This is a genomic window from Acinetobacter sp. S-1, assembly GCF_059579785.1.
In genome coordinates this window covers 1,324,764-1,555,449 of sequence record NZ_CM184207.1, presented here as the reverse complement: position 1 = coordinate 1,555,449, position 230,686 = coordinate 1,324,764, and the positions used below count along the sequence as shown (strand labels likewise).

Below are 230,686 nucleotides of genomic sequence, written 5' to 3'. Positions count from 1 at the left end.
GCTTGCAAGCGAACTTAACGTACCAAAGTCTAAAATTGCATTTGACGTAGTACCTGTTGCAGAAGTGTTGAGAACACAACTGTTTGTAATCGTTGCTTTAACAGTTAGTGTACCGGTTGCGTTAGCTGCATTTGCAACATTGATAGACGTTAAACCCATAGCAATTGCTGATAAACAAATGAGAGACTTATTCATGGTTAAAAACCTTTTTACATTACGCCAATAAAATTAATAGATGTAAAAATTAGCCTTCCCCATCACAATCACTAGTTCTTCTGACTGTTTTTTCAAAGCGTTATTTTTTTACTCTACTAGTTGCGCATAATACAAAAAAACAACAAAAACACTAATGTTTGTTTCATTCCAAATATCAATTAATAATCAAAATTTTGATTGATTTCTCAATTATAAAAATTTTTATGGTTGCCCCCACTCTTTTTATTAAGTTTCGATAATTTCATTTATATTTTTATTAGTTTTTCTAAAAAATTTTAATTTTTCATTAGTTAAAATTTACCATCAACATTCATATTTTATATTTTTTTAAAGTTTGGTCAAAAAAATAAGAATAAAAAGTAAGCACCTGATTATTCTATATATTTTAAATGAATAAGAAAATAATACTTTATGAATAAGAAATCTAAGTGTTTTATCACATCTTTATAATTTTTTGAAATTTCAATGACTAGTGGCAGGTCTTCACTACTAAAAAGTATGTATTGCTAGCTCAACTATTTCTAAAAATTAAATGAAAAATCAAACCCAATAATCTTTGGATTTTGTTATACCGTCCTTAAGCTAACAATTCCATACTTGTGGTTTTAGTTCCTTCTTGGCAAGGTATGTATCAGTAAAACATTAGGAATTTGTTCCAATATGGCGAGTCCAGCACAAATCATTCGACATAAATTTCTCAATACATTCTTTTCACGCCATTCTCTCTGGTTTTTATGTATTTTTACTGCGCTCAGCATCACATGGTTTCGAACCGTCTATACCCCTCATAGTATCTATTATTTTATTTCTGATACTCTCCTTAATGGTTTATGGGTAGTTACAGGCGCTTTAAGCCTATTAGGCCTCTATGATGTTTTACAAAATAAACATTCTATTTTAAGAAACTACCCAATTATGGGACATTTTCGTTTTTTGTTTGAAGATATACGCCCCGAAATTCGTCAATACTTTATTGAAGCGGATCAAGATGCTCTACCTTTTTCTCGCATGCAACGAAGCTTAGTTTATCAACGTGCTAAAAACGAAAATGCAGATAAACCTTTTGGCTCAATTATTGATGTCTATCAAGAGAATTACCGCTTTATTGTCCACTCAATAAGCCCTTGTCCACCAGCTGATCCAAAAAGTTTCCGCATTCAGGTGGGTAATGCGCAATGCCTTCAACCCTATAGCGCATCCATTATGAATATCTCTGCCATGAGCTTTGGTAGTTTAAGTGCCAATGCAATTCGAGCACTCAATAAAGGAGCGCAATTAGGTGGGTTTTATCACGATACTGGTGAAGGTAGCTTAAGCCCTTATCATCTCGAAAATGGTGGAGATATTGTTTGGCAAATTGCCAGTGGTTATTTTGGTTGCCGTACCTTAGATGGAAAATTTGACGAGCAAAAATTTGCTAAACAATCTCAATTGCCACAGATCAAAATGATCGAATTAAAGCTTTCACAAGGTGCAAAACCGGGCCATGGAGGTATCTTACCTAAGCATAAAATTACCGAAGAAATTGCCCAAATCCGTGGCGTTTCACGCGATCATGATTGTATTTCTCCTGCTAAGCATTCTAGTTTTTCTACCCCAATTGAAATGATGCATTTCTTACAGAAGCTGCGAACATTATCTGGCGGCAAGCCAGTTGGTTTTAAACTGTGTATTGGCCAACCTTGGCAATTCATGAGTATTGTTAAAGCAATGCTTGAAACAAAAATTATTCCCGACTTTATTGTTGTGGATGGTTCTGAAGGTGGTACTGGTGCAGCACCAATTGAGTTTAGTGACAATATTGGTACCCCATTACGAGAGGGCTTACGCTTTGTCCATAATACTCTTGTCGGTGCAGGACTCAGAGATCAAGTTAAAATTGGCGCGAGTGGTAAAATCATTAGTGCTTTTGATATCGCTAGCACTTTTGCACTCGGTGCAGACTGGGTTAATTCAGCACGTGGTTTCATGTTTGCAGTTGGGTGTATTCAGGCACAAAGCTGCCACACCAACCAGTGCCCTGTGGGTGTAGCGACTCAAGACAAAGATCGTCAAAAAGCAATTGATGTACCGACTAAATCAGAACGAGTATTTAATTTTCATAAAAATACCTTGCATGCATTATCAGAAATGATCGCTGCTGCGGGTTTACGCCATCCTTCTGATATTAAAGCTCATCATTTGGCTCAGCGAGTAAATGACCGTGAAATTAAGAACTATGCTCAGTTGCATTTTTTCTTGAAAGAAGGTGAACTTTTACAATCTGAACTTAATAATGACGATGATAATTTCTACTATCGAATGTGGAATATGGCTGATGCCAATCATTTTTAATTTATATTAATTTTTATAAGTTGAGCATCACCTTTATAGTGTGATGCTCTTCCAGATTTAAACCTAATATGTGATTTTTGCTTAAATTTCACTCCTCTTTTAATTTGTATTTAATAGATTTTTCACCTAATATAAAAGTATAAATAACGTACACATTTTAATTTTATTTAATAAAAATTTTTTAATGCTTATAACAAGAAGGTACATCATCATGTTGAAAAAAACATTCATTTCTTCTTTTGTTGCAATCACTGTAGGCTTAAGCAGCTATGCTGTTGCTTGTACACGTGCCGTATATTTAGGTAATAACCAACATATTATTACTGCTCGCTCAATGGACTGGAAGGTTGATACAGGTACCAACTTATGGATTATGCCAAGCGGAGTTAGCCGTGACGGTAGCGCTGGTCCCAACTCAATAAAATGGACGTCGAAATATGGAAGTGTAATTGCAACAGGTTATGAAGTTTCCACAACAGATGGGATGAATGAAGCAGGTTTAGTTGCTAATATTTTATGGTTAGTAGAGTCTGAATACCCAGATGCAAAAAAGACAGATAAGCCTTTATTAAGTATTGCAGCATGGGCTCAATATGTACTCGATAATTTTGCAACTGTAGATGAAGCCGTTAAGGCCTTAGAAAAAGAACCCTATACTATTATTACCGACAATGTTCCCGGTGAAACACGGCTCACCACCTTACATTTATCTATTTCTGATAAAACAGGTGATAGCGCAATTATCGAATATATTGGTGGAAAACAAGTGATTCACCATAGCCGAAGCTATCAAGTCATGACCAATTCACCTACTTTCGATAAACAACTTGCACTTGTTGAATATTGGAAGCAAATTGGCGGAACGATTATGCTTCCCGGTACTAACAGAGCATCTGATCGCTTTGCACGTGCATCATTTTATATTAACGCTATTCCTAAAAATGATAATACAAAACAAGCACAAGCCTCTGTATTTAGTGTGATTCGCAATGCATCTGTTCCCTATGGGCTAAATACTCAAGAAGAACCTAATATCTCTTCGACTCGCTGGCGAACTGTTGCCGACCACAAACAGATGCTCTACTTTTTTGAATCCGCTCTCTCACCAAATGTATTTTGGGTTGACTTAAAAAAGATTAACTTTAAAGATGGTAAAACTCGTAGACTTGATTTAGGACCTGATCAAAGCCATATCTATGCAGGTGATGCCACCTCTTCCTTTAAAATTGCAAAACCATTTGTATTTTTAGGTCCAATTACGCGTTAATTTATGTCAAAATTTATTACTCTTAACATAAATAATATTAAACATACGATCTTGGAATTTATATGATGAAGAAATCTCTACTCTTATTGGGTTCATGTCTACTTACTGCGGCTTGTAGCACCTCACAGGTTAGTACACCAGCTCCTAAAGAGGTAAAAACAGCTGGTCAACTAAACTGCTCACCAACTGAACTATGCCCAAGCTTATTGGTTAAATGGAACGAAAATCAAAAAAATCAGCTTCGAGTAGATGTTCATTTAAGTAGTAGTTATAACTTTTATGATATTAACGCTTTGACTTTTGATATTGATGGCAAACGATTCAATTACGAACCAGCTCAAGCCACTGAAAAGACAAATGTGAGCCGATTAGTACCTAAACATTCAACCACTTACTTTGTTATTCCAAGTCAATTCCTACAAGAATTTAAAAATGCTCAAAATGTGAATGTTTTAATCAAAACAGATAAAGGAACAATCGAGCGCAATATGTATAGTCCACAAAAGCAGTCTTCGGTTTATAAAAACTTTATGCAGCTTTATCAAAATTCAAAATAAACTACAAAGATTAAATAATGCATCTATCTAGAATTTTGGATAGATGCATTATTTTTCTAATAATAAAAATGTTTTGGCTTTGCATGTAAAAATGCCGGAATCAAACCCGTTAAAGCCGCACGTATATCCGCACGTTCATTAATTAATTGATGAGAGCCTTCTTCAAGCATTAACAACGTCTGGAGTCTAAATTTACGACGAATAAATTCAATGTTGTAATGCCAATCAACCGTCTGATCGAGAGCACCTTGTGCAAGCCAGACTGGGATACGGCAAGCAGGTCGCTCTTCCATTTCTTGCATCCATTTTGACATTGCCAAAATCCAGTCCATGCCCATCATTCGAGGTTGCAGAGGATCTTTTAAACGAATAAAACGCAAAAATTCAGGATTATGATTATTACGTCTAAAATGCCTTGGTACCTGACGCTTAATACGGCGAATAATGCCTAATCCAACGGGGTTATGCCACCACGCGGTTTTTGCAGGGCGAATTAACGGAGAAAGTAAAAGTACTCGATCTACAATCGGATCTTGGCGTTTTTCAGCATATTCTAATAAGTGATGCATCCAAATTGCTCCACCCGTACTTTGACCAATACCGACCCATGGTTTAGGTAACTGATCTGCATGTTTCACATATTGATAAACAGCCATCAAAACTTGCTGGTAATGATCAAAGTTTTTAATGCTGGCTGGTGAACCATCACTTAATCCATGCCCCGGCAAATCATAAGTAATGATACTAAAGCCCTGCTCAAGAATTTCACGAATGATTGGCTGGTAAATACCGCTATGCTCAAGATAGCCATGCAATAGACAAACTGTACCTTGTATTTTTTCTACTTTGGGTTTGAAAACTTGCACATGCAAACGGAATAAAGGCATTTGGACATAGCCTTGCCAATGGTCACATTCAAGTAAATGTAAACCATACAATTTGCGGTAGGCCAGCAAATCACGGGAAGGTTCTTCTAATGTATTTAAATTAAGTGGACTCAAAACCTGCGGCGTAAGATCACGATTAGGAACCGGTAAATCTAATTGTTTTAATACGGCAGGATTGAGAAATGGAATATCTGACATCAAGGAACCTCTCGACAATCACTTGAGCCAAACAACATGTCGCGAATTGTCGCAAGTAATTCATAGTTTGCACGGCGGCTATGATCGTAATTTTGCACACTTGGTTGCCAACGTGTCAGTGGAGTTGGCATTGGAGCTACAACAGGAATAGTTTCTATACCATTTAAAGCAAACAGTCGGCGTGTACGTGGCATATGGTATTCATCTGTAACCAACATGACTGTCGGTGCCCCGCCTTTTTTCTGAAGCAATAAAGAGCTAAAGCGAGTATTTTCACATGTATTCATACTACGCTTTTCTAATAGCTTTGCATCAACACCGCGCTCTTTTAACCAAGCTTGCATATAAGGTGCTTCTACACCGCTAAGTACAATAGGCAGATGATTTTGTTTTTCAACTTCTAAAGTTTTTTCTAATCGCAAACGCGTATAGCCATTAACAACAATATCCTTACCATTTTTATCTAAGGTTAATCCGCCACCCAACACAACAATTGCATAAGGTTCTGATAACTTTTTAGGTTGTACGGGTAATGGATTTTTACGCACATACTCGACTTTTTGTTCAGGTTCACTGACAGCTTTTTGATGCTCTGGTACCACAGGTTTTCTTGCTAAAAACTCTGTATATTGCTCAGTAAGCGCTTTATTTTCAGAACTATTAATAAAAAGTGCTTCGTCAACAGGACTACTCGCCTCATCTGCGGCATCAATTTCTGAGTTTTTAGCGACTAAAGGAACCGTTACAGATGCTGCTTGCTCTTCCGAATCCTGTTCCTTTTCTTCTAAAAGAATAATTTGCTGCAAGGCTTTATAATTCTCTTGAATATAGGTCAGATCAGATGTTCTTTTTTCACGTAACGCTTGCTCTGTCAGTTTTAAATAGGCCTGACGAGCGATCCATAAATTTGAACCCGGTTCTAAATTATCATGCTCACTTAATGCAGCCTGTCTTTGGCTCTCAGCAGCGACTTGATTAACATCAACAGGTACAAAATAGTTAAGCCCAGCTACAATAAGTTTTGAATAAAATGGCGAATATAAAAAAACCACGAAACAGCCTAATAGTACAAATAGCACGGTGACTACTTGTACTAAACGTACCATTAAGTGTACTTTTGGCATAAAACTATTCCGTATGATTTTCAATTAAACCTAAACTGTTATAAAGCACAGGTTCTGGTTCTAACATAATATGGAAAAGCTGATCAACATCATGTTGTACAGCCTGATAAGTTTTCCTTACATCAGCAAGAGATGCATTGGCATAATTCACCAGAACTAATGCCTGTTTATGGAACATCCCTACCATATCGAGTTGCTTCCCTTTCCAACCCGCCTGATCAATCAACCATCCTGCTGCAATTTTAACGTTTCCGTTAGCTTGAGGATAATGTGGAATTGTTGAGAATTGTGTGACTAAGCGTTCAAACTCTTGAGGTTTAACAATCGGATTTTTAAAGAAACTTCCGACATTTGGATACTCTTTTGGATCAGGAAGTTTACTTTGTCGAATATGGATGACCTGATTTTGTAAATTTTCGGCAGTCTGATTGTCTCCAACTGCTTGTTTCAAGTCGCCGTAGTTAAGTTTTAAGTGCGGCTGTTTAAGCAATTTAAAAGTAACATGCGTGATAATGTAACGGTTCGGATCATCTTTAAAAATACTATGGCGGTAGGCGAAATGGCAGTCGGCCGCTAAAATTGTCTGAGTTTGCTTTAATTTACGGTCATACACTTGTACTGACTCAATAAACTCGCCTACCTCTACCCCATACGCCCCAATGTTTTGTACGGGTGAAGCACCAACTAAACCTGGAATAAGGGCTAAATTTTGCAAACCAAACCAGTTCTGTTCAGTGCTGTATAAAACAAAATCATGCCAGACTTGGCCTGCGCCAACTTTAACCCGCACAAAATCATCATCGTTTGATAAAACTTCAATTCCCTGAATATCAAGATGAATCACTAAAGCATTGATCTGCTGCGGTAATAACATATTACTACCGCCCGATAATACAAGTACATTTAACTGATGCTGCTCAGCAAACTCTAAAGCTGATTCAATATCTTGAATACTGCCAACTTTAGTATAGTGAGAAACAGTTGCATCTAAACTTAGAGTATTGAATGGCTTAAGCTGTACTTGATTCTGAATTTGCATTGTGTTGAAAAACCTATTCTTAAACATTCAATTGTTTTTTTAAAATATTAACCCACGCCAAACTACTGGACTCACATTGATTGAGTACACGTTCAAAACCATCAGCACCGCCATAATAAGGATCAGGCAACGCTTGTTGTGGGTATTCAGGATCATGCTCACTCATTAAAGCTACTTTTGCACGAATTTGATGTGCGCCAAATTGGGAAAAGGCTCTTTGCAACACGTCATGAATATCTTCAAAATTTTGATGATCCATTGCCAAAATCAAATCAAACTCTAAAAAGTCTTGAGTTGAAAGTTGTCTTGCACGTAAAGATGATAGGTCATAACCCCTTTTTTTGGCATGCAACTGACTACGCTGATCAGGCGATTTATTTGGATGATAATTACTCGTTCCAGCTGAATCGACAATAACATTGAGTTGATGCGCGTCACAATAATGTCTAAAAACCACTTCAGCCGTGGGAGAACGGCAAATATTTCCTAAACAGACACATAACACCTTATATTGTGTTTCCATTAGAAATTACTTCCAAACATTTGAATTACATAAAAATAAACGGAATCATGCACAATCTTAACAGACTATAAGTTTGTGAGAACCGAATTGACCATTGTGACTTGTTGCATTTTGTCAAAACTCACATGGGTTGAAAAGGAAAATAATGTTTATCAATAGATTAAAAGTTGATAAATCAGACGATAAATTAGCTAATCTTGTATTTTTGTAGTAATTAAATAAAAATAAAGCCCTAATTTATAGGGCATTACAAACATCACTTTGATGCAGTGATTAATTCAATCATTTCCTTTGTTGGTCTTAAGCTGCCTAACTGCCAATGTTCAGGAGGATGCTCATCAATTCTTATCCAGACATGTTCTCGAAAAGCAGGATTTCCCTTTCCTTCTATTTCTACAAATAAGTCCGTTATTCGCTTGAAAAGCTCAGCCTTACTATCTTTATCTAGTAAACCTTCTATAGTTTGTATATTTATAAATGGCATAATGCTACCTGAATCAAAGCTAGGTCTAAATTATAGACTCATACTAATTGGAGCTTCCACTGATGTCAAATCAAATTATTCCAGATCATAAATTTCCAGTAGATGTATGTGGGATCTTCAAAATTACAGAAATATTAAATGACAGATGGACGATTCTATTGTTAAGAGAAGCCTTCTATGGGGTAACAAAATTTAATGATTTTTTAGGAAATACAGGCATATCAAAGCAAATTTTATCTAATCGTCTAAAGCATCTCATCCAATTAGAAATATTTGAACTGTCAATTTATAAAGAAGTTGGTGAGCGAGAACGTAAAGAATACTTACTTACTAAAAAAGGCAAAAGTCTAAATATTGTCTTACTCGCCATGCTTGAATCTGGCGGTAATTTTATTGAAGCTGGTAAAGATGTGGTGAAAGTTTTTAATAAGAGTACTGATGATGAACTTAAATTAAAACTTGTTGATTCTTCTAATCAAGTTATAGATTTTAAGAATTTAGAACTTAAGCTCATTCATTGCAAAAAATAAATTTTTATAACTTAGCTACACAGATCATAAATTCCTCAGCATGCTTTTATAGATAAATAAAAAAAGCCTACTCTTTCAAGTAGGCTTTCCCCTTATGACTTTTGCGCTGATCATTAAGGTTTATTGTTGTTTAAAGCAACGGAAGGATCTTACAGAAATACTTAAGAATAAAAAAGCCCTTCCAATAACAGTATTTAACAAAGCTTCCTGTACCGCGCCCTTCTAAGGCTACACAGCCTCTCCAAAACAAGCACTTGGCTTTACTGTTTTGTTTCTAAATTAAAACTCATCTATAAACTCTTCTGTAGTTATTACCTTAGCAAAAGCATTGTTAAAAATTTGGTTGTGGTGATCAATTATACGCTGAGCACTTAAATGCATAGAATCAAATGTAGTATGTGCATCTGAGATTAAAGTTACTTTATATCCCACTTCTGAAGCGGCTCTAATAGTAGAGTCAATACAATATTCAGTTTTCATGCCAGTAACTATGATTTGATCAACATCAAGTTTTTCTAACCAATCTTTTAGAACAGTACCCTTGAAACTACTAGGGTATATTTTCTCAATGACAGTATCTATATCTGGATTAAAAGATAATTCTGCTATCAATTGCGTATTAGCACCGTCTGGATCTAATGGAGTACCCTTTGCTCCAACGTGACGGATAAAAATAACTGGTCTCTTATTTAAGCGCTGATACTCAATAAGCTCACGAATATTTGAAAGTACACTTTGATGGTTATACGGCTTTAGCTCTCCTTTGAATAGGCCATTTTGCATATCAATAACGAGTAAAGCTGATTTTGATTGATGACTTTTATCCATAATCTTTCTCTGTAAAAAACCAATAATGTGCAGAGAAAAATAAACCCAGCCATTATTGGCTGGGTTTGGTTATCTTATTAAGTCGCTCTAATAAAAAATCACACGCAGCCTTTTCTGTAGGTCGTGGTGGTTGTATTGATTTTCTTTAGTAAACAGTTCATGAATTAAACTTGCTCATCATTAAAGCGCAAATAAACATACCATAGTTTTTTCTCAAAAAACAAAGCTTATTTACTTAACTGAATGTAAGTACTCATAAGCTCCTTTTTCGTTACTCTCAAGTTTAATGACTGCATCTGTTTCATCATTTAGTGTCAGATTAAATACTTTTTCACCATCATATGAAATTTGATGGCCCATACGAAACTCTGAATCAAGTGACTCAAGAATAATAAAATTTCCTTCATTGTTCGAAGCAATGTAGTAAGTGTTGTTCCGATGAACATATCTAATTGTGTACATCACTATTTAAATTCCACCTAAAAATTATGTTTTTTCTTAATAATAAAAAGATCCTTTTTCCCTTCCCAATCAGAAAAGATCCTACCGAAAACTAAACCCTCCCTTATTAATTATTACCCCTGATCATTTAGTATTCTTCACCCTATACTATTAAATTGATATTACAGAAATACTTAATAATAAAAAACCCCGCCATTAGTCGATAGTTAGCGGGGTCTTTTGCGATTTAACTTTACTTTGATAGACTCATCTATCAGAGATATTTACCTCATTTCTGCAATAGAAAAATTATTTATTTTTAAAAAGCTTATCTGTCATTTTTCTATCAATTTTACTGCGATGCCCATTCTCAAAGTATCGATCAACATGGCATAGTTTTGTTTTAGTATCACAGAACACACCATTTGAGAGCGTAAACGCTGAAGTATCAAAATCACCTTGAGAGAAGGCTTTATTCGCTTTATAAGTGCCTAAGTATTTAGCTGTAAGCTTTTTAGAAACACCTTTTTTGTCAGCACAAATATATTTGTCACAAATTACACCTTTTGTAGGCGAATATACACTAGAGCTGGTTTTCGCGATTGCTGCCGAGCTAAGCATCAAACACGTACATCCCATAATACTAAGAAAAGTTTTAGAAATTTTCACTTTTTAGAACCGATAAAATTATAAATTGTTAAGGCATTATATAAATTAGAAGCTTGCCAGAAAATCTACAGAACCCTATAAATAACAAAAAGCCCACTTTTCGACGAGCCTTTAAATATCTTGGTAATCCTCACTTACATTTCGGCCCCTACATTGCAAAAAAGTATTTATCTATGGGTGGCACAAGGCTTAAGAAAAGTATAGTCACGTCAGAACTACTTTATTTTAAAGTTTCTTATGCTAACTTATTTAGAGATTGAATCTTATAGAGCCATTCAACAATAATGTTCAAAAATAAGGAAATAATGTATATGAGCCATTTTCAATTTCAAACTGTTCCAAATATCATCTCTGGCTTAGGCTCTATACAAGAATTACAGAATGTTTTGTCGTCAAATGCTTACCGTAAGTTATTGCTAGTCACCGATGCAGGCATGGTTAAAAATCAATTACACCATCCCATCCTGCAAATTTTAGATAACCTCAACATTGAATATGTCATCTATGCCGATGTGCAAGCTGATCCCCCTGAACAAGTAGTACTAGATGCAGCCAATTACGCTAAACAGCAAAATGTTGATGCCATTATTGGTTTTGGTGGTGGTAGTTCTCTAGATGTTGCAAAAGTTATTGCTTTACTCGCCCACCCTAATCAGACCCAAAGTTTGCAAGAGATGTACGGCGTAAACCAAGTCACTACAGCTCGTCTTCCGCTTATTTTGATTCCTACTACAGCCGGTACAGGCTCAGAAGTAACGCCAATCTCAATTGTCACTACAGGTGAGACGACAAAGATGGGGATTGTCTCTCCAGTACTGTACGCAGACACTGCGATTCTTGATGCTACTTTTACTCAAAACCTTCCAGCACATATTACCGCTGCAACAGGTATTGATGCGATGGTACATGCTATTGAGGCATATACCTCTAAACATAAAAAAAATATTTATACGGATATTTTAGCCAAGCATGCTTTGAAGTTGTTAAATCATAACTTACCAAAAGTTCTTAAAGATGGTAATGATTTAGAAGCACGTCAAAACATGCTGTTCGGTTCAATGCTCGCAGGTCAAGCGTTTGCAAACTCGCCTGTTGCTGCTGTGCATGCTTTAGCTTATCCACTGGGTGGACATTTTCATTTGTCGCATGGGCATACCAATGCCTTAGTGTTGGTTGAAGTATTAAAATTTAATGCGCCCAATGCAAAAAAATACTATGCAGAGCTTATGCAATGGCTCGATCCATACAGCAATGGCAGCACTGATGGCTTGTGTGATTTATTTATTGACCATATGCAGAACCACTTAGACCGTAGTGGCTTGACCTTAAAACTTAGAGATTTGGGTATTGATGAATCCAGTTTACCCCGACTTGCTCAAGATGCCATGTTGCAAACCCGCTTACTACAAAATAACCCACGTGACATGACAGAAGCCGCTGCTTTGGCAATTTATCAGGCGATTCATTGATGACTAAACCAGTTTTAAAAACCCGTGATCAATTTAAGTTCTTTTTAGACATTCAAACGCGTTGGGCAGATAACGATATTTATGGTCATGTGAATAATGTGACTTACTATAGCTACTTTGATACAGCGGCCAATGCTTTGCTCATCCAAAAAACAGGGTTTGATATTCATGAAGCAAAAGCAATTGGCTTAGTGGTCGATTCAGCTTGTAGTTTTCTTCAGGAATTATCATTTCCAGAAATTATTCAAGTAGGTGTTGCGATTGGCAAAATCGGTACGACTTCATTGCGCTATGAATTGGCAATCTTTAAACAAGGTCAGGACCAAGCCTCAGCTCAAGGACATTTTGTGCATGTTTTTGTTGATCGCGAAACGCGTAAGACTGTGCCAATTTCAGAGACAGTTCGTGAGATTTTAGAGAATTTCTTATTATAAAAAATGAGGCAAAAAGAAAATACACAGCTCTTTTTGCCTCATTTTAGCTTACATCATTGCAGGGTCACTAAAGGAATCTTCACCCGTTTCGACTCGACCAGCAAAACGTCGGTAATAATATGGATCACTCTGAATGGTGATTTCAAAATCATACCAATGCCCTACATCGGCCAAAGCCCAATGCTGCTTAACAACCTGTCCCGCTTTTACGGTAAGTTGTAACGGCGCATCTTGTCGATATGCACACGGTTTTACCGTCAATATCGCATCCTTAGTACCATCATTCATAAGTTCGACATAAACATCACCATTGGCAATGTCATAGCACACTCGAATTTCAGGTTTAACGCCACTATCAACAATACGTTGAGTATCCCCTTTGAAATGACGATGATAGCCATTTGGACCAAGTACCCATAGGTCATAACGACCTAAATTATCTTTTAAAGCGTCCCATACATCATCTAGAGTCTTATTCGGCTCGACAATATAACGCTTTGGAATACGGTCTAAATTGAGCTTGTCATAAACATGGAAAACCGCTGCTTGCGTACCCGTATTAGAGAAAATCAATTGCACTTTGCCATCAGTATTACAGCGTGCGCTGGTGTGTAGCTCGTAAGGTAACGCACGTGAAAGACGTATACCACTTTGCTGAATCGGTAACTTCGTATCCGTGGGTACAGGCACAGCTGGTAAAGCTTCTTGATTTTCTCTTAACTCATCTGCTTGCACACGTGTTTGTTTACCATTCAGCTGCGGTAAAACATCTGCATTTGGTGTTTTAAAGTTAAATGCACTGGTCAAATCACCACACACTGCACGGCGATACGCACTGATATTCGGCTCTTTTACACCAAAACGTTTTTCTAAGAACATGAGCACAGAGGTATGGTCAAACACTTGCGAGTTCACCCAACCACCACGACTCCATGGGGAAATCACATATAACGGAACACGAGGGCCTGGTCCATAAACTCGTCCATCAGGTGTTGGCTGTGAATGGCTTCCTTCAGGCGCGGCATGGTCAAAGTATTCGTCCTGCATATCGGCACTACTTAATGTCGATTTGCCAGCATACTGACCATTTTTAAGTCGAGATGGCGCTGATGGCGATGGCATATGGTCAAAGTAACCATCATTTTCATCAAAGTTGATAAGTAGCGCAGTTTTACTCCACACCTCTGGTACAGCAGTTAATGCATCAATAATTTCTTGAATAAACCAAGCTCCTTGAACTGGGCTTGAAGGGTCTGGATGTTCGCAATAAATCGATGGCGCGTTAATCCAAGAGACTTGAGGTAATTTACCTTCCCGAATGTCGCGTTTAAAAGCATCCAGATATTCTTCTGGTTTATTGCCCGGTAGCGTATTTGCAATGCCCTTATAAAGTGGATTTTTGGCATTATCGGTCGCAGCATCATAGGCTTTATAAGGTAGTTTTTGACCCGTATCAGCATATGGCTTATTCGGTTCGCCGCCACTTGAAACAGGATAGCCAGATGCAATGTTGGCCTTTCTAAACGAACGAAATGCACCCAACATATTATCGCCCCATTCATCTGGCATATTTTGATAACAAATCCAACTTACCCCTGCTTCTTCTAAGCGTTCGGCATAAGTTTTCCATGTATAACCACGGTCTGCCGTCGCCGGGTTACCATCAATCCAGTCCCACTCATTGTTTACAAATGAACGCTTGGTCGGTGTTGCACCATTTGTACCCGTTAAATGATAAGAACGGTTTGCATCTGTTCCAGTGTGCATAGAGCAATGGTAGGCATCACAAATCGTAAAAGCATTCGCAAGCGCAAACTGATATGGAATTTCTTTTTCTTTAAAATAACCCATTGAGATATCAGTTTTATGAGTTGGCCAGTTCGCCATGCGCCCATTGTCCCAAGCCAGCTGACTGTCGTTCCAAGTATGTGGCGTACCATCTGCACGCTGTGCATTATTGGCTGTACCATCTAAGTGAAAAGGCGTTAAAACTTGCCCATTACTTCTAAGCTGCTCCCAAACACGGCGGCCACTTGGCAAAGGAATCGTAAAACGATCGGCAAACCCTCGGACGCCTTTTAGTGTTCCGAAGTAATGGTCAAAAGATCGGTTTTCCTGCATTAAAATAATAACGTGTTCGACATCCTGAATGGTTCCAGTTTTATTATTTGCAGGAATTGCTAAAGCTTTTTGAATACTAGATGGGAAAGTTGCCAATGCCGCAGCACCAAAACCCATATTTAAAGAGTAATTTAAAAATTTACGACGTGTAATCATGATCAGGTTCTTTTTATTATTTAAGTTTATGGTGCACAGCGCATTACAGGCTTTTTACCTGTATCTGGTGTATTTGAATTATCATTTGCCGAGTCGTTACAACCACTCAGCAGAATCGCGCCGATTAATAAAAAATATGAATATTTAAAATTATTTATTCCAGTGCATTGCCTTTTCATGACGATATATAGTCCATTTAAAATCTAAAATGGCTAACATAGAAAAGTATAATGACAGTGACATGACCCAGATATTTCAATCCAGTGAAAAATATGAAAAGTCTATTATTTTCATATTCTGCACCAGATCAAAAATCAGATGAATTTAAGGCTTTAATTGAATATTTTGTAGTTCGCCATCAAAAGTTTCTATGAGACTCTTAATCACTGGCTGTTGCTGTAATAGCTCAGCTGCTCTATGAAAGGCTTTTTCTTTACGCGCACTTTGAATGGTATAAGGGGTAGATGTATTCAAAGCACCATATTCAACTGTAAACTGAGTATTCGGCCATTGCTCATTTAATGCATCAATAAGGCCTTGCTGCAATTGGGTCAGCATATTTTCATATTCTTGAGGAATATGGAAAATAGTATTGCCACCAATTTCACCAGTCATCACACCATGTTGAGCAAGTTCTTGAACGGCTGGAGAAAGCTGACTATTTCTAAACCAATATTCCCACTTTTCGAGTGTCCACTCACCTTCCAAAACTTGAGGAGAAAGCTTCAAGATATCTTGAGGCATCAACTGACCGTGATCAGTTGCACTAGGCTCTTTTACAACTGCAACTGTTTCAACAACTTCAGCTTGCACCAATGATTGCGGCTCAATAACAGGTTCAGAAGCAAGATTAGGCGTATCTTGGCCCAGCGAAAATTCAGCGCTAGGCGTTTCAAATAAACCCATAGGTTCAGCAGTGAAAGCTGGTTCAGGTTCAATATTTTTAGTTTGTGTTTCTGCCTGCACTTGTACTAACTTTTGTTCTGGTACAGGAATGAAATCTTCCTCTAGAACACTAACAGTCTCTTGAACAACTGCTGAATCAAGCCCAATCAACTCATGATGATTTGGGTCAAATACCATTAAATCCTGATTAGACTGAGGTTCAGGTTCAGGTTCAGGTTCAGGTTCAGGTTCAGGTTCAGGTTCAGGTTCAGGTTCAGGTTCAGGTTCAGGTTCAGGTTCAGGTTCAGGTTCAGGTTCAGGTTCAACCATAGCGGGCTGGTTAATAACTTCAACAGGTTGAACCGTATTTACTGGAGTAATCTCTTGGACTGTTGGCTGAGCTTGTGAATTTAGACCTACTTCTGCTTGTTCATTTTGTTGAACAGACTCTGATACTAAAATTTCATTAGGCGCTAAAGGACGGAATGCCAACAAGCGTAAAACGCACATTTCAAAACCTTGCTCTTGCGTCACGGCAAGTTGCAAGTCTGAACGTCCTTTACATGCGATTTGGTAATAAAGCTGTAAATCTTGAGCAGAAATCAACTTAGACAATTGCATGATTTTGCGATTGATTTCATCGCTATATTTCAAACTCAAATCAGGTAGATATTGCAAAATTGCCAATTCATGCAATGTCGAAATCAACTGATCAAGCACAAGTGAAACGTCTAACGCTTGATGTCTAAATTGCAATAAAAGCTGACTAACTTTCTCACGTTGATTTTGATGAATCGCCAAAATCAAATCATAAATGATCGTACGGTCGATTAAACCAAGCATTTCTTTAACATCCTGATGATGTACAGAACCTTGACCATAAGCAATGGCTTGGTCAGTTAAAGATAATGCATCACGCAGTGAACCTTGAGCAGATTCAGCAATTTGCCAAATTGCATCTTGGTCAGCAGTAATCTGTTCTTTTTCAAGAATAGCGCCAAGGTGCTTGGTAATTTCATCGACAGCTAAGGGTCGTAGAGTAAATTGCAAACAACGTGAAATAACTGTAATCGGTAGCTTTTGTGGGTCAGTCGTTGCAAACAGAAACTTAACGTGTTCTGGTGGTTCTTCTAGTGTTTTTAATAACGCATTAAAAGAATGCGTTGATAGCATATGTACTTCGTCAATCAGGTAAACCTTAAAACGTCCTTGCGTTGGCGCATAAGGAACGTTGTCTAAAAGTTCACGTGTATCTTCTACTTTGGTTCTTGAAGCAGCATCGATTTCAATTAGGTCAATAAAACGCCCTTCGTTTACTGCTTTACAGGTTGCACAGACTTCACATGGCGTAGAAGTCACACCCGTTTCACAGTTCAAACACTTGGCTAAAATACGTGCGATTGTAGTTTTACCTACACCACGCGTTCCTGTAAATAAATAAGCATGGTGAAGACGACCGCGTTCCAATGCACTGCTTAATGCACGAGAAACGTGGTTTTGCCCCACTAACTCATTGAAATTACGTGGACGGTATTTTCTAGCAAGTACTTGATACATGTATGCTCCTTGTTACAGGCATAAGCATACTTTGTTTTTAAAAGAGTGTGAACGCATAAAGCTCATATCCGTACAGATAAACTGCGAACTGACTTCTTTTCTCTACCAGAACCGTTTATTTGTCTAAGGATGATCATGATGAAGCTCTTGATCAGTTACACTCTCATCCATCGTTTGCACTAGCCCCACACCATCCTTAATTTCAGCCGAATAATTTCCCTTCTCGGTAAAAATCTGCATGATTGTATAATGGTCTTTTTGACTTTGAGTAATGGTAAAGAAATTCTGATTCGGATCGCCCTGATCAAATTTACCGGTCCACCGAACAATATCTTGGTCAACAGGTTCGATCTCTACAATTTTACCCGTGCGATTAATGCCATATTCCAACATTTGGAACTTAACAGTGTCACCTACTTTTTTAAGCTCAATCACATTTGGATCATATTTAATGACCATACCTTTTGCATTTTTAATTAGTGGAAAATTAACATTAGAAGGCAGTTGATCCTTTTCTATTTCATTAAAAACAATCTGTTGCTGAGACAATCTTTCTTTTTCGGACGGACTCAAATTCAGTATATTTTGACGAGCAAATTCATTCTGATTCTCTGCCATTTTTTGCCCAGTCCCTTGTCCATTTTCTGAAGACGACGTTAAAGCAGAAGAGCTTTGCTGTGAAAAGGCAAACCAGATTAAAACTGCTAACGCCACGCAAGCGATAGCAGTTCCTATTAACAATTTATTTTTCTTCATTATTTACAGCTAGAAATAGAGATTAATTATATAGAGAAATTTTCTGTGCATTCAGATTAATGACACTGACCGCATCAATTTTTCCTTCTACACCTAAACGTACGCCATATTTAGGGTTATATAGATAGGGACTCGAATAAAAATTAATATTATTACCACCCATTGCAGTACTTCCTAAAGGATGAGCAAAGCCTGAACCAATATTGGTTGAGCCATTATGGTATAGGCCAAGATTATGCCCAACTTCATGACGCATAGCAGCGAAAGAACAACCTGCAATATCATTTGCGCCAATCATGTTATATGCAGAAGCATTAATCCAAGCCCAACCACAACCACCGTCACCCGGTTCATTACCTTGATAATAAACACCGTCTGCCAATACACGTTTACGCTCATTTTGTACCGTGGTGTCATCTCGTCCAGTAGAGATTGCTTCTTTTAGAGTAGCAGCAGGAATTTTATAGGTTAAATAACCCACATCTCTTAAGTAAAAACGTGCATTTGAATTTTCAGAGGTTAAATTTGTTAAATTTACGCCTTCAATCATTCTAAGTTTTGCAGCGCTCTCTCCTAAAATTGAGTTTACCTCTGGGCTAGAAACCAACAACATATCAATTGTATAACTATCTACTGTCCAGCCTTGAGCGGTGTAAATAAAACGGCGATTTTCACCATTTTTAATTGCAGTAGACAAGCCATTAGCGGCATTAATATAGGTGTCTGCCGATGCATTTGACACAATAACAACTTTATCGCCGACTTGAGCTTTAGCAGGTAGTTGTAAGGTTGGCTGCCAATTTGAGGTAGAAAGTTTTACCTTTAAAGTAGGCTGAGTCATATTCGGTAAAGTTGCAGGGATTGTTGCGGCTGAATCAATCACCTTTGTAGGTGAAGAGGTCAACTGCCAATATCCTTTGTCGCTTACATACATAAACTCATATTGATCGCCTGTTTTAAGCGTTAAAGTCGCTTGGCTATTAATATTGGTATTATTAATTTTTGCAGACCAAGTTGCAGTAGACTTGATAATAATTCTATCCCGATCACTTGCAGTGGTAGGCAAAGTGAAATTGGAAACCCAGTTTCCATCTCCAAATGAAACTTCGGTAAGTGGACTATTAACTGTCGCTAATGACGTTCCAATTTGCTGAACATTTAACTTCTGAGGTTTTATATACTCTGGAACCCATTTTCCTAAAGCAGAATAATATTTGAACCAATATTCAGAGCCATTTTTTAATGTAAAACTGCTCGGGAATAGTAAATTTGTTTTATCAATGTCCGAACTTGCACTTGCTGTAGAAACAACTTGTACGGTTGTTCCATCACGTACATCACTCGGTAATGCAACGGTTTGTGCCCATTTTTCATTTTGAATAAGTACTTTTTGCATAGATGCAGTTGTTAATGGAACGACTTCATAGGTCGCGCCATTGGTAGGACTCACTGTCGCTAACTGAGCAATCCATTTATTTTGACTACTATTAAAGATGAATTGGTAAACATCACCACTATTTATCTTTAAAACCTCTAACGGAATATTGGTATTAGAAGTATCTAAATAACTACTATAGGCAGCACTAGAACGAATTGTAATTTTGTCCAAATTATTAGCGCTTGTGGGTAAAGTGAGGTTTTTGACCCAATTCCCATTTGCTAGATTAAATTCTAAATCTGAATAACCGGATGGAATTGACCCACTATTATTATTCTGATTTGGTGAAAGTACAGTTGCAGCATATACAAGTGAAGACGCAACAATTGCTCCAATAATGAGTGATGTTTTTAATTTAAAATTCACAGCAGCCTCTTTTATTTGTTTTTAGATTTTTCGAATAGCAGGTTAGCAAACCATTTTTACGCAGTCAATTTCACAACAATTAATTTTTCATTAAATTTCAAATACATGAATAATGAATCATTTTGAAATAAAAATATGAACCCTTTTAAAGAATAGTTTATTTATGAGAATTAAATAACCAATTTTTAATATGTAGAAAATATTAAAAAGAAATTTAAGGATAAAAAGAAAGGTAGTCTCTCTTTTTATCCTTTAGTTTTAATTTACTTTCTTTGGAAAGCTCAGCCAGACAAATGCAGTTAAAAGGAAGAAGCAAATAGCTGAGATGGTAAGCACCCAACTATGGGCATAGCTAAAAGCTTGTTGCGCAACTGCAATTAATTGTCCTCCCAAAGGATTTTCAAGGTTAGACGCTAATTGCATGGTTTCTCCAATCGAGATACTCGCTTTTTCAATTAAGTCCGTTGGGAGCTGTTCTGGCAAAATAATTGAACGACTATAAAACCAAGATAACATTAACCCAAATATAGCAACGCCCAAACCAGCCCCAAGCTCGTAAGCCATCCCTTCAATGGCACCTGCTGCACTCGCCTTTTGCGGAGGTACAGATGACATAATCGCAGCAGTTGAAGCAAGTAAGGCAATCTCAATGCTAAAGCCTAAAAAGACCATACACGTCCATGCTAAAAAGTGGTCGGTTGAAAAGTTAAGCTGGGCAAGTCCCCATAGACTAAATCCACTTATTAAAATACCAACAGTAGATACAAGCCTAAGTCCCCACTTATTCAAGCAAATTCCAGCTAATGGACCACCTAAACTAATCGCAATCATGAATGGAATAATAAACATGGCTGCCTGTAATGGAGAAAAACCATGTACAAACTGCAACTCTTGAGACAAGAGTAATTCAAAACCAACCAAAGCAATCATGGAAACAACAGCCATGACAATGCTGGTAGAAATCACTGGATGTTTAAACAATTCCAGATCAATCATTGGCGTCGTAGCTCTTTTTTGGCTTCGAATGAAGTGGATTAAAGTACTTATACCAATTACAAACATCACGACTGTAAGTACCGAAAAGCTGTACATAGCCGATTTGATTGAATAGATCAGGCTTAAAATGGCTACAACCAAAATTAAAGCTTGCCCTAAATTAATTGGCTGATCAGTCTTCTCTTGTTGTTTAGGGATAATCATCACAATCATGACCAGAACCACTAAAATAATCGGGATATTGATAAGAAATACAGCACCCCAATGGAAGTGTTCTAGTACAAAACCACCGACTAATGGACCAAAAGCTGCTCCACCACCACCCACTGTAGACCAAAGACCAAGTGCAAAATTTCTCTGCTTTTCTTCGGTAAAAGCATTACGGATGCCTGATAAAGTGGCAGGAATAAGCATAGCTGCCCCTAGCCCTAAGACAGCACGAGAAGCAATTAAGGCATAGGCAGTTGGAGAAAAAGCCGCAGCTAACGAACCCACACCAAAAACTGCAGTTCCAATAAATAATAATTTTTTAAAGCCAATACGATCGCCAAGTGCACCCATCGGCAAAATCAAACCCGCCATAATCAGTGAATAAATATCAATGACCCATAAAAGCTGATTGGCAGTTAAATTCAATGCTGCACTTAACGATGGTGTTGCAACATGCATCACCGTTGCATCAATCGTAACTGGTAAATATATAAGGACGATAATTGTCAGGATTAACCATTTTTTTTGCATAACGCTCTTCAATATCCAAAACTTGGACATGTGTTCAAATCATGGTTATTATATACACAATTGGACACTTGTCCAACTTTTAGTTTTAATGTAATTTGTGTCGAATTCAGTCAGGTGAAAAAACATGGCCTATCTTAATCGCGATCAACGCAGAGAAATGATTCTACAAGCTGCCATGCAAGTTGCTTTGGCTGAAGGTTTTACTGCCATGACGGTACGTAGAATCGCAACAGAAGCACAAACCTCTACCGGACAAGTTCACCACCACTTTTCTTCGGCATCTCACTTAAAAGCTGAAGCTTTTTTAAAGCTGATGGAACAGCTCGATGAAATTGAACAAACTCTCCAAACAACCAGCCAATTTCAAAGACTCTTCATCTTATTAGGTGCAGAAAATATCGACAGGCTTCAGCCCTACTTACGTTTATGGAATGAAGCTGAACTCTTGATTGAGCAAGATATTGAAATACAAAAGGCTTATAACCTTGCTATGCAAAGTTGGCATCAAACAATTGTGCAAGCGATTGAGTGTGGCCAAAAAGAAGGTGAATTTAAAAACAGATCAAATTCCACAGACATTGCATGGCGGCTCATTGCCTTTGTTTGCGGCTTAGAAGGGATTTATAAACTTGGTTTACATGGTTTAGCTGAAGAAGACTTCAAGCGCCATACCGAAGCGATTATTCGCCTAGAATTATTATAAATATAGAAGCTGGCATTGATTAGAATGCCAGCTTTAAAATACTAAAATTAGAACCAGCCTTTACGACCTTTTAAAATTTGGTCGGTGCAACGTAAGGCTTCTTGAGTCAGTCCCCACAAACGATAATCGCCTGTGATTGAACCAATCTGGAAGTTATGAGTATAAGCAAAGCTGAGGTCACGCTCAGGATCGCACCATGCACCTGAACCATTGTAGCCAATATGCCCAAATCCATTTTTAGCTCGTTTACCCATGGTAATAATACGGTGATAGCCTAAACGCCAATTCATCGGAATTGGCATAACACGATCACGTGCATAACTTTGGATGGTGCTGAGCTCTTTAAATACTTCTGGGCGAATAATTTGCTGTCCATCCCATTCACCTTGATTTGCTAGCATCGCATAAATTTTAGCAAGACTATTTGCAGTAAATGTGCCGTTTGCTGCCGGAATGACTGCTTGCAATCCCTCGTCACTAAAGAAACTAAGATGTTTCATTCCTTTTGGAATCATGGCATCTTGAAAGTCTTGAGGGTCTTGTCCAGTCCAAGTAATCATTTTTTCAGAGAGTGAACTCTTGCGCGTCTGTGGCTTTTTAGGTTTTTCAACTTGAGTAGACGCTGGTTTTTCTGGTTTTGGTTGAATAATTAAACGTGCTACACAATCCAACTCATTTTCAGGCGTTCCAAAATATGCCCCATCTAACTGTAACGGTTCAACAAGATAATTGCGCATGAGTTGATCTAAAGATTGACCAGTTGCTTTTTCAAGCACACCACCCACAAGCCAACCAAATGTTAAAGCTTGATAAGCATTACCCTCTCCTGCGAGGAATCTTGGCTTAGTCGCCGCGACCACATCTAACATATGTGACCAGTCGAGCATTTCCCTCGCACTTTCGATGATATTTCGAACATCAAACATACCGCTTTGATGACTTAGCACATGACGCAATGTCATTTGCTCTTTTCCATTTTGAGCAAACTCAGGCCAATAATTCGCAATCGGTTTGTCGTATTCTAAAAAACATTCACTTACTAAAATATGCGCTAAAGTTGCAAGTATGCCCTTACCTGTAGAATAGCAGACTGCCAATGTGTCAGGTTGCCAAGCTTCGGTTTGTGATTTTAGACCGGTGTAGATATCTACAACTTTCTGACCTCTAAAATAAACCGCTAAAGCAGCTCCCCCTTGTCCTGTTCTAGCATCTTGAAGACGGCTAAACTGGTGAGCTAAATCAATAAAACGTTCATCTAAAATACCGTGATAGTTATGGGTATCGGCCAGTAAAATTTCTTTAATCACATGAAGTTCCTTGCATTTTTTGTTATTTTGCTCAAAAGCAGCCCAAACCTCTGTTCAGGCTGCTGATATTTTTATAATGCTTTTACTGTTCCTGCAACATGCGGTTTTTGGGATTTCGCATTACGAATTAAGAAATCAGTCTTTTTATCTGTATTGGCAGTTAAAAACTCAACTTTTGACGGTAAGAACATTGGCAGCTTAAACCATACATCTGCTTCATAAGCATTTGGTAATTCAAGGTTTGCTAATGCTTTAGCTTTGCTCCACATACCATGTGCAATGGCTTGCTTAAAGCCAAATGCTTTTGCAGTAATGGCATGAATGTGAATTAAGTTAAAATCACCTGACACTTTCGCATAACGGCGACCTGTGTTTTCTAAAATATTCCACTCTGCCTTTGGAACATAAGCTGGTGCTTGTTCTTCTTTGGCTTTCTCACCTACTCTTTTCTCAACTTTTTGGCGAGATAAATAAGTCGTTAAGCCTTCCATCACCACTTCATTGCCAACTTTTGCCGTGGTAATAAAGTCGAACTGAACACCTTTATCATGCGGTTTTAGTTCCCCAAATTTACATGACAAAGTTAATTTTTCAGTCACAGCAATTGGTCTGGTCTGTTTAATCTGGTTACGAATATGGACTAAACCTAAAATTGGAAATGGAAAGGCTTCTGCCGTCATCATGTGCATTTGCAAACTTTGAGAAAGCACCGCTAAATAAATTGCTGGTACAAAGCCATTATTTTGAAAGCCACATACTTCGTTATAAGCTTTGAGGTGGTTCTGATCAATTTCTAAAGTATCTACCACATATTCAACTTGCGGTAATATTTTTGGACCTTTCGGCTTTTTAAAAATTAAACCTTGCACTACTTTTGGATAAGCCAATGCCGCTTTTGGTAGCTGGCTAAAATGACGAGTATTCATACCTAACCTTTTATAATTTATAGATTCTTGAATAAAAAAGGGATGCACAAGCACCCCTATTTAGCTAAAAGTGCTTAAGCGCCCAACAAGCTTTGACCACACACTCGTACAACGTTGCCGTTTACGCCTGTAGAAGCAGTTGATGCAAACCATGCAATCGTTTCTGCTACATCAACAGGTAAACCACCTTGTTGCATTGAGTTCATACGGCGACCAGCTTCACGAATTGCAAATGGAATCGCAGCAGTCATTTGAGTTTCGATAAAGCCAGGTGCTACTGCGTTAATGGTAATACCATTTTTTAAGATAGGCGCAGTAAATTTCACTAGACCAATTACACCTGCTTTCGACGCAGCATAGTTGGTTTGACCAAGGTTACCCGCAATACCGCTAATTGATGATACACAAACAATTCGGCCATTTACATTTAGACCATCGTTTTCTAACAAGTAGTCATTTACACGTTCAGCAGCAGACAAGTTAATGTTAATTACTAAGTCCCAAAGCTCCGGCTTCATGTTTGCCAAAGTTTTGTCACGTGTAATACCTGCGTTATGAACGATAATATCTAAACCGCCTTGTTTTGCCGCAGCAGCTTTAATTTTTTCGCCCGCATCAGCAGCTGTAATGTCAATTGCCAATGTAGAACCGCCTATGTCAGCTGCTACACGGTCAAGGTCAGCTTGTTGTTGTGGTACGTCTAAACAAATAACATGCGCGCCGTCTCGAGCCAATACATGTGCAATTGCCTCACCAATACCACGGCTTGCACCAGTTACTAATGCAGTTTTTCCAGCAAGTGGTTTTGCCCAATCAACATCAACCACATCTGCTTTAGATACACGAATCACTTGACCAGATACATAAGCTGAACGTGGAGAAAGTAAGAAACGTAATGTTGATTCAAGGTTTGCAGCAGCACCTTCATCAACATAGACAACTTGAGCAGTAATACCCTTTTTAAATTCTTTACCTACAGATTTGATAAAGCCTTCAAGTGCACGCTGAGCGATTGCTTGTTTTACAGTTTTTGCAGTTTCAGGAGTTGTACCAATCACAATCACTCGACCAGAAGTCGCAACTTGACGTGCAATCGGGTTAAAGAATTTATAAAGTTCATTTAACTGTTCTGAGTTTTGAATACCAGATGCATCAAATACAACTGCTTTGAATTTTGATTCTTTATCGCCTGCATTGAATGGACGTAAATTTAAACCAACTTTTGCAGCTTCTTGTTGTAATGCAACATTATTGCCTACATAGCTGTCAGCATGAACATTGCTAAGTACTTGTGCAATTTCACCAGACAAAATACTTGACGGCGCTGCGCCAACCAATACTGCACCATTCACTACTGGCTGAGCACTTTCAAAACGCTCTAATACAACTGGCGATGGTAAACCCAGATTTTTAACAACGAATTTACCAATAGGAGATTGTGTAAATGCTTGGTATTGATCAGTCATGATTATTATCTCTCAAAGAAATGAATTTTCTACGACAGGCTTCATTATGTTATGAGATGAATAGCAACAATATGAAAGCAGTCGTTCATTAGAGTTACTCCAAATCATACTTGACTTCATCTTTGGATGTCTTGACCTGAATGCTATCTACAATGTCATTCTAGTCAATACAGGTCTATTTGAATTGTGTTAAGGTAGCTTACAAGAATATCGTTATTATGCTTGGAAAAGCCTTATGAGCAAAACAACTCAAGAAAATCCAGCAGTCGAGAATTCTGCTCAGGAAAAAGTGTCAAATACATCAAAGTCGGCTTCTAACACGGCTAAGCGTAACAGCACTACTCCTAAAGCAGCAGCTAATACATCAAAAACGACACGTACTCGTTCAACGACTGCACCTGCACGTAGCCCTCGCACTAAGAGCACGGCTACAGCAACTACTTCTACATCTTCAAATGTAGCTGCAGCAACAAAAGCAACAAAAACCAAAACTTCTGTTCAACAGGATAAAACCATGAGCCAAAACACTGTTCGCCGCGTTGCAATTATTGGTGGCAACCGTATTCCATTTGCACGTTCAAATACTGCTTATTTCAAAGCGTCAAATTCTGACATGCTGACAGCAGCATTGAATGGTTTGGTTGAACGCTTTAACTTACAAGGTAAGCGTATTGGTGAAGTCGTTGCTGGTGCTGTTTTAAAACACAGCCGTGACTTTAATATGACTCGTGAAGTTGTATTAAGCACAGATCTTGCTCCTGAAACCCCTGCTTATGACATTCAAATTGCTTGTGGTACAGGTTTACAAGCAGCTTTTGTTGTTGCAAACAAAATTGCACTTGGTCAAATCGATGTAGGTATTGCTGGTGGCGTAGACACCACTTCTGACGCGCCGATTGCTGTAGGTGATGGCTTACGTAAAGTTTTACTTGAACTCAATGTAGCTAAAACGGGTAAAGACCGTCTTAAAGCTTTAACAAAAATTGATTTTAAAAAGCTTCTTGATGCACCAAGCAATGGTGAACCACGTACTGGCCTTTCAATGGGTGAGCACCAAGCCATCACTGCTTTAGAATGGGGTATCACTCGCGAAGCACAAGATGAGTTAGCTGCTAGCAGCCATCAAAAACTTGCTGCTGCTTATGAACGTGGTTTCTTTGATGACTTAATGACTCCATTCTTAGGTCTTAACCGTGACAACAACTTACGCGCAGACAGCACAGTTGAAAAACTTGCTAAATTGAAGCCAGTTTTCGGTAAAGGCGAAACTGCAACAATGACAGCAGGTAACTCAACTCCGTTGACTGATGGCGCTTCTGTGGTATTGCTTGCTTCTGAAGAATGGGCAAAAGAAAACGGTCATGAAGTTTTAGCTTACCTTTCTTTCTCTGAGACAGCAGCTGTTGACTTCATTGGTAAGAGCGGTCCTAAAGAAGGTTTGTTAATGGCCCCTGCTTATGCGGTGCCTCGCATGCTTAAGCGTGCAAACATTAAACTTCAAGACTTCGATTTCTACGAAATCCATGAAGCATTCGCATCTCAAGTGTTATCTACTTTGAAAGCTTGGGAAGATGAAAAATTCTGTAAAGAGCGTCTTGGTTTAGATGCACCTTTGGGTTCAATTGACCGTTCTAAACTGAACGTAAATGGTTCATCTTTAGGTGCAGGCCATCCATTTGCTGCAACTGGTGGTCGTATCTTAGCAACTGCTGCTAAATTGATTAATCAAAAAGGTTCAGGCCGCGCATTAATCTCTATCTGTACAGCAGGTGGTGAAGGTGTGGTTGCGATTGTAGAAAAATAATTTCTATAACGATCTAACAAAATAAGCACCCAAATGGGTGCTTATTTCATTTCAATAGATTAGCTTAATGAAGTGATGCAGCTTTGGCATCTGGGAAAAACTTATCTTCGATATGGTCGTAACACCACTGGAAAATAAAGGTATAAACCAAAATACATAAGGTTAAACCAATATCTAAAATAAGTGCATCAATGACACTCATCTGAAGCATATATGCAATCATTGGTACAGTTGCAATCAGCAAACCACCTTCAAAACCAATCGCATGTAAAATCCGCACAGGAATCGTTCTTTCCCAATTATATTTATGCTCTATTTTTTCAAAATAGTGGTTAAAAATCATGTTCCAGAAAACTGAAACCACTGCCATAAACACACCGAGTGTACCGGTTACATCCATTGGCATATCAAAAATAAAACTTAATGCAATCGCAATGATGACCAATAAAATTCCTTCATAACTGATTGCATGAATGAGTCTTCTCTTGGAAATCAACATTTTTAAATACTCAATAATAACTTGGATAATGTGCATTTTATTTTTATAATATTGATTAATCCAATCAGGTTCTTTCAGTTTTTTTGACAGATGAATATTAATCAAGAACAACTACTCATGTTTCAAGCCGTGATTGAGACCGGCTCTTTTTCTGCAGCAGCCCGTAAACTTGGCAAAGTTCCTTCGGCTGTAAGCATGTCTATTGCTAATTTAGAAATTGATCTAGACTTAACTTTATTTGACCGTAAAGGCCGCGAACCCGTCCCTACTGACGAAGCACGGGTTTTATATGAAAAGACCTCTCAGCTTTTGATTGAGATGAATCAATGGAAACAGCATGCTCACGCGTTAAGTACAGGTTTGGAAGCTAATTTAACTATTGTGATTGTGTCTGAACTTTTACACACTAATTGGACCGACTATATTTGTCTTTTAGAGAGTCGTTTTCCAGACTTACAAATTAATATTGTGTCTGCCCCTCAAGAAGATGCACTCCAAATGTTATTAGATGGGTCGGCCCAACTTGCACTCATGTTTGAACGTGAGCATCTAGATAACAGAGAACAATTCGTAGAGCTAAAACGTGAGGCTCTAATTCCGGTTATTTCAAACAACCATCCTCTCGCAAGCCAAAATCAGGTTTCTTATGAGCAGATCCTTACTACACGACAAATTGTAGTTGCAAGCCGAGATGAGACTTTAAAACCCGAATTATTATTTTCAAAACATTACTGGCGTACAGATAACCACCACTCTGCTTGTTTAATGATCTTGCGCAATTTGGGTTGGGGTGTTCTTCCTCAAGAAATGTTTAAAGAAAATCCTGAATTAAAAAATAAACTTAAAGTATTGGATTTATTAGATTTCACTCCCCGATTTGAATATTATGTTGATTTGGTATGGAGCCGAGAAAGTGAGCTTGGTGCCGCTGCTAGATTTTTGATTGAACATATCCGTAAGCAACGAATGCAACCACTGCCTTAAAAATATTTCAAATTTGATGCAGAACCTAAACGTTTTTCTTTGAAATATAACAATTGATATATCGACAGCATGAATAGACTTTGTGCTATAAAGAAAGGATAAGATTTATTATTGAAGATGTTGAATATCAATGACTCATACAGCACTTGACCAATTAAAAACATTAACGACCGTTGTTGCCGACAGTAGTGACCTTGATGCAATTCGTAAATTCCGTCCATTAGACGCAACGACTAATCCTTCATTGATTACAGCAGCAGCAGAACAACCAGAAAGCAAAGAGCTCATTGAAGATGCTTATTATCAAGCCAAAGAAGAAGGCTATAGCAACGATGAGTTAATCGAAAGAACCATTGATATTTTAACCGTAAAATTTGGTGTAGAAATTTTAAAACTGATTGAAGGCCGTGTTTCTACAGAAGTCGATGCAGCACTTTCATATGATACTGAAGCGACCATTAAAAAAGCGCATGAATTATGTGAACTTTACAAAGGTTATGGGATTGATCAGTCACGTATTCTGATTAAAATTGCATCGACTTGGGAAGGTATCCAAGCTGCCAAAGTGCTCGAAGCTGAAGGAATTGCTTGTAACCTCACTCTCCTTTTCGGTTTACATCAAGCCCAAGCGTGTGCAGATGCAAAAGTGACTTTAATCTCACCATTTGTAGGCCGTATCTTAGACTGGTACAAAAAAGCTGAAGGTGTAGACGCTTATCCAATCGAAAAAGATCCAGGCGTAGTTTCAGTTAAGAAAATCTATACCTATTACAAACAACAAAATATTCCAACTCAAGTGATGGGTGCGAGCTTCCGTAGTATCGATCAAGTGCTTGGCCTTGCTGGATGTGATTTACTGACGATCTCGCCAAGCTTACTTACCCAGCTTGAGCAAGATAACCGTACAGTTGATGCGGCCCTTGATGCATCTCAAGCAAAACAAGCAGAAGCGATTGTTAGACCAGCTCAAGATGAGCAAAGTTTTAAAGATGAACTTAACCATGACTTAATGGCATTCCAGCTTTTACAAGGTGGTGTTGATGGCTTTATTAAAGCACGTGACCAATTAAGCCTTTTGTTACGTCAGTCTTTTGGAATTGATGCGGAAATAAAATCTTAAAAAACTGCACTTTTCATACAAAATTGCCGATTTTTGTTATCATGATAAAAATCGGTTTTTTATTGGGTTTCTCGTGTTCGGCATAACAGATTTAACAACATATATTATTGGTACATTCCTAATTGTGTTATTGCCCGGACCCAATTCTCTTTATGTGATGTCAATCGCTTCGCGCTACGGGATTAAAACCGGATATATGGGTGCATTCGGTATTTTCACCGGTGACCTTATTTTAATGCTATGTACAGTACTCGGAGCTGCTTCTCTACTTAAGGCATTCCCATGGGTATTTGTCATTCTTAAATTAACAGGTGCACTTTATCTTTCTTACTTAGGCTTTAAACTGTTACAAGGCAGTATTCAACGCTGGAAACAACGCAATCAAACTCAACCAGAAATGGCTGATTTACCCGCTTTAGATAAAATTCATCCTTATAAAACAGCTCTCAGTATTAGTTTACTCAATCCTAAAGCGATTTTATTTTTCCTCTCTTTCTTTGTTCAATTTGTTGAGCCAGATTATGCTTATCCTGCTCTGAGCTTTTTAATTTTAGCGATTATTTTACAGATCATTAGCTTTAGTTATTTAACTGCACTAATCTTCTCTGGAATTAAACTCTCGGCATTTTTTAAAGAAAACCATAAAATTGCAGCAAGTGGAATCTTTTTAGTAGGAATTCTATTTTTCGGATTTGGTTTAAAACTAGCAACCTCAACGATTTAATTATTTTTACTCTAATAAGCTTTTACATTAGAAAGTTAAAAAATCATGAACTGCTAAAAGTCCAGCATGCCATCTGTTTTAACTTCATTAAGTACAAAAAAAGTTCTGACTTGTCTTACTCCAGGTAAGGCAATAATCTTTTCACTATGAAATCGGTTAAACGCTGCTAAATCTTTAACACGAATTTTTAGAAAATAATCGACTTCTCCCGCCACCAGATAACACTCTAAAACATTTTCCAAATCACCCGACGCTTGTTCAAATGCTTGAAAGCTGTCAGGAGTTGAACGATCCAAAACCACACCAACTAACACCACAGTACCACGTTGAACCGTATTGGGATTGATCCGAGCCCGGACATCTAAGATTGCTCCAATCTTAAAAAGACGCTGAGTATGATTCCAACAAGATGATGTACTAATACCTACAAGTTTTGCCAATTCAGCATTACTTAAACGCCCATTTTCCTGTAAGGCACGCATAATTTTCAGTTCTAATAGGGTCAAATTTTCAGCCTTATCATCCATAAAATAATATTCTTGATCCATTGTTATTTATGAAATAAATAATAGCATTATTTAATAATTTAAAAAGATTATTTATTTTTTAACCTAAAAATAGAAAGCACCTTCTTAAAAAAAATTGTTAAATTCACCCCAACTGGAAGCAATGGCAGAAGCCTATTAATTTTTCTTGGATTTAGAACACGTATCATGCAAAAAATTCTTCAAGATTTTTCAATTCCAGCAGTATTTGCTGGTTTTATTACATTTCTCATTGGTATTAGTGTTTCGGCCGTTTTAGTGATTCAGGCGGCTCAAGCTTTAGGTGCTTCACCTGAACAAATCACTTCATGGTTTTGGGCTTTGGGTTTGGGTATTGGCTTATCAGGACTCATTCTTTCTTGGAAATTTAAATATCCTGTAGCGACGGCGTGGTCAACCGCTGGTCTTGCTTTAATTATGGCAACAGGTAGTGGATATAGCTTAAATGAAGCGATTGGTGCTTTTTTAGTGGGTGGTTTACTGACTGCTATTTTAGGCTTTTCAGGTATATTTCAAAAAGCACTTTCATATATTCCCCAAAGCTTAACCAGTGCCATGCTTGCAGGTGTTTTACTCAAATTTGGTATTTCCCTGTTCGCCAGTTTGCAAAATGATTGGGAATTCGTTTTATCTTTACTGGTCATTTATATAATTACAAAAAGATTATGGCCGCGTTATAGCATTGTATTCACAGCACTTGCGGGTATTGCCCTATGCCCTGTCTTTTTAGAATTTCGTATGCCTACACTTCAGTGGTCTTTGGCTAAACCTGTTTGGATTAGTCCTGAATTTAGCTGGTCAGCACTTTTGGGCTTAGCTCTACCACTTTTTGTGATTAGCATGGCTTCGCAATATTTACCCGGAATTGCCATGATTAAGAGTTATGGCTATAAACCGCATGTTAACCAACTGATTGGCTGGACGGGTTTAACCCAAGTTGTGCTTGCACCTTTTGGTTGTTATAGCGTAAATATTGCTGCAATTAGTGCGGCTGTAAGCTTAGATGACCAAGTTCATCCTGACCCAAATAAACGATATATTGCAGGTATGAGCTGTGGTTTTTTCTACATTTTAATGGGCTTGTTTGCTGCGACACTGACAAGCTTACTCATGTCTTTTCCACATATCTTTATTGTAGCTTTAGCTGGCATTGCATTATTTGGTACGATCAGCCACAACATTGCAATCGCATTTGCTCAGGTTGAAGATCGTGAAGCTGCATTATTTACCTTTTTATGTAGTGCTTCGGGCATTCAATTTTTCGGTATCGGATCGGCCTTTTGGGGACTTATTGTAGGTGTTGTTGTATATTTTATTTTAAAACTTAAAGTCAAAAAAAGTTAATAAAAAAGCATTCATAGTCCCTATTTTCAATGCTATGAACGCTTTTTTATCTTATTTCTTATAGCTCTCTCACTACAACTGACTTCGCCATTTTGTCATGCCAGCCTTGTTTTTTAGCATCAAATGCCACCCAAAAAAGACCAATACCAAGTACTAAAATTGATGGAATATAGCCAATATATCGAATAATGCTCTGCATGACTGTGAGCTTATTACCTGTTTTTTCATCTAAAACTTTTAATCGCATCAAACGTTTGCCGGGTGTACCTGCAAAATACAACCAACATAAAACTGAATACAAGAAAGGAAATGCGTAGTTCACAATCAGATCAAACCAATAATTTTGTGGCTTACTACTTAAGCCTGTAGCAAATACTAGGTCGTAATCTCCCCGATAAAAAATCCATGCGGCTGGAATAATTGCTAAACAAAGAATAAGACTATCAATAATCATTGCGCCAAATCTTAACCAGAACCCTGCATACTCATACTTATAAGTCATGCCTACCTCACTTTGTTATTGTTTAATAGCTAAAATGGTCTTACTACTTTACTTTTATCCTAAATGAAACTTTTTTATTTTTAAATACTTAAATGAAATTAAAATATTCTAATCAGATATTTTTTTGTAATTATTTTGATCAAATAATGGCTATTAAATATTCTATTAGGATAAAAAATAATTTAACTTTTAAAACTGACATTTTTTTATGTCAGTTATATTCAAATAATTTTATAAATAGATTAAATTGCAAATAAACATTATATTTATTTCCAAAATAAAACATCTATTTTAAACTCTTTTTTTAATAAAAGTGCTGCAAATAACAGACCTAACCCAATAATAATTAAAAAAATACTTAAACTGATTACTCCACCAATAATAGCTAGTGTGCCTAATATAGCTAAAATATAAAATATAATTACACTGAATGTTGGCATTTCAATTTATTCCACTACTTAAAATAAAAGCAATTTATTCTATCGAGTTTATAAACGATTGCTGTTTTCAAATGTTGATTACACTATTAATTTGTATCTTCATACAATAATCATGTTATTAAACTTATTTAATGTTACTTTAGTTTAATAAACAGTGATGGAATTCACATAACTTTTATTTGATTTCAAAGTAATGCTTTTCAGTCACAAGTTTAATTTTTAGGTTTTTATATAAGCGTTCTTTTGAATCTTCTAGTGAAGGTACAACTTTTTCTGAAAATTTATCTTCAGTCATCAGTCTAGCATACGTTTTGTAACCAATAATTAACTTTTGGGGTTCGTTACCTGTTTGACGGAATTCTTCAATGAGTTTATTGACTTTCTTTGCTGTTAAATCTGCCATCTTCCTTAGTCCCCCTTTAATTTACTATTTTGTTATACGGCTTCTTTGTGACAGAAATATGAACAGTAATTTTTTGTAATTTTCATGTAAATATTATCGATTTTTTAGCAATGCCACCTAAACGCCATCTCAATCAATAAAAAATAAATACAAATATATGATTTAAAAAAATTTATTTAATTTTTCTTTCCTATGACTGAATAGATGTTTACCGTGAATGAAATATGTTAATCTTTAATTAATAAATGCTTCATACATATAACAACTGTAAATAAGAGGAATAACATTATGAATTACCAACATATTATTGTACCAGTCGATGGTTCGGAAATTTCTTTAGCGGCAGCAAGACAAGCAGCTCATATTGCAAAAGCATTTGGGAGCAAATTGACCGCTATTAGCTTAGTTGCGGTAGATCCTTTTAGCGGTGTAGATTTTTATTACATCTCACCTGTTGTAAAAGATTATTTTGTTGAAGCACGAGCAAATGCAGAAAAAACACTCGCTAAAGTAAAAGCTTTATGTGCTGAAGAAGGTATTGATGCTGAAACTCAAATCATCCAAGGTGAAATCTCTTCAGACGGTATTTTGAAAGCTGTAGAAGACTTAGGTTCTGATTTGATTGTGATTGGCTCTCATGGTCGTAAAGGCTTCCAAAAACTTATTCTGGGTAGTTTTGCTCAAGATGTTTTAAACAGTACCAAAATTCAGGTATTGGTTGTAAAAGAATAAACTTTTTAGATGCAAAAAACCCAATCCAACGATTGGGTTTTTTAATAAAATAGATTGCATAAATTTTACACTAATCAAAAACCCAGCTAGAATAGTTTCTTATTCTTCCAATTTCGTGAGTCACGCCAATGAAGTAAGTCTTTTTTCTCATCAATTTTTCTTTTTTTTGATGTGCAAAATAGACTATTTTTTGTGATTTAACGTCTCTGCTTAAAACTACTTTTCCTATTTTGTACATCCTGTATTTATGAGGTTTTTTATGACTCAGCAGGCATGTGTAATATCGCAACTTACCTTAGAGTTCCCTTCAAAGGTAATGTTTAAGCATCTAAATTTTAGTCTTGAATCGAATCAGGTATCTGCCCTAATTGGTCGTAATGGCCAAGGCAAATCTTTGCTTATGCAATTTTTAAATGAGACGCTTGCATTAGATTCAGTTGTTACATCAGGGCAAATATCCTGGCATGTAAAACATGCGTATTTACCTCAATTGCATCGTTTGACAGCACTGACGATTGCTGAAGCCTTAGATATCTTAGATATTTACGATGCTTTTAAAAGAGTTGAACAAGGTAATGCCGACTTCGATGATTATGATTTATTGGAAGGTAAATGGGACCTGCCCACTTTATGGAACAACCTCTTAGAATCTGCTGGTCTACCAACAGATTTAGATTTCCCAGTTAAAAATTTAAGTGAAGGTCAAAAAACCAAATTGGCTCTAAGCTGTTTATTTTTAAAATCAGATCACTATCTATTACTTGATGAGCCTAGTAATCATCTAGATCAGGAATCTAGACAATGGTTAATCGATCATTTAAAAAAACACCTGGCAGGTAGTCTTATCATTAGTCATGATCGGATTTTATTAAATGAAGCCAACCATATTTATCATTTAAATGAACATGGTCTACATCACACCACCGGAAACTATGAAAAATTTTATGGGCAGTATCAAACCAATATTGCAGCTCTAGAGCAATCTATTCAACAGAGCCAACGTGAAGTTAAGCACATGAAGCAAAAGCAACATGATGTATTAATGAAAGCTCAAAAACGAGAGCGTGCTGGCAATAAATTAAGAGAATCAAATTCTCAAGCCAAGATTTTGCTCGACTTTAAAAAGGAACAAGCAGGCCAAAGCATTGCTGCTATACAGTCTCAACACCAACGTCAGATTTCGAACAGTCAAAATGATTTAAAAGATAAGAAATTGCTTCTCGAAACGGTTAAACCTCAACAGTTTTTCTTCCCGTCTTTTCATAAGAAATCTGGTGAAATTCTGCGGATTAAAAAATTGAAACTGAAACATGGTACTCAAAAACCCATCGATCTAGCTGTACAAGCAGCTCAAAAAATTCATATAACAGGAAAAAATGGTATTGGAAAATCAACTTTACTTAAGGCAATTCATGCACAGAACAATCAACCATGTGACAGCATTCACCTATATGTAGAGTGTTTCTATCTCGACCAGAACTTTAGCTTTTTGCGTGATGAAATGACTGTTATTGAAAATTTATCTCACATGAATAATGAACTTTCAGAACTCGAATGGAGAAATTTGCTAGGTCAACTCCGAATTCGTGGGGATAAAGGTACCCGACTCCTGTCTCAGTTAAGTGGTGGTGAAAAATTAAAAGTAGCTTTATTGGCTCTTAGCCAGATAAAACCTGCACCTGAACTTCTGTTATTAGATGAACCAGAAAATTATTTGGATATTGAATCTAGAGAATTGCTTGCTCATGCCCTTCAAAGTTATGAAGGTGCGGTATTGCTCGTTTCACACGATCAACTGTTTGTTGAAAGCTCGGGCATTCATGAGTCATTTTCCTTACCGTAATAGTTAGTAATATACCAATTTTCAAATTTACTAGCTCTCGAGAGCTAGTAAATTTTATCAATTATTATTGTTTCACTTTGCTTAATAACTCGAGGTCTAAAGTATATTTGACAGTTTTATTTTTACGAGCACTATTACGCATTTGATAAACTTGAATAATATAGTCACCGTCAACTGGTAAAGTAAGCTCTCCTTTAAAACCTATAGTTGAGCCAATCAATAGTGCATTATCTTTACCTGGTTTTTTACCAGGTGCAAAAATATTTATGTAGGCTAAATTCCCCAGACTATTGATATCAAATTTTAATATTTGGCCTTTTTTTGCATAAACTCTATACCTTACATCATCGTAGCCCTGAAATTTTCCAGTTAAAATGGTATGTGGTGAACTTTGTAAAAAATTAACTTTTTGCTCATTATTTTTGGCATAGATAGTGAACGAAGTAGCTGAAATAAGCGTAGATAGTAATAATGTTTTAATGATTTTTCTCAACTTATTGACCCTCAAAATTATTTTAAAGTGATTATATTAAAAATAATTTTTATAAAATTTTACTTTATGTATGATTTTGATGAGTAGTAGTTGCTTTTTATAACCAGTAACAAATAAAGTATCTTAGAAATCTTAATTATCTTTCTTTTCAATAATTATTTAAAAGTTAAAGTATATGGATAATCTATAAGTCTGGAAGAATTTTTAATGAATATTATTATTCGTGATGAGCAAGCCGAAGATATTGAAGCCATTGAAAAATTGACAAAAGCAGCTTTTCAAAATGCTGAGCATACAAGTCATACCGAGCATTTTATTGTTAATAGTCTAAGAGATCACGGACAACTCACCATTTCTCTAGTGGCAGTTGAAGATAGCTCTATTATTGGACATATTGCTATTTCTCCAGTTGAAATTAGCTCAGGTGAAATAGGTTGGTATGGTTTAGGCCCTATTTCAGTTCACCCAGATAAACAAGGATATGGTATTGGTTCCCTTCTGATGAAGGAATCACTAGAAAAGTTAAAGCAATTCGGAGCACAAGGATGCGTTCTATTAGGTGATCCACGCTATTACAGCCGATTTGGTTTTAAAAATTATCCTGAGCTGATTTTGCCTGATGTACCGAGTGAGTATTTTCAGGCTCTAACTTTCTCGGGCAATATTCCAAAAGCGAATGTCAAATACCATGAGGCTTTTAATGCGATGCAATAATAAAAACTTACTATCTTCAAAAGAAAACTCCTAAAAATAGGAGTTTTCTTTTTCATTGGTTTTTAAAATATCAGCTTTTATTCAACACGCTCAATTTGGAAAACTTCAATATCGGTAGGCTTAACTCTATGCTTATCTACCTCACCAACAACACGTACTTTATCACCTGCTTTTAGTTCGAGAGGTTTCCATAAGTCATCATCGATATCAATTATGATTGAACCCGTAGCGTCTTTTAACTCAAAATGATCCCCAGCAATATGCTTTACGATCGTACCAGTTAAAGTTACTCCAGATTCATCAGCCAAAGTTTTTACTTTGGACACTGTGACTACATTTTTTGTTGCTTCGTTTAATAAAGCAGCATCTGGTTTAGCTATCACAGCACTACTTCCTAATAAAGCAAATCCAGCCAATGCTGTTAAAAGTATTTTTTTCATGACGATTACCTACTTTTTAATATTCTTAGTTATATAAACAAATTCTTTTAAAGTTATAGATTTAGCTTTTGTGGCTTTTTGTATCTTATTAAGTTCTTTGTTTAATGATAATAAATAGTAACATTAAAAAATTTCTTTAAGTTCTCTTTTCCAACAACTATTTTATGGCCTTTATTTTTTCGTGAATTTACTTAAGAAAGCTTTTTCTTAAGTAAATTAAACTCAGCATTAAAATATCACTTCATTGTTAGGCAACAAGTTGTCCTAAACTCAATAAAATATTTATGGCTTCTGCCTCATCCTCGGTTTGCATGACAATCATTCTGTCATAAGAAATTCCACCAACCTCAATATAAATTTTTGGATGTGGAAGCTGAGGGATATAGACTTTTAGTGGTTGATAAAGAGCAAGAAGATAACCGAATGAATCATAAGGATAATGATCCTCTTTTAATGTCTTCTTTATAACAACATAGTTGTTCAATATATTTAAAATAAAACCATATTCATTTTCAGAATGAAATTTAGCGTCCATACCTACCTCCTTGATTAGTTAATATTTTTATAATCAAACTTAAAGGTTAAATTTCTGATCTGAGGATATTTGAACCAATTTACTTTAAATATAGAGTTCTATTTAAAATAATTAGTGTCGAATTTAAATATATTTAAAACCAAGTGTATTAGTCAACATATTTTGAACGGCGCCATTAAAAATAAATATTTTGAGTTACAAATCACACTTTAAGACAAAAATAAAAAGTTATAAAAAAACCCATCTTACGATGGGCTTTGAGCATTCAACTAGATTATGAATCTTTATCCATTGAATGAGGAGTTGTGGTTTTATCTTGCTGTTTTGTGTCGTTTTCACCTTGGCAAGCACTCACACTCAAAGAAATAAAGGCGGCTAAACCCAAGGTCGCTATAATTTTTGTCATGTTTTACCTCATGAATTGTTCACATTGATGAGTTAATAAATACTTTTTATTAGTTTTACGATCAGCATAAGTTTTTAGGCTTTTTTGTAGATTTAGCGCAAGAATGTAAAACTAATTAGTTTTAACGTTAAGTGCCCATTTAGAATTTAACTCACCAAGTTCAAAGCCCAGCACCTAACATAAACTTAAATTAAATATTAACTGAATGCCTGAGCGTTTTAATGAGTAAGTCATATAAGTGATCTACAGCTTTAGACTCCAAAGATGCCCTGCTTCGGTAAACAGCGACCTCCATAGGTTCTAATGGCCCTACGCCATGATCAGCACTTAAAATAGTTAAATGCTCAGGTGCACTACACTGTGTGAACACGGCAATTGCTAAACCACTTTCCACCGCTGCAATTTGACCAGCTAAACTTGAACTGTTGTATACCACCCGATAACGGCGTCCCTGTAAGGCCAATGAATTAATAGCGCTCTTTTTGGCTTGACTAGTACTTTCATAAACTGCAATTGGGAGTGGATCTTCTCGCCAGAGTTCAAACTGTGGAGAGCCTACCCACACCATTGGTTCATGAAATAAAAGTGTTCCTTGACGAGCATTATCTCTCGAAATTAATGCCAAGTCTATATCCCCAGTTTCTACCCGTGGTATTAACGAAGTAGACTGCTCACAAATTAATTCAATTTCAACACCTCCATAACGTGGAGCAAAACGCTTAAGTACAGGTGTTAAATATTTCGCTGCATAATCATCGGGCACCCCAAGGCGTATACGCCCCTTCAGCTCATCTCCGTGAAATGCCATTTGGGCTTCTGTATGTAAGTCAAGAATACGGCGCGCATAACCTAAAAGTAGCTGTCCTTGAGACGTTAATTCAATTTGTCGGTGTGTTCGTATTAAAAGTTGGCAATGTAGAGCTTCTTCAAGTTTTTTTAGTTGCATGCTAACAGCTGACTGTGACCGATATAACTCTGGTGCTGCGTTTGATAACGAGCCTGTATCTACTACGGTGACAAAACACTTTAGCCAATCAATCTGTAAATTTTTTAAAGTCATTAGAATTTATCTATTCGATTTTCAAATAGTATATAAAAGAATTATGCGCTTTTCTTTATTTATTGCTTCTCTCATACTGAACTTATAAAAAGTTAAAACAGTTCATTTTTAAACGCCCCTAACGATGAATTGATTAACAACTGAATAACTCGTTAATCACTGTCCTTAATAACCATTTTATCACTTCGTATTTCTTAGGTATTACGCACTAGGAGGAGGTTTTATGCGCCTAAATAAACAGTTGCTTGCGTCACAAAGTGCGACATCCACTTTCGTTTTACTGTGGGGAAGTGCTGCGATTTTTACTCGATGGGGGCTCGACAGTGCCTCACCTATAGCATTATTAATTCTGCGTTTTGCCACAGCTTTGTTTGTTCTGTTCTTAATTGCTATTTTTAGAAAAAGACTTTTACCTAAGCATGGAACTCGAAAGCAAGTTTTATTAACTGGACTACTGATTATTGCAGGTTATTCAATTTGTTATTTTAAAGCCATGGCTCACGGAGTCACTCCTGGTTTAATGGCCACAATCATGGGAATACAGCCAATCTTGACGCTTTGTCTTTTAGAAAAGAATTTACAAAAAGAGAAATTATTAGGTCTATTGATTGCTTTAGCCGGACTCATCCTTTTAGTGTGGAAAAGCTTAACTATGTCTTTTATCGCTCCAATCGGAATATTCTTTGCTTTAGCAGCACTGATCTGTATCACTTTTGGTGCCATCATGCAAAAAAACATTCAACAAGCCCCTACAGATGTTTTACCGCTCCAATATGTAGTTAGCCTTCTAGTTTGTTTATTTATAGTTCCATTTGAACATTTTGAAATAACGTGGAATTCACAACTCATTATTTCGGTGTTATTTCTTGGAATTTTAATTTCTGTGGTTGCTCAACTTTTACTTTACCATCTTCTAAATCAGGGCAATCTTGTAAATGTAACAAGCCTATTTTATTTAGTCCCTGTTGTTACTGCACTTTTAGATTTTTTAATTTTAAAAAACAAGTTGCCGCTTGCAGGCTTAATAGGCATGATTGCGATTTTAATAGGCTTAACGCTTGTATTTAAAAAGAAATAACTCATTTAAGGTACATTATAAAACCCTCGACTGAGGGCTTTATGCTGAGTTAAAGACTAGTCTAAACTTTTCCAATCTTTACCAATTTGAGCTAATGCTGGCAGTTCATCGCTATTAAAAACATTAGAATTACGATCAATAGCAAATCGATAGATGGGCACAGAATCAGCTTGAGTTTTTTTATAGAAGCTGAAATTTTCAGTAATATGGTAATTGCCGGCTTCTGTAGATTTTACAGCTGTTCCTGATGGAATATGAATATAACTTTCACATTCCACTTCAATATTATTTCCAGCAAGATCTTGGTAGGAAAATTTCATGTTTTGATCCTTTCTAAATTTTTATGATTGAGAAAAACTTAACATGCTATCTGGCTAGATTATTGAAACTTTTTTCAACTAATTGTTTAAGTGTGTGTATTTAGTTAAAACTAAAAAAGTTGTTCAAGATAAAAATCCTATTTCTAGTACTTCTACTCTCTCTCTCACAATCCCAATACTTTAAAAGCTCGCTCATCAAGTTCTTTAAGCTCCTCAAGTGTATATAACCGTCCTTCTGGGTCAAAAAACTTATTAAAGTCAAATTGCCCTTCTTTATATAGTTGATATCTTTTAGGCCCTAACCACTCTTTTTGAAAAAAATCATCTGTTAGTTTAAAAAACTCTTTAAATGACATATTTGCATCTAATTGGCCAATTAATTGTTCACGTTCATTTTTAGGAATATCCCTAAATTTTCTCTCATCCATAATGAAGGCTCGGCTGCCGACTAGCTGACCATCTTCATGAGTTGGAACTAAAATACTGCGGCAATGAGGATGCAAAGGCGGAACTTTTTTTGTAGGATCATTGATATTCCACACACTACTATCAAGGGCTGCACATACTTTTGAGGTTCTACCATCAAGCACACTTACAAATCTAACATATTCAAACTTTAACTGTTTATAGCTGTTTAAATAAGCCTGATTGGATATATGACTTCGAATCGTACGCACAGTTCGCTCAATATCAATCTTAGAGCTATTTAGTAGTCCATCTTCATATTTAAGGCGTTTAGTCCCTAGAATCCTTTGAATAATTTGTTGATTCGTCGCTCCAGTATTGAGGCCATCCCGAATTGCATACTCCACTCTTTGACGGGCGACCTCTGCAATTGTAGAAAGTAACTCATCCACCAATGCTCCACCTGCTAAAGGAACACGTTTAGCAGCTTTATAGAGCTGTTCACCTTTTAATTCTTTATGTTTGCCACCAAAAACTTTTGACATATATTTGGCTTCATAGACAGCCAATGCCACAGCAGAGATGGTAAAAGTTTCAATGAGCATATTGTTAGTAGTATTAAACCACTGAGAAATCAGTGCACGTATCTCTTTTAATGTAGCTGTTGAGTAAAGCCCACCCGCCAATGCGGTTTTTTCCTTTTCATTTAGCTCATCTAACAGGTTACTTAGTTTAGTAAGCATGTTAACTGTTTCGGAATTAAACAAATTAAGAAGTTCATTGACCGATCTTGAAGATGCTCGATATAGATAAGCTTGATGTTGAGTCAGAACATCAAAAAGTGATTTCTGATGAAGATTAACCATAAAAATTACCTCTACAGAATTGCCCTTTTTATTATTTTCTATTTGTTTGTCTTACCTTATGTAATTTGCTTATTATTAATATCTCTAGAATAAGTTATGACTAACAAGTGTACCTACGTAAAGTTATTTAGCTAACAGCTTATCCTTGTAATTTATATCTTTATAAACTTGTCTCGTATCTAACTACACCATCTCTTTAATGCTGAGTAAAACAGCATTACTCGGAATATTTTTAAGTATTTTCTTTTGTTGTTTTCGCCATTCTTTATGAAATTTTTTATCAGATTGTTCGGAAAAACTATCTCTATGCTTCTGACAATCAGTATCTTCTAAATTTGGTGATTGTATACATGGCCAATTGTTTAATTGAGGTGTTAAAACCGCATTACTCATCAATGATAGTTCTTTTAATCTAATTAAATTCATATTTACTTCCTTGCTTATATCTGGCTCCTGATGTCTTCAATATGTTCAAAACTTTATATTGAACCTTTAAAAGATAGCTATTGTTTTATTTCCTAAGCCAATCAGAACCTACACAAATACCACATCCATAAAAATGCAAAGTGCAAGTTTTGTGTATTGATTTACCAATGATGTAACTTGCTATACGCCTGAATAAAATAAGTTTAAATAGAATAAAAAAGCTATTTATAAGGTTTTCTTCTCAGTTACTCCAATTTCAGATATACTGACCTTAGTATGAGATGAGCCTTATATAGTTCATTGGTAGATCAATGAATGACTAAGCCCTTCGCTTTCGAGCAAGGGCTTTTTTAATGCGTGTAATTTAGAAAAATTACTTTGATCTGACTCAGCAATTCAGCCCTCGGTTTGCCTTTACTGAGCAGGTCTGTTAGATTGGTCTTGTTCACCAACTCCTATTGTTGATGAATACTGAAGCCTGATTCGTAGCATCAGGCTTTTTTATGCCTAGATTTTATAAAGATCGGAATAGCTTTTCTGATAAAACCCTATAAAAATTAAAAAGACTATGATCCTAAAAACAATTTCTTTTCAATAGCGCGGCGTCTAACCAATCCAGCCAAACGCTTACCACCTGCGTTTACCCATACATCAAATTGGTTTGCGGCCCCTTTGTAATCTCCTGAATTTAATTTTTTTAATAAGGTCGATTTTTTAAAGGCTCCTGCGCCGATGTTATAACTCAGAGAGACTAATGCGTCGAATTGATTTTGCGTTAAAGGAACTTTTACAGCGCCATTGACTGCACGCTCAAATATTTTTAAATCATGCTGCATATATACTTTGGCCTGCTCAAGAGTACATGTGTCACCTTTTTGAACGCTCAAACCATGTGGGTATCTGGTTGTGCCATAACCAATGCTCCAGACACCTATGCCATCATCATAAGCACTGAGTCTTAATCCTTCAAAATTACAAATACTGTTTACCCCTACCTGACTCAGAGACATCTCATCTACCGCAAAACCAATTTCCTGATCGCCATTGTCTGTTGCTGTAGCAATCGAGCTATTTGTAGCAGCACCTGACCGAGACTGAGTAGTAAAAAGCTTGCAAAGATAATCCAATATTTTTTGCATCTAATCCTCTGTCATATTACTTGTTCTAGAAACATACAACCTCATATCTCTAAACTTCTTGCCTAGCTCTCATTTTTTAATTCATTAATGATAATTTTTGAATAATATCTAGAGTTTGTTGTTGTTCAACCAAATACGCTAGAAATTAAAATGCCCAATATAAAATTGGGCTATAGATTATTCTTCGACTTCTATAGGATCGCCATCTTCAGGTCTAATATGCCGCTCACCATCATCTGCTGGATCGACACTAGAGCCATCTTTGGTAATGGTGTTATAAAACTCATCCTCTTTTTTATCATCGATGAATTCTTCATCTGCAAAATCAAGGGGCTCTTCATCATCATCAAAATTTAAGGGTTTTTCTTCATCTATCATGAGATTTATCCTTTACTTCATTTGTGTCATTTCATGCTCAAATAATTAACAGATATATTCAACATGAAACAATCATCATTTATGTAACAGACACTTTAAGATACATATAACAAAGAAAACCGCCTTCAAAGGCGGTTACTAAGCTCTAAATTGTTACGGATAATTGGCTTATATATTTTAAGAAAGTAGTTTATTATTTTTAATATAATCATCTGATTTAAAATAATTAACAATCATTTCTGCATTTTCTTCTTTTACAGGTAAAGTAGTTACTGGAATATTTTCATTTACCATACTAAAGCCTTGAGGGACCAACTGAGAAATAGGAGGAAATTTAGCTTTACCTCCTTCTGTGATTCTTTCAATAAATCCTGCAAGCCATAAAATAAACTCACCTTCATTATCACACTTAGGCATAAGACTAAAATCAATTTTTACCGAGCATTGCTCGATGGGCTTGGTTAAGCAGTCTTCAAAATTAATAAAATTATACTTTAATTTGAATTCAGTACCTTTTATCGCATTACGAATAAGCCCAACCAAACAATTTAAATTTTCTATTACATCATCAGAAAACAAGTTGTTATTTTTAATTTTTTTATAAACCTTATCTGCTATAGCTAGATATTTTGGCATCGTAACCTCCTATCTTCTCATGCGTATATTTATATACTTCTTTAAACTATTATTTTTTTATGTAAGATAGGGTAAAACTCATAAACTAAATGTAAGAAATACCAGGTTTTTGAAATTTAATCGTCAATTAAACATCAAAAACATTTAAAAATGTGAAGTAATTAACATAAATAATCTATATATAAGAAGATTTTGAAAAATTTTCTTTCAATTTTTCATATTATCGAGAAGTGCTTTAAATAAAATCTTAGCTCTATTTAATATTTGAACTGAATTTATTCAAAGAAATTCTAGTTTTTATTATTTTCAAGGTGGTTCAAAATACTACTAATTTTTAAAAGTAAATAACCGAACAGCAAACCATTAAATATAATAAAAAGACCAACTGTTACCATTTGTGTAGACCACACTCGAATAATATCTAAATTATCATTTCTAGTTTCAACTTGCCCATATGACAAAATAAAGGCTATTCCTAAAATAATTCCAAATATAATTAGACACCACGCTACAACTTTCGTTGCTTTACTTTCAGTATGAGGCTTCTTTACTTCACTCATATTTTTACTTACAACTCTTACGAAATTATTTATTTTCTATAATAATTTTTCATTCTTTTAAAGTTCTGTTTATGTTACCTTTTGATATTAATGTAACAAATTTTTATATTTTTTTAATATATAAATAAAATGTCTTATTTTCTGACTACACTGAAATGTTAGATTCTACTTTTGAATTTAGCTCTTAAAGATCAGTTCAATATAGCTAAAACCTACTATATCAATACTATAAATATCTAAAGAGCAGATTTAACTTACTCAAAATTATAAATCTGCTCTTAGTATTCAAACATAACTGATTTATTTTACCTGAAACTTAATATTGAATTTTCTTGCTTGCTTTCTTACCTCCGGATTAGAGGGTAAAACAAATGGACTAGAACGCCAGATAGCTTTTTCAATACTTGTTTTAAATTTTTGCTCTTCTTTATCTAAAAAGATAATTTGCTCAATTTCGCCAGTATCCGTTAAAAAGACTTTAACACTTGCACTCATACCTGTAGAAGACTTGGGAATATCCCAGGTTTTATAAATTTTCTTTTGATATTGTTTTTTATATTTTTCAGCCTCTGAAATAATTTTATTATCTGCCACTGGCACAGGAGTGACTTGTTTGTGACCTGTGGCACACCCAACTAACAAAAATAAAGAAGTAACAATAGTGAAGTTTTTCATTTAAAATACCTTATTTTCAATAACTAAAATTTAACAGTTTAGAATTTAAAAAACCACCCAAAAGGTTGTATTAATCATTAATTATTATGAGTTAGCAAAGGTGTTAAGCCACCTTTGCTCTTCCCTTTTTTTAGTTAATATTTTATTTTCATTAAAAAGGAACTTCATAACGAAAATTTAGATTTGAATTTTCTGATATATTTATATTATAGACATCTCGATCAGTGAAAATCCCGTGTTCAGGTGTTTTAAAACTATTAAAAGCTTTATTCTCTGGAACTATTGGAGGTTTATTCAAATAATTTTCTTGAGAATTATATGGAGATGAAGCACAACCAATCAGCCCAAAACCCAATAAAGATATAACTAAAAATGTCTTCATAAATTTTGTCCACTTTGATAAAAGCTACACAATTTAACAAATTGAACCGCTATTGTCACATCAGAATAATTTAGTTTAACTTAACAATAAATATATCGCATGTATTTTAAAAACAAAAAATTAATTCCAACTTCGATGAAAACAAATAAAGCTGGCCCATATAAGTTTTCAAAACTGGATGTATTAAAGGCCCTATTCTACTTTTAATATTTCCTTGATTTTTAACCAATGATCTACCTATTAATGTTTAGATTTTAAGGATTATTATGCGGCTACATTTTATTGTTCATGAAGATTTTGAAGCGCCTGGCGCATATGAAATTTGGGGCAAAATGAATAACTTCAAAATTACCTATTCAAGAGTGTATTTAAATGAAGTTTTGCCAAGTTCTGTTGAAGATATCGACTTTCTTATTGTAATGGGTGGCCCACAAAGTCCTGATACTACATTAGAGATGTGCCCTCACTTTAATTCATTAGCTGAACAATCAATCATTAAAAAAGCGATTGAAGCAAATAAAGTGGTTATTGGGGTATGCCTAGGATCTCAATTGATCGGTGAAGCTTTAGGGGCCAAGTTTGAACATAGCCCTGAGCGAGAAATTGGTAAGTTTCCAATTATGCTTACAGAATACGGAATAATACATTCTAAGCTTTCTCACTTAGGAAAAATGACCGAAGTTGGCCATTGGCATAACGACATGCCAGGTTTAACTCCCAACGCGAAAATTATTGCTTTTAGCGCAGGCTGTCCAAGACAGATTATTGAATATTCCAAATTAGTTTATGGCCTACAATGTCATATGGAATTAACTTCAGAAGTAGTTGAATTACTGATTCAACATTCAGAAGTCGAGTTAAATGATGCTCACAATTATAAATTTGTGAATACTCGTGAAGAATTACGGAAGCATGACTATCAAGAAATGAATCAAAACCTCTTTATTTTTCTGGATAAATTGAAAGAAGAATATTCAAAACGATCTTAAAAAAATGAGTGTAAAAAGCCTTTTTAAATTGGCTTTTACGCTCCACTACAGATCTTATTATTTACCAGTTGATCAAGCATACTTGAAGTCAAACCTTCAAAAATCAAATTTTAATGTTACAATACAGTGATTTACTCAATTTCAATTGGACTCCCAAAGAAATGAATAGATTTTTATTAACTTTTTTATCTTTAAATATTGGGCTTTTTTCTTCTTCCATCTTTGCTGAAACAAACACATTTCAAACGAAACAAGAATATAACCGCCCTAGATTTAATCAGCATAAAAGTATGCTTGAAATAAATGCTAACACTCAGAACCCTCAGCTGACTGAACAGCAAAATTCATTTAATTCTCCTCATTCCCAAAACGTAGATTTTTTTGAAATTGCAAAACAATATCAAGAAAATGAAGCAAAGCCTTCTTCGTTTACTGATGAAACAGTGAATATGAGTGATCATGAGCGTAGCCTTTACTACATGAGACATCATGATAATGTGGGTATTCAAAGAGAAATTCGTGGTCAACAGTTTAAATCGCTAAAACAACAGCGAGATAAAGGTGTTATTTCTAATGATGTATATAAAGAAAAGGTCTACAAAATCTTAAATCAACCTAACTTTAAATAAATTTGAAGCCCTCTTCGGAGGGCTGTTCTGTGAAAATGATTAGTGAAAAGCTATGTTTAGTTTTTCTAAAAAACTTAAATTACATTTATAAAATTTTGTTACTTTTTCGCTATAATGATTATAATTATCGTTTAGGATTTCGATACATCAACATGGACCGCTCATCTGCTCTTTTACTCCCAAATTTTAAGTTCAAAGTTTCTACACTTAGCTATGCAATCGGACTAGCTTGTACTTATTTAGCACTTCCTGCACATGCCGAAGATACAATCACTAGTGCATTACCGACTATTACCATTAAGGCACAAGGTAACTGGTTAGAAGAAGCAAATGCAGAAACTGTTCACAAACATGCTGGCGCTCGAACTATTATTGACCGTAAGCGTTTAGATGAAACGGCGGCAACTTCACTGCGCGAAGCTCTAAAGCAAGTTCCTGGGGTTCAGGCTCAAGACAGTAGTGGAACAGGCGGTAGTGATGTTTCTCTCAATATTGGGGTTCGTGGTTTAGCATCTCGCCTATCACCTCGCTCAACAGTTCTAGTCGATGGTGTTCCGCTTTCATTTGCACCGTATGGTCAGCCACAGTTATCTTTGACACCTGTTTCAATTGGGAATATTGAATCAGTTGACGTTGTGCGCGGTGCGGGATCGGTTCGTTTTGGGCCTCAAAACGTAGGTGGAATTATTAACTTTGCTACTCGATCAATTCCTCAAGATTTTAGCGGAACTGTTAGCCTAACTTCAGAATATGCATCTGGTACTGATCAAGTAAAACTGAGCCCTAATTTATTTGTGGGGGGAACTTTAGATAATGGTTTAGGCCTTGCCCTTCTATATTCAGGGACCAAAGGAAACGGTTATCGAGAAGCAAACAACAAAATTGATATCGATGATGTAATGCTAAAGTCTGCTTATCAATTTAATGATAAAGACTCGGTTGCTTTAAATCTGCATCACTATGAAGGTTGCGGCGAAATGCCAGAGGGTTTAACTCAGGCGCAATATGCTGAAAACCCGTATCAATCTTCTGGTGAAAAAAACTATTTTGCAGGTCGACGTACAGATGTCTCTTTACGTTATAACCATAAAGATGAAAAAAATAACTTCGAGGTTTTGAGTTACTACATCGACTCTTTCCGTACTAGTAATCTTGAGACTACACTAGCGAATGGGCAAAAACGCCTCGATTCTGCTCCACGCGATTATAAAGTCTATGCAATTGAACCGCGTTACTCTCGCATTTATGAACTTGGTAATACTCAAAATGAAGTAACGGTTGGCTATCGCTATTTAAAAGAAGAAAGTTCTGAATTTGCAGGACGTACTGCATCTTATGCAGCAGGTTCATCAGTGCCAGATTTTGCTCCGCGTAGTAGTAGTGAAGGCGGTACTAAAGCACATGCTGTATATATCGACAACCGTATGGAACTCGGCCGTTGGACCATCACACCGGGTGTTCGTTTCGAATCAATTGAAACCCATAATAACTTCACAGGTTATAACAAAGGACAACCTAATACTGTTTATCCAAAAATTGATTCAGACGAATTTTTACCAAGTTTATCCGTGATGTACTCAGCAAATGAAAACTGGAATATATTTGCAAACGCAGGCGTATCGTTCGGTCCACAGCAATACAGTCAATTAGCTCGTCTTGAAGGAACAACCGCAACGGCTACAACCGAAGGCTTACATCCTGAAAAGTCGAACAACTATGAAATTGGCACCAAATATTTGGGCAATGGTTTAAATGCCGAATTTACCGTGTTCTATTTAGACTTTGATAAAGAGCTTTCATTGGTTCGTGATGCTGCTAATAACGGAATCTGGACAGATTTAGGGGCAACCAGCCACAAAGGTGTCGAAACAGGTATTAGCTATGATTTCGGACAATTGTCTGATGCACTGGAAGGCTTAAAAGTATATGGAAACTATACTTTCACCAAAGCAGTGGCTGAAGCTGGTCAATTTAAAGATAAAGACTTACCATTTTACTCGCGTCATGTCGGTAATGTTGGGTTAGGTTACACAGTAGATAAATGGTCTTTAAATGCGGATATGTTTGCTCAATCTAAGCAGCATTCACCAGATCTTCCAGATAGTAATGTCTATCAAACAGAAGAAACTGCTGATGGTAAATATGGAGATATTCCGGGTTACACCACTTTTGCGCTACGTACCTCTTATGACTTAAGTTCACAAGTTAAAGGTTTAAAAATCGCTGGTGGAATCAAAAATGTCTTTGATAAGCAATATTTTACTCGCTCAACAGACTCTACTGGCGGTAAGTATGTAGGACTGCCACGTACGTTCTATCTACAAACATCTTTTGATTTTTAAAGCTAAACCAAATTGAATAAAAAGCCCTCTTCGGAGGGCTTTTTCATAAGTTAAACACTAGAATATGGATCAATTTAAGCGAGCGTTGACATAAAATATTCTAATAATTTATCCCTTTCATCAGTACTATTCGCACTTAAAAGCTGGGCCATTGCCCCATCAATCACAAATAAAAACATGTAGGCATCTTCAACTGTAGCGTTAACTTTTACAGTTAAAAGGAATTTATGAATTTCTTTAATGAACCAGTTCCGGTAGTCAATCACGATTTTATAGGCCGCAGGATAAAGCTTTTCAATTTCAAAAATGGCTTTAAATGGTAAACGATAAAAGCCTTCTAAGTTTGCATGTAAAAAGTAAACTTTCTTAAGTTTATCGAATGCCATGAGTTCACGGTACGAATGAATAATTGAAAACACCTCATGTTTTAATGCATCTGTTTGAAAAGTTAAGCTCATCTGAATAAGCCTTTCTTTGGAGTGAAAGTAGTTATAAAAAGTGGCTTTGGGAATTTTGGCTTCTTCAATAATTCGATCGATCCCAATATAAAACCCATATTGTTTAAACAAATCTCTTGCCGCATGTAGCACGCGAAGTGCTCTAAATGATGCTTCTAAATTTGGCATTTTTATACCGTTTAAAATAATTTTTTTGTTGTAAGTAAATGAGATAGAAATGCTGTCACTCTTAAATTGAGCGTTAAAAACAGGCATGCAAAAGCGGCACAAATAATGGTGTGCTCGCCTATCTCAGGTTTATTGTTGCTATGATTTTTTAGTCGTAAGGATTCTTAAGGTATAGAAAACCTAGAGCCGATTAAACCGTTTGAAAGACTGTTTAAATGGAATAAATAGAGAGATTTTGGCAGAGGCCAATAAAGAATAAATAGTACGCATAACGGCGGACTCCTTTTGATTTAGAAGAGTCTTACCAATTACTGTCAAATAATGGTGGCAAGACTAGAAGGGTTGACAGACTGGTACAAAAGGAAACCAGCGCACGCAAGCGTGCCCCTCCTAGCCTTACCATAAAGGCGTGACTTAGGAGAACGCACAAAACAAAATAATACGTTGTTGTGCGCCTTTTGTACCAGCTCTGTCAAAAGCTGACTGGCAATGTGGCCAGCAGGCAAAGGATAATCGGAGAGGTTTTGGGTGTCAATGTGATATTGGCTAGAAAACAGTTAAATAATTATTGTTTTTCATCGAATTAGAATATTTAATTAATTGGTTAAAAATTCATTATTAGCTTGTCTTTAGTTAATATGAACGACAACTTAATTATAGATTTTCATCACTACTTTAAAATAAGGATAATTATGTTAGACCTAGACGAAATGAATGGAAATTTTTTTAATTTTGATCAAGTAGACACATTCAAAATAGAACATGACCATATAATGAATTGCTACAATCTTGTTTTGATTCTATCTAAAGATTTACATGATCCTTCCGCCCCTAAATTCAATGTATGCTTTAACCATATTTCAGACTTAAGTATGAATGATAGTTTTAGACATAATTTTCAACAATTCCCTTGCTTACTTATCGAAAAGCACAAAAATCAGTGGGAAAATGTTAATTATGAAATCAGACAAGTGGAAGATGAAGACTTAAGTTTCAAATGTAAAAGTTTTACTGCTTTCTTAACTTAATTTTATTTAATGCCTCACATAAAGCTTTTTTGTCGGCTTCTTTAAGTTGTGGATGCTGAACAGGCCACATATAGCTACAGCCATGAGGCGCATTGTTATGATTTTTCTTAAGTTCAACGGCAATATTTTTTAGAAGCTCAGTGTTTAGAGAACTAATTTTTAAACGTACTTCTGCTAAATCTTGTGGCTTCCAATTACTTTCAGGACTCGACAACCAATCTGCGCGATAGCGATACTGAATGGCCTTGGCTACATTCATTTGCGTCACAATAAATGGCTTTAATGTTTCGCTATTTAAGCCAAAAGATTCGGCTTCAGAAAGCGATTGATCCAGAACTTTCTTCTCTTGAGTTAAATCTTCGATAGGTAAATGCTGCTCTGCTTTATAACCTGCAACATCCTTCATATAAGATAAGCGTTCGTTAACTAAACGAGCAGTTTGAGTGTATTGTGAAGCTTGCGCGAGTGAAGAAAAACACATAAAAGCTGCCAAGGTCGACACTACTTGAACCGTTCGCTGAAAACTCTTTATATTCACCATTTAAAAACCTACCGAAATTATTGTTCTATGATCATTTCAGATCAGTACTGTATTTTAACAATATGTAAAAGTAAAACTTCAAGATAGGCTAAGTTCTTGGCTCCATGCAGAATCAGGTTGCTGATAGATGTGTTGGCATACTTGCTTGAGAGATGAGGTAAAGTGCTGGTTTTGCCCTTCCCATTTTTCAATCATGCAATAACTAACATGAATGCCTTTGGGTTGAAACTCTCTCGCCAATGACTGCGATAAAGCTCGAATGCTAGCAAACATGCTTTGGCTTAACACATCGTAATGGGTCGAGTGATTAGAGGGTGCGCCAAGAAAAATAACTGTGCCCCGCTGTTGTTTAAGCATAGGTTTAATCACAGCTTGAGCGACACTTACTGCACTTAAACCTGTGGTCTGCCAACTGTGTTCAATCTCTTCTAAAGATAAAGCTTCAATATTGGGCGAAGATGAAAAACTCGGCTGAAATACACAGAGTTCAATGGTATGCCCGTGTTGTGAAATATAACGCAATAAGCATTTTAAGTGATCTGCATTCACTAAATTTAAATGTACTGCTGTCACGCCATCATTTATAGAATGTATTTTCATCTTTTGCGCGGTTGAATCATGCACAACTTGATAAAGATGTAATGGAAAATGTGCGTTTTTATCTAGAATTACAAAATCACGCTCAATCAGTTGAAGGTCATGACCAGCCACTACAACACAGCCCTGCTTTTTTTGAAATTTTTGAAATATTTTTTTTAGCATTTTAGTCTCTCAAAATTTTTCTTGATAAGGGCGTAAATCCAACTCATGTGTCCAGAGCTGAGGTGTTTGTTGGTAAAGCATCCAATAATTTTCTGCAATTGCATCAATATTAAGTCCGCCAGTGCCACGCGTAAGACGAGCTAACCGCCCCAGACCAAATAATGCTTTATTCACTCTATCGCCATCGACCATGCCATCAATAATCACATGAGCAATATGGATGCCTTGTGATTTATAGATTTGGGCTAGATTTAAGGCATAAGCTCTTAAGGCAGATTTTCCCATTGTAAAAGCTGCGAAAAAAGGTTTGCCGCGTAGAGACGCACTCGCACCTGTAAAAATAAGCGTACCGTGATTTTGATCTTTAAAAATTTTTAGACAGCTTTGAGAAACTAAGTAGGCCGATAAAAAAGTGGATTGCCACATTTGAGTAAAAAACGACAATGGACTGCGTAAAAAGATGGAAGGAATATTCCCTCCCACATTATGAACGACAGCAGTAATGCGCTCGTTTTGACTAGTAATGGTGTCAAACAAGGCTTGTACTTGGTGTATATCTTCTGCATCTAAACGAAACGCTACAGCATCTCCACCATTGGAATGGATTTGGGCAGCCACTGCTTCAATTTTCTGAAAAGTACGCCCAGCAACATAAACTTTTAAGCCTTCTTTGGCGAAAAGACGACACACCGCTGCACCAATACCTTGTGATGCCCCGACGCCAATAACAACCGCACAATCTTGTTTTTTATCTAATGTTGCTGATGTCATAGACATTTCACCCTGTTTGTTTTTTATACCATAATGCAATAAACGGACGATTCAAAATTTCTTTACTAAATTTTTTACTGGTACGAATCACTTCACCGAGTTGAGCAACTACAGCTATATCTGCAATGGTTTGGCTGTTTCCAACTAACCATTCACTTTGTGATAAAACCTGCTCAATACGGTCGAGATGTCGGATAAATTCTTCTTCAACATTTTCAGCTTTCATACGTCCTAAGCCTTGAAAGAAAAGCTGCGTTTTTAACTCGGCTAAAATAAAACCTTTTACCATCGGCTTTTCATAAGCTGGACGACCAATGCTACTAATGCGAATCGATTCATCTAAAGCTTCTGAGTCATTTACGCGTAAATAGACTTCATAAAAATAAAGAGATTCATCTGCCCAATCTTCCCAAAGTTCAGCAAGCGCTTTTTGATTTGGATCTTCAGGGTAAAGCCGAGGTGTGTCTGGAAAGGCTTCATCTAGATAGCGCGCGATTCGAGTGCTGTCTTGAATCCTCTGACCGTTATGGTCAATGACAGGTACTTTGCCCACCTTACTTAGCAGAGGAACTTTCGCTCCAAGAATGCCGTTATAGTTAACTGTGTCAAATGGAATTCCTTTAAATTTCAGAACTCTTGAAATTTTTTGACAGAATGGGGAAATTTCCCATTGATGCAAAATAATATTCGACATTTATTCACCTTTATTTTTAATTGCCTTTTATCTAGTTCTTTTTTAGAACTAACCAATAAATATACACAATGCTTTTTTAAGTCAAACTGTTTTTGATGACGAACAAGTTCCAAAAGCTAAGAATTATTTGATTTTTATTATTTATATCTTAACAATTTTTAAGCAATATACTTTGAATTATAGGGAGCTCTGCTATAAAAAGAGCTCCTCATATAAATTTGAAAGATTAATAAGTCACCGTAACGACAACACTATCAGAATAGACACCAGGTCTACTTGCGATGGCAGTGCCTTGCGGAATCTTTCCATACACAGTAGTCGTTTGAGCGCTTCCTGTACCTGTTTTTGAGACTCCCCCTGTTCCCCCAACATTGGTTACGCCTCCCGTTGCATCCCATACCGTACTATAGTTAGAATCTTTATATAGCTGATAGGGAATAAATTCATTATTACTATTGATCATACGCCTAAAACCCCCAGCTATACGGTTATTGCCGTCCCCTAAATAAATACTGTATGGCGTTCCAAAATTACAGGTTGTATTCACTGCCCCTTGCGCTGTGTAATCACGCTTAGTCGTACCAATATCATTAATATTTCCAAAATCTACAGTTGAGGTTGAGTTTAATTGGCACAGGCTTGGGACCACAAAGTTTGCTGTTAGCAATGTATCGCCTGAATCCCAGCCACCAAGTAAATCACCACATGACAAACCCAAAAGATCCATATCCCAATACAACCGAACCGAAGCTGTATATGTTCCTTGAGGGTATGCAATAAGAGACCCCGTTCGAGCTGGTACTTTTATATTTACCGAGTAGCTCACAATATTATTTGATGCGACTGTTGCTACTGGACCATACCACACATTGGAGGTTTGGTTTGTGGTAGAAGACCCAGCTCCGCCTACAGTTGCAGTAACTGTATAGGGTAATGAAACACTGTTAATTGCATTTGTGGTTCCCGTAAATACGGTTTTCATACACATGAAATTAGAAATCTGGGGAAGTCCTAAATTCGTACAAGTAATTGTTCCTGAAAGGTTTACGGTTGCATCACTATTAATATTTGCTGCTGTGTAGGTAAACGTATTATTTGTGGTCCCACTTACCGTACAAGCTGCATGTGCCGGACTAAAAAATGCATAAACAAGATAAAATAAGCAAATGCCTACAAAGTATTTTAAAAACAATGGAAAAAACTTATAGCTCTCTATTTGAGCCTTATTCATACTATTTAATGACATACATAAGGTCCCAATTTTTTGGTTGAGTACTGATTACTGTTATATGTGAAGACAACTTGGCATGAACCATGATCTAGAAGATCGACTTCAAGTTTGTTTTGTTTTAACAGGTTTGGAATAAATACTTCACCGTCGTACCCAACCATCCCATTTTGCTGACCATTAATTCGAACGGTATAACCCGGCATTAACGGTGAATTTTTTTGATCAACCAGTTTTACTAATCCTGAAATAACCTGATGAGCACCAAAGTCAACCAAAGTTCCTTGACGATAACCCACGACTGTTTTTTGATCTGTAGATTTAACATTCCAATTCAGAGGAAGATACGATGGATCTAAATAAATATGGTTCACTTGATATGGCATAAAACTAGGAATTAGAAATCTTCCAGACTTGTCAGTTTCTCCCAAATTGACCCCGCCATTTATAATTTGGCTTTGTGGCCCGGCATTAGTTACAACCGCATAGCCCTCTCCAATTTCATTGGCCGCAAAGATACGTCCCGCCGCCGCAACCAATGATCCTGTCGCCGAAACTGCAACCTGATCATTATCCCCAAATCGGTTATATCGCCCTGTCAGGTAAGCTGCTCGTGCTCGGTAAGACGCATAGACAGATGCATTGTTTTCATTCGCATCCTGATCACGCTCAACATAACCACCCCAGCCAAATGAACCAATTTGGGGTTCTGACAAACCGAATATTTCTTGGCGATACCGTAGGCTACCGCTGTCACTAGATACACTCGTGATCGCATTAACTTTACTAGATGGGGTATATCGCAGCGCAAAGTAAATCCCATAGTCCTTGTGGTTTTCATAATCTTTATAAGCTGATGCATAAAAACCCCAGTTCTTGTCCAGACTTCCACTTAAATTGGTAGACAGTAACTTGTAAGAGTTGTCACTATATTTAATCTGGTTATAACCCAGATAAACCCCATAGCCTGCATAAAAGTTATAGTTAATCCCTGCCCTAAAAATCTCATCTGCCAGTGCGCTGTAGTTCAGGTAGTTCTGTAACTCGGCATTGATCTGGTTATCTTTTAAATATCTAACTTGAGATACACGGGCAAGGTCAAAGTAGTTATCAAATACTTTGCGGTAACTGGTGTTAAATGAAATATTTTTACTGATGCGCCCTTCTAAACCCAGCAAGGCAGAATAACCGTTTTCATCTTTATACTGGCTCGCTGCAATGTCAGCATTGATCACCCCAATCCCTAAAACATTCTTGGCAAATCCTGTACCGAGGTTCGATAGACCATCTGTTGAAGCCTCTGCACCGCCACTTAAGGTCAGTGAGTTGCTGTAGCCGTATCGAATCGCACCTGAGGCAAAGGTGGCATCATCATAATCGTTTGAATACAGCCCATAGTTATAACGTGGAACCCCCACATCTACTGAAAACTCATTTATACCTTTTGCCAGAATCTTGGAGGAAAAATAGTACGGCTTCTTGGTAATGCTCTGCTGTCCCGTTGCATCGGTAGTCACCAGTGTGACTTCATTTCCTGAAATAAACGGAAGCTGTTTAATATCAAATGGACCAGATGGCACTAACCCTGAATAAATCTTTTGCTGGTTGACGTATAAATCCAGTGTTGAAGGCAATGCTGCCGAGCCGGAAAATTGTGGTAGCGCCGAAGTGACAATATCTCCACGTTGGCTATAAGCACTCGACCACTGAAAACCGGCAAGACGGACACTGCTTCCCCAGTCTGAGCTATTGGAAATAAAGTCGCCTAGGGTATATATCCTGATCTTTTCAGGGTCGACATATTGCCACTTACTTTCTAAGCGCACCCACTTTTCATGACTATAACTATTTTCATTACTACCGTTATATAAAACCCCTGATGAAAAGTTACCGATTGCACTGTTAAAGATCCCTTCTGCTGTACCTGAGAAAACATTCTCATCATTGGTTATGGTGTTATACAGACTGTAGTTCAGAATGGCTGCATTTAAGGGTTTCATCTTTAGCAATTGTGGGCTAGTGATCTGCTGGCCATTTAAGTCAACTGAGTAACCCGTTAACATGTTCGGCGGAACTTTTAAGTTTAGAGACTGCTCATTTTCGAGATATTTAAACTGGATTCCGTTTAGATCATTAATACACACCCACTGGTTATCAGGGATATGTTCATCTATTTTTATTCTTAAAGTTCTTAAGGCACTAGAACGAATATATAGTTTTCCATCCTTAGATTGCTTTACAGCAACCAAATCTTCAGAAGCATTTGAGTTAATCGAAATATTTAAAAATAGCTGGATGAAATTAAGATCTTGCTCCTGCTCATTCGTTCCTACTTGTGTATATCTACTATCGTTACCTATAGATTTAGGAACACTGGGAACTGCAGTATTCGTATGATCTAATAACTGTTCGGCAAAAGAATATGCAGGAAAATACGCAACACATAAGACACCTATAATGTATTTCATATAAGCCTCTTAAAGTGTGGTTTTCTTACCATTAACTGTTAGAGATACGCTGTATTTATGATTTGGTTGGTAGGTAAAGTTACTAATCGAGTAACTTTTCGACTTCTCCGCAAGAATATAACCATTCACAGTATTTACTTTAATGGGATAACTTTTATTCGCAGTTGTATCAACAAGCGTTAGACTATTTAACAGCGCATGTCGGTTACCTATATTGCTAATATTTAAAGAAGGTGTGTTCTGGTTAACATCAATTTTCCAACTCAATTTGGTAATCGCATCTTTATTGACGACAAATACAGGTAATGATGAGCGAAGTAATACATTTACTCCCTGAGCTGCTTTACGGCTATCAATCGGTTTGGGTAACTCATCAATAATAATACGATAAGTTTTTTCACCAGAAATAGGTTCTGGGTTAATTCTAACTACACGTAAGTTATAAGAATCATTAGGTTGTAGTTTTAAAAATGGTGGACTAACTACAATCTCATCCGTAGAGATTAACTGATCTTGCCCAGCATTTTGTCTCCACTCAAATACACGCACCTGTAAATCAGCACTTTCATTTGACTGATTATATAAACTAATTGAAGCAGCATTTTGATTACTTAATATTTCTACATTTACAGGTGAAAGACGGATTGTTGCGGCGTTAATAGAGCTAGATAAAGATAAGAATAGTCCCGTAATAATAAAAATATTTTTTTTCATGATTTGCTCAAATATAACTTTTTAATGTATTAGCCCTTTCAAAAGGGCTAACGTAATTCTAATTTATGCAAATTAATAAGTTACTGTAACAGTCACACTGTCAACATAGCTACCAGCACTTGGTAAAGTTGTTCCTGCAGGAATACGACCATACACATTTACAGTTTGAACATTACCCGTTCCAGTTCCACTGTAGGCAGTCGTTGCAATACCAATTGCTGTGGCACGCCCAGTGTCAGTGAAAAGGTTGTAAGGAATATATTCGTTGCTAGTCGCCCCACCAATCATGCGACGTTGGGTTGATAAAACATTCTGACCACCATCAAATGACAAAGTCCATGGCACAGTATTATTACAAAGGACTTTAATTGAGGTACCACCTGTCGTTGTCGTATCTGCATCGACATTGCTAGCCAGCGAACTTAAAGTACCAAAGTCTAAAACTGCATTTGTTGTCGTACCAGTTGCAGAGGTATTCAATACACAACTATTGGTTACTGTTGCTCGAACAGTTAATGTACCTGTTGCTGTAGCTGCATTTGCTGCATTAAGAGAAAATACTCCTGCAACAACTGCTGATAAATAAATAAAAGTCTTTTTCATGGCCAAAACCTTTTAAACTAAATTGTCGAATTAATAGATATAAAAAATTTAACCCTTATTCTTACAATCATTTTTATTTGACTGCTCTTTTAAAGCTTATTTTTTTATCCTACTTTCCAACATAATACATAAAAATAAATAAAATGCATGTTCACGTTATTCTTTTAATTTCTAATCAATAAAACAAATTTACCTAAACCTATCTTACAGATACAAAAAACAATATTTACAAAATATAAATATTTGATTTAAATAATTTTAATAAAAACACTAGAAAAAATATTAAGATAAATTTAAATAAATATTTCAAAATTTAGCTAACTTTAAAAAATTAGATAATTTTCTAGAGATAATTTATTTTTTATATTATTTATCTCTTTAATTTTCATTTTATATTATTTCTTAAAAGTGCATCTTCAAAAAACTATTAAAGATTATAATTTATATAAAAATAAAATGATAAAACTTGATCTACAAATGAACTATGACAAAGATAGCTTTGTTTATTTTAAATCTTGAAGAGCTATGAGATATAAAAAAAAATAAAGGCCTCTTTAGAGACCTTTATTTAGTAAATTTAAATAATTAAACGCTCAGCATGCTATTTAAAGTTTCAGAAACATTTTTCGATTTTACTTTAGGCTGCAATGCTTGTAAAGCTTGTTGCACTTGAGTACGCTGAGGCTCTGCAAGCGTATACCAACGAGATAACACCTGTAACAGGCGTGAACCTAAAATCGGGTTTTTCTCGTCTAGATACTCTGCAAGATTAATAAAGTGAGCTACACCAAAGCCCCAAGTATTTTCAGGATTATTTGACAAGCCACCACTTACCGCACGAATACGATTTGGAGTTGTTAAATCATAGTCAGGATGTTGAGTAAGATACTCTATTGTTTCTGTAGTGGCATTTGGGTTTGCAGCTTGAATCATGAACCATTGATCTAAAGACAAGGCTTCATCTTTAAAGCGATCATAGAAATCAGCAAGTGCTTCTTGAGCTTGAGGCGCATTTTGCCAAACTAATACACGTAACGCACCTAAACGTTCAGACATATTGCCTGTGTTTTGATATTGCACATGTGCTAATTCAAATGCAGTTTGATCGCCCTGACGAGCCATCATCATCAACATGATATTTTTTAATGCACGAACGCCCATGGCTAACGAGAATTCTTTTTGCAAATCTGGGTCAAGGGTAAGATAAGTATCTTTCCAGAATGAACCCAACTCTTGTGCTAAACGATTAAGCAAGGCTTCACGTTTTACATGAATATCTGCTGGTGCATAGTTCTGATCAATACGACTACCCAAATAACCTTCACTTGGTACATCAAACAAACGTGATGCTAAAAGCGGGTCACGACCAACCAACTCCGGCAAAGTGCTTTGAATAGCTTGAATGTACGCATCTGCAGAATGGTCTTCTAGCAAAATACGCTCAAGCAAGGTTTGCGTTGCTTGCCATTGGTTAAAGCCGTTGGTTTCGTGTTGAATTAAGAATGCTAATTCAGCATCGGTATAGTCAAATACAAGATTTACAGGCGCAGAGAAATTACGGAGTAACGACACAACAGGTTGCTCAGTTACCCCTGTAAACTCAATAGTTGCTTCATCTTGGTCAAACAAGTACACGCCATCTTTAACATCATTTACGAATAGGCTTTCACTACGCAATGTATATTGCTCCCCTGTTTGAGCGTTAAAAAGCGCTAAAGCAACAGGAATTGGAACAGCTTTTAAGTTTGGATATTTCGGATGCGCTTTTAGGCTTTGTTTAAAGCTTAAACGATAAATTTGTGCCGCTGCATCATATTCACCTTTTGCTTCAAGCTTTGGTGTACCTGGTTGGTTGTACCAAGTTAAGAATGCAGATAAATCGACACCTGAACCTGCAGATAATGCAGCAACCCAGTCTTCTACAGTTACGGCTTGTCCATCATGACGGCGGAAGTATTCGTCTGTTCCCTTACGATATTTTTCTTTGCCTAACAAAGTAGACATCATGCGGTTAATTTCCGCACCTTTTTCATAGACTGTCGCTGTGTAGAAGTTATTAATTTCGACAAAGTGATCTGGACGCGGTGGGTGCGACAATGGACCAGCATCTTCAGGGAATTGATGTGATTTAAGTACAGCAACGTCATCAATACGTTGAACCGCAGCAGATTGTAAATCTTCAGAGAAAGACTGGTCACGGAATACGGTTAAGCCTTCTTTTAAGCACAGCTGGAACCAGTCACGGCAAGTAATGCGGTTCCCTGTCCAGTTATGGAAATATTCATGGGCAATCACAGACTGCACACGCATAATTGCTGCGTCAGTTGTGTATTCTTCATCGGCAAGTACGCATGAAGTATTAAAGATGTTTAAACCTTTATTTTCCATTGCACCCATGTTGAACTGACTCACCGCAACAATCATATAGTTGTCGAGGTCATACGCACGGCCGTAGTGTTCTTCATCCCAACGCATTGAATGCTTTAATGCTTCCATCGCGATATGGCATTTTGGAATGTCTTTCTCAATAGCATAGATTTCTAAAGCAACATCACGCCCTTCCGAAGTCGTATAACGATCTTTAAGAACAGCTAAATCACCAATAACACAAGCAAACAAATAGCTTGGTTTTTTAGTCGGATCTTGCCAGATCGCAAAGTGACGGTTTTCACCCACCTCACCTGTTTCAAGCAAATTACCATTGGCAAGTAACACAGGATATTTTTTGTCTGCTTCTACACGTGTTGTAAAAACTGAAAGAACATCTGGACGGTCTGGATAGAACGTGATTTTACGGAAGCCTTCAGGTTCATTCTGGGTTACAAACAACTCATCTGCTTTATACAAACCTTCAAGCTGAGTGTTGGTTTCAGGATGAATAATCACTTGAGTTTGTAAAATGACTTCATCTGGTGCATCAGTGATCACCAGTTGTTCACTATCGAGTGAATATTGTGCAGGAGTAAGATCTTGACCATTGAGCTGAATAGATTGCAACTCAAGATCACGGCCCAATAACACCAAGTCTCCAGCAGTTTGACGCTTCATGACTAATGTTGAATCAACAATTGTTTTGTCATCATATACTTGAATATCAAGATTAATGGATTCAACCAAGAATGAAGGTTTTTGATAATCTTTTAAATAAACTGTTTGATCTGCCTGAACTGGAGGCTGCGCCGCAATATTCATCTTTATTCCTTATATACTTTTCGGAAACCGTAGTACGAATTTTATGAACTTGATCATATACATTCATACATACCGTGTTTGTTTACCTTTATAAAATTAATGGGACTTCATTTATACATTTCAAATTAGAATCGTCTTTTATTAGCACAGATTAGACCAAATTTACGATAATCGTTGCTTATATAATCAATCTATACAATAAAAATAAAACCACTTCAGCTTTTAACATTTTTTAGAGTCAGCTTACATTTTGGGCATGGTTCTTGCCTTCATTAATACACCAATATAAATATTTCAATCAGAACAAGAGGTGTCAGTATGGAATTAAAAGCACATTTTCATCGTTTAGAAAATATTAAAGCAATTCATGATCTAGACGCAGCAGGACTCGATCACCATGTGATTGCGGTGTTTTTATCTGCGGAAGGTATTTCTATTACAGCTCAGGAGGTAACCTCTATCGTCAATACTTATGATGCTTTAGGTAAAGTAAAATTACCAAGTAAAAAAGTGCAGGCACTTATCAATGCCAAAAAGCTTGGACAGAATGATGAGAGCTTGCCGTGCCCTGTTTAATTTTAAATTTTAACCCCTTATGAAAACCTAAAGTTAAAACAAAGACTTTAGGTTTTCTATTTTTGCACCAAACAAAAAGACAATCTCAGCTATCGGCAATGCGGCTGTGTATAATAAGTCAGTCATGATAGATTTAAGCGTTCGGAGCAAAATGGTCTTACAAATTCTACAGAAACAGCTAGATGAAAGTAGCCATTGTCCTCTCTGCCAAGCTTCAATGTACTGGGTAGATGCCGAGCAATTTGAGCAAGACATTCAGTTTCATGAATGCAGTCATTGTCAGCACCGTGTTTTTAAAGACACGAAAATGACTTGCCATTGTGAAACATGCACAAAACAACGGAAAAAGCTTTTACAGCAAACACGCCTACAAGAACAACGCCAGTTTAAGTCAAAAGAGCAACCACAACGTAGTCTGGAACACCTCAGTTTTTTGCATAAACTTTTTTTACTTAGCTTGCTTGATGACTATGCACGTGACGATGTTGCTCATGACGAATACATTCACTGGGACCAAATTAAATATCACTCTATTACCCCGAACTGGATTTTTCAAAACTATCTGATTAAGCAACTCCATAAAGATGGAATTTTAAACGCCCAAGATCAAGCTGATGAACCTCAGTGCTTTTATTTAAATATTCGCTTGGACGGTTATAGTGACCCAAGTTTATTTAGTGTAGCTCAGCAACTACGCCACTGGTTTTATGAAAATTTAAGTCTTGGTATTCCGTTTCGTAGTGCCGATGAAGTAAAAGACGTACTTTTTCAGGTGCTCTATCAAGAGATTATTCAGTTTATGCAATTCTATTGCCGAACTTGGGGCATTCAAATTGCAGGAAGCTCTAATTTTCAAACTTTTTGTTATCGTTTAATGGATTCATTGGCAATTGGTCAGATTTATTATTTAATTCAAACCGCACTTGAGTATCTTTATAAACAGAAAGCCCTACAGCCGCGTAATGAAAAATTTATTAACACCAATTTGTTGAAGAAAACCTTAGAGCAATATCGCGAGAGAGCCTTAGCTGAAAAGTGGGAAACCTCAATGTTGCCTCGTCCTCACAATATTCCCTACAGTAAAATGAGTTATATTTTACTTAACCGCTTCTTAGGTTACGACGAACAGATCTTTGTACAACCTGTCTGGAAAGCATGGCGAAAAATTGAACCTCGATTAAACTTTTATTCAGTTAAACGTTGTATGCATTGTGGTTCAAACGATTTAAGTGTTGATTATGATGCAGCAGATTATGTTTCCTTAATTTGCCAAAGATGTAAGCATCAAGATCATTATTTTACTCACTAAATCTACAATCACTTTGGCTTAATAAGGATAATAATATGACATCAGCATCGACTTTGATTGAGCAGGTAATTGACGCTTGGCAAAACATGCAGGCAAAGACGCCTCTTGTGCAATGCATTACCAATAGCGTCGCGGCCAACTATACAGCCAATGTTTTACTTGCTTCTGGTGCTTCACCTGCCATGATCGATAATCCTTATGAAGCAGAAAGTTTTACCAAAATTTCATCGGCTTTAAGCATCAATTTAGGCACCCCGACTTCAGAGCAAATGCAAGCCATGCAAATATCTGCCAAGACTGCACAGCTCAATGGCATTCCATGGGTGCTTGATCCAGTCGGCTATGGACCAATTTTAGCTTGGCGTAGTCAAATGACAGACGAGCTTTTACAGTTCAAGCCAAGCATTATTCGTGGTAATGCTTCAGAAATTAGTACACTTGCAGGCAACCAAGTTCAATCTAAAGGTGTCGATAGTACTCTAAGTAGTGATCAAGCCTATCAACAGGCTTATACACTATTAGCACATGCGGACTGTATCGCTATTTCAGGTGAGTCAGATTATATTTTATCTAAAGAATTAGACGTCGTTATTCAAGTGAACGGCGGAAGTCCTTTACAACCAAAAATTACTGCAACAGGCTGTGCTTTAGGTGCGTTAATTGCAGCATATAGCGCTGTGACGACGCCAACCATTGCTGCTCTTTCAGCTCATGTTCATTTTGCGATTGCAGGTAAACTTGCTGCAAATCAAGCGCAAACTATGGGAAGTTTTAGCACCATCTTTATGGATTACATCCATATGCTAGATGACAACTTGATTGAGCAATATGCAGATATTAAGCTTTTAGAGATACTGGCATAATCTAGGTTATGCCTATATCACGCTAGACTCACTTTAAAAGTAAGTAGATTTCTGTCCATTCGATAGCACTACTTTTACATAGTGCTAATCGCTATTCTTGATCGAAATTGCGCTTTTTAGTGTTATACAACTTGCTTGAAATAATCTTCTCTTGGCATATCGACAAGCTCAACGCACAATTGAATTTCTTTATTAAACTCTTGTTGTAGATATTTTTTATTACTAAGCGCCGCTAATAACTGCTCACCCATAAGCTGTTTTTGTTCAGCCGTTCTTCCCGACAAAATATAGACCTTTGCATGAATATAAGCCTGTTCGGCTCCCAAACCTATGAGGAAAACATCATCTTTACGCGCACGGCTTTTAATGTCTTCTGGACTAAATAGCTCTGTTTCAATCAGTGTGGTATTAATTTCTTCAAGTAATTGTTTTGCGTTTAATCCAGTTAAATTTTCTGAATAATCAACTACAACGTGCGGCATAGCCACCTCAATTTATATAATAAGTCATTAAGCGAATTAAACTTTATTCAATAAATAATAAAGCTAATCGGACCTGATCATATCCCATTCGAGGACTGGTTGCTTCAACAATTGGTCTTAGTTTGATCGAACCATCATCAGAAAAATGATCTGGATTTTGGCGCTTTTTCAGCTTCTTATAAATTTTACGAATTTCTTCGACCACTTCTTCACCTGGATGAGCAACCGAAATATCTAGCTTTTGCTCTTTATGAAGTCGAGCCAAGTGATTAATAATTGTCGCTGGGGTTAAACCACGTTCATGCGCGATGTCTTCAATCTCATAGCCTTCTTCAAACAAAACACGTGTCTCATCTAAAGTTGCCGTAGCGTAATTTTGCTTGCCACCTTTTGCGAGTTTCTTCTCATTACGAGAAATCTCGGTTTCATTCAAGGTGCCGCCACAGTGACGAATAAACGCTTTATGCTGAGCCGTTAAATCTACATCTGCAAAGTTGTCTTCGGCTTCTTTTGAAAGCTCTTGGAAACGGCGATCGGCTTTGACAGCTAAACTGTCTAACTCTAAAGCTTGCTCGTTAATACCTAATAATTTTAGACCAGTTAAAGATTTTAAGCGCGACAATGCAACATAACCCTGACCTTTTTCAAAGGTATTCATGAGATTAATTTCAGCGGCTTCTAAAGTCATCCCTTGGCTTTTATGAATGGTAATCGCCCACGCTAAACGAAGTGGAATTTGTTGAAAACTTGCAATCACTTTGCCTGCTTCATTTTCAACGGACCAAGTTTCAGGGGCAACTAGCAAAGTCGTGCCATCGGTTAGTTTGACCTTTGGTAGTAAGCCATTTTCGTCATCTTCCTCAAAGCCGATGACTTCACCCAAACTTCCGTTGATATAGCCCATATCAAAGTTATTTTTTACAAACATGACTTTGGCATGCTTTTTAAGTGTGAGTTCTTCTGGCGCACGCACTGAAGATTTTAAAGTTTCTAATAACTTTTCATTACCATCTAAAACAGCATTGAATTGATGCCCTTCATTATCAATTTCATTTAAATGCTGATAGTTGATATTGTCGACATCCATATTGTGCGTATAAAGACGAGTAAAGGTCTCACCAATATCATGTGCTCGTGATTGACGCAGTGCTTGCAAATGATCTGCTTGAATATTTTGCGCACGAATGGCATTTAAAATCTGGTTCAGAATTTCATCATCTTGGCGGTGTTGTTCCGTTAAATAACATACACGGAATTTGGCTTCGACCCATGCATCTGACATAAAGCAGAACTTGTCACGGTTGGCTTCACCATTACGTCCTACAGGCGGCAACTGGAAGAAATCTCCAGCCACAATGACTTGAATACCACCGAATGCTTCGTCGCTTTCTTTAAAATATTTTAGGACTTGATTGACCAGATTGAGCTGCTTCGCATGTAGCATCGAGATTTCATCAATTACAAGAACTTGCGCATTTTCAAGGTGTTCCTTGAGATATTTACGCTCTTTCATGCGTTTTAGATCGTCGTCAGTTAACAGATCTTTAATGCCAATGCCAGCCCATGTATGAATGGTCATACCGTTCATATGTGTTGCTGCAATACCTGTAGATGCCGTAATTGCCACAGGCACTTTACGTGCTTTTAAGTATTGGATGTACTGATTAAGTGTATAGGTTTTCCCTGCACCAGCCGAACCGGTTAAAAAGACATTTTCACCTGCTTTAAGCAGTTTAAGCGCAGTTTCCTGTTTCATAATCTCATATGTACATCTTCAACAGCCCATAGCTTAACGATTTTCCCGAAAAAATTAAATGAATGTGCCAAACTTTCTAAAAAGCACATATAAATCAATAATTAAAAACAAAATAATATTTGGTAGGTTTTTGGTAGGTAGGAAAATAAACTTCACATCACAATACTAAGGCCATGGTGAGGCTCACCTGTAATAACAAACAATGGATTTATGGAAGAAGGAATCACTCCATGGCTTTTAAAAATATTGCAGATCAAACAAACGGTTTTTATATTCCATGCGTATCACTCTTTGGACCAGGATGTGCTAAAGAAATTGGTACAAAGGCACAAAACCTCGGCGCAAAAAAAGCATTAATTGTGACCGATGAAGGCTTATTTAAATTTGGTGTTGCAGATCTTATCGCGAACTATTTAACTGAAGCAGGCGTTGCAAGCCATATTTTTCCGGGTGCAGAACCCAACCCAACCGATATTAATGTTCATAACGGTGTAAATGCCTATAACGACAATGGCTGTGACTTTATTGTATCGCTAGGTGGTGGTTCATCTCATGACTGTGCAAAAGGGATTGGCCTAGTCACTGCTGGTGGTGGTCATATTCGTGATTACGAAGGTATCGATAAAAGTAAGGTACCAATGACGCCATTGATTGCAGTCAACACAACCGCTGGTACAGCATCTGAAATGACCCGTTTCTGTATTATTACCAATACAGACACTCACGTAAAAATGGCAATTGTCGACTGGCGTTGTACCCCACTCATTGCAATTGATGACCCGAAACTCATGATTGCAAAACCGGCTGGTTTAACGGCTGCAACAGGTATGGATGCTTTAACCCATGCTGTTGAAGCCTATGTTTCTACAGCAGCCAATCCAATTACCGATGCGTGTGCAGAAAAAGCTATCACCATGATTAGTCAATGGTTACAACCTGCTGTAGCAAACGGTGAAAATATCGAAGCACGTGATGCAATGAGCTATGCACAGTACTTGGCTGGTATGGCATTTAACAATGCATCTCTAGGCTATGTACATGCAATGGCGCATCAATTGGGCGGTTTCTATAACCTACCTCACGGCGTATGTAACGCAATCTTGTTACCACACGTCTGTGAATTTAACTTAATTGCTTGTCCAGATCGCTACGCAAAAATCGCAGATTTAATGGGTGTAAAAACTCATGGACTGACGGTGATGGAAGCTGCATATGCTGCAATTGATGCCATTCGTAAACTGTCTTCATCCATTGGTATTCCATCTGGATTAACAGAGCTAGGCGTAAAAACTGAAGACCTTGCAGTTATGGCCGATAATGCTCAAAAAGATGCGTGTATGCTGACCAATCCACGTAAAGCAAATCATGCACAAGTTGTGGAGATTTTCAAAGCAGCACTTTAATCTTGATGTAATGGCACATCCCTCTAGTAAGTCAAACCCCTCCGACCGTTGACTTACTTTTTGGGGAATACTTAGCTCCAGCGGTATTCCCTTTTTTTAAACCTCTATTCCAATCCAACCTCTAAACCTGATTGACAATTCGCCCATTTCATTGAAGGATACTCAGCATGTCTTAATTACAATAGCTCGATAAAAATGAATACATCCTCAGCTAATCAAAATTATGTTCCAGATATTTTAGGTACTGGCTACGAACAGCTTACACTCAACTTTCCTAATGATTACGAAGGAAAAGTTGTAGCTACCTTAGTGCGTAAAAAGGCTGCTCAATCGACTCAAAAAGCCGTGCTGTATATTCATGGTTTTTTAGATTATTTCTTTCAAACTGAAATGGCTGAACAATTCAACGCGCATGGTTATGACTTCTATGCCCTAGATTTAAGAAAATATGGTCGTTCCAAGCTACCCCATCAAATCTTCTATAATGTGCTTGATTTAAGTGAATACGATGCCGAAATTACTCAAGCATTAGATATCATTGCTAAAGAACAGCACACTCAAGTATTGCTTGCAGGCCACTCGACTGGCGGTTTGACAGCAACGCTTTATGCTGCCCATCACCCGAACCATCCTCTTATTAAAGTGCTATGGACGAATAGTCCATTTTATGACTTTAATTTAAGCTTGGTCGAAAAGAAGTTTGGTATTCCAGTACTCAGTCGAGTAGGAAAATATCTACCTAAAGTTAAATTCCCAAGCCAACTGAACAAATGGTACACCGCGAGCCTTCACAAACAGCTCAAGGGCGAATGGGACTTTAATCTGGACTGGAAACCTACCTCTGCCCCTACGGTTCAACTCAGCTTTCTACATGCGATTCATACAGCACAAAAAGAAATACATCGCGGAGTTAAACTGAATGTTCCCGCACTGATTATGCATTCTCATCAGACTAAAAATCCTAAAAAATGGGGAGCCGATGCGACTCAAAGCGATGTAATTTTAGACGTTAAAGACATTGAAAAATTTGGCAAAAAAATCAAAGGTGATGTCTCTGTTGTCTCTATTCACAATGGCTTGCATGATTTAGTCCTTTCAGCCCAGCCAGTACGAGAACAAGTCTATCAACAATTGTTCCAGTGGCTGGATCAAAAAATCACTTAACTGAGCTTAGGTGAGTCAAGGTATTTCATCAGCAATTGATGCGCGGGATGTTCACTCGGTACTAACTCCATAAGCCGTTCTACCGCATCGATTGCTTCAGGGAAATGAGCTAAATGCTTAAGTAATAAATCTGTTTCTTGCGTTTTAAAAATTGCATCGCTCAAGCGCGATTCAAGACAATCACGCCATGCACATAAAAACGGGCTTTCCGTTTTTGCCAGAAAAACACCTGTGTAAAGCTGCAAAGCAGAAGCCGCATATCCCGCATCCAGTGCTTGTTCAGCTTGTAAAAAATCGGCTTCAACATGTACAAGCAAACGATATGGCCGAGATCCAAGTAAACCACCCAAAATATCTCGAAGTTGAGACATTTCAGCTTTAAGCGTCCCCATACTGACTTTACGTTCGCCATAGAGCGCCTGATAAAGATGCTCTAAAGTTAAGCCATGTGGACATAAGGCCAATATCGTCAAAATTTCAATTTGACGCGGTGTTAATAACAAACTTTTGCCATTAAATTTAACTTGTGGCGTCGAAAATGCACGAATATGTAATTGCTGACGCTGCTGCTCTAGCAAGGCAGATTGAATAATTGATGCACAACGTTCGGCAGCCAATATTCCTAAACTATTATGGTTCTTCCAAGTAGTCGATAAATCAACGACACCTAGAGTTTGTTTTGAGTATGGATCGATAATTGGCGCGGCATAGCACACCCAATCATGAATCGATTCCATATAGTGTTCATTAGAAAAAACACAACTTGATTGCTGAGTTTTTAAAGACAAAGCCAATGCATTGGTGCCAACAAATTCTTCACGCCATTGCCCACCCTGCACAAAGTGAACACGCTCAGCTGCACTTTGCATTTGAGCACTTGTTGCCGTCCAAATAATCGTACTGCCGATATCGCCGACAGCAATCACCATTGAAGATTGCTCTGCAATATGACGTAAATCGTCGGCACACTGACTTAAAGCCATATCTAAAGCATTTTGTGAAGCAAATTTTTTTTCGACTAAAGGAGCCGCAAAACGCTCTTTAGGAATCGCAGCAGAAGCTGATCGTTCCCATGAGCTTGCAATACTTTGGCCGAGTTTGGCAGCATTCTGAGGAGAGAGACTATTTTGCGTGCGCAGTTGATCAATCAACGTCCGTTGCTGCAATAAATCCTTTTTTGTGAACATTTGTAAATTCCTTATATATCCACATTTCTATTCCAACCTTTCTCCAACCTTCTTCTTTATATCCTAATTATACAAAGTACGAAAGTACCTACTGACAGGGTTCTTGTTAGTCTTTAGTCCTAAAAAGCAAAGGAATATTTATATGCGCTATATCGATCCAAATCAACCAGGCTCAAAAGTTCAATTTAAATCACAATACGAAAATTTTATTGGCGGTGAATGGGTAGCACCTGTAAAGGGTGCATATTTTGACAATGTATCTCCTGTTGACGGAAAAGCTTTTACACGTATTCCACGCTCTAGTGCCGAAGATATCGAACTCGCTCTAGATGCAGCGCACAAAGCAAAAGCAACATGGAATAAAGCATCACCAACAGTACGCTCAAATATCCTTTTAAAAATTGCTGATCGTTTAGAAGCAAATCTTGAAATGCTTGCTGTTGCAGAAACGTGGGATAACGGTAAAGCAGTACGTGAAACTTTAGCAGCTGACCTTCCACTTGCGATTGATCATTTCCGTTATTTCGCTGGATGTATTCGTGCTCAAGAAGGCGGCATCTCTGAAATTGATGAAGATACCATTGCGTATCATTTCCACGAACCACTCGGTGTAGTTGGTCAAATCATTCCATGGAACTTCCCGATTTTGATGGCAGCATGGAAACTTGCACCTGCTTTAGCAGCTGGTAACTGTGTTGTGATTAAGCCAGCTGAACAAACTCCAGTGGGTATTTTGTTGGTGGCTGAACTCATCCAAGACATTTTACCACCGGGTGTCCTTAATATTGTCAATGGTTTCGGTTCAGAAGTCGGCCGTCCTTTAGCGACAAACCCACGTATTGCAAAAATCGCATTCACAGGTTCAACTCAAACTGGACAAATGGTGATGCAATATGCGACTGAAAATATTATTCCAGTTACCTTAGAACTTGGCGGTAAGTCACCAAACCTTTTCTTTGAAGATATCATGGATAAAGAAGATGACTTCTTAGAAAAAACGCTTGAAGGTTTCGCCATGTTTGCCTTAAACCAAGGTGAAGTATGTACCTGTCCTTCTCGTGCTTTAGTACAAGAAAGTATTGCTGATCAGTTCTTAGAGATGGCAGTCGAGCGCGTAAAACGTATTAAAACTGGTCATCCACTTGATACTGAAACGATGATTGGTGCTCAAGCATCTCTACAACAACAAGAGAAAATCTTGCGTTGTATTAACACTGGTCGTGAAGAAGGTGCAGAGCTCTTACTTGGCGGTAGCGGCCGTAAAGAAGTAGGCGATGGTTACTATGTTGATCCAACTATTTTTAAAGGTCACAACGGCATGCAAGTTTTCCAAGAAGAAATTTTTGGACCTGTACTTGCTGTGACAACGTTCAAAGACTTTGATGATGCAATTAAAATTGCCAATGACACCATGTATGGTTTAGGTGCAGGTGTGTGGTCACGTTCAGCTCACATTTCGTATCGTGCAGGTCGTGCTATTGAAGCGGGCCGTGTTTGGACAAACTGCTACAACATCTACCCTGCACATGCTGCATTTGGTGGTTACAAGAAGTCTGGTATTGGCCGCGAAAACCATAAGATGATGCTAGATCATTATCAACAAACTAAAAACTTGTTGGTGAGTTATTCAACTAAACCAATGGGCTTCTTCTAAGTTTCGCACCAAGTTGATACCAAACTATCAATACTAGAAAGAAGTAAGATGACTAATTATATAAGAAGCCAGTAATTTAGATTGCTGGCTTCTTTATTTCCGATTGTTAAGCTTGAATTTTTATCATTTAGAATAAAAAAGCTCCATCTACTCTCTGAAGTGCTTCATTTAGGCATTGCTTTTGCATTGATTCATACAAACCCACTCGCAGGAGTATTGTATGAATCAACCAGAAACAGCTTCCGTCATTTCTTCAAGTACAGAAGTCTCATCAGCAGAATATTTTGCTCAGCGTCAACTCAAACAAGGTACGGTTGGTTGGTTACTCCTGATTGGTTTAGGCGTAGCTTATGTGATATCAGGTGATTTTGCTGGCTGGAACTTCGGCATAGCCCAAGGTGGTTGGGGTGGGATGTTTATTGCCACTGCACTCGCTGCAATCATGTATCTGTGCCTGTGTCTTTCTATGTCAGAAATGTCCACCATGATGCCGACAGCAGGCGGCGGTTATAGTTTTGCGCGTGCTGCTTTTGGTCCTTTTGGGGGCTATTTAACAGGAACAGCCATTTTAATTGAATACGCAATTGCCCCTGCTGCTATTGCCGTATTTATTGGTGGTTATTGCGAATCTTTATTTGGCATTAATGGCTGGATGATTTACCTCGCCTGCTACGCCATTTTTATGGGCATACATCTGAAAGGTGCTGGCGAAGCCTTAAAAATCATGTTTGCCATTACACTTGTCGCAGCTGTTGCTCTGGTTGTGTTTATTGTCGCAATGATTCCACACTTTAATGCACAAAATTTATTTGATATTCCAGTTGGCACAGCAGCTGGTGCAAGTCGTTTTCTACCTCATGGCTATTTAGGCATCTGGGCCGCAGTTCCCTTTGCAATCTGGTTTTTCCTTGCAGTTGAAGGTGTGCCATTAGCCGCCGAAGAAGCAAAAGATCCAGCAAAATCCCTGCCACGCGGTTTAATCGGAGCAATGCTCATCTTAACGGCCTTTGCCATGCTCATTTTATTCTTAGGTGCAGGTGCAGCGGGTGCAAGTACTTTACAAAACTCTGGTGCTCCCCTCGTCGATGCTCTGGTTAAAGTGTATGGCACTAATACTTGGCTTGCGACTTTTGTTAACTTTGTTGGTTTAGCAGGTTTAATCGCGAGTTTCTTTTCAATTATCTATGCCTATTCCCGTCAAATTTTTGCACTGTCACGAGCTGGTTACTTACCTACTTCACTCTCTTTAACCAATAAAAATAAAGCCCCTTATCTCGCAATTATTATTCCGGGCATTATTGGGTTCTTGCTTTCACTTACCAAAGAAGGTGATTCACTCATTTTAATCGCTGTTTTTGGTGCCACCATTTCCTATGTATTGATTCTTTTATCTCACATCAAACTACGCCTATCTAAACCCGACATGCCTCGTCCTTATAAAACTCCTGGAGGAATCTTCACTTCAAGCATTGCACTGATTTTAGCAGTCGCTGCTGTGGTCGCAGGCTTTGTTGTTAATCCGAAAGTTTGGTTTATTGCTGCCGCTATTTATATCGTATTTATTGCTTACTTTTTATTCTATAGCCGTTATCATTTAGTGAAAGGTACACCAGAAGAAGAGTTTGCAAATATTAAAGCCGCAGAACAAGAACTATAAAAAGGATTCAACTATGAGTTATCGCAATATTGTCGCCAATCAACAGTATCACTTTGCTGACTTGAAGACCTTGATGGCAAAAGCTACACCGTTACGTTCAGGCGATGAGTTAGCAGGTGTAGCTGCCAAAGATGCAACCGAACATGTTGCGGCACAAATGACTTTGGCCGATGTACCGCTTAAAACTTTTTTAAATGACGTTGTGGTCGATTATGAAACTGATGAGATTACCCGTTTAATTATTGATGAACATGATCTGGCAGCCTTTGCCCCTATTTCACACTTTACAGTAGGCGATTTTCGAAATTGGTTACTTGGTGAAGAAGCCACTGCTCAAAGCTTAAAAGCTTTAGCATCAGGTTTAACTCCAGAAATGGTGGCTGCAGTCAGCAAAATTATGCGCAATCAAGATTTGATTTATGTCGCTAGCAAATGCGAAGTGGTCACCCAATTTCGCAACACAATCGGTTTAAAAGGTCATCTTTCTACCCGTTTACAACCGAACCACCCGACCGATGATGTGCTCGGTATTTCTGCCAGTATTTTAGATGGTTTGATGTATGGCAATGGTGATGCCGTGATTGGCATTAACCCTGCAACAGATAACCTTCATAATTTGTCAGAGCTACTAAAATTGCTTGATCATGTCATTCAGGAATATCAAATTCCAACGCAATCTTGTGTTCTCACACATATCAGCTCAGGCATTCAACTTGCTGAAAAAAATGTGCCAATTGATTTAATGTTCCAATCAATTGCCGGCACCCAACTAGCTAATGAAGGTTTTGGAATTTCACTCGATTTACTACAAGAAGGATATGAAGCCACACTTGCACTCAAGCGCGGAACCATTGGACAAAACGTCATGTACTTTGAAACTGGTCAAGGCAGTGCGTTATCCAGCAATGCACATCACGGCGTTGACCAGCAAACATTAGAAACGCGTGCTTATGCAGTCGCCCGTAAATACAATCCGCTTTTAGTAAATACAGTCGTCGGCTTTATTGGTCCCGAATATCTTTTTAACGGTAAACAAATTATACGTGCAGGCCTAGAAGATCACTTCTGCGGTAAGTTACTTGGAGTACCGATGGGCTGCGACATTTGTTATACCAACCATGCCGATGCCGACCAAAATGATATGGATGTTCTCCTTACTCTGTTTGGTGCTGCGGGCATTAACTTTATAATGGGGATTCCGGGTTCAGACGATGTCATGCTCAACTATCAAACCACTTCATTCCATGATGCCCTCTATTTAAGACAACTCCTCGGTTTAAAACCCGCTCCTGAGTTTTCAGCATGGCTTGAACAGCAAGGTATTTTTAAACAACAAAACTCCCAAATATGTTGGGCAGACCACATGCCCGACCAATTCTCTCGCCTGCTCATGAACTAGGGAGAACGCCATGAAACTTAATCGTGATATTCAATACCCTTTCTCTACCCATCAAGATCAGTGGGAAAAACTTAAACAATTTACTGATGCCCGCATTGCATTAGGACGCGCTGGTTGTAGCATCCCAACACGTGCCTTACTTGAGTTCCAGTTGTCTCATGCGCAAGCAAAAGATGCGGTTTATCAAAATATGGATGTTTCATATTTATCCGAACAATTACAGCTAAGGCAGCTGCAAAGTCTTCATGTACAAAGTAATGCCCCTAATAAAGAAATTTATCTTAAGCGTCCAGATTTAGGTCGTCAGCTTTCAAACCCATCAAAAGAAGCCTTAATTAGGAAGTATGCAGAAAACACGCAACAGTATGATGTTTGTATTGTGGTCGGTGACGGTCTCTCCGCAAGAGCGATTGAAGCAAATGCCATCCCATTCATTACAATGTTGAATGAACAAATTCAGCAAGAAAACTGGAGCCTTGCACCAATTACAATTGCGACAGGCAGTCGGGTTGCATTAGGCGATGAAGTCGCAGAAATATTTAAAGCATCCATGCTTGTGATGCTCATCGGTGAGCGCCCTGGTTTAAGCTCTCCTGACAGTATGGGAATTTACTACACATGGAATGCATATTCAGGCTGCCTCGATGCCAAACGTAATTGTATTTCTAATGTTCGCTCAGCAGGTTTAAGTATTCCAGTTGCAGTACAACGTTTAATCGCTTTAATGAAAAAATCCAAACAACTTGGTTTCTCAGGAGTTAATCTAAAAGATGAGCATCAACTTTCAAATATAGATTTTGAAGAAACTCAAAAGCTATTATTTTAAGCAATGGAATATGCAAAGAGATTTATTGGAAAATAGATAATCCCTTGCATAACGATATTATCTTAACGAAAAATATCAATTTTCAGGTATTGACGATTTATACAGATATTTTCTTCTTTATATTTATCGCTATACTCCACCTATTGATCTTCTATGAATCATTTGTATGAACACAACAAACGCCTTCCCTAAAACTATTTATGCCATTCAGCATCTTGCTTTCGAAGACTTAGGTTCATTAGAAGATGTCTTTTATCAACACGGATTTCGCGTCCGTTATTTTGAAGCAGGTGTAGATGATTTAACTCCTGCATTTTCACACGATGGATTAACTATTATTTTAGGTGGACCAATCGGGATTTATGAAACTGAAGATTATCCGTTTTTAAAAGATGAAATCGCGTTACTCAAACAACGCTTAGCTGCAGATAAACCTACACTTGGTATTTGCTTAGGTGCACAGCTTATTGCTCATGCGCTTGGCGCAAAAGTATATGCAGGGCATCAGAAAGAAATTGGTTGGGGACCACTGAGCTTAAGTTTACGTCCTAATCAGGTGTTATCTCCTTTGCTTAATAATGTACATGTTCTACATTGGCATGGCGATACTTTTGACCTGCCTGAAAATGCTGTGCTACTAGCTAGCTCAGATATTTATACCAATCAGGCATTCGAAGTTGGCAATAATATTCTTGCATTGCAATTCCATATTGAAACGACAGAAGAAAATTTTGAGAAATGGTTGATTGGCCATACATGCGAACTTCGCAATGCTAATATCTCAATTCCAAAACTTCGGGAAGAAAACTTACAATATGCTCAAGCACTCGAACATGCAGCATTTGAAGTAATTCAAAAATTTCTAAAACGCATTGGATATAGTGGTTAATATATAAATTAATCTACAATCCAATATATTAATCAAATTATATTTATAAACTGAATGTTTATTTTTTATCCAAAGATAGATTATTAATCTATCTTTGGGAACATTTACTATTAATTTGCGTGTATTATAAATTTATTAATTTTGTAACATAAAATATACGCTGATTTACTATGGATATCTGGAAGTTTATTAAAAGCTTTAATACGGTTAATACTTATTTAATGCTTTCAACTATGCTTCTTCTATTATTAGTTCTTTATTTTTATGTGATTAGTCCTACCTAAGCTTGTTTGCCAAGGAAGCGAAATCATAAAGAAAAAGAATATTATGATGAGAAGACCTCCGAAAAAAAGCCCAACCTTATAGTTGGGCTTTTTTAATATTTTCTATTTACTCACAACGTGTTGCTCGTCTTGAGAAAAAGTAAGAGATAATCAATCTCGGCTGTTTACTCACAACATGTTGTTCGTCTTGCGAAAAAGTAAGAGATAATCAATCTCTTACTTTTTCTCAGGCTTGAAGCTATCTTTCAAATCCAGAATACGGTTGAAAACCGGTTTCTCTGGTGAATGATCATATTGATCAGCAACGAAATAGCCTTCACGCTCAAATTGGAAACGATCTTCAGGATTCGCTTGTGCCAAAGCTGGTTCAATGACAGCTTGTACCACTTTTAATGATTCAGGATTAAGATTTGCCAAGAAGTCATCATCTGCATCAGGTGCGGCTTCAGTAAACAAACGATCGTAAATACGCACTTCAGCAGGAATCCCTTTAGTTGCAGATACCCAGTGAATCACGCCTTTAACTTTACGGCCTTCCGGATTCTTTCCTAGAGTTTCAGGGTCAATTGAACATTTCAGTTCAATCACTTCACCATTTGCATCTTTAATGACTTCATCACATTTAATCACGTAAGCATGGCGTAAACGCACTTCACCGTCAGGAATTAAACGTTTAAAGCCTTTTGGCGGTACTTCTTCAAAATCTTTACGATCAATATAGATTTCCTTGGTTAAAGGAATCACACGATCACCCATATCAACATTAGGATGGCGAGCATGCGTAAGATCCATATCTTCAGGTAAATTAGTTAAAGTCACTTTAAGTGGACTTAAAACAGCCATACCACGCGCAGCAGTATTTTCTAAAGATTGACGAATACAGAACTCAAGCATTGCAACATCAACAATACCGTCAGTTTTTGACACGCCTACACGCTTACAAAAATCACGTAAACCTTCAGGAGTAAAACCACGACGGCGCATACCGACTACGGTTGGCATACGTGGATCATCCCAACCATTTACATACGCACCTTCCACCAATTTACGTAATTTACGTTTTGATGTGATGGTGTAGTCCACGTTTAAACGTGAAGATTCGTACTGATGCGGAACAGCTTTAGATTTTACTTTTTCTACAATCCAGTCATAAAATGGACGGTGATCTTGGAACTCTAATGTACAAAGCGAATGGGTAATCCCTTCAATCGCATCAGACAATGGATGAGCATAGTCATACATTGGATAAATTTTCCATTTATCGCCAGTTTGGTGATGCTCTGAATGCAATACGCGATATAAAATCGGATCACGCATATGTACATTCGTACTTGCCATATCAATCTTGGCACGTAAAACCGCTTCACCCTCTTTAAACTCACCGCTACGCATTTTTTCAAAGCGAGCAAGATTCTCTTCAATAGATGCATCACGGTATGGAGAGTTTTTACCTGGCTCAACAAAGCTACCGCGGTTTAACTTAATTTCTTCTGGAGATTGTAAATCTACATATGCATCGCCTTGTTCAATAAGTTGAACTGCCCATGCATATAATTGATCAAAATAACCCGATGCATAACGTGGTTCACCATTCCAGTTAAAACCAAGCCATTTCACATCATTCGCAATACCGTCAACATACTCTTGTTCTTCAGCATCAGGGTTTGTATCGTCAAAACGCAAATTACACAAACCATCAAACTCTTCAGCCACACCAAAGTTCAAGCAAATCGCTTTTACATGGCCAATATGTAAATAACCATTTGGTTCTGGTGGAAAACGCGTTACGATCTGCTTTGCACGTCCCGTAGCCAAATCATCAGTAATGACTTGGCGAACAAAATCTAAGCCAGCCTGTTGTTCTTGCTGCGCAGAATCGACAGAGGCATGAGTATTCGGTGTCGGGTTATTAGGCAGGCTCGAGACAACATCATTAGGCTTCATAGTGTATCAATCACTTCTTTGTAGATAAATTTCGAAAAATTTAAACGCTATCTTCATTTTTCACAAAGATTTTAACGTTTTTTACTTGCCTTGTAGTTTACAGTTTGCTTATGCTTCTCTCAACCAAAAACCCATGGTCATAAGCCCATGTTTAGGAGATTAATGTAATGAGTTTTCCTCAAGTCGAATTAAACACCAATAAAGGTCGTATTGTTCTTGAACTAAATACTGAAAAAGCACCAAAAACAGTAGCAAACTTTTTAGAATATGTACGTGACGGTTTTTATGACGGCGTTATTTTCCACCGTGTCATTGATGGCTTCATGATCCAAGGTGGCGGGATGGATGAAAACTTCAAAGAAAAAGCAACTCGTGATTCTATCGAAAACGAAGCTGACAATGGTTTAAGCAATGACGTTGGTACGATTGCTATGGCACGTACTCAAGCACCTCACTCTGCTTCTGCACAGTTCTTCATTAACGTAAAAAACAACTCTTTCTTAAACCATACCTCTAAAACTGCTCAAGGTTGGGGTTATGCTGTATTTGGTAAAGTTGTTGAAGGTATGGATGTTGTTGAAGCGATCAAAGGCGTTCGCACTGGCAACCGTGGTTACCACGCTGACGTTCCTTTAGAAAACGTGGTAATCGAATCTGCTAAAATTATTTCTGAATAATTTTAGGAATAAGCTGTGACCTATCTGTTTATCTCTGATTTACACTTGTCACCTGAACACCCTCGACTTGTTCGAGGGTTTTTAGATTTATTGGTGCATTATCAAAATAAACAAACACAGCTTTATATTTTAGGTGACTGGTTTAATGCTTGGATTGGCGATGATTACTCGGCACCATGGCTCGATGAAATTATTGAAGCATTAAAAGACTTTAACAAAAAAGGAAATCGGGTTTACTTTCAAGTAGGCAACCGTGATTTTGCTTTAAATCAAGTATTCCTCAATAAATTTAATGGTGTATTACTACCCGATATTTATTATCTCACTATTGCTGGACATCAGTACCGCCTAGAACATGGTGATGCACTATGTACAGATGATATTTCCTATCAAAGATTTAAAAAAATTATTAGAAACCCGCTCTTAGTCGCTTTTTTACGCCGTACACCACTGAGTTTTCGCACCAAACTGGTTAATGGTTTTCGAAAAAGAAGCTCCGCAGATAAACAGCAAAAAAGCTATGAAATTATGGATGTGAATGAACAAGCTGTTATTTCTGCTTTAAAAGATGCAGATATACTGATTCATGGGCATACCCATCGCCCTTCACTTCATAAGGTAGAAGCTAAACAACGAATTGTTCTTGGCGATTGGCGTGAAGATCAAGCTTATATTTTGGAAATTGATCCATCTTCAAATACGCAACAGCTTGAATTGATTATCTGGAATTATTAACTAAAAATTAGTTACTTTTTATTTGAACTTTCAATTCTTTAATTTTGTTATTTAAATCAAAATTGTAAATCGCACACATACTGGCAATAAATACAAATTTCCAGCTTATATGTGCATGATTGTGATACTCAATGTATAAAATCAAAAGACTCAAAATAAATGCAAAAATGATAAAGGCTTTAACGATTCTAAATTCTCGCAGCTTACTCTTTGCATCTGTTGGCATTAAATCAATCATTTTCAATAGATTACTAAAACTTTATATGAAATTATATTTCTTTATCAAACTACACAGGAAATGTTTTTGAATAAAATAGCGTATGATTGCAAAGATTAAATTCTCTTAATTGCTATAAAACTGATATGGAGTAAAGTATGGATTTATTAAATACGGTTAAAAGTCGCTATACAACAAAAGCGTATGATTCTGAAAAGAAAATTCCTCAAGAAAAAATTAAGAAATTATTAGAAATTTTACGTTTTACCCCATCTTCAGTAAATATTCAGCCTTGGCACTTTGTAGTTGCAGATAATCTTGCAGCTAAAGAACGAATCGCAAAAGCATTAACAGGAAAGTATGCTTACAATGCTCCTAAAGTACTTGAGTCATCACATACACTTGTATTCTGTACAAAAACGGATATTACATCTGAGTACTTAAATCAACTACTTGAGCAAGATGATTTAAGTGGCCGTTTTAAAGATGAAAAAGCAAAATTAGGTCAAAAAGATACTCGCCATGGCTACGTCGAGTTCTACCGAAATGAACAGAAAAATTTATTCGGGTGGATGGAAAATCAAACATTCATTGCTTTAGGACAGCTACTCTTTGCTGCGGGCTTAGAAGGCATCGATGCGACTCCAATGGGTGGATTTGATGAAGAAGTTCTAAATACTGAGCTAGGTTTAACTGAAAAAGGCTTACGAAGCTCTGTGATTGTTTCTCTAGGCTATCGCAGCGAAAATGACTTTAATGCTAAGCTTCCTAAATCACGTCTGCCAGATGAAGTGATTTTCACATATTTATAAAAATCTCTATAGTTCAAGAGATTCTATTCTCTTGAACTATCAAGCCATTGCGCTAGCTAAACAAACTACCCCACTTATTCCTAAAAGAATCCCCAAAATAGTAGGCCATTTTAATTTTTCTTTATATAAAATCACTCCGCTTAGAATTCCCAATAACACAACAAGAATATTCATGCTCGCAAAAACAATTGCAGGTGAATCTTTTAAAAGAATATGAGCTTTTACATATAAAGCAATATTTGAAAAATTGAGTATTCCTAATATTAACCCAGCTATCGTACTTTTAAACTGCCACTTTTGAGTCTTCTGTAGTAATAAATATGAAATCGACAATATAAAAGCTGTAATAAAAATAAGATTTAAAGTAAGTGTAAACTGAAGGCCTAAACTACTTGTATATTTTAAAAGAACATCTACTGCCGCATAACCACACCAAACACTTAATAAAGCAAGAATTGCTTTTCTAGATTGATGATTGGAAAAAGACTTCATTTGTCCAAATAAAACAAGTAAAACTGCAAGAATTCCTAAACCTATTCCCCATAGTTTTAATGCATTAAATTGCTCATGAAAAAAGAAATATGCTGCGAGCAAAGAAAGAACAACTGAAAGGCGCTGTGCAAGTTCAGTTTTAACAATTCCTGCATATTCTAGTGATTTAGCAAGACATAAAAAAATACTAGGTAAAATTACCCCCAAGGCAAGGATTAACCACCATGGAGTATGCACTATTGAAACATGTTGGATATCGGGCTGAAACCACAAAAAGCAAAGAAGACTAGCACTTGCATAGTTCCATGCAATCATCTGTAATGGCTGATAACCTTTTTTCTTTAAATTTTTTAATAGGATAGACACCAAGACACTGCTCAAAGCAGCAGCTAATATTAATATCATTAATTAAAGCCCTATCTATTTAAATATATTAGTCATCATGGCCAAATCGCTATCCATGACCGTTTAAATGCTTTGGATTAACTTTTAAATACACATAAAAAAACCAGTCATTATCTGACTGGCTTCTTTTTTAGATTTCAATTAACGATTATTTTCGTCGTCTTGACCATCTTCAAATTTAGAATCGTTGTCAAAACCACCTTGATGACCGCCGAAGCCGCCTTGGCCGCCGAAGCCACCTTGACCACCGAAGCCACCTTGACCACCGAAGCCACCGCCTTGACCACCGAAACCACCTTGACCGCCGAAGCCACCTTGAGCGCCACCGAAGCCGCCTTGAGCGCCACCGAAGCCACCTTGAGCGCCGCCAAAGCCGCTACCTTGACCACCAAAACCACCTTGAGTGCCGCCTTGTGCTGGGAAGCCTGTACCTTGTGCGCCTGCTGGACGTGGATTACGTGCTGGAACAACAGTTGAAATCGCGTGCTTGTAAACCATTTGACTTACAGTATTTTTTAATAAAACAACATATTGGTCAAAAGATTCAATATGACCCTGCAATTTAATACCGTTCACAAGGAAAATAGAAACAGGGATACGTTCTTTACGGAGAGAATTTAAGAACGGATCTTGTAAAGTTTGACCTTTAGACATTTTTAACTCCAAAAAAAATTTTTAAATCAGCGCAAAAAAACTATCTTTATTTTTCAACTAAAAATTATAAAAAGACAGTGTGCAAATTTTGCTTTATCCATAAGAGTTTCGCAAGTCTTCTTTCGCCTGCTTTATCGTCAAGTAAGTTTTAAAATCGTGTATTTCTTGCAAAGAACGTAACCACGTATATTGACGTTTGGCAAGTTGTCGTGTTGCAAATAAAGCTTTATCCTCCATTTCACGTTTACTTTTGAGACTTAAGTCACTTTTTAATAGAAATTCTAGTGCTTGTCGATAACCCACCGAACGCATTGAGGGTAAATTTTCATCTAAATCGTATTTTTCAATTAGAGCCTCAACTTCACTCAAAAAACCGATATCCCACATTTTGCTTAATCTTTGCTCAATGCGTTGATGTAATTCTACCCGATCTGGAAGTAAAGCGTAGTTATGAAATATGTATCGATATGGTACGTTTTTGGGTTGTTCTGCCTGCAATTTAGTGATTGGTTCACCCGTAATTTTATAAACTTCCAGAGCCCGAATAATTCGTTGCTTATCAGTTACATTAAACTTTATAGCGGCAGCAGGATCTACAGAAACCAGTTCATCATAAACCGCTTGCCATCCTTCGTTTAACGCTTTTTGTTCAATTGTTGCCCGAACTTCAGCATCAGCACTTGGTAAATTACCAGATAATCCTTCTAACAATGCCTTAAAGTACAACATTGTCCCTCCTACTAAAATAGGAGTTTTCCCACGTGAATGCATGTCATCAATTAATTTGCAGGAATCATCAACAAACTGAGCAGCTGAGTAAACTTCAAGAGGAGTAATAATATCAATAAGATGATGAGGATAGAGTTCTTGCTCTTCACGAGTTGGTTTAGCCGTGCCAATATCCATATCTTTATAGACAAGAGCGGAATCAACAGAAATTAGTTCAAAATTTCCACGCTCGTATAATTCACATGCCAAAGCGGTTTTCCCGCTCGCAGTTGGTCCCATTAAATTGATGACGGGCAATTGATTTGACATGTAAAACTACTCTCCTCGAGCAAATAATTTATCTAATTGAGATAATGGGAATGCACGCCAAGTTGGCCGCCCATGGTTACATTGGCTCGCAAATTCGGTTTGTTCCATTTGACGAAGTAAAGCATTCATTTCTGAAAGGCTGAGTTGTCGATGTGCGCGCACTGCCCCATGACATGCCATTCCCGCTAACAACTCATCTCTTTTTTGAAGTAATCCTTGTGCTTCATCATTTGGATCTAAATCATTTAAAAGCTCTGGAATAAGATTTTCAAAATCAGCTTTTTGTAATATGGCTGGCACACCGCGAACAATAACTTGCTCATCACCATATAAATCAATTTCCAAACCTAAGCGCTCAAGCTGAGGTTTTAGTTCTTCGACCCTAACAGCTTGCATACGGCTAATAGAAATCACCTTAGGTATAAGCAGTTGCTGAGATGTCCAAAATTCAGGTTTATCCCAAGCATTTTTCATTTGCTGTAATAAAATACGTTCATGTGCCGCATGCATATCAACAATAATAAGCCCTTCTGTATTCTGAGCTAAAATATAAATTCCATGCAGTTGAGCAATTGCGATACCTAATGGAAATTCATCTACTTTAGCAACTGGCTCAACATCCTCATTTACCGAAAAACTAGCAGGTTGTTCGCGAAGTGGAGCTAAATAAGTTTTTAAAGCATTATTTAATTGAGCAGAACCATTATATTTTGGTGTTTGATCTGCATAGTGAATAGCTTGCGGACGACTAGCGTTAAAATCCGTTAATAATTCTGTCGGTGCATGCTGGGTTCGTGCTTCACTGTCTGAATTTAAAGTTTCATTTGCGCGGTGCAATGAGAATTGTTCTTGATATTTGGGCTGAGGTTGTACTGAATAATCTGAGCTTTCATCCGCTTTCATCGCTTGAGCTAGATCAGCACTCGCTGTCTGAAATTGTGCGAGAGTTTCTTTTGCGTAATGCCTTACAAACTCATGCACTTCTCTTTGATTTAAAAATCGAATCTCATGTTTGGTCGGATGAACATTGACATCAATATTCTCAGGATCAACTTCTAAAAAAAGTAAATAAGATGAATGCTGGTGGCCATGTAAAATACCATCATAGGCCATGCGTAGCGCATGCGAAATCGTTTTATCTTTGACAATACGACCATTTACATAGACATATTGCATATCCGCTTGTGCACGTGCATCTGAGGGATGGCCTAGCCAACCCGATAAACGCATGCTAATACTTTCGGCATCAATCCAATATGCATTTTGTACGAATTGCGACCCTAATAATTGTTGAACTCGCTGAAAACGTAGTTCCCCACTATCTGCTATAGGTAAATTAATTCTAATATTATCATTGTGCTCAAGCACAAACCGTATATCGAAATGTGTTAGAGCCAGACGACGCACAATCTCTTCAATATGACCAAATTCTGTAGTTGGTTTTTTTAAGAATTTACGGCGCGCAGGAACATTAAAAAATAAATCCTGAACACGAATATGGGTGCCCTTTTGAGCAGCAACAGCTTGTACTTCTTGATGATCAAATGCTGTACCATTTACTTCAACTTGATGACCAATACCACTTTCATCTTGGCTACTGGTCAAAGTCAATCTTGAAACCGCAGCAATCGAAGCTAAGGCTTCCCCACGGAACCCCAAACTCACAATCGCATGTAAATCTTCAGCAGTTTTAATCTTACTTGTGGCATGACGCATGACAGCAAGCGCTAAATCATCCGGATGAATACCATGCCCATTATCAATGATTTCGATTAAAGTCGAACCACCTTGAGCAATCCGTACAATCAGCTCAGTTGCACCTGCATCAATTGAGTTTTCTAATAATTCTTTGACCACAGAAGAAGGACGCTCAATCACCTCACCTGCTGCAATCTGGTTCGCTAACGCTGCGTCTAATGTATGAATACGACGTTGTGTTAGCTTTTCATCAGTCATGAAGCTGTTCCTGCAAAGTCTGGTATAAATTTTCTGTTGGTAAAGTTAACGTTACTAAACGAGTCAACTCATCATCTGACTTTTGAATGTCAATGATGATATCCGCTTGTGGAATCTCATCACCACCTTTAGAGGGCCATTCAAATAAAAATAATGCATCTGTAATATCTAAATAATCACGAATTCCCATTAATTCAAGTTCATAGGGATCATTCAAACGATATAAGTCAAAATGAAAAATTTCTTTATCATTAATTTTATACGGCTCAACAAGCGTATAAGTTGGGCTTTTAACAGAGCCTTTGTGGCCCAAAGCCTGTAAGAAATAGCGCGTAAGTGTGGTTTTACCCGCACCTAGGTCCCCGATTAAATAAATTACACCCGACTGAACATGCTGCGCCAAAGCTCGAGCTAGACGCTCAGTATCTTCTTCATGATTTAAGACCAATTTCAATGAATACGACATAGCACACATAACATGATTCAAAATAATCGATATGATAACATTGCCCTGCCTTAAAAGCCTACTTAAGCCCTAGAAGTTGGCTTTTTTTATATCAATTTTCTTAAATATTCACACTTTCTTATGTCTAGTCCGAATGATTTTTTGCCACCTATGATTGATGGTGTAAGCGCAAGCCAAGTTTATCTTCCTCAACAAAAAGACACTCAAACGATTTATGAGTATCTCTGTGGTCACTTTGCACATATTAGAACAGATGAGTGGAAACAAAGATTTCAAGACGGGCTTATTTATGGGGCAAATGGACAAAAACTAACATTAGATAGTCCATACCAAAGTAATAGTCATATTTTTTATTATCGATTTCTTGCATATGAACCACATGTACCTTTTGAGCATCAAATTTTATTTGAAAATGATGATTTATTAGTGGTCGATAAACCACATTTTTTAACGATTAGCCCGACAGGACAATATGTTCAAGAAACGCTTTTAGTGCGGCTAAAAAAACAAACAGGAAATGAATTTTTAACCCCTATTCATCGTCTAGATCGTGAAACTGCTGGTATTGTTCTATTTTGCAAACGGGTTGAGTCGCGTGGTATTTACCAACAATTATTTGCAGAGCGCCAAGTCAATAAAATTTATCACGCTGTTGCACCTTATAAAAAAGATTTAAATTTTCCTCAGACATTACACTTGCATTTAGATAAAGGTCATCCTTTTTACACTATGCAAGTTATAGAAAATGCAAAAGCCAATACCCAGACTGATATTGAGCTTATCGAGCATAACCAGATTTGGGCAAAATATCGCTTAACACCGACAACGGGCAAACAGCACCAACTTCGCGTGCATCTTAATTACTTAGAAATTCCGATTAAAAATGATCCATTTTATCCCGTAGTTCAGCACAAAGCTGAGGATGACTTCTCGGAACCATTACAGCTTCTGGCTAAGCATATTTCATTTACAGACCCCCTCACCAAAGAGGGAATGTCTTTTAATTCCGAGTTTGAATTGACATTGTAATGTAACCGTAATGACAAAAAGATTATTTTTTATGCCGAAAAGCATTGAAATTACATTGCGATGGTTTAAAATAAATTCCTAAAAATTAAAATCATTTGGTTTTGTTATTCATGCGAAAAACAGAAGTTTATCAGGTTCGACTTGACTCCCAAGAAAAAAAGCAGGCTTTTGCTGTTTTTAAACAACTGGGAATTACCCCTGCCCAAGCAGTACGACTTTTTTTTAAACAGGTCGTATTAACTAAATCTATTCCTTTTGCGATTGAAAATCAGAATATTAATATGGAACAATTATTAAAGCTGAGAAAAGCAAAAGCATCTTCATTAAACCAAAATTCATCAACTTTAGCTGAAGATGATGACCATGAAGATTTATTTGAAGAGTTGAATGCCCTTCTTGGTGAAAGCGACAAAACTTAACACTGTTGCATTTATAAACAAGTTTTAACGTCAAAAAGCTCTTTTTTTCGTTATGCTCTCTTTGTAAAAACATAATGATAAGTTACAAGGAGTGCCAAATGATCGTTAGACGAGCGACTTTTGAAGATTTAGAGCAACTCGCCGTTTTATTTGATGAATATCGCCAATTTTATGGGGCCTCTTCTAATTTTAATGAATCACTTCACTTCCTAAAACAACGTTTTGAGAATAGAGAAAGTGTGTTCTTCATTCATATTAAAGACGATAAAATTACGGGTTTTATTTTACTCTACTTAGGTTTTTCTTCAGTTGCTTGTTCAACTTACTATATTTTAGATGATGTCTATGTTACGCCTGTTTTTCGTCGTCAAGGTTCTGCTAAACAGCTAATCGATACAGCAATCTTATTTGCAAAGCAAGAGAATGCTTTGCGGATTAGTTTGGAAACTCAAAGCAACAATCATGAATCTCATCGCTTATATGAACAAATGGGATTTATTCGAGATAGTGAGTTCCAAACTTTTCATTGTTTTCTCAAATGATATTTTGAGCGAGCTGTTTTTGTTGTTCAGATAAATAAACCCACTCACCATCTTCAAGTTCAGGTAAAGCCAATTGCCCGACTTGATGGCGATGTAATGCTTCTACCTTATTTCCCACAGCTGCAATCATTCTTTTTACTTGATGATAAACACCTTGATGAATCGTCATGGTTAATTGATGCGTTTCTAATATCGCTACATCCGTTGCAGCGAAAACACCTTTTTCCTGATGCAAACTTACGCCTTGACTCAACATTTCAATTTGTTCAGGTGTGACTGGATCTATAGTCGTAACATGATAAACCTTTGGAACATGCTTACGGGGATGAGTTAAAGCTTGAAGATATTTACCATCATCGGTAAGCAAAAGTAAGCCAGTTGTATCTTGATCTAGACGGCCAATGGCTTGCACACCACGTTGAATCATGATTTCCGGTAAAAGACTAAACACACTTTGATGATGGTGAGGTTGGTGTGAACATTCAAAACCTTTCGGTTTTTTTAGCGCAAGATAAACTTTTTCTCGATATTGATAAGTTTCCCCGAAAAGAGAAAATTCTAAATTTTCTGGAGAGAATTGCATTTTGAGATCATCTGCAACCTCTCCATCAACACTTACAGATCCGTTTTTTATTAACTGCTGACAATATTTACGAGAACCAAACCCTTGTGATTGTAAAATTTTTTCCAGCAGCATGAAGTTTTCTCATTAGAACTAAGCTGTTATTTTAACGTAGTTTCCATTTTTTACTAAACACTACTCGCTACTGTTTTCATCTACTTGAACTAGCTCGCACCCTTACTCTTCAACGACTCGATAAATATTTTCGTTCTGTTCGCTTTCAAATAATAATTCGGTAGTAGGCAAAATAATTTCATTATCAACAATAATATGCTCAATTCGTTGGCTTAGTTTTAAAGATTCATTTTCATGTTCCACTAAATTTTTCTTTAGTTGTGCTTTTGCATCATGAATCTTATCAAACTGATCTTTGATCTTGATATCTATAATGTCCATAAAAATATCCCGTACTCATGAGTAATGATTATTTTTATATCATAATTTTTAAACACTATAATTTTTAACTTGTTAATTTATATAACATTGTGTCCAAGCGTAACCAAAAATTAAAACTCCTTATCATTGAGAGATATACACTCAATTTTTAATTAAGAAGAGCTGAAATCAGCTGTATCTTTTAAAGCTTTCACATTCCAACTCTTAAATATTATACAATTCCATTTATTTATAATGCCCTCCGCTCGCCATGCTTGCCCAATTTGATGTTAATTTAGTTGTTCTACTCGTTCTGCTTGTCTGCGGCTTATTAAGTCAAAATGCAGCTGTAACTATTGCAGCAGGTGTGTTGATTGTCGTTAAAATCACACCATTAAATGAGTTTTTCCCTTATATTCAAGCTCATGGTCTTAATTTAGGAATTCTTATTTTAACCATTGGCGTACTCACTCCAATTGCCAGTGGGAAACTCAGTGGAGAGAGTATTTTAAAATCCTTTATTAGTGTTAAGTCTATTATGGCTATCGCAATTGGCCTGTTAGTCGCCTGGCTAGGTGGTCGCGGAGTAAAACTAATGTCGAGCCAGCCCGACGTGGTTGCAGGTTTACTGATTGGTACAGTTGCTGGTGTCGCTTTACTCCGTGGTGTACCAGTCGGCCCTCTAATTGCGGCAGGCCTACTCTCTTTATTCATTGGCAAATAAGAAATTGACATAAAAAAGGTGCAATAAAGTACCTTTTAACACTTAGGCTAAATTATTTTTTAGCCAGAATAATAAGCGTTTCGCTTTAAAGAAAACTTTTCTAACTGCTTTAAAAATCCTTCAAAATAACTTTTCTCTTTTTCTTCAGTTCGATAGCCCGCATATAAAGTTCGTCTTAAACCTGTTGGTGAAACACAATCTAAACGACGACTAGTAACCCATCCCTTTTGTTCATACTCATTCACTACCCAATCAGGTAAAGCAGCAATACCTCGTCCACTTGCAACGAGTTGAATAAGCATTTGGGTTAAATCAGTTGTCCGTATTTGTTTAGGCTGAATATTCGCAGGGATGAAAAGTTTAGACATAATATCTAAACGGTGCTTATCTACCGGATAAGTAATTAAAACTTCTTCGGCCAACTCTTGAACTGTAATATTTTCAGCCCGCACCAAAGGGTGAGTATTTGATAAGACTAACCGTGACTCATATTCAAAAATCGGAAAATACTCAATTCCTTTTAACGCGATTGGGTCAGCTGTAATCAATAAATCAAATTCTGCATTTTGTAAGAGTTCATGTGGATTAGCTTCAAACCCCGAAGCAAAGTCTAAATCGACGTCAGGATATTGCTGGCGATACTGATTTAATAAAGGCATTAACCAGTCAAAGCAACTATGGCATTCCGATGAAAAAATAATTCTACCTGTCTGTCCATGCACAATACGTGTGATATCACTATGTGTAATCTGGATTTGTGGTAAAATATCATCAGCCAATTTTAATAAGCGCTGTCCAACATTAGAAAAACTAACAGGTCTACTTCGACGATTAACTACTTCTACTCCATACCAATGATCTAATTCTTTTAATTGATGAGAAATAGCAGATGGCGTTAAACAAAGATCATTTGCTGCCGAAACTAATGAACCATGCTCGCGTAAAGCAACTAGAGTTTTAAGGTGGCGTATTTCTAACATGGGCCCCAGCCTAAAAAACAGATTTATCTATAAATGGTTAAAGCTCATCTTTGCTTTTCCATAAAAATTTCGACAAATCCTTATTAATGAATTTTATTCACTTTAACATAAAATTAGTTAGTTTGTCTCAACATGAATTTTATTTTATTATCTTTTACTTGCAATGAATTTTTATTTCCTCTGAAACTAAAGTGAAATTAAACGTTTTAATGAAGTTTTTTTAATGAGCAAGAATATGAAAACTAAAAATAGGCCTAATAAAGACCTATTTTTATAAAACACTAAAAACTATTGCGCTAAAACATTTAAGCTAATAATCGTATAACTCTGATCTTTAGGTTTTAATTTCAAATTTAGAGGAGCTGTTACTTCTACTAAATACTCTCCAGCTTTTGGAAACGTAAGCTCAACTTGACCGTTGCTTTCTGCCTTAAACTGCTGCGCTTGCTTGTCAGTTGCACCCTTTTCTCTTAAATTCACTTCAGCATAGCTAAAGGTTGTCCTTTTTCAGTTATGGTTAATTTAACAGGTTGAGCAGCTTTAATCTGGTTTGGATGTACAGAGAAACTAACTTTAATCGGTGTATTCGGAAGTTGAATATCTGAAACTTTTCCTTTAGAAAGATAACTCTGCAATATCCACTCACGTGTTAATTGTTCTGTTTTAATTGTTTTTGTTTTAAGGTCAGTCGGAATCAAATATTCACGTTCTGCTTTCGGTGGAGCTTTATCAGCTGGCATATCAAAAAATAAATGCCATGCTTTTTGGTCGTATACATATTTCAAAGGATAACTTGCCTGAGTTTGAACAATGTATGTGCCTTCTTCAGGTAGATCTACATCAAAAACAGTAGCAGACTTATGCAGGGCTTCTGAATTGATGGTTTTAAGCTCATTTTTAGGTGTAATTACAGTAAGCTTAGCATCCTTTAAAGCATATTCACTATTTAATGCTTCTTCCGTATAACCAGCAATTACGGGTACTTGAGTCTGTTCAGTTTTATAAGCTACAGGAGCTACATAAGGTTCATGAGCAAAGCCTGTTGTACATATCAATGCAAGTGACGTCATTAGAAATCTATTCATTATTACAAAATCCTGTTATACGCAAAGTTAAAAATTTCAGACAAAATATAAGCGGATACAGTATACACAAATAAAAATAATTCTTATTATCATTAATAAATTTAATTTTACTTTAAAAAGAAATACGTAATCTTTCTCTCAATATTTTAGTTTTTTATTATTCTGTTCTCTTTTCCCTTATACTTCTCTTTTTGAGTCTTGCTTTAACTTATTATGGCGTCCCCGCACTCTCCTCTTTCCACACCTCAACATTACTCTCTCTTTTTAGCAATTTTCTCACTCGCTGTAGGTGGTTTTTGTATTGGAACCACTGAATTCGTCGCAATGGGACTGATTCAGGAAATTGCAAATAATTTAAATATTACAGTACCTGAAGCTGGTCACTTTATTAGTGCTTATGCATTGGGTGTAGTTATTGGTGCTCCTATCATCGCTATTCTCGGAGCCAAAGTACCTAGAAAAACTTTATTGCTCGGCTTAATGCTGTTTTATGGTGTTGCGAATGCCTGTACTGCTTTAGCTCATACACCTGAAACTGTTTTAATCTCACGTTTCATTGCAGGTTTACCACACGGAGCATATTTTGGAGTCGGTGCGTTAGTTGCAGCTGAACTAGCGGGTCCGTCAAGAAGAGCTTCTGCAGTCGCCCAAATGATGATGGGGCTTACAGTCGCAACTGTCATTGGTGTTCCTTTAGCAACTTGGTTAGGTCAAAACTTTGGCTGGAGAGCAGGTTTTGAGTTTTCAGCAACTATTGCTTTCGTCACTTTAATTGCTGTTGGCTTCTTTGTACCCAATATCCCAGTTCAAGCTACTGCCAGTATAAAAACTGAATTAGCTGGCCTTAAAAATATCAATATGTGGTTAACACTAGCAGTGGGTGCAATCGGTTTTGGAGGCATGTTTTCAGTTTATAGCTATGTCTCACCAATTTTGACTGAATACACACAAGTTAATATCCAAATCGTTCCTATCGCTTTAGCTATCTGGGGTATAGGTATGGTTATTGGTGGCTTAGCGGCAGGATGGCTTGCAGATAAGAACCTCAACAAAACTATAGTAGGTGTATTAATTAGCTCAGCTATCGCTTTTGTTGTCGCTAGTTTTTTAATGAGTAATATTTATACTGCCATCGCATCTTTATTTTTAATTGGTCTCACGGTAATGGGGTTAGGCGGAGCATTACAAACTCGTCTAATGGATGTTGCAGGTGATGCCCAAACTTTAGCTGCCTCACTCAACCACTCTGCATTTAATATGGCCAATGCATTAGGTGCATTTTTAGGGGGCTGGGTACTCAGTCACCAAATGGGTTGGATCGCTCCAATCTGGGTAGGTTTTGTTTTAAGCCTTGGCGGTCTAATCATTTTACTTATCGCATTTGCAGTAGAAAAAGCCAGCAAAAAAGCTTAATGAAAGAAAAGGCTAACTTATTACTTCTAATCAGTTAGCTTTCCACCACAATGTGGGCAATAACATTTTTTCTCTCGGACCGACTCTTCTTCTTCTAATACTTTTTCACGCATAATTTGAATAATCAGGTTATGCGCTTGCTCTTTTGGCAATCCTACTTTTTGACGGACCCGCTCTATTTCAATTTCATCATGTAAAATATCAATACCTCGTGCTTGAAGTAACTCACGAAACTCTTGCTCTAGTCTCTGATTCCGTTGATTAAGCTCATTTGCAAGTCCAGACGCCAAAATACCAGCTGGTAATGCTGCAATACCTACACCCAAAATAGTAATAAGCGCCCCTAATAACTTCCCTAGGCTAGTTACAGGAGTGACATCGCCATACCCCACTGTAGTTAAGGTAACCACTGCCCACCACATAGATTTAGGTATTGAACTAAAAGCTTCTGGCTGAGCTTTGTTTTCAACCACATAAATTCCAGAAGCAGTCATAATAATCATGATAATTAAAATAAAGATAACTGCTTGAAAAGATCCCTTCTCGCGTTTAATCACACATAACAATATCTGTAGCGAGATAAAATAACGTGTTAATTTTAATAAACGAAGTAAACGTAAAATCCGAAGCATACGAAGATCGATTCGTACAAAGAAATTCAGGTAAGCTGGCAAAATTGCCATCAAATCAATAATTGCTTCCCCACTTTTCATCCAATTCAAGCGGGTTTTCCATACGGATTGTGTCGTATCTCGATCTGCAACACTCCACAACCTTAATAAATACTCAATACTAAAAATTGCGATTGAAACATTCTCAAAGTAGTCAAACCAAATACGATAATTTGAGTACAAATCATTTACTGTTTCCAATAAAACAGCAGCAACGTTACCAATAATTAAAATAACTAAAAAATAGTTAATGCATTTACTTACCGTCGTTTCATAGTCATGGTTGTGAAGATTATTATAAAAAAACTTACGTAATCTCTTCCAAACTGAATTAGGCATATTGATCTGACCACTTAATATTGTAGATATAGTAAGCTCATCGCCTCTATTCACCAATATCGTCTCTAACAATTTTTGTTTTACTTACCCCAAGATTTAAGCCTTAATTTTTTCATCAATTCGTGGCTACACATCGAAATTCATTCTCTTCCCACCACATCACATCGTAGATGCCTGGATGCGATTTTAAGATAATATTTATATAATTTTGCAACACCATAATATGATGAGTAATATCAATTTTTCTAAATAGGAATTTTCTTAAAATCGGAGTATTTGGAGAAATAAAAATTGCGAATCCATTACTATATTCTTCATAAACACTAATTCCGAGATACATTGTTATTTCAGCTAAGGGAATCTCAATTTCCCACCCCCAGCTTTCACTATATAACTCTACATTTAAATGATATCTATTCTTTAATATACTAAAAATATATTGTGCAATATCTTCAGTTTTTTGAACTAAAATACCACCTTCATCAGCATAAGTTTTTTGGTCATATAATTGATAATCATCAAATTTAAATTCAACAATTGTCTTTAGCATTCTTAAGTTCCCTATATAAAATACTCATATTTTTTTTAATTATTTTCAAGTTCGTTCAAATATTTTAAAACAAAAATCAATTTAATATCTAGAGTAATATTTATTTTTACATTTTCATTAAATAAAATTTGATCTATTTATTATTTTCTAAGTCTAATAATGTACAAAGTCTCATTTAAAATAAAAAGGAGCTGAATAATCAGCTCCTTTTTTGTACTAAATCGACGTATTAAGTCAATTGAGCAGCTTGGATTTTCTTAGTATCAACTTGATCAGCTTCTTTAGTATATTCACTCATCTTGTCGAAGTTTAAGTATTTGTAGATGTCAGCAGAAGCGCTGTCGATTTGCGACGCGTACTGTTGATATTCTTCTGGGCTTGGTAATTTACCAAGAACCGCAGCTACAGATGCAAGCTCCGCAGACGCTAAGTAAACGTTTGCGCCTTGACCTAAACGGTTCGGGAAGTTACGAGTAGAAGTCGATACACAAGTTGTGTTCGGCGCTACACGTGCTTGGTTACCCATACATAATGAACAGCCCGGCATCTCTGTACGTGCACCAGCACGGCCATAGATGTTGTACAAGCCTTCTTCCATTAATTGGTGCTCGTCCATACGAGTTGGTGGAGCCAACCATAAACGAGTAGACAATGAGCCACCAGGTACTTTGTCAAGTAACTGACCAGCTGCACGGAAGTGACCGATGTTCGTCATACAAGAACCGATGAATACTTCATCAATCTTGTCGCCTTGAACGTCAGAAAGAAGTTTCGCGTCATCTGGATCGTTCGGGCAACAAAGAATTGGTTCTTTGATGTCAGCTAGATCGATTTCGTAAACTTTTAGGTATTCTGCATCAGCATCAGCTTTTAACAAGCTTGGGTTATCTAACCACTTCTGCATGTTTTCAGCACGACGCGCAAGTGTACGTGCATCGCCATAACCTTCTGCGATCATCCACTTCAACATCGTGATGTTAGAACGTAGGTATTCAGCAACTTTCTCTTCAGAAAGTGTGATTGAACAGCCAGCAGCAGAACGTTCAGCAGAAGCATCAGAAAGTTCGAATGCTTGCTCAACAGTCAAGTCATTTTCCATTTCTGATAAATCGATCTCAAGGATACGACCAGAGAAGATATTTTTCTTACCTTTCTTCTCTACAGTTAAATCACCCGCTTGAATTGCGTAGTAAGGAATTGCATGTACAAGGTCACGTAAAGTGATACCAGGTTGCATTTTACCTTTAAACTTAACAAGTACAGATTCAGGCATATCAAGTGGCATAACACCAGTTGCTGCTGCGAACGCAACAAGACCAGAACCCGCTGGGAATGAAATACCGATTGGGAAACGAGTATGTGAGTCACCACCAGTACCTACTGTATCTGGAAGTAACATACGGTTTAACCAAGAGTGGATAATACCGTCACCTGGACGTAAAGATACACCACCACGGTTCATGATGAAGTCAGGTAATGTATGGTGAGTTGTTACGTCAACTGGTTTTGGATACGCAGCAGTGTGACAGAAAGACTGCATCACCAAGTCAGATGAGAAGCCCAAGCATGCTAAGTCTTTTAACTCGTCACGAGTCATTGGACCTGTCGTATCTTGAGAACCAACTGTAGTCATTTTAGGTTCACAGTAAGTTCCTGGACGGATACCTTGACCTTCTGGTAAACCACATGCGCGGCCAACCATTTTTTGAGCTTGTGTGAAGCCTTTGCCAGTGTCAGCAGGTTGTACTGGAGTACGGAACAATGTAGAAGGTGCAAGACCTAGTTCTTCACGTGCTTTAGCAGTTAAACCACGACCAATGATCAAGTTAATACGACCACCCGCACGTACTTCGTCTAAAAGTACTGGAGTTTTAAGATCTGCTTCAGAGATTTGTACGCCATCTTTAAAAGCAGTTACTTTTGCAGCAGCATGGTCAATTTTCAATACTACTTCGTCGCCCATGTTCATGTTAGCAACGTCGATTTCTACAGGTAATGCACCTGCATCTTCCATAGTATTGAAGAAAATTGGAGCGATCTTAGAACCTAAGCACACACCACCGTCTTTTTTGTTTGGAATATGTGGAAGTTCATCACCAAAGAACCAAAGAACAGAGTTAGTTGCAGACTTACGGCTTGAACCTGTACCAACAACGTCACCAACGTAAGCAACTTGATTGCCTTTCGCGATAAGTTCTTTAATTTGGCTTAATGGACCAACTTCACCTGGTTTTTCAGGGTTGATACCATCACGCTCGTTTTTCAACATTGCATTTGCATGTAATGGAATGTCTGGACGGCTCCAAGCATCTTGAGCTGGAGACAAGTCATCAGTGTTTGTTTCACCAGTTACTTTGAACACAGTGATTTTGATTTCTTCTGGAACGTCAGGACGGCTAGTGAACCATTCTGCTTCAGCCCAAGATTGTAAAACAGCTTTAGCAGCTGCATTACCAGCTTTTGCTTTATCTGCTACATCATGGAATGCATCAAATACAAGAAGAGTTTTCTTTAATGCTTCAGCAGCTAAGCCTGCAAGTTCGGCATTGTCAAGAAGTTCAACAAGTGGTGCTACGTTATAACCACCTAGCATAGTGCCAAGTAAGTAAACTGCACGTTCTTTAGAAACGAGTGGTGAAGTTGCTTCGCCTTTTGCAATCGCTGCCAAGAATGCTGCCTTTACGTAAGCTGCTTGGTCAACACCTGCAGGAACACGGTTTTCAAGCAAATCTACCAAGAACGCTTCTTCGCCTGCTGGTGGATTTTTTAATAGTTCAACAAGCTGAGCTGTTTGAGCGTCATCAAGTGGCTTCGGTGGGACTCCGAGTGCGGCACGTTCTTCAACGTGTTGGCGGTAAGCTTCTAGCACGGTGTTCATTCCTCTTTTTTTGAAAAATTACTTGCAAATTCCAGCTTTCTTAAAAGCTTCACAAGTAATATGGACTACAAAAGTTTACTAGAGTTCAAGGTAAAAGTTAATGAGCGCGGGGTGTTTCTCCGTGATGCCCATTATTTTGTATCTAAATACCTGTGTTTAAATAATGAGCATATTAGGCAAAATTGAGCTATTTTTAAGCAAAAATAGCTTCAGCCAGATGAAAATTCAATAACCTCATCCACAATTAGAATGATTTATATTTTGGCATTTTGTCATGAGGGGTTGCCAAACATTCATCCATCATTTGCTTTCTAACTTTTTCTTGGATTGCTTGAGGATCTTTTGTCAGTTCTTCTTTTGGAATTGCATAAACTTTTTCAATAACATTAAGAATGAATTTTTTAGTTATCTCATCTTCAATCTTATTTGCATGCTCGACAGCCTGAGTTTTTTCAATTGCTTGCTGACGATCAAAAACAATACTTCTTGCAGCATTTCCTACGCTAGTACAAAAGCCATGCCACTGCTCTTCTGGTGTTAATGGTTTCTTTTCTGAACAACCTACAAAGAGCAAACTCATTGCAATCAATAAAAACTTTTTCATCATTTCACTACACTAATTATTGCTGTCCATATCATACGGAAAATCATCGTTTTTGCCAAAACTGCTATAAAAAACCGAGATCACAAAATCTCGGTCTTTTGTATTAAGCACTAGAAAGGTCAGTTTCATGTTTTGGATTAATTAAAGAATTTAATATCCGTAGGTGTTGATATTTTTGCTGCATCGCCAGCTGGTTTTAAGGTGCCATTTTTTGCATCAAAACGGAATAAACTAATATTGTTACTATAAACATTGGTTACATATAGATATTTACCAGATGCATCAAATGAGAAAGCACGTGGTTCAATACCATTCGCTTTATAAACAACTGGCTTAGCTAGCAATCCATTCTGTTGGATTTTAAATACTAAAAGTTTGTTGTCTGCCCCTCGATTGGCAGCAATCACATATTTACCATTTGGGCTAAGGATAATTCCACTCGCACTCTTAAATTCAGGTGTTTTGTCCTCGTGGATTAGTTTTAGCTCAGCCACTTTTTTCAAATGACCATCTTGCACGTTAAATGTCACAATTTCACTTCGCATTTCTGCGGTAACATACGCATGTTTGCCATTTGGTGAAAAGACCATATGACGCGGGCCAGAACCATGCTTAAAAATTACATCGCGGTTAGTATCCGCTTCGAGTGGCTGAGCTTTATTTGGGTTATAACGAAACGCATAGACTTTGTCATTTCCAAGATCGCTAGCATATAAATATTTACCATCTGGACTGAAAGTTGTCGAATGAGCATGTCCACTTTCTTGGCGGCCTTTGACGTGGCCAGAACCTTCCTCAAAAACAATATTTTGTACTTTTTCACCCAAATGGCCATTTGGTAAAATTGGCAAAACAGCCACACCACCACGGCCTTTATCGAACGCTGAATAGTTCGACACAAACAGGAACTGACCATCTAAACTGATTGTTGCATGTGTTGGATGTCCACCATGACTATCCACTGTGTTCAACACTTCCACCTTTCCGTTTTGAATAGATAATGCGGTCACCGCACCTTCGTTTTCTTCATTTGTTGTATATGCAAAACGGCCATCTTTCGATTTCACAATCCAAGAAGGACTTTTCATTTTCAACACTTTAACAGGAGTTAAAGTTCCATCCTTATTCACTTGAAGCTGGTACAAACCTTCACTAGCTTGTTTTGGTTTTTGCGCAAGCGGTGCATTAGGAATTGATGTCCATGTTCCTACTAAAGCAATTTGTTGTTGTGCAGCATTTACGGTGGAGCACCATCCAAATGACAAAAGCGTCAATGACAATGTTGCTGTTAATTTTTGAATTAGGCCACGATATTTAATGTTGATATCGTTTTCCTTGCCATTTTTAATTTCAACATAAGTATTTATATTCACTACTATATCCTTGAAAAAACCCACCTTATTTGCATTTATCAACAAGGTATATCAATCTAATTTCATTTAATGTTTCTGAAAACTAATTTATAAAACAGCAATTTTCAAGTGAATTTTCTTTAATCAATACCTATCCAAGGCTTCCTTACTCTTAAGAGAAGCGATACTTTAAATCATAAATACTAAACTTTTTTAAATGTTATGAAGGCGTTATTAAATTAAAAGCCCACAGTAGTGAGCTCTTAATTCATTCATTATTGGTTTCAACTAACTAAAAGCGCCAGTTGTAGAAAAGATCGATTGCTCTTTCTAGAGATTGACTTGCTTCTAAATATAAACGTCGATTCATTTGATAACGTAAAGTGAGTTTGTTTACAGGAGTAAACACCCCAACACCATAGCGAATAAACAGATCTGGTGTGATATAACCCGTTAAACTCACTTGCGTATCATCACCTGTACCTTGTGCATCTAAAGCTAGGCCGCTCAAACCAAACGTACGTCCAATCTGGTTAGTTAAAGCACGTGTACCACCCAAGCCCATACTAATACCTGCAGCTGCAATGGTGTTGTTTACATCAGATTTAAAACCTTCTGCATTACTTAAACCACTTGAACCTTCATTAATACGACCAGTCACAAGCGCATTTAATGCTTCTTGCTCAGATAGACCTGCATCGTTATAAACCTGAATGTTTGGTGATGTAGCAGTACCTGTAACACGTACCCCAACCATGCTTCCCTGAACATTTTTATTCGCATCGATATCTAAAGTCGGGTTAGCCAATGGTCCATTAAAACGGGCAATTGCTCGGTTCAAGTCTAGACTTTGTCCATAGGCTTCGATTTTCACTTTTTGGCTAACACCAATCGCCCCGTTAGCTCTCATTGCAGTCTCATAGCCACGTTGGCTTAAGTTGAGACGACCAACTAACGGAATATTACTGTTAAAGCCTTGGAAGATAACTTGTTTTCCAATATTAACAGAAATATCAGCTCGAATATCCCAAGGTTTAGCGGCTCGTAAAATTGCAAGTGGATCTTGACCTTGGCGTACGATGCGAACATCTGATGAAGTATTAATGATTGGAGCAGTCGTTTCTGGCATTGAAATACGTGCACGAGGAACATCTACTGATCCTTTTAAGCTTAAACGCTTATCAAAAGGATACATATCAAGTGTCAGATTCGGGTTGGCAATTGCTGTAATTAATGGTGCTTGACGTACCAGTAAATTATCACCTTTCAGATTTAATTGAAGGCGTGGCGCATCTTTCCACTCAAAACTACCTTTAAGCAAGCCTACACCTTGCCCACTGTTAAATGCCCCATCAATTGTTGCCATATCCTGACGAATTGATGAATACACCTGCACATTAGTTAGATTTACTGGCAAAGAAATCATGCTGATCGCACCATTTTTCAGACGCATTTCACCAGTAAACTGAGGTTGAGTTAATGTACCGTTGACTTTACCAGCCAAGGCTAGCGTACCACTCATTGAACGAACATCTTGAATAAATGGTTTCAAGACTTTTAATTGAACATCATTAAAGGCCACTTCACCATGCATTGGCATTGACGACTGGAATGGGTTGATAATAACGTTCGCATAACCCGTACCAATATCCGGTGTTTTCACATCAACACGGAATAACAGACCCTCTGATACACTTTTTGCAATTACCCCTAACTCCTCATAAGCCAAAGTCGTTGCAGGATCTTGTGGATCTTCAGCAGCTAAACCGATTTCACCTTTACGCGTAATTAAACGCGCATCAAGTTTTGGATTACCGCCATTTACCCACGATGCCTTAGCGTAACCATTTAATTGTCCAGTCATCGCTAAGCCTTCTGGCATAAATGCCGCGAAATCACTTAAGTCCATGTTCTGAGTTACAAAGGAAATATTCCCTCGTGCTTTACTCACTCGGACAGGCTGATCAAAACAGAGCTGACTATTGGTACTTTGCCAGCAATGTTGGCCCACATATAGCTCAGATTTCGCCGAAGAATAAATTACTGGAGCATTTTGATTTTGTGCCAGACGAATTCGTCGTGAATCAAAACTTCCTTTCTGGATTTGACCTAACCAATCATTCTTTTGATTAAATCCACCTGCCAACTGAACATAGAACTTGGAAACACTATTATTGCCAAGTACTTTCAATAAATGTGCTTTTCTTGTTCCTGTCAAATTCACTTCAGCGGACTGGATTTCTCTATTTCCACTACGCAGATTATTTAATTTTGCGGTTAATTGAGTCGGTGTTGTTTCCGATGTTGGAAGCTCACCTTGAATACTCAATCTCTTCACACTTACGAGTGTATTAAAAGCAAAATTATCTACGGCAATATTGGCTGTTGCTTTTAAACGTGGTTGTGATTGAACATTCAAATCACCATAAGCTCGACCGCGCAGTCCCGGATATAACTCGTAGAGTGCTGGCGCATTCAGCTTAATTTTTAGATTTTGTGCATTGCCAGTAGCTTGTAGCTGGTTCTGTCCATACACTAAAAATAAGTTGTTCGCTTCAAATTGCTGAGGTAAAAAGCCATTTTGATTGGAATCCATCAATAGAGATAGATTACCCTTACCCCGAACAGGTTTATTATTTAAAAAGCCTGCAAGATTCAATTGCTGAATATTAATTCGCTTCAAGTGATCAGACCAAACCCCTTGAGTTTTCAGGTTTCCTGAAATTTCACCTTTAACAGTTGAGGCAAAATATTGAGGCTTAAAGCGTACTAATGAACTATTAATATCCCATGCAATGCGGTCTTTTAAATTGACAGAACCAGTAGCATAGATTTTTCCAGCCACCCCATCATGTTGTAACTGGCTAATTCGAATAAAATCTGGCGTGCCCGCTATAGAAAACTTCAACAAACCATTTGCTTGTTTTAAGGCTTTTAAAGACCCGTCATAATTAACCGCAAAGCCTTTAAAGCCGCCACCAGCTTTAACATCATGAAATAATAATGCTGCTGTACTTTTTCCACCTAAACTTACAGTTTCTTGACCTGCTTGAGCCAATCGACCAGTTAAATCAATTTTCTCAAACTGAATAATTTGCTGGTTTGGTTTAGCGAAACCATTTGCCTTAATCGAACCGTTTAATAGATTGACCGGCGCTGCTGCATGAATACTTTGTGGATTAAAATCTTTTGCATTTAATAAAGCATTCCAAGCCAGCTGACGTTTTTCAGTAGGTAATAAAACTTTAGCCTGACCTGTTAAGCTACCTTTTTCAGCAGCAAAACTAAAATTAGGCACATTTAAGATATTATCTTTAACATTCAGGTTGGCTAGATATTGTCCTGCTGGCAATAGAGTTTTTTCATGCTGATATACTTTTGTAGCAACCTTAATATCTTGTTGACCGTCACGTAATGTTAAATCGACTTGACCATTATCACTAGTTAACCATCCAATATAAGGCATTGCACGGTCTATATTCGCCCACGCCACATTCATGAGCATTGGTTGAGGTTTATTATTTTTTTCAGGCGCCTGATTAAGCTTGAGTTTCCAAGACTCATAACGGTCAAAATCAACGTTAGCAAATACTTCTGTGCCTTTTTCCAAAGAACCAGTTGAAGCAATAGCAGCATCTAAACTTGGCGGTAAAAAGTCTTGAACCACCTGAGGAATCGCTTTGTCTTTAGGATTAATGCGATCTAAACGACCTTTGATGTCCCAAGTCACATGATCTTTCCAATTCACCAGACCTTTAAGATTAACGGCACCTTTCATAACTTGGCCATTAAAATCGGTAATATTAAGCTGATGAACTAAATCAGTATTCATTAAAGCGTTGTACTGACCTTCAGGTAAATTCTCACCCTTTAAATCTGTATCAAGTGCCAAATTAAGCTGTTTAATATCACCTTGAAACTTGATCACACCATTTTTTGCAAATAGTTTTTGTTCTTGTAGCAAAGGTAAATGATAGTTTTTTAATAATAGTTCACCTTGCATTGGAACTTCATCGCGAACAGGATGCAATATTACCCAACCTGTTAATAGATCGGGAGTGGTTGTTGCAACCCCAGCTTTTATAGTATCTAAACTTCCCCGAGCAGCCACTTTAATATTTTGAATATTTAGACTTTTTAAAGATGGGATTCTTAAATCTGCTGTGGCATCTAATGGATATTTACCACTGAAATCCATTTTACCAGTTGCGTTGTGAACTGAAAGATAGCCCATATCCATACTAGATTTTTCAAATTCCAGTTTGGTCTCTGACCAAAGTGCATCCTGCAAATGAACGTCATGAAAACTTACATCTGAGGTTGCCAACTTAATTTCTAAATGATCAACATCACCTTCATCTACGCGTAAAACAAAGGGTAACTTGATTGGTTTAAATTCAAACGGTTTACCAGAAGGCGGAGTTTTATTAATAATACGTAAGTTGCGTACATCTGCATGGCTTAAATGCACTTCTTTTTCTAATAATAAAGAACGCCATCCTAAGCCTACATCAGCTCGATCTAATGAAACATCAACGTCTTTTAATTGCACCAACACATTTTTGAGAATAATGCCTCGCAATAAGTTGCCGCCTTCATATTCATATTTAATTATTTTCTGAGCTTCTAAAACCCGATCTAATAAAAAACGGCTTCCGCGATCCGTTGACATCATGATGACTAACGAAGAAGCCAATAATAACAATATGATCAATATCGTTAGCAAGAAGCTACGCAAAATGCGACGCTTCTTCTTAGGAGAGCTTGGTGCCGAAGTGGGCTGCTGTTCTACTTCCGCCATAAAATAAACCTAATAAAATTTTATTTTTAAAGTTGTGGGCCTATAAAGAAATGTAAACGAATCGGATGGTTCTCATCTGAAATACCCGAAGCTACATCTAAACGGATTGGGCCGATTGGAGACTTCCAGCGAATTCCGACACCAACGCTATAAGCTGCTGGATTACTGAAATCTTTATCATAAGCATTACCAAAGTCAGAGAAAACAGCTGCTCGCCATCCGTCTTTGAACTGATAGTTATATTCTAAAGAGCCTACAGCTAAAGCTTGGCCCCCAATTTTATATCCATCTACTTCTGGTGAAAGACTTTTATAGTCAAATCCACGAATTGTTTGGTCACCACCCGTAAAGAATCTAAGATTGTATGGAACTTTGTCAAAATCATCTGTAAAGATATAGCTGAGGTCAGATCTTCCGACGAATTGGTGATCATCATTTTCACCTAGAGAATAAATAAATCTCCAGCCTGCACTCGCAATTGCCATATTGGCATCTGACAATAAACTCTCGCTGCCTAATTCTAATTTATAAGTTTGTTTAAAAGCTTTTGTTGGGTTTAAACGTGTATTACTTGAAGTTTTAGATGTTTCATAACTAAACAATAATGCTTCTTGCTCAGATGCAGCTGTTTTAAAAGCATCTGGTAATTCAGAAATATCAACATTACCTTTTTGGGTCAAACGGTCTAAACGATAACGAACACCAATAGTGTGTTGCCAATTTCCTAATGGACGTTTGATTACGCGCTCCCCGCCCACAACAGCAGATTCGGTTAATAGGCTTACATCCGGACCGATATCATCCCGTGTTTCACGCTCATAACCGCCAACGATATTAAAATAGTCATTTAACGGATGTTTATAGGGAATACTATATCGACCATCAATCGATTGACGAATTTCAGAGACTTCTAAGTTGGCATCAAAAGAATGGCCATATTTATTTACGATAGAACGGCGATATTGACTACGTAAACGCGCCCCCGTATCGGTTCCATAACCAATACCAGTTTCCAAACTATTTAGCTTATCAGCATTTAAAGTCACAATAACTGGAATTCTTTTTGTTTCACGTGCTTGAGCTTGTAAACGATCCTGTTCAGTTTCCTGTTCATCATGCTGAGCTGCGGCACTTTGCAACATCGCAGTTTGAGGCTCTGCCTGTTTTGCATTTTGTGTTCCAGCAAACTGTTTTTCATCGACTACGTTTTGCGTAACTTCTTTATTGGAGGTAGCTAATTGACGAGCTTTTGCAAGTTGTCTTTGTTCTGGTGAAAGTAAATTAGACTCATCAACATCAATATTTTGCTCATCCACCAAAGCTTGTAAATCTGGCGGTAGCTCAAGTGGCTTTTCAATTGGATCTGGCTTAATGCTATCAACCAAGGTGTAATTAAAATAACGCGAGTTGGTTAGGTTATTCGCGAGCACATTTACACGCCAGAAAGCATAGTCATCACCTTCTTTCCAAGGCGCCATACTTTCTAAGATATTTTGATTTAATGGCAAAGGTTTCGAAGGATCGCTCATACGAAACTCGACCTTATCTAATTTATAACGCTCACCTGTCTCGTAGCGTAAATTAATATCGGCCTTATTTTCTGGCTGACTTACTTTTACATCATGCAATCGCCAGTAGGCATCAAAATAACCGTTATCAGATGCTGCATCGACAATACGGGTTTTAGTGGTTTCATATAAACCGTGGTTAAAAATATCACCCACATCTTGATCAGGAACTAAGCGAATAACCTGAAATTGCGGCTGCTTTTCGCCTGGACCTGTAAACTCAATATTTTGCTCATTAATTCGTACTGGTTCATTTGGTGTCACTCTGACACGAACACGACTCGGACTTAATTTTTCAAATCGGAACTCAGCATTATAGTAACCAACAGCTTGAGCAGCCTGATTACTTAATGTTCTAAGCTGAGGTAAAGCAGCATTAAAGTCTTCAAAAGATTCTTGAGTAAAAGTTGAAAGCTTACCTTTAATATTTTTAGCTAGCACATCTGAAGCGCCTTCTACCTCTGCGCTAATACGCGGTACTTGTTCCATCGGAATTGCACGCGGCGGACGTACTTTATTTAAAATACGTTTAAAGAAACCAGCTTGCTCAGGTGGTTCTTCGGCCTCTGGTGTCAATTCAGGTAGTGTTTTTCCAGTCTCATTGGCTTCCACTACAATCTTACTATCAGACTTAATCTCTTGCATAAGCTGATCAATATTTACTGGCGCCTGATTAATTTGATTTAATTCAGATTGAGTTGCATCGCTTACAGTAACTTCAGGGAGTTTTTGAGTCCCATTTTGAAAGTTCTGTGCTTCATTCTTCGCTTCTTCCGCTACCCTATAAATTTCATTTGCCATGTTCTGATCAACAGGCATATCGGGTAAATCTTCAAGATTATCAAGAGTAATTGGCTTAAATTCATCAATTTGATTTGGAAATTGTTCTTGTTGTTGCAATATAGCCAAGCTATCTTGTTGCTGCTGAGCTTGGGTTACAAGTGTAGCGATATCTGTAACTGGAGCAGTATATTGCTCGTTAACCTGAGCTGACTGTTCAGTTGACTCATCAGATACTGTCTGGTTTAAAGTTGTTGATGAACTATTCTCAACAGAAGTTTGAGCAAAACTTGGCGTTACGCAAACGCTTAACAACAAGCTGCTACAAATAAGTTTAGGAATGCCCTGCATTTTTAAAATTAAATGCATAGAATGTGAGAGAGTTGACTGTTTAAACTTAATTTTAGAAGGCATAGAAAACTCTAGACTTATTTTTTAATAAAACGCACCAATGTGAGTGTAAAACTCACTCAAAACCATTGATTTTTCATTTAATCAAGCGTTAAAAATATCATACATGGTTTTCGATGCAAATTAACACTCGGTCACATTTTTTTATAAAACACAATGAAGTTTGCACATGATGAAACAAGATGAGCACCTGATGACCTCACGTCGGTTTGTACCGATGTTTTTTACCCAGTTTTTTGGCGCATTAAATGATAACGTTTTTAAGCAAGCTTTATTATTGGTGATTACTTATGGATGGATTCAGCAACAATCTGCTCCGGTAAGTACTCTTAATAATTTGGCAGCCCTCTTGTTTATTCTGCCCTATTTCTTTTTTTCAGCCACAGCTGGACAAATCGCCGACAAATACGAACGATCTCAACTCGTCCGTGGTATTAAAATTTTAGAAATCATCATTATGCTCATTGGTACTGCGGGTTTCCTATTAGGAAACTTATGGCTACTTCTTTTTGCTTTATTTTTGATGGGGACACATTCGACATTCTTCGGTCCGATTAAATACGCAATTTTGCCTGAAATCTTAAAACCGAACGAGTTAATGTCCGGTAATGCGCTATTTCAATCTGGCACATCCATGGCGATCTTGTTCGGGATGATCTTAGGTGGTGCCGTAATTGCCTCATCAGATGGTAATTTATTGTGGATTAGTATCACCGTAGTGGCTATTGCTTGCATAGGCTATTTATTTAGTCGCTTCATTTTGCCGCAAAAAGTTGCTGCACCTGACTTAAAGATTGACTGGAATTTTATCCGTACAAGCTTTCAAACCATTAAATATGCCAAAAGCTTACCGCTAGTATTCACAATTTTGCTAGGCAACTCATGGTACTGGTTTTATGGCGCGACTTATTTAACTCAAATTCCGCAGCTTACCCAGCAAAACCTTCATGCATCAGAAAATGTCGTTAGCCTGTTACTGACTTTCTTTTCAGTCGGTATTGGTTTGGGTTCTCTTCTTTGCCGTAAAATTGGTGGTTCAGAAATTAATATTAAAATGGTGCCGATTGGTGCAGTTGGCCTTACTGTTTTTGCGCTTTACCTTGCTGCCAGTTTAGCTTTTGTACCAGAAAGAACTGGAGCATTACTGACTTTAAAAGATGTTTTTACCCAAGGCTGGGTTTACTACCATGTCATGATTGCTGTGACTTTATTGGGTATTAGTGGCGGTTTTTATATTGTTCCTCTATATGCCATGATGCAGGCTTACTCACCACGTTCACATCGTGCCCGAGTGGTTGCAGCAAATAACATCTTAAATGCCGTTTTTATGGTTTCTTCTGCAATTTTCTCAATCTTAATCTTAAGTGTTTTAAAAATTGATATTAAAATACTATTTATTATTACAGCTGTACTTAGTGCAATCTTTAGTATATGGCTTCTTGCCCGACTAAAACCAATGCTTGCCACAGCACATCTTTCTTTGGAGGACTAATTTATGCGCCACTATACTGGAATTGATCAACTTATTAACTCTTTTGATCAAGCATTACGTAGTCTTGTTCCGGGTGCAACAGCAGCACAGCGCCAAAATCCAGCTGAAACAGTAGAAGCAAAACTTGGTGTAAAAGATGCTCGCCATGTTGCAGGTTTAATGCGTGTTAACCATAGTGGTGAAGTGTGTGCTCAAGCACTTTATCATGGGCAAGCATTGACAGCGAAATTGCCAAATGTACGCCGCGAAATGCAACAGGCAGCGATTGAAGAACAAGACCATTTAGCTTGGTGTGAAGACCGTTTAAAAGAGCTAAATAGTCATACAAGCTTATTGAACCCGATTTGGTATGGCCTTTCATATGGTATGGGTGCTCTAGCCGGTATTGCAGGTGATAAATATAGCTTAGGTTTTGTTGCTGAAACTGAACGTCAAGTTAGTCTACATTTGCAAGATCACTTAAACCAGTTACCAGCTCAAGATGAACGCTCGCGCAAAATTCTAGAGCAAATGAATGAAGATGAATTGCATCACCGTCATACTGCACTTGAAGCAGGTGGTGTTGAATTACCATATGCAGTAAAAATCACAATGACTGCTATTTCAAAGTTAATGACAAAAACGAGTTATTATCTTTAAAAAAAACAAAGGATTGATCTCAACCGGATCAATCCTTTTTTAAAATATTATTTTAATCCGTGATCATATTTGAAACGTTCGATATCTCGAATTGAGTTCCAATAGTTTCTGTTAATACGATCACGATCAATTTGTAATTCTCTTAAAAGCTTACGATAACGTTCACGCTCTTCTGGCTTTAATTTTTCGTTATAAGCATTATCGGAATATTGCTTAAACTTCTCATCATAACGATCATATTCAGCTTTTGCATTGTAGTAATCTGAGGCAGCTCGATAATAAGGTCTTAAACGATTACGCTGCTCAACTGGGCATACATTAATATTGCCGTTACCCTCTAAAGCGTTATAAAAAATATTTGCTGGCTGGCAATAATAACCTAGGCCTTCTTTATACCCACGTTCATATGACTTTTGATCTGGAACAATATTGGCTTTTCCACATGCTTTGTAATATTGATCTAAACGTGGCGAAGAACCTTTCGAACCATCTTTCTCACCCACTAATGACCAATTTGCAGTCTTACATTCTTCTACGCTCATTGCAGCACAACCTGAAAGGCTGATTGCTAAAATGGCTAAACCGATATTTTTCATATTAAGAGAACTCAAAAATAAAAATTAAAAAAACGCAAAAAATAAAATTCCAGTACATACACTATATAAGTCTTACTCAATTCAAGATTTATACATAAATGTTTAACTGGATAAGATTTTAAGTTTAAAGCAGTTTGACCATCTCACCAAATTTAAGGATCACAATTCCTAATTATGTTTAATTTTAAAAGCGAAATCATGAACGATCAGACAACTCTTTGATGGCCCTTATACGTTAATTTTACTTTAAAGACTTATCATAAAAGCACCAATTAACTTTTAATTATTAAAATAAAAATCCAAAATTATTTATAAAAAAAACCTTTGTCTTTTTACTCTTTTTTTACGAGATTAACTTCAAAGGCTAAGGTAGGATTTTAGCTAAATAACCACCAAGGTTTTTTATAATGAGTACGCTTATTTACCCAAGTTTAAACTTAAAAGATTCTCACTTTAAAGCATTTAAAATATCAGATGATTTTATTCCACAAACGCAAATTCATACGTTCAACTCAGAGCTTTTTTTAAAAGAAGTTGAAGAATATTTAAGTTTATATCCACACACTCAGCACATTGATATTTGTCTACATGACTTAAACGGGCATATTCGTGGCAAACGTATTGACGTTAAGAGTCTGAAAAATCTATCGAATGGATGTTATTTTCCTCTTTCTATTTATGCCATGAGCCTTGATGGGAAAGTGATTGAAGAAACAGGTCTGGGAAAATATATTGGTGAACCAGATAGACTTTGCCTGCCCATTTTAGGCAGCTTGCAACCCAGTGCCTTATCCCCAGAATTAAATGCTCAGCTTTACCTATCAATGCAAGAAGAAGATGGTTCTGACTGTCGCTATGAACCACGTAATATATTAAAAAAATTATTAAATCAGTTACATGCTAATAATTATTTCCCTGTCATGGCTGCCGAGCTAGAGTTTTACCTTTTCTCACCTCATCATCAATTCGAGACATGTTCAGAAAACCAATGTTTTGATATAGATGCGCCAAATAACTATCAACAAGTCCTAGATGAAGTTGAAAAAGCAGCCTTACTACAATCAATTGAAATTACCGCAATTGTTGCGGAATCATCCCCTGGACAATACGAATTAAATCTTCAACACAGCCATGACATTTTAAAACTCTGCGATCAAATTAATGCTTTAAAAAGAATTGTAAAACAAGTCGCAAGAAAGCATGACTTAACCGCTTGTTTCATGGCGAAACCAAACTTGGCAAAGGCTGGTAGTGGCATGCATTTTCATATGAGCATGCTGAATCAATACCATCAAAATATATTTAGCTCAGAAGAAAAAGATGAGCTTTCAGCCAAATTATTGAGCGCGATTAGCGGACTCATTGAGTTAATGCCTGCATCTATGGCGATTTTAGCGCCTAATATTAATTCTTATAGACGTTTTAAAATTGGTCATCACGTGCCATTAGAAGCCAATTGGGATACTAACAACCGAAATGTTGCAATCCGAATTCCATGCTCAGATGTACAAAATCAACGCTTAGAATATCGTGTTGCTGGAGCTGACTGTAACCCCTATCTAGTTACAGCGACTATTTTAGCGGGCGCGTCTTATGGCTTATCTCATAAGTTACCGCTACCAAAACCTGCACATCTTTTAAAATTTCCAGACGAGCACATTTTATTAGCCAACAATCAGCCAGAAGCCTTAAAAATATTTAAAGGAAGTCTTATTTTAAAAGGGTATTTAGGGGCAGACTTTGTCGAACATTGGTACACGGTTAAACAGGCTGAATATCAAAACATTTATAGTCAAATGACTGAAGCAGAACAACATTGGGATATATAAATAAAAAGAGCAAAAAACTATAAACCACTTTGCAAACCCTTAGGGAGAAATACCCTAAGGTTTTTTTTATATCTAATTAATGATTTTTCTGTTTAGCTAAAAAACGTAACCCAACACCTGGTTCAGTAGCAATATAACGTGGCTGAATCGCGTTATCCCCCAGTTTACTGCGTAACTTGCCCACTAAAATACGTAAATAGTGCGTATCTTCCTGATGGGTGGGTCCCCATAGCTCTTTTAAGAGCTGAGGCTGTGTTAAAAGCTGCCCTTGATAGCGCATTAATAACGTCAAAAGCTGAAACTCTTTTCGAGTTAAAGTAATTGGTTGTTGCTCGATCCAAACTAAACGTTGCATGACATCAACCTTGAGATAGCCATCGTCATACACATGAGCTTCTTGTTGAATCGGTTGATTTCTTAAAATGACACGTATGCGCGCCAAAAGCTCTTGCACACTAAAAGGCTTGGTCATGTAGTCATTTGCGCCTGCGTCTAGCAAGGCAACTTTTTCATATTCATCAGCGCGTACAGATAACACAATAACGGGAACATTCGACCAGCTACGTAATTCTTGGAGGACTTCTTTCCCATCTAAATCAGGTAAGCCTAAGTCTAAAATAACCAAATCAGCCCCTTGGGTTGCCAATGCCTCTAGGCCTTTGTAACCCGTTTCACAGAGCGTGGTTTTGTATTTTTGAGTTCTTAAAGCAATGTCTAAAAATTTACGGATTTGAGGCTCATCATCAATAATCACAATACGTGTTTCTACAGGTGATGTTTCTGGACTTATCATGAATTTACAACTTATTCTTTTACTGGATGAATGGGTAATTTGATTTGAATTAAAGTACCTTTATTTTGGCGCCCTGAAAATGCTTCTATTGTACCCATATGGGCACCAATAATCGCTTTTACAATTGTTAGCCCTAAACCTGTACCGAATTTTCCACGGTCTCCACGCTCCATAGTATAAAACATATCGAAAATGCGATGTCTCTCGTCTTCAGGGATTCCTGCACCTTTATCTTCAATTTCTATTTTCACCTCATCTTCTGACACAAGATGAGTACGAATCATAACTGGCTCATCTGGAGGTGAAAAGTTTGCAGCATTTTCTAAAACATTAAAAATAGCTTGCTCTACCAGTGCTGGGTGAACATACAAACTAATTGGCTGCTCAGGTAACTGGACTAATACTTGCGTATCTGGTTTATAACGCTTTAAACGACGAGTTGCCGAACCAATTAATTCATCTACACCAATCCAGTCTCTTTTTAAAGTTAGACCTTCATGTCCCAAACGGGTCATATCAAGCAAATTCTGAATATAACGGTCTAAGCGCTCACCTTCCAAATGAATTGTTTCAAGTAAATCTTGCTGGTCTTGTTCTGACATTTCAGCTTTAAAATTGGCAAGTGTGTCTGCTGCCCCAATAATAGAAGCGAGTGGCGAGCGTAAATCATGCGATACCGAAGATAATAAAGCAGAACGTAAGCGCTCTGTTTCACTGGTGACTTTTGCTTGTTCTAGCTCATTCACCAATTGGGTTCGAAGTACCGCCTGTGCAATATATTCGATTACACTTTCAGTCAATTTCTTTTGCTCAAAATTTAAGGAAACCACTTCATCCTTAAAGTAAATTCCCACAATACCTAGGCTATTTTTTTGTTCTAAAAGAGGTAAAAACCACCAGTTTGACTGACTCAGAGTATCGGTAAAACGCCCACACGGCTGCTTGTGTTTCAAACACCATTCTGCGGCTACTTTTTCTTTATCATTTAGCTCAATATCAGATGAAATTACCTTATCTCGAATAGAAATCCACACTTTAGTTTGAAGTTGTGTTTCTAAAGTCATACGTCCTGTTTGCATGACTTCTTCAAGGTTTACTGCACTAGAAAGCTTACGCGCCAAGTCTTGCATTACCGTAGTGTAGGCATTCGCAGCTTTTAAAGATAAAACTTGCTGGCGTAACTGAGAAGCCAAACGCCCGGCAATTAAAGCTGCTGCAAAAAAAGCAACAACGGTGACTACCCCTTGGTGTGCTGAAATCTGAAAGGTATAACGTGGTGCTATAAAGAAAAAATTATAGGCCAAGAAACATATTAAGGCTGCCACTACGGCAGCTAACATTCGAGTTTTAGTTGCAACAATTAAAACAGAAATAATAAAGATGACAGAGAAGTCTTCAATACCAAATAGAACTTCGGCGAAGTGAGCTAGAAAAATGCTACCGCACGTCACAGCTAAAACAAAAATGCTTTCTTTTAATGATAAAAATGAAGGTTTTCCGAACTGATTAATCTTTTTAGTGCCCTGTTCTGGGTGCAAAATGGTTAAAGCAATCGAGTTTTCTTGATTTAATAATTGCTGAGCTAAATTTTTCTTAAATAACTTTAACCACCACGGTGAAATACTTTTACCAATGACTAGATTCGAAATTCCTCGGTCAACGGCCGCATCCATTAACACTGACGCAACTCTATGCCCATATAAGACTTCTGTTCGACCACCGAGTTGTCGAGCCAGCTCAAATGCACGATCGATTTCAATATATTCTTTTTTATATGAATTTCCTGAACTCTGTCCAAAGTCCAAACTTTTAGCCACATTCACCACAGTCCACGTAGCCCCATAGCGTTCAGCTAAGCGGCAGCCTGCTCGCACTAAATATTCAGAAGAGCCTTGCCCATCTATCGCAATCATCAATTCATTTTGCAACGATATAGATTTCAAACCCTTTGAGGCATAACTCTCCTTTAAGTCTGAATCGACATGTTCAGCAACGCATTGCATTGCCAGTTCACGTAATGCTGTTAAATTTGAAATGCTAAAAAAGCCTTGTAATGCCAGATTTGCTTGCTCTGGTACATAGACTTTTCCTTGATGGAGCCTTTCAATGAGTTCACTGACGGGTAAATCAATTAAGCGAATATCTCGAATACGGTCAAATACCCGATCTGGTACCGTTTCATTTACTCGAATTCCCGTAATCTGGTACACCACATCATTTAGGCTTTCTAAATGTTGAATATTTATAGTGGTAAATACATCAATACCAGCATCTAGCAACTCATTAATATCTTGCCACCGTCGTTCATGACGACTATTTGGGACGTTGCGATGAGCCAATTCATCAACCAAAACGATTTGCGGATGCCTAAGTAAAATAGCATCCAAGTCCATTTCTTCTAAAATATGCCCCTGATATTGCATTTCTTTTCTAGCAATCTGAGGCAACCCTTCCAAAATTTTTAGAGTTTCGATTCTTCCATGGGTTTCAACAATACCAACAACAACATCTGTGCCCTGTTGAAATAATTCTTTGGCGCGGGCGAGCATGGCATAAGTTTTTCCTACACCAGGTGCCGCACCAAGAAAGACCGTTAGTCGACCGGCTTGATATCTGTTGACATGATTTAATAAGGCCTCAGCCTGATTTTCGCGATTGCTTTGCACTTGATATCATCCGGTAAACTAATAACTTTATTTTTAAGTTAATGTGTAGATTGTAATTGATCTAAAGCAATATTGAGCTGTAATACATTAACACGAGCTTGCCCTAGTACACCAAACTGCTTCGGTTCAACATACTTTTGCAAAAGCTCTTCCACAACCTTAGGGTCTAAATCACGAGCTTGAGCCACTCGAGCAACCTGTAACTGAGCAGATTCAGGACTAATATGCGGATCAATACCACTACCAGATTTAGTCACTAAATCGCTTGGAATCGGTGTATTACCTGTGTGATCTTGTTTTTTCACCGCAAGAATCTGAGCATCAATTTGTTGCTGTAATTCAGGATTAGTACGAGCTAAGTTTGTACCTGCCATCGCCATCGGGTCATAAGCGACTGCTGAAGGTCGCGGATGAAAATAAGCCTCTCCAACAAATGGCTGAGCAACTAATTTTGACCCTAAAACTTTATGATCTATTTCAATCAAACTACCATTCGCTTGATTGTTAAATAACATCTGTCCCGCACCTGTAGCAATAGCACTATAAGCAGCGCCACAGCCAACTAAGGTAAAAATTAATAATCCCAAAGATGCTCTTAAGGTCTGACCCAAATTTGCTTCTGAATTTTGTACATAAGTTTTCATTTCAAACTCCAGATTACAAACCAAATAATTGAACAATCACTACATCAATCGCTTTAATGGCAATGAATGGCAGAACCACACCGCCTACTCCATAAATCAACATATTTCGACGTAATAACTGAGTTGCCGTTGAAGGTTTAAATTTGACACCTCGTAGTGCGATTGGAATTAATAGCGGGATAATAATCGCGTTAAAAATTAATGCAGATAAAATCGCGCTGTTTGGACTTGCCAAGTGCATTACATTCAATACTTGCATTTGTGGAATCGCAGCAGCGAACAATGCAGGCAAAATGGCAAAGTATTTAGACACGTCGTTTGCTAATGAAAATGTTGTTAGAGCACCACGCGTAATCAGCTGCTGTTTCCCAATCTCGACCACAGCAAGTAGTTTGGTCGGGTCTGAGTCTAAATCGACCATATTGCCAGCTTCTTTTGCAGCTTGTGTACCTGAATTCATGGCTAACCCAATATCTGCTTGTGCTAATGCTGGTGCATCGTTGGTTCCGTCACCAACCATTGCAACTAAACGACCTTGTTGTTGTTCGGTGCGAATACAAGCCAATTTGTCTTCTGGTTTTGCTTCGGCAATATAATCATCTACACCAGCTTCAGCAGCAATCGCGGCCGCAGTTAATGGGTTATCACCTGTAACCATGACAGTTTTAATACCCATTTCTCTTAAACGAGCAAAACGTTCTTTAATACCGTGTTTAATCACATCTGAGAGTTCAATCACACCCAACACATGATGTTGATTAGCGACGACTAAAGGTGTTGCTCCTTTTTTTGCAACTTGTTCAACACGCGCTTTTAATTCTAAATCTTGAGAATAATCTTCATCTACAAATTTCAAGATTGCATCTAATGCACCTTTACGAATTTGGTCACCATTCGGTAAATTCACACCAGAGATTCGGGTAGAAGCACTAAAAGAGATAAATTCGGCTTGCTCGGGTTCTTGCTGTTTTAGCCCTTGCTCTTTTGCTAACTTAACAATCGATTTCCCTTCTGGTGTTGGGTCGGCAAGTGAACTTACCCAAGCAGCAGCTCTCAACTCAGACTCGGTTACCGAAGTTAAAGGATAAAAAGAGGTCGCTTGACGGTCACCATAAGTAATGGTTCCTGTTTTATCGAGTAAAAGCACATCAATGTCACCCGCAACTTCGACAGCTTTCCCCGATTTCGCCAAAACATTGGCCTTGAGTGCACGGTTCATCCCCGCAATACCAATCGCAGGTAACAAGCCACCAATGGTTGTAGGAATCAAGCAGACCAATAACGCCACGAGCACGACTGGATCAAGTTCAATATGCAAATACTTGGCAATAAATGGCAAGCTAATCACGACAATTAAAAATGTAATTGTCATTACCATTAACAAGAAGCCAAGCGCAATCTCATTCGGAGTTTTCTGGCGATTTGAGCCTTCGACCAAAGCAATCATACGGTCTAAGAAACTTTGACCAGATTCAGCAGTCACTTGCACAACAATACGATCTGTAAGTACTTTGGTTCCGCCAATAACACCTGAACGGTCTGTTCCAGCTTCACGTAGCACGGGTGCTGACTCACCTGTAACAGCTGATTCATTAATAGTGGCAAAGCCTTCTACAATCTCACCGTCGGTTGGAACAAGCTCACCTGCATGTACTTCAATAAAATCATTTAAATGAAGTTCAGTCGCTGCAACTTGAGTCGCTTGACGGTCTGTCAAAGAGTTGAGTCTTCGAGCTGTTAAATTTTCTCTTGCTGCACGTAGTGAAGATGCCTGCCCACGGCCTCTGGCCTCTGCAACTGCTTCGGCATAGTTAGCAAATAAAATCGTAATAAACAGAATTGCTGTAACCACGAAACCAAATAATAACGTGGTGTAACCCAAGACTGTACTAATTGCAGTAACCACTGTTCCAAGCCATACAATTGCCATCACAGGGTTTTTAATTGCATGCTGCGGTAGCAGTTTCACAAATGCATTTTTCCAAACTTCAAAATTTGGTACTGCCATGGTTTGTTTATGGCTATTTACATGAGTTTGTGTATTCATTTTCACTCGCCTCCTTAGCCTTTAACCAACAAAAGTTGATCGGCAATAGGCCCAAGGACAAGAACTGGCATAAATTGTAATAAGGTAAGCAACACAACAATCGTAATCAGCGTTAAAGCAAAGGTTGGAGTTTCAACCTGAAGACTACCTGCTGTTTCGGGTGCTTTTCTTTTTGCTGCTAAACGTGTCGCAATCATTAATGGCAAAATTAAGGTCGGAAAACGTCCTAACAGTAGAGCGATACTACAAGTGACATTCCACCATACAGTGTTGTCTCCAAGACCTTCAAAACCTGAACCATTGTTGGCAAATGCAGAAACATATTCGTAGAACACTTGGCTAATACCATGTGGTCCCGGATTACTAATTCCAGATATGCCTGGAACGCTGAGGCTTAATGCGGTAAATGCAAGAATGACTAAAGGTTGAATCAAGATAATAATCGCGAGCAATTTAATTTCTGCTGCTTCAATCTTACGTCCAAACAATTCAGGGGTACGGCCTGTCATTAAACCTGCAATAAATACTGCGAGTAACAGATAAATCATAAACTGTTGCAGACCACAGCCCACACCACCCCAAATGGCATTAATCAGCATGTTAATGAGTTCGACTAAACCGGTAAGCGGTGCAGAAGAATCATGCATCATATTGACTGAGCCGTTATTTACCTGTGTAGTAAGCGCTGCCCAAACTGCTGATGCTGCTGGTCCAAATCGTTGTTCTTTACCTTCCATTACGGCAAATTGAGATGCTGTCGATGACATACTCTCAGACCAGACAGCCGCTGCACCTGAAATAATCGACATGAAAAGCATGCTGCCAAAGACAAAGTAGGCAAATTTTTTACGCTGAGTAAAATGCCCGACCATAAAAATGACTGTAATTGGAATAAGTAAGATCGCAATCATTTCTAGTAAATTAGAAAATGGTGTTGGATTTTCTAAAGGCACAGAACTATTTGGACCGTACCAACCACCACCGTTACTACCTAATTGCTTAATCGCCACCATTGGCGCAACTGGTCCTAAAGGAATTTTTTGAGTTTCAACGCTATTGGCTTTGTCAATAAGCTGTACTTCTGGCCCACCTTGGAAAGTTGCTGGCACACCTTGGCTATTAAGCAACAATGACCAGACAAAACAGAGTGGAAGCAAAAAGCGAACTGTAGGACGAATTACATCTGCCCAATAGTTACCAATTAAAATTTGATCTGGCTGCTCGGCAACATCGGCCGCAATATGGCTTGGACGCTGATAAAAGAAAGCTCTTAATGTCGCAACAACCAAAGCTAGCCCCATCATTGGAGTAATGACTTGCAAACCTACAATACCTGTCATTTGCGACAAATAAGATAACTGAGCCTGACCAGAATAATGCTGTTGGTTAGTGTTTGTTAAAAATGAAATAACAGTGTGTAGCGCTAAATCCCAACTCATATTTGGTGCATGGTTAGGGTTTAATGGTAGCCATGCTTGCGTCATAAAAATAGCAAGAATAGCCACTGCAAGAAAAATACAGCTCACAACAAATGCTAGAGAATATTGTTTCCAATTCATTTGTTGTTGTGGAGATACACCTAATAAGCGGTATACAGGATTTTCAATCCAGCGAAATAATCCATCACCCCACATCGGCTGATTTGCCATCACTTTGGATAGATATTTACTGAGGCACCATGCTAGAAAAATAGCAATAAATAAAACAAGTATAAGTTCTAACATGGCTATTCTCCTCTATACCCCTTGGCTTGATCTGCCAAACTGGAAATAAGGAGAGATGGAGAAATATCATTTGTTTTAAGTCCGCATAAGACAATGCCAGACTGATGCAAGATGCGCATTTGAGAATTTATAAGCATCTTTATTGTCCTGAAATAACACTAATTTAGTGAATTTCAGTATTGATAAAATGCCCGTAAATTCTCTATTGAGGAAGTCAAAGCCCGCGTAAAGTTTGCGTAAAATTTAGTTTGAAGGGGATTAAACTTTAAAATTAACGACTGGATAAATCATGCTATCAGCCTTTAAGGTTTCACAATGCCAAAGTTCATATAAAGGAATTTTTACATCGAGTGCCAAAGGTAGCTTTTTAGAATTAAATTGCATATGGTCCAGATCACTTCCCCATGCAATCAAATCTACATCTAAAGAAATATGATGCGACGGACGAACACGCCCCGAATCTGACTCAAGTTTCTTTAGAAAAGATTCAATTTGGTCACACGATAAATTGCTTTTTAATAGACATGCCGAATTCCAATAATCATCTCCAATACCATCTCGGCATGGAATTTGATAAACAGATGAAAACTGCACTTTCCCCAATGTTGCCAATTGCGTATAAGCAAAAGTAAAGTGCTGATCTGCGTCTAAATTACTCGCTAGGGCGAGCGCAAAAATTGTTTCTGGTGCGTTCAAGACGAATTCCTACAGCATTTGCTTCTGCAATGATGGCTGGCTTACGGATGGTTATAGTAATTTTTTCAATTGATGGAAAGGTTTCAAACAAACATTGTAAAACCAAATTTGCTGCATGCTCGATTAATTCAGGTTTAGCTTGTTGAATGGCTTGAGCCGATAACTCACAAATCTGCGCATAGTTGAGGGTGTCCTCAAGCTTGTCAGACTCTGCTGCTCGGCTCAAATCATTATGGATGGTTAAATCCAACATTAAAGGTTGAATGATTTGTCTTTCCCAGTTGAAACAGCCAATGACTGTCTCAACTTTCAAGCCTTCAATAATAATGGCATCCATAAATTTAAACTGACCTTAGTGCTTTAATAACGAAGCAGGTTCCATATTTTGAACCATTTTCAAACGCTGGTCTGCATAAATATCAGTATATGGTGCGAGTACGCGCATAAAACGATCGAAATAAAGCATTTGCTTAAATAATAAAGCAAAATCACGTGGGAATTTAATCCCGTGGCGTTCGCCTACACCTACCATATCCATCATGATGTCATTTAAATCGGCTGGATTTGAAGACAAGATCTGTTGCGGATCGGCCATTAATACGCCATTAAACAAACGTTCTAGATCTTGAGCCAACACCTGAACGTCAATTTTGTTATGGGTCATACCCATTTTCAGCATATTTTCAGCCATTGCCTGATAATCAGTTTTTTGTAAGGCATCCATAAATGCAATACATGCAGTCCAAACTTCAGGTTTTAACTGGCCGACGATACCAAAATCAATAAAACCAATACGCCCATCTTCAAGCAACATTAGGTTCCCAGCATGTAAGTCAGCATGAAAACTCTTACACAGCATAAGACTACCGAACCATGTATTCATGGCAGTAATCAGTACTTGCGAAGGATCTTTAGCATATTGTTTTACAACACTAAAGTCTGTCAAAGACACACCATATAGACGTTGCATAGTTAAGACACGACGTGTAGAAAACTGATGATAAACTTTAGGCGCTGTCGCTGCTTTATTTTGTGAAATATTAAGATATTCCACAAAATCATCTAGGTTTTGTGCTTCTTCAATGAAATCGACTTCACGGACCATACGGCTTTTAATTTCATCTACAATTTCAGAAAGAGCTGCGAATTTGATCTTTGGTACAGCACGTTCGAGCAGCTTGGCAGCCCAATGTACTACACTTAAGTCTGTATATAAAATGGTTTCAACACCAGGCTTTTGTACTTTGATAACGACATCTTCACCTGTGGTCAGCTTAGCTGCATGAACCTGAGCAATTGACGCAGAAGCTAATGGCTTTTCATCGATATAGCTAAAAATCTGGCTTAAATCGCGCCCTTCAAATTCAGATGCAAGCACACCTTGAATATAACTAAATGGTAGTGTTGGGGTCTGGTCTAAACAACCTTGAAATTCTTCTACATATTCACGTGGAAAAAGCGATGGCGTACTCGCAATAAACTGACCAAGCTTAATATAAGTTGAACCAAGTGACTCAAAAGTCTCTCGCATGAGTTTGGCATTACTTGGTTTTTCAGTTGCGTATTTAATTCCAGCTTTGGCCGCAACCACTGCTGTTTCACCAATGCGGGCGACTGAACGCAGCCCATCAAACAAAATATTTTTTTTCATATTTCTTCAAAACCAAATCATTCAGGTTGAGTGTAGCAAATTTTGTTTAATTTACTGATTAGCTTGCCTGACAAAGTGGGCAATTTACATCTTTATCAAAACTAACAATACGTTGTGTCATATTTAAACCATCCCACAATAATAGTTTCTGCTTTAAAGGTACACGATTTAAACCTAAATATAGCAAAGTGTGATGTGCTTGTAATGACGCTATCATTACAGGAGTAGTTGCAAGTACCCCTGACTCTGCACAGCGCAGCCCTTCATTGCTATGCTGTTCTTTCGGAAAAAGACATTCATAACAAGCTGAATCTCCTTCAACCATGAACATTTGCGCCTGAAAACCAATTGCTGAAGCGCTAATTAATGCGACTTGATGTTTCTTACAAGCTGCGTTTACCAAATAGCGAGTTGTAAAATTATCACAGCCATCTAAAACCACATCTTGGTGTTCAACCAGTCTATCAATGTTATGTTCGTCTAAACGTTCGTTATAGTATTCAACACAGATATAAGGGTTAATTTTCTGTAACCGTTTAGCTAGAATTTCTGCTTTATAGCGACCAACATCTTCATGACCAAATGCGATCTGACGTTGTAAGTTACTTATCTCGATCGTATCCGCATCAATCAGTGTAATTTTCCCAACCCCTGCTCGCGCTAGTAGCTCTGCACTACTACATCCTATTCCGCCAGCACCGACAATCAGTACATTAGCAAGTTTGAGTTTTTCCTGAGCTTCAATATCCCATCCATCAAGTAAAATCTGACGGCTATAGAGATGCATTTCTTCATCACTTAACTCTACAAAATCGATATCTTGAAGCTCGGTCACGCGTTAATCCTTTCACTTAGAAGCGAAATGATTTTATGACTAAGTTCGTTATTATGAAAGCTATAAAATAGAAACAACTTTTTTATTCTAATAAAGCTTATTTGCCAACATTGCATCTATCAAGCTTTCTGCAACAATAGAAATATCTATTTTCTTTATTACTTAGGCTAAATATGACCCAATCATATATTGCACCTGTAGAGTTAGAAAAAGCTTATCGTTTATTAAATCATGGCCCAACTGTGCTTGTTTCTGCGCAACATGGTGACGACCGCAATGTAATGGCTGCTGCTTGGGCATGTGCATTAGAATTCAAGCCAGCCAAAGTCTCCGTTGTTCTCGACAAAAGCACTAAAACACGACAGCTGGTTGAGCAAAGTGGCTATTTCACACTACAAGTTCCCTGCTATGCACAGCTCGATCTGACTCATCAACTTGGAACCATTAGTAAGCTAGATGATCCAGAAAAACTTGAGCATTGTGGTGTTGAACTATTTTATCAAGAAGGTCTTCCTAGCCCGCTTGTATCAGGTTGCATTGCATGGCTTGTGTGTAAACTTATTCCAGAACCCCATAATCAGTCAGCTCATGATTTATTTATTGGTTCTGTTGTAGGTGCATGGGCAGATAGCCGCGTTTTTAGAGATGGGCACTGGCATTTTCAAGATGCACCAAAAGAACTTCGCAGCCTGCACTATATTGCAGGTGGAACTTTTTATTTGATTGGTGAAGAAGTCAAAGCCCAAATTTAATCATTAAAAAGCGAGATTCATTTAATTGCAAAAAAACCGCATAACAATTGCGGTTTTTTTGCAGTCAACGACATTTTTTAAAAATCTAATATTTAAACTTGAGCCACTTCACGAGCAATCACCAAGCGTTGAATATCAGAAGCACCTTCATAAATCTGGCTTACACGAACATCACGATAAATTCTCTCTACAGGGAAATCGCTCACGTAGCCATAACCACCATGAATCTGGATTGCATCCGAACATACTCGCTCAGCCATAGTAGACGCAAATAGCTTTGCCATTGAGGCTTCTTTTAAACAAGGCAGCCCAGCATCTTTTAAAGTTGCAGCATGCAAAACCAACTGATGTGCCGCTTCAATCTGGGTCGCCATATCGGCTAAACGGAAACCAACCGCCTGATGCTGAACTAATTCGACTCCAAAAGCTTTACGCTCATTTGCATATTGCACCGCTGCATCAAAAGCCGCTCTTGCCATACCTACCGATTGAGCTGCAATACCAATACGTCCAGCTGCCAAATTAGATAATGCAATTTTATAACCTTCACCCTCTTGCCCCACCAAATTTTCTAAAGGAATTCGGCAGTCCTCAAAAGTAATGGTCGCTGTATCTGAAGCATGTTGACCCATTTTGTCTTCAATACGAGTCACCAAGTAACCTTGTGTATTGGTGGGTACAAGAAAGCACGAAATACCTTTTTTACCAGCTTGTTTATCTGTGACCGCGAACACCAAAGCCACTTGGGCATTTTTACCACTGGTGATAAATTGTTTTACGCCATTAAGCACCCAATGGTCGCCATCTCGCTCGGCTTTACATAAAATCGCGCTCGCATCGGAACCGACATGTGGCTCAGTTAAACAAAAGCATCCTAGCCATTCGCCAGAGGCAAATTTTGGCAAATAGGTTTGTTTTTGCTGCTCTGAACCGTATGCCAGTGTAATACCGCAAATCAAAGAGTTTTGTACGCTTACAATTGTCGAAATAGCACCATCGCCTGCGGCAATTTCCTCAATTGCGAGTACCAAAGATACATAGTCCATTCCGGCACCACCCCATTCATCGGGCACGGTCATCCCCATAGCGCCTAGTGCACCTAAATCTTTGAGTTCCTGAGCTGGAAATTCATGAGTTTTATCGCGATGTGCAGCAGTTGGCTTTAACTGATTTTGCGCATAGTTACGCATCATCTCCTGAACCATACTTTGTTCAGCATTTAAGATCATTTCAGCATCCTTATTTTTATTATTTTGCTGCCATACGAATTGCACCATCTAGACGGATGACTTCACCATTTAAGTAAGAGTTTTCAGCAATATGTGCCACCAAACGAGCAAACTCTTCTGGTTTTCCTAAACGAGATGGGTACGGCACCATTTGCCCCAAAGCATCTTGTACATTTTGTGGCATACCCTTAAGCATTGGGGTTTCCATAATTCCCGGTGCAATGGTCATAATACGAATAGCATGTCGCGCAAGCTCACGAGCAATCGGCAATGTCATCGCAACAATAGCGCCTTTTGATGCAGAATACGCAGCCTGACCAATTTGACCATCAAATGCGGCAACAGAAGCAGTGTTAACAATTACACCACGATCTTCTTCACCTTCTTCAACCGTGTTTTTACTCATTGCATCTGCTGCAAAACGCAGCATGTTAAATGTACCTGTAACATTAATATTTAAAGTCTTTGCAAATAATCCCAAGTCATGAACGCCCTCACGGCCAACCACTTTCGCAGAAGGGCCAATACCGGCACAGTTCACCAAACCATGCAAATGACCATGTTTTGTCAACACATCTTTAAAGAACTGTTCAGCAGCAGCTTCATCGGTCACATCAAGTTTTACAAAGTCAGCTTTTGGCCCCAATTGTTTTGCTTGTTGCTCGCCTGCTTCTGTATTCATGTCTACCAAGGTAACTGAAGCACCTTGCTGGACTAAATACTCAGCTGTTGCAGCACCTAAACCAGACCCACCACCTGTAATTACGAAATGTTTCCCTTGAATTTTCATTGTGTAATGTCCATAGAAATGTTCTTTAAACTTAGTAGTGAGAGTAAAAGTTGTTGTTTTCCGATACAATTTCAAAAAGCCTCAAAATGTTTGCAGCTTTTGATCAATCCAAATTTTAAATATGCAGTATTTCACTTGAAATATATGAAGAAAATATGAGTCTTTGACATGATTGTCCAATCTTCTTTAAGTAAAGGCACAATTTCGATTGCACTAGTACATGAAGCACTGAGTGCGGCTTATGCCAAAGGTTTAAATACACAAATAATTCTAAATAAAGCAGGCATCCCCGCTGAATTACTGATGTCTCCAAAGGCACGTGTGCCTGTTACAACCTATGCCCAATTGTGGATAGAGCTTGCCAATGCCATGAACGATGAGTTTTTTGGGATGGATAGCCACCCCATGCGGCGTGGAAGCTATAAATTACTGACTAAACTCGTCAGTACGGCTGAAACTTTAGAAAAAGCACTCTACGATATTTTGAAGTTTTTTAACTTTGTTCTAGATGACATGCATGGAGAAATCATTCGAGAGCAAGACAAAGCTTATTTAGTGATTCATGATCATGAACAACCTAAACGTATGTTTACCTATGCAACCTTTTTAATATTAGTACACGGACTGATGTGTTGGTTGGTAGACCAGCGAATTGGTTTAAATATTATTATGGTACGTTGTGCTAAACCTCAGGATATTCAGGATTATCTTGTACGTTTTGGTGAAGACATTCAATTTAATGCTGAGGCAAATCGAGTTGAGTTCGATGCTCACTATTTAGATATTAAAATTAAAAAAGATAAAAAAGCGCTTTATGATTTTTTAGAACAAACTCCACAAAATCTTTTAGTTCGCTTTAAAAATGAAAATGCCTTGAGTGTACTTATTCGTCGCCATTTATTGAAACTCCACCCTGCACAATGGCCCGAACTCAAAGATGTAGCTCACCAACTCAATATTTCAGAAGCCACCGTTCAACGTCGACTGAAACATGAAGGTGTAAGCTATCAACAAATTAAAAATGAAATCCGCTGTGATATTGCTGTTCAACGCTTAAGCAAAACGAATGACTCAATTCAAGATATTAGTGAAGATTTAAGCTTCCATGACCCAAGTGCATTTCACCGTGCTTTTAAAAAATGGACAGGTGTCAGCCCAGGTGCATATCGAGATAATTTAACTGGACACAAGCAATAACATATACATCGAATGAAGCGTGAGGTATTAGAGTTTAAGCTTATGATATTTATGTCTTTTAAATTCAATATTTCAGATAAACGCTTTATTTAAAATTTAATAATAGTCATAAAAACAGTGATTTATAATTCTATTCAAACTTTTATCTTTCAAACTGATTTATAAATCAAAATAACTAAGTTTATAAGCCTCTAAACACGTGAAAGGATGATCTCCTATTTCATTTCGGTTTTATTTTTATCATGTCTTTAAAATCAAAATTTTCTCTACCAAAGACTTTGTTGGCATCAACATTGGGGTTTGTATTTGCTTCATCTGCTTTTGCAGCAATTCCGACTACACTTAAACTTGATTATGCTTACTATGCACCAACCAGTTTAATCGTTAAAGATCAAAAACTTCTCGAAAAAGCACTGCCAAATACCCAAATTAAATGGGTTTTTAGTCAAGGTAGTAACCGCTCATTAGAATATCTCAACAGTAACAGCATCGATTTTGCTTCTACCGCTGGATTAGCTGCTGTATTAAGTCGAGCGAATGGTAGTCCAATTAAAACGGTTTATGTACAAAGCCAACCAGAATGGACCGCCCTTGTTGTCGCAAAAAATTCACCAATTAAAAGCCTAAAAGATTTAAAAGGTAAAAAAATTGCAGCTACCAAAGGAACCGATCCTTTCTTATTTACACTACAAGCACTAGATACAGTCGGTTTGAGTAAACGTGATGTACAACTGGTTCATCTACAACACCCAGATGGAAAAACTGCATTAGAGCGTGGCCAAGTAGATGCTTGGGCTGGACTTGATCCATTAATGGCTTCAGCTCAAATTCAATCGGGTGCAAAATTGCTTTATCGTAATGTTGGATTTAATAGCTATAGTGTACTGAGCGTTAAAGAAGATTTTGCAAAGCAAAGCCCTGAAGCGGTAGAAGCCATTATTAAAGCCTATGAACAAGCCCGAAAATGGGCAAAAGTCAATCCAGATAAAGTGGCAGCACTTTTAGCTCAAGAATCAAAACTTCCTCTACCTGTGGCTAAACTACAATTGAGCCGAACCAACTTCGATCAAAGCATTCCATCAGCAACTCAAGCACAAGCGCTAAAACGTTCTGGGAAAATTTTGACTGAAGAAGATTTGGTTAGAAAAGGTACCAACGTCAATCAAGTGGTCGATCAGTTATTAGACCCACGTTTTGCTCAAAAAGTCGTGAAATAGTATATGAGTGATTCACTTAACAAAGCTGAGCTAAATCACTTCTTAGCTCAGCAGGCTTCAAAATCTCAGAAAAAGCATCTAAACCACAAATTTACACGGTGGTTTAAAGCGCTACTCATTCCACTCATCTTTTTAACGGCTTGTGAGTTTCTAGTCAGAAATGGCTATATCGATGCTTATCTACTCCCTGCACCGTCTAGTTTATGGCAATCTTTTTTAGATTTAGCTCATAGTGACCTGTTTGCCCATATTTATATTAGTACATGGCGTGTTCTGTTGGGCTTTATTATAGGAAGCGGTTTAGGTTTAGTTTTTGCGATTTGGGTTGGGTTAAGTAAAGAAGCAGAAGCATATTTAGAACCAACTTTTTCAGCAATTAAATCAATTCCGAGTCTTGCTTGGATTCCCCTGTTATTGCTTTGGTTAGGAATTGACGAAGGTTCTAAAATTACATTGATTGCAATCGGAGCATTCTTTCCAACCTATACCAATACAGTTGCAGCAATTCATAATGTAGATAAAAAGCTCATTGAAGTTGGAAAAGTTTATCGGCTTAATACTTTTCAGCGGATTATATCTATTATTTTACCGGCAGCCTCTCCCGGCATTTTAACGGGTTTACGTAACAGCTTAAGTTTGTCTTGGATGTTTATGATTGCAGCTGAACTGATTGCAGCCACTCAAGGGATTGGCTATTTACTCAGTGATGGCCGAGAAACGTCTCGACCTGATATTGTTATTATTGCGATTATTTTATTGGCGCTATTGGGTAAAGTAACCGATACCTTAATGAAACTTATCGAAAACTGGTTGTTACGTTGGCGTGATACGCTACAAAAATAACTTTAAATCCAGCATGCCAAAGTGACTCGATCATTTTGGCCATAGTCTTGAATGGTTCTAATCTCACTAAAACCATGCTCAGCAAATATATTTCGAACAGCTTGTCCCTGATCATAACCATGCTCTAGTGCAATCCAGCCTTGCGGTTTTAACCAGTTTTTGCCTTGAGCAATAATAATTTCAATATCAGCCAGTCCCTGATGATCTGCAACCAATGCACGGCGTGGTTCTGTAGCCAAAGCTTGCATGTGTTCATCGTCAGGGTCGATATACGGCGGATTAGAAACAATTAAATCAAACTTTTGCGGTTCAAGTGCGTCAAACCAAGCGCCGCAGGCAAATTTCACACGTTGCAAATTATGAACTTGTGCATTTTCTTTTGCGACTTCTAAAGTAGACGCATAAATATCAGTTGCCGTGACTTGCCAATCTGGACGTTCACTTGCTAATGCAAGCGCAATTGCACCTGTTCCCGTTCCCAAATCAACAATCTTTGCAGTATTTGGCAAATTTAGATTTAAAACGGTTTCAACTAAAACTTCAGTATCTGGACGTGGCACTAAAGTATCAGATGTTACTTTTAAATCGAGCGTCCAAAATGGCTGTGAACCCGTCACATAAGCTAAAGGCTCACCATTTTGGATACGTTCAAGACCAGCCAAGTAATCTTGCTCTTGTTGGGCAGTTAACTCTTGCTCAAGTCTAAACTTTAATTCAAGCGAATTGATTTTTAGAAAATGCTCAAGTAACCAAGCATTTTCTTGCCGTTCATAACTGTCAGGCTCACCACGAGTTGCAAGCGCTTGAGCAATATTCATTAGCCGCCATTTTCCTGTGCAAGCATCGCAAGTTGATCTGCCTGATATTCACGGTGTAAGCTATCGAGCAATTCAGTCAAATCACCTTCCATAATTGCATCTAACTTATATAAAGTCAGGTTAATACGATGGTCCGTCATACGCCCTTGTGGGTAGTTATAAGTACGGATACGTTCAGAACGGTCACCAGAACCAACCAAATCACGGCGCATCTCAGAAGTTGCTGCGTCGGCTGCTGCACGTTTTGCATTTTCTAAACGCGATACTAACAATGCCATCGCTTTAGCTTTGTTTTTATGCTGTGAACGTTCTTCTTGGCACTCAACCACTGTGCCGGTTGGAATGTGAGTAATACGTACCGCTGAATCGGTTTTGTTAATGTGCTGACCACCCGCACCTGATGCACGGTAAGTATCAATACGTAAATCTGCAGGATTAATTTCAACGTTAGTATCAACATCAATTTCAGGCAAGATCGCAACTGTACAAGCTGATGTATGCACACGACCTTGTGATTCAGTTGCTGGCACACGTTGTACACGGTGAGCACCACTTTCAAACTTCAAGCGACCATACACACCATCACCATCTACACGGCAAATAACTTCTTTAAAGCCACCATGCTCGCCTTCATTTTCAGAAAGGACTTCAATACGCCAGCCTTGTGTCTCGGCATATTTGCTGTACATACGGAACAAATCACCAGAGAAAATCGCAGCTTCATCACCACCTGTTCCAGCACGGATTTCTAAATAAGCCGCATTAGAATCATTCGGATCTTTTGGAATCATCAAAATGTTGAGCTGGCTTTCTAATTCTTCAAGCAATGTTTTATTCGCTTGAATTTCTTCTTCTGCCATATCTTTAAAGTCTGGGTCCGACTTCATCATTTCAGCAGTTTCAATATCTTCTTCTGCTTGACGGTATTTGCCCCAAACTTCGGTAATTTCAGATAAATCACTATGTTCACGAGACAATTTACGGAAACGTTTGTTATCGGAGATCACTTCAGCATCTGCAAGCAATGCAGTAAGTTCTTCATGTCGATCACAGAGTTGATCAAGTCGTAAACGGAGTGACGCTTTCATAAGAGGAAATATCTCAAAAGTCCAAAAAGCTTATCGAACGCTATGTAAGTATAGAAGATAAGCAAAATCGTAAAAATAGCGCATAGTTTACAGATTATGCTGCTTAAATGACATATATAATCAGCCAATTCATCAACTTTCCCAATAAGTAGAGGCGTATAAATATAATGATTTCGAATAAGTTTTATTTACTTGCCTATAATTTGGCTGTTCTGTAAGAAATAATAAGTCATCTTTTTCCTCTATATGACAATAGAGGCTTTATTTAAAAACCTCTTTGCCTAGCCAACTTATTTTAATTTTTCTAATAAAGTTTTACCCACTAAAACAGCCGACGCCGGATTTTGTCCTGTAATAAGTTCACGGTCCACCACTACGTTTGGAGTCCATGCAGTGGTATTACTTTGATACTTACCTCCAAGTGACTGTAATATAGTTTGTGGATAAAACTTCATTTCTCCACCTTTTAATAAAGCTTTAGCCTGCTCTTCTTCCTGATTACTAATCACCGTCATTCGATAATTTTTATAAATCCATTCGCCAGTTTTTACTGGTTTGCCTTGTTCGAGTTGACCAACTACTTCCGAGGCATTAGGTAAAGTAGACATTAATGCAATAGGACCATGACAGACCAACGCAGTAGGTTTACCAGCTTTATGGAAAGCTGTAAGTACTTTTCCAAGTTGTTTATCTTTTAATAGATCTTGCATAGGTGCATGCCCACCTGGAATATAAATAGCATCAAACTGACCCACACCAATTTGTTCAATACGAGATAGGCTCACAACTGGAGAATCTTGAGCAGATGTTAATTTTAGATCATGCAATAAATCTGCATATTGCTTTAATGCTTTTTCATCTTGGTTAAAATACATCGCATTATTCGATGATTCATCTAAGGTTGGAGCTTTCCCTTTTGGTGTAGCGAAAGTTACTGTATGGCCTGCATCTAAAAGCATTTTTGTAGGTTGCATCAACTCATTTAAGTAAAAGCCTGTTTTAAAAATATGACCTTTTTTCAGCTCTAATTGGGCTTCATCAGACAACACAACTAACACATGAGCAGCATTTGCACTGAATGCTGCTAGAGCAGTAACTACTGCAAGCATTATTTTATTTAGAGATTTCATCATTCGACCTTCATTCCAACCATTTGCTGGATTTATATTTTGGATAGATATATTCTATTTTTGCCAATCAGGTAGATAAACAACCACCTTTGCAAATCTTTTTTGCGTTTGAGGACTAAATGTCACGTCAATTTGACCATCTTGCCGATATTGAAGTGTTTTTAATTGTGGCTGAGAAGCTTTCTATTAGTGCAGCTGCAATTTATTTAGCAACAACTCCTTCAGTCATTAGTAGAACAATTACGCGGCTAGAGAAAAAACTTGGCATTCAGTTTTTTAGAAGAACAACTCGCCATTTGAGCCTGACTGAAGCTGGTCAACTTTATTATGAAAAGATGCAACATGCATTTCAGTTAATTGACCATGCAGAGCGTGCTATTCAAGGTAAGCAACTGCAAATTTCCGGCAAAATTAAATTAAGCGTACCCACCACCTATGGACACTATCGCCTTCCAGAATTACTACAAAAATTTCTTTTGCAATATCCAGATATTCAAATTGAAGTCAGTATTTCTAATCGAAACGTCGATTTAATTGCGGAAGGATTTGATTTAGCTATTCGTCAAGGTCAGCTTCCTAGTAGCACTCTCATTGCCAGACCTTTGGAGCTTGCCCCTCTTCAACTTGTTGCCTCACCCGATTATTTAAAACGTATGGGTGTTCCTCAAACCTTGGAAGACTTAAACCATCACCAATGTATTGCCTTTGAATTACCGAGCACAGGTAAGGTCACTCCATGGTTTTTTAAAAATGGTGATAATGAAATTCAATGGATACCATCAAATCGGATTTTAGTAAAAGAAGATATTTTGGGAGTAGTTTCTCTTGCTGAAAGTGGATTAGGAATATGTCAGAGTTATAGCTTTATTGTTAATGAAAAGATCCGGCAAGGAAAATTGCAGCCCCTACTTGAGGGTTATGCAGGTCACATACGGCCCTTTTCTTTACTGTACGCACAACATAAACATATGTCGTCTGCGACAAGAGCTTTAATAAATTTTCTATGTTCTGATCGTGACTAACCCCGTCAAAACTAAATAAAGCTTAATTTATCTATATGAGTATTAAATATTCTATTTTAATAGAAAACATACAAACCAGACACTAAACTGCAATAATCAAAAGATGGTTCTCCATATTTTGGGAGAAGTGTTTTGTTACATTTGCCGTAACAAAAGATATAGGGTCCTGCAACTAGGGACACGGAGTCAAAAATGAAATTAAATGCTTGGTTATGTAGCGCTGTTCTCGCAACTTCAATGGTTACTGTGGCACATGCTGACAATACAACACATGTAGCAGCCGCTTCTGCTTTAGGTAGCGTAGCAGGTACTGCAATTGGTAAAAGCATGGGCGGTACATCTGGCGCAACAATTGGTGCTGCTTTAGGTGGTGCTGGTGGTGCAGCTGTTGCAAGCGATCGTCGTAACCGTACTGAATCTGCGATTGGCGGTGCTTTAGGTGGTGGTGCTGGTTATACGGTTGGTAAAAGCATGGGCGGTACAAATGGTGGTTATGTAGGCGCTGCTTTAGGTGCTGCGGGTGGTTCTGCTTTGGGTAATAAAATCTCTAAAGACCGTTATACAGAAAAATCTTCTAAACACTGGAAGAAAAAACACCGTCGTCATCACTAATCAAATTTGACGAACAGATATTTAAGCACCTTCGGGTGCTTTTTTATTATGAGTGATTAAAAGCTAATTTGTCGTATGCTCATGGTTTATCCACAAATTAATATAAACACTACAAACAGACACAAAACACTTGTATCACCCTTGGGGTTCTCCATAATTATCACGAAATTTTTTATTACATTTACCCCAAGATAAAGATAACTGTCCTTCCAGTAAAAAGGACATGGAGTTCTACGATGAAAATGAATATTTGGTTGGCTAGTGCATTAATTGCAACATCTTCTATGGTAACAGTTGCACATGCTGACAATGGTACACGTGTTGCTGCAACCTCTGCTTTAGGTAGTGTAGTGGGTACTGCAATTGGTAAAAGTATTGGTGGTACCTCAGGTGCAACAATCGGTGCTGCTTTAGGTGGTGCTGGTGGTGCAGCAGCAGCAAGTGATCGTCGTAATCGTACAGAAGCTGCAATTGGTGGTGCTTTAGGTGGTGGTGCTGGTTATACAGTCGGCAAAAATATGGGCGGCACCAATGGTGGATACATCGGTGCAGCAGTAGGTGCAGCTGGTGGTTCTGCATTAGGTCGTAAAGTTGCTGAAGATCGTAACTACGATGACCGTTATGATCGCGGTCGTTACGATCGTGATGACCGCAGATATTACGATGGTGACCGTCGTTATTATAAAGGTGGTAGCCGTCGCCATGACAATGGCTTACACCGTGGTTGGTATAAAAACCGCTAATTCACAGATGAATCAAAAGAGCACCTTCGGGTGCTTTTTTATTGATAGCTAAAAATTAATATCGAAAAAAAACGATATACATCACACCCCATATATCGTATTATTTCGATATATCCTTATTCGAGAATATCGCATGCGATCACTTCAAGATACCAAGTTCTCCATTTTGGAACTTGCTCCTATTCGTAATGATAAAACCATCGAATTCTCATTACGTCACGCATTAGAATTGGCACAACATGCAGAAAAACTAGGTTATGAACGTTTCTGGCTTGCTGAACATCACAACATGGATGGAATCGCAAGTTCAGCTACCGCTGTCTTACTCGGTTTTATTGCAGCACATACACAGCATATTCGCTTAGGTTCAGGCGGAATTATGCTTCCTAACCATGCCCCTTTAGTTGTCGCAGAACAGTTCGGGACGCTTGCTACTTTATATCCAAATCGTATTGAACTTGGTTTAGGCCGTGCTCCTGGTACAGACCAACTCACCATGCGAGCTTTACGTCGTGGTCATCAAGAAACAGAAGATCAGTTTCCTAGAGATGTTGTCGAAATCTTAAAATATTTCGATGTACCTCAAGCAGGACAAAAAATTATTGCAACACCAGGACAAAGCACCCATGTTCCTGTTTGGTTACTTGGATCTAGCCTATTTAGTGCACAACTCGCCGCAAAACTTGGACTTCCCTACTCATTTGCATCACATTTTGCACCACGTATGTTAGGTCAAGCGATTCAACTCTATCGAGAGAACTTTGAACCTTCTGAGTATCTAGATAAGCCGTATGTTTCAATGGGTGTGCCTGTTGTCGTTGCAGATACAGATGAAGAAGCACAATTTTTAGCAACTAGTGCTTACCAACGCGTATTAGGTTTAATCCGTGGTGAAAGCTTGAAGCTGAAACCACCAGTTGAATCAATGCAGGGATTATGGAATACAGCAGAACAACTTTCTGTCGAAAACTTCTATGCAATGGCGCAAATTGGTTCTGTAGATACGGTTCGCTCTGGCTTACAAAATTTATTAGCGACATACGATGTTGATGAATTTATTTTTACATGCGATGTATACGATACAGCTAAACGTTTAGAAAGCTTTACACAACTCATGAATGTAAAAACAGAACATTAAACTCTACTTTAAGCTCCCATACTTGAATTGATTTCGAGTATGGGATGACCATCTATCTGAAAAGACTTTACCCCAACTGCCTGCTTGGTTATTTATATTAAAACGATAAAAACATCATGATTTAAAAACCAAAAGGATTTTTGGAAAATGAGTATTAATATTAAAAATAACACTTCAAAATCAGTGATTTTTCAGAATATCTCTCAAGATTTCGAAGATTTTACTGGTCAAGTGATTTCCTCAACATCAATTAAAGAGTTTGACTTTTCACATTCATCTGTCGCGATTATTGGTACAAATCAAGATAGCGTGACTCATCTTGAAAAAATCTGCCAGCAAGCAAAATTTGTGACTGTCTTCCAAATCACCCCTCATTTTATTTTGCCCCATAGTCAGATGGGTACGCATAAGTTAATTACTCACCCACTTATTATCAAAAACCGCAGGTTATTTAACAATCGTGTTAAAAGCATTCTGGCATTACGTTTTCTAGAAACTCAAGTAAATGAACCATGGCTTAAGCGTCTTTTGACTCCCAATACTGCAACCACAAAAAAAGTATTTTTTAAATCCGACAGTTATTATGCGGCACTTCAGAAACCCAACTGTAAATTGCAAACATGGCCAATTGTTAAAATTACCAATACATCTGTTCACAGCATGGATGGTATAGAACAACCTGTTGATATTATTATCAGAGCAATCCCATAAAAGTAAAAAAGCATGGTTTTAGGCCATGCTTTTTTATTTACTCATATTTTTGCAAATTACCATGATCATCGTAATGCAAAATGATGCGCTGTTTTTCTTGCAAATCATTTAGCATGTCGGAAGTAACTGAAAATTGGGCCGCTAATAATTCTACAGAACTATTAGGTGCCTTAGCACGTCGGTCCTCACCACTAAACCTAATCCAGTTATAACTTGCCCATAAAATTAAAATAAGCGCGCTAATTCCGATCATTAATGCTAAATGTAATAAGGTCTTAACTTCTGATAAGTGGTCTACCCAGACGTAATCATAAATTAAGTGACCTTCAAAAACCCATAAAAACAGTGAAACCAACGGGAAAAGCAACCACATTAAACAAATCCAGCCAATGGTTTGTAATGTATAGTTTGCTGTTTTATTTTTGACATATTCCGGCTGATCAATATATTCAGGGATATCTAAAGTCTCTATATCCTTATTTTCCTCAAGTTTCATGGGTTATCTCCACGGAAGCCTCGGTCTGGACTTACCCAACGGGCACGTTTTTTTGTGTTAAATAAAGTTTTTGGTACCGCAACAACACTTGTAAACAAAGTCAGTAGCCAGAAAAATAACGGGTACCAAATTACCCAAAAGTAATTTCTAAAAAAACGCCCTCGGTCATAACGATGATCAATCCACAAACTCACTAAAAACTGGATCAAACATGTTCCGCCTAGTATTACCCCGTACCACTGTGGCATAAGCGTTTTGATCTGCCATTGCTGAGGCAGTTCAACAAATAATCCAACAAAAAAAAGCGTGAAGATCATGATCATCACATAAGACCAGATAATACTGACTAGCGCTTCAATCATGACTGGCCACATTCTGCGAACACGCAGTTTGAACATTTGTGGAATATATTCTATAAGAACCTCTACCCCACCTTGTGCCCAACGAAGACGTTGCTTCCATAGACCTTTAAATGTCTCAGGCATATAGATATAGCAAAGCGCTTGCGGAATATACTGAATATCCCAATGGTCGAGCTGTAACTTCCATGAAATATCAATATCTTCGGTAATTTTATCGTCAGACCAAAACCCGACTCGAACGAGTGCAGTTTTACGAAATGCTGCAATCACTCCAGACACGGTAAAAATACGACCATATGTACGTTGTGCACGTTTAATCAAACCAATAATCGAAGAAAACTCACCAACCTGTAATTTTCCTAAAATACTAGATCGGTTTAAAATTCGTGGATTACCAGTTACAGCACCAATTCGCGGGAAGTTAATAAATGGTTGCATTAACCAAAGTACCGCATGCGGATGCAACAACGCATCTCCATCGATACAAACAAGATATTCGTATTTACTAACCAGTACTCCCGATCTTAAAGCTACAGCCTTACCCTGATTTTCTGCTAAGTGTACAACCCGAAGTCGTAAATCTTGCGCTGACAATTCATCTAGAATTTCGGCGGTCCTATCACTACTTCCGTCATTAACAGCAATGACTTCAAAATTAGGATATTTGGTTTGTAGCGCATAACGAATTGTTTGGCGTACTTGCGCTTCTTCGTTAAAACACGGAATGATGATACTGCATCCTTCACCTGTAGGTTCAGGAAGCGCTTGTTCGCGGTATTCTCTTTTAAAGAAAAACCAAAGTCCCCCTACCATCCATGTCCAAGCCATCAGTAAGGGATATAAAAAGGCAAAAGCAAACAGAATATCGAGTAATACCCTCATTACTTTTTCCCCTCTACCAATCCAGCAAAAGGCTGATACATCACAGGGCTAGCATTCAGACTAAGCGGATTATATAAGTACTGATGAACATCTTTTGATTTTTCAAAGTCATAGCTATCAATACCGAATTTCTGGATTCCTACTCGCTGAGTCGAAAAGAGTCCTTGCTGAACCTCTTCCCAAGCATTTTTTTGCGAATTTTCTGGTAATACTAAAGTCAGCATTATTCTTTGCTTATCATTTTGATCAAGTGTATTTAAGAGCGTTAACAACTGATTAAATTGTTTTTTCTTACCAATCACATCAAACTTCAAATTGACTAAGTCATGTTGCATTAAAAGCGTTTTTATAAGCTCAGGTAGATTTTCGATATGGTCTAAATCAGGTGTAAGCAATAAACTAAACTGTGCCTGATTACTCATATTTAAATAAGGCTTGACCGCTTTTTTAGTCAATTGACTCAGTTGTTCAAGCTGTTTTGATTGTTCAATGCAACTGCTTTCTTGCACGGTTGTTTTTTGCATTGCGCAATTTAAAGATGATCCTGCATTAAGCTGAATACCACTTAAATTACTGTTAAAACGTGCAATATCTTTAGCCAAATCTACAGCTAAAAATGGTTTATCTTTTTGCGGATAAGCAGGCAATTCTAATATTACAGATTGGCCTGCACGAGTTTGAGCCTGCCATAAACTACGATTTAAAATATCTTGTTGAACAGACATTTTATTTGTAGGGAAATAGGCAACATCATATTGCCCATCTCCATCTGTGTCTTCCAAAGGCTTTAAGATTAAAGCGTTGTTTTTCAAGCTATACAGTTTTGATAACAACTGCCCAAGTTTTTCATCAGTTTGAGTATTTTGCTGTGCTGCTAACTGCTTTAAGTCCATGCTCACAAAATGACGTGGCTGCTTAAATAAATCTGACTCTTCGAAATTCAGAATATTTAACATGCCTTCTGTCAGTTGTTCGGCTGTGGGGTTATTAATGACTAAGCTACGCTTAAAAGTTGAGTCACTCACGCGATTCATACCATCACGTCCTAAACTGAATGAGAACTGAAAACCAGCCTGTTGTGCCAGCTTCTCTAACTGCTCATTCACGGCGCCATAAGGCCAAATAATTGCTTTAGGATTAACCCCTACTTCTTTTTTCAAAACTGCATAAGATTTTTTTAAATCCTGCAAAATACGTTGTTGATATTCTGCATCGGTTTCATAACGTGATAGCGATTTTAAATAAGCATAAGAAGTTGCAGCAGGTTGCTCATTGCCTTGAGGATTGGCTAATACCCCATGATGTAAATCATCGCTATGGCTTGCAAACTCGGCTAACCCAGATGCTTGCATTTCACGAACTTGAGCCCAGTTCACCAAGTTACCTTGACCATAGGCTTCATAACCCGCTTTTGTATTACCATTCAACCAACTTGTTGGAAGAGCAAAAACTGCTGGAATTTTATATTGCTTCAGCAAAGGAAATACTCGGCTATAACTACTTAAAGCACCATCATCGAAGGTAAGTAGAATAGAGTTATGAGGTAATTCTTTACCTTGCTTACGAGCCTCTTCAATATCTTTTAAGCGAATCGGTTTCCAATCAGACTGACTGAGCCAATCAAGAAATTGCGCCAGATTATTGGTCTGAATCGCATAAACATCATGGTCCCCTTCCTTAAACACGTCATCTCGCACATCATGAAAAGTTAACGAAACCGTATGATTTTTTGGTAGTTCAGTCTCAATGCGGGCATAGGCAAATTGTACGGGTAATAATGTTGAGGCAAACACACAGCTCAACATTTTTGACATCATATTATTCATTAAAAACGCCCTTCAAATCCGAAAATACCGTAGGTATGTTGTTCATCATGACCATCATATGGATGGTATTGCCAACCAATTCCATAATTAAGTTGCCAAGTCCGCGAGAGCTGCCATTGATGTTGATATTGCAAAGAATATGTTGGTCGAGCGGAGTAATCTGCTTGTTTATATAGCCCTACTCCAGCTTCAAAATGTTGTTTAAATGAGCGTTCGTACTCTCGCCAAGTGACCCAGTCATGGCTTAAATTCAACTCGGCACTGTAATGATTGCTTGGGCTAAAGTAAGCAGTCTGATCTTGGCTATTGCTGCCATAAAATCCACGAACGGTTCCGTAAGTAATATGGTGAGGCGCATCAAATAATCGCTCACGCCAAAAAGTAGAAAATTCTTGTTGTTTATTACCGTCACTTATATCGGTTAAGCCATAGCTCGCTCCAATTTGGCGTGACTCATCTTTTTGCCATGTCAAAGCAGCACGGTAAGCTTGTCCATCCTCACCAGCATCAATTGCTTGTAATGGAATATTAGCCTGACTGTCATATTGCAATTGATATTGCCAGTGGTCGTTTAACCATTGCGACCAATCAAGACGAACACCTGCTTGGCCACCATCTGTACTTTGCGACAAAATTGCCGACAATGCCTTACGGTTTGCTTGCCACTCAGCACCAACACCGTAACGTTGGTCATGCACATCACCAAAACGGTATTCACCGTAACGATCTTGATGCCAAGCAAATAGACGATAATTATCTTTAATCCAAGGGCTATTAACACGAGTTTCCATTTCTCGATCTTTTAAGCCATTTTGCCCACTCACAGAATCGCTATTTTCTGCTTTACTATGGCCCCAAGTTGTAGAGTGCGAGATGGTTGCTCTATCACGATCATCCAACTCTTTTCGACTTTTAATTACACCACTATCTTCAGGATAATATTGCAAAAGATTTTCTGTACTTTTGCGCCACTCAGGAATATCTCCTAAAGCCTGAGCATTTTGCATTTGGTTAATACGCGTATCTTTAGCAACGGGTGTTAAACCATTTAAACGAGCAATTGTTTGCTTTGCCTGTAACGGTTTATCTCTCCAGCGCTCAACACGAGCAAGGTTGTTAATTAAACCTTCATTAGCAGGTGCAAGATCTACTTGTTTTTGAAAATGCTTTTCTGATTTATCCAAATGATTTGCATAAGCTAAATGCATGCCTTGTAAAGCAATATAATCATCACGATCAGGATGGCTTGATTTATCTACTCCCTTGGCTTGGCTATATTTATACGTAGGGATTAAACGATCAACCTCACTTAAAAGTTGTTCAGCTTGCTTATATTTTTCTTGTTCAATATAAGAATAATAAAGCCCCGTATATACCGTCATATCTGAGTAGTTTTTTTCGGTAAGTAAGGTTTTAAACGCGAGTTCAGCCTGCTTAGGTTGTCTTTCAGCTAAATAACTATCAGCAATCGCATGACGAACATAAGCCGGTAACTTTTCTAACGGTACATTTAATTTAGTAAATTCATCTAATACCGTACGGCTGCGCCCACGAAAGTCCAAAGCATACAAATAGTCATAATGAAATCTTAAATAATTAGGGTCTGACGGTTGAATCAAAGGCTGTATTTGCTCACCTTGTTTCAACACAGCATCAAGCTCAGCAAAGCCTTCACTATCCGACATGCCTTCCCGATTCAAATATTTATAGCGAGTAATTGCGTTATTTACACGTTGAGAAAACTCGCTGACTTTTAACCAGTGTTGTAACGATTCTGTTTGCACATTTTTATCGCTGGCAAGCAGCAACTGCTGAGCTTTTTTATAAGCGCCTACAGCCGCCAAGTCGTAAATATATTCTTGCAAAACCGTAAAAGATTTTGGTTGTTGTTGATAAGCTTGCTCGATTGCAGATAAAGCATCTACAGGGGAATTAATAAGTCGATATGCATAAGCAATTTGAACAAATTGATCAGCTGTAAGATTTTTACTCTTAATACCTGATAAATGCACCTTAGCATTTACAGGGTCTTTAGCCTCAGCATATAGAACCGCTAATAAAATCTGCCCATCAGATGTCTTTTGAATATTAAATTTATTCGACCACTCAATTGCATCTTTAAAGTGTTTAAAATCACGAAAATTACGTATTAATGGTAGTTGCCCATATTCTGGAAAATTCACATAATTAACATTTGTTAAATGCTGAGAGAAGGTTAATAAATCTCTTTTTTCACTTGACATGACAACTAAATAATCAGCTAATAATTTTTGGTCATGCGGGTACTTATTTAGCAATTGTTCTAATTGCAATATTGCTTGTTGAGTTTGCCCAGTTTTGTAAGTGTGAATAGCTTGCTCTCGCAATTCATCTACTTGAGCAGCATATAAATTAAGAGGCAAGATATATACCAATGAAAAAACACATTTTTTTAGCATTTTGATAATCGGATAGTCCCATATCGAGGTGGGAAATTATAATTAAAATCAAAAACCAATCACACAACATTAAAAAAGTGTGATCTATTTAACATTTTATAAATTATGGATTTTTCATGAATGATTTTCTAAAATATTTATAAAAAATAAAGAATTACTATTTTTATGTGCAATAAAAAACATACACTTCTTTTCAATAGTGTTATTTAAATTTACAAACGAGTTTCAAAATAACTACGGGCTTATAACCAATAAGAACTATTTAATAATATTTAGTTTTATATATAAAACTTTAATTTTTCTCTGTGATATATATAAAAAAACCATTCAACTTATCTATAAATTAATATACAAAAATTGAATGGTTAAAATAAACAATTGATTAAATTAACCAATACGACGTTTTAATCCTGTCATTTGTAAAATACGAGTTGAAATCTCTTCAATCGACATTTCGGTCACGTTTAAATATTTAATGCCTTCTGAAATATAAATCCCTTCAATTGCTCTTAGCTCCATTTGGCATTGGCTAAAACTTGCATAACGGCTATTCGCTTTACGTTCACTACGAATTGCGACCAAACGCTCAGCATCAATCATCAAACCAAATAACTTGCTACGATGAGCTCTTAATACTGCTGGTAAACGGTTATCATCTAAATCTTCTTCAGTTAATGGATAGTTTGCAACGCGAATACCGAATTGAAGAGATAAGTAAATAGAAGTCGGTGTTTTACCCGAACGGGAAACTCCAATTAAGATTAAATCCGCTTTATCGTAATGACGAGTACGTGCCCCATCATCATTATCAAGCGCAAAATGAACAGCATCGATACGGGCTTTATAATATTCAGAATCGGTTACCGCATGAGTCTGCCCAACCAATGTTGTTGGTGGTGTTCCAAGCTCTTGTTCAAGTTTACTAATTAAACCTTCAAACACATCCAGATTAACCGCTTTAGCCGTATTAATAATCTCTCGCACATGCGGATCGACTAAAGTATCGAATACTAAAGGTAGGCAACCATCTTTGGTTTGGCATCGATTAATCTCAACCACCACATCCATTGCCGCCTCTTCAGTTGTAATATACGGCATGATGTGAATATCAAAATCTACATTGGGAAATTGTGCTAATAACGAATGTCCAAGAGTCTCGGCAGTAATTGCAGTTCCATCAGAAATAAAAAAAACACTCCGCTTAAATTGTTTACTTTCTGACATTAAAATTCTCCTTAAACATTTGTCTTAGTGCTATATAATCTTTATAGTAAACTGATCTTACATGACTGTCGCTTAGTATAATTCTCAACTAAGCACTTTATTTTTATAATTTCATGCCAAGATAGACATTAATACTGCAAAAGTGGAGTGAAAACTTTGGAAGCGCGCGTAATCGGTCTAGAAAAATTAGGGAAACACGATGTCGAACTCGTAGGTGGGAAAAACTCATCTTTGGGTGAAATGATCAGCCATTTATCAAATGCTGGTGTATCGGTACCTGGTGGCTTTGCAACTACTGCTGCTGCCTATCGTGAGTTCTTAGACCAAAGTGGTCTTAACGCTCGAATTCAAGCAGAACTTGCTCAACTCAACGTCGATGACGTAAATGCTCTTGCAGAAACAGGCGCTAAAATTCGTCAATGGATTGTAGAGACTCCACTCACTGCAACCTTAGAACAAGAAATTCGCGCCGCTTTTACAGCACTTTCTAACGGCAACCCTGACATCGCGGTTGCCGTTCGTTCATCTGCAACTGCTGAAGATTTACCAGATGCTTCTTTCGCGGGTCAACAAGAAACTTTCTTGAATATTCGCGGTATTGATAACGTACTTATTGCGATTAAAGAAGTATTTGCTTCTTTATATAATGACCGTGCAATTTCTTATCGTGTGCATCAAGGTTTTGATCATGACATCGTTGCACTTTCAGCGGGTGTTCAGCGTATGGTTCGTTCTGAAACTGGCGCTGCGGGTGTAATGTTTACACTTGATACAGAATCTGGTTTCCGTGATGTGGTATTTATCACTGCATCTTACGGTTTAGGTGAAATGGTTGTACAAGGTGCCGTTAACCCAGATGAGTTTTACTTATCTAAACCATTATTAAATGCAGGAAGACATTCTGTTTTACGTCGTAACCTTGGCTCTAAACACCAAAAAATGATTTATGGTGAAGAAGGTTCCGCGGGTAAATCTGTTGTTGTTGTTGATGTTGAAAAACAAGATCGCCAACAATTCGCTTTAAATGACCATGAGTTACAAGAGTTAGCTAAACAAGCGCTTATCATTGAGCAGCATTACGGTGCGCCAATGGACATCGAATGGGCAAAAGACGGTGATGACGGTCAAATTTATATTGTTCAAGCTCGCCCTGAAACTGTAAAAAGCCGCCAAAATGTAGGCACTATGGAACGCTACCTTCTCAAACAAAGAGGTACTGTTCTTTGTGAAGGTCGTTCAATTGGTCAACGTATTGGTTCTGGTAAAGTCCGTATTGTTAACTCAATTAAAGAAATGGACAAAGTTCAAGAAGGCGACGTTCTTGTATCTGATATGACCGATCCTGACTGGGAACCGGTAATGAAACGTGCTGCTGCAATTATCACTAACCGTGGTGGTCGTACATGTCACGCAGCAATTATTGCACGTGAACTTGGTGTACCAGCGATTGTAGGTTGTGGTAACGCAACAGAAGTATTAACTGACGGTCAAGAAGTAACTGTTTCTTGTGCTGAAGGTGATACAGGTTTCATTTACGAAGGTGCTTTAGATTTTGAAGTTCAACGCAACTCAATCGAATCTATGCCTAAGCTTTCGTTCAAAATTATGATGAACGTAGGTAACCCTGACCGTGCATTTGACTTTGCTCAAATTCCAAACGAAGGTATTGGCCTTGCTCGTCTTGAGTTCATCATTAACCGTATGATCGGTGTGCATCCAAAAGCCCTACTCAACATTGACAGCCTACCTCGTGAAACTCGTGCTGCGGTTTTAACTCGTACAGCGGGTTATGCTTCACCTGTAGATTTCTATGTTGAAAAATTGGTTGAAGGTATTGCAACTCTTGCTGCTGCATTTGGTGACAAGCCAGTTATCGTTCGTATGTCTGACTTCAAGTCAAACGAATACGCAAACTTAATTGGTGGTAAGTTATACGAGCCTGAAGAAGAAAACCCGATGCTGGGTTTCCGTGGTGCAAGCCGTTATGTATCTGATAACTTCCGTGATTGTTTTGAATTAGAATGCCGCGCACTTAAGAAAGTTCGTGACGAAATGGGTCTAACCAATATTCAAATCATGATTCCTTTTGTACGCACAGTATCTGAAGCGAAACGTGTTATTGAATTACTTGCACAAAATGGCTTAAAACGTGGTGAGAACGGCTTAAAAGTAATCATGATGTGCGAATTACCAACTAACGCTCTGTTAGCTGAACAATTCTTAGAGCACTTCGATGGTTTCTCTATTGGTTCTAATGACTTAACTCAGTTAACGTTAGGCCTTGACCGTGACTCAGGTATTGTTTCACACTTATTTGATGAACGTGATGCAGCTGTTAAAGCTCTTCTTTCAATGGCAATCCATGCCTGCCGTAAAGCAGGTAAATATGTAGGTATCTGTGGTCAGGGTCCTTCAGACCATCCAGATCTTGCAAAATGGTTAATGGAACAAGGTATCGAATCTGTCTCTCTTAACCCAGACTCAGTTTTAGATACATGGTTCTTCCTTGCTGAAGAAAAAATCAAGCAAATCTAATATGTTATAAAAAAAGGCCCATCCGTGGGTCTTTTTTCATCTTTAGAATAGAGAATTTTTATTTATGCAAATTTACTTGGCACGTAATAATCAACAAGCTGGGCCTTATACTTTAGAACAAGTAAATCAAATGTTGGCTAGCCAACAAATTTTGTTAACTGATTTAGCTTGGCATGAAGGCATGACAGAATGGAAAGCTTTAGGAGAATTAACCCAAGGTAAACTTGTATATCAACCTATCGGTTATTCTGTACCTACAATAAACACGAATACATCAACTAATGAAACTATTCGTCAAATTCGTGTAGAACCTAAAGTTCATGAACTTGCGTCTATTCCGGCTCGGGCTTTAGCAAAAATTATTGATTTATTGCTTTGGCTACCAATCGCTGCAATTCCTTCTTTTTTCTTTAATGAAGCTCAATATAAGCAATTATTCGAGTTGCAAAAACAGATGCAATCTGCCGAAGTCGCATCGACTAAAGCTGCAGAATTGCAACAACAACTTTTTACTTTAATTCCAATAGAAGCTTGGCATTCAATGCTTCTTTACGTCGTAATTATGCTTGCAATTCAAGCCGTTCTTTTAACAAAGTTTGGTCAGAGTATAGGTAAGAAAATCGTTGGAATTAAAATTGTAGATGCTGAGGACAATAGCAAGGTTAATTTAACTCGCATCTTCTTATTAAGAAGTATTGTTTTTATCATATTAAACTTACTGTTTATGCCGATCAGTACAATTATTGACTACGCTTTTGCATTAGGACAAAAGCGACAAGCTTTACATGACAAAATTGCAAGAACAAAAGTGATCAAATGATAGTGAATGACTCATTCATTTAATGTCTAAAAAAAGAGGAGGCACCCTGCCTCCTTTTTTCTATAGTGAGTTGATATTTAAATAAAAGCTCTATTGAAATCACATACCCTACAAAAAAAATCGGGTTTTAAAACAATTATTTCAGCCTACTTTATGTATAGCTTAGTTTGTCGATATGAGGCATAATGCCCTACAACGTAGCGGTGTCATATAATTGAGAAGTCTAAATTTAAGGATTAGCGTTCTCAATCATGCGACACTTTAATCGCTATCCCATATTTAATTAGGGAATGGGACTCTTCACCGAGGTTGTAAAATGAGACAAACGATTTTAGCTGTATTGTCTTTATCAACGCTTGCCGCACTTTTGACTGGGTGTGGTGGTGATATGGTACTTCTAAACTCTAAAGGTCCAGTTGGTCAAGGTCAAAGTGACCTTATGATGACTGCGATCTATTTAATGTTACTTGTGGTGATTCCTTCAATCATCATGGCATTATGGTTTGGTTGGAAATATCGCGCGTCAAATAAAGATGCAGACTATAAACCTACATGGGCACACTCAACTGCAATTGAAGTTGTAGTATGGGGTATCCCTGTCATTATTATTGGTATTTTAGCTTGGTTAACTTGGTGGGGTTCCCACAAGTATGACCCATACCGTCCTTTAGAATCAGATAAAGCACCTTTAACTATTCAGGTTATTGCTGAACAGTTTAAGTGGATCTTTATTTATCCTGAACAAAACATTGCAACAGTTAACGAAGTACGTTTCCCTGAAAAAACTCCGTTAAGCTTTAAAATCACTTCTAACTTTACAATGAACTCATTCTTCATTCCACAGTTAGGCGGCCAGATTTATGCAATGGCAGGTATGCAAACTCACCTTCATTTGTTAGCAAATGAAACTGGTGTATATCGTGGTTTCTCTTCTAACTACTCAGGTTACGGTTTCTCTCAAATGCGTTTCAAGGCGCATAGTGTTACAGAGCAACAATTCAACGAATGGGTAGCAGCGGTTAAAGCAGGTAATGGTTCAACCATTAACCCAGAAGCAGTTCAAAAAACTACGCTTGACCAAGCTGAATTGGCAACCTTACGTGATGGTAACCGTTCTAAGCATCAGATCGAGCATTTAGTAAATCGTGCTAAAGCTGCTGGTGATGAAAAAGCAGTTGCTGAAGCTGAAGCTATGAAACCGTTCCCGACTAAGCCACACCCTGTGACTTATTACTCTACTGTTGAGCCTAAATTGTTTGAAACAATTATCAACCACTATATGAGTAACTATCATGGTGTTGACCACTCTGCTGAACACGCAACAGCTGACACTCATGCTGCAGCTGAACACGCTGCTCAAGGGGAATAAGACATGGATATGATTTTTGGTAAACTGGGTTGGGACTCTATCCCGACAGAGCCAATCGTACTTGTCACCATGGTCCTTATGGCAATTGGTGCAATTGCAGTGCTTGGCGGTATCACCTATTTCAAAAAATGGGGATATTTGTGGAATGAGTGGTTTATTACGGTAGACCATAAAAAGATTGGTATCATGTATATCATCGTATCTGTTGTCATGCTTCTGCGTGGTTTCGCCGATGCGATCATGATGCGTTTACAACTTTTCCTCGCTAAAGGCGGCGGCGAAGGTTATCTACATCCTGACCACTATGACCAGATCTTCACCGCACACGGTGTAATCATGATCTTCTTCGTAGCAATGGGTCTCGTTGTAGGTATGATGAACATCTCTGTACCTTTACAGATTGGTGCTCGCGACGTTGCTTTCCCATTATTAAACTCTTTAAGCTTCTGGTTATTCGCTGGTGCTGCTGGTTTGATGATGCTTTCACTTGTGTTAGGTGAATTTGCTGCGACTGGTTGGATGGCTTACCCTCCTCTATCTGGCATTCAATATTCTCCTGGTGTAGGTGTTGACTACTATATCTGGGCACTTCAGGTTTCTGGTCTAGGTACGCTTTTATCTGGTGTTAACTTCTTCGTTACCATCATCAAAATGCGTGCACCTGGCATGAAATTAATGGATATGCCTATTTTCACGTGGACTTCACTTTGTACGGCTGTATTAATCATTGCATCATTCCCTGTATTAACAGGTACTCTTGCAATGCTTACTCTTGACCGTTACTTCGGCTTCCATTTCTTCACAAATGAGCTTGGCGGTAGCCCAATGCTTTATGTGAACTTGATCTGGACATGGGGTCACCCTGAAGTATATATCTTGGTATTACCAGCATTTGGTCTATACTCAGAAATCGTTGCAACCTTCTCTCGTAAAGCGTTGTTCGGTTACAAGTCTATGGTGTATGCAACTATCGCGATTACTGTTCTTGCGTTTGTTGTATGGCTTCACCACTTCTTCACCATGGGTGCTGGTGCGAACGTTAACGCGTTCTTCGGTATCATGACCATGGTTATTGCGATTCCTACTGGTGTGAAAATCTTCTCTTGGTTATTCACCATGTATAAAGGTCGCATCACCTTTACTACTCCAATGTTATGGACGCTTGGCTTCCTTGTAACATTCGGTATCGGTGGTTTAACTGGTGTACTTATGGCTGTTCCACCTGCGGACTTCTTGGTACACAACTCATTATTCTTGATCGCTCACTTCCATAACGTAATTATCGGTGGTGTGGTGTTTGGTATGTTTGCCGGCATCATTTACTACTGGCCAAAAATGTTTGGTTGGAAGCTCAACGAAGCATGGGGTAAAGCTGCGTTCTGGTTCTGGTTCTTCGGTTTCTATTTTGCATTCATGCCACTTTATATCCTTGGTTTCATGGGTATGACTCGTCGTTTGAATACATATGACAACCCTGAATGGGATCCGTACCTTGCGATTGCATTATTTGGTGCTGTTCTTGTTGCGATTGGTATTGCATGTTTCTTAATGCAAATCATCGTTGGCTTCTTACAACGTAAAGACAACATGGACCTTACTGGCGATCCATGGGATGCTCGTACGCTTGAATGGGCGACCTCTTCCCCTGCTCCGTTCTATAACTTTGCGCATGAACCAGATGCAAGCGGTATCGACCGTTTCTGGACTGACAAAGAAAATGGTGTAGCATACGCACGTAACACTAAATATGAAGACATCCACATGCCGACTGATCGTGCTGCTGGTTTTGTCATTGCAATGTTCATTACTCTTCTTGGCTTTGCACTCATCTGGCATATTTGGTGGCTCGTTGTTGTTTCATTCGTTGCAGCTGTTGTTAGCTTGATCGTAAGCTCATTCACTAAGAATGTTGACTACTACGTTCCTGCTGCTGAAGTTGAGCGTATTGAAAACGAACGCTATGCTTTACTTGAAAAACACTTGAAGAAGGACTAAGGAAATGGCTGAAGTACTTCATCACGACAACCACGGCCATGACGGTCATCATGAACATGATGATACAGACTTAACGGTTTTTGGTTTCTGGACATACTTGATGAGTGACTTGATTCTTTTCGGATCACTCTTCATTGCGTTCGCTGTATTAAGCAGTCATGTTCCAGCAGGGACTCCAAGTGCATACGACCTATTCCATGAATCATTAGGCTACGTGTTAACTGAAACATTTGCCTTATTGATTTCATCGGTAACTTTCGGTTTTGCTGTACTTGCATCTTATAAAAAGAATGTAAATCAAGTTATTACTTGGTTATTTATTACATTCCTTTTTGGTGCGACCTTCATCGGTATGGAACTCTATGAATTCCATCACCTTGTAGAAGAAGGTCATGGTCCAACTCACAGTGCATTCTTATCATCGTTCTTTACTTTGGTTGGTACACACGGTATCCACGTAACTTCTGGTTTAGTGTGGATGCTAGTATTAATGTATCAAATTAAAACTAAAGGTTTGACTTTACCGAATACACGTCGTCTTGCTTGCTTAAGCTTGTTCTGGCACTTCCTTGACATCGTTTGGATCTGTGTATTCAGCGTCGTTTACTTACTGGGAGTTCTCTAATGAGTAGTCATGAGCATAATGCTGCTGGTGCGTCACACGGTAACTTTAAGCAATACACTGTTGGATTTATCCTTTCTGTTATCCTCACTATCATCCCTTTCGGGATGGTGATGGCGGGTGGTTTCAGTCGTGGCCTTTTAGTTACAGTGATTGCAATCACTGCGGTTGCTCAGGTTCTTGTACAACTTGTGTACTTCTTACACATGAATACATCATCTGAACAACGTTGGAATATGATTGCATTCATCTACACAATCCTATGTATCGCCGTACTTTTAATCGGTTCTGTGTGGATTATGAATTACCTTCACTACAATATGATGATCTAAACTGATTGTCATGTTGAGAAAATATCTATTCCTGACTAAACCAGGAATTCTCTTCGGTAATTTCATTACCACCTTGGGCGGCTTTTTCTTAGCCGCCCAAGGCTCTATAGACATCTTATTATTACTTCTCACCCTACTTGGAACAACTTTAGTTGTGGCTTCTGGTTGTGTGGTTAATAATGTTATAGATCAAGATATTGATACAAAGATGCAGCGCACTCAAAATCGTGCTCTTGTTAAAAAAACAATCTCTCCTACTGTTGCGCTGATATATGCATTAGTGCTTGGAGTAATTGGTTTTAGCATTTTATGGTTTGGTGTAAATGGTTATGCATTTTTGTTTGCAATGATTGGTTTTATTGTCTATGTCGGTTTTTATAGCTTGTGGACCAAACGCACCTCAATCCATCAAACCGTCATTGGTAGCATCTCCGGAGCGAGCCCTCCTGTTATTGGTTATACAGCAGTAACTCATCAATTTGATGTGGCAGCCCTGCTTTTGTTTTTAGCATACGCTTTATGGCAAATGCCTCACTCTTGGGCAATTGCAATTTATCGTTTTGATGATTACAAAAATGCGGGAATTCCAATTTTGCCTGTAGCACGTTCTATTTATCGTACGAAAATTGAATGTGTAATCTATATCCTATTATTTGCAGCTGTTTTGAATGGGTTATATTGTTTTGGCTATACCAATGTATTCTTTTTAATTACTTTTAATGCTTTGACTGCATATTGGTTATATTTATCAGTTATTGGATTTAAAGCCGAAAATGATCAATTGTGGGCTAAACGTTTTTTCCTGTACTCGGTCATATTAATTACCCTGTTAAGTTTGAGCTTTAGCTTTACCTATCAATCCCCTGCTCCAAATCTTCCTCTCTTTTAAACAAGAGAGGATTTCCTCTTTATAGTAAAGAAGTTTTACTTTTCTGATCAAAAGATTTGTTTTTAGTCGAACTTTTACCTATAATTCAGCCTTCGCAAATTTTGCGACATAACTTATTAAGTTATGACTCCTTGCTTCTAATTTTTTTATTAGGGGCTGTTTAAACCGTAAGGAGCTGACAATGCGTCATTACGAAATCGTACTTTTGGTACACCCAGACCAAAGCGATCAAGTTGTAGGTATGGTTGAACGCTATATCTCTCAGATCAAAGAAGCTGAAGGTCAAATTCACCGTTTAGAAGATTGGGGCCGTCGTCAATTGGCTTACCCAATTAACAAAATTCACAAAGCGCACTACATTCTTATGAATGTTGAATGTGGTCAAACTACGCTTGATGAGTTAGAAGAATTATTCCGTTATAACGACGCGATCATTCGTAACCTTATCATCCGTCGTGAACACGCAATCACTGAAGAGTCATTGCTTGCTAAGAGTGCTGAAGAAAAGCGTGCGCGTAAAGCTCAACGCGAAGAAGCACAGCAAGTTGCTCAAGAAGCTGAATAAGGAGAACATCAATGGCACGTTTTTACCGTCGTCGCAAGTTCTGCCGCTTTACAGCTGAGAATGTTGCGTACATCGACTACAAAGATATCGACACTTTAAAACAGTACATCACTGAAAACGGCAAGATTGTTCCTAGCCGTATCACTGGTACTAAAGCTCGTTATCAACGTCAATTAGCACTTGCTATCAAACAAGCTCGCTATTTGTCTTTGATTCCGTACACTGACAACCATAAGTGAGGTGATCTGTGGACGTTATCTTATTACAACGCATTAAGAACCTTGGTAAATTAGGCGATAAAGTATCAGTTAAAGCTGGTTACGGCCGTAACTTCCTTATCCCTCAAGGTAAAGCAGTTGCAGCTACTGAAGCTAACACTGCTGCTTTTGAAGCTCGTCGTGCTGAACTTGAGAAGCAAGAAGCTGAAGTTTTAGCTGCTGCTCAAGCACGTGCTGAACAATTGAATGAAGTTAACATCGTTATCACTGCTAAAGCTGGTGACGAAGGTAAACTCTTCGGTTCTATCGGTACTCGTGACATCGCTGACGCATTAACGAATGCTGGTCTTACAGTTGACCGTGCAGAAGTTCGTTTACCAAATGGCGCGCTTCGTCACACTGGTGAATTCAACATCGCAATCCAATTGCACCATGATGTTGTTGCAGAAGTTCTCGTTACTATCGTATCTGAGTAATTTCTCATCAAAAAAAGAGCATGCTTTTGCATGCTCTTTTTTTATGTTTCAAATTTTAAAATAAGATATATTAATTCCTGATCAGTTCTTCAGTTTAATTGGTTTTTTAATTAGGTAGTTTATTTAATTTTGTTTTAAGATAGTTCTCGGCTTTACAGCCTCTTTGTGTACACCTTTCTTTATCATCAGGTCTAATTATGTCTCAGGCGAATGCCACTTCTTTAGCGCTTTCATCTCCAACAGAAAATAAAACGAGTGAATCAGGCCAACTTAAAGAGTTTCGCACTCCCCCACACAATTTAGCTATTGAACAAGCTGTTCTAGCTGCCCTGATGACAGTTGCCGAATCTTTCGAACAAGTTAACGATGTACTCAAAGAAAATGATTTTTACGCGACTCGCCATAAATATATTTTTCGTGCAATCGAGAAATTAGCACAAGAAAACTCACCTTATGATGCTGTCTTAGTAAGTGACTGGCTCTTAAAACAAAATTTACTAGACGCTATTGGTGGCGAAGAATACTTAATGCAGCTTATGGCTGACTCACCTTCAAGTTTCTATAACTTAGAAACCTATGCTACTAAAATTAAAGAGTTTTCTACGCTTCGTAGCATGATTAAAGTTAGTACTGAAATTTTACAAAATGCTTATGACACGAAAGGCCGCGGTGTTAGTGAAATTTTAGACTTAGCTGAAACAAGTATTTTCTCATTAGCAGAACAGCACAATAACAATAAAAAAGATGCTGGTCCTAAATCTATTAGTTCTGTTACCGCCGACGTAATTAGTAAGCTTGATGAGCTTTCAAAATTAGATGGCAACATTACAGGTTTAACGACTGGCTTCTTAGAACTTGATAATAAAACATCTGGTATGCAACCTGGTGACTTAATTATTGTTGCTGCACGTCCATCGATGGGTAAAACTACTTTTGCCATGAATCTGGTTGAGAGTGTTTTGCAATATAACAAGTTACCTGCTCTGGTCTTTTCGATGGAGATGCCAGCAGACTCGATTGCAATGCGTCTTATTTCCGCAATGGGTAAAGTTCATCAAGGACATTTACGCTCTGGTAACCTCGATGCAGATGAATGGACCAAGGTGACTGGTACAATTTTGCAGCTTCAGCAAATGCATTTGTATATTGATGACTCATCAGCCCTACCTCCAACTGAACTTCGTGCCCGTGCTCGTCGTGTTGCCAAAATGCATGATGGTAAAATCGGTTGTATCATGGTCGATTACTTGCAGCTCATGAAAGTCCCGGGCATGGGTGATAACCGTGTAGGCGAGATCTCGGAAATTTCACGTAGCTTAAAAGCATTAGCAAAAGAGATGCAATGCCCTGTTATCGCACTTTCCCAGCTTAACCGAAGTCTGGAAAACCGTCCAAATAAACGCCCTGTAATGTCCGACTTACGTGAATCCGGTGCGATCGAGCAGGATGCCGACTTAATTATGTTTATTTACCGTGATGAGGTTTATAACAAAGAGTCAAAAGAGGCCGGCACTGCAGAAATTATTATTGGTAAGCAGCGTAACGGTCCAATTGGTTCAGTTCGTCTTGCTTTTGAAGGTCAATATACTCGATTTAGTAATCTCTCTCCTGAGTATTACAGCCAATATGATGATGAAGAATAAGCTCTATCTCTAGCCCAAAGGAGTAAATGAGGGTGCGCCAAGCAACAGTTTATATTGACCGCAATGCACTTCAATATAACTTAAACCGTGTCAAACAACTCGCAACAAATTCAAAAATTGTAAGTATGGTAAAAGCCAATGCTTATGGACATGGAATCAAAGACTGTTTAGCAGCCTTAAATGCATCAGATGCCTTTGGTGTCGCCTGTCTACAAGAAGGTTTGGAAATTCGTGAATTAGGATTTCAACAGCCTGTCACTTTAATTGAAGGGGTATTTTCTGAAGATGAAATGCCAATTGCAATTAAACAAAAATTTGAATGTGTCATTCACCATCAACAACAGTTTGAATGGTTGATTAAACACAAACAAGCGTACATCAACCAAGGTTTAAAAGTCTGGGTTAAACTTAATAGCGGGATGAACCGGTTAGGTTTTAAAAACCCAGAAATTATTGAAGTTATTAAGGCTTTAAAATCTGAAGGATTTACTTGTGTACTTGCGATGCATTTCGCAAATGCAGATGTAGACCATCCACTTAACGAGCAACAAAAACAACAATTTCTACAAATTAAACAAGCTTGTGATCCAGTTTTAGCTTCTTGCTGTAACTCTGCTGCTATTTATAAATGGCCAGAGTTACATTTTGATTATGTTCGTCCGGGTATCATGCTTTACGGCGCCTCGCCTTTTGCAGATCAAACAGTTCATGATCTTGACTTAAAACCAGTGATGACTTTTTCAGCAGAAGTGATTGCACTCAATCATATTCAAACTAATGAACATGTCGGTTATGGATCAACTTTCTGCGCTACGCAAGCAATGGATATCGCGATTGTTTCTATAGGTTACGGTGATGGTTATCCACGAGCTTATATTAAACAAAACTATGTCGCTATCGATAAACAACTCTGTGCGGTTGTAGGGCGAGTGAGTATGGATATGATTGCAATCGACGTGACAGGCATGAAAGTAAAATTAGGCACTCCAGTTGAACTCTGGGGTCCACATCGCTTAGTTGATGATGTTGCGGATGCAAACGGAACGATAGGATATGAATTACTCTGTCGCTTAAGTAATCGCCCCACTCGTAAAAGCACTTAAATAATAAAATATAAAAAAATCCAAGCATGCTTGGATTTTTTTATTTAAACATTCAAAATTTATCGCCAGTAATCATCTGTAGGCTTTGGCATTTCCTGTAATCCCCGACGAAGAGTATCTGACCATTGTTTACTAATCTGTGAGAAATAAGGATCATCTTCGGTAATTCGTTTTCCCATGGGAATAACAAAGCTATCTTTAATGTAGACCAATGCATCGAGTGGTAAGCCAACAGAAACATTTGAACGCAAAGTCGAATCAAAAGAAATCAGGCTACAACGTAATGCATCGTCTAGTGGCATTGCATAATATAAAGCTCGATCCAGAATAGGCTTCCCATATTTACTCTCACCTATTTGAAAATAAGGTGTATCTGTAGTTGCGCAAATGAAATTGCCTTGTGGATAGACATTATAAAGTTGCATGTCACCACCCTTAATCTGCCCACCTACCAAAATACTACAGGCATAATTCATTTGTTCTTGGGTGTCCGAACTAATATCCTCTAAAACAGTTTTTAAGGTTTTGCCAATTAGTTCAGCCGCCTCAAACATCGTATTAACACTATATAGATTAGGCTCTTGCTGCAAAGTCAGAGCATTTTGCAAATGACCTATAACAGCTTGCGTTGTTGCTAAGTTACCTGCAGTTTGCAAGGCAATAAAACGTTCTCCGGTAACGCCGAAAGTATGCAGTTTTCGGAACACAGAAATATGGTCAACTCCTGCATTGGTTCTTGTGTCACTAATAAACACTAAACCTTGTTCCAATCTTAACGCACAACAATAGGTCATTTCATTCTCTTTACATTCAACATGCCAACACTTGTACCACAGACATCATGTTCTCAACTCCACCTTGCTCTCTTACGCCACGAATAGGTGCCACATCGAGATAGTCACGCCCTACTGCAAGGTAGATGTGATGTTTGGGTGTAAACAACTGATTGCTTACATCAAAACAATACCACTGATTTTCTAAAAATACCTCCGCCCAAGCGTGACTGGCCAGGTGCGGATAGTTTTGATCAAATAGATAACCAGAGACATAACGTGCAGGTAATTGTAGCGCACGACACATCGCAATTAAAATGTGAGCATGATCTTGGCATACACCTTGACCCGCATGAAATGCTTCAATCGCAGTTGTCTGAACCGAAGTACTTTCAGGCTGATAAAGTATTTTTTGCAAGATATATTCGCTTAATAACGCAATATGCTGTCGATCCTTGACCACTACAATATGTTTGGCAAAGTCCAACATTTCCGAATCACATCGAGTTGCACCTGTCATCTGCAAAAACAAATTTGTAGGTGTAGAGAGATCTACACAACCCATTTCTACATTTTGAAGCTCAACAATTCCTTGGGCCATAAATGTAAGATGCTGGTATGGATAACGCTGACTAGCCGTCATCCATACATTGTTAAATATATCTCTCTTTATTGTTTTATCACCCGGCACGCTAATTGCCCAATTCATAACATGTTGGTGAGGCGATGTTTGAGGCATCATTTTAATATACTGAATGCTGTTCCGAGCAGTTTCAGTATAGCTATAATGCGTTTGATGATTAACCATCAATTTCATAATCAGCCCTCAAACATATTTTCCAACTGCTGTGTAAAATTATAGTAAGCGTCCCACGTAAGTTGCTGCTTTAGTGCTTGCCAATTTCCATCTATATTTTCCCAATTCAAATTAGCGAGCTGTTGCACCACAATATCTAGCTCTGTTATGAGAACAGATAAATCTTCTCCAAAACGCAGTTCTATATCAAATTGCTCTATTTTTTGGCCTAAATGCAAAAATAAACGAACATCTTCATGTTCCGCTTCTAGTATTCGTGTGCATTGTTCGACTGCTTTACTCAATGCATCAGGTTGAGCTTGAAGCGTATTAATCACATTATTTAATTCTGCATAAGCATGTGATGACAAAATACCTCTTAGTTCCTGAATATTATCTTTAGCAATAATGAGCTGGTTCAGTAATGAAAATGTTTGCTTCTTGTCTAACATATAGTGATTTAGTAATTCAGCATTTTCTATGACCAAACCAAATGCTGCTGCAAATCTTGTTGCTTTCTCATCTTCTGTAAAGGGTAAATGAGAGGCTGCAAATTTAACTCGCATCAAATATCGACCCAACCAATATATTTGATGCGCACTCGAATTGAGTAAAACCATAAAGTTCCTCTTTAACCCACAATCAGGAATGTAATGTTTCAACAACCCATGTATCTTTTATACCGCCACCTTGAGACGAATTTACAACTAAAGAACCCGCCTGCATGGCCACACGTGTTAAGCCACCAGGCACAATCTCTGTACGATAAGGTGAGCTCAATACAAATGGACGCAAATCAATATGACGCTCAGCCACCCCGCCTGTCGTTAAAGTTGGAGCGACAGATAAAGCTAAGGTAGGCTGCGCAATATACATATGTGGCATCGCAATCAATTTTTTTCTAAAGTCATCAATTTCGCATGAGCTTGCTTTAGGTCCAATCAACATGCCGTATCCGCCCGAACCTTGTGCTTCCTTAACGACTAATTGATCAAGATTAGAGAGTACGTAATCTAAGTGTTCTTCTTTACGGCACTGATAAGTGGGTACATTTTTTAGAATTGGTGTTTCATCTAAATAATATTGAATCATTTGATCTACATAAGGATAGATAGATTTATCATCAGCCACACCCGTTCCAGGTGCATTTGCAATCACAACATTTTTTTGCAAATAAGCAGACATAAGACCTGCTACACCTAAAGCACTGTCTGGTCGAAATGCTAAAGGATCTAGAAAGTCATCATCTAAACGGCGGTAAATTACGTCTACTTTTTGACGCCCACGAATAGTTTTGACAAATACTTGATCATTTTCTACAAATAAATCCCGATTTGTAACCAATGGCACATCCATTTCACGCGCTAGAAAAGCGTGTTCATAATAAGCACTGTTAAAACGCCCTGGTGTTAGCACCACAATAAAAGGTTGATCTGCAGAAGAATTTTCTTGCAATATTTCTTTTAAAAGTTTTGGATAATGCTCAATCCCCTGTAAATTATTGGCTGTACATAGCTCAGGCATTAATTTCTGGCTAATATTTCGGCTCTCAATCATATAAGACACCCCAGACGGTGTTCTCAAATTATCTTCTAATACAAAAAACTCCCCTTCACCATCACGGATAATATCGATCCCACTAATTTGTGAATAAATTTTTCCTTTTAAAGAATGTTTAAGCATATGGGGCTGGAAAGCATCATTTCCCATAATTTGTTCTTCGGGAATGATTTGTTCTTTTAAAATATGTTGTCCATGATAAATATCATCTAGGAAATAATTTAATGCTTTAACACGCTGTGCACAGCCTGAGGCAATTTTTTCCCATTGTTTTTTCTCGATTACTCTTGGAATTAAATCAAAAGGAATAGTGCGCTCTGTTCCTTCTTTATCGCCATAAACATTAAAAGTAATCCCATGATAAAGAAAATGCTGTTTTGCTTGGGTATTTAACTCCTTTAACTCATCTAAAGTACGAATGCTTAACCATTGTTCAATTTTTTTAGAAGCTGCACCATTTGACGTTACATCATCAAGCATCTCATTAAAGAACTGTGATTTTAGTTGCTCAAAGAGATTGGTTTGCACAGAAATATGTTCTAAAAAAGAGGTTGGGTTAATGAGTGCTGTTGTTGTCTGCTCTTGTATAAAAAAATCATTATCTAGATGTAATTCATGCTCTTGTTCTGACATAACCACCTCGTCTTATCATTTATCTATATTTCATTTTTAAATAAGCAATTTCAGTGCCACTTATATATCTGTAATACTTGTACGGCATCATTGTTATAACTTTCTTCTAAATCTTATCATCGTTTGCCCAATGGGCTATAAACTGAATCTGACAAACTTGCTAAATCTGTAAAGTTTTTTTATTGTGTTGACACCAAAGCAATTGGCTATAGATGCATTACGCTTATGTCTGTAATAGAAAAAGAAACTTCGAATAGTTTATATCGCCAATGGCAGATCTTGTCTCGCTTACCGACCGGCAAATGGATCGGGACTCGAGAATTGCAAGAAATGCTTGAGCGTGAAGGTATTGATATTAGTTTAAGGACTATTCAGCGTGACTTAAATCAAATTGCTCAGCGTTTTCCGATAGAGAGCAATAAAGCCGTACCTCAAGGCTGGCGGTGGCAATCTGATGCACCTATTCAAAGCTTACCTCACATGACAAGTTCTCAAGCGGTAACCTTTATGATGGTTGAGGAGCACCTTAAACACCTCCTTCCTCCGAGCCTGCTTGATGAGATGGGACCATGGTTCGATTTGGCCAAACGTAGCCTTTCTACACAAAATAATGTGAGACAGTGGATTAACCGTGTACGTATTGTTCCAGCAAGCCAACCGTTAATTCCGCCTGTAGTTGACCGAAATGCTCAACAAGCAATTTATGAAGGCTTACTCCAAGACAAGCAAATAGAATGTGTTTATCGGGCAAGGGTCAATCAGGGTGAAGACAGAACTTATGTTTTAAATCCTTTGGCTTTGGTACAAAAAGGTGCAGTCATTTATTTAATTTGCACACGACATGACAAAACTGAAGTGCAAACATTTGCTCTGCACCGTTTTAAATCAGCAAAAGTATTAGACAGCCGAGCACTGCATCCAGTTAATTTTGATATTGATCATTATATTGATTCAGGGGCTTTAGGCTTTAGAGTGGACTATAACCAACCAACTGAATCAATTCAGCTCACCTTAACCATGACAGAGCAAACTGCGAAAACCTTTTATGAAAGTCAGTTAAGTAAAGACCAAACGATTACTCCGCTTGAAGAAAATATTGTAGAAGTTTCAGCGACTGTACCTTTTACATCTCAACTAGTATGGTGGTTACGTAGTTTTGGTAAGAAATTACTGCATATTGAACCAGTACAAGTACATAATGCTGTGCGAGAAATTGAAACTGCGAATAAATAGATATAAAAAAGAGAACCATAAGGTTCTCTTTAGATTTTGAATTATAATTTTCTTAATTTTATATTGTTCTTATTTTTTACTGTTTTCAGATCAATGTGTTCTCCCCCATCAAAACTGATCTGCCCTTTCTTTTGCGCTATTTTGAACATGAGCATTGGCATGCCATTTCATATCCATTGTAGCGAATTGATTTCATTGTCATGATTAAAGCCCTCTTGTTTGAACGTAAATTCAATATAACTGGCGACTTAAAATATGTGAAATAAGAAAAAAAGGAAGCGAAATCTCTTTTCTTCCTTAGGAAGTTTCCATATATTTTTTGAATAGAAAATAAAAAAGCCCAGTCTTAACTGGGCTTTTTGTACATTTAAATGATTAAGCTGTTTTCTTAATCATATTATTCTTACGAATTGTGATCATTACAAGCTGAACTGCTGCTGGTGTAACACCAGGAATACGGCTTGCTTGAGCTAAAGTTTCTGGAAGAACTGTTTTTAACTTCTGCGTGATTTCACGTGACAATCCAGACACGACATCATAGTCAAAATCGGCAGGAATTTTGGTTTCTTCAAGACGCTTTAATTGAGCAACATCTTCATGCTGACGGTTAATGTAACCTTCATATTTCACAGCAATTTCAATTTGCTCCCCCACTTGTTCTGAAACTTCAGAACCAGTAAGTTCAGCAATTTGACCGAAGGTGATATTAGGGCGCTTAAGCAAATCAATCGCACTACATTCCTTACTCAAATCAGCACCCGTCATTTCAACGAATTTTTTACCCATAGGGTTATTTGGTGCTGCCCATAAATGTTGTAAACGAGAGGTTTCACGCTCAACCGCTTCCATTTTTTCGCAATAAGCAGCCCAACGAACATCATCAACCAAACCAAGTTCACGACCAATAGAAGTCAAGCGCTGATCCGCATTATCTTCACGTAACATCAAACGATATTCAGCACGTGAGGTAAACATACGGTACGGTTCTTTAGTACCTAACGTGATGAGGTCATCAACCAACACACCCATGTAAGCCTGGTCACGTTTAGGCGTCCATTCTTCTTGCTCCCACGCACGACGTGCAGCATTTAAACCTGCAAGTAAACCTTGGGCCCCAGCTTCTTCGTAACCTGTTGTACCATTAATTTGACCAGCAAAATATAAGCCATTAATCGCTTTAGTTTCGAGGGTAAATTTCAAAGCTTGCGGGTTGAAATAATCATATTCAATTGCATAGCCTGGACGTAAGATATGAGCGTTTTCCATACCACGAATTGAGCGTACAAGTTCGAACTGAACATCAAATGGTAAAGAAGTCGAAATACCGTTTGGATAAAGCTCATGTGTATCTAGACCTTCTGGTTCCAAGAATACTTGATGTGAGTCTTTATCAGCGAAACGGTGAATTTTATCTTCGATTGATGGGCAATAACGCGGACCTACACCTTCAATAACACCCGTGTACATTGGTGAACGGTCTAAACCACCACGAATAATATCGTGGGTTTTTTCATTTGTATGCGTGATATAACAGTTTACTTGTTCAGGGTGCATAGAAGCATCACCCATGAATGACATCACTGGAGATGGGAAATCACCCGGCTGCGGAATCATGACTGAAAAATCAACTGAACGTGCATCAATACGTGGTGGAGTACCGGTTTTTAAACGTCCCACTGGTAATTTTAATTCACGTAAACGTTGAGCAAGTGCAATAGAAGGAGGATCTCCCGCACGGCCACCGCTTGATTTTTCTAAACCAACGTGGATTACACCACCCAAGAATGTACCTGTAGTCAACACAACAGTTTTAGCATCAAAGCGAATACCCATTTGGGTAACAACACCTTTAACGGTATCGCCTTCAAGAATCAGGTCATCAGCTGCTTGCTGGAAAATGTCAAGATTTACTTGATTTTCCAAAGTATCACGGATAGCAGCTTTATAACGCACGCGGTCAGCTTGAGCACGTGTTGCACGCACAGCTGCACCTTTACGCGAATTTAAAATACGGAACTGAATACCACCTTTATCGGCAGCCAGAGCCATTGCACCGCCAAGTGCATCAATTTCGCGTACTAGGTGAGACTTACCAATACCACCAATTGCTGGGTTACAACTCATTTGGCCCAAAGTCTCAATGTTATGGGTCAAAAGCAAAGTCTGTCGTCCCATACGCGCAGCAGCAAGGGCCGCTTCCGTACCTGCGTGACCGCCACCGATAACGATAACATCATAAACTTTAGGATAGTGCATGAGTACAAAAACACCAGAAAAAAAAGACGGAACATTATAGCAAAATTATCTGCTTATTGATGTACATAATTACAAAATTGTCTTCACATAATTTACGCTATGCCACATGATTTGACATTTTGTTTCATGAATTCAATACAAAGTGAATGTTTTTAAAATTAATTCATCTTAGAATAAAAAATGTACAGCACTTCTATGACTTTAAAATTAACGCAAAGAGAAGGAATACAAAATGAAAACGACCATGTTAAAAATCTTAACTGCATCTCTAATTTGTTTTTCAGGCGTAACTTTTACCCATGCTGCTGACACGAGCAAAGCCGAAACGCAAAAACAAATTCGAGTCTGTGCAAAAAAACAGCAAGGTGAATGGGTTTCTTACAATCACAACGGTGTAATCTTTAACGGTACTTGCCAACCAAACGAAAATGGCAAGTTACAATTTAAGGCCCCTGCTCCTTAATCTGTTTTAACATAGGTATAGAAGAAGTCATTTATTTTCCGCTATATCTCATCAGTATTTTCAAAGACGGTCCATTAAAGATGGGCCGCTTTCTTTTTTAAAATGGTCTAGTCCGCTACAATACGCCTTTAAATAAAATTTTTAGGTCCTTTTCGTGAAGTGGTTACAAATACACATTACCGTTGATCAAGAACAAGTTGAGTTCACAGAAACACTTTTAATGTCTCTAGGTGCGGTAAGCGTAACGCTGGATGATGCTGAAGATCAGGCTTTACTTGAACCATTACCGGGTGAAACACCTCTATGGAACAAAGTTATTGTGACAGGCATCTATCAACAAGACGAACAAGACCCTATTGATGTCGACACTTTAGAAGCTTTCTTAAAAGCTCAACTTCCAGATGTTCCTATGCGTCATGAAGAACTTGAAGATCAAGTGTGGGAACGCGCATGGATGGATTACTATGAGCCAATTCAGATTGGAGAAAAGTTCTGGATTGTGCCTGAATGGCTAGAGCCACCAGAAGCAGACGCAACTAACATTAAGTTAGATCCAGGTCTTGCATTTGGTACAGGTAATCACGCAAGTACTTTCCTATGCTTACAATGGCTGGGTAAAACTGACGTTAAAGATAAAATCGTGATTGATTATGGCTGTGGTTCAGGCATTTTAGGCGTAGCGGCTTTATTATTAGGCGCTAAAAAAGTATACGCTACCGATATTGATCCTCAGGCTGTTTTAGCAACAAAACAAAATGCAGAGCTCAATGGTGTATTAGACGGACTATATGTAGGTCTTCCTGAAGAGTTTGATCAAGAATTCAAACCTAAACAAGCCGATGTTTTAGTTGCAAACATTTTAGCAGGACCTTTAATGATGCTTGCGCCTGAATTTGCAAATTTAATCAAATCTGAGGGTGAGTTCGCACTTGCTGGTGTGATTGAAGAGCAAGTTGCTGATGTTTCACGTGTTTATTCTGAATTTTTTGATATATTAGATGTCGAAAAGCGCGAAGAAAACTGGTGTCGCATTTCAGGAAAACGTAAAACAATAAATTGAGATTTTTAACTCATGAATGAAAAACAAACCCGCTGCCCTAAGTGTTTAACAGTTTATAAAGTATCTCTTACTCAATTAACTGTCGCTCAGGGTATGGTTTGTTGCCCTAAATGTAATTCAAGCTTTAATGCCTTAACCCATCTAATCAATATTGAACAGCCAGTTATGGTCAACTCAACGACTCTAGCCAATGGTTCAATGCAGACAAGATATATGACGCATTCTCACATATTAGATATCTTTGACCAAAAAGTAGAAAACTCTAATATTGATCTTTTAACTTACCTCAACAACTTAAATTACTTTCACAACGAACCTATTAATGCTCTACCAAACCTTAATTTAGCTGAGCAGGCATCCCCACAAGAACAAGACAACAATAAAAAGCATAGTTGGCTTTACTATACGCTCTGGAGCTCTGCCAACCTTATTTTAATTTTAGTCTTTACTTTTCAAATCCTCTGGTTTAACCCTAAGCTCATGCATGCAAGCCCAACCGTTAGCCATGCATTTAATTACGTTTGCCAAATACTACACTGCAACAAATCAGCAGAACTTTATCAACTTATCTATATAGAAAAGTTAAAAGTCCGCAAGATTGATGCAAACCATACCCAGTTCTCAGGCATATTGCTCAACCAGAATAATAAAAGTATTGAGCTTCCTAACCTAAAGTTGATTTTTGCAACAGAGCCAGACAAAACAGAGGAAATCATATTAACTCCTCAACAATATCTAGTTGAAAACTTAAGGGGTATTCAACGTATTCCATCAAATACCCCTTTCCGATTCCAATTTGAGCTAAACAAAAGCAAAAAAAGGCTAGTAAATTATCGATTAGAAATTGTCCACCCCTAAAATGTAAAAAAAGTGAAAAAAAAATAAAAAAAAATGCAGTTAATTTGCTCACTTTTTCCTAGACAATGGTATGATACGCGCCACGAAAGCTTTGACTCATATACTCCTCGCTCTCAATCCAAAAAAAATACTGTTAAGCATGTGTGCTTTTCTACTTTAAGCGCATAGCCTAACTTTTTTTGTTTTTGAGGGGGCTGTAACAAATATTTAATTATTGTTACGCTTATTTTTTATTCAATACGAAGAAATATGGCAAGCTAATTGTTCTTATGTTTTAGAGTCACTGTTTTAGGATCTAAAACAGGACTCCGTATTTTTAGACCACATTTATATACTACTTTACCCAAGCTAGTATTTGATTTTCGGATTAACTCGCATGAATAGCAAATCTCCTATTTTTACTGCACAATCTGATGTTGCTCTTCGCATCCACGTGGATCGCGCAGTTCGCCATTATTTTGCACAATTGCAAGGTGAGCAACCATCTCAGGTATATGACATGGTGCTAGCAGAAATGGAGAAACCTCTTTTATCTGTAGTTCTTGAATATACACGTGGTAATCAAACGCGTGCTGCAGAAATTCTTGGACTCAACCGTGGCACTTTACGTAAAAAGTTAAAAGCTCACGGTTTAATGAGTGAATAAATGATAAAATGCTCACGACGTCGTGGGCATTTTTTTATGCTTATTGGTTTTAATCCGTAGACTTGAAATTGTTGAATTAAACATCATGACTATTAAACGTGCTTTGATTTCTGTATCTGATAAGACAGGAATTGTCGAATTTGCTCAAAACCTTGCAGCTCTAGGGGTAGAACTATTATCTACAGGCGGCACATATAAGTTGCTTAAAGATAATAATATCGCGGTTGTAGAAGTATCTGAACATACTGGCTTCCCTGAAATGATGGATGGTCGTGTTAAGACATTACATCCAAAAATTCATGGCGGTATTCTTGCTCGTCGCGGTTTAGATGAAGCAGTTATGGAAGAACACAACATCGATCCGATTGATCTTGTTGTTGTAAACCTTTATCCATTTGCTGCAACTGTTGCAAAACCTGACTGTACTCTTCCTGATGCAATCGAAAATATCGACATCGGTGGTCCTACAATGGTTCGTGCGGCTGCTAAAAACCATGCTTCAGTAGGTATTGTAGTTAATGTTTCTGATTACGACACTGTAATTAATGAATTAAAAACTGCTGGTTCGCTTTCTTATGAAACGCGTTTTGATTTAGCAGTTAAAGCATTTGAACATACAGCTCAATACGACGGCATGATTGCTTCTTACTTAGGCGCTCGCGTTGGTAAGACCGAAGGTGAAGCTGACTTATTCCCTCGTACATTCAATACTCAATTGAACAAAGCACAAGATTTACGTTACGGTGAAAACCCACATCAATCGGCTGCTTTCTATGTCGAAGCTAATGCAAAAGAAGCATCAGTTTCTACTGCAAAACAGTTACAAGGCAAAGAATTGTCTTATAACAACATTGCAGATACAGATGCTGCACTTGAATGTGTTAAATCATTCGCAAAACCTGCTTGTGTCATCGTGAAACATGCTAACCCTTGTGGTGTTGCGGTTTCTTTAGACGGCATTAAAGCTGCTTATGATTTAGCTTATGCGACTGACCCAGAATCTGCTTTTGGCGGTATTATTGCATTCAACCGTGAATTAGATGTTGCAACTGCTCAAGCAATTGTAGAGCGTCAATTCGTTGAAGTGATTATTGCTCCAAGTATTGCTGATGGCGTACTTGAAATAACTGGCGCTAAGAAAAATGTACGTGTTTTAGTATGTGGCGAGTTACCTGCTATTGATGCACGTGCACCGCAACTTGACTATAAACGCGTAAATGGTGGCTTACTTGTTCAAGATCAAGACTTGGGCATGATCACTAAAGATGATCTTAAAGTAGTTACTAAGCGTGCGCCAACTGAACAAGAAATTGATGACCTCATCTTTGCTTGGAAAGTTGCAAAATATGTAAAATCAAACGCAATTGTTTATGCTAAAAACCGCCAAACTATTGGTGTAGGTGCAGGTCAAATGAGTCGCGTTAACTCAGCTCGTATTGCTGCCATTAAAGCTGAACATGCTGGTTTGGTTGTTGAAGGTGCTGTAATGGCATCTGATGCATTCTTCCCGTTCCGTGACGGTATTGATAATGCTGCTAAAGCTGGCATTAAATGCATCATTCAACCAGGTGGTTCTATGCGTGATGAAGAAGTAATCGCTGCAGCAGACGAAGCTGGTATTGCAATGGTGTTCACTGGTATGCGCCATTTCCGCCACTAATTTAAATTTAGTCCTCCCTAACCCTCCTTTCATTCAGGAGGGTTTTCCACAATAATGGAGCTAAACTCCACCTTGAGGAATAGAGGGGGATGAAAAGGATTAAAGTTAAGGAACAAATTAAAAATGAATATTTTAGTTTTAGGTAGTGGTGGTCGTGAACATGCTTTGGCATGGAAAATCGCGCAAGATACCAAAGTTACTCAAGTTTTCGTTGCACCGGGAAATGCGGGAACTGCAACTGAAGACAAATGCGTTAATGTTCAGCTTGATATTTTAGACAACCCTGCAATTATCGCTTTTGCTAAAGAAAATAATGTTGAACTTATTATTGTTGGTCCAGAAGCACCTTTAGTGAATGGTGTGGTAGATGCTGCTCGCGAAGCAGGTCTAAAAATTTGGGGACCAACTCAATATGCTGCGCAGCTTGAAGGCTCAAAGGCATTTGCTAAACATTTTTTAAAGCGTCATAACATTCCAACTGCTTTTTATGAAGTATTTACAGAAGTTGATGCAGCTAAAGCTTATGTTGAAAAAAATGGTGCACCAATTGTAATTAAGGCAGACGGTCTTGCTGCTGGTAAAGGTGTAATCGTTGCAATGACCAACGAAGAAGCTTTTGCAGCAATTGATGACATGCTTGCAGGCAACAAATTCGGTGATGCTGGTTCACGTGTTGTAATTGAACAGTTCCTTGCAGGTGAAGAAGCTTCTTTCATTTGTATGATTGATGGTAAAAACATTTTACCAATGGCAACTTCACAAGATCACAAGCGTATTTTTGAAGGTGACCAAGGTCCTAATACTGGCGGTATGGGTGCTTACTCTCCTGCTCCGGTGGTAACTTCTGAAATTTTCGAACGTGTTATGACTGAAATCATGCGTCCGACTGTTGAAGGTATGGCTGCTGACGGACATGTCTACACTGGTTTCTTATATGCTGGCTTAATGATTGATGAACAAGGTCAACCCCGTGTGATCGAGTTCAACTGTCGTTTTGGTGATCCTGAAACTCAGCCAATCATGATGCGCTTAAAGTCATCTCTTGTTGAATTGGTAGAAGCTGGTATTGCCGGCAATTTACCAAAAGAAGCTGAATGGGATGAGCGTAAGTCAATCGGTATCGTACTTGCAGCCGAAGGCTATCCTGATAGCGTACGCAAAGGTGATGTAATTTCAGGTATTGGACAATCACCTGAAGATACTAAAATTTTCCACGCAGGCACTGCAACTCGTGAAGATGGTCACATCGTTACTTCTGGTGGTCGAGTTCTTTGTGTAACTGCGCTAGGCGACAGCGTACTTGAAGCACAAATTAATGCACTTGAAGTATGCGGACAAGTGACCTTTACAGGTATGCAATATCGTAGTGACATTGGCTATCGCGCAATTGCACGAGAAAAAGCTGAGTAAAAAACTCTCAACTGATAAAAAGCCCTCTATTAAAGAGGGCTTTTTATATTTCATTCTTATTTATCAGAAAATTTTATATAAATCCCAGTTTTTATTCACTTCCAATCAATAAGATCGAAACATGTCCACTATATTGAATATGTTTTTATTGATATGATTAGATAAAGCGTTGGAACTTTCCACAAAGTTATTGTGCCTTTAAATATTGAGGCTCATCATCTAATTCTGTTAGGGATAATAGTTATTTTTAACATTGAATACTTTTAGAAATCGCTTAAAGACTGTCAACTCATGATAGAACTGTTGTGAAAATAGTTTTATTTAGTACAGATCAAAAACGGTAAAACAAGTATCTGAGGAATTAGAAAAGAGCTAAAAGCTATAACTTTTAGCATTCAAAACTTTGTGACGTGACAACAAAACTCATTCTCTTTTCTAGAGAGCCAACTAAATAGTTGATATCTCTCTTAATCAGGACTTTTTTTACATGAAAAAGCTGATCAGTCTTTTTTTAAGCGTGTCTGTGCTATTACTTGCAGCTTGCGGTAAACAACAAAGTGAACCACAAGCTGGAAAGAGTGGTGATTCATCACAACTTCAAACTGTGGTTATTGCCTCAACTGGTTCTGACGCTGATATCTGGCGTTATATTTCGACTTTACCAGAAACTAAAGCTGCTGGTGTTAAGCTTGAGGTGAAAAATTTCACTGATTATGTTGCAATGAATACAGCTGTAGCAAATAAAGAAGTTGACTTAAATGCATTCCAATCTTATGCATATTTGGTGGCTTTCAATGCATCAAATAAAGATAAAATTGCTCCAGTTGCTACAACTTATCTTGAGCCAATGGGAATCTACTCAAGTAAACATAAAAAAGTAGAAGAATTCCAACAAGGTGCAAGCATTGCAATTCCTAATGATGCAGCGAATGAAGCTCGTGCATTATTGTTATTACAAAGTGCCGGCTTAATTAAACTTAAAGCTGACTTCGACCCTGCTAAAGGCACACCAAGCGATATTATCGATAACAGTAAAAAAATTGATATCAAACCAATCCAAATGGCGACAGCTGTACGCGTAAAAGATGAAGTTGATGCAATTGTTTTAGGTAATACATTAGCTTTAGAAGGTGGTTTAAACGTACTTAAAGATTCTATCTACTATGAACCTGTTGACCAAAGCACTAAACTGAATGTAAACATCCTTGCAACAGCTGAATCTCGCAAAGATGACCCAATTCTTCAGAAAGTTGGTCAGCTATACCACACTGAAGCTGTTAAAAAATACGTTGAACAACACTTTGGTGGTACAAAAGTTGACGTGAATCAGCCAATCAGCTACCTCACGGAAGCTAAATAGTAATATAATAGCTGCAACGCGAAACAGGCAAAGACTCTTTGCCTGTTTTTTCTTTTTAGCATAGTTTTTGACGACATGATTCAATTTAAAAACATTTCAAAGCACTATCAGCTTAAAGGCCAAACCATACGAGCTCTGGACCAAATTAATTTGGAAATTCCTGAAGGGAGTATTTTTGGTATTATTGGCTATAGTGGTGCAGGTAAAAGTACTTTAATCCGCCTGATTAACTTACTTGAACGACCAAATGAAGGTCAGGTTATCATTAATCAAAAGGACTTCACTGCTTTGGATGCGCGTTCATTACGTCAGGAACGTGCAAATATTGGTATGATTTTTCAGCACTTCAATTTGCTACAAACCAAAACGGTTGCTGAAAATATCGAAATGCCAATGCGTCTGCTGAATTACAATAAAGCAGAACGTGAAAAGCGCTTAAATGAGTTATTGGAGTTCATTGATCTTAAACATAAAAAAGATGCTTATCCTGATGAACTTTCTGGCGGCCAAAAGCAACGTGTCGGTATTGCTCGTGCTTTGGCAAATCATCCAAAAATTCTTTTGTGTGATGAAGCAACCTCTGCCCTAGACCCGCAAACAACCAAGTCTGTTTTAGAATTACTCAAGAAAATCAATCAAGAGCAAAAAATCACAATCGTTATGGTGACCCATGAAATGGATGTCATTGAAACTGTTTGTGATCATGTAGCTGTGATGGAAGCTGGTAAAGTCATTGAACAAGGTTCAACGATTGATATCTTTAGTAATCCTCAACATCCGACGACTAAAAACTTTATTCAAACTGTGTTACATCAACAGTTGCCTGTGAATATTTTAAATCAACTCGAGAATCAGCATCACCATAGCATCTACTGTTTACAGTTTTTGGGCCGTTCTGCTCAAGAACCTGTAATTCAGTCACTGATTAAACAATTTGATATTAGTTTAAATATCTTATTCGCTAACATGACTGAAATTAACGGCACTGTCATTGGTCAAATGTTTGTACAGCTTCTAGGTGAGCCTCAGTTGATTAAACAGGCTATCGAGTTTTTAGAGAAAAATGAAGTGAGTGTAGTTCAATCAGGAGATCAAGTATGAGAGATTTAATCGTACAGTGGTTAACTGAACTTACTCAACCTTTCTGGCACAGTTCTCTTTCAATTGACCAGTTTGTAACAGCTCTACAAGAAACATTTCACATGGTGTTTTTTGCGCTGTTATTTGGTGGTATTTGGGGCTTCATTCAAGGGGTTATCCTGCTTGTAACTCGCCCAGAAGGTATTTTGCCAAATAGATTCGTCTATCATTTACTCAACCCAATTGTAAATGCGTTACGCTCTCTCCCATTTATTATTTTACTTATTGCAGTGATTCCTCTTACCAAGTTGTTGGTAGGTACTTCAATTGGTACATGGGCAGCGATCGTTCCTTTAACAATTTACGTTGGTCCATATATGGGACGTTTGATTGAAACTTCCCTACTCGAAGTAAATGAAGGAATTATTGAATCTGCTCAGGCGATGGGTGCTACACCTTGGCAAATTATTTACCGCTTTATTTTGCCAGAAGCACGCAGTTCACTCATTTTAAACCTCACAACAGCGACAATCAGTTTGATTGGTGCAACAGCAATGGCTGGTGCAGTGGGCGCAGGTGGTATTGGTGACTTAGCAATCTCTTATGGTTACCAACGTTTTGATACAAGCGTTGTAATTTTAACAGTAATTGTTCTATTGCTCTTAGTACAGATTGTACAGACTCTAGGTAACTGGCTCTCTAAGATCCGTTAAATTACTCATATAAAAAGCTCCCTAAATGGGGGCTTTTTTGTTTTATATACATCATTTTCATAAAAAGGTTGAGTGAGTGGCTTACTACCATTTTCTGTTATTATCAAAAACAGTGATTACTTACTCTTTGGATTTGGTTTTAGGATAAAACAATGCGTTATAGAATTCATTTTATTGATGTACAGAATGCCCTCCAAAACTATATCTGGATTTTAGAAGATACTGAAACCCAAGAGGCTGTTGCAGTTGATCCAACAGAAGCTGATCTTGTGACTCAATTTTGTCAAAATCATCAACTCACCTTAAAACAAATCTGGCTCACTCATTGGCATAAAGACCATATCGGTGGTGTTGCAGATTTAACGGCTGCCCAAAATATTACTGTCTATGGTCCACGTGATGAGCTCACAAAGATTCCGGGAATTACTCATCCCTTACAACATGACGATCATTTAAAATTTAATGATTTAAAAGTGGAGATTATCGCGACTCCAGGTCACACCTTAGGGCACATTGTGTATTTTATTGAGGAGCTAGAAGCTGTATTCTGTGGCGACACTTTATTTGCAATGGGATGTGGTCGATTATTTGAAGGTACGGCTGAACAAATGTATCACTCACTGAGCCGTCTAGCAGCGCTACCAACACAAACCAAAGTTTATTGTACGCATGAATACACGCTTTCAAATGCCGAATTTGCCTTAACGGTAGAACCGCATAACCATGCCTTATCTGAACGAGCTGAAGAAGTTCGTGAGCTACGTAAACAAGGATCAATCACTCTTCCGAGTACGATTGAACTTGAATTAGCAACCAATCCTTTTCTTCGCGCAGAAAGTGCTGAAGATTTTGCTCATTTACGTGCACTTAAAGATAATTTTTAAAGTTAAAGCTTCTCCTTTTAAGAGATACAGTTTCATTTTAAGAACTGTATCTTTTTGCATAGCGTACGTTGATCGTAATTATTTTTTACATTTACTTTATTCTTATTTATTCAGCTTTTTTAAAATTTCGCCAAATTTATATTTTTTAAAAAAAATGCCGAAGAACAATTTTTTAAATAAAAAACTTTTATTTTTTAGTTACATAACCTCTCCATAATTTTATAAAAAAGAAAACTTTCCTTTCTCTAGCTTACTTTTTTTACAAGTTGCAAAATAAAACAAAGATTTCCCCCTTTAAAAAATCTAATTAAAACCCTATTAATAAATAAGATGTAATGCCACGGATAGAAGGAGTTCTCACGTGAAAAAGGTTGTTAAAGCTAAAAATTTGATTGCGTTTCGTATTTGGTTAGAAAAGTTAGGGTATTCAGTTAAAAATCTTGCTGATGGAAAAGGTTTTACTTTCAGTTTTAAAAAAGAATATGGTTTAGTGACCTGTGATTTGGCAGGAAACTCATTAGCGATGCAATTAGGTGAAGAGTTTGAGGATCACTTAAAAGCATAATTTTTTACGACACAATTTTTTATTTAAGATTGTCTTTTTTTAAAAGATAAGTAATAGCAGAACTTTAGAATGATTTAATTAAAATATATTTTTAGATGTTAAAAAAAATCTGTAGCCGGGCTACTCTCCCAAATTGCCCTTAGCTACAGATTTTTTTATAAGGTTATTCTGCTTTAGGGTTCTTTAAGGCTTTATCTAAAAGATCTTTATCTAAAGCTTTATCCCAACGTGCTACAACAATTGTTGCGCAAGCATTACCAACTAAATTTGTTAATGCACGGCACTCAGACATAAAACGGTCAATACCAAGAATTAACGCCATACCTGCAACAGGAACAGCTGGTACAACAGATAGAGTGGCAGCCAGAGTAATAAAGCCTGCACCAGTCACCCCTGCTGCACCTTTAGAACTTACCATTGCGACAAGAAGCAATGCAATTTGTTCACTAATGGATAAGTCTACGTTACACGCTTGGGCAATAAACAGAGCAGCCATAGTCATGTAGATATTTGTACCATCAAGGTTAAATGAGTAACCTGTTGGAATCACCAAACCGACTACCGATTTTTCACAACCTGCTTTTTGCATTTTATCCATTAAAGATGGTAAAGCTGCTTCAGAAGAACTTGTTCCTAAAACTAACCAAAGTTCATCTTTGATATAACGGATTAAATGAATAATTGAGAAACCATTGTAACGGGCTACTGCTCCTAGGATCACTATGACAAACAATACCGCTGTAATATAGAACGTCATAATTAATAGTAATAAATTACCAATTGACTCGATTCCATACGCACCGATGGTAAAAGCCATTGCACCAAAAGCACCGATTGGAGCCAGCTTCATTAACATACCAACAAGGTAAAAAACTGGAGCTGTTAAGTTATTTAAGAAGTCGGTAATTGGACGTGCACGATCACCCAATGCAGCCAAAGAAATACCAAATAATACCGCCACAAACAGAACCTGCAAAATCTCGCCACCTGCCAGAGGACTGACTAAGGTTTGCGGGATAATATTCATGAAGAAGTCGGTAATATTTGTTGCATGTGCCTTCTCAACATAAGTATTTACTTTGTCGTTGACTAAGGTAGCAGGATCGATGTTAAGGCCTTTACCCGGTTGGATAATATTTGCCACAATCATACCAACCACAAGAGCCAAGCTTGAGAAGGTAAGGAAATAAAGCATAGCTTTACCAGTTACACGGCCAACTCGGCTCATGTTTGTCATACTGGCAATGCCTGTAACAACGGTTAAAAAGATTACGGGAGCAATAATCATTTTAACGATCTTGATGAATGCATCACCAAGCGGTTTTAAACTTTCGCCAAGTTCTGGGTAAAAATGACCAATTAAAATGCCCAAAATAATTGCAAAGATGACCTGTACATACAAAATTTGGTGAAACTTCTGTTTTTTCTGTACCGTTTCTTGGTCAAGGGTATTGAAATCCATTATCTAAATACCTTTTCGATGGGGATAAAAAAATAAAATATAAAGCGTGCACCACAAGCTGCTTTATCAAGGAAACGCCATTGTAAAGAATAAAAAACGGCCTGTGTTATAAATTTAAAAAATGTCAAATTCAATAATCATGCAATAAATTATATAAAATCATTTTAATTTTCTAATTTTAAAAAATAAAAAAACAACCAAAATTCTCTATAAAGCATTATTTAATCTTAATATTTTAAGTAAAAACATGCACAAAAATGTCTATAGAAGTTTAATTGTCTCATACAAACACAACATTTATTAAATAAATGATTTTATAAAAAACATGTAAATTATAAATTATGAAAATTTAGTTTAAAAATAATAAGAAAAGTTGATATATGATTTTTTAACAAGATAAAGTGTCTATTTCTTGTTAAAAAAAATCACACTAATAGGCTTTGATAAATTAATTCAAATTAGGGAGCGTTAAATAACCGTTCCAATAAAATGTGGACGTAATCTAAGCTTAAGGTACGTTCAGTGAATAAGATGCGAAATAGCATAGGGGCAATAATAGCTTCGATAATTTCTTCATTATTTATAGTGGGTTCATTACGCGATTTAGCTCTGGCTTGAATAATATCAAGTTGTTGAATAATTAAGGCTTCACATTTTCTCGCATTTGAAGCGTCGGCTGTATATAGCACATCACGTAATAATGTTTGACCAACTTCAGAAGAATACTCCTCAAAATATTGTTCAATCCATGCAGTGATATCCAGCTGAAATGAACCTAAATCTTTTGGTTCCATATCAGGTTTAAGTTCATTTAGGGCTACATCTGAAAATAGCTGATTAATATCGCCCCAACGGCGGTAAATTGTCGAAGGTGTTACTCCTGCCTCATGAGCGATCATAGGTATGGTAATCTGGCTTTGCTCTAAGGTTTTTTGAAGCTCTTTTACCGCTTGGTGCACCGCAGTTTGAATTCTTTCACTACGACCGCCAGGACGTAAGCCAGTAACAACTTTTGCCATTTATAAACTCTGTAAAGGGATCAAAAAATTTATAAATATTTATATCTATATACAAAATACACTAAAGCTAAGGATTTGCTTTAGTGTGAAAATAATGTATAAAAGCTAAATATTCGCTTTTATGTTATTCATCTTATATGAACAATTCAAGTTCAAAACGGTCTGGATCGGTTTTTCACTTAGATAGTGCAAGTGCATTAACACTCAATACAATCACGCTCATGACTTTTATGGCGGCGTCTAGTGCACCGACTCCACTTTATCGTCTATACCAACAGCTTTGGCAATTTTCACCTGTCACTTTGACTTTAATTTTTGCAACTTATGCTTTTACTCTGCTGGGTTCATTACTGATTATTGGTTCTTTGTCTGACTATATTGGACGTCGTCCTGTCATTATTGCAGCCATTTTTCTGCAAATTATTTCGATGAGCTTTTTCTTATTTGCTTCAGATGTTTCGATGTTATTTATTGCACGGGGCTTACAAGGAATTGCAACTGGACTTGCTGTCTCAGCTATAGGCGCAGCAATTTTAGATTTTAGTAAGCTTCAGGGCTCGCTTATTAATAGTATCGCACCAATGGTCGGCATGGCTGTTGGTATATTTCTAACTTGTTCTATTTTGCAATTCTCTGCCCAACCGTTACAGCTTGTTTTTGAATTTTTATGTCTTCTTCTTATTTGTGAACTCATTTTAAGTTTTTTTACTCCTGAAACAGCCCAAAAGAGATCGGGTGCTCTTGCCTCTTTAAAGCCCAATATGGCTATTCCTCCACAAACAAAAAGTGCTTTATTGAGTATTAGCCCAATTAATATTGCTCTTTGGATGGTCAGTGGTTTCTTCCTATCACTTATGCCCTCTTTACTGGCAAAAATTTTCTATACTTCATCGGCATGGCTAAACGGTATTATGTTTATGGCGCTCGCCCTTTCTGGTGCGGCAGGTATATTAACGCTTAGAAAGTCGACAAATTACCTTATTTTATTAACAGGTACTCTTTCAATTGCTATTGGTTCAACCATTTTATTTTTAGCAATTAATCTTACAAGTGCAGTAGTTTTATTTCTCGGTTCTATTATTACTGGAGTTGGTTTTGGTACAGCTTTTATGGGCGCAATCCGCACAGTAATGCCTCTAGCTTTACCAGAAGAACGTGCAGGGCTTATGGCTGCATTTTTTGTTGAAAGTTACTTGGCATTCAGTATTCCTGCAATTTTAGCTGGCTATTTTGTTGGGAAAATTGGGCTCATGCATACAGCAAATAGTTATATTTGTTTTATTATCCTCCTATCGTTTGTTGCCCTTCTTCTGATTTTTAAAAACTTTAAAAGTAAATAAGCATATAAAAAAATAGCCTCAATAGAGGCTATTTTTTTATTTCATTGGTCACGCCAAGGTTTTAAAAACCGCTTTACATACTTTTTAAATGGCCATGTAAATTGTTTTATAAAACTATTTGGAATTTTATAACCTACCGTGCCATACACGCTTGCCAGATGATTTGGCATATATACACTTTTGAAGATGACATCATATAGAGGAATAAAAGCAGCGTAATTTTTATCAATCGCAGGTTTTTCTGAAGAGTGATGCCAATGGTGGAATTCTGGCGTAGCGATAATCCAGCGCAAATATGGAAAACGAAAACGCACATTGGAATGAATAAAAATAGCGTGAAACGAAATAAAGATTAAATAAGCAAAAACAGCTGAAGTATGAAAACCCAACAGGAAAATAGGTAATGTCGCAATAAAGCGAGTCATGAGTACTTCAATGACATGTAAACGAGAAGATGCTAACCAATCCATATATTCAGTTGAATGATGAATTGCGTGAAAGCGCCATAAGAAATTAACCTCATGCATGGCACGATGTAACCAATACACCGTAAAATCGACCACGATGAGCAACTCAATGAATTGCAGCCAAATCGGCTGAGCTTGTACATAAGGTACAATTGGATTATCAGGTAGATGTGTAATCCAATATTGAATTGGCATAACAGTTAAAAAACTGAATAATTGGATTCCAATATGGCTGACCATGAAATATTTCATATCGGTCACCCACCCTACTCTTAATATTTTTTGTTCAGGATTTTTAGCAAAAAAGCCTTCAAGCGGAATAAAAATGAACGCTAAAATGAATAAGGTCAGTACAAAATAATCGATACCTGCATAAAACGGTACACTTGGCAAAACGGGTGCTTCAATTACACCACAGCCCAAAACTGCTGCTACAAGTGAAAAACATAACCCGTAAAATCCATATCGGTTTTGACGGATAATGGCACTAAACGCTCCAAAACCTGCACCAACAATAATGCCTGTGATGAGGCCATAATAAAAAAGATTATAGTGTTTTGCGTAAATAGGACGGAGTTCTGGGGTGGTTAATACACTGGGAAATAAAAAACATAATGCACCAAATAAGCAAAGTAAGCTGAGTGACATGGAAATAAAGGCGCTAATTTTCCCTAAACCTGCGTTAAGTTCTAAATTCTCAAATTTTGCTCTTAATTGATCGGTCATGATTCATATACAGTTCTTATTGTGTATAACGCGAATGCTATCAAAATTTAATAATAAATTGGAAAGAACTTTAACTTCTTAGATCAAACCTCTTAATCTGAAAATAAAATTTTAAATAGCTGTAAATAGTTTTTATAAAACTTCAAATATTTGACCGACAGATTGAATCAGCCATTTTCTGGCAATAATATCATCACTACGATTAAACCAGTTCAAGCTCACTTTAAAAGAATCCATAGCAAAAGGTAATTCAAACATTTGGACATTACCATGTGCTAGATAATGCCGAGCTGCTCGCGACGGTAATGTCACTAACATATCTGAACTCTGCAAAACACCTTGTAAAACGCTAAAATGTGGAACTTCTAAACGAATTCGTCGCTTCAAATCCATTGTTTTTAAATATTGTTCAACTTGGATATGCCCTGTTGATGACTTGATGGCAACATGATCTTCTTGTAAATATTGCTCTAACGTCAGTTGCTGTTGTAGCCGTGGATGGTCAGCTCTAGCAATGCATACATATCTTTCTTCAAATAAAGTACGCGTTTCTATTTTGGGCATTATGGTCTGCGTACTATTAAATACGGCTAGATCTAAAAAGCCATCAATAAGCCACTGCTCAACCTTAGACGACTGAATCTCTTCAATCTCAATTTGAATATAGGGTGCTGTTTTCTGCAAAAAAGCCATAAGACTAGGCAAGAGACAAATTTCCCCTGCGTCAGAGAGTCCAATTCGGAAAATTTTATTTGAGTTTTCAGGATGAAATTCCTGTGCTTGAGCAATCGCTGATTCAATATTAAAAATTGCTTGATGAAAAATTGGATAAAGCTCATGTGCAACTTTGGTCGGTTCGACCCCACCTCGGCTTCGGGTAAACAACTCGTCATTTAACTGACGGCGTAAACGGTTCAAATTATAAGTCACAGAAGGCTGACTTAAATTTAATTTATCAGCAGCTTTACTAATATGCCGAGATTCATAAATACAGACAAAAACTTTAATCAAACCTAAATCCATGGCTCTGATCCTTTAAAAACTCTAAACAAAGACTTTAACTTCTTTGTTTAGAGTTTAGTTCCTTTTACAGGAATAAAAATGCTTAATTCTTATGGAGATATACTTGAATTTAGCATTACACGTTTAGTTCGATTGCAAATACTTATGGCAATAACACTTAAGGTTGCTAGCACACAAGGAATGGCTAGCGCGATAAAATTATATTCAATGGGTAGATGCAAACTTAAAAGCCAGCCGCATAAAATCGGTCCTAAAATCGCCCCAATCCGACCTACCCCCAAAGCCATACCAATGCCCGTACTGCGAATTGGTGAAGGATAGAACTGAGCCATATAAGCGAGCAATAAAATTTGCCCACCGATAGACGCTGCACCTGCAATGGCAACACAGAAATATAAAATGACCATGGGTAAAGCATAGCTTAGCAAGTAGAGCGACACTGCACCTGCAAAGAAGAGTGAACAAATGACCTTACCTAAGTGAAAACGATCAGCAAAGTATCCTCCACCGATTGCGCCCAGCATCCCGCCCAAGTTTAGTGCCAGTAAAAAGACCAGACTGGTTGATAAATCATATCCTGCCTCGACCATGAGTTTTGGTATCCAGTTGCCGAGCGCATACACCATGAGTAAAGCCATAAATACACTTAGCCAGAAAAATACAGTGACTAAAGCACGGTTCTCGGTAAATAGAGCAACCAAAGGCCGAGCGGCAGTTTGTTGGTTTTCTTGGTGTAATACGATGCTCGTATGATCAGTTATGCTTTGTTGTGGTGCTAATTGTTGAAGTAAGTCACGCACCTCATTCCATTTTTTCTGGCGAACTAGATAATCGATTGATTCGGGTAAAAATTTCCAAATAATAGGTAATGAAATAAGTGGAATACCCGCCAGAATGAACATGATTTGCCAACCAAATTTAGGAACTAACCACATGCCTAAAAGCGCTGAGCTCATGCCACCAATCGCATAGCCGCTAAACATGAGCGATACCAAAGTTGATCTTAATTTCTTTGGGGCGAATTCGGTCATTAAAGCAATAACGTTCGGCATTACTCCGCCCAAACCGAGGCCGGCAATAAATCGATAAATGGCAAACTCTTTAGGACTGTTGGCAAAACCACATAACACCGTAAAACCACTAAAAATGAAGACACACAGCATAATTAAACGCTTACGGCTAAAGCCATAAGACTCTAATTTATCGGCTAAGCTACCGAAAATCATGGCACCAAACATCATGCCAAATAATGCGACACTGCCCAGCAATCCAGCAGTCATACTATCTAACTGCCAGTGTTGCATAAGCTTGGGTAATGCAACGCCATAAATGACTAAGTCATAGCCATCAAAAATAATTATGAGTGCACTCAGCAAGATCACCCGCCAATGTAATGGCGTTAATCTTGCATCATCAATCAATTGATTTGCATTTAGTTTTTCCATAATTGCTTTCCTTAGCAAATTGTGTGTAAAACAAAAAATTATTTAAATAGTTGCCATTCCTAGCTGATGTAATTGTTGCTGTGCTTCTGCAACATCCTGTTCTAGATCGTGTTGCCATAACCAGTCAAAGCGATGCTCAAGATGTTCACCAATTTCGCCAAATGTTGGGTACTGAGTCGAATAGCACTCATAAATTTCGCCAGATTCTCGAGAGGTTTGCTGAACGCGACAAGCACGTTTTAAACGGAGCTTTTCATATATTGAAGACACATCGGTTAATTGATCTGCTTGTAAGTTCTTTGTCGACAATAAGGCTGCAAGGATTAATGCATCTTCAAGACCTTGGCCTGCTCCTGCACCTTGGTGAGGTAACATAGCATGTGCAGCGTCACCCATAAGAATCACACGTCCCGAGACGCTTTGATAAGTCGAGAGTTCTTCAATTTCATGTAAGGCCCAAATAGTAGGCTGTTCAATTAAACCGAGTAATGTTTGACAGCTTTCACTCCACTCTGAAAAATCGGAAAGCATTTGAGCTTTATCTACAGGTTTGGTCCACGGTGTATCAGCTGGGAGTATCGTATCATCACGGTTTGAGCAGAAAGCAACGATATTAATTTGCTCACCCTTACGAATAGGGAACGTTAAAATATGTTTATCTTTACCCAATAACATTTGGGGAATATCTGCTAAATCTGTATCGCCATTTATTTGCTGCAAAACTTCTTTAAATGAAGCGTGAGAAATAATGCCACGATATGCCCAAGTTCCTGAAAAACGTGGATGAACTGGTGGTAAATGATGAGAAGCTAAAACATATTGGCGAGCCACAGAGCGGATACCGTCAGCCCCGATTAAATAATCACACTCATACTGACAACCATCATTAAAATGCAGAATCACCTGATCATCTTGTTCTTCAATCGCCTCTAGGCGTTTAGAAAAATGGACATTTTGCGTAGGCATGTGAGGAATAATTGCATCTAGAAAATCAGCACGATGAACAGATGACTGCCCTACACCTGTCGCGATAGATGCAGATAAATATTCATCGGTATAACCATTGCGCCATTGAAACCAAACATCTTGAAATGGTGGCGATACTTTATCTGCAATTGCATGATATTCGTTGGCTAAACCTAACAGTTCAATTGCTTTGACTGCATTGGCACCAAAAGAAATCCCTGCCCCAATTTCAGAAAACTGAGGTGCAGATTCAAACATTTGCACATCTAAATGGGCGTGTTTACTTAAATTACTTGCTAAAGCCAGACCAGCAATACCACCACCAACCACAGCAATTCGAATATGTGTATTCATATGTTTGTTCCTTAAACATCATTATCGTTTTCACATATTCATTTTTGAGAAGTTGGCTTATAAAGTCCAATTAGTATTTTTTTTGTTCAGTTATTTAAAAATTAAATAATAGCCATTTAGGCGAGCCTCTATAAAGCTTAAAGGCCGCCCATGCTAATAAATGATTGTTAAAACACTTTATGGTGTGCCTGGCGGGGTTCCAATAGCACGTTTCATTGGAGCTTCATAAGTTGTCTCTGCAACTGGTGAAACACGCCAAATCGTATTGCCTACATCATCTGCAACTAATACAGCACCTGAGAAATCAATTGCTACACCCACAGGGCGACCATACGCTTTGCCTTTATCGCTGAGGAATCCTGTCAAGATATCTTGCGGTGGACCAGAAGGTTGACCACTTCTAAATGGTACAAAAATGACTTTATAACCACTGTGAGGCTTACGGTTCCAAGAACCATGTTGCCCGATAAATGCCCCACCTCTAAATTGTGGCATCAGTTCGGCTGCATAAAATGCAAGGCCTAAAGAAGCCGTATGGTTACCTAGCGCATAGTCGGGTTTAATTGCACGAGCAACCATTTCAGGATTTTGCGGTTTTACTCGCACATCTACATGTTGACCATAGTAGCTATAAGGCCACCCATAAAAACCACCGTCTTGAACCGAAGTCATATAATCGGGTACTAGGTCACTACCGATTTCATCGCGCTCATTAACCACCGTCCAAAGTTTACCGCTTTGAGGTTGCCAAGCCATACCATTTGGATTACGTAGGCCTGCTGCAAATGGGCGAGATTGACCACTTGCAATATCAAACTCTGTAATTTGTGCGCGACCTTTTTCTTGATCTAAACCATTTTCAGCAACATTACTGTTAGAACCGACAGTAATGTAGAGCTTTGTACCTTCGCGATTAGCAATTACATTTTTGGTCCAGTGGTGGTTTAAAGCACCACCCGGTAAGTCCAATACTTTGGTTCCACTGGCTGTAATTTGAGTTTCCCCTTCTTGGTAAGGAAAACGCACCAGTGCATCTGTATTGGCGATATATAAGTTATTACCTACCAATGCCATACCAAATGGAGAATTTAAGTTTTTAAGGAATACCGTTTTCTGGTCAGCGACGCCGTCTCCATTGGTGTCACGAAGTAAACTAATACGGTTTGCGCTCGGATGAGATGAGCCTGCACGCCTCATCACAAAAGTCATGATTTTACCTTTAATACCTTTGCTGTCTTCCGGTTTAGGCGGAGCATCTGTTTCAGCAACCAATACATCGCCATTTGGTAATACATAAAGCCAACGCGGGTGCTCAAGTCCTTTGGCGAAGGCTTTGACCTTTAAACCTTCTGCTGGAGTTGGCATAGCGCCATTTGGCCAGCCCTCTGCTGGGGCTATATTAACGGTCGGTAATAAGCTCGATTTAGGCTCAGGAAGTTTTGGTTCTGGGCCATAACTATCAGTAATTGGATATTGAGAGGATGAAGCACATCCTGCAACAAGAACTACAACTGTAGTGCCTAAAATTGGCATTAAAAAACGTGTAAGCATCTTTTATCTCCATTTTATTTATTCGCAATAAATACAGGTTAATGCTTTAGAAGAGAGACTTATAGTTGATTTATTTAACTGTGCTGAGCATTACAGACCGTATTTTCAAAAATCTAATACATAACTGAGTATTTATTAAGCACTTAATTTACTTTCTTCATTAACTATCAATTAGAACTTGGTCCCAGAACTATTGTTTAAAGTATTTAAAAAGCTCTCTTTATCTTTGGGCGAGATCATTACTGTAGCCATTCTTCCATCTTTCATATAATAAATTTTGAGTCGATCTAGGGATAATGCCGGAGAGGAAAGTGGATTATGAGTAGGTTCTATGCGAGTAATATCATTAATATTAACTTTCCATCGAAATACCAAGCTCTTAATGATTAATGTGTTGTTTTCTACTACGTAATACGTGTTAAAGACCGGAAGCCAAATAACCAAAATGACTAAACTATAAATGAAGAGGTGCTGAAAATTTGAAGCTAAAGAATAATGATGATTTGCTTCATAAATTTTCATAAGGATATTGCCAGTGACAACAATAAATATGAGTAAAAGCCACCAATCAATTTTTGATCTAAATTTCAAAGTTATCCTCCATCTTTAAAATTAATTCCTAACAATTTATTGTTTCTAATTTATCTTCTTAAGTTAAAGCAAAACTTACCGCCTCTTTTGCATGAATGGTCGTAGTGTCAAATAAAGGAACCGAGAATTTAAGCTCACCAATTAACATACAAATTTCAGTACAACCTAAGATAATGCCTTGTGCGCCTTCAGCTATAAGCCTTTCTACAATAGCGATGTACTTTTGCTGAGAATCTGGGTCGATCACACCTAAACACAGCTCTTCATAAATGATGCTATGGACTATTTTTCGGTCGGCTTCATTTGGAATAATCACATCAATTCCATAATCCTGCAATCGAGCTTTATAAAAAGCTTGCTCCATTGTAAAAGCTGTCCCCAACAGTGCAACTTTAGCAATGTTTTGACTCAAAATTTCTTTTGCCGTTGCATCAGCAATGTGTAAGAAAGGAATCGAAATTGAATCTTCAATCTGCGCAGCAATTTTATGCATGGTGTTAGTACACACCAGAATACAATCTGCCCCTGCTTTTTCTAAATTTAGCGCTTGCTCAGCTAAATATGCGCCAGCTTCTTGCCATAAACCCTTCGCTTGCAAGGCTGCTATTTCTTCAAAATCGACACTATTAATAATGACCTTAGCAGAGTGTAATTTTCCTAATTTACGATGAACCATTTTATTGATTTGCTGATAATAAAGCGCTGTAGACTCCCAACTCATTCCGCCTAATAAGCCGATTGTTTGCATTATTGAATCCTTCTATTTATGCAAAACTTATCTATATCTCTTATGGGTAAAGTGCCGCTAGAATAAAATTGCTTTCTTAAATTTTTTCTTGCTTATCTTATTTATTAATCTTAAACGCTGTAAAGTCGATAGAAATTTTTAAGTTGATTAGACCTAGTTTATTAAATTTCCAAAACAGAAAACGCTCTCCATTAAACCCAAATCATGAAACACAAGAATTCACGCAAAATTCACGACCAGCTCTTTAATTTGATCTTATAAAGTTGGCTTGGATATCGACATGAAAATTATAACTACAGCCCTAGGGTTGATTACTTTGGTAGGTTTAACGGCGTGTAAAAGTGTGCCTAGTTACTCAGGTGACTATGGCAAAGCTGAACAAAAAATTACTGGTATAGAATTAGATGACCAACAGGCGCTAGATGTCGGCAATCGTTTTGTCGCTGCATTTAATACGCTCGGCACCCCTTCTTTTGTAAATAATGCCAGCAATCTTTACGCTGATCAGCTCTATATCAACGATACACTCTCGCAGTTCTCTCAAAAGAAAGATCTCATTAAGCATTTTGAAGGCATGAATGCCCGAGTGAGTAATGTCACTGTAAAACTCATTAGTGCAACTCATCACCAAGATACAGCCTACATTCATTGGTACATGACCTATGACTTTAAAATGCTAGGTCGTTCAAAAACCATGGCTTCTTATGGAATTAGTCAGATTAAGATTAATGAACAACAAAAAATTATTTTCCAGCAAGATTATTGGGATCCGGCAAATGGCCTTTACCGTTCTTTACCAATATTTGGAGGAGTATATAAATGGATATTGCCGTTCAAAAAAGTCGAATCTTGATATTTCTGGGAATCTTAATCGTATCTCAAGCGAATGCGGTTGAACTAAAAAAATGTAGTTCAGCTCCTTTAATGGTTACGAGTAAAAAAGTGGGAAATGTCAGTTACTTTGCTGAAGATTGCCTAAAAAATTGGCAAAGCCAAAGCATCAAAATGGACTTTAGCTATAACCGCGATATTCCCGAGTGGGCATTTAAACGCGCAGCAACCCACTTTTTGAAGAAAAATGTTAGCGGCTTTGATTCGAAATCCCCGCTTAATCATATTAATGAACTATATAGGCCAATTAAGAGTGGAGATCTCTATAGTCTCTACTATCAACATGAAAATCAAAAACTAGAATTAAAATTAAACCAGAAGCTACTCGGCTCTTTAAACAATCCGAATGCAAATCAATATTTTAAAATCTGGTTTGGTAACGAACCGTTTAATGCTAAATTAAAACAACAACTATTAAATTAATGGCTTAATAAAATCTCATGGGTAATCACTTTATCCTCATGGTTGAGGACCATTTTGAACTTGCAGCAACGGTCTGCGAATTTCTTGAAGTGCATGGTTATGTTGTCGATCATGCACGTAATTTAGATGCTGCACGGACTTTTCTCAAATCTCAGCATTATCATCTTTTGTTGCTAGATATAAATTTGCCCGATGGCTCGGGTTATGACCTATGCAACTGGCTACGCACTGAACAAGGCGTTGATATTCCTGTTCTTATGCTCACAGCAAGAGATACTTTAGATGACAAACTTAAAGGTTTTACTGCTGGCACAGATGATTATTTGGTAAAACCTTTTGATTTTAATGAACTAGTGATGCGGATTCGTGCATTAATAAAAAGAGCAGCTGGCGAAGTCACTCACCATAAAATTCAAATTCACGACTTAATTCTTGATAGCGCAACTCAAACCGTGGTTCGTGCTGGAAATAATATCGAGTTACCCCCTATTCAATTCAAACTATTAAAAATTTTGATGCGCCATTCTCCAAAAGTGGTGACCAAGCAAGAACTGATGATGGAATTATGGGGTGATGAAGAGCCTGAAAGTGATGCGTTACGCAGTCACATTTATAACTTAAGAAAAATGGTTGATAAACCTTTTGACCCAAAGCTATTACATACAGTGGCAGGTGTCGGTTTAAAAATTGCTTTGGAAGATTCCGCGACTTAACTTAAATAGACCACAACAATTAAGCCTGTGGTTGGCTCCAAATCGAGTTCAGGATGAGTGGTTAAATAATATTGTCGATCAAACAGCTCCACTCTCCATCCTAATTGCTTGCAAAGCTTTTGTACCAATTGCAAACCAATGCCATGACCTTTAGCCTTTAAGGAAAGTTGTGAATCGCTGAGCTCTTGCACTTTGACATCGTTGGGTAAAGAAATTCCAATTCCATTATCAGCAATAATCAGGCTGTTTTTTTGTTGAATGATATCGATTTGTGAGCCTTGAGAATAGTTCAGCGCATTACGTAAAATATTACCTAAAACCATTTGAGTCATCGAAGGATATAACCAACGTGGCTGCTCAGAAACGTCAGGTTGAATATTAATCTGTATCCCTTTAGCTACACTCACCGCTTCTAAACTTTCAACAAGATCTTTTACCGTTTTGGATAATAAATTTTTCTCAGACGGCAAGCTTTTTACCGTATTCCGGGCAATCGCCAGTAAGGTATCGACGAGCAACTGCATATCTTCAATTGTGTTATGAAGACGAACTAAAGATTTATCGTCTCCGTATTTCGCCTGACACAGTTGTACATTACCTTTCAAAATGGTGAGTGGAGTGCGTAACTCATGGCTCACATCTCCAGTAAATTCTCTTTCACGTCGAATAAAATCACTTAAAACTTGATGATATTTTTCTAAAGCTTGTTTGAGATATTCGGCTTCCATGTTGCCATTGGTATTAATATCTCTAAAAGGAGATGCCTGAGTATCTTGATGTGCCCAATCAATATTTTCTAAAGCGTTCGCTAAGCGCGTAATTGGGGAAAAATAGCGTCGTGCTCTTCGGTTTGACCACCATAAAAAGCTATATAAAACAGATAAGCTGAACATGAGGGGAGCAAGACCAAATAACCAGATCAGCTTATTAACATTGCTTTCGCCAAATACCAACAGAACATGCTGACCATTACGCTCACCATAGACGGTCATTCGTTCTTTACCATCAACGAATACTCGGTGCACGCCACTCTCTAAATGCATGCCCCGAAAAGGTTGAGGCGCGACCTGTGTATTCCACCGATATCCATATAAATTTTTAGTATCTGGTAAATCAGCATTTGGGTTACGTTCTATACGTAACCAGTAATGCTCCATTTCCTGTTCTAAAGCGGTTTTAAGTAAAGAGCCCTTAATCACCCAAGCACTACAAGCCAACCCGACCACGATCGATAATGCAATCAGACCAATCTGCAACCAGTAATATCGATTGAACATTTGGGCTAATGGATGACTCGCTTTGCCATCATGTCGATTTTTTATCATATCTTTATCGCCGGGATAGGCTATAGAAATTACTATGATCGCTTTTTAAATAAAAAGTGACCAATGACCCATTCTTGACCTTGCTCAAAACCAAATAACTCAGCACAAGCCATGAAGAAAATACGCCAGCGTTGCCACCAAATATTGGCATCTTTTCCATAGATTTTTTTAAACAGGGGCTTCAGTTCGACTTCTTGATTATCCATATTATCAAGCCAAGCATTTGCCGTTCTCATATAGTGCTCACCCGACCACTGCCACTGTTGAGCCAACTCTAAATGCTCTTGAAAATGCAAAAAAGTCGAAGTCGAAGGCATTAACCCGCCAGTAAAGAAATACTTGGACATCCAATCATAATCTGATTTCACTTCAAAAGGATAATGTAAAAAGCGATGGCAAAAAATATGACACCAAAGTAAGCCGCCTGCCTTTAACCAGCCCTGAATTTTTTCAAAAAGACGTTGGTAATTACGGACGTGTTCAAACATTTCGACCGATACAACACGATCAAACTTGTCTTGGTCTAATTCAAGTACATTCACATCACAGGTAAGCACTTCAACGTTGGTTAGCCCCCTTAACTCTGCTTGCCGAAGAATATGCTTTTTCTGCGTTGCAGAATTTGAAACAGCCGTAATCTGTGAGCGCGGATAGTTTTCTGCCATCCACAAAGTTAAAGAACCCCAGCCACAGCCTAACTCTAAAATCTGTTGACCGTTTTTAAGTTGTGCTCTTTCACAATAAATCTGAAGAGCCAACTCTTCTGCCTGATCTAAAGTTGTGGTTTTAGTCGGGAAATAGCACGCACTATATTTGAGTCTTTTTCCAAGCACCGACTGAAAAAACTCGGTCGGCAATTCATAGTGCTGCTCGTTTGCCTTATCCGTTTCAACGGCGATTTCGCTCTTCTTCAGCATATTAAGCACATCCATGTAGCGCTGCGCCCCTTGTTCAGGGTCATAACGGCCTTCTTGGATTAAGCGCTTTTTACTTAAAGCACGAATTGCAGCTCGAATTGCATGATCTGGAATCACACCACTTTCAACAATTTTCAAAGACTGATGAACAATAAAATCCATATGCGCACCTATTTTTTGGGTTTTCGCGGAATAAACATTGATGTTTTTTGTTGATAATCAAGATAATTTTGACCGCGACTTTTAATTGCTTGTTTTTCACTAAATGGAATACCCGTGACGTAATATAAAAATAGCCACATCAGTAACGGATAAATCCACAATACATATTGGCCTGCTGCTAAACCAATAATTGGATAGGCAAACCAGTGTAACCATTCAAAAAAATAATTGGGGTGACGTGAATAACGCCATAAACCCTGATCCATCGTTTTGCCATGATGATCTGGATTTAATTTAAATCGGTATAATTGCTGATCAGCGAGTTGTTCTCCAATGAAAGCAATTGCCATGATGACAGCTGCAATTACTAAAGCGACTTTATATCCACTACTCCATTCAGTTGCCTCTACATTGAGGAGTATCCACATCGGCAAAAAGAACAAAAGCACTAAAAGTGTTTGAAAGATAAAAAAGAATAAAAAGCCAATATGCTGAAACTTACCCATCGCTTTACGCATGCTCGCGTAACGTCCATCTTCTTTTTGTTCAGATTGATAACGTCTTAACAGGTGCCAAAATAATCTTAAAAACCATAAGCCGCTAAAAATACCGATAAAAAGACGCACTTCAACTGGGGCAACTGAAATGAGTAAAGAAGACACAATAATGTTTACTGCCAGACAGAAACACCATGCAGCATCTACAATTCCAGCTCTGCCATTTAGAGTGGCAAGTAGCCAGCTCAGCAACATGATCATTAAATCTAGAATCAGTAAATTCCAAAACATGAGCAGTCTCCTTACTTGAGCTGTTTGATTTAGTAGCTGGTACTTTCAAACAACAAGTGAACATTGCTTATCACGCCTTCTTTAAAACCACCTTCGCAATAACATAAATAAAAATCCCACATGCGAATGAAGTTTTCATCAAAACCTAGAGCCAATACTTGTTCCCGCGCTGCTAAAAAACGCGCTCGCCAGTGATGAAGTGTTTGCGCATAACTTAAACCAATATCATTTAAATGCTTTAACCTTAAACCACTTTCAGAAGCAGTTTGAGTTAATACACTTATGCTAGGAATAAAGCTACCCGGGAAAATATAGCGCTTAATATAATCAACTGTATTTAATGCTTTTTTATATCGGAAATCTTCAATGGTAATGGCTTGAATAAATGCCAAGCCTTTCGGTTTTAAGAGTGCTTTACATTGATCAAAGTATGTCGATAAATATTGCGCACCAACTGCCTCAACCATTTCAATTGAAACCAGCTTATCGAACTTGCCTTCGAGCAAACGGTAGTCTTTAAGTTGCACATCAATTCGATGCGCCAAGCCAGCTTCATTTACACGAGTAACGGCTTCATCATATTGAGCTTGTGAAATGGTAATGGTGGTTACTCTACAGCCATAATGTTGAGCTGCATAAATGGCAAAACCACCCCACCCACTTCCAATTTCAACTAAATGATCTAGTGGTTTTAAATCTAACTTTTTACAAATGATCTCTTTTTTTAAATCAGATGCTTCTTCGAGAGTCATGTTTTCATTTTCAAAAACGGCGCTCGAATACATTAAAGATGGATCTAAAAATAATTTAAAAAAGTCGTTGCTTAAGTCGTAGTGCTCGGCAATATTTTTACGGCTACCACTTATAGAATTTTTTCGATTTTGATACCACGCTTTAAGAAAAAACTGGCTCGCTTGAGCAATAACATTCTGGTTGATTTGGTCCAATACAGCTCGATTACGTGCCAAGATCTGAATCAACTCGACAAGGTGCTCGCTGCTCCAGTCACCACGAATGTAGCCTTCTGCTGCTCCCAAAACACCATTTTTTAAAATCAGATCCATCAATAAAGGATTGTGAACTTCAATCACAGCATGTAAGTCTGAAACTTCACCGACCGTCCCATTCCATGCGCCCTGAAAAGTGATCTGTCCATGACGTAGTTTGAGAAGACTCTTGAGCAGTAACGGTAGTGAGTCATCTTCACCATAAAGAAATGTTTTTATCATGTCTTATCTACCTTGATCTTTTTAGGATAACGATAAAATGGAACTTTTTTTCGCCACAACTTAAATGCCTCTAAATATATTGAAAACAACATTTTAAAAGGCGCTAGGCTGTTCATAAGAGCATATCGATATTGCTGTGAAGGAAATGTGATGGGCACAAGTTCAAAGCGCATAGTGGCATCGAAGAGTTGTTTTTGTTCTTCAAAGAGCTGCATATGAATGACATTTTGCTGATCTGAAAAACTAAACCGCCAGTGATAATTCAACTGCATGGGCATGAACGGCGAAACATGAAATGATTTTTCAAAATGAAAATCAAAACTCTGATAATCACCCATATTTTTTTGTTGTTTTGAGCAGTCGTGTATATAAACTTTTCGTTCATTCCACGGGGTATTGGTAATTTCACTGACAATAAATACGGGTTTTCCGGTTTTATTTAAAACAAAATAAAATACGACCGAATTAAACCGAAAGCCCAAACAACGAGGCAAAGCCAAGACTCGGATTTGCCAGTCTGGTCGAAGATGTGAGTTGTTATTTTGCAGTATCGCTTTCTCGACTCGATCCTTTATAGAACCGCGATACATATTTAAAAAATCTTTTTCAGATAGTGTTAGTACATTCCAATGATCGGTCGACCAAAGTGAGCAATCTTTTGTAATATCATCTAATTGGTCTGGATCGAACCATAAATAATTTAAGGTCGATGTAAACTCATGCGGTTTCGGGCTATAGCGTCTGTGACGAATAAGTGCAGGAGCGATAGCAAGTTTATTTAATAACATTTGAAAGCTCCTTACCTATTTTTATAACGCTAAGAGTTGCTCTACAACACGTGCTGCACTGCGGGCACCATCTTCATGAAACCCCCAACCCCAATACGCTCCACAAAACGAAGTACGATTTTGCCCATTAATTTCGTACCAACGAGATTGAGCTTGAATCGCTTTTGCATCAAATACGGGATGCCGGTATTGCCGCTCAACCAAGATGTCTTCGGCTTTGATTTTCATATTCGGATTTAAAGTAGAAAAAATTTGAGTAGCGCAGGATAAATTCTGCAAATTATTCATCCAGTAGGTAAAACCATAATGTATGTCGGACTCATCGTTTTGAACTTGAGATTTTGGTGTTACATGTACATGCCAGCTTGCCCACTGCAAACGGCTTTTAGGCATAATTGAAAGATCACGATGGACGACCATTCGATTATCTTGATAACCAAATTGGCTTAATATTTCTTGTTCAAGCTCCGACGCATCTTTAATTAAACTTAGGCTATCGTCAGCGTGGCTCGCAAAAATCACCCAGTCATATTGCTCTTGCCCTTCAACAGTTTCGATTAAAACTGTTTCTGGTGAACGGCTCACAGCTTTTACTTCTGCAAATTTCCACTCAATGGATGGGCAACTCTTTTGAATAGCACGAATGTAACTTGCTGAGCCGTGTTTAACTGTTTGCCATTGTGGGCGGTCTTTTAACTGCAACATGCGGTGATGTTGAAAAAAGCTCACCACAAATCGGTATGGAATTTGTCCTACTTGCTCAACGGGTGCCGACCATAAGGCACCGCACATCGGATAAAGATGCTCATAACGAAACTCATGACTATATTTGTGAAGGTCCAAATACTCTTCAATCGATAAATTAGGATCAATATCTGTAACATCCATATCTTTATTGTCATCATAAAAGCGCAGCAAATCTGAGAGCATTTGCAGAAATTTTCGGTTTAAAAAGTTCTGCGGACGGGCAAAGAGCGACCATTTTTTTGAAGGATTATATTGAAGTCCACTGACCAGATTATTTACTGAAAAACTCATATCGCTACTTTGAGTTTCTACACCTAATTTTTTAAGCATGTTGGTAAATAACGGATAGTTATAGTTATTAAAAACGATAAAACCACTATCTACCGCGACTTTAGTGCCTTCTATCTCTAGCTCGTGAGTGTCAGTATGACCGCCAAAATAGTTATTTTTTTCAAACACAGTGACCTGATGTTGTTTTGACAATCTCCAAGCTGCGTAAAGTCCAGATATACCTGAACCAATAATGGCAATTTTCATAACACTTCACCGTTTTCAATTTTTTCTATCGATAAGTCTTTAATCTTTTTATATTGATAAACCTTGTCTGGTACGGGCTTTAGCCCCCACACCAAACCAAATAAAGACATCAGTTTGAGCAAATAAAACGTGATATCAATCTGCCACCAATAAAAGCCTTGTCGCACACTGCCTGCGTAAAAGTGATGGTTGTTGTGCCATCCTTCACCCAAGGTAATTAAAGAAAGTAGAAAATTATTACGGCTATCATCTGGGGTATTAAACTCACGTGAGCCATAACGATGAGCGAGTGAATTAATACACAAAGTTGCATGTGTTAATAGAACAGTGGAAATCACAAATCCCCACACTAAAAGTTGTAAGCCATTGGTGCCCAACTCAGGAAAATGTTGTGCAAGCCACGAACCTAAACCATAAATTGCTAAGGCCGTCAAAATCACAATAGGCAAACTAAATCGATCTAGCCAAATCAGCTCAGGATATTTCAACCAGTCTTTAATGACTTTTTTTCGAGTAGCAAAATTTTGCTCATTTAAAAACCAGCCTACATGCGAATACCAAAAACCTGCTTTTGCTGAATGCGGGTCCTGATCGGTGTCGGTAAAATGGTGATGATAACGGTGATGTGCTGCCCACCATAATGGTCCGCGCTGCGCACTCATGGTTCCGATCAGTGCAAAAATGAATTGAACAATACGTGATGTCTGAAAAGTTTTATGCGAAAGATAGCGGTGGAAAAAAGCAGTAATTGCAAACATGCGAATAAAATAAAACCCCAGCATGAAAACAACCGCGAACCAAGATACGCCCACCCAAAACGCAGCTAAACAAGCGATATGCAGTAAAATAAAAGGAATAATTCTTAACCATTGAATTTTCTTTTCAATGACATATTCGCTAGAAGCACCCACTTGCGCATTTTCTGAATCTGACCAGCTATCGATCCAGCGCAGAAAAAATTTAGACATTGATTCTTCCTGATCTAAAGCATTTCTTTTGGTTCTAATTTAGAAAATGCGCAATGAATTTTATGTGAAGTTCACTCGGTTACGAGATAAATATAAGCATCTACGCAACCAGCATTTCACTATTTAGACTGTGTTGTTTTAACGAGTTTAGAAACGTCGTAGCCATAGCTTTTTGCGGTTTGCAGATAAGATTGATATGTCGCCTCATCAAGTTGAGGGCTACGAGAAAGAATCCATAAATATTTATGGCTTGGACCACCGACTAAAGCGACCTGATAATTTGGGTCAACTCTTAAAACCCAGTAATCGCCTTTTGTAAAAGGAATCCATCTAAGACCAGAAGGTAAAAAGCTCACCTTCAATTTACTGTTGCCTTCATTTTGCGGATAGGCAACTCCTTCAGATGAGATCATTTCACCTTTTTTAGTCGTACAGCTATTTAAAACACCAACGGTTTTGTCCGCGTTAATAGAATAGTTTGCAGTTGTATTGGCTACACAATTACGCTGAAAAAACATCGGTAAATGCGCAATTTCATACCACTTACCTGCGTATTTATTAATATCAATAGAATCAACAGCGACAGGTTTAGTATTGGTGTCTGCAAAGGTGCTCAAAGGAAGCATTAAGCTCACTGCTGCAAGGCTACTGCTAATGACAAGTGATTTAAATAATAATTTCATGATTGCCCTCTTCTGTTTATTTCATACGTTTAAACATACGTCAGAGGGCTGTGAACAAAGTGTGAATTTTAAAAATTAAGCAACATTAATAAGGATTTAATTGTATTTCTTTAGAGCATCGGCAACTGGAAAATCAAGCTCAAAGCACACACCCTCAACCGTGTTATAAACTCGATAGCGGCCATCATGTAGATCCATAATTGAAGCAACAATCGATAGGCCTAATCCACCTGTTTGATTCTCATCACTTCGACTTGAGTGGCATTGGTAAAATCTTTCAAAAAGATGCTCAAGTTGATGTTCAGCAATTGAAATACCACCCGTTACCACAGTTAGGCTGACCCATTGCTTATGCTCAATCATCTTATGTTTTGTTGCGATATAAATAGTTCGCTTGTTACCACCGTGAACCAGCGCATTTAACACAAGGTTATACACGGCTCTTTGAAAAAGCTCAGGATCTGCAAATAACGTTTGAGCTTCTAAGTTAAAACTAAAATGACAGTCTTGTTCCTCGGCTTGATATTCAAAAATCTGGCATATCCTATCCATAACATCTTGGAGATTTATTTCTTGTTTGTTTACAAGCACCATTTTCTGATCGGCTCTTGCCAAGAAAAGCATGCTATCAATCATGCGTTTTAATCTGTGGTAGTCATCTAAATGGGACACTAGCAAATCTTCATATTGCTCAACCGAACGTTCGCCAGTTAAAGCAATCTCGGTTTGTCCAATCAGGTTATTTAAAGGTGTGCGGAACTCATGAGCGATATCTTCAGAAAAACGGTTGAGCTGGGTATAGCCTTTTTCGATACGCTCAAGCATGTGGTTTATATCTTTTGAAAGTAGCTCAACTTCTAAAGGTGAATTTGGGAGGTTTAATCGGTTCTGTAGCTGATTTGCATTAATAGAATGAGTTTGCTTGCGAAGTTGTTGTAGCGACCGTAAACCTAAATGACACGCTAAAATGCAAAGCACAAAGATTGCAAACACGCCCCCGATCACATACATCAAGAGACTTTCTTGAAAAGGTAAAAGAATATTGATGCGTTCCGACCACTGTTTACCTGCAATGAGCAGATAAGGCTCATTATTAATTTTTATGGTTTTCCATGCAATGCGCGTTGGATATGAGTTGTTAGCTAAATCTTGAAATTGAAGACTGTCGCGCTGTGCAAGTTCAGGTAACTGTATGTGGAGCGGATTGATATTAATTAAAGTTTTGTCTTTATGGATAAGCAAAAACAAGTTGTCTTGGTTGCCAAGCATGTTTTGATACAGCTTAGGACGCGCAATGATTTGCTCTACATTTTCACTATCTTGCAGCAAAATTTCCAAACGATTAATTCGCTCTGCTAAAGCTTTATCTTGTTGCTTTAATAAAATCTGGTTAATACCCAAATAGGTCATAAAGCCGACTGAACATAAAATTAAGGCAGAACAAAGCGTGACCAGTAATGTAATACGGACTTCAAGAGAACGTAGAAATTTAAAGTTCATAAGCTAACCGAAATTTTATAGCCCAAGCCACGTATGGTATGAATGAGTTTTAACTCATATCCCTCATCAATTTTGTTTCGTAAACGGCGTACGGCAACGTCAATAAAGTTAGTATCAGTGTCAAAGTTAATATTCCAAACCTCTGAACCAATTTGTCTGCGCGTCACGATTTGCTCTTTGTTGAGCAACAGGTAACGCAACAAATTAAATTCGGTTTTACTCAGCTCAATTAAGTTGCCACTACGCCAAACTTTATGGCTAACCACATCCATTTTTAAATCGCTAATAGATAACTCATTTTCTTGCAGATATTGCTGTCGTCTTAACAGGCTTTTAATACGTGCCAATAGTTCAATATAGGAAAAAGGTTTAGCCAAGTAATCATCTGCACCCAACTCTAACCCTTTCACTCTATCCATCACCTGATCTTTCGCCGTTAAGAAAATCACCGGAATTTTTGAAAACTGGCGTAGGACTTGTAATACGCTCCAGCCGTCTATGTCCGGCAACATGACGTCAAGAATAAGCAAGTCATATTGATCTCTCTTTAGCATTTCCAAACCTTGCAGCCCTAAGTGAACACACTCCGCTTGATATCCAGACTCTTTTAATCCTTTGACCAAATAAGTGGCGATCTTGATCTCATCTTCAATAATAAGGATACGCATTTTGTAGAGACTCATTTGAAAGATGACAACTTTGTAATGTGATTGTCATGCTTGAAATTAAGCAATTTGTTTAAGATTTTCAAAGCGACTTAGAGGCAATCATTATGAAAAAATTGAACTGGCTGATGTTAGCAGCCGTGCTATTCGGTAATAGTACTTTTGCACAGCCCCCTGCTTTGAATCAAGTTTATTCGTTAGATCTCAAAACTGCCCACCTGTTAGCCGACAGTGCGAAAGAGGCATGTAAAAAAATAAATCAAAACATTGCGGTCGTTGTTGTAGATCGCGGCGGTAATCCATTAACTGCCGAACGGCATGAGTTGGTGGGCCCGCATAACTTAATGGCTGCAGAGAAAAAAGCCTATACCGCTTTATCTACCAAAACATCGACCTTAGTTTTAAGCCAAAACAGTAACCAGAACCCCGATGCAAAAAATTTAACTACCGTAGCAAATTTACTTTTGTTAGGCGGTGGCGTACCTGTTCGTTTTGAGAACCAAGTGATCGGAGCCATTGGGGTTGCGGGTGCTGGCGGCGCACAAAATGACAATCAATGTGCAAGCAAAGCCATTGAAACCGTTTTTCATTCATAAGGAGTTCATCATGACTAAATCATTTATTGCTTTATCTTCGTTATTTATAGCTTCCGCTACATTTGCACAAACTAATCCGCTAAGTGTGCACGTGTTAAATCTAGAAACGGGTTTACCCTCTTCTCAGGTTGAAGTCGTTTTAGAGAAAAACACCAATAACCAGTGGGTTAAACTCAACCAGCAAGTGACAGATTCAAATGGTCGTATTACTGCGCTCTATCCAGAAAATAAAAAACTAGAGCAAGGTATTTATAAAGTTACTTTTAAAACAGAAGACTGGTTTAAAAAGAACAAACAACAAACTTTTTTTGCCGAGGTTCCTGTAATTTTTAAAGTTGATGGAAGCGTAAACCACTACCACATTCCTTTATTACTTAGCCCTTACGGTTACTCAACCTATCGAGGCAACTAAAATAAAAAACCCCTTTATCTGTTGTACACAAATAAAGGGGCTGGTTAAAAAAGATGCGTTTTATGAACAAACACCATTGCTAATAACCGATTTTTTGTTTGAATCTAGCGCCACAATTGAAGAAGAAACCGTATTAATAATTTGAGTCATTGCTTCACTTGAAGCATTCACAATCGCATCCATTTTTTTAGCTTTTTGATCAATCGGCTGCTTAAAAGCAATTCGACAATTGAGCTGAGATCCTGCATTCGTGATGACTTTTGCATTATTTGACTCTAATTGAGTGGGCGGTATTTGACGCTTCACCACCCAAGACACCGCAATATTAATATAGCTTTTATCTACAATATCAAAATGAGAAAAGTCTGTAGAAACTCGATATAAAGGTTGGTTGTTTCCAGCTAGTCCACTGCTATAACTGTCGATTGCCCCTAATTTTTGCTGCAAACCCGCCGACAAGGTATCGCGTAATTGCGTACCCATGGTTGATGTCCAGCGTTCATTATTTAACACCGTAGACTTACCACTACTATCTTGGAGCACCAAAGGCGCACGGTCCAATCGGTCTGGAATCCCGACAGGTAATACCTCAATCACCTGCACAGTTGATTTTGTAGCCGCAGTAATTTTAGGGGACATCGTATAATAGTTTGGCGTTGGCGAACTCGAACATGCCGTCATGGCAACTGCCGTTAAAAACAGGCCGCTCCCAAGCAGCCATTTGGCTGCTTTAGGATGTTGAAAAGATAGAGTGTTTTTATTTTTCATCATCGGTCTCTGGTGTTTTACCACGAATAATTGATTCAGGATGTTGCTCAATATAGTCTGCCATTAACTGTAATGAAGCAGCTGCACGTGTCATTTGCTGCAATGCTTTACGTACGTCTTGTTGTAACGGCGCATCGCTCGACAAAATAGACTCTGACGATCTTACAGTTTTACGAACATCGTCTAAGGTTGCTTGTAAACCAGGTGCAACTTTTCCATCTAACTGTTTAACCAATTTATCGGTAGACTCAATGGCTGTGTTCATATTGTTGAGCGTTTTACGTACATCTTGCCCAATCTCAACTAACGGGAATTTAGTTAACTTATCAGCAATCTGAGAAACTTGTGCTTGTAAGCCACTCAGTTCAGTTGGTGTAGTTGGAATCACCACACGATCATCACTCAAAATTTGTAATGTGGCTGGTTTAGCTTTAGGGAACTTATCTAGGGCAATATAGTTTTGACCCGTGAGAAGGTTGCCTGTTCTCATTTGAGCACGCCAACCATGTTCAACAAAATCTTTGAAAATATTGCTGTTTGGATTGAGTGCCTGTCCATTCTCCACGCGTGACGGATAAATAACCGCCTCAACACGCATACGAATCTGCTTATAGTTATTATAAAACTCTGCATTAATCGATTTAACATTACCAATTTCAATGCCCATGAAATCAATTGGTGCGCCAACAGACAGTCCACGTAATGAATGATCAAAGTACATGATCACACCACGAGGTTGCCCATCCGGTTCTTTTAATGCCTCAGTTTTCGAATCCCACAGATTAAAGTGACTATGATTTGCCGCTGTGGTAGCACGCGAACTTTCAGGAATTCCAAAAGCAATACCGCCCGCGACAATACTTGCCAGCGATTGAGTATCTAAACTAAATCCTGACGCATTCAAGCTCACATCAATACCACTCGCCTGCCAAAACCGTGCGTCGGTGGTGACAAACTTATCATATGGTGCACGGATAAAAGTTTGTAGCTCTACACTTTTACCGTCATCGGACAATTTATAGGCTGTAATTTGGCCCACATTAATTCGACGATAATAAATTGGAGAACCGACATCTAAAGACCCCAAGTCATCTGCATTTAAGAAAAATTCTTTGCCCGGTACATCGGAAGTAATCACTGGCGGTACTTCTAAGCCAGTAAATTCAAGCTTTTTCTCTTCCGACTTACCACCATCCACTTCAATATATGAACCTGACAATAGTGTGTCTATTCCTGAAACCCCACTCGTCCCAATCCGTGGTCGCACGACCCAAAAGCGTGAATCTTTTGCGGCAAAGTTACTCGCATCTTTACGCAAATCAATTCTGGCAATCACGTGTGAACGGTCTTCTGAAAGATCAATCTGGCGTACTACGCCAATATCCACCTGTTTATAACGGACCGTTGTTTTACCTGCCACCAATCCCTCAGCCGTTCTAAAAGATACGTCAATGGTCGGGCCGTGAGACAAGAGCGCTTTTATCGCTAATGAAAGCGCGATTAAAAGAGCAATCAATGGAATGAGCCAAATTAAAAGAGGCTTCCACCGACTTTTCTTTTGTTGGGGTTCTGGCAAATCATTCATGCTATCCAGTTCAACATCTGGATCACGACGATCTGAGTTACCAGGGGTTATTTCATTTTCAGACATACTCATTGTTCTTTTATTGACTGGGATTAATGGAATCATTATTCAACGGCGGGTGTTCAGCCTGAATAATCTTGGTTTTGTTTGAGGCAAAAGAAGAAGGCTTATTTGTATTTTGAGATGCGTAGAAGTTATCCCAAATAAGTCGTGGGTCAAAACTTAAAGATGCAAACATGGTTAGCACTACAACTGCACCAAAAGCGATCGAACCCGGCCCTGCTAAAATCGTAGCAAGCGACTGAATCTGAATGAGCGCTGTTAAGAGTGCCACCACAAATACATCAATCATTGACCAACGGCCAATAAACTCGACAACTCGATATAATTTAACGCATTGCTCAGGTAAAAACTTCCAAGCTGACGATTGTTGCAGATATACCGCCACCAATAAAAAATACAAAATCAGTAGCTTTAGCATGGGAATAAAAATACTGGCCATGAAAATGACCACTGAAACCAGATAGTCTCCACTTTGCCAAAAGTAAATGACCCCACTCATGATGGTATCTTGCTGGCTACCCAACAGTGAGTCAGTCACCGTCATTGGAAGTACATTGGCTGGAATATAGAGAATGGTCGCAGCCATCACTAAAGCAAAAGTTCGATTTAAACTCGCTGGTTTACGTGAATGCAGCACGCTATTACAACGAATACAACGTAAAACTTGATAGCTTTTATCTCGTCGTTTTTTTCCATTTTGAGCAGAATTTACGACGCCACAGCAATGACATACAATTAATGAGAGATCTTTGGCTCTTGGGTATTCCTTAAGCATTGATCCTTGCTGCAAGCTTTGTGTTTGGGTCACATTTTTTATCGTTTTCATGGCAGTGACCTATCAATTTCGTTCCATATATCACTCACCTTTATGCAAGTAATATAGACCAACAATACACTTAAAATCGCAAATGCCCATAACGCAATCTCAGGAATCACCAACACCATTCCCATTAACTTCACAAGCGTGACCAAGATTCCAATTAAGAACACCTCAACCATTCCCCACACTCTCATAAAATAAAGTGTACGTAAGGCAAATACTAAAAATGTGGGTCTTTTCTTCAATACGCTTACTGTGCCCAACACATAGGAGAGTAATAAAAGATAGGAAAGTGGCACAATAAAAGTGGTGATTAAAATAAGAATGCCAACAAAAGCCCGATCATAATGAAACATTACCCAGACCGCACCCAGTAAGGTGGTTTCAGAGATGTTGCCCTGCAATTCAATTTTTACGATAGGAAAGCTATTAGCAATAATAAATACGATCAACGCCGTTAAGATTAATGCCAATAGTGTCGAAAAAGGTTTGGTGTGCCGATAGAGTTCAGCACCGCAGCATAAGCAATAAGCTCTTTTTCCATAAGCAAGCGGGGTTCTACGATAGACAGTATCGCATTCCTCACAACCTGCTAATTCTTTAAGCTTCATAGTTATACTCTGAGATTTATAGTTTTAACTGTGTCACACAAAACTCTTTTTATTACTAAGGTAAATTAAAATATAAATCAATCGAAAAACTACCCAAGTCATCATAAATTTTGAGATGAAAATTATCATGTACTCTTCAATATATTATTGAAACTGCTGAATAATCTGTACAAATTCTGTGGTCAAATTAAAATAGAACCTAAAAGTCAAAGGCTTAAGCTGAGATAACCCAGTTTTATGACCAACATATCTTAGATCGGCATGTGACAGCACGAAACCATCAAAATTTAGTATTTCTGAACAGTACGGCATGTGAGTCATTGGGAAAACAGTACGAAAGAATAGCGTATTGGTTATACACGCGGACAGAGATTTACTTAAAAATATGAGCAGTCATAGAATATTTCTAAAGTTTTTTAATACCTATAACCCTCTCTTTTTAATATGATAATTTTAATTAAGATATAAAACAAAAATATTAATCACTTTTATATTCAAATATACATTCCATTTAAGAACAGCAATTTCAAATCTTATATTTTTCTTTAAAAATAAATGTCATTATAAAGATTAATTTAAATATATTAAAAATTAATTTATGCGACACAATTATCAAAAAGTTAATTTTAAGTAGATTGTTTTTTAATTTATATAAAAATTAGGACCAGCCTAACAATTAAAAATTAATCACTTAAATATCAATAAACTAAAAACTTAATTTCAAGATTAGATATAAGCAAGACGCTTTAATTTCATAAAATATTCTTTATATTATTGTAAATAAATTTTAACCATTATTAAAAAATTAATAGTTGATTTAAACACTCAGAATTACCACCATCCCTTGGATCATAAGCATTTTAAACTCATTAATTCTTATAATTAAACTTAAGAAAACCACCAAACTTAAAGGTTTGCTTAAGTAATTTTCATATTGTATTTTAAAAATGAAAAATAAATAAATTTATATATTAAAGATAGATCTAATAATAAAAGTGAGATCAAAATGATTGAATGGTTACAAGGTGTTTTAAAGCACAGCCCCGAAATATTATTGTTCTTATCACTCGCAATAGGCTTCTGGATTGGACAATTCCAGTTTGGAAAGTTTCAGTTTGGCGGAGTCGCAGGCTCCTTACTCGTCGCAGTTGTTTTAAGCCTTATTGGCGTACCTGTCGATAACGGTGTTAAAGCAATTTTATTTGCTCTCTTCATTTACGCAGTAGGCTTTGAAAGTGGCCCTCAGTTTTTTAAATCACTGGGTCCACAGTCCATAAAAGAAATTTTATTAGCAGTATTCATGGCAGTGTGTGGTTTAGTCACTGTTTTAGTGATGGCTAAAATTTTTCATCTCGATAAAGGTTTGGCTGCGGGTCTCGCTGCGGGTGGCATGACTCAATCAGCCATTATTGGGACTGCGGGAGATGCAATTTCTAGACTCGATCTCCCACTCGCAGAAATTCAAAGACTTCAAGCAAATGTCGCGATTGGCTATGCGGTCACTTATATTTTCGGTTCATTGGGAGCAATTATTGTCTGTGTGAATATCTTGCCTAAATTTATGGGTAAAGAAATTCACGACGATGCTTTAAAAGCTCAGAGTGAGCGGCTCAAAGGTGCTTTTGAATTAGCCCCAGGCCAAGAACTGGCAATGCCCGAAATTGTTGGCCGTATTTATAAAGTTAGACAAGCCAATGGGCAAACTATTGCGGAAATTGAAGCAAAAGAGCCGAGTATTACGATTGAACGGTTAAAACGTAAAGATCAGTTTATTGATGTCGCTCCCGAGCTAACTTTACAAACAGACGATGTCATTTTACTGGTTGGTCGCCGTGCGAATGTAGTTTCAGTTGCCGAGCAAATCGGTAGCGAATTACAGTCATCGCAAGGTATGGAAATGATTATGGATACCAGCGATGTCATCCTAAGAAATTCCAAATATCTCAACCGCACCTTAGGAGACATTAAGGCCAATACGCCTGCGTATTTAAAGCACGGTATTTATGTACTTGCGATTAAGCGTAAGGATGAGCCACAACCTTTAAGTGACGATACTGTTCTACGACAAGGCGATGTGGTCACTGTATACGGAACAAAAAGCGACCTCGACCGCTTGGTGAAAGAAGCAGGTAAAGCCTTACCTGAAAGTTTAAAAACGGACTGGATTTTCCATGGTGCAGGCCTTGTGGTTGGTTTGGTGATTGGTCTTTTTGTGATTCGTTTAGGTGATGTGCCTTTAACTCTTGGTGCGGGTGGCGGAGCTTTACTATCAGGTCTTCTGTTTGGTTGGATTCGAAGTCGAAATCAAGTGCATGGCAATATGCCTTTAGCGGCTTCACAGCTTCTTAAAGATTTGGGTCTTGCAGGCTTCGTTGCTGCCGTCGGCTTACAATCAGGTTTACAAGCTATTCAAACCATTAAAGAAAGTGGTCTTTCACTCTTTATGATTGGAGTTGTGGTAACACTGGTTCCTCTCCTACTTTCCATGCTCTTTGCTCGTTATGTTCTGCGTTATGACAACGTTGCAGTAATGGCAGGTGCACTATCTGGTTCACGCAGTGCAAACCCTGCATTTGGTGCAATTTTAGACAAAGCAGGAAACTCGATTCCGACCGTTCCATTTGCAATTACCTATGCCCTAGCAAATGTGTTCTTAACCTTACTCGGACCACTGATCGTAGGCTTGGCCTGATTTTATACATTGAATTAGAAATTTTATTCATCTCACTATAATTAAGGAGACGTCCCATGGGGAAAGTCGATTATTCTAAATACGCAAAACTCAGCCCATTTGAACTTAAAGATAATTTAATAGAATTAGCTCAAAGCAGAACTGACCGAATGATGTTAAATGCTGGGCGTGGTAATCCGAACTTTCTTGCGACTATCCCACGTAGAGCATTCTTTCAACTAGGTTTGTTTTCTGCGACCGAATCCGAGTTCTCGTTTTCATATATGCCAGAAGGTTTAGGTGGCTTCCCGCGCCCCGTTGGACTCCAGTCACGTTTTGATAATTTCATTTTGGAAAACCGTGACAAACCCGGTGTGGTCTTTTTAGGCAAAGCCGTGTCTTATGTGCGCGACCAGTTAGGCTTAGATCCAGATCTTTTTTTACTTGAAATGGTTGAAGGGATTTTAGGTTGTAACTATCCAGTGCCAGACCGAATGCTCCGAGTGAGTGAAACGATTATTAAAGAGTACGTCTTACGAGAAATGGGCGTACAAGGCATGCAAAAAAGAGACTTAGATTTATTTGCGGTTGAAGGCGGAACAGCCGCAATGGCCTATATTTTTAACTCATTAAAAGAAAATAAAATTATCAAAAATGGCGACCGTATTGCCATTGGTAGCCCTATTTTCACGCCATATCTTGAGATTCCAAAACTCAATGACTACCAACTTGAAGAAGTATTAATTGCGGCAGACCCTAAACTCGATTGGCAATATCCAGAGTCGGAGCTTAGAAAGTTAGAAGATCCGTCTATTAAAGCTTTCTTTTTAGTCAACCCAAGTAACCCGCCATCAGTAAAAATGAGTGATGAAGGTCTTGCGATTTTGGCCGATATCGTCAAAAAACGCCCTGATCTGATCATTTTGACAGATGACGTTTACGGTACATTTGCCGATAACTTCAAATCACTATTTGCAATCTGTCCTGACAATACGATTCTGGTTTATTCGTTCTCTAAATACTTTGGTGCGACAGGCTGGCGACTTGGTGTCATTGCGCTTTCAAATAACAATGTGCTTGATAAACAAATTGCGAACTTATCGAAAAAAGAGAAGAAAGAGCTTGAAGAGCGCTATTCATCTTTAACCACTGACCCAGCAAGCATTAAGTTTATTGACCGCTTAGTTGCCGATAGCCGAAATGTTGCTTTGAACCATACCGCTGGTCTGTCTACCCCGCAGCAAGTTCAAATGGTTTTATTTGCCTTGTTTAATATGATGGACTCACGCCAGAGCTATAAAAAAGCAGTTAAATCTGTTGTTCGTGAACGCGACGCAGCACTTTATAGACAGCTTGGTGTCGAGGTTCCAACAGATCCAAATGCTGTTGATTATTACACGCTAGTCAACCTTGAAAACACATCACGGACTCTCTATGGAGATGAGTTTGCTGATTGGGTCATGAAAAATAAAAATCCAACCGAGCTATTGTTTAGAGTTGCCGATGAAACAGGTGTAGTTTTATTACCGGGTTCTGGCTTCGGTGTGCAGCACCCTTCTGCCCGTGCATCTTTAGCTAACCTGAATGAATATCAATATGCTGCAATTGGTGACTCTTTAAGACGCTTTGCAGATGAAGCTTATGCAGAGTATTTAAAAACTAAAAAAGGCAAATAAGCACCTATATACAGTGAGGCTCTAGCAGCCTCGCTTTTTCCTTTCTACTCTTTAATTTACTATTTCAGTTTTCAATTTAATGGTTCAATTTAAGCATTTATCTGTAAAAAGTAAGTCAGCAACTCATCAGGCTCTTCATTTTGGCTTGAATCTAAAAGCCCAAAAATCGCACCATCAATCATAAATACAAAAATATCCGACTCTTCATACGTAGCCCTTTTTTTAGATTCTCGCAGAACCCAGAAAATTTCATTTTTAAGCCATCGTCTATAGCGAATCGCGGTTTGATAAGCATTTGGATAAAGCTGTTTAATTTCAAAAATCGCTTTAAACAACAGGTAATACGCCCCTTTTAAGTCCACATGTAAAAGGTAAATTTGTCTAAGCTTAAGAGCCAAATCTGGATATTGACGAGATTCACTTATCGCTCTCACTTTTTCTTTTAAGTGTTCTTTTTGAACCAACAAACACATTTCAATTAATCTTTCTTTTGAGTGAAAGTAGTTGTAAAAGGTGGCTTTAGTCATTTTGGCTTCACTAACAATTCGGTCCACCCCAACCTGATTAAAGCCGTGTTGTTTAAATAAATCTGCTGCTGTGTAAAGCGCTCGCGTTGTTCTAAATGAAACTTCTAAATTTTTCATGTATACCGCTTAAAATAATTTTTTGTTGTATATAAAAGAGATAGAAATGCCGTCACTCTTAAAATGAGTGCTAAATACAGGCATGCAAAAGCCGCACAATAATGGTGTGCTCACCTATCTCTGGTTTATTGTTGCTATGTTTTAGCCGTAACGATTCTTAAGGTGTAGAAACCTATAGTCGGTTAAATCGTTTTAAAGACTGTTTAAGCGGTATGAGTAGAGAGAATTTGGCAAAGGTTGCCAACGAGAGAGAAGAAATAGTACGCATAACGGCGGACTCCTTTTGATTTAGAAGAGTCTTACCAATTACTGCTAAATAATGGTGGCAAGACTAGAAGGGTTAGCAGACTGGTACAAAAGGAAACCAGCACACCCGAAGGTGTCCCTCCTAGCCTCACCATAAAGGCGTGACTTAAGAGAACGCACAAAAACCAAAACAGCATTGTTGTGCGCCTTTTGTAGACGGTCTGCTAAAACCGACTGGCAATGTAGGCCAGCAGGCAAAGGATAATCGGCAAGGTTTAGAGTGTCAATGTAAGGTTGAATAGAAAATAGTTAAATAATTATTGTTTTTCATTCAATTAGATAGTTAAGCTAAATTCTAATTCAACTTAAATTTAAAGATATACAAATACTGCTAACGAATGGTGGCAAGACGAAAGAAGGTTGACAGACTAGTTAGACCCTAGCACACCCTAAAGTGTCCTACTTCCGTTTTGCCATAAAAAAGAAGGATAATCTTTAATTTTTAGACCGTCAATTTGGTTCCGAACATAAAATATCTCTTTCATTATTATTAAAATTCAATTAGATACTAAAGCTTAATAATAGCGAAGTTCTGCTTTAAAGAAGCTAAACATTTAAACCAAAACCATATTTGCAAACAAAAAATTGATTAAAACAAAAAAGCCAACTCTTTCGAATTAGCCCTAATTACCTCACGACCACGTCTGTGAAAATTGCTTTTGATTTTATTGTTCGCGACAATCTTCATCAATTTTTGTTATGAATCTAAATTAGCCTTTCTTTATGACATTTCAATTAAAAAAACACCGCAATCTGGCTTAAAACAAACTTGATACATAAAAGATAATTTTTAGAGAACTGCATCACAATTTAAAGAGCTGTGCATTATAAACACCTACACAGCGCAAGGTTTAAATCTATTATGCTTGAGTTATCTAATTGTTAAGTATGTATGATGGAACAGCAAACTTTATTACAAGAACTGAACTCTCTCATTGAATACTACTCAAAAAGAACCGATTGCCCGCCTACTCGAATACGCATCGGCTATAGGGCTTATGCAAAACTGATGCAGTGCCCGCCTTTCGCCGATGAAGTGATGAACTCAGCCCTAGATCCAAATAAGCGAAAATATAAGAAGTTAAAAATTAAAATTACAAAAGATGATAATCAGTTGGAACTTGAGTAAATTTTTAAGAGTTCAAAATAAAAAGTTCTTCAACTCTCCTATTTGCGATTTTATTTATATAACAATCCAGTCAAAGGCACAGCCGTAGAGCATTTATAGTCATTCCGTAAAAGCTCTGCTAAACAAAGCTTTTACAGATATTTTTTATACTAATCCAGACTTTCATTATCTGAGGTATCTTCTTTATTTAAAATCCGCCCTTCTTGTTTTGGTCGAATCAATGGTGCTGTCGGTCTTGGGTGATGAGTATGTGTATATTGCATACCTACTCCCGCATTGACGTCATCTGCCGCGATTTCAGTTTCAAAACGCTCATTATCCAAATCACGAATTTCCTCGGTAATTCTTTCTACCTCGTCTTCATCCACACCAAGTTTTTGCAAAATCACGCCGCCAAACTTAATTGCAGATTCAAATGTTTCACGAATCATAAAGTCCACTTTTTGTTTAACTAAATGCAGTGAATGCTCACGGTCATATGAACGGACTAATAATTTTGCCAAAGGAAATTCATGGGTCACGAGTTCTACAATTCTATTGGTCGTTTCCTTGCTATCTACACACACCACAATCGCTTGTGCTGTTGCGGCGCCAGACGCATGCAGAATATCTAGACGGCAACCATCGCCATAATAAATTTTAAAACCAAATTTTTCGGCGTTTCGAATCATGTCGGTATTATTATCAATAATGGTGACATCGACACCTCTTGCTAATAATAATTGACTGGTGACCTGTCCAAAGCGCCCAAAACCGATCATTAAAACGCTACCACTTAGCCCGTCGGCAATATTGATATTTTCTAATGAAACCTTCGTTTTTGCTTGAGTAAAACGTTTGAAAATAATACCGACTATTGGGGTCAACACCATTGAAAGCACAACAATGGCGGTTAAGTTAGATTTAACAGTACTATCAATAACTTGTGCACTTAGCGCAGCCGAGAAAAGTACAAAGGCAAACTCTCCACCTTGAGCCATAAGTAAAGCGCGGTCTAACGCTTCAGTATGAGAGCTTTTCGTTATTCGAGCGACCATATAAATCATGAGCGCTTTGGCAAGCATCAGGGCAATTACGCCACTCACAATAAGTTGCCAGTTTTGAACAACTACCGATAAGTCCAATGACATACCGACCCCAAGGAAAAACAGGCCCAGTAAGATTCCTCGGAATGGTTCAATATCCGCTTCAATTTGATGTCTAAAGGTCGATTCAGATAAAAGTACACCCGCCAAAAAAGCACCCATCGCCATAGTCAAACCACTGACTTGCATGAGTAACGCCGCACCCAACACAACCAACAATGCCGCCGCAGTCATGACTTCTCGCGCTTTAGCAGCGGCCAACAGTCTAAATAATGGGTTTAGTAACCAATACCCTGCCGCAATAAGCCCTGCAATTGCGAGCAAACCAATTCCTATATTTTCTAGACGTACCGATGTGCTTTCAACCACATGATTCGGTGCCATAAAAGCAACAATAGCCAGCAATGGCACAATGAGTAAATCTTCAAATAGTAAGATGGCTACAATTTTTTGTCCTCGTGGTTGAGTCAGATCCCCCCGATCACCCAAGAGCTGCATCACAATCGCAGTCGAGGTTAAGACGAACCCTGCCGCACCAATAAAAGCAACTTGCCATGTAAAGCCAAATAACAGCCCAACGCCAGTCAAAGCCAGCGCACAAATGATGATCTGCAATGTACCAAGGCCAAAAATCTCGCGTCTAAGGCTCCACAAATGTGATGGTTGCATTTCCAAACCAATCACAAAGAGGTACATCACGATTCCCAACTCGGCAATATGCAAAATTGCTGTGGAATCTTGAAAAAAAGCAAAACCGAATGGGCCAATAATTAGACCCGCAATTAAATAACCTAATACTGAACCTAAACCAATACGTTTAAAAATAGGAACCGCAATGACAGCAGCCGCCAATAAAACCACGGGGGCAACCAAGCTAATTGAATGTGCTTCTGAGCTCATACATTTCTCATTTTATTTATCTGCAATTTATTCTAAGTGAAACGAGGATTAAGGGCGATTATTAGTTTTGAGAAAAAGCATCCTAAAAATAAAATGACTTAAATCGTCCGTAAATGAAAATTGAGCCTATAAATAAGAATCAAATATTCATGGACAAACACCCATAAAAAAAGCCCTAACGGGCTTTTTTTATATTAGGCAATAAATTTCAACATGAGCTGAATGACAGTCGCATTAATTAAGTCAACAAAGAATGCACCACAAAGCGGAACAATCAAGAAGGCTTTATGCGATGGACCATACATATTGGTAATCGCCTGCATATTTGCCACAGCTGTTGGTGTTGCACCCATACCGAAACCACAATGGCCTGCTGCCAATACTGCCGCATCGTAATTTTTACCCATGACGCGGAACGTCACAAATGCCGCATATAAAGCCATCGTAATGGTTTGCGCACCTAAAATAACTACAAGCGGACCAGCTAAGTCGGCAAGTTGCCAAAGCTTTAATGAAAGCAATGCCATTGCTAAATAAAGCGACAAAGACGCGTTACCAAATACATCAATCGCGCGGTCGAAAATATCAATTTTCAACACGCTTTCTAAAATATTTCTTAAGATTACACCGCCACCGAGTGCCCAAACGAAAGTTGGTAACTCAAACCACGTTCCCTTACTAAAGCCAGTCATAAATTCAGCAAACGCTAAACATGCTGCAAACATACCCAGTGTAGTAATTGCATTATCGGCAGTAATTAAACGGACTTGATGCGGGTTTTCAAACGGAGCAAGGTCATCTGAATTTTGTTCAAGATGTGTGTCGCGATTTTGGATTTCAGCATTGGTTTTTGGTTGAGCAAGACTGTAACGATTAATGAGTAATTTCGCTAACGGCCCACCAATCACACCACCAATAATCAAGCCAAAGGTCGCACTCGCCATACCTAATGCTAAAGCACCCTGAATACCATGCTGGGTTTCTAAAATTTCACCCCATGCGCCAGCTGTACCATGACCACCTGTTAAGGTAATTGAACCTGCAATCAAACCAATAAGTGGGTCAAGACCCAATAATGTCGCAAGGCTCATACCAACAGCATTTTGCACAACAATGAATGATGCAACACAAATTAAGAAGATGACTAAAGCAGTACCACCTTCTTTAAGCTTCATAAAATTGGCACTTAAACCAATTGAAGCAAAGAACACGAGCATAAAGCTGGTTTGTAATTCGCTACTAAAAACAATGCTATACCCCCACAAAGTGTGGACAAGTAAAGAAACTACAGCAGCAACCAAACCACCAGCTACAGGTTCAGGGATATTATAACGTTTTAAAAAATCAATTCGATTAACAAGAAAGCGGCCCAACAATAAGACGATAACCGCCGAAATTAGTGTATAAAAACCATTAAAAACAAATTCCATATATGCTACTTTCTGATTACATTCCTAATGGATTGTAAAATAATTATATTTTTATTTTTAATATTTAAAAAAAAGACAAACAAACTTTACAAAAACCATCTTTATTTAAAAATAACCATATAAATCAAAATATTGATTTAAGTATTTAGTAAAAAATCATGAGGTACTCTCCCTTAAATTTCGTTATTGCATTGAAAATTGATTTTTTAAAATGTTTAAATGCTCAAGCGATGAAATCACGGCATCTGACTCGCTTAATCTTATTACCCACTTTTTAAGCAACAGTATATTTAGCTAAGCTCTACTTGATACATTTAAAGAAAAATCCTGTCTTTTGGGTCACTGAACTTCTCCATCATTCACTTTAATATCCTTCAAAGACCAGCTCTTTATTGCTCTGGGCAACATCTTTATAGGTTTTATATTCAATGAGTTTATTGCTTAAAGTTCGTCAGAACGTTCCACAGCTACAATCTATTAAAAAATCTCTTCAGACACGTGCTGGTCAAAAAATACCTCACATGCTGATCAATGCATCAGATCTCTTTTTCAGAGGCCCTCAAATAGCTTTGTCAGGAAAAACACCTTTTGATGTGATTCATAAGCATGAAATCATTACCTTACGCCATTATAAAAATGAGACTGATACCTCTACTCCTAAACACCGCGTACCTTTAGTTATTGTTCCGCCACTAGCAGTGAACATGCTCATTTACGATTTGTTCCCTACTCGTAGTTTTGTACGTTTCTTTTTAGCCCAAGGGTTTGATGTTTACTTAATTGACTGGGGCGTACCAACCCGACACCAAGCAAAATACAACTTCGGTACTTATATTAAAGTTTTCATGCCAGAGATGTTAAAGCAAGTTCGCCTACACAGTGGTCAGCAACAGCTTTCTTTGCATGGTTGGAGTTTAGGCGGCGCACTTTCGCTCTGCTATACCGCATTGTTTAAAGATAAAGATATTAAAAATCTAATTATTCTCGCTTCCCCTATCGACACACACAAAGCAGGTTATATGGGGAAACTATACGGTAGTCTTACCAAACCTGCCGAATGGGTTCGCAAACATACGCCATTTCGTATTCGTCATCATGTACCAAGTGAAGCATTTCATATTCATGGTTGGCAAAATACCCTTGGTTTTAAATTAACGGATCCGATTGGAAATCTGAAAACATATTGGGAACTTTTTAAGAATCTAGATAACCGAGAGTTTATTGTCGACCATGCAACCTCAAGCTCATTTATCGATAATATGTTGGCCTATCCGGGCGGTGTCATGCGCGATATTATTCTCCGTTTCTGGATTGATAATGAACTGTCTAAAGGTGTAGTTAAATTTGGTGAACTTACCGCCTATCTAAAAGACATTAAATGCTCTGTGTTAGCTGTCGGTGGTAACACAGATATCATTGTCACAGCTGATGCTGTTAAACCACTCATGGATTTAATTAGTAGCCAAGACAAAACATTTAAGGTGGTACCAGGTGGTCATATGGGCGTAGTTTCTGGTAGTCAAGCACCTACTACGGTCTGGCCAGAAGTAAGTACTTGGTTAGCTACTCGTTCAGAATAATTAATTCAAAATCAGTAAAGCCAGTGTAGTCAGTTCTATGCTGGCCATAATTCAAATTTTATAAATCTGATATTCTAGTTTCATTTATATTGCAGTAGTTTTTTCTCTTAATTCAAAAGCAGCTCATTACTAGATGACACAAAAATATAAATATAATTTCCTCACTATTAATCACATTAAAAACCCTTCAACACATAAATTTTATTTATTAGAAATATAATTTAATAAAACAATATTTTATCAAATGTTAAAATTTTTTAAATAAATTAATTTTCTCTTATTAATATTTATAAATTTTAAGAAAAGTACCTCTTAAAGTTGATGTTACTTTTTGTTATTTATGTAAAGCTCATCTAAACAATATACTTACTTAAGTTATTGTTAAACAAATTTTTTTATAAATTTAATTTTGTAAAATTCGATCATTATTTATACAAATGTAGGCAATCTCTCACAATTATGTAAGCCAAAGCTTACAACTCAAATGATTGTTTTTCTTATAATTAATTTCAGTACATATAAGCACTCTTTACTATTAAATAGAAAGCTGAATATTAATAAAGAGATCTGGAGAAAATGATAAAGTCATCTTTATTAATATAAAAACTCTTAATAATAGAAAAAGAATCTCAAAAATTAATATGTACTATCTTTCCTCTGGAAACAGAGGAAAGATACTTTTTTAATCATCAGATAGGGTATAGAAAATGTTTATTGCAAAAAATATATTTGTATATTTACTATCAATGTTAGCTTTATGCTTACTGATTATTTTCTTTAATTACATAGGAATGAACGAGACGATTAATCTTCTTCTCTCTTCTGCACTGTTTGGAATATTTATTACTTGGTATTTTAAAGGTAGTGGACTCTGTCTCGCCCTATTTAGCTTTTTTTATTGGGCTATGTTTGTCATTAGTCAAAGTTTAGAAGTGATATGGATGCTCGCAAGTTCAGTTATTGTATATTTAGTCATGACTAAAATATTACCTAAACTCAAGACCATCCATATTGGCGTGATAGCCAAATAGCTAAAACGGTTTCACCCCACGATTCACCATACCCACTTTCTTAACTGTGTTAATTTTAGTTTGTTCGGCAATGACTAATTCATTGATGAAAGCTTTTAAGTTTTGCTCATCAAGACGAATAGGATTAAAAGTACTTTCTCCCATTTTTAGAAAGAAAGATTCGATATTTGTATTACGTTGTACATATTTCATTGACCATCGTTGAAACGAGTTTTGTTCAATGGAATATGTACACAACCATTTAACATTGTGGTGTCTTTCATCATTTGTAATTTTTTCAAATAATCGTTCAACCACCTCTCGCTCACCTTCCAAGCATTGAAAGAAAGCATTATCGGCATAATAGAGCACCCCACAGATCTGATTCAAATCATTGAAATCTCGTGCTTCTGTCAAAATATCACGTAAATCTTGCAACAAGTCTTCATTTTTTTCGTTCCGTTGACTGGCATAACACAGGCGAACGTTCATTAGCAATTCCGTGAAATATAAAATTTCTTTATTTAAAGATTTTTTAATCTACCATATCTCTATTACTAATAATTTATATTTCACACATATTCTAAAGTTTATATTAAAAATATGTTCGATTATTAACTATAAGAGCTTAATAACTAATGATTTATATTCACAAGAAAATAAAAAGCCCTCCTATTGAGGGCTTCTAATGCTCTAAAAGAACAATAAATTGCTTTAAAAGCTAAAATAAAAAAAGCACTAAAAAGTGCTTTTTTTACTTGCTGTTATATTATTGTGGAATAATATTTACAGCATTTGGGCCTTTTTGCCCTTGAGTAACGGTAAATGTTACGCGTTGACCTTCATGCAAAGTTTTGAAACCAGAACCTGCGATTTCTTTGAAGTGAGCGAACACATCTGGACCGTTGTCTTGTTGAATGAAACCAAAACCTTTAGTTTCGTTAAACCACTTTACTGTACCACTTACTGTATTAGACATGATATATCCTACTGATTTCTAATATTTTAGAATCATTAAATAATGACCCTATCATAACTTTGAAAAAAGAATAACAAATTGAGCTTAATATCTTAAAAAACGAAGGATTATGACTAAAACTACGATACTTAAAAGAAGATTTACTAACAAGTCTTTTTTCTAGTTAACAGCATCATACATGAAATAAAATTGTATTCAAGGCTTTTATATAAATAATTTCCAAAACTTAAGTTAAATAAATATAAAACAATAGCTTAATAAAAAGATTAAGAAATTCAGTATATTGCTTAATTAAAAAACAATCTATGATGTAATAAAAACATTGAAAAGCAACAGCTATAAAAATATCTATTTAGAAAATTGCTTGAGCACGAATGAAAAGTTATTTTTTTAAATATAGATAATAAAAAAACTCCCGAATAGGAGCCTTATTTTATGGCAGAGGATCAAGGACTCGAACCTTGACGAACGGTTTTGGAGACCGTCATGCTACCATTACACCAATCCTCTATATTCATGATTAAACACTCAAGATTTAATCACAAAAAAAGCAAGATCATAATCTTGCTTTTTTAATGGTGGGGGCGAAGAGACTCGAACTCTTACACCTTGCGGCGCTGGAACCTAAATCCAGTGCGTCTACCAATTTCGCCACGCCCCCATCTGGGACATTTATTTAAAATAAATGTGGCAGAGGATCAAGGACTCGAACCTTGACGAACGGTTTTGGAGACCGTCATGCTACCATTACACCAATCCTCTTCCAAGATCTAGATGACCTAACATCTACATCAAACTTTAAGTTATTAACTTAAAGTGGTGGGGGCGAAGAGACTCGAACTCTTACACCTTGCGGCGCTGGAACCTAAATCCAGTGCGTCTACCAATTTCGCCACGCCCCCGATGGCTGTGTATATTAGCGATAAGATCTGGCAGTGACAAGTGTTTTTTTTCTAAAAAAAACTAACCGTGTAAATTGTATACAGATACTAGATCAATGATTTTTATCAATTTGAATCTGTTTTAAGCAATTTATTGCTTCATCAGCATTTGAAAATCGATTTTGCTGCTGTTTTTGTAATAAACCTGCAATTAAGGGATAAAAAATCAAAAACTGCGCGGGTAATTGAATGGTTAAATTTTGACAGTGCAAGATTGCCCAATCACGATAACTACCTGCTTCTAAGCGAGTTTGTATTAACCATTCATATAGGACGATGCCAAATGCATATAAATCGCTTTGTATTCCCTTACGCCCTCCTCTAAATAGCTCAGGAGCCATATAACGAGGTGTTGCATCCAGGACTGTATCACAACTTGAGATCGGTCTCGTTTTCTCAAAATCAATTAAATAAGGCTTTTGCTGAAACTTTCTAAAATGCTCTGCCTTAACGTCTCCATGAATCCAGCCAAGTTCATGAAGCTCTGCAAGCTTATTTATTGCTAACCAAATCTTACGGTATACATCAGTTAAACCACTTTCATGAGTCAATGAACCGAACCACACGTCACTATTAGGTAAAATTAAAACCTTACCAAAAGAATGGCCTAGCTGAGGGATTAAACTGACCTCAATTAATTTATAAGGTAAAAGCCATGCAGGTTTTTTAAAGTGCATTTCTTCGTAAAATAATTGCTCATGCATGAAATCTTGCTCACTTTGAGCATGGGTTTCAGGCAAATGATATTTTAACCAGTAATTCTTGGTATCTATGGTACATGTCCATAAACACCGCCCTAACGCTGCACTTGTTGGCTTTGTTACACATGTCAAGTTTTCTATATGCGAAGCAAAATCATGCTTCAGCATAATAAGACTCAGGCTGTTGTTTCTTTTCTTCAAAGCGCAAAACTTCTAAACAATGCTGAATTGTCTTACCAATACGAGCATGGGTTTCAATTGAAGAAATTTTTGGCCAAGTTGCACGTTCCCCTTCTCTTTGCAAACGCTTAAACAGATGCGGACGCGGGTTTTGCAAAGTGTAGGTATAGTGACTTAGACTATATTTAGCAATGATATTTACATCACCATAATAACGCTGTCCCATTACGCCATATCCATGATCTAACAATCTTCTAACTGGAGATATAGAACCAAGTCGTTGACGCGTAAAATCCATGATACCCATTGATAGCACTTTACCTTGGCGTCTTAGAATTCTTTCAGGCCAGCTTAAAACGTCTTTACGGAAGCGATCCGCATCATTTTGCATAAATGGAACAATATGTGGGTTAACTTGACTCGCAATGGTGTAGTTTAAATTATAAAGCCGTGCCATTCTTTCTTGTGGGAAATCGCTTCTTACACTTCCATCTACCCACTTTGTATTTGCCATATAAGGTGTATGTTCACCGTCATAACGTTTACTGGTTAAGCGTACTGGTGGGAATAAAATTGGCACAGCACATGAAGCCAATACAGCACTCCACACCAAAACATTCGGTGTCATAATGGCATTCATAATTCTTGGGTTTTCTGTTGCATCATATGGCGCCACTGCCACATTAATGTTTAAACCAGATTTTTTGAAAGCCTCTTCAAACGTAAGATCACCTAAATTCTCAATGAGGAATTTTTTCAAATATTGAACATCGGCAATTCCACCATTGCCTTTAATAAGTTCACGGAATTTCCTAAAATGAAAAGCATCACTAAAAAATTGCTCACCATTTAATAAGTTTTGGATATCTTCACTAGCAGAGGTTCCAAGCATACCTGTCATAATTGCCCCTGCACTTGAGCCAGAGAGCACTTTAGGCATTAAGTCTTGTTCAATTAAAGCCTTACATACTCCCGTATGAAAAAGTCCTAAAGTCGCCCCACCCGAAAACATAAGTGCAGGTTGTCCATACGCCTTTTCACAGTTTTCAAAAAACTCTATTTTTTCTTTTCTTTGAAACGTAATGCATTCACTTGAAGCGATATAAGCCAAGCTTTGGCTAACTTCTTCAATATAGTCTTCAATTAACTTTTTTGTACCGACATGTGTTGCGGCAAAAAGCATTGGATGACCAATATTTGCAATATCGTAAGTTAGACCCTCTTTAAGTAAATAGATGAGGTCTAATGTGCGATGTTGCTGACGATATCTTTTGAGCAAAGTGTATCGATAAGAAATGAGTTCGGCATCAAAGTAAGGTGAACTATTATCAAACTTCCACTCTTGCACACCTGTTTCTTCATCTAGTTTTAATGCAAAAGACTTCCATTCTTCATAAGATTCAGCAATGTCTAATTGACGTTGTAATTTTTTGATACGGTAAGCCTGATGTGGATTCATATCACTTCGTATTTTTTCAAACATATTTCGTCCTCATCTTCACAGATGATTTTACTGAATAGACATCACAACACTATGCTCGGTCTGAACATTTCAATCAATTGCAAAACCGATAAAGTGTATAGGCAATAAGTTTTTTGTCAGCCTGTTAATTTCGGTGTTAGTATCCTATAAAACACTGTTTAACATGATTGACTTACCATGGCTACCATTGATTTACCGGACAATTTAGTTCAAACATTATCACTTGTATTAAATCAGTTACAGCAAGTCTTGCCTGAGCCTCGACAAGAAACAGATTTTACTGCACCTGCTTTTAGATGGGAAAATCAGCAACTTAATGCCATCTATAAGCCAAAAAATATTTATCTTGATGACTTAAAAGGCATTGAGCGTCAAAAAGAAAAAATTATTCAAAATACTTTGCAATTTTTAAATGGCCTACCAGCGAATGATGTGCTGTTAACAGGCTCACGTGGTACAGGAAAATCATCTATTGTTCGTGCTTTATTAACTGAGTATGCCCCTCAAGGATTACGTTTAATTGAAATTGAACGTGATGATTTATCAGACTTACCCAAAATTCAAAAACTCATTCAAAATCGCCCTGAAAAATATATCGTCTATTGTGATGACTTGGCTTTTAACGCGGAAGATGAAAATTACCGTAGTCTAAAAAGTGTATTAGATGGTTCATTACAGTCAGGTTCAAGTAATTTTATTATTTATGCAACCAGTAACCGTCGCCACCTGTTACCAGAATTCATGCATGAAAATACACCTGTAACTAAGGTCGATGTTCCCCAATATACTGAACTACATCCACAAGAAGCGATTGAGGAAAAGATCTCTTTGTCGGATCGGTTTGGTCTATGGCTATCTTTTTATCCAATGGATCAAAATCTATATTTAGAAATCGTTGAGCATTATCTTGATAAAGCAAACATGCCTTTCAATGATGAAGTTCGTGCAGAAAGTCTACGTTGGTGTCAGATGCGGGGTCAGCGCTCTGGTCGAGCGGCTTATCAGTTTTCTAAGCATTGGATTGGTTTAAACGCATTAAAAGATTTGTCTAACAATTAAATAAAATGTCCCGCAAAGCCTTAGCTTTGGCCTATAAACCGCTTAGCTTTGGCAGTTGTTTTTCATAACCTAAAACAAAGATAGCCCTTCTTTAGGTTTATATATGAAAAAACAATTGCCAAAAATTTCTACAGCCAGTAAAGCGCTTGGTAAAAGTTTATTACTTGCACAAGGCGTTTTAGACCAAGCAAAAAAATATTCAACTCTTCCTTTTACTCAAGCTCATATCATCCGTCCACGAGTTGACGAAAAATATTATAGCTGGACACATTACGGTATCTTTTTCCCGCTTTTACCAGAGCCGCATCGTTACTTAAATATTATGATTTTAATCGGTACGCCCGGTGCACTTGCTTTTGACCATGATGATATCATCACTGGAAATCCTAGAAAAACAGCTACATTCTTTTCAAGCACAGCTGCTCTGGAACAAGCTTTACTAAAGGCCTATGTCATTCCCGAAGATACAAAAATTAATAAAGATGGGAGCTTAATAGAACTAGGTCAAGAAATTTCAATTCAAGGTAAATTCCCTCAAATTCACATTAATGGTCATTATGATGGATTTGATTTCGACTTTGATATCGATATTACTTCACATGTTTCATGGTTTATAAAAACACCAATCTATGATCATTTTAGCTTATTGGCAAAGTTTAAAGGTTTTCTAAGCTATCAAGCAGAACGCATTGAAAGCCAAGGACTCTGCACTTACGAATATGCTCGAGCAGTTGGTCCTCACTCCATCACAAACAAACTTATTCCTGATGTATATAAACTGCCACTTGATTTTTTCACTTATCAAATCATCAATTTAAATGAAACCACTCAACTTCTTCTTACCAAAGCCGATATTGCAGGACAAACAGCTGCATATACCCTGCATATTCGACATCTGAACCAGCCAGCTGAAATTTATACAGATGTAAGCTTTGATATTATTTCGCATCAAGTTGATGACTTTGTTTCACCTACTGGGCATAAAATGCGACTTCCAAAATATTTTTCTTGGATCGCTAGAAATGATGCAAAGCAAATTATCTTAAACATTCAGGCAGAAATTGACTGCCCATTCCGCTATGGTCATGGGCGAGGTTATGCGAGTAGCTATATATTTACAGGTCATTATTTTGGTAATGAAGTACAAGGCCGCGGTTATATCGAATACATTGATATCGAAAACCAACAGGCCTTTGACGATGAATAATTTTACTCAGGAATAGTGAGTTCAGTCATTGGCCATCTTGGTGTGGTCGTTACCGCCAACCCATCATGCTGACCTGCTTTTAAACGCTGATAACCAGCAAAAGCAATCATTGCCCCATTATCAGTACATAAAGCAGGCTCTGCATAATAAACTTGCGCTTTAATTTTCGCCAAAGAAGTTTCTAATTGCTCGCGTAGTCTTAAATTTGCGCTAACTCCACCTGCAATCACTAAACGTTTAAGTCCAGTTTGCTTTAAAGCTTTTACTGATTTTTTTACCAATGTATCTACAATTGCTTCTTGGAATGAAGCAGCAATGTCAGCGTCACGATTCTCACCATTCAATTTTTTCAATTGAACAGAAACAGCTGTTTTTAAACCACTAAAAGAAAAGTCCAAGCCTTGATGAAGCATAGGTCTTGGAAACTCAAAAGCTAATGGATCACCAGATAATGCAAGTTTTGCGATATTTGGCCCACCTGGATATGGCAAGCTCATCATTTTTGCAACTTTATCAAAAGCTTCGCCCGCAGCATCATCAATAGACTCACCCAATAGTTCATATTGACCAATAGCGTGGGCTGCCATCAATTGTGTATGTCCACCTGAAACTAACAATGCTACAAACGGAAATTCAGGTGGTTGACTTGAAAGTAATGGGGCCAACATATGACCTTCCATATGATGAACACCTATAGCAGGCTTATTTAAAGAAAAAGCTAAAGTTCGTCCAAATAAGGCGCCTGTCATTAATGCTCCCATTAAGCCAGGACCACGCGTATAAGCAACAGCATCAATCTCTTGTTTTTTTACACCACTTTGCTCAAGCAATTGATTCATTAAAGGAATTAATTTACGAACATGGTCTCGAGAAGCAAGTTCAGGTACTACGCCACCATATTCAGCATGAAGTTTAATCTGGCTATAAAGAACCTGTCCCCGTAAGCCGAGTTCGCTATCATAAAGTGCCAACCCTGTTTCATCACAAGAAGTTTCCAAGCCTAAAACAATCATCAAAACTGCCTTTTATATGAGTCAAAATATTGCAATCGCTATTATAGACTTGTGATATGAGTTGTAAATGAGTAAAATACTGACCTTCACTTGTGATCCGGCGCAATGGTGTGCCTGATCTTATCCATAATCTAGAGGATTTTACATGCCACAAGTTAAGTTGAAAGAAGGCGAACCAGTTGACGTAGCTATCCGTCGTTTCAAACGTTCATGCGAAAAAGCTGGTGTTTTAGCTGACGTTCGTAAACGCGAATTCTACGAAAAACCAACTCAAGAACGTAAGCGCAAAAAAGCTGCAGCAGTTAAACGCTACCAAAAGAAATTGGCTCGCGAATCTGTACGTACTACTCGCCTTTACTAATTAATTTGTGATTGACTGCTGAATTATGACTACTTTAAAAAACCAAATTACTGATGCATTAAAAACTTCTATGCGTGCCAAAGATATGGCAACAGTGACGGTTTTGCGTAGTCTACAAGCGGCAATTAAGCAAATCGAAGTCGATGAGCGCAAAGAGCTTGACGACGCTCAGGTTCTTGCGGTCATTGAAAAGCAAATTAAACAACGTAAAGAATCGATCAAAGCCTTTGAAGGTGCTGGTCGTAATGATTTAGCTAGTAAAGAACAAGCCGAAGCTGAGATTATCTCTCAGTTTCTACCAGAAGCTATGACTGAGGAAGAGCTTGATTCTATCATTGAGCAAACGATTGCTGCTCAAGAAGCAACTAGCATGAAAGATATGGGTAAGGTGATGAATTCTCTACGTCCGATCATAGCCGGGCGTGCCGATCCTGCTCAAGTTTCAGCAAAAATTAAAGCTAAGTTAGCTTAATTCCCCCCCTTTTTTAAATTTTATATTTCTTCTAATCAAGCTTCTTTAGTTTGTATATATTTGCACACCTGCAAATTAAGTAAGATATAACTTTTAAATCTTCATTCTTCGCTCATCTTGCATTTGTTTCAAACGACTGTCTATTCTTGCCGACATTGCTTGATTATCTTTTGCCAATCGCTGAGCATGTAACATTGATTTAATTGCATTTTCCTCACTACCTGACCAATATTCTGCTTCAGCCCGATAGCGTAGAACATTAACCGCTCTTAAAGGTCCATTCTTATCCAAATTCGCAGCTTGCTGTAAAAATTGCCAACCTTGTATATCTCTTGGATTCTTATTAATAAATCTTTGAACCAAAGTTTGAACTTGCGCAAACTTACCTTGGCGTAGCAGCACCTCAGCCAACTTATAACTAAAAGCTTTATTTTCAGGCATCGTCATTTGTGTAGCAGCAATAGTAGTATAAGCTTGATCTAGCTTGTTTTGGCCAAGATAAATATCTGTCTGCAATAATGTGACAAGAGGCTTTCCACTAGATTTCGCTTGATCTAAAGTAGACTGCGCTTGCACATAATCACCTTGTCTTGTGTAAAATGCTGCTAAAGCAATCAGACCAGCAATATTTTTTTGGGACGCCAAACTTTGTAGTTGGTTTTCAGTGGCCTGATTGGCAACCACCATGGTGTACCATTTTAAAATCTCAAAATCTGCATCATATATACGGTTTTTAACTCGAGGCATCTGGTTTGCACGCAGCCGCGCTTCACTCATACGCTCAGTCGTCAATGGATGAGTCAACCAGAAATCCGGTAAAAAACTTACCCGACTTGTAGCTCTATGCATTGTTTCAAAGTAATCAGCCATACTTTGAGGGTTATAACCTGCCGCATACATATATTGCATACCAATACGGTCTGCTTCACGCTCTTGATTTCGACTATATGTTAATTGCTTATCCATGAGTGCAGCTTGGGTACCAAGCATCACTGCTGCACCCGCATCGCCACCACCCTGCGCAGCTATAGCCACCCCCGCTAAAAGTCCTGCTAGACTTAGCAATGTTTGACCTTTAAAGGCTTCTTCAGAGCGACTAAAATGTCTTTGCGATACATGCGCAATTTCATGCGCCATAACACCAGCAATTTCATCAATATTTCGTGCTGAGGCAATAAGCCCCGTATTGAGCGCAAATAAGCCACCTGGAACAGCAAAAGCATTAATTTGTGGGTCTTTAATCACGACTAGACCAATCGGCTGCCCAAGCTGTGTTTCACTTAAAATACTCGAAAATACCTGAAAAAATTGATCTTCTAACCAAACATCCTGAATAACAGGCATTTGTTTGTGAACTTCACGAAAAACTTTTTCGCCAATAAATTTTTCTTTTTGTTGATCAAGCAAACCAATCCCACTTCCAATATTTGGAATTTCTACTTGATTTGCAGAAGGCTGAGGATCGAAAGGCTGTGCGTACGAAGCATTTGTTATAAAAGCCGTACTTAAAATAATTGGCAAAAATCTCAAATGTTTTTCTCTAGTAAAATTAAACCATCAAAAAAGTCTACTGATATAAAACATAAAAAATTATGTTCAATCAATAGACTTTTAATATATCACTCGAGATCGCTTAGTTTTGCAATGAAGTGTTATTAATCATTTATGCAAAGTTTGGGTTTACCAAATATCTAGGAGTTTTATTCTCTAAAGCTTCAACCAGATTTTTATAAGCAAGATTTGCCATTTTTTTACGGGTCTCTGCAGTCGCAGATCCTACGTGAGGCAAAGTAACAACATTTGGCAGTTTAAAAAGCTCTGAATCTTGTAAAGGTTCTTTTTCATATACATCTAAACCAGCCCCGAAGATTTCACCGCTTTGCAAGGCCTCAATCAATGCATGCTCGTCAACCACTGAACCACGCGCAATATTTATAAAAATAGCGTGCTTTTGCATAAGCTCAAATTGAGCTTTACCCATCAAGGCTTTCGACTCATTATTTAAATCAACTGCGGTTACTACAAAATCAGACTGTTGCAATAACTCATCTAAACCAAGATATTGTGCTTTTAAAGGCTCTGCCAATTCAGGCTTTTCACGGCGGTTATGGTAAACAATATTCATGTTAAATCCATAAAAACCACGTCGTGCAATTGCAGCACCAATATTACCAAGTCCAATAATCCCTAGCGTCTTTCCAAAAACATCCAAACCAAATTGCTGAGGCCCAACAGTTCTTTTCCATTCACCTTGTTTAGTCCAATGATCAAGAAAAGGAACTTTTCTAGCAGCACTAAGCAATAACGTAAAAGCAAGATCAGCCGTTGTTTCAGTTAAAACATGAGGTGTATTTGATAACCAGATTTTTCTTTGGTTTAGATAAGCCACATCATAATTGTCATAGCCAACTGTTACAGATGAAATAATTTTGAGTTTTTGAGCAGGCGCAAGATTACTTTCATTAAGAAGTCGACCGGCACCAATCATCCCATCAGCATCTACAACTTGTTGGCGTATTTGCTCATTAATATCACCCAGTTTTGGATTAAGAACCACAACATGATAATCCTGTTGTAATCGAGACAAAATTTCTTCATCAATTTGGCTAAAAACTACAACTTTTTTCATGTAAATCCCTACTACTCGTTGTTATCTTGCATTAATTGCCATAACCTTTTTTTAAGGAGTGGTTTCTCCAACATCTCTTTTAAACTCGCCAAATGTATAATATTGGCATGCTGAATATAAGAACATTCCCCAAGGCACAAGATTTTCTTGTCTGCTGCGACAGCATCTAAAAATCCTTGAATATATGAACCTGCACCACGTTGATCTTGATAGTTAGCTAAAGGGAATGGCCATTTTAGTTCAGCATATTGCCCTATTTTTGCTTTTTGAATGTTATTCCAAAGCTGCTTTTCTTCTTCACTTAAATTGGTAACATCTAAAAAAATAACGCATTTTTCAAGCGCAAAAGCCTGTAACTCAAATGAAGCAATCGTAACCACTGGAGCTTGTACTTCAGTACGAGGCGACACAACAGGCGGAACTTCTACTGGAAGTGGTACCGCAATTTCAGGTTCAACTTTTGGAACTTCGTTGACTTGTGGTTTTGTCGGTTGCTCAACAACTGGATTATTCTTAGAAGGCAATATAATTGGTTCACCTTCTGGCGCAGCTTGATCTCGCCAGAGACTTTGAGCATTATTTTTTTGGCACACCTGTGTCTTAGGAATCCATACATCAATTCCTAAAGTTGCCAATATATTTCTTTGCTGCCCAATCATCTGTAAATCAATACCTCTACTCTATCTACATTCTAACGGGCTTCAGTCTTTTTTTCAGTGTTTTATTTCATTCAGATGTTTTTATAATCGTATATGTCTTTTAAATAATCATCACACTATTTCTCTTTTGCATTTGATCCACAATTTCTTCTGTCTCAAAGCCAAAACGCCAATAAAGCAATTCAAGCACATCGAGTTCATCTTGCGTGATAATACGGTCTCTCCACAAACACATTTCTGCAATAGCTAGAATACTTAGACGGTCACGTAATAATAAACCAGCAATATCATTTAAAATTTCAGCTAGATCTAATGGCTCATCTGAAATTTCATCATAAATATACATTTCATCGGGATTGAGCAGCGAACGTAAAATACGCTCACGTACTTCTAATTGATTTGGGCTATTAATTTGCTGAACATGAAGCAAAGCATCAATCAAACGAACAATTTGAGGTTTCACTTCTTCAAATGCAGTCGGCAAATGTAATGGCATCAAATTCAATTCATGTTTAACCCGCTCCAATAAAAGTGCATCTAACAATCCAATTTCACCATCTTCCTGGATAATGAGCGCTAGCTTAGTAAGAAATTG

General features: G+C 37.8%; 216 protein-coding genes, 4 tRNA genes and 2 pseudogenes (2 of these 222 only partly in view). 89 read left to right on the top strand and 133 right to left on the bottom strand.

Annotated elements, in window-relative coordinates:
• Positions 1-195, bottom strand: partial view of a Csu type fimbrial protein gene (locus AC52J8_RS07410; RefSeq protein ID WP_005068793.1) — the beginning only. Its footprint begins 336 nt before the window's first position; the window shows 195 of its 531 coding nt (coding positions 1-195); it begins with the start codon at positions 193-195; its stop codon lies beyond the left edge, outside the window.
• 681 nt (positions 196-876) lie between these two features.
• Here AC52J8_RS07410 and AC52J8_RS07405 point away from each other — a divergent pair.
• The 3 genes from AC52J8_RS07405 to AC52J8_RS07395 all read left to right on the top strand — a co-directional run bounded on the left by AC52J8_RS07405 (position 877) and on the right by AC52J8_RS07395 (position 4,374).
• A complete protein-coding gene (locus AC52J8_RS07405) occupies positions 877-2,550 on the top strand; it encodes an FMN-binding glutamate synthase family protein (protein WP_032038125.1) in 1,674 nt (557 codons plus the stop codon).
• 211 nt (positions 2,551-2,761) lie between these two features.
• A complete protein-coding gene (locus AC52J8_RS07400) occupies positions 2,762-3,817 on the top strand; it encodes a linear amide C-N hydrolase (protein ID WP_086399512.1) in 1,056 nt (351 codons plus the stop codon).
• A 62-nt stretch (positions 3,818-3,879) separates the two neighbouring features.
• The gene (locus AC52J8_RS07395) at positions 3,880-4,374 is read left to right on the top strand and encodes a hypothetical protein (RefSeq protein ID WP_086399513.1); all 495 of its coding nucleotides are present in this window, start codon (positions 3,880-3,882) and stop codon (positions 4,372-4,374) included.
• 56 nt (positions 4,375-4,430) lie between these two features.
• On the opposite strand, the gene AC52J8_RS07390 is transcribed toward AC52J8_RS07395, so the two are convergent.
• The 5 genes from AC52J8_RS07390 to AC52J8_RS07370 all read right to left on the bottom strand — a co-directional run bounded on the left by AC52J8_RS07390 (position 4,431) and on the right by AC52J8_RS07370 (position 8,629).
• A complete protein-coding gene (locus AC52J8_RS07390) occupies positions 4,431-5,459 on the bottom strand; it encodes an alpha/beta hydrolase (RefSeq protein ID WP_086399514.1) in 1,029 nt (342 codons plus the stop codon).
• A complete protein-coding gene (locus AC52J8_RS07385) occupies positions 5,459-6,583 on the bottom strand; it encodes a YdcF family protein (protein ID WP_002115205.1) in 1,125 nt (374 codons plus the stop codon). The genes AC52J8_RS07390 and AC52J8_RS07385 overlap by 1 nt, the downstream gene beginning before the upstream one ends.
• A gap of 4 nt (positions 6,584-6,587) precedes the next feature.
• Entirely contained in the window at positions 6,588-7,622 is a 1,035-nt protein-coding gene (gene murB, locus AC52J8_RS07380) for a UDP-N-acetylmuramate dehydrogenase (protein WP_068930348.1), read from the bottom strand.
• A gap of 19 nt (positions 7,623-7,641) precedes the next feature.
• Positions 7,642-8,145 carry a low molecular weight protein-tyrosine-phosphatase gene (locus AC52J8_RS07375; RefSeq protein ID WP_140157909.1) on the bottom strand — a complete coding sequence of 168 codons (504 nt, stop codon included), beginning with the start codon at positions 8,143-8,145 and terminating at the stop codon, positions 7,642-7,644.
• Positions 8,146-8,401: 256 nt separating this feature from the next.
• Positions 8,402-8,629, bottom strand: coding sequence for a tautomerase family protein (locus AC52J8_RS07370; RefSeq protein WP_002115197.1), 228 nt, complete (start codon positions 8,627-8,629; stop codon positions 8,402-8,404).
• A 62-nt stretch (positions 8,630-8,691) separates the two neighbouring features.
• Here AC52J8_RS07370 and AC52J8_RS07365 point away from each other — a divergent pair, with 62 nt between their 5' ends.
• Complete coding sequence (locus tag AC52J8_RS07365; protein ID WP_086399515.1) at positions 8,692-9,159, top strand: winged helix-turn-helix transcriptional regulator; 468 nt, start codon at positions 8,692-8,694, stop codon at positions 9,157-9,159.
• 279 nt (positions 9,160-9,438) lie between these two features.
• On the opposite strand, the gene AC52J8_RS07360 is transcribed toward AC52J8_RS07365, so the two are convergent.
• From AC52J8_RS07360 to AC52J8_RS07350, 3 genes are all read right to left on the bottom strand, one after another.
• Entirely contained in the window at positions 9,439-9,987 is a 549-nt protein-coding gene (locus AC52J8_RS07360) for a cysteine hydrolase family protein (protein WP_086399516.1), read from the bottom strand.
• 231 nt (positions 9,988-10,218) lie between these two features.
• Complete coding sequence (locus AC52J8_RS07355; protein ID WP_005068773.1) at positions 10,219-10,449, bottom strand: hypothetical protein; 231 nt, start codon at positions 10,447-10,449, stop codon at positions 10,219-10,221.
• 288 nt (positions 10,450-10,737) lie between these two features.
• Positions 10,738-11,067, bottom strand: coding sequence for a YcgJ family protein (locus AC52J8_RS07350; RefSeq protein ID WP_029767006.1), 330 nt, complete (start codon positions 11,065-11,067; stop codon positions 10,738-10,740).
• A 341-nt stretch (positions 11,068-11,408) separates the two neighbouring features.
• On the opposite strand from AC52J8_RS07350, the gene AC52J8_RS07345 reads away from it, so the two are divergent.
• Complete coding sequence (locus AC52J8_RS07345) at positions 11,409-12,566, top strand: iron-containing alcohol dehydrogenase (RefSeq protein WP_044102813.1); 1,158 nt, start codon at positions 11,409-11,411, stop codon at positions 12,564-12,566.
• Positions 12,566-13,000 carry an acyl-CoA thioesterase gene (locus AC52J8_RS07340; RefSeq protein ID WP_086399517.1) on the top strand — a complete coding sequence of 145 codons (435 nt, stop codon included), beginning with the start codon at positions 12,566-12,568 and terminating at the stop codon, positions 12,998-13,000. The genes AC52J8_RS07345 and AC52J8_RS07340 overlap by 1 nt, the downstream gene beginning before the upstream one ends.
• A gap of 48 nt (positions 13,001-13,048) precedes the next feature.
• On the opposite strand, the gene AC52J8_RS07335 is transcribed toward AC52J8_RS07340, so the two are convergent.
• From AC52J8_RS07335 to amvA, 6 genes are all read right to left on the bottom strand, one after another.
• Positions 13,049-15,277 carry a phosphocholine-specific phospholipase C gene (locus AC52J8_RS07335; protein WP_086399518.1) on the bottom strand — a complete coding sequence of 743 codons (2,229 nt, stop codon included), beginning with the start codon at positions 15,275-15,277 and terminating at the stop codon, positions 13,049-13,051.
• 26 nt (positions 15,278-15,303) lie between these two features.
• On the bottom strand, positions 15,304-15,456 hold the full coding sequence (locus tag AC52J8_RS07330; protein ID WP_154678385.1) for a hypothetical protein: 153 nt from the start codon (positions 15,454-15,456) through the stop codon (positions 15,304-15,306).
• Positions 15,457-15,601: 145 nt separating this feature from the next.
• The gene (locus AC52J8_RS07325; protein WP_496538904.1) at positions 15,602-17,719 is read right to left on the bottom strand and encodes a DNA polymerase III subunit gamma/tau; all 2,118 of its coding nucleotides are present in this window, start codon (positions 17,717-17,719) and stop codon (positions 15,602-15,604) included.
• A 123-nt stretch (positions 17,720-17,842) separates the two neighbouring features.
• Complete coding sequence (gene cpaB / locus AC52J8_RS07320; protein ID WP_086399520.1) at positions 17,843-18,475, bottom strand: metalloprotease secretion chaperone CpaB; 633 nt, start codon at positions 18,473-18,475, stop codon at positions 17,843-17,845.
• A gap of 22 nt (positions 18,476-18,497) precedes the next feature.
• On the bottom strand, positions 18,498-20,279 hold the full coding sequence (gene cpaA / locus AC52J8_RS07315; RefSeq protein WP_086399521.1) for a metalloendopeptidase CpaA: 1,782 nt from the start codon (positions 20,277-20,279) through the stop codon (positions 18,498-18,500).
• Between the two features lie 258 nt (positions 20,280-20,537).
• Entirely contained in the window at positions 20,538-22,016 is a 1,479-nt protein-coding gene (gene amvA / locus AC52J8_RS07310) for a multidrug efflux MFS transporter AmvA (protein ID WP_086399522.1), read from the bottom strand.
• Between the two features lie 124 nt (positions 22,017-22,140).
• Between amvA and AC52J8_RS07305 the strand changes: the two genes are divergently transcribed.
• Positions 22,141-22,719 (top strand): TetR family transcriptional regulator, encoded by a 579-nt coding sequence (locus AC52J8_RS07305; RefSeq protein ID WP_068562767.1) that lies wholly within the window; start codon positions 22,141-22,143, stop codon positions 22,717-22,719.
• A gap of 47 nt (positions 22,720-22,766) precedes the next feature.
• On the opposite strand, the gene AC52J8_RS07300 is transcribed toward AC52J8_RS07305, so the two are convergent.
• From AC52J8_RS07300 to AC52J8_RS07290, 3 genes are all read right to left on the bottom strand, one after another.
• Entirely contained in the window at positions 22,767-24,026 is a 1,260-nt protein-coding gene (locus AC52J8_RS07300; RefSeq protein ID WP_086399523.1) for a serine hydrolase domain-containing protein, read from the bottom strand.
• Positions 24,027-24,097: 71 nt separating this feature from the next.
• Positions 24,098-24,952: a MaoC family dehydratase gene (locus AC52J8_RS07295; RefSeq protein ID WP_032038164.1), complete on the bottom strand. Its 855-nt coding sequence runs from the start codon at positions 24,950-24,952 to the stop codon at positions 24,098-24,100.
• Positions 24,953-25,026: 74 nt separating this feature from the next.
• On the bottom strand, positions 25,027-26,418 hold the full coding sequence (locus tag AC52J8_RS07290; RefSeq protein ID WP_086399524.1) for a 3-oxoacyl-ACP reductase: 1,392 nt from the start codon (positions 26,416-26,418) through the stop codon (positions 25,027-25,029).
• Between the two features lie 235 nt (positions 26,419-26,653).
• On the opposite strand from AC52J8_RS07290, the gene AC52J8_RS07285 reads away from it, so the two are divergent.
• The gene (locus AC52J8_RS07285; protein ID WP_496538903.1) at positions 26,654-28,222 is read left to right on the top strand and encodes an acetyl-CoA C-acetyltransferase; all 1,569 of its coding nucleotides are present in this window, start codon (positions 26,654-26,656) and stop codon (positions 28,220-28,222) included.
• Between the two features lie 64 nt (positions 28,223-28,286).
• Here the strand turns inward: AC52J8_RS07285 and aceI are convergent, their stop codons facing one another.
• A complete protein-coding gene (gene aceI, locus AC52J8_RS07280; RefSeq protein ID WP_002115172.1) occupies positions 28,287-28,721 on the bottom strand; it encodes a chlorhexidine efflux PACE transporter AceI in 435 nt (144 codons plus the stop codon).
• A gap of 90 nt (positions 28,722-28,811) precedes the next feature.
• Here aceI and aceR point away from each other — a divergent pair, with 90 nt between their 5' ends.
• The 3 genes from aceR to leuE all read left to right on the top strand — a co-directional run bounded on the left by aceR (position 28,812) and on the right by leuE (position 31,549).
• Positions 28,812-29,705 carry an HTH-type transcriptional regulator AceR gene (gene aceR / locus AC52J8_RS07275; RefSeq protein WP_057070414.1) on the top strand — a complete coding sequence of 298 codons (894 nt, stop codon included), beginning with the start codon at positions 28,812-28,814 and terminating at the stop codon, positions 29,703-29,705.
• 130 nt (positions 29,706-29,835) lie between these two features.
• Positions 29,836-30,825 (top strand): transaldolase, encoded by a 990-nt coding sequence (gene tal / locus AC52J8_RS07270; RefSeq protein WP_046813038.1) that lies wholly within the window; start codon positions 29,836-29,838, stop codon positions 30,823-30,825.
• 73 nt (positions 30,826-30,898) lie between these two features.
• Complete coding sequence (gene leuE / locus AC52J8_RS07265; protein WP_025466057.1) at positions 30,899-31,549, top strand: leucine efflux protein LeuE; 651 nt, start codon at positions 30,899-30,901, stop codon at positions 31,547-31,549.
• Between the two features lie 53 nt (positions 31,550-31,602).
• On the opposite strand, the gene AC52J8_RS07260 is transcribed toward leuE, so the two are convergent.
• Positions 31,603-32,076: an Lrp/AsnC family transcriptional regulator gene (locus AC52J8_RS07260; protein ID WP_197738988.1), complete on the bottom strand. Its 474-nt coding sequence runs from the start codon at positions 32,074-32,076 to the stop codon at positions 31,603-31,605.
• Between the two features lie 186 nt (positions 32,077-32,262).
• Between AC52J8_RS07260 and AC52J8_RS07255 the strand changes: the two genes are divergently transcribed.
• A complete protein-coding gene (locus AC52J8_RS07255) occupies positions 32,263-33,438 on the top strand; it encodes a benzoate/H(+) symporter BenE family transporter (RefSeq protein ID WP_086399527.1) in 1,176 nt (391 codons plus the stop codon).
• Positions 33,439-33,496: 58 nt separating this feature from the next.
• Here the strand turns inward: AC52J8_RS07255 and AC52J8_RS07250 are convergent, their stop codons facing one another.
• The 3 genes from AC52J8_RS07250 to AC52J8_RS07240 form a co-directional block, all read right to left on the bottom strand.
• Positions 33,497-33,940 carry an RDD family protein gene (locus AC52J8_RS07250; RefSeq protein ID WP_086399528.1) on the bottom strand — a complete coding sequence of 148 codons (444 nt, stop codon included), beginning with the start codon at positions 33,938-33,940 and terminating at the stop codon, positions 33,497-33,499.
• 266 nt (positions 33,941-34,206) lie between these two features.
• Entirely contained in the window at positions 34,207-34,380 is a 174-nt protein-coding gene (locus tag AC52J8_RS07245) for a hypothetical protein (protein ID WP_086399529.1), read from the bottom strand.
• Positions 34,381-34,555: 175 nt separating this feature from the next.
• The gene (locus AC52J8_RS07240; RefSeq protein WP_086399530.1) at positions 34,556-34,783 is read right to left on the bottom strand and encodes a hypothetical protein; all 228 of its coding nucleotides are present in this window, start codon (positions 34,781-34,783) and stop codon (positions 34,556-34,558) included.
• A 288-nt stretch (positions 34,784-35,071) separates the two neighbouring features.
• Between AC52J8_RS07240 and AC52J8_RS07235 the strand changes: the two genes are divergently transcribed.
• On the top strand, positions 35,072-35,515 hold the full coding sequence (locus tag AC52J8_RS07235; protein WP_002115225.1) for a universal stress protein: 444 nt from the start codon (positions 35,072-35,074) through the stop codon (positions 35,513-35,515).
• A 259-nt stretch (positions 35,516-35,774) separates the two neighbouring features.
• Entirely contained in the window at positions 35,775-37,358 is a 1,584-nt protein-coding gene (locus AC52J8_RS07230; RefSeq protein ID WP_197738987.1) for an ATP-binding cassette domain-containing protein, read from the top strand.
• Between the two features lie 64 nt (positions 37,359-37,422).
• Here AC52J8_RS07230 and AC52J8_RS07225 read toward each other — a convergent pair whose 3' ends face one another.
• On the bottom strand, positions 37,423-37,851 hold the full coding sequence (locus AC52J8_RS07225) for a hypothetical protein (RefSeq protein ID WP_002115181.1): 429 nt from the start codon (positions 37,849-37,851) through the stop codon (positions 37,423-37,425).
• A gap of 36 nt (positions 37,852-37,887) precedes the next feature.
• Positions 37,888-37,974: pseudogene (locus tag AC52J8_RS07220) on the bottom strand (hypothetical protein); the annotation flags it as partial.
• 84 nt (positions 37,975-38,058) lie between these two features.
• On the opposite strand from AC52J8_RS07220, the gene AC52J8_RS07215 reads away from it, so the two are divergent.
• Complete coding sequence (locus AC52J8_RS07215) at positions 38,059-38,565, top strand: GNAT family N-acetyltransferase (RefSeq protein WP_086399531.1); 507 nt, start codon at positions 38,059-38,061, stop codon at positions 38,563-38,565.
• 77 nt (positions 38,566-38,642) lie between these two features.
• Here the strand turns inward: AC52J8_RS07215 and AC52J8_RS07210 are convergent, their stop codons facing one another.
• From AC52J8_RS07210 to AC52J8_RS07195, 4 genes are all read right to left on the bottom strand, one after another.
• Positions 38,643-39,005, bottom strand: coding sequence for a NirD/YgiW/YdeI family stress tolerance protein (locus tag AC52J8_RS07210; RefSeq protein ID WP_086399532.1), 363 nt, complete (start codon positions 39,003-39,005; stop codon positions 38,643-38,645).
• Between the two features lie 247 nt (positions 39,006-39,252).
• Positions 39,253-39,540: a hypothetical protein gene (locus AC52J8_RS07205; protein ID WP_086399533.1), complete on the bottom strand. Its 288-nt coding sequence runs from the start codon at positions 39,538-39,540 to the stop codon at positions 39,253-39,255.
• Between the two features lie 274 nt (positions 39,541-39,814).
• Positions 39,815-39,946 carry a hypothetical protein gene (locus tag AC52J8_RS07200; protein WP_002114618.1) on the bottom strand — a complete coding sequence of 44 codons (132 nt, stop codon included), beginning with the start codon at positions 39,944-39,946 and terminating at the stop codon, positions 39,815-39,817.
• 190 nt (positions 39,947-40,136) lie between these two features.
• Positions 40,137-41,006, bottom strand: coding sequence for a LysR family transcriptional regulator (locus AC52J8_RS07195; protein ID WP_086399534.1), 870 nt, complete (start codon positions 41,004-41,006; stop codon positions 40,137-40,139).
• Positions 41,007-41,229: 223 nt separating this feature from the next.
• Here AC52J8_RS07195 and AC52J8_RS07190 point away from each other — a divergent pair, with 223 nt between their 5' ends.
• A complete protein-coding gene (locus tag AC52J8_RS07190; RefSeq protein ID WP_086399535.1) occupies positions 41,230-42,084 on the top strand; it encodes a DMT family transporter in 855 nt (284 codons plus the stop codon).
• A 56-nt stretch (positions 42,085-42,140) separates the two neighbouring features.
• Here AC52J8_RS07190 and AC52J8_RS07185 read toward each other — a convergent pair whose 3' ends face one another.
• From AC52J8_RS07185 to AC52J8_RS07145, 9 genes are all read right to left on the bottom strand, one after another.
• Positions 42,141-42,404 (bottom strand): hypothetical protein, encoded by a 264-nt coding sequence (locus tag AC52J8_RS07185; RefSeq protein WP_032005906.1) that lies wholly within the window; start codon positions 42,402-42,404, stop codon positions 42,141-42,143.
• A gap of 164 nt (positions 42,405-42,568) precedes the next feature.
• Positions 42,569-43,675: a minor capsid protein gene (locus AC52J8_RS07180; RefSeq protein WP_086399536.1), complete on the bottom strand. Its 1,107-nt coding sequence runs from the start codon at positions 43,673-43,675 to the stop codon at positions 42,569-42,571.
• A gap of 183 nt (positions 43,676-43,858) precedes the next feature.
• Positions 43,859-44,101 carry a hypothetical protein gene (locus AC52J8_RS07175; RefSeq protein WP_140157910.1) on the bottom strand — a complete coding sequence of 81 codons (243 nt, stop codon included), beginning with the start codon at positions 44,099-44,101 and terminating at the stop codon, positions 43,859-43,861.
• A gap of 566 nt (positions 44,102-44,667) precedes the next feature.
• A complete protein-coding gene (locus AC52J8_RS07170; RefSeq protein WP_086399537.1) occupies positions 44,668-45,240 on the bottom strand; it encodes a lysozyme in 573 nt (190 codons plus the stop codon).
• Between the two features lie 177 nt (positions 45,241-45,417).
• The gene (locus AC52J8_RS07165) at positions 45,418-45,618 is read right to left on the bottom strand and encodes a hypothetical protein (RefSeq protein ID WP_086399538.1); all 201 of its coding nucleotides are present in this window, start codon (positions 45,616-45,618) and stop codon (positions 45,418-45,420) included.
• Positions 45,619-45,795: 177 nt separating this feature from the next.
• A complete protein-coding gene (locus AC52J8_RS07160) occupies positions 45,796-46,254 on the bottom strand; it encodes a hypothetical protein (RefSeq protein WP_086399539.1) in 459 nt (152 codons plus the stop codon).
• 290 nt (positions 46,255-46,544) lie between these two features.
• On the bottom strand, positions 46,545-46,814 hold the full coding sequence (locus AC52J8_RS07155) for a hypothetical protein (RefSeq protein ID WP_086399540.1): 270 nt from the start codon (positions 46,812-46,814) through the stop codon (positions 46,545-46,547).
• Positions 46,815-47,114: 300 nt separating this feature from the next.
• The gene (locus AC52J8_RS07150) at positions 47,115-47,489 is read right to left on the bottom strand and encodes a TonB C-terminal domain-containing protein (protein WP_086399541.1); all 375 of its coding nucleotides are present in this window, start codon (positions 47,487-47,489) and stop codon (positions 47,115-47,117) included.
• 151 nt (positions 47,490-47,640) lie between these two features.
• On the bottom strand, positions 47,641-47,871 hold the full coding sequence (locus tag AC52J8_RS07145) for a hypothetical protein (protein WP_005068685.1): 231 nt from the start codon (positions 47,869-47,871) through the stop codon (positions 47,641-47,643).
• 266 nt (positions 47,872-48,137) lie between these two features.
• Between AC52J8_RS07145 and AC52J8_RS07140 the strand changes: the two genes are divergently transcribed.
• The 3 genes from AC52J8_RS07140 to AC52J8_RS07130 all read left to right on the top strand — a co-directional run bounded on the left by AC52J8_RS07140 (position 48,138) and on the right by AC52J8_RS07130 (position 51,831).
• Positions 48,138-48,860 carry a type 1 glutamine amidotransferase gene (locus AC52J8_RS07140; protein WP_086399542.1) on the top strand — a complete coding sequence of 241 codons (723 nt, stop codon included), beginning with the start codon at positions 48,138-48,140 and terminating at the stop codon, positions 48,858-48,860.
• Positions 48,861-48,973: 113 nt separating this feature from the next.
• Positions 48,974-49,489, top strand: coding sequence for a hypothetical protein (locus tag AC52J8_RS07135; protein WP_032007659.1), 516 nt, complete (start codon positions 48,974-48,976; stop codon positions 49,487-49,489).
• Positions 49,490-49,641: 152 nt separating this feature from the next.
• The gene (locus AC52J8_RS07130) at positions 49,642-51,831 is read left to right on the top strand and encodes a TonB-dependent receptor family protein (RefSeq protein WP_086611575.1); all 2,190 of its coding nucleotides are present in this window, start codon (positions 49,642-49,644) and stop codon (positions 51,829-51,831) included.
• A gap of 74 nt (positions 51,832-51,905) precedes the next feature.
• Here AC52J8_RS07130 and AC52J8_RS07125 read toward each other — a convergent pair whose 3' ends face one another.
• Positions 51,906-52,457, bottom strand: a complete 552-nt coding sequence (locus AC52J8_RS07125) for a TetR/AcrR family transcriptional regulator (protein WP_032005889.1) — start codon at positions 52,455-52,457, stop codon at positions 51,906-51,908.
• A gap of 692 nt (positions 52,458-53,149) precedes the next feature.
• On the opposite strand from AC52J8_RS07125, the gene AC52J8_RS07120 reads away from it, so the two are divergent.
• Complete coding sequence (locus AC52J8_RS07120) at positions 53,150-53,485, top strand: PIM8 family immunity protein (RefSeq protein ID WP_086399543.1); 336 nt, start codon at positions 53,150-53,152, stop codon at positions 53,483-53,485.
• Here the strand turns inward: AC52J8_RS07120 and AC52J8_RS07115 are convergent.
• The 9 genes from AC52J8_RS07115 to pepN all read right to left on the bottom strand — a co-directional run bounded on the left by AC52J8_RS07115 (position 53,466) and on the right by pepN (position 64,458).
• Positions 53,466-54,026: a chorismate mutase gene (locus tag AC52J8_RS07115; protein WP_197738986.1), complete on the bottom strand. Its 561-nt coding sequence runs from the start codon at positions 54,024-54,026 to the stop codon at positions 53,466-53,468. The two genes, AC52J8_RS07120 and AC52J8_RS07115, sit on opposite strands and share 20 nt — an antisense overlap.
• Positions 54,027-54,104: 78 nt before the next feature.
• On the bottom strand, positions 54,105-54,788 hold the full coding sequence (locus AC52J8_RS07110; protein ID WP_057076854.1) for an SDR family NAD(P)-dependent oxidoreductase: 684 nt from the start codon (positions 54,786-54,788) through the stop codon (positions 54,105-54,107).
• Between the two features lie 9 nt (positions 54,789-54,797).
• Entirely contained in the window at positions 54,798-55,559 is a 762-nt protein-coding gene (locus AC52J8_RS07105) for an SDR family NAD(P)-dependent oxidoreductase (protein ID WP_057076857.1), read from the bottom strand.
• A 7-nt stretch (positions 55,560-55,566) separates the two neighbouring features.
• Entirely contained in the window at positions 55,567-56,253 is a 687-nt protein-coding gene (locus tag AC52J8_RS07100) for a glutathione S-transferase (protein WP_057076855.1), read from the bottom strand.
• 226 nt (positions 56,254-56,479) lie between these two features.
• Positions 56,480-57,499 (bottom strand): Csu type fimbrial protein, encoded by a 1,020-nt coding sequence (locus AC52J8_RS07095; RefSeq protein ID WP_086399544.1) that lies wholly within the window; start codon positions 57,497-57,499, stop codon positions 56,480-56,482.
• Complete coding sequence (locus AC52J8_RS07090; protein ID WP_086399545.1) at positions 57,490-59,949, bottom strand: fimbria/pilus outer membrane usher protein; 2,460 nt, start codon at positions 59,947-59,949, stop codon at positions 57,490-57,492. The genes AC52J8_RS07095 and AC52J8_RS07090 overlap by 10 nt, the downstream gene beginning before the upstream one ends.
• A gap of 9 nt (positions 59,950-59,958) precedes the next feature.
• The gene (locus AC52J8_RS07085; RefSeq protein ID WP_086399546.1) at positions 59,959-60,663 is read right to left on the bottom strand and encodes a fimbrial biogenesis chaperone; all 705 of its coding nucleotides are present in this window, start codon (positions 60,661-60,663) and stop codon (positions 59,959-59,961) included.
• Positions 60,664-60,735: 72 nt separating this feature from the next.
• A complete protein-coding gene (locus AC52J8_RS07080; protein ID WP_057070438.1) occupies positions 60,736-61,266 on the bottom strand; it encodes a Csu type fimbrial protein in 531 nt (176 codons plus the stop codon).
• Between the two features lie 585 nt (positions 61,267-61,851).
• Entirely contained in the window at positions 61,852-64,458 is a 2,607-nt protein-coding gene (pepN, locus tag AC52J8_RS07075; RefSeq protein WP_086399547.1) for an aminopeptidase N, read from the bottom strand.
• A 318-nt stretch (positions 64,459-64,776) separates the two neighbouring features.
• Here pepN and AC52J8_RS07070 point away from each other — a divergent pair, with 318 nt between their 5' ends.
• From AC52J8_RS07070 to thiM, 3 genes are all read left to right on the top strand, one after another.
• The gene (locus AC52J8_RS07070; protein WP_005068647.1) at positions 64,777-65,034 is read left to right on the top strand and encodes a hypothetical protein; all 258 of its coding nucleotides are present in this window, start codon (positions 64,777-64,779) and stop codon (positions 65,032-65,034) included.
• 151 nt (positions 65,035-65,185) lie between these two features.
• A complete protein-coding gene (locus AC52J8_RS07065; protein WP_197738984.1) occupies positions 65,186-66,343 on the top strand; it encodes a hypothetical protein in 1,158 nt (385 codons plus the stop codon).
• A gap of 35 nt (positions 66,344-66,378) precedes the next feature.
• Complete coding sequence (gene thiM, locus AC52J8_RS07060; RefSeq protein WP_005073703.1) at positions 66,379-67,206, top strand: hydroxyethylthiazole kinase; 828 nt, start codon at positions 66,379-66,381, stop codon at positions 67,204-67,206.
• 122 nt (positions 67,207-67,328) lie between these two features.
• Here thiM and AC52J8_RS07055 read toward each other — a convergent pair whose 3' ends face one another.
• Positions 67,329-67,688 carry a 5-carboxymethyl-2-hydroxymuconate Delta-isomerase gene (locus tag AC52J8_RS07055; RefSeq protein WP_057062398.1) on the bottom strand — a complete coding sequence of 120 codons (360 nt, stop codon included), beginning with the start codon at positions 67,686-67,688 and terminating at the stop codon, positions 67,329-67,331.
• Between the two features lie 43 nt (positions 67,689-67,731).
• Entirely contained in the window at positions 67,732-69,444 is a 1,713-nt protein-coding gene (locus AC52J8_RS07050; RefSeq protein ID WP_005073697.1) for an AAA family ATPase, read from the bottom strand.
• Between the two features lie 230 nt (positions 69,445-69,674).
• Here AC52J8_RS07050 and mdh point away from each other — a divergent pair, with 230 nt between their 5' ends.
• On the top strand, positions 69,675-70,847 hold the full coding sequence (gene mdh, locus AC52J8_RS07045; protein WP_086399548.1) for an iron-dependent methanol dehydrogenase: 1,173 nt from the start codon (positions 69,675-69,677) through the stop codon (positions 70,845-70,847).
• Positions 70,848-71,042: 195 nt separating this feature from the next.
• A complete protein-coding gene (locus AC52J8_RS07040) occupies positions 71,043-72,011 on the top strand; it encodes an alpha/beta hydrolase (protein ID WP_086399549.1) in 969 nt (322 codons plus the stop codon).
• Here AC52J8_RS07040 and AC52J8_RS07035 read toward each other — a convergent pair.
• Positions 72,008-73,198 (bottom strand): helix-turn-helix domain-containing protein, encoded by a 1,191-nt coding sequence (locus tag AC52J8_RS07035; protein WP_086399550.1) that lies wholly within the window; start codon positions 73,196-73,198, stop codon positions 72,008-72,010. The genes AC52J8_RS07040 and AC52J8_RS07035 overlap by 4 nt on opposite strands.
• Before the next feature lie 142 nt (positions 73,199-73,340).
• On the opposite strand from AC52J8_RS07035, the gene exaC reads away from it, so the two are divergent.
• From exaC to AC52J8_RS07010, 5 genes are all read left to right on the top strand, one after another.
• Positions 73,341-74,852 carry an acetaldehyde dehydrogenase ExaC gene (exaC, locus tag AC52J8_RS07030; protein ID WP_004791594.1) on the top strand — a complete coding sequence of 504 codons (1,512 nt, stop codon included), beginning with the start codon at positions 73,341-73,343 and terminating at the stop codon, positions 74,850-74,852.
• 220 nt (positions 74,853-75,072) lie between these two features.
• Entirely contained in the window at positions 75,073-76,509 is a 1,437-nt protein-coding gene (eat, locus tag AC52J8_RS07025; protein WP_086399551.1) for an ethanolamine permease, read from the top strand.
• Positions 76,510-76,522: 13 nt separating this feature from the next.
• The gene (locus AC52J8_RS07020; protein WP_086399552.1) at positions 76,523-77,908 is read left to right on the top strand and encodes an ethanolamine ammonia-lyase subunit EutB; all 1,386 of its coding nucleotides are present in this window, start codon (positions 76,523-76,525) and stop codon (positions 77,906-77,908) included.
• Positions 77,909-77,918: 10 nt separating this feature from the next.
• A complete protein-coding gene (gene eutC, locus AC52J8_RS07015; protein WP_086399553.1) occupies positions 77,919-78,734 on the top strand; it encodes an ethanolamine ammonia-lyase subunit EutC in 816 nt (271 codons plus the stop codon).
• 166 nt (positions 78,735-78,900) lie between these two features.
• Positions 78,901-79,623: a glutamine amidotransferase gene (locus tag AC52J8_RS07010; protein WP_086399554.1), complete on the top strand. Its 723-nt coding sequence runs from the start codon at positions 78,901-78,903 to the stop codon at positions 79,621-79,623.
• A 500-nt stretch (positions 79,624-80,123) separates the two neighbouring features.
• Here AC52J8_RS07010 and AC52J8_RS07005 read toward each other — a convergent pair whose 3' ends face one another.
• Entirely contained in the window at positions 80,124-81,851 is a 1,728-nt protein-coding gene (locus AC52J8_RS07005; protein ID WP_017385407.1) for a glutamine--tRNA ligase/YqeY domain fusion protein, read from the bottom strand.
• Between the two features lie 167 nt (positions 81,852-82,018).
• Here AC52J8_RS07005 and AC52J8_RS07000 point away from each other — a divergent pair, with 167 nt between their 5' ends.
• Entirely contained in the window at positions 82,019-82,528 is a 510-nt protein-coding gene (locus AC52J8_RS07000) for a peptidylprolyl isomerase (protein WP_002122280.1), read from the top strand.
• A gap of 15 nt (positions 82,529-82,543) precedes the next feature.
• A complete protein-coding gene (locus AC52J8_RS06995; protein ID WP_086399556.1) occupies positions 82,544-83,263 on the top strand; it encodes a UDP-2,3-diacylglucosamine diphosphatase in 720 nt (239 codons plus the stop codon).
• A gap of 7 nt (positions 83,264-83,270) precedes the next feature.
• Here AC52J8_RS06995 and AC52J8_RS06990 read toward each other — a convergent pair whose 3' ends face one another.
• Positions 83,271-83,501 (bottom strand): hypothetical protein, encoded by a 231-nt coding sequence (locus AC52J8_RS06990; RefSeq protein WP_060464640.1) that lies wholly within the window; start codon positions 83,499-83,501, stop codon positions 83,271-83,273.
• Positions 83,502-83,638: 137 nt separating this feature from the next.
• On the opposite strand from AC52J8_RS06990, the gene nfsB reads away from it, so the two are divergent.
• Positions 83,639-84,292 (top strand): oxygen-insensitive NAD(P)H nitroreductase, encoded by a 654-nt coding sequence (gene nfsB, locus AC52J8_RS06985; RefSeq protein WP_014207095.1) that lies wholly within the window; start codon positions 83,639-83,641, stop codon positions 84,290-84,292.
• 39 nt (positions 84,293-84,331) lie between these two features.
• On the opposite strand, the gene AC52J8_RS06980 is transcribed toward nfsB, so the two are convergent.
• From AC52J8_RS06980 to tsaE, 5 genes are all read right to left on the bottom strand, one after another.
• Positions 84,332-85,189, bottom strand: a complete 858-nt coding sequence (locus AC52J8_RS06980; RefSeq protein ID WP_086399557.1) for an EamA family transporter — start codon at positions 85,187-85,189, stop codon at positions 84,332-84,334.
• 141 nt (positions 85,190-85,330) lie between these two features.
• Positions 85,331-85,843, bottom strand: coding sequence for an RNA chaperone Hfq (gene hfq / locus AC52J8_RS06975; RefSeq protein WP_068557462.1), 513 nt, complete (start codon positions 85,841-85,843; stop codon positions 85,331-85,333).
• A 93-nt stretch (positions 85,844-85,936) separates the two neighbouring features.
• Complete coding sequence (gene miaA / locus AC52J8_RS06970) at positions 85,937-86,881, bottom strand: tRNA (adenosine(37)-N6)-dimethylallyltransferase MiaA (protein ID WP_014207098.1); 945 nt, start codon at positions 86,879-86,881, stop codon at positions 85,937-85,939.
• 6 nt (positions 86,882-86,887) lie between these two features.
• Entirely contained in the window at positions 86,888-88,837 is a 1,950-nt protein-coding gene (gene mutL, locus AC52J8_RS06965; protein ID WP_086399115.1) for a DNA mismatch repair endonuclease MutL, read from the bottom strand.
• A complete protein-coding gene (gene tsaE / locus AC52J8_RS06960; protein WP_005068599.1) occupies positions 88,830-89,303 on the bottom strand; it encodes a tRNA (adenosine(37)-N6)-threonylcarbamoyltransferase complex ATPase subunit type 1 TsaE in 474 nt (157 codons plus the stop codon). The genes mutL and tsaE overlap by 8 nt, the downstream gene beginning before the upstream one ends.
• Before the next feature lie 120 nt (positions 89,304-89,423).
• On the opposite strand from tsaE, the gene AC52J8_RS06955 reads away from it, so the two are divergent.
• From AC52J8_RS06955 to AC52J8_RS06945, 3 genes are all read left to right on the top strand, one after another.
• Positions 89,424-90,332, top strand: coding sequence for a pseudouridine synthase (locus AC52J8_RS06955; RefSeq protein ID WP_198912089.1), 909 nt, complete (start codon positions 89,424-89,426; stop codon positions 90,330-90,332).
• A 110-nt stretch (positions 90,333-90,442) separates the two neighbouring features.
• A complete protein-coding gene (locus tag AC52J8_RS06950) occupies positions 90,443-90,751 on the top strand; it encodes a type II toxin-antitoxin system RelB/DinJ family antitoxin (RefSeq protein ID WP_002122138.1) in 309 nt (102 codons plus the stop codon).
• 98 nt (positions 90,752-90,849) lie between these two features.
• On the top strand, positions 90,850-91,293 hold the full coding sequence (locus AC52J8_RS06945; protein WP_002122286.1) for a GNAT family N-acetyltransferase: 444 nt from the start codon (positions 90,850-90,852) through the stop codon (positions 91,291-91,293).
• On the opposite strand, the gene AC52J8_RS06940 is transcribed toward AC52J8_RS06945, so the two are convergent.
• Positions 91,286-91,990 carry a pseudouridine synthase gene (locus AC52J8_RS06940; RefSeq protein WP_086399117.1) on the bottom strand — a complete coding sequence of 235 codons (705 nt, stop codon included), beginning with the start codon at positions 91,988-91,990 and terminating at the stop codon, positions 91,286-91,288. The two genes, AC52J8_RS06945 and AC52J8_RS06940, sit on opposite strands and share 8 nt — an antisense overlap.
• 102 nt (positions 91,991-92,092) lie before the next feature.
• On the bottom strand, positions 92,093-92,311 hold the full coding sequence (locus AC52J8_RS06935; protein WP_002122273.1) for a hypothetical protein: 219 nt from the start codon (positions 92,309-92,311) through the stop codon (positions 92,093-92,095).
• Between the two features lie 250 nt (positions 92,312-92,561).
• Here AC52J8_RS06935 and AC52J8_RS06930 point away from each other — a divergent pair, with 250 nt between their 5' ends.
• The gene (locus AC52J8_RS06930; RefSeq protein ID WP_017480868.1) at positions 92,562-93,014 is read left to right on the top strand and encodes a DUF441 domain-containing protein; all 453 of its coding nucleotides are present in this window, start codon (positions 92,562-92,564) and stop codon (positions 93,012-93,014) included.
• Positions 93,015-93,073: 59 nt separating this feature from the next.
• On the opposite strand, the gene AC52J8_RS06925 is transcribed toward AC52J8_RS06930, so the two are convergent.
• Both AC52J8_RS06925 and AC52J8_RS06920 read right to left on the bottom strand, forming a co-directional pair.
• Positions 93,074-93,994 (bottom strand): LysR family transcriptional regulator, encoded by a 921-nt coding sequence (locus AC52J8_RS06925; RefSeq protein ID WP_086399118.1) that lies wholly within the window; start codon positions 93,992-93,994, stop codon positions 93,074-93,076.
• A 288-nt stretch (positions 93,995-94,282) separates the two neighbouring features.
• Positions 94,283-95,079: pseudogene (locus AC52J8_RS06920) on the bottom strand (DUF4198 domain-containing protein).
• A gap of 213 nt (positions 95,080-95,292) precedes the next feature.
• On the opposite strand from AC52J8_RS06920, the gene AC52J8_RS06915 reads away from it, so the two are divergent.
• Positions 95,293-96,492 (top strand): MFS transporter, encoded by a 1,200-nt coding sequence (locus AC52J8_RS06915; protein ID WP_086399120.1) that lies wholly within the window; start codon positions 95,293-95,295, stop codon positions 96,490-96,492.
• Between the two features lie 26 nt (positions 96,493-96,518).
• On the opposite strand, the gene AC52J8_RS06910 is transcribed toward AC52J8_RS06915, so the two are convergent.
• The 7 genes from AC52J8_RS06910 to AC52J8_RS06880 form a co-directional block, all read right to left on the bottom strand.
• On the bottom strand, positions 96,519-97,502 hold the full coding sequence (locus AC52J8_RS06910; protein WP_086399121.1) for an ion transporter: 984 nt from the start codon (positions 97,500-97,502) through the stop codon (positions 96,519-96,521).
• Positions 97,503-97,617: 115 nt separating this feature from the next.
• Positions 97,618-98,052, bottom strand: coding sequence for a hypothetical protein (locus AC52J8_RS06905; protein WP_005068573.1), 435 nt, complete (start codon positions 98,050-98,052; stop codon positions 97,618-97,620).
• 229 nt (positions 98,053-98,281) lie between these two features.
• Entirely contained in the window at positions 98,282-100,921 is a 2,640-nt protein-coding gene (locus AC52J8_RS06900) for a bifunctional aconitate hydratase 2/2-methylisocitrate dehydratase (RefSeq protein WP_002119674.1), read from the bottom strand.
• 253 nt (positions 100,922-101,174) lie between these two features.
• Positions 101,175-101,537, bottom strand: a complete 363-nt coding sequence (locus AC52J8_RS06895) for a hypothetical protein (protein WP_081038236.1) — start codon at positions 101,535-101,537, stop codon at positions 101,175-101,177.
• Positions 101,538-101,671: 134 nt separating this feature from the next.
• Entirely contained in the window at positions 101,672-102,907 is a 1,236-nt protein-coding gene (locus AC52J8_RS06890; RefSeq protein ID WP_086399122.1) for a lactonase family protein, read from the bottom strand.
• Between the two features lie 271 nt (positions 102,908-103,178).
• Complete coding sequence (locus tag AC52J8_RS06885; RefSeq protein WP_086399123.1) at positions 103,179-107,687, bottom strand: translocation/assembly module TamB domain-containing protein; 4,509 nt, start codon at positions 107,685-107,687, stop codon at positions 103,179-103,181.
• A gap of 26 nt (positions 107,688-107,713) precedes the next feature.
• A complete protein-coding gene (locus tag AC52J8_RS06880; protein ID WP_017385429.1) occupies positions 107,714-110,449 on the bottom strand; it encodes an autotransporter assembly complex protein TamA in 2,736 nt (911 codons plus the stop codon).
• A 166-nt stretch (positions 110,450-110,615) separates the two neighbouring features.
• Here AC52J8_RS06880 and AC52J8_RS06875 point away from each other — a divergent pair, with 166 nt between their 5' ends.
• Positions 110,616-111,938, top strand: coding sequence for an MFS transporter (locus tag AC52J8_RS06875; RefSeq protein WP_081038707.1), 1,323 nt, complete (start codon positions 110,616-110,618; stop codon positions 111,936-111,938).
• A gap of 3 nt (positions 111,939-111,941) precedes the next feature.
• The gene (gene coq7, locus AC52J8_RS06870) at positions 111,942-112,577 is read left to right on the top strand and encodes a 2-polyprenyl-3-methyl-6-methoxy-1,4-benzoquinone monooxygenase (protein ID WP_280035745.1); all 636 of its coding nucleotides are present in this window, start codon (positions 111,942-111,944) and stop codon (positions 112,575-112,577) included.
• Between the two features lie 47 nt (positions 112,578-112,624).
• On the opposite strand, the gene AC52J8_RS06865 is transcribed toward coq7, so the two are convergent.
• Positions 112,625-113,173 carry a DUF2799 domain-containing protein gene (locus AC52J8_RS06865; RefSeq protein WP_000789245.1) on the bottom strand — a complete coding sequence of 183 codons (549 nt, stop codon included), beginning with the start codon at positions 113,171-113,173 and terminating at the stop codon, positions 112,625-112,627.
• 407 nt (positions 113,174-113,580) lie between these two features.
• On the opposite strand from AC52J8_RS06865, the gene AC52J8_RS06860 reads away from it, so the two are divergent.
• Positions 113,581-115,002: a glutamine synthetase family protein gene (locus AC52J8_RS06860; protein ID WP_496538902.1), complete on the top strand. Its 1,422-nt coding sequence runs from the start codon at positions 113,581-113,583 to the stop codon at positions 115,000-115,002.
• 76 nt (positions 115,003-115,078) lie between these two features.
• Here AC52J8_RS06860 and AC52J8_RS06855 read toward each other — a convergent pair whose 3' ends face one another.
• From AC52J8_RS06855 to AC52J8_RS06815, 9 genes are all read right to left on the bottom strand, one after another.
• Entirely contained in the window at positions 115,079-115,795 is a 717-nt protein-coding gene (locus tag AC52J8_RS06855) for a response regulator (protein ID WP_016145792.1), read from the bottom strand.
• Between the two features lie 11 nt (positions 115,796-115,806).
• On the bottom strand, positions 115,807-118,461 hold the full coding sequence (locus AC52J8_RS06850; protein WP_086399125.1) for an ATP-binding protein: 2,655 nt from the start codon (positions 118,459-118,461) through the stop codon (positions 115,807-115,809).
• A 38-nt stretch (positions 118,462-118,499) separates the two neighbouring features.
• A complete protein-coding gene (gene kdpC, locus AC52J8_RS06845; RefSeq protein WP_086399126.1) occupies positions 118,500-119,105 on the bottom strand; it encodes a potassium-transporting ATPase subunit KdpC in 606 nt (201 codons plus the stop codon).
• A 13-nt stretch (positions 119,106-119,118) separates the two neighbouring features.
• Positions 119,119-121,158, bottom strand: coding sequence for a potassium-transporting ATPase subunit KdpB (gene kdpB, locus AC52J8_RS06840; RefSeq protein WP_086399127.1), 2,040 nt, complete (start codon positions 121,156-121,158; stop codon positions 119,119-119,121).
• A gap of 8 nt (positions 121,159-121,166) precedes the next feature.
• Entirely contained in the window at positions 121,167-122,876 is a 1,710-nt protein-coding gene (gene kdpA / locus AC52J8_RS06835; protein WP_032055676.1) for a potassium-transporting ATPase subunit KdpA, read from the bottom strand.
• A 258-nt stretch (positions 122,877-123,134) separates the two neighbouring features.
• Positions 123,135-123,572 (bottom strand): 2-amino-4-hydroxy-6-hydroxymethyldihydropteridine diphosphokinase, encoded by a 438-nt coding sequence (locus tag AC52J8_RS06830; RefSeq protein ID WP_086399128.1) that lies wholly within the window; start codon positions 123,570-123,572, stop codon positions 123,135-123,137.
• Positions 123,529-123,909, bottom strand: coding sequence for a dihydroneopterin aldolase (gene folB / locus AC52J8_RS06825; RefSeq protein WP_014207120.1), 381 nt, complete (start codon positions 123,907-123,909; stop codon positions 123,529-123,531). Before folB ends, AC52J8_RS06830 begins: the two co-directional genes overlap by 44 nt.
• A gap of 15 nt (positions 123,910-123,924) precedes the next feature.
• Entirely contained in the window at positions 123,925-125,223 is a 1,299-nt protein-coding gene (locus tag AC52J8_RS06820) for an ABC1 kinase family protein (RefSeq protein WP_002119658.1), read from the bottom strand.
• Positions 125,224-125,281: 58 nt separating this feature from the next.
• Positions 125,282-126,058: a HesA/MoeB/ThiF family protein gene (locus AC52J8_RS06815; protein ID WP_075383995.1), complete on the bottom strand. Its 777-nt coding sequence runs from the start codon at positions 126,056-126,058 to the stop codon at positions 125,282-125,284.
• Between the two features lie 173 nt (positions 126,059-126,231).
• Here AC52J8_RS06815 and AC52J8_RS06810 point away from each other — a divergent pair, with 173 nt between their 5' ends.
• On the top strand, positions 126,232-126,810 hold the full coding sequence (locus tag AC52J8_RS06810; RefSeq protein ID WP_086399129.1) for a flavin reductase family protein: 579 nt from the start codon (positions 126,232-126,234) through the stop codon (positions 126,808-126,810).
• Between the two features lie 92 nt (positions 126,811-126,902).
• On the opposite strand, the gene AC52J8_RS06805 is transcribed toward AC52J8_RS06810, so the two are convergent.
• Positions 126,903-128,039, bottom strand: a complete 1,137-nt coding sequence (locus AC52J8_RS06805; RefSeq protein ID WP_064785188.1) for an acyl-CoA dehydrogenase family protein — start codon at positions 128,037-128,039, stop codon at positions 126,903-126,905.
• A 19-nt stretch (positions 128,040-128,058) separates the two neighbouring features.
• Positions 128,059-128,829 (bottom strand): 3-hydroxyacyl-CoA dehydrogenase, encoded by a 771-nt coding sequence (locus AC52J8_RS06800; RefSeq protein ID WP_017385444.1) that lies wholly within the window; start codon positions 128,827-128,829, stop codon positions 128,059-128,061.
• A 168-nt stretch (positions 128,830-128,997) separates the two neighbouring features.
• Here AC52J8_RS06800 and AC52J8_RS06795 point away from each other — a divergent pair, with 168 nt between their 5' ends.
• From AC52J8_RS06795 to AC52J8_RS06785, 3 genes are all read left to right on the top strand, one after another.
• Positions 128,998-130,026 (top strand): AraC family transcriptional regulator, encoded by a 1,029-nt coding sequence (locus tag AC52J8_RS06795; RefSeq protein ID WP_086399130.1) that lies wholly within the window; start codon positions 128,998-129,000, stop codon positions 130,024-130,026.
• A 242-nt stretch (positions 130,027-130,268) separates the two neighbouring features.
• Entirely contained in the window at positions 130,269-131,243 is a 975-nt protein-coding gene (locus AC52J8_RS06790; RefSeq protein ID WP_086399131.1) for an aliphatic sulfonate ABC transporter substrate-binding protein, read from the top strand.
• Between the two features lie 3 nt (positions 131,244-131,246).
• Positions 131,247-132,086, top strand: coding sequence for an ABC transporter permease (locus tag AC52J8_RS06785; RefSeq protein WP_202744495.1), 840 nt, complete (start codon positions 131,247-131,249; stop codon positions 132,084-132,086).
• A gap of 2 nt (positions 132,087-132,088) precedes the next feature.
• Here AC52J8_RS06785 and prmC read toward each other — a convergent pair whose 3' ends face one another.
• From prmC to AC52J8_RS06770, 3 genes are all read right to left on the bottom strand, one after another.
• Positions 132,089-132,904, bottom strand: coding sequence for a peptide chain release factor N(5)-glutamine methyltransferase (gene prmC, locus AC52J8_RS06780; RefSeq protein ID WP_086399133.1), 816 nt, complete (start codon positions 132,902-132,904; stop codon positions 132,089-132,091).
• Positions 132,904-133,992 carry a peptide chain release factor 1 gene (gene prfA, locus AC52J8_RS06775; protein WP_002119588.1) on the bottom strand — a complete coding sequence of 363 codons (1,089 nt, stop codon included), beginning with the start codon at positions 133,990-133,992 and terminating at the stop codon, positions 132,904-132,906. Before prfA ends, prmC begins: the two co-directional genes overlap by 1 nt.
• A gap of 290 nt (positions 133,993-134,282) precedes the next feature.
• A complete protein-coding gene (locus AC52J8_RS06770) occupies positions 134,283-135,122 on the bottom strand; it encodes a type 1 glutamine amidotransferase domain-containing protein (protein WP_197739002.1) in 840 nt (279 codons plus the stop codon).
• Between the two features lie 119 nt (positions 135,123-135,241).
• Between AC52J8_RS06770 and AC52J8_RS06765 the strand changes: the two genes are divergently transcribed.
• The 5 genes from AC52J8_RS06765 to AC52J8_RS06745 all read left to right on the top strand — a co-directional run bounded on the left by AC52J8_RS06765 (position 135,242) and on the right by AC52J8_RS06745 (position 139,348).
• A complete protein-coding gene (locus AC52J8_RS06765; protein WP_086611363.1) occupies positions 135,242-136,144 on the top strand; it encodes a LysR family transcriptional regulator in 903 nt (300 codons plus the stop codon).
• Positions 136,145-136,336: 192 nt separating this feature from the next.
• Positions 136,337-136,756, top strand: coding sequence for a glycine zipper domain-containing protein (locus AC52J8_RS06760; RefSeq protein ID WP_002119685.1), 420 nt, complete (start codon positions 136,337-136,339; stop codon positions 136,754-136,756).
• Positions 136,757-136,992: 236 nt separating this feature from the next.
• Positions 136,993-137,499, top strand: coding sequence for a hypothetical protein (locus tag AC52J8_RS06755; protein ID WP_017480838.1), 507 nt, complete (start codon positions 136,993-136,995; stop codon positions 137,497-137,499).
• Between the two features lie 133 nt (positions 137,500-137,632).
• Positions 137,633-138,637, top strand: coding sequence for an LLM class flavin-dependent oxidoreductase (locus AC52J8_RS06750; RefSeq protein WP_063099164.1), 1,005 nt, complete (start codon positions 137,633-137,635; stop codon positions 138,635-138,637).
• Between the two features lie 147 nt (positions 138,638-138,784).
• Positions 138,785-139,348 (top strand): NAD(P)/FAD-dependent oxidoreductase, encoded by a 564-nt coding sequence (locus tag AC52J8_RS06745; RefSeq protein WP_017398520.1) that lies wholly within the window; start codon positions 138,785-138,787, stop codon positions 139,346-139,348.
• 37 nt (positions 139,349-139,385) lie between these two features.
• Here the strand turns inward: AC52J8_RS06745 and pgaD are convergent, their stop codons facing one another.
• From pgaD to ppsR, 5 genes are all read right to left on the bottom strand, one after another.
• Positions 139,386-139,844, bottom strand: a complete 459-nt coding sequence (gene pgaD / locus AC52J8_RS06740) for a poly-beta-1,6-N-acetyl-D-glucosamine biosynthesis protein PgaD (protein WP_005073598.1) — start codon at positions 139,842-139,844, stop codon at positions 139,386-139,388.
• Positions 139,841-141,088, bottom strand: a complete 1,248-nt coding sequence (gene pgaC, locus AC52J8_RS06735; protein ID WP_086399135.1) for a poly-beta-1,6-N-acetyl-D-glucosamine synthase — start codon at positions 141,086-141,088, stop codon at positions 139,841-139,843. Before pgaC ends, pgaD begins: the two co-directional genes overlap by 4 nt.
• Positions 141,088-142,914 carry a poly-beta-1,6-N-acetyl-D-glucosamine N-deacetylase PgaB gene (gene pgaB, locus AC52J8_RS06730; RefSeq protein ID WP_496538901.1) on the bottom strand — a complete coding sequence of 609 codons (1,827 nt, stop codon included), beginning with the start codon at positions 142,912-142,914 and terminating at the stop codon, positions 141,088-141,090. The genes pgaC and pgaB overlap by 1 nt, the downstream gene beginning before the upstream one ends.
• On the bottom strand, positions 142,914-145,352 hold the full coding sequence (pgaA, locus tag AC52J8_RS06725) for a poly-beta-1,6 N-acetyl-D-glucosamine export porin PgaA (RefSeq protein ID WP_032005413.1): 2,439 nt from the start codon (positions 145,350-145,352) through the stop codon (positions 142,914-142,916). The genes pgaB and pgaA overlap by 1 nt, the downstream gene beginning before the upstream one ends.
• A gap of 387 nt (positions 145,353-145,739) precedes the next feature.
• On the bottom strand, positions 145,740-146,576 hold the full coding sequence (gene ppsR, locus AC52J8_RS06720) for a posphoenolpyruvate synthetase regulatory kinase/phosphorylase PpsR (RefSeq protein ID WP_002119749.1): 837 nt from the start codon (positions 146,574-146,576) through the stop codon (positions 145,740-145,742).
• 147 nt (positions 146,577-146,723) lie between these two features.
• Here ppsR and ppsA point away from each other — a divergent pair, with 147 nt between their 5' ends.
• The 12 genes from ppsA to alr all read left to right on the top strand — a co-directional run bounded on the left by ppsA (position 146,724) and on the right by alr (position 159,143).
• Entirely contained in the window at positions 146,724-149,111 is a 2,388-nt protein-coding gene (ppsA, locus tag AC52J8_RS06715; protein ID WP_005803576.1) for a phosphoenolpyruvate synthase, read from the top strand.
• Between the two features lie 64 nt (positions 149,112-149,175).
• Positions 149,176-149,931 carry an RDD family protein gene (locus AC52J8_RS06710; protein ID WP_002119677.1) on the top strand — a complete coding sequence of 252 codons (756 nt, stop codon included), beginning with the start codon at positions 149,176-149,178 and terminating at the stop codon, positions 149,929-149,931.
• Between the two features lie 316 nt (positions 149,932-150,247).
• Entirely contained in the window at positions 150,248-151,300 is a 1,053-nt protein-coding gene (gene cyoA, locus AC52J8_RS06705; RefSeq protein WP_002119579.1) for a ubiquinol oxidase subunit II, read from the top strand.
• Between the two features lie 3 nt (positions 151,301-151,303).
• Positions 151,304-153,295, top strand: a complete 1,992-nt coding sequence (cyoB, locus tag AC52J8_RS06700) for a cytochrome o ubiquinol oxidase subunit I (RefSeq protein WP_005068497.1) — start codon at positions 151,304-151,306, stop codon at positions 153,293-153,295.
• Between the two features lie 4 nt (positions 153,296-153,299).
• A complete protein-coding gene (cyoC, locus tag AC52J8_RS06695; protein WP_016140562.1) occupies positions 153,300-153,920 on the top strand; it encodes a cytochrome o ubiquinol oxidase subunit III in 621 nt (206 codons plus the stop codon).
• Positions 153,920-154,249, top strand: coding sequence for a cytochrome o ubiquinol oxidase subunit IV (locus tag AC52J8_RS06690; protein WP_000094534.1), 330 nt, complete (start codon positions 153,920-153,922; stop codon positions 154,247-154,249). The genes cyoC and AC52J8_RS06690 overlap by 1 nt, the downstream gene beginning before the upstream one ends.
• Positions 154,250-154,259: 10 nt before the next feature.
• A complete protein-coding gene (gene cyoE / locus AC52J8_RS06685; RefSeq protein WP_002119614.1) occupies positions 154,260-155,138 on the top strand; it encodes a heme o synthase in 879 nt (292 codons plus the stop codon).
• Between the two features lie 181 nt (positions 155,139-155,319).
• Entirely contained in the window at positions 155,320-155,703 is a 384-nt protein-coding gene (rpsF, locus tag AC52J8_RS06680; RefSeq protein ID WP_002119610.1) for a 30S ribosomal protein S6, read from the top strand.
• A gap of 11 nt (positions 155,704-155,714) precedes the next feature.
• Positions 155,715-155,942, top strand: a complete 228-nt coding sequence (rpsR, locus tag AC52J8_RS06675) for a 30S ribosomal protein S18 (RefSeq protein ID WP_000090661.1) — start codon at positions 155,715-155,717, stop codon at positions 155,940-155,942.
• Between the two features lie 8 nt (positions 155,943-155,950).
• Entirely contained in the window at positions 155,951-156,397 is a 447-nt protein-coding gene (rplI, locus tag AC52J8_RS06670) for a 50S ribosomal protein L9 (RefSeq protein ID WP_000382591.1), read from the top strand.
• A 197-nt stretch (positions 156,398-156,594) separates the two neighbouring features.
• Positions 156,595-158,040, top strand: coding sequence for a replicative DNA helicase (gene dnaB, locus AC52J8_RS06665; protein ID WP_002119718.1), 1,446 nt, complete (start codon positions 156,595-156,597; stop codon positions 158,038-158,040).
• Positions 158,041-158,072: 32 nt separating this feature from the next.
• The gene (alr, locus tag AC52J8_RS06660) at positions 158,073-159,143 is read left to right on the top strand and encodes an alanine racemase (protein WP_086399138.1); all 1,071 of its coding nucleotides are present in this window, start codon (positions 158,073-158,075) and stop codon (positions 159,141-159,143) included.
• A gap of 59 nt (positions 159,144-159,202) precedes the next feature.
• Here the strand turns inward: alr and AC52J8_RS06655 are convergent, their stop codons facing one another.
• Genes AC52J8_RS06655 through AC52J8_RS06640 form a run of 4 tightly spaced genes read right to left on the bottom strand, consistent with a single transcriptional unit; the run spans position 159,203 to position 162,905 of the window.
• Positions 159,203-159,937: a proteasome-type protease gene (locus tag AC52J8_RS06655; protein WP_002119721.1), complete on the bottom strand. Its 735-nt coding sequence runs from the start codon at positions 159,935-159,937 to the stop codon at positions 159,203-159,205.
• A gap of 16 nt (positions 159,938-159,953) precedes the next feature.
• A complete protein-coding gene (locus AC52J8_RS06650) occupies positions 159,954-160,733 on the bottom strand; it encodes a transglutaminase family protein (protein ID WP_063099172.1) in 780 nt (259 codons plus the stop codon).
• Between the two features lie 2 nt (positions 160,734-160,735).
• Positions 160,736-161,332 (bottom strand): alpha-E domain-containing protein, encoded by a 597-nt coding sequence (locus AC52J8_RS06645; protein WP_063099173.1) that lies wholly within the window; start codon positions 161,330-161,332, stop codon positions 160,736-160,738.
• A 22-nt stretch (positions 161,333-161,354) separates the two neighbouring features.
• A complete protein-coding gene (locus AC52J8_RS06640; RefSeq protein ID WP_032005405.1) occupies positions 161,355-162,905 on the bottom strand; it encodes a circularly permuted type 2 ATP-grasp protein in 1,551 nt (516 codons plus the stop codon).
• A 225-nt stretch (positions 162,906-163,130) separates the two neighbouring features.
• Here AC52J8_RS06640 and AC52J8_RS06635 point away from each other — a divergent pair, with 225 nt between their 5' ends.
• Positions 163,131-164,138: a helix-turn-helix transcriptional regulator gene (locus AC52J8_RS06635; RefSeq protein ID WP_198912088.1), complete on the top strand. Its 1,008-nt coding sequence runs from the start codon at positions 163,131-163,133 to the stop codon at positions 164,136-164,138.
• Positions 164,139-164,513: 375 nt separating this feature from the next.
• Here AC52J8_RS06635 and mnmG read toward each other — a convergent pair whose 3' ends face one another.
• Positions 164,514-166,394, bottom strand: a complete 1,881-nt coding sequence (mnmG, locus tag AC52J8_RS06630; protein ID WP_086399140.1) for a tRNA uridine-5-carboxymethylaminomethyl(34) synthesis enzyme MnmG — start codon at positions 166,392-166,394, stop codon at positions 164,514-164,516.
• Between the two features lie 232 nt (positions 166,395-166,626).
• Between mnmG and AC52J8_RS06625 the strand changes: the two genes are divergently transcribed.
• The 11 genes from AC52J8_RS06625 to AC52J8_RS06575 all read left to right on the top strand — a co-directional run bounded on the left by AC52J8_RS06625 (position 166,627) and on the right by AC52J8_RS06575 (position 177,093).
• Entirely contained in the window at positions 166,627-166,857 is a 231-nt protein-coding gene (locus AC52J8_RS06625; RefSeq protein WP_060464676.1) for a hypothetical protein, read from the top strand.
• A 154-nt stretch (positions 166,858-167,011) separates the two neighbouring features.
• The gene (gene prmA, locus AC52J8_RS06620; RefSeq protein ID WP_086399141.1) at positions 167,012-167,917 is read left to right on the top strand and encodes a 50S ribosomal protein L11 methyltransferase; all 906 of its coding nucleotides are present in this window, start codon (positions 167,012-167,014) and stop codon (positions 167,915-167,917) included.
• 12 nt (positions 167,918-167,929) lie between these two features.
• Complete coding sequence (locus AC52J8_RS06615; protein ID WP_086399142.1) at positions 167,930-168,775, top strand: zinc-ribbon and DUF3426 domain-containing protein; 846 nt, start codon at positions 167,930-167,932, stop codon at positions 168,773-168,775.
• A gap of 376 nt (positions 168,776-169,151) precedes the next feature.
• Positions 169,152-169,421 carry a DNA-binding transcriptional regulator Fis gene (gene fis / locus AC52J8_RS06610; RefSeq protein WP_001086304.1) on the top strand — a complete coding sequence of 90 codons (270 nt, stop codon included), beginning with the start codon at positions 169,152-169,154 and terminating at the stop codon, positions 169,419-169,421.
• A gap of 85 nt (positions 169,422-169,506) precedes the next feature.
• Positions 169,507-171,081: a bifunctional phosphoribosylaminoimidazolecarboxamide formyltransferase/IMP cyclohydrolase gene (gene purH, locus AC52J8_RS06605; protein ID WP_086399251.1), complete on the top strand. Its 1,575-nt coding sequence runs from the start codon at positions 169,507-169,509 to the stop codon at positions 171,079-171,081.
• Positions 171,082-171,204: 123 nt separating this feature from the next.
• On the top strand, positions 171,205-172,491 hold the full coding sequence (gene purD, locus AC52J8_RS06600; protein ID WP_005073571.1) for a phosphoribosylamine--glycine ligase: 1,287 nt from the start codon (positions 171,205-171,207) through the stop codon (positions 172,489-172,491).
• A 487-nt stretch (positions 172,492-172,978) separates the two neighbouring features.
• Positions 172,979-173,851 (top strand): MetQ/NlpA family ABC transporter substrate-binding protein, encoded by an 873-nt coding sequence (locus AC52J8_RS06595; RefSeq protein ID WP_002119639.1) that lies wholly within the window; start codon positions 172,979-172,981, stop codon positions 173,849-173,851.
• Between the two features lie 75 nt (positions 173,852-173,926).
• On the top strand, positions 173,927-174,952 hold the full coding sequence (locus AC52J8_RS06590; RefSeq protein ID WP_002119636.1) for a methionine ABC transporter ATP-binding protein: 1,026 nt from the start codon (positions 173,927-173,929) through the stop codon (positions 174,950-174,952).
• Positions 174,949-175,644: a methionine ABC transporter permease gene (locus tag AC52J8_RS06585; RefSeq protein ID WP_002119707.1), complete on the top strand. Its 696-nt coding sequence runs from the start codon at positions 174,949-174,951 to the stop codon at positions 175,642-175,644. The genes AC52J8_RS06590 and AC52J8_RS06585 overlap by 4 nt, the downstream gene beginning before the upstream one ends.
• Positions 175,645-175,796: 152 nt before the next feature.
• Positions 175,797-176,528, top strand: a complete 732-nt coding sequence (gloB, locus tag AC52J8_RS06580; protein ID WP_086399143.1) for a hydroxyacylglutathione hydrolase — start codon at positions 175,797-175,799, stop codon at positions 176,526-176,528.
• A 361-nt stretch (positions 176,529-176,889) separates the two neighbouring features.
• Positions 176,890-177,093, top strand: a complete 204-nt coding sequence (locus tag AC52J8_RS06575) for a hypothetical protein (RefSeq protein ID WP_002119766.1) — start codon at positions 176,890-176,892, stop codon at positions 177,091-177,093.
• A gap of 163 nt (positions 177,094-177,256) precedes the next feature.
• Here AC52J8_RS06575 and AC52J8_RS06570 read toward each other — a convergent pair whose 3' ends face one another.
• The gene (locus tag AC52J8_RS06570) at positions 177,257-178,555 is read right to left on the bottom strand and encodes a dicarboxylate/amino acid:cation symporter (protein WP_002119617.1); all 1,299 of its coding nucleotides are present in this window, start codon (positions 178,553-178,555) and stop codon (positions 177,257-177,259) included.
• Positions 178,556-179,013: 458 nt separating this feature from the next.
• Complete coding sequence (locus AC52J8_RS06565) at positions 179,014-179,574, bottom strand: TetR/AcrR family transcriptional regulator (protein WP_068611658.1); 561 nt, start codon at positions 179,572-179,574, stop codon at positions 179,014-179,016.
• Between the two features lie 137 nt (positions 179,575-179,711).
• On the opposite strand from AC52J8_RS06565, the gene AC52J8_RS06560 reads away from it, so the two are divergent.
• Positions 179,712-180,914 (top strand): MFS transporter, encoded by a 1,203-nt coding sequence (locus tag AC52J8_RS06560; RefSeq protein ID WP_197738981.1) that lies wholly within the window; start codon positions 179,712-179,714, stop codon positions 180,912-180,914.
• A gap of 41 nt (positions 180,915-180,955) precedes the next feature.
• Here AC52J8_RS06560 and AC52J8_RS06555 read toward each other — a convergent pair whose 3' ends face one another.
• The 7 genes from AC52J8_RS06555 to AC52J8_RS06525 all read right to left on the bottom strand — a co-directional run bounded on the left by AC52J8_RS06555 (position 180,956) and on the right by AC52J8_RS06525 (position 188,785).
• Positions 180,956-182,107, bottom strand: coding sequence for a sterol desaturase family protein (locus AC52J8_RS06555; protein WP_086399144.1), 1,152 nt, complete (start codon positions 182,105-182,107; stop codon positions 180,956-180,958).
• Between the two features lie 132 nt (positions 182,108-182,239).
• Positions 182,240-183,130, bottom strand: coding sequence for a LysR family transcriptional regulator (locus AC52J8_RS06550; RefSeq protein ID WP_086399145.1), 891 nt, complete (start codon positions 183,128-183,130; stop codon positions 182,240-182,242).
• An 89-nt stretch (positions 183,131-183,219) separates the two neighbouring features.
• Positions 183,220-184,575 carry an MFS transporter gene (locus AC52J8_RS06545; RefSeq protein ID WP_086399146.1) on the bottom strand — a complete coding sequence of 452 codons (1,356 nt, stop codon included), beginning with the start codon at positions 184,573-184,575 and terminating at the stop codon, positions 183,220-183,222.
• 42 nt (positions 184,576-184,617) lie between these two features.
• Positions 184,618-185,895: a salicylate 1-monooxygenase gene (salA, locus tag AC52J8_RS06540; protein ID WP_086399147.1), complete on the bottom strand. Its 1,278-nt coding sequence runs from the start codon at positions 185,893-185,895 to the stop codon at positions 184,618-184,620.
• Positions 185,896-186,072: 177 nt separating this feature from the next.
• Entirely contained in the window at positions 186,073-187,446 is a 1,374-nt protein-coding gene (locus tag AC52J8_RS06535; protein WP_086399148.1) for a PQQ-dependent sugar dehydrogenase, read from the bottom strand.
• 171 nt (positions 187,447-187,617) lie between these two features.
• Entirely contained in the window at positions 187,618-188,037 is a 420-nt protein-coding gene (locus AC52J8_RS06530) for a PH domain-containing protein (protein ID WP_086399149.1), read from the bottom strand.
• A gap of 58 nt (positions 188,038-188,095) precedes the next feature.
• Positions 188,096-188,785, bottom strand: a complete 690-nt coding sequence (locus AC52J8_RS06525) for an aspartate/glutamate racemase family protein (protein ID WP_086399150.1) — start codon at positions 188,783-188,785, stop codon at positions 188,096-188,098.
• A 280-nt stretch (positions 188,786-189,065) separates the two neighbouring features.
• Between AC52J8_RS06525 and AC52J8_RS06520 the strand changes: the two genes are divergently transcribed.
• The 3 genes from AC52J8_RS06520 to AC52J8_RS06510 are packed head-to-tail and all read left to right on the top strand — an operon-like array spanning position 189,066 to position 190,812.
• Positions 189,066-189,638: a nuclear transport factor 2 family protein gene (locus AC52J8_RS06520; protein WP_032010677.1), complete on the top strand. Its 573-nt coding sequence runs from the start codon at positions 189,066-189,068 to the stop codon at positions 189,636-189,638.
• Positions 189,605-190,099, top strand: a complete 495-nt coding sequence (locus tag AC52J8_RS06515) for a chalcone isomerase family protein (RefSeq protein ID WP_086611364.1) — start codon at positions 189,605-189,607, stop codon at positions 190,097-190,099. Before AC52J8_RS06520 ends, AC52J8_RS06515 begins: the two co-directional genes overlap by 34 nt.
• Positions 190,100-190,116: 17 nt before the next feature.
• Positions 190,117-190,812, top strand: coding sequence for a response regulator transcription factor (locus tag AC52J8_RS06510; RefSeq protein ID WP_086611365.1), 696 nt, complete (start codon positions 190,117-190,119; stop codon positions 190,810-190,812).
• Here AC52J8_RS06510 and AC52J8_RS06505 read toward each other — a convergent pair.
• The 10 genes from AC52J8_RS06505 to AC52J8_RS06460 all read right to left on the bottom strand — a co-directional run bounded on the left by AC52J8_RS06505 (position 190,809) and on the right by AC52J8_RS06460 (position 201,124).
• Entirely contained in the window at positions 190,809-192,137 is a 1,329-nt protein-coding gene (locus AC52J8_RS06505) for a sensor histidine kinase (RefSeq protein WP_208753321.1), read from the bottom strand. The genes AC52J8_RS06510 and AC52J8_RS06505 overlap by 4 nt on opposite strands.
• A 32-nt stretch (positions 192,138-192,169) precedes the next feature.
• Positions 192,170-193,216 carry an SAM-dependent methyltransferase gene (locus tag AC52J8_RS06500; protein WP_496538900.1) on the bottom strand — a complete coding sequence of 349 codons (1,047 nt, stop codon included), beginning with the start codon at positions 193,214-193,216 and terminating at the stop codon, positions 192,170-192,172.
• Between the two features lie 8 nt (positions 193,217-193,224).
• Positions 193,225-194,004: a DUF1295 domain-containing protein gene (locus AC52J8_RS06495; RefSeq protein ID WP_496538899.1), complete on the bottom strand. Its 780-nt coding sequence runs from the start codon at positions 194,002-194,004 to the stop codon at positions 193,225-193,227.
• Positions 194,005-194,033: 29 nt separating this feature from the next.
• Entirely contained in the window at positions 194,034-195,233 is a 1,200-nt protein-coding gene (locus AC52J8_RS06490; RefSeq protein WP_005123685.1) for an SAM-dependent methyltransferase, read from the bottom strand.
• Positions 195,230-196,021 (bottom strand): DUF1365 domain-containing protein, encoded by a 792-nt coding sequence (locus AC52J8_RS06485; RefSeq protein WP_496538898.1) that lies wholly within the window; start codon positions 196,019-196,021, stop codon positions 195,230-195,232. Before AC52J8_RS06485 ends, AC52J8_RS06490 begins: the two co-directional genes overlap by 4 nt.
• Positions 196,022-196,042: 21 nt before the next feature.
• Positions 196,043-197,305 (bottom strand): NAD(P)/FAD-dependent oxidoreductase, encoded by a 1,263-nt coding sequence (locus tag AC52J8_RS06480; protein ID WP_496538897.1) that lies wholly within the window; start codon positions 197,303-197,305, stop codon positions 196,043-196,045.
• Positions 197,302-198,273: an acyl-CoA desaturase gene (locus tag AC52J8_RS06475; protein ID WP_496538896.1), complete on the bottom strand. Its 972-nt coding sequence runs from the start codon at positions 198,271-198,273 to the stop codon at positions 197,302-197,304. The genes AC52J8_RS06480 and AC52J8_RS06475 overlap by 4 nt, the downstream gene beginning before the upstream one ends.
• Before the next feature lie 119 nt (positions 198,274-198,392).
• On the bottom strand, positions 198,393-198,956 hold the full coding sequence (locus AC52J8_RS06470) for a lipocalin family protein (protein ID WP_000770558.1): 564 nt from the start codon (positions 198,954-198,956) through the stop codon (positions 198,393-198,395).
• A 96-nt stretch (positions 198,957-199,052) separates the two neighbouring features.
• The gene (locus tag AC52J8_RS06465) at positions 199,053-200,456 is read right to left on the bottom strand and encodes a heavy metal sensor histidine kinase (protein WP_086611372.1); all 1,404 of its coding nucleotides are present in this window, start codon (positions 200,454-200,456) and stop codon (positions 199,053-199,055) included.
• Positions 200,453-201,124, bottom strand: a complete 672-nt coding sequence (locus AC52J8_RS06460; protein ID WP_086399153.1) for a heavy metal response regulator transcription factor — start codon at positions 201,122-201,124, stop codon at positions 200,453-200,455. The genes AC52J8_RS06465 and AC52J8_RS06460 overlap by 4 nt, the downstream gene beginning before the upstream one ends.
• A gap of 125 nt (positions 201,125-201,249) precedes the next feature.
• Here AC52J8_RS06460 and AC52J8_RS06455 point away from each other — a divergent pair, with 125 nt between their 5' ends.
• Positions 201,250-201,717 (top strand): GlcG/HbpS family heme-binding protein, encoded by a 468-nt coding sequence (locus tag AC52J8_RS06455; RefSeq protein ID WP_086399253.1) that lies wholly within the window; start codon positions 201,250-201,252, stop codon positions 201,715-201,717.
• Between the two features lie 10 nt (positions 201,718-201,727).
• The gene (uraH, locus tag AC52J8_RS06450) at positions 201,728-202,129 is read left to right on the top strand and encodes a hydroxyisourate hydrolase (RefSeq protein WP_000167346.1); all 402 of its coding nucleotides are present in this window, start codon (positions 201,728-201,730) and stop codon (positions 202,127-202,129) included.
• Positions 202,130-202,189: 60 nt separating this feature from the next.
• Here uraH and AC52J8_RS06445 read toward each other — a convergent pair whose 3' ends face one another.
• The 4 genes from AC52J8_RS06445 to AC52J8_RS06430 are packed head-to-tail and all read right to left on the bottom strand — an operon-like array spanning position 202,190 to position 205,976.
• Positions 202,190-202,897 carry a PqiC family protein gene (locus AC52J8_RS06445; RefSeq protein WP_025466503.1) on the bottom strand — a complete coding sequence of 236 codons (708 nt, stop codon included), beginning with the start codon at positions 202,895-202,897 and terminating at the stop codon, positions 202,190-202,192.
• Positions 202,887-204,554 (bottom strand): PqiB family protein, encoded by a 1,668-nt coding sequence (locus AC52J8_RS06440; RefSeq protein ID WP_086611395.1) that lies wholly within the window; start codon positions 204,552-204,554, stop codon positions 202,887-202,889. Before AC52J8_RS06440 ends, AC52J8_RS06445 begins: the two co-directional genes overlap by 11 nt.
• Positions 204,555-204,561: 7 nt before the next feature.
• The gene (locus AC52J8_RS06435) at positions 204,562-205,371 is read right to left on the bottom strand and encodes a paraquat-inducible protein A (RefSeq protein WP_086399154.1); all 810 of its coding nucleotides are present in this window, start codon (positions 205,369-205,371) and stop codon (positions 204,562-204,564) included.
• Positions 205,368-205,976 (bottom strand): paraquat-inducible protein A, encoded by a 609-nt coding sequence (locus AC52J8_RS06430; RefSeq protein ID WP_086399155.1) that lies wholly within the window; start codon positions 205,974-205,976, stop codon positions 205,368-205,370. Before AC52J8_RS06430 ends, AC52J8_RS06435 begins: the two co-directional genes overlap by 4 nt.
• 1,006 nt (positions 205,977-206,982) lie before the next feature.
• Between AC52J8_RS06430 and aspT the strand changes: the two genes are divergently transcribed.
• Positions 206,983-208,668, top strand: coding sequence for an aspartate-alanine antiporter (gene aspT / locus AC52J8_RS06425; protein WP_086399156.1), 1,686 nt, complete (start codon positions 206,983-206,985; stop codon positions 208,666-208,668).
• A gap of 56 nt (positions 208,669-208,724) precedes the next feature.
• Positions 208,725-210,323: a bifunctional aspartate transaminase/aspartate 4-decarboxylase gene (locus AC52J8_RS06420; RefSeq protein ID WP_005073522.1), complete on the top strand. Its 1,599-nt coding sequence runs from the start codon at positions 208,725-208,727 to the stop codon at positions 210,321-210,323.
• Between the two features lie 89 nt (positions 210,324-210,412).
• Here the strand turns inward: AC52J8_RS06420 and AC52J8_RS06415 are convergent, their stop codons facing one another.
• The gene (locus tag AC52J8_RS06415) at positions 210,413-210,967 is read right to left on the bottom strand and encodes a TetR/AcrR family transcriptional regulator (protein WP_086399157.1); all 555 of its coding nucleotides are present in this window, start codon (positions 210,965-210,967) and stop codon (positions 210,413-210,415) included.
• A 1,201-nt stretch (positions 210,968-212,168) separates the two neighbouring features.
• On the opposite strand from AC52J8_RS06415, the gene AC52J8_RS06410 reads away from it, so the two are divergent.
• Positions 212,169-212,402, top strand: coding sequence for a hypothetical protein (locus AC52J8_RS06410; RefSeq protein WP_016806139.1), 234 nt, complete (start codon positions 212,169-212,171; stop codon positions 212,400-212,402).
• A 149-nt stretch (positions 212,403-212,551) separates the two neighbouring features.
• Here the strand turns inward: AC52J8_RS06410 and AC52J8_RS06405 are convergent, their stop codons facing one another.
• Positions 212,552-214,387, bottom strand: coding sequence for a monovalent cation:proton antiporter-2 (CPA2) family protein (locus tag AC52J8_RS06405; RefSeq protein WP_086399158.1), 1,836 nt, complete (start codon positions 214,385-214,387; stop codon positions 212,552-212,554).
• A 194-nt stretch (positions 214,388-214,581) separates the two neighbouring features.
• Positions 214,582-215,817, bottom strand: coding sequence for a sodium/glutamate symporter (gene gltS, locus AC52J8_RS06400; RefSeq protein WP_002115276.1), 1,236 nt, complete (start codon positions 215,815-215,817; stop codon positions 214,582-214,584).
• A 428-nt stretch (positions 215,818-216,245) separates the two neighbouring features.
• Between gltS and AC52J8_RS06395 the strand changes: the two genes are divergently transcribed.
• Both AC52J8_RS06395 and AC52J8_RS06390 read left to right on the top strand, forming a co-directional pair.
• Entirely contained in the window at positions 216,246-217,397 is a 1,152-nt protein-coding gene (locus AC52J8_RS06395) for an alpha/beta fold hydrolase (protein WP_032004656.1), read from the top strand.
• 707 nt (positions 217,398-218,104) lie between these two features.
• Positions 218,105-218,428, top strand: a complete 324-nt coding sequence (locus tag AC52J8_RS06390) for a hypothetical protein (RefSeq protein WP_005073518.1) — start codon at positions 218,105-218,107, stop codon at positions 218,426-218,428.
• Here AC52J8_RS06390 and AC52J8_RS06385 read toward each other — a convergent pair whose 3' ends face one another.
• The 8 genes from AC52J8_RS06385 to AC52J8_RS06350 form a co-directional block, all read right to left on the bottom strand.
• Positions 218,429-218,899, bottom strand: a complete 471-nt coding sequence (locus AC52J8_RS06385) for an AnBLUF65 family BLUF photoreceptors (protein ID WP_005073517.1) — start codon at positions 218,897-218,899, stop codon at positions 218,429-218,431.
• 277 nt (positions 218,900-219,176) lie between these two features.
• Positions 219,177-219,386 carry a cold-shock protein gene (locus AC52J8_RS06380; RefSeq protein ID WP_002115279.1) on the bottom strand — a complete coding sequence of 70 codons (210 nt, stop codon included), beginning with the start codon at positions 219,384-219,386 and terminating at the stop codon, positions 219,177-219,179.
• Positions 219,387-219,822: 436 nt separating this feature from the next.
• Positions 219,823-219,896, bottom strand: a tRNA-Trp gene (locus AC52J8_RS06375).
• Positions 219,897-219,962: 66 nt separating this feature from the next.
• Positions 219,963-220,047, bottom strand: a tRNA-Leu gene (locus AC52J8_RS06370).
• Positions 220,048-220,074: 27 nt separating this feature from the next.
• Positions 220,075-220,148 (bottom strand) — tRNA-Trp (locus AC52J8_RS06365).
• Between the two features lie 55 nt (positions 220,149-220,203).
• Positions 220,204-220,288, bottom strand: a tRNA-Leu gene (locus tag AC52J8_RS06360).
• 92 nt (positions 220,289-220,380) lie between these two features.
• Entirely contained in the window at positions 220,381-221,196 is an 816-nt protein-coding gene (locus tag AC52J8_RS06355) for a protein kinase domain-containing protein (protein ID WP_496538895.1), read from the bottom strand.
• Positions 221,183-222,691 carry a DUF3336 domain-containing protein gene (locus AC52J8_RS06350; RefSeq protein WP_086399159.1) on the bottom strand — a complete coding sequence of 503 codons (1,509 nt, stop codon included), beginning with the start codon at positions 222,689-222,691 and terminating at the stop codon, positions 221,183-221,185. Before AC52J8_RS06350 ends, AC52J8_RS06355 begins: the two co-directional genes overlap by 14 nt.
• A 177-nt stretch (positions 222,692-222,868) precedes the next feature.
• Between AC52J8_RS06350 and AC52J8_RS06345 the strand changes: the two genes are divergently transcribed.
• Positions 222,869-223,750 (top strand): ATP-binding protein, encoded by an 882-nt coding sequence (locus tag AC52J8_RS06345; RefSeq protein WP_002115248.1) that lies wholly within the window; start codon positions 222,869-222,871, stop codon positions 223,748-223,750.
• A gap of 103 nt (positions 223,751-223,853) precedes the next feature.
• Positions 223,854-224,957, top strand: a complete 1,104-nt coding sequence (locus AC52J8_RS06340; protein ID WP_140157901.1) for a DUF6670 family protein — start codon at positions 223,854-223,856, stop codon at positions 224,955-224,957.
• A 2-nt stretch (positions 224,958-224,959) separates the two neighbouring features.
• Here the strand turns inward: AC52J8_RS06340 and tsaD are convergent, their stop codons facing one another.
• The gene (gene tsaD, locus AC52J8_RS06335; RefSeq protein ID WP_002115326.1) at positions 224,960-225,970 is read right to left on the bottom strand and encodes a tRNA (adenosine(37)-N6)-threonylcarbamoyltransferase complex transferase subunit TsaD; all 1,011 of its coding nucleotides are present in this window, start codon (positions 225,968-225,970) and stop codon (positions 224,960-224,962) included.
• Positions 225,971-226,115: 145 nt separating this feature from the next.
• On the opposite strand from tsaD, the gene rpsU reads away from it, so the two are divergent.
• Positions 226,116-226,331 (top strand): 30S ribosomal protein S21, encoded by a 216-nt coding sequence (rpsU, locus tag AC52J8_RS06330; protein ID WP_001136722.1) that lies wholly within the window; start codon positions 226,116-226,118, stop codon positions 226,329-226,331.
• A gap of 25 nt (positions 226,332-226,356) precedes the next feature.
• Positions 226,357-226,803 carry a GatB/YqeY domain-containing protein gene (locus tag AC52J8_RS06325; RefSeq protein WP_002115302.1) on the top strand — a complete coding sequence of 149 codons (447 nt, stop codon included), beginning with the start codon at positions 226,357-226,359 and terminating at the stop codon, positions 226,801-226,803.
• A 93-nt stretch (positions 226,804-226,896) separates the two neighbouring features.
• Here the strand turns inward: AC52J8_RS06325 and AC52J8_RS06320 are convergent, their stop codons facing one another.
• The 4 genes from AC52J8_RS06320 to AC52J8_RS06305 all read right to left on the bottom strand — a co-directional run.
• Positions 226,897-228,324, bottom strand: a complete 1,428-nt coding sequence (locus AC52J8_RS06320; RefSeq protein ID WP_086399258.1) for a M48 family metalloprotease — start codon at positions 228,322-228,324, stop codon at positions 226,897-226,899.
• 142 nt (positions 228,325-228,466) lie between these two features.
• Positions 228,467-229,432 carry a 2-hydroxyacid dehydrogenase gene (locus tag AC52J8_RS06315; RefSeq protein WP_086399160.1) on the bottom strand — a complete coding sequence of 322 codons (966 nt, stop codon included), beginning with the start codon at positions 229,430-229,432 and terminating at the stop codon, positions 228,467-228,469.
• Positions 229,433-229,443: 11 nt separating this feature from the next.
• The gene (locus AC52J8_RS06310; protein WP_017480785.1) at positions 229,444-230,091 is read right to left on the bottom strand and encodes a hypothetical protein; all 648 of its coding nucleotides are present in this window, start codon (positions 230,089-230,091) and stop codon (positions 229,444-229,446) included.
• A 100-nt stretch (positions 230,092-230,191) separates the two neighbouring features.
• Positions 230,192-230,686: the final stretch of a M48 family metalloprotease gene (locus tag AC52J8_RS06305; protein WP_086399161.1), read on the bottom strand. 1,395 nt of this gene lie beyond the right edge of the window; the window shows 495 of its 1,890 coding nt (coding positions 1,396-1,890); its start codon lies beyond the right edge, outside the window; the stop codon is at positions 230,192-230,194.

Bases quoted from the DNA above. Each gene is read 5' to 3' on its own strand.
- AC52J8_RS07405 (WP_032038125.1), top strand. From the start codon at position 877: ATGGCGAGTCCAGCACAAATCATTCGACATAAATTTCTCAATACATTC.
- AC52J8_RS07400 (WP_086399512.1), top strand. From the start codon at position 2,762: ATGTTGAAAAAAACATTCATTTCTTCTTTTGTTGCAATCACTGTAGGC.
- AC52J8_RS07395 (WP_086399513.1), top strand. From the start codon at position 3,880: ATGATGAAGAAATCTCTACTCTTATTGGGTTCATGTCTACTTACTGCG.
- AC52J8_RS07390 (WP_086399514.1), bottom strand. From the start codon at position 5,459: ATGTCAGATATTCCATTTCTCAATCCTGCCGTATTAAAACAATTAGAT.
- AC52J8_RS07385 (WP_002115205.1), bottom strand. From the start codon at position 6,583: ATGCCAAAAGTACACTTAATGGTACGTTTAGTACAAGTAGTCACCGTG.
- murB (WP_068930348.1), bottom strand. From the start codon at position 7,622: ATGCAAATTCAGAATCAAGTACAGCTTAAGCCATTCAATACTCTAAGT.
- AC52J8_RS07375 (WP_140157909.1), bottom strand. From the start codon at position 8,145: ATGGAAACACAATATAAGGTGTTATGTGTCTGTTTAGGAAATATTTGC.
- AC52J8_RS07370 (WP_002115197.1), bottom strand. From the start codon at position 8,629: ATGCCATTTATAAATATACAAACTATAGAAGGTTTACTAGATAAAGAT.
- AC52J8_RS07365 (WP_086399515.1), top strand. From the start codon at position 8,692: ATGTCAAATCAAATTATTCCAGATCATAAATTTCCAGTAGATGTATGT.
- AC52J8_RS07360 (WP_086399516.1), bottom strand. From the start codon at position 9,987: ATGGATAAAAGTCATCAATCAAAATCAGCTTTACTCGTTATTGATATG.
- AC52J8_RS07355 (WP_005068773.1), bottom strand. From the start codon at position 10,449: ATGTACACAATTAGATATGTTCATCGGAACAACACTTACTACATTGCT.
- AC52J8_RS07350 (WP_029767006.1), bottom strand. From the start codon at position 11,067: ATGGGATGTACGTGTTTGATGCTTAGCTCGGCAGCAATCGCGAAAACC.
- AC52J8_RS07345 (WP_044102813.1), top strand. From the start codon at position 11,409: ATGAGCCATTTTCAATTTCAAACTGTTCCAAATATCATCTCTGGCTTA.
- AC52J8_RS07340 (WP_086399517.1), top strand. From the start codon at position 12,566: ATGACTAAACCAGTTTTAAAAACCCGTGATCAATTTAAGTTCTTTTTA.
- AC52J8_RS07335 (WP_086399518.1), bottom strand. From the start codon at position 15,277: ATGATTACACGTCGTAAATTTTTAAATTACTCTTTAAATATGGGTTTT.
- AC52J8_RS07330 (WP_154678385.1), bottom strand. From the start codon at position 15,456: ATGAAAAGGCAATGCACTGGAATAAATAATTTTAAATATTCATATTTT.
- AC52J8_RS07325 (WP_496538904.1), bottom strand. From the start codon at position 17,719: ATGTATCAAGTACTTGCTAGAAAATACCGTCCACGTAATTTCAATGAG.
- cpaB (WP_086399520.1), bottom strand. From the start codon at position 18,475: ATGAAGAAAAATAAATTGTTAATAGGAACTGCTATCGCTTGCGTGGCG.
- amvA (WP_086399522.1), bottom strand. From the start codon at position 22,016: ATGCAAAAAAAATGGTTAATCCTGACAATTATCGTCCTTATATATTTA.
- AC52J8_RS07305 (WP_068562767.1), top strand. From the start codon at position 22,141: ATGGCCTATCTTAATCGCGATCAACGCAGAGAAATGATTCTACAAGCT.
- AC52J8_RS07295 (WP_032038164.1), bottom strand. From the start codon at position 24,952: ATGAATACTCGTCATTTTAGCCAGCTACCAAAAGCGGCATTGGCTTAT.
- AC52J8_RS07290 (WP_086399524.1), bottom strand. From the start codon at position 26,418: ATGACTGATCAATACCAAGCATTTACACAATCTCCTATTGGTAAATTC.
- AC52J8_RS07285 (WP_496538903.1), top strand. From the start codon at position 26,654: ATGAGCAAAACAACTCAAGAAAATCCAGCAGTCGAGAATTCTGCTCAG.
- aceI (WP_002115172.1), bottom strand. From the start codon at position 28,721: ATGTTGATTTCCAAGAGAAGACTCATTCATGCAATCAGTTATGAAGGA.
- aceR (WP_057070414.1), top strand. From the start codon at position 28,812: ATGAATATTAATCAAGAACAACTACTCATGTTTCAAGCCGTGATTGAG.
- tal (WP_046813038.1), top strand. From the start codon at position 29,836: ATGACTCATACAGCACTTGACCAATTAAAAACATTAACGACCGTTGTT.
- AC52J8_RS07260 (WP_197738988.1), bottom strand. From the start codon at position 32,076: ATGGATGATAAGGCTGAAAATTTGACCCTATTAGAACTGAAAATTATG.
- AC52J8_RS07255 (WP_086399527.1), top strand. From the start codon at position 32,263: ATGCAAAAAATTCTTCAAGATTTTTCAATTCCAGCAGTATTTGCTGGT.
- AC52J8_RS07250 (WP_086399528.1), bottom strand. From the start codon at position 33,940: ATGACTTATAAGTATGAGTATGCAGGGTTCTGGTTAAGATTTGGCGCA.
- AC52J8_RS07245 (WP_086399529.1), bottom strand. From the start codon at position 34,380: ATGCCAACATTCAGTGTAATTATATTTTATATTTTAGCTATATTAGGC.
- AC52J8_RS07240 (WP_086399530.1), bottom strand. From the start codon at position 34,783: ATGGCAGATTTAACAGCAAAGAAAGTCAATAAACTCATTGAAGAATTC.
- AC52J8_RS07235 (WP_002115225.1), top strand. From the start codon at position 35,072: ATGAATTACCAACATATTATTGTACCAGTCGATGGTTCGGAAATTTCT.
- AC52J8_RS07230 (WP_197738987.1), top strand. From the start codon at position 35,775: ATGACTCAGCAGGCATGTGTAATATCGCAACTTACCTTAGAGTTCCCT.
- AC52J8_RS07215 (WP_086399531.1), top strand. From the start codon at position 38,059: ATGAATATTATTATTCGTGATGAGCAAGCCGAAGATATTGAAGCCATT.
- AC52J8_RS07210 (WP_086399532.1), bottom strand. From the start codon at position 39,005: ATGAAAAAAATACTTTTAACAGCATTGGCTGGATTTGCTTTATTAGGA.
- AC52J8_RS07205 (WP_086399533.1), bottom strand. From the start codon at position 39,540: ATGGACGCTAAATTTCATTCTGAAAATGAATATGGTTTTATTTTAAAT.
- AC52J8_RS07200 (WP_002114618.1), bottom strand. From the start codon at position 39,946: ATGACAAAAATTATAGCGACCTTGGGTTTAGCCGCCTTTATTTCTTTG.
- AC52J8_RS07195 (WP_086399534.1), bottom strand. From the start codon at position 41,006: ATGACTTTAAAAAATTTACAGATTGATTGGCTAAAGTGTTTTGTCACC.
- AC52J8_RS07190 (WP_086399535.1), top strand. From the start codon at position 41,230: ATGCGCCTAAATAAACAGTTGCTTGCGTCACAAAGTGCGACATCCACT.
- AC52J8_RS07185 (WP_032005906.1), bottom strand. From the start codon at position 42,404: ATGAAATTTTCCTACCAAGATCTTGCTGGAAATAATATTGAAGTGGAA.
- AC52J8_RS07180 (WP_086399536.1), bottom strand. From the start codon at position 43,675: ATGGTTAATCTTCATCAGAAATCACTTTTTGATGTTCTGACTCAACAT.
- AC52J8_RS07175 (WP_140157910.1), bottom strand. From the start codon at position 44,101: ATGAATTTAATTAGATTAAAAGAACTATCATTGATGAGTAATGCGGTT.
- AC52J8_RS07170 (WP_086399537.1), bottom strand. From the start codon at position 45,240: ATGCAAAAAATATTGGATTATCTTTGCAAGCTTTTTACTACTCAGTCT.
- AC52J8_RS07165 (WP_086399538.1), bottom strand. From the start codon at position 45,618: ATGATAGATGAAGAAAAACCCTTAAATTTTGATGATGATGAAGAGCCC.
- AC52J8_RS07160 (WP_086399539.1), bottom strand. From the start codon at position 46,254: ATGCCAAAATATCTAGCTATAGCAGATAAGGTTTATAAAAAAATTAAA.
- AC52J8_RS07155 (WP_086399540.1), bottom strand. From the start codon at position 46,814: ATGAGTGAAGTAAAGAAGCCTCATACTGAAAGTAAAGCAACGAAAGTT.
- AC52J8_RS07150 (WP_086399541.1), bottom strand. From the start codon at position 47,489: ATGAAAAACTTCACTATTGTTACTTCTTTATTTTTGTTAGTTGGGTGT.
- AC52J8_RS07145 (WP_005068685.1), bottom strand. From the start codon at position 47,871: ATGAAGACATTTTTAGTTATATCTTTATTGGGTTTTGGGCTGATTGGT.
- AC52J8_RS07140 (WP_086399542.1), top strand. From the start codon at position 48,138: ATGCGGCTACATTTTATTGTTCATGAAGATTTTGAAGCGCCTGGCGCA.
- AC52J8_RS07135 (WP_032007659.1), top strand. From the start codon at position 48,974: ATGTTACAATACAGTGATTTACTCAATTTCAATTGGACTCCCAAAGAA.
- AC52J8_RS07130 (WP_086611575.1), top strand. From the start codon at position 49,642: ATGGACCGCTCATCTGCTCTTTTACTCCCAAATTTTAAGTTCAAAGTT.
- AC52J8_RS07125 (WP_032005889.1), bottom strand. From the start codon at position 52,457: ATGCCAAATTTAGAAGCATCATTTAGAGCACTTCGCGTGCTACATGCG.
- AC52J8_RS07120 (WP_086399543.1), top strand. From the start codon at position 53,150: ATGTTAGACCTAGACGAAATGAATGGAAATTTTTTTAATTTTGATCAA.
- AC52J8_RS07115 (WP_197738986.1), bottom strand. From the start codon at position 54,026: ATGGTGAATATAAAGAGTTTTCAGCGAACGGTTCAAGTAGTGTCGACC.
- AC52J8_RS07110 (WP_057076854.1), bottom strand. From the start codon at position 54,788: ATGCTAAAAAAAATATTTCAAAAATTTCAAAAAAAGCAGGGCTGTGTT.
- AC52J8_RS07105 (WP_057076857.1), bottom strand. From the start codon at position 55,559: ATGACATCAGCAACATTAGATAAAAAACAAGATTGTGCGGTTGTTATT.
- AC52J8_RS07100 (WP_057076855.1), bottom strand. From the start codon at position 56,253: ATGTCGAATATTATTTTGCATCAATGGGAAATTTCCCCATTCTGTCAA.
- AC52J8_RS07095 (WP_086399544.1), bottom strand. From the start codon at position 57,499: ATGTCATTAAATAGTATGAATAAGGCTCAAATAGAGAGCTATAAGTTT.
- AC52J8_RS07090 (WP_086399545.1), bottom strand. From the start codon at position 59,949: ATGAAATACATTATAGGTGTCTTATGTGTTGCGTATTTTCCTGCATAT.
- AC52J8_RS07085 (WP_086399546.1), bottom strand. From the start codon at position 60,663: ATGAAAAAAAATATTTTTATTATTACGGGACTATTCTTATCTTTATCT.
- AC52J8_RS07080 (WP_057070438.1), bottom strand. From the start codon at position 61,266: ATGAAAAAGACTTTTATTTATTTATCAGCAGTTGTTGCAGGAGTATTT.
- pepN (WP_086399547.1), bottom strand. From the start codon at position 64,458: ATGAATATTGCGGCGCAGCCTCCAGTTCAGGCAGATCAAACAGTTTAT.
- AC52J8_RS07070 (WP_005068647.1), top strand. From the start codon at position 64,777: ATGGAATTAAAAGCACATTTTCATCGTTTAGAAAATATTAAAGCAATT.
- AC52J8_RS07065 (WP_197738984.1), top strand. From the start codon at position 65,186: ATGGTCTTACAAATTCTACAGAAACAGCTAGATGAAAGTAGCCATTGT.
- thiM (WP_005073703.1), top strand. From the start codon at position 66,379: ATGACATCAGCATCGACTTTGATTGAGCAGGTAATTGACGCTTGGCAA.
- AC52J8_RS07055 (WP_057062398.1), bottom strand. From the start codon at position 67,688: ATGCCGCACGTTGTAGTTGATTATTCAGAAAATTTAACTGGATTAAAC.
- AC52J8_RS07050 (WP_005073697.1), bottom strand. From the start codon at position 69,444: ATGAAACAGGAAACTGCGCTTAAACTGCTTAAAGCAGGTGAAAATGTC.
- mdh (WP_086399548.1), top strand. From the start codon at position 69,675: ATGGCTTTTAAAAATATTGCAGATCAAACAAACGGTTTTTATATTCCA.
- AC52J8_RS07040 (WP_086399549.1), top strand. From the start codon at position 71,043: ATGAATACATCCTCAGCTAATCAAAATTATGTTCCAGATATTTTAGGT.
- AC52J8_RS07035 (WP_086399550.1), bottom strand. From the start codon at position 73,198: ATGTTCACAAAAAAGGATTTATTGCAGCAACGGACGTTGATTGATCAA.
- exaC (WP_004791594.1), top strand. From the start codon at position 73,341: ATGCGCTATATCGATCCAAATCAACCAGGCTCAAAAGTTCAATTTAAA.
- eat (WP_086399551.1), top strand. From the start codon at position 75,073: ATGAATCAACCAGAAACAGCTTCCGTCATTTCTTCAAGTACAGAAGTC.
- AC52J8_RS07020 (WP_086399552.1), top strand. From the start codon at position 76,523: ATGAGTTATCGCAATATTGTCGCCAATCAACAGTATCACTTTGCTGAC.
- eutC (WP_086399553.1), top strand. From the start codon at position 77,919: ATGAAACTTAATCGTGATATTCAATACCCTTTCTCTACCCATCAAGAT.
- AC52J8_RS07010 (WP_086399554.1), top strand. From the start codon at position 78,901: ATGAACACAACAAACGCCTTCCCTAAAACTATTTATGCCATTCAGCAT.
- AC52J8_RS07005 (WP_017385407.1), bottom strand. From the start codon at position 81,851: ATGAAGCCTAATGATGTTGTCTCGAGCCTGCCTAATAACCCGACACCG.
- AC52J8_RS07000 (WP_002122280.1), top strand. From the start codon at position 82,019: ATGAGTTTTCCTCAAGTCGAATTAAACACCAATAAAGGTCGTATTGTT.
- AC52J8_RS06990 (WP_060464640.1), bottom strand. From the start codon at position 83,501: ATGATTGATTTAATGCCAACAGATGCAAAGAGTAAGCTGCGAGAATTT.
- nfsB (WP_014207095.1), top strand. From the start codon at position 83,639: ATGGATTTATTAAATACGGTTAAAAGTCGCTATACAACAAAAGCGTAT.
- AC52J8_RS06980 (WP_086399557.1), bottom strand. From the start codon at position 85,189: ATGATATTAATATTAGCTGCTGCTTTGAGCAGTGTCTTGGTGTCTATC.
- hfq (WP_068557462.1), bottom strand. From the start codon at position 85,843: ATGTCTAAAGGTCAAACTTTACAAGATCCGTTCTTAAATTCTCTCCGT.
- miaA (WP_014207098.1), bottom strand. From the start codon at position 86,881: ATGTCAAATCAATTGCCCGTCATCAATTTAATGGGACCAACTGCGAGC.
- mutL (WP_086399115.1), bottom strand. From the start codon at position 88,837: ATGACTGATGAAAAGCTAACACAACGTCGTATTCATACATTAGACGCA.
- tsaE (WP_005068599.1), bottom strand. From the start codon at position 89,303: ATGTCGTATTCATTGAAATTGGTCTTAAATCATGAAGAAGATACTGAG.
- AC52J8_RS06955 (WP_198912089.1), top strand. From the start codon at position 89,424: ATGTCTAGTCCGAATGATTTTTTGCCACCTATGATTGATGGTGTAAGC.
- AC52J8_RS06950 (WP_002122138.1), top strand. From the start codon at position 90,443: ATGCGAAAAACAGAAGTTTATCAGGTTCGACTTGACTCCCAAGAAAAA.
- AC52J8_RS06945 (WP_002122286.1), top strand. From the start codon at position 90,850: ATGATCGTTAGACGAGCGACTTTTGAAGATTTAGAGCAACTCGCCGTT.
- AC52J8_RS06940 (WP_086399117.1), bottom strand. From the start codon at position 91,990: ATGCTGCTGGAAAAAATTTTACAATCACAAGGGTTTGGTTCTCGTAAA.
- AC52J8_RS06935 (WP_002122273.1), bottom strand. From the start codon at position 92,311: ATGGACATTATAGATATCAAGATCAAAGATCAGTTTGATAAGATTCAT.
- AC52J8_RS06930 (WP_017480868.1), top strand. From the start codon at position 92,562: ATGCTTGCCCAATTTGATGTTAATTTAGTTGTTCTACTCGTTCTGCTT.
- AC52J8_RS06925 (WP_086399118.1), bottom strand. From the start codon at position 93,994: ATGTTAGAAATACGCCACCTTAAAACTCTAGTTGCTTTACGCGAGCAT.
- AC52J8_RS06915 (WP_086399120.1), top strand. From the start codon at position 95,293: ATGGCGTCCCCGCACTCTCCTCTTTCCACACCTCAACATTACTCTCTC.
- AC52J8_RS06910 (WP_086399121.1), bottom strand. From the start codon at position 97,502: ATGCCTAATTCAGTTTGGAAGAGATTACGTAAGTTTTTTTATAATAAT.
- AC52J8_RS06905 (WP_005068573.1), bottom strand. From the start codon at position 98,052: ATGCTAAAGACAATTGTTGAATTTAAATTTGATGATTATCAATTATAT.
- AC52J8_RS06895 (WP_081038236.1), bottom strand. From the start codon at position 101,537: ATGATGAAAAAGTTTTTATTGATTGCAATGAGTTTGCTCTTTGTAGGT.
- AC52J8_RS06885 (WP_086399123.1), bottom strand. From the start codon at position 107,687: ATGGCGGAAGTAGAACAGCAGCCCACTTCGGCACCAAGCTCTCCTAAG.
- AC52J8_RS06880 (WP_017385429.1), bottom strand. From the start codon at position 110,449: ATGCCTTCTAAAATTAAGTTTAAACAGTCAACTCTCTCACATTCTATG.
- AC52J8_RS06875 (WP_081038707.1), top strand. From the start codon at position 110,616: ATGATGAAACAAGATGAGCACCTGATGACCTCACGTCGGTTTGTACCG.
- coq7 (WP_280035745.1), top strand. From the start codon at position 111,942: ATGCGCCACTATACTGGAATTGATCAACTTATTAACTCTTTTGATCAA.
- AC52J8_RS06865 (WP_000789245.1), bottom strand. From the start codon at position 113,173: ATGAAAAATATCGGTTTAGCCATTTTAGCAATCAGCCTTTCAGGTTGT.
- AC52J8_RS06860 (WP_496538902.1), top strand. From the start codon at position 113,581: ATGAGTACGCTTATTTACCCAAGTTTAAACTTAAAAGATTCTCACTTT.
- AC52J8_RS06855 (WP_016145792.1), bottom strand. From the start codon at position 115,795: ATGATAAGTCCAGAAACATCACCTGTAGAAACACGTATTGTGATTATT.
- kdpC (WP_086399126.1), bottom strand. From the start codon at position 119,105: ATGAAAACTTATGTACAAAATTCAGAAGCAAATTTGGGTCAGACCTTA.
- kdpA (WP_032055676.1), bottom strand. From the start codon at position 122,876: ATGTTAGAACTTATACTTGTTTTATTTATTGCTATTTTTCTAGCATGG.
- folB (WP_014207120.1), bottom strand. From the start codon at position 123,909: ATGGATGCCATTATTATTGAAGGCTTGAAAGTTGAGACAGTCATTGGC.
- AC52J8_RS06820 (WP_002119658.1), bottom strand. From the start codon at position 125,223: ATGAAAAAAAATATTTTGTTTGATGGGCTGCGTTCAGTCGCCCGCATT.
- AC52J8_RS06810 (WP_086399129.1), top strand. From the start codon at position 126,232: ATGACCCAATCATATATTGCACCTGTAGAGTTAGAAAAAGCTTATCGT.
- AC52J8_RS06805 (WP_064785188.1), bottom strand. From the start codon at position 128,039: ATGATCTTAAATGCTGAACAAAGTATGGTTCAGGAGATGATGCGTAAC.
- AC52J8_RS06800 (WP_017385444.1), bottom strand. From the start codon at position 128,829: ATGAAAATTCAAGGGAAACATTTCGTAATTACAGGTGGTGGGTCTGGT.
- AC52J8_RS06795 (WP_086399130.1), top strand. From the start codon at position 128,998: ATGATTGTCCAATCTTCTTTAAGTAAAGGCACAATTTCGATTGCACTA.
- AC52J8_RS06790 (WP_086399131.1), top strand. From the start codon at position 130,269: ATGTCTTTAAAATCAAAATTTTCTCTACCAAAGACTTTGTTGGCATCA.
- AC52J8_RS06785 (WP_202744495.1), top strand. From the start codon at position 131,247: ATGAGTGATTCACTTAACAAAGCTGAGCTAAATCACTTCTTAGCTCAG.
- prmC (WP_086399133.1), bottom strand. From the start codon at position 132,904: ATGAATATTGCTCAAGCGCTTGCAACTCGTGGTGAGCCTGACAGTTAT.
- prfA (WP_002119588.1), bottom strand. From the start codon at position 133,992: ATGAAAGCGTCACTCCGTTTACGACTTGATCAACTCTGTGATCGACAT.
- AC52J8_RS06770 (WP_197739002.1), bottom strand. From the start codon at position 135,122: ATGAAATCTCTAAATAAAATAATGCTTGCAGTAGTTACTGCTCTAGCA.
- AC52J8_RS06765 (WP_086611363.1), top strand. From the start codon at position 135,242: ATGTCACGTCAATTTGACCATCTTGCCGATATTGAAGTGTTTTTAATT.
- AC52J8_RS06760 (WP_002119685.1), top strand. From the start codon at position 136,337: ATGAAATTAAATGCTTGGTTATGTAGCGCTGTTCTCGCAACTTCAATG.
- AC52J8_RS06755 (WP_017480838.1), top strand. From the start codon at position 136,993: ATGAAAATGAATATTTGGTTGGCTAGTGCATTAATTGCAACATCTTCT.
- AC52J8_RS06750 (WP_063099164.1), top strand. From the start codon at position 137,633: ATGCGATCACTTCAAGATACCAAGTTCTCCATTTTGGAACTTGCTCCT.
- AC52J8_RS06745 (WP_017398520.1), top strand. From the start codon at position 138,785: ATGAGTATTAATATTAAAAATAACACTTCAAAATCAGTGATTTTTCAG.
- pgaD (WP_005073598.1), bottom strand. From the start codon at position 139,844: ATGAAACTTGAGGAAAATAAGGATATAGAGACTTTAGATATCCCTGAA.
- pgaC (WP_086399135.1), bottom strand. From the start codon at position 141,088: ATGAGGGTATTACTCGATATTCTGTTTGCTTTTGCCTTTTTATATCCC.
- pgaB (WP_496538901.1), bottom strand. From the start codon at position 142,914: ATGAATAATATGATGTCAAAAATGTTGAGCTGTGTGTTTGCCTCAACA.
- pgaA (WP_032005413.1), bottom strand. From the start codon at position 145,352: ATGCTAAAAAAATGTGTTTTTTCATTGGTATATATCTTGCCTCTTAAT.
- ppsR (WP_002119749.1), bottom strand. From the start codon at position 146,576: ATGTCAGAAAGTAAACAATTTAAGCGGAGTGTTTTTTTTATTTCTGAT.
- AC52J8_RS06710 (WP_002119677.1), top strand. From the start codon at position 149,176: ATGCAAATTTACTTGGCACGTAATAATCAACAAGCTGGGCCTTATACT.
- cyoA (WP_002119579.1), top strand. From the start codon at position 150,248: ATGAGACAAACGATTTTAGCTGTATTGTCTTTATCAACGCTTGCCGCA.
- cyoB (WP_005068497.1), top strand. From the start codon at position 151,304: ATGGATATGATTTTTGGTAAACTGGGTTGGGACTCTATCCCGACAGAG.
- cyoC (WP_016140562.1), top strand. From the start codon at position 153,300: ATGGCTGAAGTACTTCATCACGACAACCACGGCCATGACGGTCATCAT.
- AC52J8_RS06690 (WP_000094534.1), top strand. From the start codon at position 153,920: ATGAGTAGTCATGAGCATAATGCTGCTGGTGCGTCACACGGTAACTTT.
- cyoE (WP_002119614.1), top strand. From the start codon at position 154,260: ATGTTGAGAAAATATCTATTCCTGACTAAACCAGGAATTCTCTTCGGT.
- rpsF (WP_002119610.1), top strand. From the start codon at position 155,320: ATGCGTCATTACGAAATCGTACTTTTGGTACACCCAGACCAAAGCGAT.
- rpsR (WP_000090661.1), top strand. From the start codon at position 155,715: ATGGCACGTTTTTACCGTCGTCGCAAGTTCTGCCGCTTTACAGCTGAG.
- dnaB (WP_002119718.1), top strand. From the start codon at position 156,595: ATGTCTCAGGCGAATGCCACTTCTTTAGCGCTTTCATCTCCAACAGAA.
- AC52J8_RS06655 (WP_002119721.1), bottom strand. From the start codon at position 159,937: ATGACCTATTGTTGTGCGTTAAGATTGGAACAAGGTTTAGTGTTTATT.
- AC52J8_RS06650 (WP_063099172.1), bottom strand. From the start codon at position 160,733: ATGAAATTGATGGTTAATCATCAAACGCATTATAGCTATACTGAAACT.
- AC52J8_RS06645 (WP_063099173.1), bottom strand. From the start codon at position 161,332: ATGGTTTTACTCAATTCGAGTGCGCATCAAATATATTGGTTGGGTCGA.
- AC52J8_RS06640 (WP_032005405.1), bottom strand. From the start codon at position 162,905: ATGTCAGAACAAGAGCATGAATTACATCTAGATAATGATTTTTTTATA.
- AC52J8_RS06635 (WP_198912088.1), top strand. From the start codon at position 163,131: ATGTCTGTAATAGAAAAAGAAACTTCGAATAGTTTATATCGCCAATGG.
- mnmG (WP_086399140.1), bottom strand. From the start codon at position 166,394: ATGCACTATCCTAAAGTTTATGATGTTATCGTTATCGGTGGCGGTCAC.
- AC52J8_RS06625 (WP_060464676.1), top strand. From the start codon at position 166,627: ATGAAAACGACCATGTTAAAAATCTTAACTGCATCTCTAATTTGTTTT.
- AC52J8_RS06615 (WP_086399142.1), top strand. From the start codon at position 167,930: ATGAATGAAAAACAAACCCGCTGCCCTAAGTGTTTAACAGTTTATAAA.
- fis (WP_001086304.1), top strand. From the start codon at position 169,152: ATGAATAGCAAATCTCCTATTTTTACTGCACAATCTGATGTTGCTCTT.
- purH (WP_086399251.1), top strand. From the start codon at position 169,507: ATGACTATTAAACGTGCTTTGATTTCTGTATCTGATAAGACAGGAATT.
- purD (WP_005073571.1), top strand. From the start codon at position 171,205: ATGAATATTTTAGTTTTAGGTAGTGGTGGTCGTGAACATGCTTTGGCA.
- AC52J8_RS06595 (WP_002119639.1), top strand. From the start codon at position 172,979: ATGAAAAAGCTGATCAGTCTTTTTTTAAGCGTGTCTGTGCTATTACTT.
- AC52J8_RS06590 (WP_002119636.1), top strand. From the start codon at position 173,927: ATGATTCAATTTAAAAACATTTCAAAGCACTATCAGCTTAAAGGCCAA.
- AC52J8_RS06585 (WP_002119707.1), top strand. From the start codon at position 174,949: ATGAGAGATTTAATCGTACAGTGGTTAACTGAACTTACTCAACCTTTC.
- gloB (WP_086399143.1), top strand. From the start codon at position 175,797: ATGCGTTATAGAATTCATTTTATTGATGTACAGAATGCCCTCCAAAAC.
- AC52J8_RS06570 (WP_002119617.1), bottom strand. From the start codon at position 178,555: ATGGATTTCAATACCCTTGACCAAGAAACGGTACAGAAAAAACAGAAG.
- AC52J8_RS06565 (WP_068611658.1), bottom strand. From the start codon at position 179,574: ATGGCAAAAGTTGTTACTGGCTTACGTCCTGGCGGTCGTAGTGAAAGA.
- AC52J8_RS06560 (WP_197738981.1), top strand. From the start codon at position 179,712: ATGAACAATTCAAGTTCAAAACGGTCTGGATCGGTTTTTCACTTAGAT.
- AC52J8_RS06555 (WP_086399144.1), bottom strand. From the start codon at position 182,107: ATGACCGATCAATTAAGAGCAAAATTTGAGAATTTAGAACTTAACGCA.
- AC52J8_RS06550 (WP_086399145.1), bottom strand. From the start codon at position 183,130: ATGGATTTAGGTTTGATTAAAGTTTTTGTCTGTATTTATGAATCTCGG.
- AC52J8_RS06545 (WP_086399146.1), bottom strand. From the start codon at position 184,575: ATGGAAAAACTAAATGCAAATCAATTGATTGATGATGCAAGATTAACG.
- salA (WP_086399147.1), bottom strand. From the start codon at position 185,895: ATGAATACACATATTCGAATTGCTGTGGTTGGTGGTGGTATTGCTGGT.
- AC52J8_RS06535 (WP_086399148.1), bottom strand. From the start codon at position 187,446: ATGCTTACACGTTTTTTAATGCCAATTTTAGGCACTACAGTTGTAGTT.
- AC52J8_RS06525 (WP_086399150.1), bottom strand. From the start codon at position 188,785: ATGCAAACAATCGGCTTATTAGGCGGAATGAGTTGGGAGTCTACAGCG.
- AC52J8_RS06520 (WP_032010677.1), top strand. From the start codon at position 189,066: ATGAAAATTATAACTACAGCCCTAGGGTTGATTACTTTGGTAGGTTTA.
- AC52J8_RS06515 (WP_086611364.1), top strand. From the start codon at position 189,605: ATGGATATTGCCGTTCAAAAAAGTCGAATCTTGATATTTCTGGGAATC.
- AC52J8_RS06510 (WP_086611365.1), top strand. From the start codon at position 190,117: ATGGGTAATCACTTTATCCTCATGGTTGAGGACCATTTTGAACTTGCA.
- AC52J8_RS06505 (WP_208753321.1), bottom strand. From the start codon at position 192,137: ATGATAAAAAATCGACATGATGGCAAAGCGAGTCATCCATTAGCCCAA.
- AC52J8_RS06500 (WP_496538900.1), bottom strand. From the start codon at position 193,216: ATGGATTTTATTGTTCATCAGTCTTTGAAAATTGTTGAAAGTGGTGTG.
- AC52J8_RS06495 (WP_496538899.1), bottom strand. From the start codon at position 194,004: ATGTTTTGGAATTTACTGATTCTAGATTTAATGATCATGTTGCTGAGC.
- AC52J8_RS06490 (WP_005123685.1), bottom strand. From the start codon at position 195,233: ATGATAAAAACATTTCTTTATGGTGAAGATGACTCACTACCGTTACTG.
- AC52J8_RS06485 (WP_496538898.1), bottom strand. From the start codon at position 196,021: ATGTTATTAAATAAACTTGCTATCGCTCCTGCACTTATTCGTCACAGA.
- AC52J8_RS06480 (WP_496538897.1), bottom strand. From the start codon at position 197,305: ATGAAAATTGCCATTATTGGTTCAGGTATATCTGGACTTTACGCAGCT.
- AC52J8_RS06475 (WP_496538896.1), bottom strand. From the start codon at position 198,273: ATGTCTAAATTTTTTCTGCGCTGGATCGATAGCTGGTCAGATTCAGAA.
- AC52J8_RS06470 (WP_000770558.1), bottom strand. From the start codon at position 198,956: ATGAAATTATTATTTAAATCACTTGTCATTAGCAGTAGCCTTGCAGCA.
- AC52J8_RS06465 (WP_086611372.1), bottom strand. From the start codon at position 200,456: ATGAACTTTAAATTTCTACGTTCTCTTGAAGTCCGTATTACATTACTG.
- AC52J8_RS06460 (WP_086399153.1), bottom strand. From the start codon at position 201,124: ATGCGTATCCTTATTATTGAAGATGAGATCAAGATCGCCACTTATTTG.
- AC52J8_RS06455 (WP_086399253.1), top strand. From the start codon at position 201,250: ATGTTAGCAGCCGTGCTATTCGGTAATAGTACTTTTGCACAGCCCCCT.
- uraH (WP_000167346.1), top strand. From the start codon at position 201,728: ATGACTAAATCATTTATTGCTTTATCTTCGTTATTTATAGCTTCCGCT.
- AC52J8_RS06445 (WP_025466503.1), bottom strand. From the start codon at position 202,897: ATGAAAAATAAAAACACTCTATCTTTTCAACATCCTAAAGCAGCCAAA.
- AC52J8_RS06440 (WP_086611395.1), bottom strand. From the start codon at position 204,554: ATGAGTATGTCTGAAAATGAAATAACCCCTGGTAACTCAGATCGTCGT.
- AC52J8_RS06435 (WP_086399154.1), bottom strand. From the start codon at position 205,371: ATGAAAACGATAAAAAATGTGACCCAAACACAAAGCTTGCAGCAAGGA.
- AC52J8_RS06430 (WP_086399155.1), bottom strand. From the start codon at position 205,976: ATGAAGCTTAAAGAATTAGCAGGTTGTGAGGAATGCGATACTGTCTAT.
- aspT (WP_086399156.1), top strand. From the start codon at position 206,983: ATGATTGAATGGTTACAAGGTGTTTTAAAGCACAGCCCCGAAATATTA.
- AC52J8_RS06420 (WP_005073522.1), top strand. From the start codon at position 208,725: ATGGGGAAAGTCGATTATTCTAAATACGCAAAACTCAGCCCATTTGAA.
- AC52J8_RS06415 (WP_086399157.1), bottom strand. From the start codon at position 210,967: ATGAAAAATTTAGAAGTTTCATTTAGAACAACGCGAGCGCTTTACACA.
- AC52J8_RS06410 (WP_016806139.1), top strand. From the start codon at position 212,169: ATGGAACAGCAAACTTTATTACAAGAACTGAACTCTCTCATTGAATAC.
- AC52J8_RS06405 (WP_086399158.1), bottom strand. From the start codon at position 214,387: ATGAGCTCAGAAGCACATTCAATTAGCTTGGTTGCCCCCGTGGTTTTA.
- gltS (WP_002115276.1), bottom strand. From the start codon at position 215,817: ATGGAATTTGTTTTTAATGGTTTTTATACACTAATTTCGGCGGTTATC.
- AC52J8_RS06395 (WP_032004656.1), top strand. From the start codon at position 216,246: ATGAGTTTATTGCTTAAAGTTCGTCAGAACGTTCCACAGCTACAATCT.
- AC52J8_RS06390 (WP_005073518.1), top strand. From the start codon at position 218,105: ATGTTTATTGCAAAAAATATATTTGTATATTTACTATCAATGTTAGCT.
- AC52J8_RS06385 (WP_005073517.1), bottom strand. From the start codon at position 218,899: ATGAACGTTCGCCTGTGTTATGCCAGTCAACGGAACGAAAAAAATGAA.
- AC52J8_RS06380 (WP_002115279.1), bottom strand. From the start codon at position 219,386: ATGTCTAATACAGTAAGTGGTACAGTAAAGTGGTTTAACGAAACTAAA.
- AC52J8_RS06355 (WP_496538895.1), bottom strand. From the start codon at position 221,196: ATGCTGAAGCATGATTTTGCTTCGCATATAGAAAACTTGACATGTGTA.
- AC52J8_RS06350 (WP_086399159.1), bottom strand. From the start codon at position 222,691: ATGTTTGAAAAAATACGAAGTGATATGAATCCACATCAGGCTTACCGT.
- AC52J8_RS06345 (WP_002115248.1), top strand. From the start codon at position 222,869: ATGGCTACCATTGATTTACCGGACAATTTAGTTCAAACATTATCACTT.
- AC52J8_RS06340 (WP_140157901.1), top strand. From the start codon at position 223,854: ATGAAAAAACAATTGCCAAAAATTTCTACAGCCAGTAAAGCGCTTGGT.
- tsaD (WP_002115326.1), bottom strand. From the start codon at position 225,970: ATGATTGTTTTAGGCTTGGAAACTTCTTGTGATGAAACAGGGTTGGCA.
- rpsU (WP_001136722.1), top strand. From the start codon at position 226,116: ATGCCACAAGTTAAGTTGAAAGAAGGCGAACCAGTTGACGTAGCTATC.
- AC52J8_RS06325 (WP_002115302.1), top strand. From the start codon at position 226,357: ATGACTACTTTAAAAAACCAAATTACTGATGCATTAAAAACTTCTATG.
- AC52J8_RS06315 (WP_086399160.1), bottom strand. From the start codon at position 229,432: ATGAAAAAAGTTGTAGTTTTTAGCCAAATTGATGAAGAAATTTTGTCT.
- AC52J8_RS06310 (WP_017480785.1), bottom strand. From the start codon at position 230,091: ATGATTGGGCAGCAAAGAAATATATTGGCAACTTTAGGAATTGATGTA.